This window comes from Fibrisoma montanum, from assembly GCF_003583365.1.
In the GTDB taxonomy this organism is placed as follows: domain Bacteria; phylum Bacteroidota; class Bacteroidia; order Cytophagales; family Spirosomataceae; genus Fibrisoma; species Fibrisoma montanum.
The window spans coordinates 1-230686 of sequence record NZ_QXED01000001.1 but is presented as its reverse complement, the minus strand read 5'-3'; the positions used below and the strand labels follow the sequence as shown (position 1 = coordinate 230686).

204 protein-coding genes and 1 tRNA gene (1 of these 205 cut by a window edge) are annotated in these 230686 nt (G+C 52.6%); 96 read left to right on the top strand and 109 right to left on the bottom strand.

Annotation, left to right across the window (positions count from 1 at the left end; all coding sequences use genetic code 11):
- The 7 genes from DYU11_RS01025 to DYU11_RS00995 all read right to left on the bottom strand — a co-directional run.
- Positions 1 to 737: the 5' portion of a helix-turn-helix domain-containing protein gene (locus tag DYU11_RS01025; protein ID WP_119665788.1), read on the bottom strand. 211 nt of this gene lie to the left of the window's left edge; the window shows 737 of its 948 coding nt (coding positions 1–737); its start codon is at positions 735 to 737; its stop codon lies off the left edge, out of view.
- Between the two features lie 89 nt (positions 738 to 826).
- The gene (locus DYU11_RS01020; protein WP_119665787.1) at positions 827 to 1819 is read right to left on the bottom strand and encodes an aldo/keto reductase; all 993 of its coding nucleotides are present in this window, start codon (positions 1817 to 1819) and stop codon (positions 827 to 829) included.
- Positions 1820 to 2163: 344 nt separating this feature from the next.
- Positions 2164 to 2760, bottom strand: coding sequence for a recombinase family protein (locus DYU11_RS01015; protein WP_119665786.1), 597 nt, complete (start codon positions 2758 to 2760; stop codon positions 2164 to 2166).
- Positions 2761 to 2961: 201 nt separating this feature from the next.
- A complete protein-coding gene (locus DYU11_RS01010; protein WP_119665785.1) occupies positions 2962 to 4086 on the bottom strand; it encodes a PDDEXK nuclease domain-containing protein in 1125 nt (374 codons plus the stop codon).
- A 178-nt stretch (positions 4087 to 4264) separates the two neighbouring features.
- The gene (locus DYU11_RS01005; protein ID WP_119665784.1) at positions 4265 to 5674 is read right to left on the bottom strand and encodes a serine hydrolase domain-containing protein; all 1410 of its coding nucleotides are present in this window, start codon (positions 5672 to 5674) and stop codon (positions 4265 to 4267) included.
- A gap of 596 nt (positions 5675 to 6270) precedes the next feature.
- Positions 6271 to 6573, bottom strand: a complete 303-nt coding sequence (locus tag DYU11_RS33925) for an Rpn family recombination-promoting nuclease/putative transposase (RefSeq protein ID WP_374755983.1) — start codon at positions 6571 to 6573, stop codon at positions 6271 to 6273.
- Between the two features lie 14 nt (positions 6574 to 6587).
- Positions 6588 to 8219, bottom strand: coding sequence for an amidohydrolase (locus DYU11_RS00995; RefSeq protein ID WP_119665783.1), 1632 nt, complete (start codon positions 8217 to 8219; stop codon positions 6588 to 6590).
- A 101-nt stretch (positions 8220 to 8320) separates the two neighbouring features.
- Between DYU11_RS00995 and DYU11_RS00990 the strand changes: the two genes are divergently transcribed.
- Positions 8321 to 9709: a TolC family protein gene (locus DYU11_RS00990; protein ID WP_119666663.1), complete on the top strand. Its 1389-nt coding sequence runs from the start codon at positions 8321 to 8323 to the stop codon at positions 9707 to 9709.
- A 114-nt stretch (positions 9710 to 9823) separates the two neighbouring features.
- On the opposite strand, the gene DYU11_RS00985 is transcribed toward DYU11_RS00990, so the two are convergent.
- Both DYU11_RS00985 and DYU11_RS00980 read right to left on the bottom strand, forming a co-directional pair.
- A complete protein-coding gene (locus DYU11_RS00985; RefSeq protein ID WP_119665782.1) occupies positions 9824 to 10897 on the bottom strand; it encodes a DNA topoisomerase IB in 1074 nt (357 codons plus the stop codon).
- Between the two features lie 80 nt (positions 10898 to 10977).
- Complete coding sequence (locus DYU11_RS00980) at positions 10978 to 11553, bottom strand: DUF6962 family protein (protein ID WP_199736646.1); 576 nt, start codon at positions 11551 to 11553, stop codon at positions 10978 to 10980.
- 161 nt (positions 11554 to 11714) lie between these two features.
- On the opposite strand from DYU11_RS00980, the gene sucD reads away from it, so the two are divergent.
- The 8 genes from sucD (at position 11715) to porN (ending at position 20969) form a co-directional block, all read left to right on the top strand.
- Entirely contained in the window at positions 11715 to 12590 is an 876-nt protein-coding gene (gene sucD, locus DYU11_RS00975) for a succinate--CoA ligase subunit alpha (RefSeq protein WP_119665781.1), read from the top strand.
- A gap of 84 nt (positions 12591 to 12674) precedes the next feature.
- A complete protein-coding gene (locus DYU11_RS00970) occupies positions 12675 to 13859 on the top strand; it encodes a DUF4271 domain-containing protein (RefSeq protein ID WP_119665780.1) in 1185 nt (394 codons plus the stop codon).
- A gap of 98 nt (positions 13860 to 13957) precedes the next feature.
- The gene (locus tag DYU11_RS00965) at positions 13958 to 14743 is read left to right on the top strand and encodes a uroporphyrinogen-III synthase (RefSeq protein ID WP_119665779.1); all 786 of its coding nucleotides are present in this window, start codon (positions 13958 to 13960) and stop codon (positions 14741 to 14743) included.
- A 184-nt stretch (positions 14744 to 14927) separates the two neighbouring features.
- Positions 14928 to 15896 (top strand): PorP/SprF family type IX secretion system membrane protein, encoded by a 969-nt coding sequence (locus DYU11_RS00960; RefSeq protein WP_119665778.1) that lies wholly within the window; start codon positions 14928 to 14930, stop codon positions 15894 to 15896.
- Positions 15897 to 16152: 256 nt separating this feature from the next.
- Entirely contained in the window at positions 16153 to 17253 is a 1101-nt protein-coding gene (porK, locus tag DYU11_RS00955) for a T9SS ring complex lipoprotein PorK/GldK (RefSeq protein WP_119665777.1), read from the top strand.
- Positions 17254 to 17313: 60 nt separating this feature from the next.
- Positions 17314 to 18126, top strand: coding sequence for a type IX secretion system motor protein PorL/GldL (gene porL, locus DYU11_RS00950; RefSeq protein WP_119665776.1), 813 nt, complete (start codon positions 17314 to 17316; stop codon positions 18124 to 18126).
- A 122-nt stretch (positions 18127 to 18248) separates the two neighbouring features.
- A complete protein-coding gene (gene porM / locus DYU11_RS00945) occupies positions 18249 to 19841 on the top strand; it encodes a type IX secretion system motor protein PorM/GldM (protein WP_119665775.1) in 1593 nt (530 codons plus the stop codon).
- Positions 19842 to 19898: 57 nt separating this feature from the next.
- Positions 19899 to 20969 (top strand): type IX secretion system ring subunit PorN/GldN, encoded by a 1071-nt coding sequence (gene porN / locus DYU11_RS00940; RefSeq protein WP_119665774.1) that lies wholly within the window; start codon positions 19899 to 19901, stop codon positions 20967 to 20969.
- A 73-nt stretch (positions 20970 to 21042) separates the two neighbouring features.
- Here the strand turns inward: porN and uvrC are convergent, their stop codons facing one another.
- The 4 genes from uvrC to porW form a co-directional block, all read right to left on the bottom strand.
- Entirely contained in the window at positions 21043 to 22851 is a 1809-nt protein-coding gene (gene uvrC / locus DYU11_RS00935) for an excinuclease ABC subunit UvrC (protein WP_119665773.1), read from the bottom strand.
- A gap of 99 nt (positions 22852 to 22950) precedes the next feature.
- Positions 22951 to 24132 (bottom strand): glycerate kinase, encoded by a 1182-nt coding sequence (locus DYU11_RS00930; protein WP_229365651.1) that lies wholly within the window; start codon positions 24130 to 24132, stop codon positions 22951 to 22953.
- A gap of 26 nt (positions 24133 to 24158) precedes the next feature.
- Positions 24159 to 26507, bottom strand: coding sequence for a penicillin-binding protein 1A (locus DYU11_RS00925; protein WP_119665772.1), 2349 nt, complete (start codon positions 26505 to 26507; stop codon positions 24159 to 24161).
- Positions 26508 to 26584: 77 nt separating this feature from the next.
- On the bottom strand, positions 26585 to 28828 hold the full coding sequence (gene porW, locus DYU11_RS00920; protein ID WP_119665771.1) for a type IX secretion system periplasmic lipoprotein PorW/SprE: 2244 nt from the start codon (positions 28826 to 28828) through the stop codon (positions 26585 to 26587).
- 105 nt (positions 28829 to 28933) lie between these two features.
- Here porW and DYU11_RS00915 point away from each other — a divergent pair, with 105 nt between their 5' ends.
- From DYU11_RS00915 to atpH, 6 genes are all read left to right on the top strand, one after another.
- On the top strand, positions 28934 to 29203 hold the full coding sequence (locus DYU11_RS00915; protein ID WP_119665770.1) for an AtpZ/AtpI family protein: 270 nt from the start codon (positions 28934 to 28936) through the stop codon (positions 29201 to 29203).
- 62 nt (positions 29204 to 29265) lie between these two features.
- Positions 29266 to 29565, top strand: a complete 300-nt coding sequence (locus tag DYU11_RS00910; RefSeq protein WP_229365650.1) for a hypothetical protein — start codon at positions 29266 to 29268, stop codon at positions 29563 to 29565.
- Positions 29566 to 29585: 20 nt separating this feature from the next.
- The gene (gene atpB / locus DYU11_RS00905; RefSeq protein WP_119665768.1) at positions 29586 to 30668 is read left to right on the top strand and encodes a F0F1 ATP synthase subunit A; all 1083 of its coding nucleotides are present in this window, start codon (positions 29586 to 29588) and stop codon (positions 30666 to 30668) included.
- 114 nt (positions 30669 to 30782) lie between these two features.
- Complete coding sequence (atpE, locus tag DYU11_RS00900) at positions 30783 to 31058, top strand: ATP synthase F0 subunit C (protein WP_009284211.1); 276 nt, start codon at positions 30783 to 30785, stop codon at positions 31056 to 31058.
- Positions 31059 to 31217: 159 nt separating this feature from the next.
- A complete protein-coding gene (gene atpF / locus DYU11_RS00895) occupies positions 31218 to 31712 on the top strand; it encodes a F0F1 ATP synthase subunit B (RefSeq protein WP_119665767.1) in 495 nt (164 codons plus the stop codon).
- A gap of 3 nt (positions 31713 to 31715) precedes the next feature.
- The gene (atpH, locus tag DYU11_RS00890) at positions 31716 to 32255 is read left to right on the top strand and encodes an ATP synthase F1 subunit delta (RefSeq protein WP_119665766.1); all 540 of its coding nucleotides are present in this window, start codon (positions 31716 to 31718) and stop codon (positions 32253 to 32255) included.
- Positions 32256 to 32306: 51 nt separating this feature from the next.
- Here atpH and DYU11_RS00885 read toward each other — a convergent pair whose 3' ends face one another.
- The gene (locus DYU11_RS00885; protein WP_119665765.1) at positions 32307 to 33245 is read right to left on the bottom strand and encodes a serine hydrolase; all 939 of its coding nucleotides are present in this window, start codon (positions 33243 to 33245) and stop codon (positions 32307 to 32309) included.
- Positions 33245 to 33706: a GNAT family N-acetyltransferase gene (locus DYU11_RS00880; protein WP_119665764.1), complete on the bottom strand. Its 462-nt coding sequence runs from the start codon at positions 33704 to 33706 to the stop codon at positions 33245 to 33247. The genes DYU11_RS00885 and DYU11_RS00880 overlap by 1 nt, the downstream gene beginning before the upstream one ends.
- 256 nt (positions 33707 to 33962) lie before the next feature.
- Between DYU11_RS00880 and DYU11_RS00875 the strand changes: the two genes are divergently transcribed.
- Complete coding sequence (locus DYU11_RS00875) at positions 33963 to 36419, top strand: glutaminase family protein (protein ID WP_119665763.1); 2457 nt, start codon at positions 33963 to 33965, stop codon at positions 36417 to 36419.
- Positions 36420 to 36594: 175 nt separating this feature from the next.
- Here the strand turns inward: DYU11_RS00875 and DYU11_RS00870 are convergent, their stop codons facing one another.
- Positions 36595 to 37245, bottom strand: coding sequence for an oxidoreductase (locus DYU11_RS00870; RefSeq protein WP_119665762.1), 651 nt, complete (start codon positions 37243 to 37245; stop codon positions 36595 to 36597).
- Positions 37246 to 38197: 952 nt separating this feature from the next.
- Between DYU11_RS00870 and DYU11_RS00860 the strand changes: the two genes are divergently transcribed.
- The 14 genes from DYU11_RS00860 (at position 38198) to DYU11_RS00795 (ending at position 56455) form a co-directional block, all read left to right on the top strand.
- On the top strand, positions 38198 to 38749 hold the full coding sequence (locus tag DYU11_RS00860) for a hypothetical protein (RefSeq protein WP_119665760.1): 552 nt from the start codon (positions 38198 to 38200) through the stop codon (positions 38747 to 38749).
- The gene (locus tag DYU11_RS00855; protein WP_119665759.1) at positions 38746 to 39183 is read left to right on the top strand and encodes a curlin repeat-containing protein; all 438 of its coding nucleotides are present in this window, start codon (positions 38746 to 38748) and stop codon (positions 39181 to 39183) included. Before DYU11_RS00860 ends, DYU11_RS00855 begins: the two co-directional genes overlap by 4 nt.
- Before the next feature lie 262 nt (positions 39184 to 39445).
- Complete coding sequence (locus DYU11_RS00850) at positions 39446 to 40885, top strand: hypothetical protein (RefSeq protein ID WP_229365649.1); 1440 nt, start codon at positions 39446 to 39448, stop codon at positions 40883 to 40885.
- A 76-nt stretch (positions 40886 to 40961) separates the two neighbouring features.
- On the top strand, positions 40962 to 43514 hold the full coding sequence (locus DYU11_RS00845; RefSeq protein WP_119665757.1) for a beta strand repeat-containing protein: 2553 nt from the start codon (positions 40962 to 40964) through the stop codon (positions 43512 to 43514).
- A gap of 102 nt (positions 43515 to 43616) precedes the next feature.
- Positions 43617 to 44114 carry a hypothetical protein gene (locus tag DYU11_RS00840; protein ID WP_119665756.1) on the top strand — a complete coding sequence of 166 codons (498 nt, stop codon included), beginning with the start codon at positions 43617 to 43619 and terminating at the stop codon, positions 44112 to 44114.
- Positions 44111 to 44629, top strand: coding sequence for a CsgE family curli-type amyloid fiber assembly protein (locus DYU11_RS00835; RefSeq protein ID WP_119665755.1), 519 nt, complete (start codon positions 44111 to 44113; stop codon positions 44627 to 44629). The genes DYU11_RS00840 and DYU11_RS00835 overlap by 4 nt, the downstream gene beginning before the upstream one ends.
- Before the next feature lie 44 nt (positions 44630 to 44673).
- Entirely contained in the window at positions 44674 to 45096 is a 423-nt protein-coding gene (locus DYU11_RS00830) for a curli production assembly/transport component CsgF (RefSeq protein ID WP_119665754.1), read from the top strand.
- A gap of 37 nt (positions 45097 to 45133) precedes the next feature.
- On the top strand, positions 45134 to 46549 hold the full coding sequence (locus DYU11_RS00825; RefSeq protein ID WP_119665753.1) for a CsgG/HfaB family protein: 1416 nt from the start codon (positions 45134 to 45136) through the stop codon (positions 46547 to 46549).
- 56 nt (positions 46550 to 46605) lie between these two features.
- A complete protein-coding gene (locus DYU11_RS00820) occupies positions 46606 to 48114 on the top strand; it encodes a carboxypeptidase regulatory-like domain-containing protein (RefSeq protein WP_119665752.1) in 1509 nt (502 codons plus the stop codon).
- A gap of 169 nt (positions 48115 to 48283) precedes the next feature.
- Positions 48284 to 49291 (top strand): SMP-30/gluconolactonase/LRE family protein, encoded by a 1008-nt coding sequence (locus DYU11_RS00815; RefSeq protein WP_199736645.1) that lies wholly within the window; start codon positions 48284 to 48286, stop codon positions 49289 to 49291.
- Between the two features lie 178 nt (positions 49292 to 49469).
- Positions 49470 to 51431, top strand: a complete 1962-nt coding sequence (locus tag DYU11_RS00810) for a penicillin-binding transpeptidase domain-containing protein (RefSeq protein ID WP_119665750.1) — start codon at positions 49470 to 49472, stop codon at positions 51429 to 51431.
- Between the two features lies 1 nt (position 51432).
- Positions 51433 to 52713 carry a rod shape-determining protein RodA gene (gene rodA, locus DYU11_RS00805; protein WP_119665749.1) on the top strand — a complete coding sequence of 427 codons (1281 nt, stop codon included), beginning with the start codon at positions 51433 to 51435 and terminating at the stop codon, positions 52711 to 52713.
- A 206-nt stretch (positions 52714 to 52919) separates the two neighbouring features.
- Positions 52920 to 53624, top strand: a complete 705-nt coding sequence (locus tag DYU11_RS00800) for an outer membrane beta-barrel protein (RefSeq protein ID WP_119665748.1) — start codon at positions 52920 to 52922, stop codon at positions 53622 to 53624.
- Positions 53625 to 54001: 377 nt separating this feature from the next.
- Complete coding sequence (locus tag DYU11_RS00795) at positions 54002 to 56455, top strand: outer membrane beta-barrel family protein (protein ID WP_119666660.1); 2454 nt, start codon at positions 54002 to 54004, stop codon at positions 56453 to 56455.
- 200 nt (positions 56456 to 56655) lie between these two features.
- On the opposite strand, the gene DYU11_RS00790 is transcribed toward DYU11_RS00795, so the two are convergent.
- From DYU11_RS00790 to pth, 3 genes are all read right to left on the bottom strand, one after another.
- Positions 56656 to 57738 carry a nucleotidyltransferase domain-containing protein gene (locus DYU11_RS00790; RefSeq protein ID WP_119665747.1) on the bottom strand — a complete coding sequence of 361 codons (1083 nt, stop codon included), beginning with the start codon at positions 57736 to 57738 and terminating at the stop codon, positions 56656 to 56658.
- Positions 57739 to 57892: 154 nt separating this feature from the next.
- Positions 57893 to 58330 (bottom strand): hypothetical protein, encoded by a 438-nt coding sequence (locus DYU11_RS00785; RefSeq protein WP_119665746.1) that lies wholly within the window; start codon positions 58328 to 58330, stop codon positions 57893 to 57895.
- Positions 58331 to 58570: 240 nt separating this feature from the next.
- On the bottom strand, positions 58571 to 59134 hold the full coding sequence (pth, locus tag DYU11_RS00780) for an aminoacyl-tRNA hydrolase (RefSeq protein WP_119665745.1): 564 nt from the start codon (positions 59132 to 59134) through the stop codon (positions 58571 to 58573).
- A 142-nt stretch (positions 59135 to 59276) separates the two neighbouring features.
- Here pth and pyrR point away from each other — a divergent pair, with 142 nt between their 5' ends.
- The 3 genes from pyrR (at position 59277) to DYU11_RS00765 (ending at position 63049) form a co-directional block, all read left to right on the top strand.
- Positions 59277 to 59816, top strand: a complete 540-nt coding sequence (pyrR, locus tag DYU11_RS00775) for a bifunctional pyr operon transcriptional regulator/uracil phosphoribosyltransferase PyrR (RefSeq protein ID WP_119665744.1) — start codon at positions 59277 to 59279, stop codon at positions 59814 to 59816.
- A 71-nt stretch (positions 59817 to 59887) separates the two neighbouring features.
- Positions 59888 to 60736 carry a formate dehydrogenase accessory sulfurtransferase FdhD gene (gene fdhD, locus DYU11_RS00770; RefSeq protein WP_119665743.1) on the top strand — a complete coding sequence of 283 codons (849 nt, stop codon included), beginning with the start codon at positions 59888 to 59890 and terminating at the stop codon, positions 60734 to 60736.
- A gap of 21 nt (positions 60737 to 60757) precedes the next feature.
- Positions 60758 to 63049 (top strand): FdhF/YdeP family oxidoreductase, encoded by a 2292-nt coding sequence (locus tag DYU11_RS00765; RefSeq protein ID WP_119665742.1) that lies wholly within the window; start codon positions 60758 to 60760, stop codon positions 63047 to 63049.
- A gap of 17 nt (positions 63050 to 63066) precedes the next feature.
- Here DYU11_RS00765 and DYU11_RS00760 read toward each other — a convergent pair whose 3' ends face one another.
- Complete coding sequence (locus DYU11_RS00760; RefSeq protein ID WP_119665741.1) at positions 63067 to 63834, bottom strand: class I SAM-dependent methyltransferase; 768 nt, start codon at positions 63832 to 63834, stop codon at positions 63067 to 63069.
- A gap of 212 nt (positions 63835 to 64046) precedes the next feature.
- Here DYU11_RS00760 and DYU11_RS00755 point away from each other — a divergent pair, with 212 nt between their 5' ends.
- Positions 64047 to 65438 carry a GWxTD domain-containing protein gene (locus DYU11_RS00755; protein ID WP_119665740.1) on the top strand — a complete coding sequence of 464 codons (1392 nt, stop codon included), beginning with the start codon at positions 64047 to 64049 and terminating at the stop codon, positions 65436 to 65438.
- On the top strand, positions 65411 to 66391 hold the full coding sequence (rlmB, locus tag DYU11_RS00750) for a 23S rRNA (guanosine(2251)-2'-O)-methyltransferase RlmB (RefSeq protein ID WP_119665739.1): 981 nt from the start codon (positions 65411 to 65413) through the stop codon (positions 66389 to 66391). The genes DYU11_RS00755 and rlmB overlap by 28 nt, the downstream gene beginning before the upstream one ends.
- A 73-nt stretch (positions 66392 to 66464) precedes the next feature.
- On the opposite strand, the gene DYU11_RS00745 is transcribed toward rlmB, so the two are convergent.
- Complete coding sequence (locus DYU11_RS00745; protein ID WP_119666659.1) at positions 66465 to 66863, bottom strand: c-type cytochrome; 399 nt, start codon at positions 66861 to 66863, stop codon at positions 66465 to 66467.
- Between the two features lie 178 nt (positions 66864 to 67041).
- On the opposite strand from DYU11_RS00745, the gene DYU11_RS00740 reads away from it, so the two are divergent.
- Positions 67042 to 67779 carry a class I SAM-dependent methyltransferase gene (locus DYU11_RS00740; RefSeq protein ID WP_119665738.1) on the top strand — a complete coding sequence of 246 codons (738 nt, stop codon included), beginning with the start codon at positions 67042 to 67044 and terminating at the stop codon, positions 67777 to 67779.
- Positions 67780 to 67797: 18 nt separating this feature from the next.
- On the opposite strand, the gene DYU11_RS00735 is transcribed toward DYU11_RS00740, so the two are convergent.
- The gene (locus DYU11_RS00735; protein WP_119665737.1) at positions 67798 to 69486 is read right to left on the bottom strand and encodes a VRR-NUC domain-containing protein; all 1689 of its coding nucleotides are present in this window, start codon (positions 69484 to 69486) and stop codon (positions 67798 to 67800) included.
- 78 nt (positions 69487 to 69564) lie between these two features.
- Between DYU11_RS00735 and DYU11_RS00730 the strand changes: the two genes are divergently transcribed.
- Together DYU11_RS00730 and DYU11_RS00725 are read left to right on the top strand one after the other, a co-directional pair.
- Positions 69565 to 70554 (top strand): DUF2157 domain-containing protein, encoded by a 990-nt coding sequence (locus DYU11_RS00730; RefSeq protein WP_119665736.1) that lies wholly within the window; start codon positions 69565 to 69567, stop codon positions 70552 to 70554.
- Positions 70541 to 71719, top strand: coding sequence for a hypothetical protein (locus tag DYU11_RS00725; RefSeq protein WP_119665735.1), 1179 nt, complete (start codon positions 70541 to 70543; stop codon positions 71717 to 71719). Before DYU11_RS00730 ends, DYU11_RS00725 begins: the two co-directional genes overlap by 14 nt.
- Before the next feature lie 24 nt (positions 71720 to 71743).
- Here the strand turns inward: DYU11_RS00725 and DYU11_RS00720 are convergent, their stop codons facing one another.
- From DYU11_RS00720 to DYU11_RS33120, 5 genes are all read right to left on the bottom strand, one after another.
- The gene (locus DYU11_RS00720; protein WP_119665734.1) at positions 71744 to 72403 is read right to left on the bottom strand and encodes an HAD hydrolase-like protein; all 660 of its coding nucleotides are present in this window, start codon (positions 72401 to 72403) and stop codon (positions 71744 to 71746) included.
- Positions 72404 to 72581: 178 nt separating this feature from the next.
- Positions 72582 to 73352, bottom strand: a complete 771-nt coding sequence (locus DYU11_RS00715) for a LytR/AlgR family response regulator transcription factor (RefSeq protein ID WP_119665733.1) — start codon at positions 73350 to 73352, stop codon at positions 72582 to 72584.
- Positions 73349 to 74935 (bottom strand): sensor histidine kinase, encoded by a 1587-nt coding sequence (locus tag DYU11_RS00710; RefSeq protein ID WP_119665732.1) that lies wholly within the window; start codon positions 74933 to 74935, stop codon positions 73349 to 73351. The genes DYU11_RS00715 and DYU11_RS00710 overlap by 4 nt, the downstream gene beginning before the upstream one ends.
- A gap of 99 nt (positions 74936 to 75034) precedes the next feature.
- Positions 75035 to 75646, bottom strand: coding sequence for a sensor histidine kinase (locus tag DYU11_RS00705; protein ID WP_119665731.1), 612 nt, complete (start codon positions 75644 to 75646; stop codon positions 75035 to 75037).
- A gap of 98 nt (positions 75647 to 75744) precedes the next feature.
- A complete protein-coding gene (locus DYU11_RS33120; protein ID WP_158600197.1) occupies positions 75745 to 75903 on the bottom strand; it encodes a hypothetical protein in 159 nt (52 codons plus the stop codon).
- 20 nt (positions 75904 to 75923) lie between these two features.
- Between DYU11_RS33120 and DYU11_RS00700 the strand changes: the two genes are divergently transcribed.
- Complete coding sequence (locus tag DYU11_RS00700; RefSeq protein WP_119665730.1) at positions 75924 to 76766, top strand: SGNH/GDSL hydrolase family protein; 843 nt, start codon at positions 75924 to 75926, stop codon at positions 76764 to 76766.
- Positions 76767 to 77179: 413 nt separating this feature from the next.
- On the opposite strand, the gene DYU11_RS00695 is transcribed toward DYU11_RS00700, so the two are convergent.
- On the bottom strand, positions 77180 to 77587 hold the full coding sequence (locus DYU11_RS00695) for a DoxX family protein (RefSeq protein WP_119665729.1): 408 nt from the start codon (positions 77585 to 77587) through the stop codon (positions 77180 to 77182).
- Positions 77588 to 77798: 211 nt separating this feature from the next.
- Between DYU11_RS00695 and DYU11_RS00690 the strand changes: the two genes are divergently transcribed.
- A complete protein-coding gene (locus DYU11_RS00690; protein WP_229365648.1) occupies positions 77799 to 78194 on the top strand; it encodes a winged helix-turn-helix transcriptional regulator in 396 nt (131 codons plus the stop codon).
- Between the two features lie 247 nt (positions 78195 to 78441).
- On the opposite strand, the gene DYU11_RS00685 is transcribed toward DYU11_RS00690, so the two are convergent.
- Entirely contained in the window at positions 78442 to 79869 is a 1428-nt protein-coding gene (locus tag DYU11_RS00685) for a S41 family peptidase (RefSeq protein ID WP_119665728.1), read from the bottom strand.
- A gap of 211 nt (positions 79870 to 80080) precedes the next feature.
- Between DYU11_RS00685 and DYU11_RS00680 the strand changes: the two genes are divergently transcribed.
- Positions 80081 to 81268 (top strand): phosphoglycerate kinase, encoded by a 1188-nt coding sequence (locus DYU11_RS00680; protein ID WP_119665727.1) that lies wholly within the window; start codon positions 80081 to 80083, stop codon positions 81266 to 81268.
- Between the two features lie 64 nt (positions 81269 to 81332).
- On the opposite strand, the gene DYU11_RS00675 is transcribed toward DYU11_RS00680, so the two are convergent.
- The 8 genes from DYU11_RS00675 to DYU11_RS00640 form a co-directional block, all read right to left on the bottom strand.
- Positions 81333 to 82775, bottom strand: a complete 1443-nt coding sequence (locus DYU11_RS00675) for a tetratricopeptide repeat protein (protein WP_310589461.1) — start codon at positions 82773 to 82775, stop codon at positions 81333 to 81335.
- 93 nt (positions 82776 to 82868) lie between these two features.
- Positions 82869 to 83624 carry a zinc ribbon domain-containing protein gene (locus tag DYU11_RS00670; protein ID WP_119665725.1) on the bottom strand — a complete coding sequence of 252 codons (756 nt, stop codon included), beginning with the start codon at positions 83622 to 83624 and terminating at the stop codon, positions 82869 to 82871.
- Positions 83625 to 83641: 17 nt separating this feature from the next.
- Positions 83642 to 84742, bottom strand: coding sequence for a Nif3-like dinuclear metal center hexameric protein (locus tag DYU11_RS00665; RefSeq protein ID WP_119665724.1), 1101 nt, complete (start codon positions 84740 to 84742; stop codon positions 83642 to 83644).
- Positions 84743 to 84885: 143 nt separating this feature from the next.
- A complete protein-coding gene (locus DYU11_RS00660; RefSeq protein ID WP_119665723.1) occupies positions 84886 to 85257 on the bottom strand; it encodes an Hpt domain-containing protein in 372 nt (123 codons plus the stop codon).
- Positions 85258 to 85283: 26 nt separating this feature from the next.
- On the bottom strand, positions 85284 to 86813 hold the full coding sequence (locus DYU11_RS00655) for a response regulator (protein ID WP_119665722.1): 1530 nt from the start codon (positions 86811 to 86813) through the stop codon (positions 85284 to 85286).
- Positions 86814 to 86822: 9 nt separating this feature from the next.
- Positions 86823 to 87962, bottom strand: a complete 1140-nt coding sequence (locus DYU11_RS00650) for an FIST signal transduction protein (protein WP_119665721.1) — start codon at positions 87960 to 87962, stop codon at positions 86823 to 86825.
- A gap of 320 nt (positions 87963 to 88282) precedes the next feature.
- Entirely contained in the window at positions 88283 to 89032 is a 750-nt protein-coding gene (locus DYU11_RS00645; protein ID WP_119665720.1) for an SDR family oxidoreductase, read from the bottom strand.
- 80 nt (positions 89033 to 89112) lie between these two features.
- Positions 89113 to 89186: transfer RNA gene (locus tag DYU11_RS00640), tRNA-Asp, on the bottom strand.
- A gap of 255 nt (positions 89187 to 89441) precedes the next feature.
- On the opposite strand from DYU11_RS00640, the gene DYU11_RS00635 reads away from it, so the two are divergent.
- Positions 89442 to 89987 (top strand): PAS domain-containing protein, encoded by a 546-nt coding sequence (locus DYU11_RS00635; protein ID WP_119665719.1) that lies wholly within the window; start codon positions 89442 to 89444, stop codon positions 89985 to 89987.
- 54 nt (positions 89988 to 90041) lie between these two features.
- Here the strand turns inward: DYU11_RS00635 and DYU11_RS00630 are convergent, their stop codons facing one another.
- Entirely contained in the window at positions 90042 to 90239 is a 198-nt protein-coding gene (locus DYU11_RS00630; protein WP_119665718.1) for a hypothetical protein, read from the bottom strand.
- Positions 90240 to 90366: 127 nt separating this feature from the next.
- On the opposite strand from DYU11_RS00630, the gene DYU11_RS00625 reads away from it, so the two are divergent.
- Entirely contained in the window at positions 90367 to 91311 is a 945-nt protein-coding gene (locus DYU11_RS00625) for an alpha/beta fold hydrolase (RefSeq protein ID WP_119665717.1), read from the top strand.
- A 189-nt stretch (positions 91312 to 91500) separates the two neighbouring features.
- Here DYU11_RS00625 and DYU11_RS00620 read toward each other — a convergent pair whose 3' ends face one another.
- From DYU11_RS00620 to tsaD, 4 genes are all read right to left on the bottom strand, one after another.
- Complete coding sequence (locus tag DYU11_RS00620; RefSeq protein WP_119665716.1) at positions 91501 to 91890, bottom strand: VOC family protein; 390 nt, start codon at positions 91888 to 91890, stop codon at positions 91501 to 91503.
- An 81-nt stretch (positions 91891 to 91971) separates the two neighbouring features.
- Entirely contained in the window at positions 91972 to 92835 is an 864-nt protein-coding gene (locus tag DYU11_RS00615) for a hypothetical protein (RefSeq protein WP_199736644.1), read from the bottom strand.
- Positions 92836 to 92906: 71 nt separating this feature from the next.
- Entirely contained in the window at positions 92907 to 93767 is an 861-nt protein-coding gene (locus DYU11_RS00610) for an MOSC domain-containing protein (protein ID WP_119665715.1), read from the bottom strand.
- Positions 93768 to 93796: 29 nt separating this feature from the next.
- Positions 93797 to 94795 (bottom strand): tRNA (adenosine(37)-N6)-threonylcarbamoyltransferase complex transferase subunit TsaD, encoded by a 999-nt coding sequence (gene tsaD, locus DYU11_RS00605; protein ID WP_119665714.1) that lies wholly within the window; start codon positions 94793 to 94795, stop codon positions 93797 to 93799.
- A 159-nt stretch (positions 94796 to 94954) separates the two neighbouring features.
- Between tsaD and DYU11_RS00600 the strand changes: the two genes are divergently transcribed.
- The 4 genes from DYU11_RS00600 to DYU11_RS00585 all read left to right on the top strand — a co-directional run bounded on the left by DYU11_RS00600 (position 94955) and on the right by DYU11_RS00585 (position 103355).
- Positions 94955 to 99700, top strand: a complete 4746-nt coding sequence (locus DYU11_RS00600) for a translocation/assembly module TamB domain-containing protein (protein WP_119665713.1) — start codon at positions 94955 to 94957, stop codon at positions 99698 to 99700.
- Positions 99701 to 99828: 128 nt separating this feature from the next.
- The gene (locus DYU11_RS00595; protein WP_119665712.1) at positions 99829 to 100875 is read left to right on the top strand and encodes a glycoside hydrolase family 43 protein; all 1047 of its coding nucleotides are present in this window, start codon (positions 99829 to 99831) and stop codon (positions 100873 to 100875) included.
- Between the two features lie 28 nt (positions 100876 to 100903).
- Positions 100904 to 102097 carry an aldose epimerase family protein gene (locus DYU11_RS00590; protein ID WP_119665711.1) on the top strand — a complete coding sequence of 398 codons (1194 nt, stop codon included), beginning with the start codon at positions 100904 to 100906 and terminating at the stop codon, positions 102095 to 102097.
- Positions 102098 to 102179: 82 nt separating this feature from the next.
- Positions 102180 to 103355 carry a cellulase family glycosylhydrolase gene (locus tag DYU11_RS00585; RefSeq protein ID WP_119665710.1) on the top strand — a complete coding sequence of 392 codons (1176 nt, stop codon included), beginning with the start codon at positions 102180 to 102182 and terminating at the stop codon, positions 103353 to 103355.
- Between the two features lie 57 nt (positions 103356 to 103412).
- Here DYU11_RS00585 and DYU11_RS00580 read toward each other — a convergent pair whose 3' ends face one another.
- From DYU11_RS00580 to DYU11_RS00560, 5 genes are all read right to left on the bottom strand, one after another.
- A complete protein-coding gene (locus tag DYU11_RS00580; protein WP_119665709.1) occupies positions 103413 to 106031 on the bottom strand; it encodes a penicillin-binding protein 1A in 2619 nt (872 codons plus the stop codon).
- A gap of 237 nt (positions 106032 to 106268) precedes the next feature.
- Positions 106269 to 106790, bottom strand: coding sequence for a peptide-methionine (R)-S-oxide reductase MsrB (gene msrB / locus DYU11_RS00575; protein ID WP_119665708.1), 522 nt, complete (start codon positions 106788 to 106790; stop codon positions 106269 to 106271).
- Positions 106791 to 106847: 57 nt separating this feature from the next.
- Complete coding sequence (locus DYU11_RS00570; RefSeq protein WP_119665707.1) at positions 106848 to 107669, bottom strand: anti-sigma factor; 822 nt, start codon at positions 107667 to 107669, stop codon at positions 106848 to 106850.
- Positions 107666 to 108220: an RNA polymerase sigma factor gene (locus DYU11_RS00565; RefSeq protein WP_119665706.1), complete on the bottom strand. Its 555-nt coding sequence runs from the start codon at positions 108218 to 108220 to the stop codon at positions 107666 to 107668. Before DYU11_RS00565 ends, DYU11_RS00570 begins: the two co-directional genes overlap by 4 nt.
- A 159-nt stretch (positions 108221 to 108379) precedes the next feature.
- Positions 108380 to 109519 carry a fasciclin domain-containing protein gene (locus DYU11_RS00560; RefSeq protein WP_119665705.1) on the bottom strand — a complete coding sequence of 380 codons (1140 nt, stop codon included), beginning with the start codon at positions 109517 to 109519 and terminating at the stop codon, positions 108380 to 108382.
- Positions 109520 to 109659: 140 nt separating this feature from the next.
- On the opposite strand from DYU11_RS00560, the gene amaB reads away from it, so the two are divergent.
- A complete protein-coding gene (gene amaB, locus DYU11_RS00555; protein ID WP_119665704.1) occupies positions 109660 to 111198 on the top strand; it encodes an L-piperidine-6-carboxylate dehydrogenase in 1539 nt (512 codons plus the stop codon).
- Between the two features lie 78 nt (positions 111199 to 111276).
- Here amaB and DYU11_RS00550 read toward each other — a convergent pair whose 3' ends face one another.
- The 4 genes from DYU11_RS00550 to DYU11_RS00535 form a co-directional block, all read right to left on the bottom strand.
- Positions 111277 to 112257 (bottom strand): aldose 1-epimerase, encoded by a 981-nt coding sequence (locus tag DYU11_RS00550; protein WP_119665703.1) that lies wholly within the window; start codon positions 112255 to 112257, stop codon positions 111277 to 111279.
- Positions 112258 to 112365: 108 nt separating this feature from the next.
- Positions 112366 to 113172 carry a TIGR02757 family protein gene (locus DYU11_RS00545; RefSeq protein ID WP_119666656.1) on the bottom strand — a complete coding sequence of 269 codons (807 nt, stop codon included), beginning with the start codon at positions 113170 to 113172 and terminating at the stop codon, positions 112366 to 112368.
- A gap of 7 nt (positions 113173 to 113179) precedes the next feature.
- The gene (locus DYU11_RS00540; protein ID WP_119665702.1) at positions 113180 to 113398 is read right to left on the bottom strand and encodes a hypothetical protein; all 219 of its coding nucleotides are present in this window, start codon (positions 113396 to 113398) and stop codon (positions 113180 to 113182) included.
- 4 nt (positions 113399 to 113402) lie between these two features.
- A complete protein-coding gene (locus DYU11_RS00535; RefSeq protein ID WP_119665701.1) occupies positions 113403 to 114701 on the bottom strand; it encodes a LysM peptidoglycan-binding domain-containing protein in 1299 nt (432 codons plus the stop codon).
- A gap of 131 nt (positions 114702 to 114832) precedes the next feature.
- Between DYU11_RS00535 and porX the strand changes: the two genes are divergently transcribed.
- Entirely contained in the window at positions 114833 to 116392 is a 1560-nt protein-coding gene (porX, locus tag DYU11_RS00530; protein ID WP_119665700.1) for a T9SS response regulator signal transducer PorX, read from the top strand.
- Positions 116393 to 116469: 77 nt separating this feature from the next.
- On the opposite strand, the gene DYU11_RS00525 is transcribed toward porX, so the two are convergent.
- From DYU11_RS00525 to DYU11_RS00515, 3 genes are all read right to left on the bottom strand, one after another.
- A complete protein-coding gene (locus tag DYU11_RS00525) occupies positions 116470 to 117150 on the bottom strand; it encodes a cell division ATP-binding protein FtsE (protein ID WP_119665699.1) in 681 nt (226 codons plus the stop codon).
- 111 nt (positions 117151 to 117261) lie between these two features.
- The gene (gene fsa / locus DYU11_RS00520; protein ID WP_119665698.1) at positions 117262 to 117927 is read right to left on the bottom strand and encodes a fructose-6-phosphate aldolase; all 666 of its coding nucleotides are present in this window, start codon (positions 117925 to 117927) and stop codon (positions 117262 to 117264) included.
- Positions 117928 to 118011: 84 nt separating this feature from the next.
- The gene (locus DYU11_RS00515; RefSeq protein WP_119665697.1) at positions 118012 to 119160 is read right to left on the bottom strand and encodes a galactokinase; all 1149 of its coding nucleotides are present in this window, start codon (positions 119158 to 119160) and stop codon (positions 118012 to 118014) included.
- A 288-nt stretch (positions 119161 to 119448) separates the two neighbouring features.
- Here DYU11_RS00515 and DYU11_RS00510 point away from each other — a divergent pair, with 288 nt between their 5' ends.
- The 3 genes from DYU11_RS00510 to DYU11_RS00500 are packed head-to-tail and all read left to right on the top strand — an operon-like array spanning position 119449 to position 121362.
- Positions 119449 to 120123: a tetratricopeptide repeat protein gene (locus tag DYU11_RS00510; protein ID WP_229365647.1), complete on the top strand. Its 675-nt coding sequence runs from the start codon at positions 119449 to 119451 to the stop codon at positions 120121 to 120123.
- Positions 120124 to 120176: 53 nt separating this feature from the next.
- Positions 120177 to 120530 (top strand): transmembrane 220 family protein, encoded by a 354-nt coding sequence (locus DYU11_RS00505; RefSeq protein ID WP_119665695.1) that lies wholly within the window; start codon positions 120177 to 120179, stop codon positions 120528 to 120530.
- Entirely contained in the window at positions 120517 to 121362 is an 846-nt protein-coding gene (locus DYU11_RS00500) for a hydroxymethylglutaryl-CoA lyase (protein WP_119665694.1), read from the top strand. Before DYU11_RS00505 ends, DYU11_RS00500 begins: the two co-directional genes overlap by 14 nt.
- Before the next feature lie 33 nt (positions 121363 to 121395).
- On the opposite strand, the gene DYU11_RS00495 is transcribed toward DYU11_RS00500, so the two are convergent.
- Complete coding sequence (locus tag DYU11_RS00495; RefSeq protein ID WP_119665693.1) at positions 121396 to 121920, bottom strand: DUF7935 family protein; 525 nt, start codon at positions 121918 to 121920, stop codon at positions 121396 to 121398.
- A gap of 107 nt (positions 121921 to 122027) precedes the next feature.
- Here DYU11_RS00495 and DYU11_RS00490 point away from each other — a divergent pair, with 107 nt between their 5' ends.
- Complete coding sequence (locus DYU11_RS00490) at positions 122028 to 122336, top strand: HesB/IscA family protein (RefSeq protein WP_119665692.1); 309 nt, start codon at positions 122028 to 122030, stop codon at positions 122334 to 122336.
- A gap of 144 nt (positions 122337 to 122480) precedes the next feature.
- Positions 122481 to 126290, top strand: coding sequence for a sensor histidine kinase (locus tag DYU11_RS00485; protein ID WP_199736643.1), 3810 nt, complete (start codon positions 122481 to 122483; stop codon positions 126288 to 126290).
- A 75-nt stretch (positions 126291 to 126365) separates the two neighbouring features.
- Here DYU11_RS00485 and DYU11_RS00480 read toward each other — a convergent pair whose 3' ends face one another.
- Positions 126366 to 126938 (bottom strand): HNH endonuclease, encoded by a 573-nt coding sequence (locus DYU11_RS00480; protein WP_119665690.1) that lies wholly within the window; start codon positions 126936 to 126938, stop codon positions 126366 to 126368.
- A gap of 302 nt (positions 126939 to 127240) precedes the next feature.
- On the opposite strand from DYU11_RS00480, the gene DYU11_RS00475 reads away from it, so the two are divergent.
- Positions 127241 to 127600, top strand: coding sequence for a CoA-binding protein (locus DYU11_RS00475; protein WP_119665689.1), 360 nt, complete (start codon positions 127241 to 127243; stop codon positions 127598 to 127600).
- A 71-nt stretch (positions 127601 to 127671) separates the two neighbouring features.
- On the opposite strand, the gene DYU11_RS00470 is transcribed toward DYU11_RS00475, so the two are convergent.
- The 7 genes from DYU11_RS00470 to selD all read right to left on the bottom strand — a co-directional run bounded on the left by DYU11_RS00470 (position 127672) and on the right by selD (position 133117).
- Positions 127672 to 128679: a 3-oxoacyl-ACP synthase III family protein gene (locus DYU11_RS00470; protein ID WP_119665688.1), complete on the bottom strand. Its 1008-nt coding sequence runs from the start codon at positions 128677 to 128679 to the stop codon at positions 127672 to 127674.
- Positions 128680 to 128773: 94 nt separating this feature from the next.
- Positions 128774 to 129025, bottom strand: coding sequence for a phosphoribosylformylglycinamidine synthase subunit PurS (gene purS / locus DYU11_RS00465; protein ID WP_119665687.1), 252 nt, complete (start codon positions 129023 to 129025; stop codon positions 128774 to 128776).
- A 54-nt stretch (positions 129026 to 129079) separates the two neighbouring features.
- The gene (pssA, locus tag DYU11_RS00460; RefSeq protein ID WP_119665686.1) at positions 129080 to 129781 is read right to left on the bottom strand and encodes a CDP-diacylglycerol--serine O-phosphatidyltransferase; all 702 of its coding nucleotides are present in this window, start codon (positions 129779 to 129781) and stop codon (positions 129080 to 129082) included.
- Positions 129778 to 130416 carry an MBL fold metallo-hydrolase gene (locus DYU11_RS00455; protein WP_119665685.1) on the bottom strand — a complete coding sequence of 213 codons (639 nt, stop codon included), beginning with the start codon at positions 130414 to 130416 and terminating at the stop codon, positions 129778 to 129780. Before DYU11_RS00455 ends, pssA begins: the two co-directional genes overlap by 4 nt.
- 2 nt (positions 130417 to 130418) lie before the next feature.
- Positions 130419 to 131120, bottom strand: coding sequence for an SAM-dependent methyltransferase (locus DYU11_RS00450; RefSeq protein ID WP_119665684.1), 702 nt, complete (start codon positions 131118 to 131120; stop codon positions 130419 to 130421).
- Between the two features lie 84 nt (positions 131121 to 131204).
- Positions 131205 to 131972, bottom strand: coding sequence for an alpha/beta fold hydrolase (locus DYU11_RS00445; RefSeq protein ID WP_119665683.1), 768 nt, complete (start codon positions 131970 to 131972; stop codon positions 131205 to 131207).
- Between the two features lie 92 nt (positions 131973 to 132064).
- A complete protein-coding gene (gene selD / locus DYU11_RS00440; RefSeq protein WP_119665682.1) occupies positions 132065 to 133117 on the bottom strand; it encodes a selenide, water dikinase SelD in 1053 nt (350 codons plus the stop codon).
- 317 nt (positions 133118 to 133434) lie between these two features.
- Here selD and DYU11_RS00435 point away from each other — a divergent pair, with 317 nt between their 5' ends.
- The 3 genes from DYU11_RS00435 to DYU11_RS00425 all read left to right on the top strand — a co-directional run bounded on the left by DYU11_RS00435 (position 133435) and on the right by DYU11_RS00425 (position 141342).
- A complete protein-coding gene (locus DYU11_RS00435; protein ID WP_119665681.1) occupies positions 133435 to 136788 on the top strand; it encodes a TonB-dependent receptor in 3354 nt (1117 codons plus the stop codon).
- 329 nt (positions 136789 to 137117) lie between these two features.
- A complete protein-coding gene (locus tag DYU11_RS00430; protein ID WP_229365646.1) occupies positions 137118 to 140480 on the top strand; it encodes a TonB-dependent receptor in 3363 nt (1120 codons plus the stop codon).
- Positions 140481 to 140514: 34 nt separating this feature from the next.
- The gene (locus tag DYU11_RS00425) at positions 140515 to 141342 is read left to right on the top strand and encodes a DUF4397 domain-containing protein (protein WP_119665680.1); all 828 of its coding nucleotides are present in this window, start codon (positions 140515 to 140517) and stop codon (positions 141340 to 141342) included.
- Between the two features lie 380 nt (positions 141343 to 141722).
- On the opposite strand, the gene DYU11_RS00420 is transcribed toward DYU11_RS00425, so the two are convergent.
- Positions 141723 to 142712: a patatin-like phospholipase family protein gene (locus DYU11_RS00420; RefSeq protein WP_119665679.1), complete on the bottom strand. Its 990-nt coding sequence runs from the start codon at positions 142710 to 142712 to the stop codon at positions 141723 to 141725.
- 272 nt (positions 142713 to 142984) lie between these two features.
- Here DYU11_RS00420 and DYU11_RS00415 point away from each other — a divergent pair, with 272 nt between their 5' ends.
- Positions 142985 to 143959: a polyprenyl synthetase family protein gene (locus tag DYU11_RS00415; protein ID WP_119665678.1), complete on the top strand. Its 975-nt coding sequence runs from the start codon at positions 142985 to 142987 to the stop codon at positions 143957 to 143959.
- 87 nt (positions 143960 to 144046) lie between these two features.
- Here DYU11_RS00415 and DYU11_RS00410 read toward each other — a convergent pair whose 3' ends face one another.
- Positions 144047 to 144829 carry a sterol desaturase family protein gene (locus DYU11_RS00410; protein WP_119666654.1) on the bottom strand — a complete coding sequence of 261 codons (783 nt, stop codon included), beginning with the start codon at positions 144827 to 144829 and terminating at the stop codon, positions 144047 to 144049.
- Between the two features lie 292 nt (positions 144830 to 145121).
- Between DYU11_RS00410 and pafA the strand changes: the two genes are divergently transcribed.
- Positions 145122 to 146735, top strand: a complete 1614-nt coding sequence (gene pafA / locus DYU11_RS00405) for an alkaline phosphatase PafA (RefSeq protein ID WP_229365645.1) — start codon at positions 145122 to 145124, stop codon at positions 146733 to 146735.
- Positions 146736 to 146818: 83 nt separating this feature from the next.
- Here the strand turns inward: pafA and DYU11_RS00400 are convergent, their stop codons facing one another.
- Entirely contained in the window at positions 146819 to 147583 is a 765-nt protein-coding gene (locus tag DYU11_RS00400) for a biotin--[acetyl-CoA-carboxylase] ligase (protein WP_119665676.1), read from the bottom strand.
- A gap of 114 nt (positions 147584 to 147697) precedes the next feature.
- On the opposite strand from DYU11_RS00400, the gene rsfS reads away from it, so the two are divergent.
- Together rsfS and ftsH are read left to right on the top strand one after the other, a co-directional pair.
- The gene (gene rsfS / locus DYU11_RS00395) at positions 147698 to 148093 is read left to right on the top strand and encodes a ribosome silencing factor (RefSeq protein WP_119665675.1); all 396 of its coding nucleotides are present in this window, start codon (positions 147698 to 147700) and stop codon (positions 148091 to 148093) included.
- Between the two features lie 151 nt (positions 148094 to 148244).
- Positions 148245 to 150266 carry an ATP-dependent zinc metalloprotease FtsH gene (gene ftsH, locus DYU11_RS00390; protein ID WP_119665674.1) on the top strand — a complete coding sequence of 674 codons (2022 nt, stop codon included), beginning with the start codon at positions 148245 to 148247 and terminating at the stop codon, positions 150264 to 150266.
- 46 nt (positions 150267 to 150312) lie between these two features.
- Here the strand turns inward: ftsH and DYU11_RS00385 are convergent, their stop codons facing one another.
- Together DYU11_RS00385 and DYU11_RS00380 are read right to left on the bottom strand one after the other, a co-directional pair.
- Complete coding sequence (locus DYU11_RS00385) at positions 150313 to 150804, bottom strand: metallophosphoesterase family protein (protein WP_119665673.1); 492 nt, start codon at positions 150802 to 150804, stop codon at positions 150313 to 150315.
- Positions 150805 to 150892: 88 nt separating this feature from the next.
- Entirely contained in the window at positions 150893 to 152575 is a 1683-nt protein-coding gene (locus DYU11_RS00380) for a fatty acid--CoA ligase (RefSeq protein ID WP_119665672.1), read from the bottom strand.
- Positions 152576 to 152840: 265 nt separating this feature from the next.
- Between DYU11_RS00380 and DYU11_RS00375 the strand changes: the two genes are divergently transcribed.
- Both DYU11_RS00375 and DYU11_RS00370 read left to right on the top strand, forming a co-directional pair.
- Positions 152841 to 153692, top strand: a complete 852-nt coding sequence (locus DYU11_RS00375; protein ID WP_119665671.1) for a M12 family metallopeptidase — start codon at positions 152841 to 152843, stop codon at positions 153690 to 153692.
- Positions 153693 to 153771: 79 nt separating this feature from the next.
- Complete coding sequence (locus tag DYU11_RS00370) at positions 153772 to 154263, top strand: nuclear transport factor 2 family protein (RefSeq protein ID WP_147367862.1); 492 nt, start codon at positions 153772 to 153774, stop codon at positions 154261 to 154263.
- Positions 154264 to 154344: 81 nt separating this feature from the next.
- Here DYU11_RS00370 and DYU11_RS00365 read toward each other — a convergent pair whose 3' ends face one another.
- A complete protein-coding gene (locus DYU11_RS00365; RefSeq protein ID WP_119665669.1) occupies positions 154345 to 155142 on the bottom strand; it encodes a bacteriorhodopsin-like in 798 nt (265 codons plus the stop codon).
- A 413-nt stretch (positions 155143 to 155555) separates the two neighbouring features.
- Here DYU11_RS00365 and DYU11_RS00360 point away from each other — a divergent pair, with 413 nt between their 5' ends.
- A complete protein-coding gene (locus tag DYU11_RS00360; RefSeq protein ID WP_119665668.1) occupies positions 155556 to 156632 on the top strand; it encodes a fatty acid desaturase family protein in 1077 nt (358 codons plus the stop codon).
- 52 nt (positions 156633 to 156684) lie between these two features.
- Here DYU11_RS00360 and DYU11_RS00355 read toward each other — a convergent pair whose 3' ends face one another.
- From DYU11_RS00355 to DYU11_RS00325, 7 genes are all read right to left on the bottom strand, one after another.
- A complete protein-coding gene (locus tag DYU11_RS00355) occupies positions 156685 to 157926 on the bottom strand; it encodes a NupC/NupG family nucleoside CNT transporter (RefSeq protein ID WP_119665667.1) in 1242 nt (413 codons plus the stop codon).
- Positions 157927 to 158089: 163 nt separating this feature from the next.
- The gene (gene ppk1 / locus DYU11_RS00350; RefSeq protein WP_229365644.1) at positions 158090 to 160327 is read right to left on the bottom strand and encodes a polyphosphate kinase 1; all 2238 of its coding nucleotides are present in this window, start codon (positions 160325 to 160327) and stop codon (positions 158090 to 158092) included.
- Between the two features lie 162 nt (positions 160328 to 160489).
- Complete coding sequence (gyrB, locus tag DYU11_RS00345) at positions 160490 to 162514, bottom strand: DNA topoisomerase (ATP-hydrolyzing) subunit B (protein ID WP_199736642.1); 2025 nt, start codon at positions 162512 to 162514, stop codon at positions 160490 to 160492.
- A 403-nt stretch (positions 162515 to 162917) separates the two neighbouring features.
- Positions 162918 to 163322: a hypothetical protein gene (locus tag DYU11_RS00340; RefSeq protein ID WP_119665665.1), complete on the bottom strand. Its 405-nt coding sequence runs from the start codon at positions 163320 to 163322 to the stop codon at positions 162918 to 162920.
- Between the two features lie 81 nt (positions 163323 to 163403).
- The gene (locus DYU11_RS00335; protein WP_119665664.1) at positions 163404 to 164615 is read right to left on the bottom strand and encodes an alanine dehydrogenase; all 1212 of its coding nucleotides are present in this window, start codon (positions 164613 to 164615) and stop codon (positions 163404 to 163406) included.
- Between the two features lie 112 nt (positions 164616 to 164727).
- The gene (gene tsaE / locus DYU11_RS00330; RefSeq protein ID WP_119665663.1) at positions 164728 to 165150 is read right to left on the bottom strand and encodes a tRNA (adenosine(37)-N6)-threonylcarbamoyltransferase complex ATPase subunit type 1 TsaE; all 423 of its coding nucleotides are present in this window, start codon (positions 165148 to 165150) and stop codon (positions 164728 to 164730) included.
- 36 nt (positions 165151 to 165186) lie between these two features.
- Positions 165187 to 166488 (bottom strand): Gfo/Idh/MocA family protein, encoded by a 1302-nt coding sequence (locus DYU11_RS00325; RefSeq protein WP_119665662.1) that lies wholly within the window; start codon positions 166486 to 166488, stop codon positions 165187 to 165189.
- A gap of 34 nt (positions 166489 to 166522) precedes the next feature.
- Between DYU11_RS00325 and DYU11_RS00320 the strand changes: the two genes are divergently transcribed.
- A complete protein-coding gene (locus DYU11_RS00320; RefSeq protein ID WP_119665661.1) occupies positions 166523 to 167554 on the top strand; it encodes an oxidoreductase in 1032 nt (343 codons plus the stop codon).
- Between the two features lie 75 nt (positions 167555 to 167629).
- On the opposite strand, the gene DYU11_RS00315 is transcribed toward DYU11_RS00320, so the two are convergent.
- The gene (locus DYU11_RS00315; protein ID WP_119665660.1) at positions 167630 to 169387 is read right to left on the bottom strand and encodes a phospho-sugar mutase; all 1758 of its coding nucleotides are present in this window, start codon (positions 169385 to 169387) and stop codon (positions 167630 to 167632) included.
- 133 nt (positions 169388 to 169520) lie between these two features.
- On the opposite strand from DYU11_RS00315, the gene DYU11_RS00310 reads away from it, so the two are divergent.
- Positions 169521 to 170087, top strand: a complete 567-nt coding sequence (locus DYU11_RS00310; protein WP_119665659.1) for a Uma2 family endonuclease — start codon at positions 169521 to 169523, stop codon at positions 170085 to 170087.
- A gap of 7 nt (positions 170088 to 170094) precedes the next feature.
- On the opposite strand, the gene DYU11_RS00305 is transcribed toward DYU11_RS00310, so the two are convergent.
- From DYU11_RS00305 to DYU11_RS00270, 8 genes are all read right to left on the bottom strand, one after another.
- Positions 170095 to 171741 carry a D-alanine--D-alanine ligase family protein gene (locus DYU11_RS00305; RefSeq protein ID WP_119665658.1) on the bottom strand — a complete coding sequence of 549 codons (1647 nt, stop codon included), beginning with the start codon at positions 171739 to 171741 and terminating at the stop codon, positions 170095 to 170097.
- A 109-nt stretch (positions 171742 to 171850) separates the two neighbouring features.
- Entirely contained in the window at positions 171851 to 172117 is a 267-nt protein-coding gene (locus tag DYU11_RS00300) for a NifU family protein (protein ID WP_119665657.1), read from the bottom strand.
- A gap of 42 nt (positions 172118 to 172159) precedes the next feature.
- Complete coding sequence (locus DYU11_RS00295) at positions 172160 to 173263, bottom strand: Mrp/NBP35 family ATP-binding protein (protein ID WP_119665656.1); 1104 nt, start codon at positions 173261 to 173263, stop codon at positions 172160 to 172162.
- 28 nt (positions 173264 to 173291) lie between these two features.
- Complete coding sequence (locus DYU11_RS00290; RefSeq protein ID WP_119665655.1) at positions 173292 to 174317, bottom strand: GSCFA domain-containing protein; 1026 nt, start codon at positions 174315 to 174317, stop codon at positions 173292 to 173294.
- A gap of 510 nt (positions 174318 to 174827) precedes the next feature.
- Positions 174828 to 175268: a 50S ribosomal protein L9 gene (gene rplI / locus DYU11_RS00285; RefSeq protein ID WP_119665654.1), complete on the bottom strand. Its 441-nt coding sequence runs from the start codon at positions 175266 to 175268 to the stop codon at positions 174828 to 174830.
- Between the two features lie 80 nt (positions 175269 to 175348).
- A complete protein-coding gene (gene rpsR, locus DYU11_RS00280; protein ID WP_009284068.1) occupies positions 175349 to 175600 on the bottom strand; it encodes a 30S ribosomal protein S18 in 252 nt (83 codons plus the stop codon).
- Between the two features lie 2 nt (positions 175601 to 175602).
- Positions 175603 to 175980 carry a 30S ribosomal protein S6 gene (rpsF, locus tag DYU11_RS00275; RefSeq protein WP_119665653.1) on the bottom strand — a complete coding sequence of 126 codons (378 nt, stop codon included), beginning with the start codon at positions 175978 to 175980 and terminating at the stop codon, positions 175603 to 175605.
- A 139-nt stretch (positions 175981 to 176119) separates the two neighbouring features.
- Positions 176120 to 177061 carry a DUF8428 domain-containing protein gene (locus DYU11_RS00270; protein WP_119665652.1) on the bottom strand — a complete coding sequence of 314 codons (942 nt, stop codon included), beginning with the start codon at positions 177059 to 177061 and terminating at the stop codon, positions 176120 to 176122.
- A 187-nt stretch (positions 177062 to 177248) separates the two neighbouring features.
- Between DYU11_RS00270 and DYU11_RS00265 the strand changes: the two genes are divergently transcribed.
- The 5 genes from DYU11_RS00265 to DYU11_RS00245 all read left to right on the top strand — a co-directional run bounded on the left by DYU11_RS00265 (position 177249) and on the right by DYU11_RS00245 (position 180697).
- On the top strand, positions 177249 to 177905 hold the full coding sequence (locus DYU11_RS00265) for a YggS family pyridoxal phosphate-dependent enzyme (protein ID WP_119665651.1): 657 nt from the start codon (positions 177249 to 177251) through the stop codon (positions 177903 to 177905).
- Positions 177906 to 177997: 92 nt separating this feature from the next.
- Entirely contained in the window at positions 177998 to 178375 is a 378-nt protein-coding gene (locus DYU11_RS00260) for a DUF423 domain-containing protein (RefSeq protein ID WP_119665650.1), read from the top strand.
- A gap of 69 nt (positions 178376 to 178444) precedes the next feature.
- Positions 178445 to 180034, top strand: coding sequence for a peptide chain release factor 3 (locus tag DYU11_RS00255; protein WP_119665649.1), 1590 nt, complete (start codon positions 178445 to 178447; stop codon positions 180032 to 180034).
- A gap of 148 nt (positions 180035 to 180182) precedes the next feature.
- Positions 180183 to 180464, top strand: coding sequence for a hypothetical protein (locus DYU11_RS00250; protein ID WP_147367861.1), 282 nt, complete (start codon positions 180183 to 180185; stop codon positions 180462 to 180464).
- 2 nt (positions 180465 to 180466) lie between these two features.
- Positions 180467 to 180697, top strand: a complete 231-nt coding sequence (locus DYU11_RS00245) for a hypothetical protein (RefSeq protein ID WP_119665647.1) — start codon at positions 180467 to 180469, stop codon at positions 180695 to 180697.
- Positions 180698 to 180778: 81 nt separating this feature from the next.
- Here DYU11_RS00245 and DYU11_RS00240 read toward each other — a convergent pair whose 3' ends face one another.
- The 6 genes from DYU11_RS00240 to DYU11_RS00215 form a co-directional block, all read right to left on the bottom strand.
- Complete coding sequence (locus DYU11_RS00240; RefSeq protein ID WP_119665646.1) at positions 180779 to 182197, bottom strand: sensor histidine kinase; 1419 nt, start codon at positions 182195 to 182197, stop codon at positions 180779 to 180781.
- A gap of 97 nt (positions 182198 to 182294) precedes the next feature.
- On the bottom strand, positions 182295 to 182972 hold the full coding sequence (locus tag DYU11_RS00235) for a response regulator (RefSeq protein WP_199736675.1): 678 nt from the start codon (positions 182970 to 182972) through the stop codon (positions 182295 to 182297).
- Between the two features lie 191 nt (positions 182973 to 183163).
- Entirely contained in the window at positions 183164 to 184093 is a 930-nt protein-coding gene (locus DYU11_RS00230; protein ID WP_119665644.1) for a hypothetical protein, read from the bottom strand.
- A gap of 762 nt (positions 184094 to 184855) precedes the next feature.
- Positions 184856 to 185110, bottom strand: coding sequence for a hypothetical protein (locus tag DYU11_RS00225; protein ID WP_119665643.1), 255 nt, complete (start codon positions 185108 to 185110; stop codon positions 184856 to 184858).
- 141 nt (positions 185111 to 185251) lie between these two features.
- Positions 185252 to 185620 carry a YtxH domain-containing protein gene (locus DYU11_RS00220; protein ID WP_119665642.1) on the bottom strand — a complete coding sequence of 123 codons (369 nt, stop codon included), beginning with the start codon at positions 185618 to 185620 and terminating at the stop codon, positions 185252 to 185254.
- 24 nt (positions 185621 to 185644) lie between these two features.
- Positions 185645 to 185896: a YtxH domain-containing protein gene (locus DYU11_RS00215; RefSeq protein ID WP_119665641.1), complete on the bottom strand. Its 252-nt coding sequence runs from the start codon at positions 185894 to 185896 to the stop codon at positions 185645 to 185647.
- Between the two features lie 266 nt (positions 185897 to 186162).
- Here DYU11_RS00215 and DYU11_RS00210 point away from each other — a divergent pair, with 266 nt between their 5' ends.
- Positions 186163 to 187236 carry an endonuclease/exonuclease/phosphatase family protein gene (locus DYU11_RS00210; RefSeq protein WP_119665640.1) on the top strand — a complete coding sequence of 358 codons (1074 nt, stop codon included), beginning with the start codon at positions 186163 to 186165 and terminating at the stop codon, positions 187234 to 187236.
- A gap of 204 nt (positions 187237 to 187440) precedes the next feature.
- On the opposite strand, the gene DYU11_RS00205 is transcribed toward DYU11_RS00210, so the two are convergent.
- Positions 187441 to 187602, bottom strand: a complete 162-nt coding sequence (locus tag DYU11_RS00205) for a lmo0937 family membrane protein (protein ID WP_119665639.1) — start codon at positions 187600 to 187602, stop codon at positions 187441 to 187443.
- A 483-nt stretch (positions 187603 to 188085) separates the two neighbouring features.
- On the opposite strand from DYU11_RS00205, the gene DYU11_RS00200 reads away from it, so the two are divergent.
- Entirely contained in the window at positions 188086 to 188451 is a 366-nt protein-coding gene (locus tag DYU11_RS00200) for a response regulator (protein ID WP_199736640.1), read from the top strand.
- A 98-nt stretch (positions 188452 to 188549) separates the two neighbouring features.
- Positions 188550 to 190022 (top strand): sigma-54-dependent transcriptional regulator, encoded by a 1473-nt coding sequence (locus DYU11_RS00195; RefSeq protein ID WP_119665638.1) that lies wholly within the window; start codon positions 188550 to 188552, stop codon positions 190020 to 190022.
- Positions 190023 to 190096: 74 nt separating this feature from the next.
- Here DYU11_RS00195 and DYU11_RS00190 read toward each other — a convergent pair whose 3' ends face one another.
- A complete protein-coding gene (locus DYU11_RS00190; RefSeq protein WP_119665637.1) occupies positions 190097 to 190741 on the bottom strand; it encodes a porin family protein in 645 nt (214 codons plus the stop codon).
- 238 nt (positions 190742 to 190979) lie between these two features.
- On the opposite strand from DYU11_RS00190, the gene DYU11_RS00185 reads away from it, so the two are divergent.
- The 9 genes from DYU11_RS00185 to DYU11_RS00145 all read left to right on the top strand — a co-directional run bounded on the left by DYU11_RS00185 (position 190980) and on the right by DYU11_RS00145 (position 199729).
- A complete protein-coding gene (locus DYU11_RS00185) occupies positions 190980 to 193625 on the top strand; it encodes a PAS domain-containing protein (RefSeq protein WP_158600196.1) in 2646 nt (881 codons plus the stop codon).
- 170 nt (positions 193626 to 193795) lie between these two features.
- A complete protein-coding gene (locus DYU11_RS00180) occupies positions 193796 to 194239 on the top strand; it encodes a response regulator (RefSeq protein WP_229365643.1) in 444 nt (147 codons plus the stop codon).
- A gap of 11 nt (positions 194240 to 194250) precedes the next feature.
- Positions 194251 to 195738: a hybrid sensor histidine kinase/response regulator gene (locus tag DYU11_RS00175; protein WP_119665634.1), complete on the top strand. Its 1488-nt coding sequence runs from the start codon at positions 194251 to 194253 to the stop codon at positions 195736 to 195738.
- Between the two features lie 118 nt (positions 195739 to 195856).
- Complete coding sequence (locus DYU11_RS00170) at positions 195857 to 196360, top strand: sll1863 family stress response protein (protein ID WP_119665633.1); 504 nt, start codon at positions 195857 to 195859, stop codon at positions 196358 to 196360.
- Between the two features lie 276 nt (positions 196361 to 196636).
- Positions 196637 to 196867, top strand: coding sequence for a DUF2188 domain-containing protein (locus DYU11_RS00165; protein ID WP_119665632.1), 231 nt, complete (start codon positions 196637 to 196639; stop codon positions 196865 to 196867).
- Positions 196868 to 196892: 25 nt separating this feature from the next.
- Complete coding sequence (locus DYU11_RS00160) at positions 196893 to 197312, top strand: four-helix bundle copper-binding protein (RefSeq protein WP_119665631.1); 420 nt, start codon at positions 196893 to 196895, stop codon at positions 197310 to 197312.
- A gap of 286 nt (positions 197313 to 197598) precedes the next feature.
- Entirely contained in the window at positions 197599 to 198105 is a 507-nt protein-coding gene (locus tag DYU11_RS00155) for a pyridoxamine 5'-phosphate oxidase family protein (RefSeq protein ID WP_119665630.1), read from the top strand.
- Between the two features lie 352 nt (positions 198106 to 198457).
- Positions 198458 to 198886, top strand: a complete 429-nt coding sequence (locus DYU11_RS00150; RefSeq protein ID WP_119665629.1) for a response regulator — start codon at positions 198458 to 198460, stop codon at positions 198884 to 198886.
- A 114-nt stretch (positions 198887 to 199000) separates the two neighbouring features.
- Positions 199001 to 199729: a DUF3891 family protein gene (locus tag DYU11_RS00145; RefSeq protein ID WP_119665628.1), complete on the top strand. Its 729-nt coding sequence runs from the start codon at positions 199001 to 199003 to the stop codon at positions 199727 to 199729.
- Positions 199730 to 199843: 114 nt separating this feature from the next.
- Here the strand turns inward: DYU11_RS00145 and DYU11_RS00140 are convergent, their stop codons facing one another.
- From DYU11_RS00140 to DYU11_RS00125, 4 genes are all read right to left on the bottom strand, one after another.
- Positions 199844 to 200299: a ferritin-like domain-containing protein gene (locus tag DYU11_RS00140; protein WP_119665627.1), complete on the bottom strand. Its 456-nt coding sequence runs from the start codon at positions 200297 to 200299 to the stop codon at positions 199844 to 199846.
- Positions 200300 to 200376: 77 nt separating this feature from the next.
- Positions 200377 to 200742: a DUF3140 domain-containing protein gene (locus DYU11_RS00135; RefSeq protein ID WP_119665626.1), complete on the bottom strand. Its 366-nt coding sequence runs from the start codon at positions 200740 to 200742 to the stop codon at positions 200377 to 200379.
- A gap of 17 nt (positions 200743 to 200759) precedes the next feature.
- Positions 200760 to 200972, bottom strand: a complete 213-nt coding sequence (locus tag DYU11_RS00130) for a hypervirulence associated TUDOR domain-containing protein (RefSeq protein ID WP_119665625.1) — start codon at positions 200970 to 200972, stop codon at positions 200760 to 200762.
- Positions 200973 to 200997: 25 nt separating this feature from the next.
- The gene (locus tag DYU11_RS00125; RefSeq protein WP_119665624.1) at positions 200998 to 201705 is read right to left on the bottom strand and encodes a YiaD family glycine zipper/OmpA-like lipoprotein; all 708 of its coding nucleotides are present in this window, start codon (positions 201703 to 201705) and stop codon (positions 200998 to 201000) included.
- A gap of 459 nt (positions 201706 to 202164) precedes the next feature.
- Between DYU11_RS00125 and DYU11_RS00120 the strand changes: the two genes are divergently transcribed.
- Positions 202165 to 203364, top strand: coding sequence for a lipase family protein (locus DYU11_RS00120; protein ID WP_229365642.1), 1200 nt, complete (start codon positions 202165 to 202167; stop codon positions 203362 to 203364).
- A 40-nt stretch (positions 203365 to 203404) separates the two neighbouring features.
- Here the strand turns inward: DYU11_RS00120 and DYU11_RS00115 are convergent, their stop codons facing one another.
- From DYU11_RS00115 to DYU11_RS00100, 4 genes are read right to left on the bottom strand one after another with little or no spacing between them, the layout of a single operon-like run.
- Positions 203405 to 204337 (bottom strand): TolB family protein, encoded by a 933-nt coding sequence (locus tag DYU11_RS00115; protein ID WP_119665623.1) that lies wholly within the window; start codon positions 204335 to 204337, stop codon positions 203405 to 203407.
- Positions 204338 to 204391: 54 nt separating this feature from the next.
- Positions 204392 to 205504, bottom strand: coding sequence for a hypothetical protein (locus DYU11_RS00110; protein WP_119665622.1), 1113 nt, complete (start codon positions 205502 to 205504; stop codon positions 204392 to 204394).
- Between the two features lie 29 nt (positions 205505 to 205533).
- Positions 205534 to 206229, bottom strand: coding sequence for a response regulator transcription factor (locus tag DYU11_RS00105; RefSeq protein ID WP_119665621.1), 696 nt, complete (start codon positions 206227 to 206229; stop codon positions 205534 to 205536).
- Entirely contained in the window at positions 206216 to 207487 is a 1272-nt protein-coding gene (locus DYU11_RS00100) for a sensor histidine kinase (RefSeq protein ID WP_119665620.1), read from the bottom strand. The genes DYU11_RS00105 and DYU11_RS00100 overlap by 14 nt, the downstream gene beginning before the upstream one ends.
- A 226-nt stretch (positions 207488 to 207713) precedes the next feature.
- On the opposite strand from DYU11_RS00100, the gene DYU11_RS00095 reads away from it, so the two are divergent.
- Positions 207714 to 208094 carry a DUF1573 domain-containing protein gene (locus DYU11_RS00095; protein ID WP_119665619.1) on the top strand — a complete coding sequence of 127 codons (381 nt, stop codon included), beginning with the start codon at positions 207714 to 207716 and terminating at the stop codon, positions 208092 to 208094.
- A 58-nt stretch (positions 208095 to 208152) separates the two neighbouring features.
- On the opposite strand, the gene DYU11_RS00090 is transcribed toward DYU11_RS00095, so the two are convergent.
- Positions 208153 to 209436: a sensor histidine kinase gene (locus DYU11_RS00090; RefSeq protein WP_119665618.1), complete on the bottom strand. Its 1284-nt coding sequence runs from the start codon at positions 209434 to 209436 to the stop codon at positions 208153 to 208155.
- A gap of 166 nt (positions 209437 to 209602) precedes the next feature.
- On the opposite strand from DYU11_RS00090, the gene DYU11_RS00085 reads away from it, so the two are divergent.
- A complete protein-coding gene (locus tag DYU11_RS00085; RefSeq protein WP_119665617.1) occupies positions 209603 to 210082 on the top strand; it encodes a response regulator in 480 nt (159 codons plus the stop codon).
- Here the strand turns inward: DYU11_RS00085 and DYU11_RS00080 are convergent.
- On the bottom strand, positions 210079 to 213078 hold the full coding sequence (locus DYU11_RS00080; protein WP_119665616.1) for a S9 family peptidase: 3000 nt from the start codon (positions 213076 to 213078) through the stop codon (positions 210079 to 210081). The genes DYU11_RS00085 and DYU11_RS00080 overlap by 4 nt on opposite strands.
- A gap of 40 nt (positions 213079 to 213118) precedes the next feature.
- A complete protein-coding gene (locus DYU11_RS00075; RefSeq protein WP_119665615.1) occupies positions 213119 to 214162 on the bottom strand; it encodes a glycoside hydrolase family 130 protein in 1044 nt (347 codons plus the stop codon).
- Between the two features lie 182 nt (positions 214163 to 214344).
- On the opposite strand from DYU11_RS00075, the gene DYU11_RS33415 reads away from it, so the two are divergent.
- Together DYU11_RS33415 and DYU11_RS00065 are read left to right on the top strand one after the other, a co-directional pair.
- Positions 214345 to 214605, top strand: a complete 261-nt coding sequence (locus DYU11_RS33415) for an adhesin (RefSeq protein WP_199736639.1) — start codon at positions 214345 to 214347, stop codon at positions 214603 to 214605.
- A 20-nt stretch (positions 214606 to 214625) separates the two neighbouring features.
- On the top strand, positions 214626 to 214811 hold the full coding sequence (locus DYU11_RS00065; protein WP_119665614.1) for a hypothetical protein: 186 nt from the start codon (positions 214626 to 214628) through the stop codon (positions 214809 to 214811).
- 204 nt (positions 214812 to 215015) lie between these two features.
- Here the strand turns inward: DYU11_RS00065 and DYU11_RS00060 are convergent, their stop codons facing one another.
- The 3 genes from DYU11_RS00060 to DYU11_RS00050 all read right to left on the bottom strand — a co-directional run bounded on the left by DYU11_RS00060 (position 215016) and on the right by DYU11_RS00050 (position 221412).
- Positions 215016 to 216293 carry an isochorismate synthase gene (locus DYU11_RS00060; RefSeq protein WP_119665613.1) on the bottom strand — a complete coding sequence of 426 codons (1278 nt, stop codon included), beginning with the start codon at positions 216291 to 216293 and terminating at the stop codon, positions 215016 to 215018.
- Between the two features lie 449 nt (positions 216294 to 216742).
- Positions 216743 to 220753, bottom strand: coding sequence for a hybrid sensor histidine kinase/response regulator transcription factor (locus DYU11_RS00055; protein ID WP_119665612.1), 4011 nt, complete (start codon positions 220751 to 220753; stop codon positions 216743 to 216745).
- 242 nt (positions 220754 to 220995) lie between these two features.
- Positions 220996 to 221412 (bottom strand): hotdog fold thioesterase, encoded by a 417-nt coding sequence (locus tag DYU11_RS00050; RefSeq protein ID WP_119665611.1) that lies wholly within the window; start codon positions 221410 to 221412, stop codon positions 220996 to 220998.
- A 37-nt stretch (positions 221413 to 221449) separates the two neighbouring features.
- Here DYU11_RS00050 and DYU11_RS00045 point away from each other — a divergent pair, with 37 nt between their 5' ends.
- The 4 genes from DYU11_RS00045 (at position 221450) to DYU11_RS00030 (ending at position 225114) form a co-directional block, all read left to right on the top strand.
- Entirely contained in the window at positions 221450 to 222106 is a 657-nt protein-coding gene (locus tag DYU11_RS00045; RefSeq protein ID WP_229365641.1) for a histidine phosphatase family protein, read from the top strand.
- Positions 222107 to 222266: 160 nt separating this feature from the next.
- The gene (locus DYU11_RS00040; RefSeq protein WP_199736674.1) at positions 222267 to 223382 is read left to right on the top strand and encodes a sensor histidine kinase; all 1116 of its coding nucleotides are present in this window, start codon (positions 222267 to 222269) and stop codon (positions 223380 to 223382) included.
- A gap of 94 nt (positions 223383 to 223476) precedes the next feature.
- Positions 223477 to 224211, top strand: coding sequence for a LytR/AlgR family response regulator transcription factor (locus tag DYU11_RS00035; protein ID WP_119665609.1), 735 nt, complete (start codon positions 223477 to 223479; stop codon positions 224209 to 224211).
- A 96-nt stretch (positions 224212 to 224307) separates the two neighbouring features.
- Positions 224308 to 225114 (top strand): PdaC/RsiV family protein, encoded by an 807-nt coding sequence (locus DYU11_RS00030; RefSeq protein WP_119665608.1) that lies wholly within the window; start codon positions 224308 to 224310, stop codon positions 225112 to 225114.
- Here DYU11_RS00030 and DYU11_RS00025 read toward each other — a convergent pair whose 3' ends face one another.
- The gene (locus DYU11_RS00025; RefSeq protein WP_119665607.1) at positions 225115 to 225705 is read right to left on the bottom strand and encodes a GAF domain-containing protein; all 591 of its coding nucleotides are present in this window, start codon (positions 225703 to 225705) and stop codon (positions 225115 to 225117) included.
- A complete protein-coding gene (locus DYU11_RS00020; RefSeq protein ID WP_119665606.1) occupies positions 225705 to 227087 on the bottom strand; it encodes a glycosyltransferase in 1383 nt (460 codons plus the stop codon). The genes DYU11_RS00025 and DYU11_RS00020 overlap by 1 nt, the downstream gene beginning before the upstream one ends.
- 148 nt (positions 227088 to 227235) lie before the next feature.
- Between DYU11_RS00020 and DYU11_RS00015 the strand changes: the two genes are divergently transcribed.
- From DYU11_RS00015 to DYU11_RS00005, 3 genes are all read left to right on the top strand, one after another.
- Positions 227236 to 228735 carry a hypothetical protein gene (locus DYU11_RS00015; RefSeq protein WP_119665605.1) on the top strand — a complete coding sequence of 500 codons (1500 nt, stop codon included), beginning with the start codon at positions 227236 to 227238 and terminating at the stop codon, positions 228733 to 228735.
- A 74-nt stretch (positions 228736 to 228809) separates the two neighbouring features.
- A complete protein-coding gene (locus DYU11_RS00010; RefSeq protein ID WP_119665604.1) occupies positions 228810 to 230327 on the top strand; it encodes a glycosyltransferase family protein in 1518 nt (505 codons plus the stop codon).
- The gene (locus DYU11_RS00005) at positions 230324 to 230611 is read left to right on the top strand and encodes a hypothetical protein (protein ID WP_119665603.1); all 288 of its coding nucleotides are present in this window, start codon (positions 230324 to 230326) and stop codon (positions 230609 to 230611) included. Before DYU11_RS00010 ends, DYU11_RS00005 begins: the two co-directional genes overlap by 4 nt.
- Positions 230612 to 230686: the final 75 nt, after the last annotated feature.

The window sequence follows — 230686 nt, the reverse complement described above, 5'->3', positions numbered from 1 at the left end:
CTCAAATAGGCGGGAGATACGTTCAGTTGATCGGCGAAGAACTGAACGGTTGGTAAAGGCTGGTCAGCCTCCTGCGCGAAATAGTCCCTCAGCGCGGTCTCGAAGCGGCTCAATACCGATCCTTCGTCACGGTCGTGTTCGAGGGAACGCCGGGTAACAAACTGCCGGGTATAAAACCGGTCGGCGTAGGTCAACAGCAACTCAACCTGGCCTACCAGTACATCCTGACTGAAAGCATCAATCGGTCGTTGGCACTCCGCCCGCAGGTTGTCGAGCAATCGGCCAAGCTGAACTTCTTCCTGTTCTGATAAGTGAAGCGCTTCATGCACGGCATAGGAGAAAAAGCCGTAACTGCCTATTCGTTTGCCTACCGGATATTTCCGCAGCAGGTCCGGGTGAAACACCAGCATCCAGCCCGTCACTTGGGTGGTGTCCAGGGACGGATCGACCGCGAATACCTGGCCGGGTGCTGAAAAACCCATGACCCCCTCCCTAAAATCGTAGGGGCGATGACCGTAATATAATAATCCGTTCAGGTTTCGCTTTAAAAAAATGGTGTAAAGCTGTAGAACTACCGGTTTGAGTACACTCTTATCGCCACGGGCCACCGCCTGTTGGTTAGCCGCTTTCAAATCAATCAGGGTCAGCAACGGATGGGCGGGGGCGGGCAGGCCGTAGAACCGGGTATACTCAGTGACGGTGTGTAGCGTCTGAATGTCGTTGGTCGTTTGTTTCATCGGTACCTGATACCTGTGGTCAAAGCCTGTTTCGGGTTGTCAGATTTCCTAACTGGTTTCACTGACAGCCCGAAACGGGCGTTGATCGTTTAGCTGAAAACGGGGTAAGCGGAACCCACTACGCTGCCCACCGGCAGAATGGCATCGAGTTCATCGAGTTCCGAGGGGCTCAACGTGATAGCGGCAGCGGCTACATTGGCTTCCAGGTTGGTCCGTCTTTTGGTTCCAGGGATGGCCACTACATGTTGAGCGAGTACCCAGGCCAGGGCCAGTTGCGAAGCGGAAACCCCCTTGGTTTGGGCCATTGATTCCAGCTTAGTCACTAACTCCAGGTTCTTGTAAAAGTTGTCGCCCTGGTAGCGGGGAAACATCCGGCGTGAATCGTTCGGCTCGAAATCATCCGGCGATTTGATCGCCCCCGACAGAAAACCCCGTCCCAGGGGCGAGTAGCCCACAAAGCCGATTCCCAGTTCTCGCGTTGTTTCCAGCACACCCGTTATCTCTACTCCTCGATCAAACAGCGAATACTCGCTCTCGATGGCCGTGATGGGATGTACGGCATGTGCCCGACGAATAATGTCCGAAGGCACTTCGGATAAGCCCAGGTATCGGACCTTTCCTTCCTGAACCAGCTCAGCCATGGCGCCCACGGTATCTTCGATGGGCGTGTTGGGGTCTAGCCGGTGCAGGTAGTACAGATCGATGTAATCCGTTTTGAGGTTCCTCAATGATCGCTCAATGGACTTTCGGACGTAAGCAGGCTGGCCATTAAAGGCGTAGGTAATGCTACCCGCATCGTCAACCTCGAAACCAAACTTAGTAGCGATCGTGACCTGGTCACGTTTACCCGCCAAGGCATTGCCGACCAGTTGCTCGTTGGTAAAGGGGCCGTATACATCTGCCGTGTCGAGCATGGTTACCCCGAGTTCAAGCGCCCGGTGAATCGTGGCAATACTTTCGAGTTCGTCGGGTGTACCATATATAGTGCCGCCGGGGAAGTCAGACATGCCCATACAGCCCAAGCCCTGTACGGAGACCTGTAAACCCTGACTACCGAGCGCTACTTTTTCTAACTTGTTCATACCGCATTGTGGTTTTATCGATTTATTATGCTACAAAGGTCAGGGTAAGGCCCTGCCTGGCAGCTAAACGAAACACAGTTTCTGCAATACAAAACGCGGTACTGGCACCGAGTGGAGGCAGATACGTGAAAGCAGACCGTCCTAAACCCGTTGAAGGGAGCCAGTGAAAAGTAGTGATATTTCAGCCAACCTTTCCTGTATCAACTAATATCGTTCACCTTTTAGATACGGGCGGTCCACCGCTGTGGTTGGCATTTTGCCGCAGTGGCGGCCCGTCCTTTTTGTTTGGTTATGCCAATAGTAGCAGACTAACTGTTAGGAAAGCGTCTCTTTTATCACCCGTTTTATGAAGCAATGTCCCTCACTACTAAATCTTTACTTTCTTCTTTCCAAGCTAGATACCGATACACTGTTGCTCGGCTTATATGAAACAGCTGACCAATCTCAGCAATCGTGTTCAGTTTATTAGTATACATCGTCTTGACCGCTCGTGCTTTTACCTGCGCTTCCGGAGTAAGACCCTTGGGACGGCCTCCCACACGGCCCCGAGCGCGTGCTGCGGCCAAGCCCGCTTTAGTGCGCTCGCGGATGAGATCTCGTTCAAATTCGGCTAATGAGGCAAAAAGATTAAATACTAATCGACCTTGCGCGGTAGTAGTGTCGATGGCATCATTCAAACTTCGAAAACCAATGTCTCTGGCTTGAAAGTCATTGATCAACGTGAAAAGCTCTTTTAGTGACCGGCCTAACCGATCCAGCTTCCAAACGATGATCGTGTCGCCTTCTCGTAGAACCTCCAGCATCTTCTGAAGTTGTGGTCGTACCTTAGCTGAAGATACCTTTTCCTGAAATATTTTTTGACAACCTGCTTTTTTCAGGTCATCCAATTGCAGGGCCAAATTTTGATCTTGCGTGGATACACGTGCATAGCCAAATAACATAAAGGTAGGCGAAACGGTCGCAAAAATGCTTACAGATAAAGAGTATTTCTGAGAAGATGCACTTAATAATCAGCTGGTTGCATGCGTATGCTTTGAAATAGAGAGGAGAGCTAATAATAACTAGTTCATCAGCAGGTAGATCGTTTAAGGAGACACTGATTTTAGTACTTATTCAACTTTATCTGTAACCTACGGAGGCAGTTACTCTAAGCCCTCTCCTTCATTTTTTAACTCCTGCTCCAAATCTTCAATGGAAGGGAGCTGCGATTTCAATTCGTCAGGTACCGCTTTGGTTAACTGATAATCGGCGACACTTAAGGGATTGGTAATACCAGCTAACGCATATTCGGCCAAGGCCTGGTCTTTGCCTTTACATAACAGTAAACCAATCGTTGGATTATCATCTTTGGTACGCAGATAGTCATTGACCACATTCACGTAAAAGTTAATCTGACCAGCATCCCCTGGCTCAAAGTCTCTGGCTTTTAATTCGATGACCACGTAACAACGTAACCGAATATGATAGAAAAGTAAATCAATGTAGTACTCTCCATCTCCTACTTTTAAGGGATATTGGCGGCCTACGAATGCAAAGCCTTGGCCTAACTCCAGCAGAAACCTACTCACCTGCTGAACTAACTGACGTTCTACATCGCGCTCGTTGGCCTTGGCTGTGGCCACCACAAAGTCGAAGATATAGGGGTCTTTCAATAGCTGCGTGGCCAGATCAGAATGAGGCTTGGCCAGAGTATACTCAAAATTAGTCAGTTTAGGCGTCTTTACTTGGCGCTCATACAAATCCATCTCAATTTGATGGCGAAGTACGTTTCGGCCCCAACTCCCCCTCAACGTCTGTTCGATGTACCAAAGGCGCTGCCCTGCATCTTTAACTTTATCGAGCAAAATAATATGGTGTGACCATGTGATTTTTGACACTACCGAGTGCATAAATAACTGCTCGACGTTTTCTGCATTTTCTACAATGGGAGCTATATCAACGTCCTCCTGAGAGGCTTCAGGTAATTTTGCAACAGGATGTTGCAAAATTAAGGGCAGATTAGCCACCACAAATTTCTTCATGTAGCCAAGGTTACGAGTCGAAAAACCCTCAATTCCTGGGTAAGCTTGGCGAATATCAGCCGAAAGGCGATCAATTATTTTGGCCCCCCATCCCTGTTTCTGTTGAAAAAACAGGATTAAACTCCCCACTTGCCAGTAAGACAGTAAGAGTTGTTGGTTCGCGGAGGTAGCTATTTTAACTTGAGCTTGCTGAATCTGCTGTTTAACCAGACGAAGTAGTTCTGGGTATTGCTTAAACACTTCCATTCCGAAAGGTAACGATTATCAGCCTGCTATAAGACTAAGTAAAACTTGATACGTTCAAGCAAGTTGCCGCCCCAAACAGAACACGCTCAGCATGAATACACTAGCCTGCCATGAATGGTATACAAGTTCGTTAAGGACATCTTCGTCTCAAGTATGAGCGTTTTAAGCGACACATATATTATTTTTTTTGTTTGAGAATAGCCTGCGTACCCAGAATTAATTTACCCATGTTTGCTTTACTGTTAGCTAAGATCACGCAGCCATTACCCAACTCGGGAAAAGCCGAAATATGGGTCGTAAACCCAGGTGTACTGCCATTATGCTGAATATCCCAGTAGGAGCCCGTATTGCGTACACCCCAGCCAAGACCGATGTTGTTACGCGTGGGCTGATGCGTTAAGCGTATAGCCGGGTCTTTTTCCGAAATCTGGGCTTGGAGGTAGCGCATCATATCGGCTAAATTGGAGTGAATATCGCCAGCGGGCCCCAGGAAACTTTCAGCCTGAAATGAAAACTCTTTCCCATTCTCGGTGTAGGGTAAGGCCATTCGTTTTTTGTCTTCATCAACTTGGTGGTAGCTCGTTTGATTCATGCCTAATGGTAAGGTAATGTATTGCTTCAGTAATTGATCATACGGCCGGTGATAGACCCGCTCCACAATATGCCCTAGGATGGCCATACCCCAGTTAGAATAGTCAAATTTGTAGCCCGGCAACGTATCAAGCGTTACAGCGTGAAGAGCTCCATAAAACAAGCTGGAATCATAGTTGGCCTCTGGAGTGGAAGGATTGTAGCCTGGTTGATCACCAATATTGGGTGGCATGGGTGGTAGGCGGGCGGTATGGTTAGCTAAATCCTGCAAGGTAACTGGCTGGTTGCCAAACTGTAAATTAGGATAATCACTCGGCAGATAACGTCGAATGTCGTCAGCTAGAGTAACCTTCTTTTCGGTCACAGCCTGGGCTAACAAGAGAGCTGTAAACGTCTTGGTCACAGAACCGATTTCATAACCAGTTAATGGAGTGGGGAGCTTACCGCTTTCTTTTTTGATTTCTCCATAATGGTACATAAAGGGTCTTCCGTCTTTAATGAGGCCAATAGAAAGCCCAACCGCTCTGGGATCACGAAAGTAGTCGCGGACTAAACTATCAATCGCCTGATCCAGATCTGTCTTGAGCGCGTTGCTACTGGCAATGGAGGGAGGGGTCGTGAATAACGAAACAGGAACACTAGACAGACCAAAGCTGCTAAACTTTCCCTCCAGTGTTACTTTTAGAAACATATTCATATCTCTAACCTCAAACTCAAGGTGATACAAAACGCCCCCCCTGGCTTCTTGCTGAGAAACCACCCGGATAATGTTACCACTATTTCGATTACTTTTCAGGTAGGTAACTAGTTTGTTTTCGGAAATAGTCCTGGAAAATGAGGTATCCGCTAGTTGATAGATGGCTTTAAACTCATCCCGGTTAAAGCGGGCAATGATTGAATCGCAAACCTGACGATAAGGCAGCTGGCTGCTTTGGGAGAAGCTGGGAACAGTCGCCAGCAAAAAAGACCCCCAAAGCAAGAATAGTCGAAGTAGCATGGCGGGAAACCTGAAAAAGATTCAACTAATTTCCTCAATGACGCATGAGTCGATAGAAGGTTGCATAATCATCGTTGTTTCTTGGCAATTGAGTAGTTCCGCTTCTATTGTAAGCTGGCCAAAGTACGAAAAGCTTCAAGTAGAAAATTGGTATCTTAAGCGTTTCACTAAACCCCATTTCAAAAGAAGCAGGTTGACGACTCACAGGCTGAGTTAAATCTTGAATAAGCGCTCTCAACATGTCGTCTCATAAATCAAAGTCTCATTATCAGACCCCCCTGAGTTAATGAGGCATATGCACTTCCTGCTTGAGAAGATCAGTTTATCAGTCTATTAGGTGCCTGTTTTTTTACCATTTAAACGACGACTGTACTGTAACAACAGGATGGTTAAACGGGCGTAATTTGTTTTAGTTCTGGCAACTGCTCGTCGATGTTCGACAGATCAACCACCACGTAGTCAAAAACGGGTGTGAACGGCAGCAGGTTCTGACTGACATCCTCAAAATAAGCAGCGAACGGTTTCTTCTGCCATCACCTGTTACCGTGATAAACGAGTATGGGTAACACCGGCGTAAGCGACTGTTTCTGCTTAAGCTAGTGCTGCCAGATGTTCAGCAGATACTGGTTCAATTGAAAGTGAACGTAAGACTCAGGGTAACTTTTATGCTCAAACAGCAGAGTTGTTTTTATGGGAACAGTACAATACGTAGCCGAAAAGACCAGGTTGGCAAAATGCTCACTTAACGCTTCATCCGTGTGGGAATCAGCTTCACGCCGTAACGAACTCGTATTGATGGCTTCGCTTATTTCAATTGGCAGGTAGGCTTGCAGAAAATCAGTCAGAATTGTCGGCCGCGAGAACGTTTCCTTGAAAAATTTGTCGTGCGGATTATCTATAGTCTTGGACTTGATCAGAAAAGCCGCTCCCCGCCAATCCAGGTCTGTTGTACTTTTACCGTACGTAACTGCGGATTCGGTGCTTTCATGATGTCCTGCTCCAGTACCACAAAGTCGGCCTGTTTGCCCGGTTCGATGCTCCCCCGCAGCTTGTCCTCAAAATTGGCGTAGGCTGCCCAACGGGTCATCGACAGTAGCGCCGACCGCCGGTCCAGGGCGTTTTCCATCTGATACCCGCCGGCCGGGAAACCCTTATCGTCCTGCCGGGCAACAGCCGAGTGGAACCCAAACAGCGGGTTTACGGCCTCCACCGGGAAATCGCTGCCGGCAATAAGATACCCGTTTTGTTTCATCAGGTCGTTGAACGCATAGGCTCCTTTCACGCGCACTGGCCCCAGACGGTCACCCGCCCAGTACATATCCGACGTAGCGTGCGTGGGTTGGATCGACGGAATCACCGAATACTGACCAAACTTGACAATATCGTCCGGCGACACTACCTGCGCGTGTTCGATGCGCCAGCGTCGGTCGTTCTTCGTTTTCAATAACGTACCGTACAAGTCCAGAATCAGATGGTTGGCCGAATCGCCGATGCAGTGGGTATTCGCCTGAAATTTGCTATTGGCCAACAGCGTCAGAATACGTTCCAGTTCTTTCGGGCTTAACAGCAGAAAACCGGCGGTTTCGGGGCGGTCGCTGTAAGGACGGCGCAAGCAGGCCCCCCGCGATCCCAACGCGCCATCCGCGTAGAGTTTAAAGGACTGCACCGTCAGCCGGTCCGTCTGGAAAGGGCCGCGTTTGAGGTAGTATTCCAGGTTTGGCTCACCGAGGCTGATCATGACGTAGTCACGGATTTTAAGCTTACCTTCTTTCTGGAGCCGTTCGATCAGTTCAATGTCCGGGCGGTTCAGGCCGGCATCCGACACCGAGGTCAGCCCCTGGGATAAGCATACCTTTTGAGCTGCCAGCAACATCCGCTCCCGGTCTTCTTCAGTAGGTTTTGGGATCACTCGTTTGACGAGGTTCATGGCATTATCGACCAGCACACCCGTAGGTTCGTTGTTGGCCAGCAGTACCTCACCCCCGTTCAGGCGTGAACCCGCCGTCACCTGAGCCAGTCGCAAAGCCTTGGTATTAACCAGCAGGGCGTGGCCGTCAACCCGCGTCAAAGCAACCGGAATGTTTGGAAAAGCAGCGTCTAACTTCTCTTTGGTAGGAAATTGCTTATCAGGCCAATCGTTCTGATCCCACCCACGACCGGTAATCCACAGGGCGTCGGGGTGTTTCTGCGCGTACGCTTTCAGGCGATCAATCACTTCGTCGTAGGAAGCTGCACCGACCAGATCGGCCTGGTCGAGAACCTGGCCAAGACCCATAAAATGGGCGTGGGGGTCATAAAAACCCGGGTAGACAGGCTTGCCGCCCAGATCGACGGTACTGTCGGCGTCATATTTCCCGGTAAGTTCATTCGCCGATCCAACGGCAACAAACTTACCATCTCTGACTACAAACGCGTCGGCCGTCGAAAACGCCGAGTCGGCTGTGTAAACCAGCGCATTGGTGACGAGTAGATCAGCTTTTTCTTTAGAAGAACAACCGGCCAGGCCGATTAGCATAGTTAAAATAGCAGGCAGTGTGCGTTTCATGGATAACGGGTAAAGTACGCAATATAAGGAAAGTCAGTAAGTCGACGGTTCAATACCAGATTCTTGTAATTTTGATCGATTATTCCGCTAATATTAATTCGATGAAGTCCTACAGTTGCTGGATTCTTTTCTTTTCTCTCGCCGTCACTGCGTTTGCGCAGCAGCCAAAAAACCCAATTCAACGTGCGCAGGAACGCGCGTTCACGATTGCTACCATCCCGCAAACCGGTGAGCAGCTGACGTTACCTCAGGCCATAAGCATTGCCGTTGAGCGAAACTATCAGGTCCAGATCACCCGATCGCAGGAAGAAATTGCCCGCAATAACTACACGCGTGGCAATGCAGGATACCTGCCTACCGTAACGGGCAATATTAACTCACAGGGAAGCATTCAATCGATCCGGCAAACGTTTCTGGATGCTCTCCGGCCTCCGCAGGAGATTCGAGGCATCTTCAACCGAACCAATAATTTTGGTATTAACGCCAACTACACCATTTTTAACGGCTTCAATCGATCCGCTACGTACGAACAACTTCGCCAGCTATTGCAGATTAGTACGGTTAATACCCGGGCCAATATTGAAGCCACGATGGCGGACGTCGCAACGGGATATTACGACGTAATCCGGCAGCTGCAACGACTGATTGCCTTTAGTCAGGCACTCGATATTTCCCGCGAGCGATTAGAGCTGGCCCGGGCAACGTTCGAGGTAGGAACCCGGTCAAAAGTTGATTTTCTGAGCGCCCAGGTCGACTACAATACCGACAGCGCAGCCCTCGTCTCGCAGCAGCAGGCCCTCCGGAATGCCAAAATCTTCCTCAATACGTTGCTGATCCGTGATCCTCTGACCGAATTTGCGATTCGGGATACCATTCTTGTGCGGAATGACCTGCAACTGGCTCCATTGCAGCAATCTCTGACGGCAAACAACCCACAGCTAGCCGCGGCTGTTATAAACCGGACACTGGCCGATATTAACATCCGGCAGGTTAATGCCTTGCAACTCCCGCTCGTTACGGCTACGGCCGGGTATAACTACCAGCGAATTGATAACCAGGGTGGCTTCGGTATTCGTACCGGCCGGAACAACGGTATGACGTACAACCTACAGGCGTCGATCCCAATCTTCAATGGGTACAACCTCAGGCGGCAGATTCAGAATGCTAAAATCAATACGCAAATTGCCCGAACGCAGGAGAGCGATCAGCGGCTGCAACTCCAATCGACGCTCAGCCAGACCTTCCAGACGTATCAGAATAGCCTGACGCTGGTTAACCTCGAAGCGCAGAACAATCAACTGGCCAATCAGAACGTTGATATCGCCTACGATCGTTACCGCATCGGAAACTCAACCTTTGTCGAATTTCGGGACGTTCAGCGAAATGCCATCAATGCTCAGACACGTCTGATCGATGCGGAGTTTAACGCCAAAGCCGCTGAAATTGAACTCCTGCGATTGAGTAGCACCATCTCGCAGGAGTTACGCTAACCATTGCGTAAGCAGTCGACTGATTGAATGAAGGCCTATTCAATCAGTCGGCCGCCCTGCTGGAAACGTCGAACAGAAGTCTACGGCTCAGGCGGAAAACCGGGCTACGAATAGCTAGGATTTGACCACCTGTTTGACCTGATCCTTCAGAAACTTCATCAGCAGCTTCTCAACGCTGTCGAGTCCATACGTACTGGTTTGGCGGAAGCGGTTTTTGTGTTCAATGTATTGGTTGAGATCCTGGCACTCGTACGCTTCCAGAATTTGCGGATGCACGTAGTGTTTGCGGCAAACCGTTCGGGTATTGCCCAGCCGCTGTGATACTTCGTCCAGTACGGTATTGATATTCTTTTTGAGTTCTTTCTGGGTATGGCAGGGTTCCAGCTCAACCAGCAGCCGAAGGGCATTGACCGTACCGGCCCAGGTGCGAAAATCCTTGGCCGAAAAGTCCTCCCCCATAATTGTGTGCAGGTATTCGTTGACCATCCCGGAATCAATCGGATGGCGGTTGCCCTGGTCGTCGTAGTACTGAAACAGCTCCTTACCCGGAATGTCGCGGCAGGCTTTCACCAGTCGGGCCAGTCGCCGGTCGTGCAGGGTTATGTCGTGATAGATACCCTTCTTCCCTTTAAAACTAAACCGAACCTGATCGCCCTGGGCTTTCACGTGCCGGTCCTTGAGGGTAGTCAGGCCATAGGAACCATATTCTTTTTCATACGCTGCGTTGCCCACCCGAATCAGCGTCTGTTCCATGACGCTGAGCGCAATGGCAATCACCTTGTCGCGGGAGAGTTCGCGGGTTTTGAGGTCTTTAGCGATCCGTGCCCGTAACTGCGGTAGTTTTTCGCCGAACGAGATCATCCTGAAAAATTTGGTTTCGCTACGTACGGCGTTCCATTTAGCATGGTATCGGTACTGCTTGCGGCCTTTCGTGTCAATGCCGGTGGCCTGCAAATGGCCATTCGGTTTAGCGCAGATCCAGACGTTTTCCCAGGCCGGTGGGAGTGCCATGCTCCGAATGCGGGCCAGCGTGGCTTCGTCGTTTACTTCGTCGCCGTCAGCATTCAGGTAAATAAAATGGTCGCCGGCTGGCCGACGGCTCAGGCCCGGCATGGTATCACTTACGTACACCAGTCGGGCGGCCCTGGCGGCTTTGACTGGGTCGTGTGCTAACGCTAATAAATCCATAGCTGTTTGTTGATCGGCGCCGGCTGGTCATGTGGCCACAGTCGACGCTGATCTAAAACACCAAATTCGGTACGGCGGTTTTACTGTTCCGTAGCCTTGCCAAAAAACCATAGCGCCAGCGCGCTGGCGTAGTGATCAAAATCCGTCGGGTGGATGTAGTTGCCAAAGGCGTTTGCTTTGGTAGCCAGCCCCATCGCCATAGCCGCCAAGACAATCCAGACGGCATGTCGGTCGCGTCGGAGCAGCGCAAAAACAGCCAGGAGCATCAGGATCAAAATACCCAGCGATGGAACAATGGGGGTAAACGCGCTGACTTCCGGCAGAAGCAATACGATAAACAGCGACAGGCCAAGCACAACGGTAGCCATAAACGTTGCGGTGTTGATGGTCTGTCGATTCAGCAAGGCCCAGGCCCCCATGACCGCACAAACGACGCCAAGCGTATCGGATAGAACCAGCGTGGAATGATGCAGTTGCTGCATGACTTCGTTACCCCAGAAAATGGTAATACCGACAAGGGCTGCCAGGGCAATAGTCAACAAAAAGAAACCCCAGAGCAGTCGGTTGTATAAATTCATCCGCTGAAAAAAATGCCAGAATACACCTACGCTTGTTCCGGCAAGTACTGAACCAGAGAGAATGTGCGAAAAAATCATCTCGTAATTTACGAAGTTTCGGCTACTTTTGCCCAACTTTTAACAGGGTGATGGACGCTTGATGCCGGACGTTAGACACTGGCCCCGAACTACTTTATACTACGGGTTCATGGCATGTTGAACGCCCAGTATCCAGCATCTTCTTCTACATAACAACCATCATGAGTGTTTTAGTCAACAAAGACTCCAAAGTTATCGTCCAGGGTTTTACCGGTTCAGAAGGTAGTTTTCACGCCCAGCAAATGATTGAATACGGAACCAACGTGGTTGGGGGCGTAACGCCCGGTAAGGGAGGACAGACTCACCTCGACCGGCCCGTGTTCAACACTGTTCAGCAAGCTGTCGACGAAGCAGGCGCTGATGTGTCGATTATTTTTGTGCCGCCGGCGTTTGCTGCCGATGCGATCATGGAGGCCGCCGATGCAGGCATTAAAGTTATTATCTGCATCACCGAAGGTATTCCGACCGAGGATATGGTGGCCGTGAAAAATTACATTGCCGACAAAGAGGTTCGCCTGATCGGGCCGAACTGCCCCGGCGTTATGACCGCTGAAGAATGTAAAGTAGGCATCATGCCGGGCTTTATCTTCAAGAAAGGCACCGTTGGCATTGTATCGAAGTCTGGTACGCTGACCTACGAAGCAGTTGATCAGTTGACCAAAGCCGGTCTGGGCCAGTCAACGGCTATCGGTATCGGTGGCGACCCCATCATCGGCACAACGACCAAAGAAGCGGTCGAGCTGTTGATGAACGACCCCGAAACGGAAGCCATCGTCATGATCGGTGAGATTGGTGGCGGTATGGAGGCCGAAGCAGCCCGCTGGATCAAAGCCGACGGAAACCGCAAACCCGTCGTTGGCTTTATTGCCGGTCAGACGGCCCCGAAAGGTCGCCGGATGGGTCACGCCGGGGCCATTGTAGGTGGTGCTGACGACACGGCAGCTGCCAAGATGGCGATCATGCGCGAGTGCGGCATTCACGTTGTCGAATCGCCGGCGCTCATCGGTGATACGATGCTGAAGGCGCTGGGTAAATAATAGTGAAGGAACGAACGAGTGAAAGAGCGAATCAGGCCATTGTGGGGAGTGAAAGGAGAAAGAAAGTATGGCCGTGCCGGCCTGATGGGGACCTGGTTAACACTCTTTCACTCGTTCGTCCTTTCGATCCTTTGCCTGACTGCTTTTGCCCAGAACCGGGAGGGCGTCGGGCCAGGCGGCCGGTATTATCGCGTCCATGATTACCGCGACGATTTTCAGGTGTACGACGAAGGGGCTAAAGCTTACGTACCCTATATCGACGAGCAGCACCGCGACATGACGGCCGTCAGCGCCTATGTCGATCTTGAAAGCAACCGCCATTACAAGCTTCTGATTTCTACCCGGCAGGACGGCTACTTATTCATCAACGCGGCCCTGAAACGAAAGCTGACCGCCGGACAGTGGCAGGTGCTCGACATCGATAGTTTGTACCGCGCCTACCGTCGTTCCAACGCAGCCCGTTCCGAAATATTCATTACGCTCTACGGCGCTCCTGGCGTTGATGATAAGTCACTATTTATTGGCTATCCTAAATCGGCCACGCAGAAACCGGTTGTACTCCGTGACGATAACCTGAGTCTTCGCCCCCGTTCCTTTTCCGTTTACGATGATTTCGCGGGCCTGGGTCTGTTGTTTCTGCTGGCCACGCATGCGTTTCTGTACACGTTCTACCGGCGGGCATTTCTGCGCTTCTACAACCTTCGCGATTTGCTCTCATTACGCGCCCAGGAAGAGTCGTTTCTGATCAACCGGCCGCTGAGTGGCACCAATCTCCTCTTCACGCTCAACCTCAGTTTTCTGCTGGCTTACCTGATTCTGTTTGTGCAAAGCCGCAATCTCGACGTATTTGCATCCCGGTCGCTGCTGTTCGGTACGCAGCGCCTGAATGCGTTGCTGGGGCAGTTTGCCTTACTCTCCGGGGCGGCTTTTGTCGCCTTAGTGGGTAAGTACGTAGCGCTGGAAATTGTAGGCGGATTGTATAAGCTGCGCGATATAGTGAACGTTCACTATTTCAAGCTGTTACAATCATCTTTGTTGTTCTTCACCGGCTTCGCTATTCTACTGGCTGTTGTAGCGTTTAACACTACCGATACATCGTGGTCTGAGCGGGTTGTCTTATTTCCCCTGATGGCCTTCTACACCGCCCGGCTGACCTTTCTCTTCTTTGTGATTCGGGGCATCGTGCCTATCAAGAATCTATATTTATTTTCGTACCTTTGTATCGTTGAATTGATTCCACTCATCATTGGTGTTCGCTTCGCACTATGATGAAAGTTATTAAGTTTTCTGCGCGCCTGTTTGCTGTGGTTAGTGGCGGGTTGGTTCCTGAAAACTGAAAGCAAAAAACCGAAATTGAGGTAGATTCAATGAACGAGACCAGCATGCAATCCGTCCAGGACCGGCTCACCAAGGTAAACCGGCTTCTGGTAACGCAATCCAGACCTGCCGACGACAAATCCCCTTACTTCGAATTAGCCAGTAAGTACAGCATTCAGATCGATTTCCGGCCGTTTATTCAAATCGAAGGCGTTTCGTATAAAGATTTCCGTCGTCAGAAGATCAATATTCTTGATCATACGGCGATCATCTTTACCAGCCGTAATGCAATCGATCATTTCTTCCGGATTTGCCAGGAGGGACGAGTTGAAGTGCCGGCCGACATGAAGTATTTCTGTATTTCTGAGCAAACGGCCAATTATTTGCAGAAATACATCGTGATTCGGAAACGGAAAATCTTCGCCGGTACGAAAGCGGCCGCCGAGTTGTTCGACCTGATCAAAAAGCACAAAAACGAGAAGTTCCTGTTTCCGTGCTCAAACATCCGTCGGAACGATATTCCCGAATTCATGGATACCAGCGGGCTGCATTTCACGGAGGCAGTAATGTATGAAACGGTCTCAACGGATCTGTCGGACCTGGACATTCAGAGCTACGATATTATCGCGTTTTTCAGTCCGTCGGGGGTTACGTCGCTGATGGCAAACTTTCCTGAATTCAAGCAAAACGGGACAAGACTGGCTGCGTTCGGGCCTACAACGGCCAAAGCGATCAGGGATGCAGGCCTAACACTCGATATCGAAGCGCCACTCCCGAACGCACCGTCGATGACCGGTGCATTGGAGTTGTACATCAAAAAGGCTAACAATCAATAAACGAAGGCCGTTATACAAAGGTTGGACGGGCAAACGCAGGTTTAAAAGTCTGTTTTGCCCGTCCAACCTTTGTTATTTTGGTTCAATAATTTGTGCCGTTCGGCGTTTACTTGTAAACTGCGTAGCCCGCCAGACTTCGGAATAGGAGAGCTGGTGAAGGTCCCAGCATTTTTGCTTCCGTTGTATGATTCGCACAGTCTACGTTTTTGCTTTTGTTCTAACGGTTTCGGCGCTGACAACTTCAGCACAGACAACTGACCCTCAGTTAAGTCTGTTTATGTTCAATCCGGTGTACTATAACCCGGGGGCTGCCGGATCAGAAGGCGTATCCCGCTTTCAGTTAACGCACCGCACGCAGTATGCCGGCTACCAGCCGACATTTATTGATGAAGGCGGATCGCAGAGTACGCAACTGTTCTCGTTTAATGTGCCGCTGGCTAAGATTAAAGGGGGAGTAGGTATATACGCGTTTAATGACCGGTTTGGTCCAACCACGAGTCAGGCCGTTCAGGTTTCGTATGCTTATCGGCTGGCGTTGAAAAATGGAACCCTTTCGCTTGGGGTGCAGGGAGGATTGCTGAATCTTGGCTTCGATAATAGCCAGTATCGGCCCGGTGAACCCGGTGACCCAAGCATTCCAACGGCACGTATCAATCAGGCCAGACCGGATGTTGGAGCCGGCGTTTATTACAACACGACCGATTACTGGCTGGGTGTGAGTGCAAAGCACCTGAATCAGCCAAGGTATTCTCTGGTAACCGACCAATCAATTGAGCCAGCCTATCGCTCTTTTTTTCTGACGGCCGGCTACCGGTTGGGCGTAGGGTATAACCTTGATGTGCAGCCGTCCGTGCTGGTGCAGTATGCAACCCCCGTAGCTGGGGGGACAACGGTTAACGTGAACCTGCTGGCTACGTACGACAATCGCTTTTTCGGTGGGTTCTCGTACCGGTTGCAGGATGCGCTGACTGCCATGCTTGGCATACATCTGCTGCCGAACAATGCACTCCGGTTTGGCTATGCGTTTGATTTTATTGTTGGTTCACAGCCCGCAAAAAGCCCAACATCGCATGAAGTACAACTGGCGTATTCGTTGCCCGCACCCGATGCCCGTAAGCGGCCAATTATTCGGACACCTCGTTTTCGGTATTAATTCGCTAAGAAACAGGAGTCTTTCGATATACGTTTAATAAAGACCAACATTTTGGCCTGTTTATTGTTAGGCAGTTTGCATCGGGCACCGTAATTTTGAAAATAGTGGTCTTATACCATCGTAAACGGTGTATCAATCAACCGTTTGATGAATAAGCCAAAGAATTTGTAAGGAAAAAAAACAGCGCATACAATATCCAAACGGATTTTCGTTTTTAGTCTGGTCTCGCACAAGAAGAAGGTTTAAAAGCCATACAATGATGAAGTACAACTGGTTTACAGTCAATGCAGCCCGGGTGGGGATGGTCGCGGCAGTGATATTAGTAATGCAAGGCTGCGGATTTGTTAAGTCCAAATTTGGCGGTAAAGGCGGCAAAGGCAATGGTGAAGTAGGTGTTACGAACGGTGAAATTACGGCTACGGGCCGTAAGGGCTGGAAGCAGCCGACGCCGTACGGAATGGTACTGGTGCCGTCTGGGTCGTTCATTATGGGTCAGGCCGATGAAGACGTGGCCGCGACGCAGATCAACATGAACCGGCAGGTAACGATCAGTTCGTTCTACATGGACGATACGGAGATTACGAATCATGAATACCGGCAGTATGTTAACGCCCTGATGGCCGACTCAGTCTCTGTGCTGGGTGAAGAGGAAATCATGGCTAAGTTTTACCCGGATACAACCGTTTGGAAAAACGACTTTACGTACCACAATGGGGACCCGATGCTGGAGCATTATTTCGGACACCCCGCCTTTGACACTTATCCGGTAGTTGGGGTTAGCTGGTTGGCTGCCAAGCATTTCTGTAAGTGGCGGACAAACATCCTCGACGACCAGCGCACAAAAGAAGGTGGTTACAAATCATTTGGTTTCCGGTTGCCTTCTGAAGCCGAGTGGGAATGGGCCGCTCGTGGTGGCAAGCAAGGGGCTAAGTACCCATGGGGTAACCCTTACGTAGCCAATGGCAAGGGTTGCTATCTGGCAAACTTCAAGCCGCAGCGTGGTAACTTCGATGCCGATGGATATCCATACACTGCGCCCGGCAATGCGTACAGCCCGAATGATTATGGTCTCTACAACATGGCCGGTAACGTAGCCGAATGGTGCCGTGATGCCTACGCTGATAACTCGAACGCCATTGTGTGGGACATGAACCCGGATAACCAGAACTCGGATGAGCCGCGCAAGGTAGTACGAGGTGGTTCATGGAAAGACATTGCCTATTATCTGGAAACGGGTACTCGCTACTACGAGTATGAGGACCAGAAGCGGTCATACATCGGTTTCCGTTGTGTAATGGATAACCTCGAAGGCCGTACGGCATCCGCACGTGGTGGTAGCCGGAGCCGCCGTCGCTAATACAATACCCTGACTATACACGAAAATCAATTACCCGTTTAACAACAACAATCGCTTATCATGGCAGCAGGAAAAGCTAATTTCCTTTGGGATCGTTTAATACCAACTATTTACAGTGCAGGTGCCGCTGTTGTCGTCCTGGGCGCAATGGCAAAAATTCAGCATATCAATTCATTGAGCTGGCTGCTGACAGTCGGTCTGATTGTAGAAGCCGTTATTTTTGCCATCTACGCTATTCAAAGCTTCGTTCGTCCATCCGTTTCTGATGATTACGACTGGACACGGGTTTATCCGGAATTAGCCGATGACTACAAAGGTGAACTGCCCCAGCGTAAGGCTACTCCGCAGGCTAACGGTCTGACGGCCAATATGGATCAGATGCTGGCTCAGGCAAAAGTTACGCCCGACGTATTCGAAAAGCTGGGAACTGGTTTCCGCAGTCTGAACGATACGGTATCCAAACTGTCTGACCTGACTGAGGCTACGGTAGCTACCAACGACTACGCTCGCAACGTAAAATCGGCTTCTCAGTCAATCAATGAAATGAATAAGTCGTATGGTACGGCTATTTCAGCGATGAACTCGATGGCCGATGCAACGACTGATGCAAAAGATTACCGCGACCAGTTCCAGAAAGTAACGAAGAACATGGGTGCCCTGAATGCTGTTTATGAGCTTGAACTTCAGGATACAAACAAGCACCTCAAAGCCATGAATGCATTCTATGGTAGCTTAACCGCTGCTATGGAGAATATGGCCGATGCGAGCCGTGATACGCAGCAGTTCAAAAACGAACTAGCCAAGCTGACCGGTAACCTAGCGTCGTTGAACAACGTATATGGTAGCATGTTGACAGCCATGCGCGGTCAATAATCATCCGGTATAGAGCTACGTTTGGCTGTTTTCAGTGGCAATCCGCTACGGAAGGCTTACAAAAGCAGTGTAACGTAGACTGTAAATCTAACAACTTCACTTACAGTATTCTACCATAATTTATGGCAGGCGCAAAAGAGACACCCCGTCAGAAAATGATCGGGATGATGTATCTGGTATTGACCGCTATGCTGGCCTTACAAGTCAGCTCGGCGCTGCTGGAGAAGTTCATCCTGCTCAACAACAGTTTGGAGCAATCGACTGGGGCGGCTAATAAAGTCAATCAAAACACATTTGCGAGTATTCAGCAAACGGTAGAGAAATCCGGTAATCGTGCGGCCGACCTGGCCGTTGTGCGCCAGGCCGAAGAGGTCCGCAAGATGACGGCAACTATCATTGCTGATCTTGACGCATTAAAGGAACGGATCATTAACGAAGCCGGTGGCGGTCTCGACGAATCCGGCAATATTAAGAATCCGAGCGAAGAAGAAGGCGTAGCCGGTATCATGGTTGGTCCTAACCGTAACGGGGAAGCGTATAAACTGAAGCAGCAACTGGATCAGTACGTTCAGAGCCTGACAAAATACACGCCGACCAAATACGGCTCACTGGCTCTCGACGGAAAGGAAGACCCAATCGCGGTTCGTTCGCCGGAGCAGCGTCGTAAGGATTTTGCGGAACTGAACTTTGCCCAGACGCCGGTTCCGGCGGCTCTGGCCGTTTTGACCCAGCGGCAGTCAGACATTCGCCGGATCGAAGGCGAAACGCTGAACTACCTGGCCACAAAAGTTGGTGCGCAGGACGTTAAGTTCGACAAGATTCTGGCCATGCTCAGCATGGAGTCAAAGGTCGTTGTAGCCGGTACGAAATTCAAAGGGGAGATGTTCCTGGCGGCTTCATCATCGGGTATCCAACCCCGGATGAGCCTGAACGGTGGCCCGGTACGTGTACAGGATGGCCGCGGTATCATTGAGTTTACGGCTCAGGGTGGTGCCTACGATAAAAATGGTCTGGCTCGCCGGGTGCTGTCGGGTAACATCTCGTATCAGCAACCAAATGGTGAAAGCAAGACGGTTACGTTTAATCAGGAATACTTCGTTGCTAAGCCGTCTTATCAGATTGAAACAGGTACTATGCCTCCGCTGTATCTGGGTTGCGAGAACAAATTGAGCATTCAGAGCCCGCAGCTGGGCGCCTTGTGGAACCCTTCGTTTTCGGCTGATGGTGGATCGGTCATTCAGTCTGGTGAGAAAGGAAAGATTACGATTGTCCCTTCGGCAGCATCGCTTCGGTTGAATATCAGCAACGGTGGTAATCTGCTTGGTACTGAACCTTTCCGTGTAAACAAAGTGCCGCGTCCGACCTTGGAATACGTTGTCGGTGGCCGTCCGGCTAATGACCCACGTGGGGTACCAGTCACAGCGGCTCGTAGTGTTAACGTAAGAGCAGTAGCTGATCCGAGCTTTGCCAACTATGCACCGAACGATGCTCGGTTCCGGGTATCAGGCATGACGGTGAGTCTTGTGCGTGGAACCCGACGAGTACAGGCGATGCAGCTTGGTGCAGGGGGTGGTTCAATTTCGGCGCTAGCGGCTGAAGCTCAACCGGGCGATCGTCTGGTAATTCAAGTAGAAGGGGTGCAGCGTCAAAATTTCCGGGGCGATGTTAGTGACGTACCCATGGGTAGCCCGCTTCAGCAAGTTTCGTTGTATTAAGGTACTAAAGCGGATACTAATCCGTTAAAAAGAAGATTGATAACACAGACAGTGGCCATGAAACAAACAGGAACGATTCGGTTTGCCGGTGTGCTGGCGTTCGCTACGCTGGCCTTGGGTAGTGTAGATGCGGTGGCGCAGGAAAAGGCCAGCAATGGCACCAACGACTTATCGGTTCGGCCCATCAACGAGAATGACATTATGATGAAGAAGACCCTTTGGCGTCGGGTTGACCTGAAGGAGAAGCAGAATCAGTCCATGTTCTCGAAAAATAATGAGATCTCGAAGTACCTTATCGAAGCGGTGAAAGCCGGCCTGATCGATGCGTATACAACCGACTCCCTGACGACGAAAATTCCGCTCGAGAAAATACACGAGAAACTGCTGGTACCTAATTCAGGCGGTGGTTTGTCGGCGGAAGAGATCGCGGCCGGTTTTAAGGAAGAGGGTGCAGCCGGTAAAGACGATGGTTGGGGTGCGCCGAAGAAAGATGCCAAGAAAACCGCTGATGACGGCTGGGGTGCTCCGGCTCCAAAGAAAGCCGCTGCGCCTGAGCCTGCTGATGATGGCTGGGGAGCGCCGGTAAAGAAGAAGTCGACTGCAACGGCTAAAAACAGCAAAGGCAAGGGAAAAGCAAAGCCAACTCAGCCGGTTGTTGAAGAGCCTAAGGTTGATTCATCAGCACTGGCTTCTGCTACGGCACTTTCCGGCGATGAGTTCTTTGCTAAAGAAATCAACTTGCTGGAAATTAAGGAAGATTGGGTTTTCGATCGGAAGCGTTCGCGCCTGTATTACGACATCCAATCAGTTGGCCTGATTCTGCCCGCCGATAAAAACCCGGCCGGATTCGAGGTGCCCATCGCCTACTTCAAGTGGAAAGATCTGGACAAGCTCTTCCGCAGCGACCCGAAGAAGTTTATCTGGTACAACCCGCAGAACCAGGCTCAGCACAAAAACCTGGCTGATGCTTTCGACCTGCGTTTGTTCTACGGACGGATCTATAAAGTAGCCAATCCGGAAGATAAAGACCTGATCGGTATGTACGGTGGTGAGCGGGAAGGCTTGCTGAAGTCGTACCAACTGGAACAGGAACTGATGGAAACCGAGCATAGCCTCTGGGAATACTAAAAAATAACGGTATGAAAAAGGCGGCCAAATGGGCCGCCTTTTTCGTTGTTGTAGGGCTGAGGTTAGTGAAACGTTATTGCTCCAAAGCTTCAAAATACTGTTTCAGTTTGCTGGCTTTATCTTTTCCTACTACCTCAGCGATCTGGTCAATTGGCGCTTCCCGGATTTTCTTGACGCCTTTGAAGTATTTCAACAGCTTAGCAGCCGTTTTCTTGCCAATACCCTCCACGTTTTCCAACTCACTGATCAGGCTGTTACGGCTCCGTTTATCGCGGTGATACGTGATGGCGAACCGGTGCGCTTCGTCACGTATCCGCTGGATCAGTTTGAGGGATTCCGATTTTTTGTCAATGTATAAAGGCAGGCTGTCTTCCGGAAAGTAGATTTCTTCCAGCCGTTTCGCAATACCGATGATAGGGATTTTTCCGTACAAATTCAGATCCTTCAACGCATCGCAGGCGGCACTGAGCTGGCCTTTACCTCCGTCAATCACGATAAGGTCGGGCAGGTCGGTACCTTCTTCCAGAACCCGTGTATACCGTCGGGTCACGACTTCGTGCATGCTGGCGAAGTCATTGGGACCGATCACTGTTTTTATTGAAAAGTGCCGATACTCCTTATTAGCCGGTTTTCCGCCGATAAAGCACACCATGGCCGACACCGGATTTGTGCCCTGAATATTCGAGTTATCGAAACACTCAATGCGGTTGGGAATGTTTTTCAACTGTAAATCCTGCTTCAGCCGAATCAATACGCGGTCTTTCTTGCTGGCATTGGCAGTGGCTTCAGCAGCCGCGCGTTCCTGGCGTTCGCGCCGGAAATACAATACGTTTTTCAGCGACATATCCAGCAGCTTCTTTTTGTCGCCAATCTGCGGAACAGTCACCTCGGCTTTCAGGTCTACATCGAGCGGAATATTCGAAATTATCTCCTTCGCCTGGCTACCGTACTGGCTCCGAAACTCGATGATCATCATCGTGAGCAGATCGGCATCGGTTTCGTCCAGCTTTTTCTTGACCTCAACGGTGTGCGTCTGAATGATGGTACCATTGGCCACTTTCATGAAATTGATGTAAGCGCAGGCTTCATCGGAGGCAATCGTGAATACGTCGGCGTCGGCGATTTTCGGGTTCACAACCGTTGATTTGCTCTGGAACCGCTGCAAAAGGTCCATTTTCTCCTTGTACTGCTGCGCCTGCTCAAAGGCCAGGTCCTGAGCCGATTCGATCATCCGGCTTTTGAAATAGTCCTGGGCAGGTTTTAAGTGACCCTTCATAATATGATGGACCTGCTCAATGTCTTTGTTGTAATCGGCTTCCGGTTGTTTGCCTTCGCAGGGACCTTTGCAATTGCCGATGTGATACTCCAGACACACCTTAAACTTACCCGCTTCAATATTCTCCGGTGACAGGTTGTAGTTGCAGGTTCGGATGGTAAACAACTGGCTGAACATGTCCAGCACGGTGTACATCGGTTTCAGGTTGGCAAAAGGACCGTAGAACGTACCTAGATTCCGGTCAATGCGACGGGTTGTGATGACACGCGGAAAGTGTTCGTTCGTGACGCAAACGAACGGATACGTCTTGTCGTCGCGCAACAGAATATTAAATTTGGGCTGATAGCGTTTAATGAGCTGATTTTCGAGCAGAAGCGCGTCAAACTCCGTGTGCACGATGGTAAACTCAATCTTGCGAATCTGGCTGACGAGCCGGGTTGTTTTGCGGTCATGCTGATTCGATTTGACAAAGTAGCTGCTGACGCGGTTTTTCAGGTCCTTGGCTTTACCCACGTAGATTACCTCCCCGGATGCATCAAAGTAGCGGTAAACACCGGGTTCGTGCGGAATTTTTGCCAACTCCTTTTTATAGTCAAATTCGGCCACAGATTTCACGGATTTATGCAGATGGTCTGCTGTCGTTCTGGATATGTACAGGTTTGCCGAAGACCTTGGTCTTCGGCGTTGGTGAAGAACTGATTGTACTCAGTTTGCCCCCTTAAAAAACAATCGAACGGCGGCAAAGGTTGCCTGACGAACATCGGCGTAGGCATGCTTTACCGCTTCGTCGAGCGTCTGAGGACGGTTCAGAATGGAGAAGGCGGCAACCAGCCCCAGCGCATTCAGATCGGCCGGACTGAGATCAAGCGTACCACAAAGCGCCACGATTGGTACGTTGGCTTTTTGCGTTCGCTTAGCAACGCCCATGAGCAGCTTCCCCTGCAAGGTTTGCTCATCCATTTTGCCTTCTCCGGTAATCACCAGGTCTGCATCGGCTACGTGCTGATCAAAAGCAACGGTATCCAGCACGACGTCAACGCCCGGCTTTAACGTAGCCTTGAGGAAAAACAGTGCCCCGGCTCCTAATCCACCAGCCGCCCCCGCACCCGGTACGCTCGCCAGATCAACGCCGAACTGCTGTTTGATCAGCTGCGCTACGTGAACCAGACCAGCATCCAGCTCATCAACCATTGAAGGCGTTGCTCCTTTCTGAGGGCCATACACAACGGCGGCTCCATTAGAGCCGGTGAGCGGATTGGTCACGTCGCAGGCAACGGAAATTGACACACTGGCCGAGATCGGCCGGAACGGTGGATGGATGCGGGTGATCTGGCGCAGGGTGGCTCCGGTAGGTATGAGATCTTGTCCCTTCTCATCCTGAAAACGCCAGCCTAGCGCCGAAGCCATACCGGTTCCGGCATCGTTGGTGGCGCTTCCGCCGATGCCCAGAACAATGCTCCGGGCGCCGTGCTCAATAGCCGCCTGAATCAGGTCGCCCGTTCCAACGCTACTGGTTTTCAGTGGATTTCGCTCCGCCGAAGCCAGTAACCGCAGTCCTGATGCCTGTGCCATTTCAATAAACGCGGTGGCCAGGCCATCGCCCGACATGCCGTACCCAGCGGTAATGGGACGACCAAGAGGATCGCGAACCGGTACGGTATGCCACGTGCCATGGGTCGCTTCGGCCAGTACTTCGGCTGTACCTTCGCCCCCGTCGGCCAAAGGTAGCGTGACTACCTCCGCATCCGGATACGCCAGCCGTACCCCCTCAGCCATGGCGTCGGCAACTTGCCGGGCCGTAAGTGAACCGCGAAACTTATCAGGAGCTAGAACGACACGCATTACGTCCGGGCCGGGCTCCAGCCTGGCCATAATAAAGGTTGACATGGCCGGGCTGGAGCCCGGCCCAGACTTTATTGTAAGATTTCTTCGTCTTCTTCCGCTACAACTTTAGGGGGTATATAGCGTTGCGACGAATCGATGTAGTAGCCACCACAATCAATTTTGAATTTATTGGGTTTCCGGAACGGCTCCGGCCGGTACTGCGTCAGGGTTGGGTCAGCGTAGACCTTCTGCATGTAGATGGCCCAGGCCGGCATTGCCATACGACCACCCTGGCCAAGTTCGATGTTTCGGAAGTGAATGGAGCGGTCGTCGCCACCCACCCACAGGCCCGATACGAGGTGTTGCGTCATACCCATAAACCACGCATCGGAGTAGTTGGATGTTGTTCCGGTTTTAGCCGCAATCTCATTACCACCTTCAGTAAGTTTGTACTGCGTTCGAAGCCGCTGGGCCGTTCCATTAGGTTCTTCGACAGCCCCGCGCATGAGGTGCAGCATTTCGTAGGCCCGGTTCGCACTGATCACCTGATTGGCTTCGGGGTGGAATCGCTTCAGTACGTTCCCGTTTTTGTCGGTAATGTGCGTAATCATCATCGGTTTCACCCGGATGCCTCCGTTTGCGAACGTACAATAAGCCCCCACCATTTCGAACACGGACACATCGCTGGTGCCCAGACACAGGGTTGGGTTTTCGTACAGCTTGCTCGTGATACCCAGATCGTGGGCGTATTTGATGACTTCTTTAGCCCGGGTTTTTTTAATTAGCTGCGCACTGACCGTGTTGATGGACTGGCCCAGGGCTTCTCGCAGCGACAAAGACCGGTAGCTGTATCGGCCGGTCGAGTTCTTGGGCGTCCAGGAGCGGGGACCTCCGCCGTCTTCGTAGGGCGCAAACGTAGTAGGCTGGTCGGTGATGTGCGTACAGGGCGTCACAAAACTCTGGTCGAGGGCGGTCAGGTACACAAACGGCTTAAACGTAGACCCCGGCTGCCGACGGCTCTGCCGGACGTGATCAAACTTCATGTGTTTAAAGTTGATGCCGCCCACCCAGGCTTTGACGTAGCCATAACGCGGGTCCATCGACATAAACCCAGTATTTAGCAGCCGTTTGTAATACTTGATCGAATCCAGCGGACTCATTGTCGTATCTTTTTCGTTACGTCGGCCGCCATACACAAATACCTTCATTTTAACCGGTTTGCGCATTTCGCGCCAGATGGCCTGCTCATCGTCACCGTAAGCGGCCTTGAGTTGCTTATATCGGCCAGTACGTCGTGCTACCGTTTCGATGAAGCCCGGGATTTCTACGTATTTGTTCGTTCGGTCATCTTTCCGAACCCACGGATTGCGGCCCCGCCAGTGTTCGTAAAATTTGCGCTGCTGGTCGCGCATGTTCTGCATGACGGCTTCTTCGGCATAGGTCTGCATGCGCGAATCAATCGTCGTGTAAATTTTCAGGCCGCTGGTGTAGAGGTCGAGTTCGGCACCCGGATTCTCTTCGTTGTATTGATGCAGCCACCTCTTGATATCATCTTTGATCACCGATCGGAAATAAGCGCCCATGCCTGTATTCTGGTTTTCGATGCTGAAATCCAGTTTGAGCGGCTTAAGCTTATGGGTGTAGTACTGGTCTGCCGAAAGGAAACCGTATTTGTTCATCTGGCTGAGTACGACGTTCCGGCGTTGGAGAGCCCGGTCTTCGAAAATTCGCGGGTCATAGCGCGATGGGTTCTGAAGCATCCCGACCAGCAACGCTGACTCCTCAATACTCAGGCTCCAGGGCTCTTTGTTGAAATACGTCTTGGCGGCCGTTTTTATACCGTACGTGTTGTTGCCGAACGACACCGTATTCAGGTACATCATCATGATCTCCTGCTTCGTATAGTTGCGTTCGAGCCGGACAGACAAGATCCATTCTTTGGTCTTGGCAATAACGGTTTTAATGATTGGGATATCACCGAGCGTTCCTTTCAGTTCCTCCCCACGCGTATCAAACAGGTTCTTGGCTACCTGCTGCGTCAGCGTACTACCACCGCCGGAACCACTGTCGCCGGTCAGCAGGCCCTTGATCACCCGGAAGAACGAGCGGGGGTCGATGCCGGAGTGTTTGACGAAGCGGGCGTCTTCGGTTGCCAGCAGGGCAGAAACCACGTTGGGCGACACCTGCGTGATTTCGATGGGCGTACGGTTTTCAAGGTAGTATTTACCCAGCAACTGATTGTCGGCTGTATAAACTTCAGAGGCCAGTTCGCTTTTCGGATTTTCGAGGGCCTTCAAACTGGGCATCCCTCCGAAAAGCCAAAGAAAATTGAACTGCACGGCCAGAATGTACACCACCAGGAGTACCAGGCCAAGCAGTGAAAAACGCCAGAGGTTTCGAATAATCTTCCGGAATGCACCGGGGGCAAGTTCGAACATTGTTACAAGTTAAAGTTATTCGTAACTCTTGTTGATAGGTTCAAGTTACGGTTCGGGGCCATTGAGGCCGCGAAAATTTATTTACGTTTGGCCGTTGGCTGATCAGCCGCGGCCTGAAGCTCTTTGACGCGGGGCAGGAGCGAACTGGACGGGTAGTCCCGGATAAACTCCGACAAAGCCTGCCGATAAGGATCAGCCCCCTGAACGCGGCCAATCAGAATAACGCGCAGCAGCGCCAGTTTGTCTTCAATCTGCGTACCCGAAAAGCTGCTCAGCGCATTCTCGGCCCGAGCCAGTGCTTCCGTTACGTTGTTAGCTTTATACAGTTCATAAATTTCAGAGTACGCCCGCTGAGCCTGCGACTCGGCGTTGCTTCCCTGACTGGCCGATTTGCCCACCAGTCGCGCGTAGGACGTATTGGGAAATTCAGCCAGCAATTTATCCTTCCAACCCGACTGGCGGGCTAGTTGTTCCGTTGACAAGTGCAGCAGATAATACACTTCCGGCTTCTGGAGCGTATTGGGAAACCGGCTCAGCAACTGCTCAAACGTAGTGATCGCATCAGCGGGCTGATTCAACTGAAACTTGTATAGCTTGCCAAGATTGTACAGCGAATTTTCAACCTGCTGATTGGCCCGGTTCTGTGCTTCCGGAGCGAACGGAATCTGAGCCAGCATGGCGTCTTTCCGGGCCTTACGTCCGGCGGCCGGACCAGTCGCCGTCGTAGTGCCGGTATCCTGCGTCAGGGGCGCATTTGGATTGATAGCGTTAGCGGGCGTTGCGCCGTTGATTGGACTGTTTACTCCCGCTACGGCATCCGAAGCCTCTTTGTTACTCCGACGCCAGTTGTCTTCCAGGGGGCGGTTTCCCCAGCGGGAGCCAAACTCCTGGCGACCCTGGCTCAGGGCTACTACGTTGTACAGAATCCAGCGCTGAGCAGGATCCAGATTAGAGTTCGTTGCACCCGGTACCGAGTTAAGGTTACCCGCCGATGCCCGCTCTACAATCTGGCGGGCCAGTTCAACCTGCTGCTGCTCTTCACGCTCCTGGCGGGTAAGTATGTCGTCCAGCAGCTTATCAAGTGCGGCCGGATTCATCTTTGACAACCGGAGCAGACTGTCCTGCGTCTGAATGGTGTTCTGGTACCGGACAAATTCGTCGAGGGTTCGTTTGCGGGTCAGCACGGCCGCGTAGTCCGGCGATTGCTGGGGCAGAAGCGCCAATGCACTGTCGTAGTACATTTTGGCTTTGTTGTAGTCAGACTTCTTGTCGAAATATAACCGGCCCATCTCCAGATACGTGTAAGGCACCTGAGTGGAATTGCCACCAGCGGCCTGGATAGACCGGCTGTAGTACGTAATGGCCTGATCGATCCGTCCGTTACGGGATTCGAGCAGACCCATGGTATAGTAAATTTTGTCTTTCAGATCGGTATTTTTCCGGTCATTCAGCATGCGGTCGAACGAACCCATGGCCTCAGTTACCCGGCTTTTATCGCCCATCAGGCCATTGCTCTGAATGGCGTACAGGTTGGCGTAGAACGACTGGTCATACGAGGGTCTGGAACGTAGCACTCTCCGGTAGTTTTCTGCGGCTTTGGCCGGCTGCCCAATCAGGTCGTACAGCTGCCCGGCAATCAGATACAGCCGGGCCGTTGCTTCGCCTTTTTTCAGGAGCGGAAACGTAGCCTCCAGAATACCGGCCGCCGTTGCGTATTCGCCTTTCCGTTCGTGCAGATACGCTTTGGTCAGGTAGAAATCACGGGTGTTGTCTTTGTTGAGCGGCTGAGTGCGCAGGTACTCGGCCACATTCAGAGCATTGGTATAATCGGCGGCTTCGACATAAGCCCGCATCAGGCCCACGAGGGCGGTGTGCTTGTCATTATCGTCACGGCCTTTGGTGTTCACGTACTTGAATACCTCAATCGCGTTGGGCAGGTCCTGCTTTATCAGCCGGGCTTTGCCAATCAGATTATATCCGTCATCAAGCCATTTACTATTCTGGTGCCGCTCAGCAATGATAGAGGCTTTCTTGATCGCATCATCGAGCTGTGCCTTCATGGGCATAACCAGCGTAGAATCTACCGGTAACAGAATTGGCAATAGCTGGTTATAATTTTCCTGCCGGGTTTTAAACAATTGCTGCTCAATGGCGGCTATCTCATCACGGGCAATGATATACGCATTGTAGTGAGCCGTCAGGTTGTGATACCCTTTGCTGACTGGTCGATTGCTATATTGAGAACAAGAAGTCAGCGCCCCGGCCAGTGTGATAACTGCCGTCAGAAGCAGGATGGGACGGTTAGTAAAATAACGTGGCATTTAAACGGATACACGTACGCACTTAATACTCAAACGACCGCGACCGGTCCGGCCGTATGGAACGTAATGCCAAATTAACGAATTTTGGATTCTTGATTGACGAACATGGCGGAAACTACCGAAAATAACCCCGAACAGCCAGACGATGAGGCTCAACGGAACCTCCTGAAAAAGGCAACCGAAAAAACAACATCGTACGCTCAGTACAGCAGCATTGCTTTTCAGATGCTCGGCACCATTGGACTGGGCGTATGGGGCGGTATGAAGCTCGACGAATGGCAGGGTAACGAACGGCCAATCTGGACCATCGTTCTGTCGCTGACCGCTATCGGGGCTTCCTTGTATCTGTTCATCCGCCAGTTGCCCAAATATTGATGCTGCGTTCCCTTGTTTTTACCGCAGGGCTGGCAATTGTATTTTTTGTAGCCGAACGGACAATGTCCACTCCCTGGCTGCATATGGCCTGGCCCTACATGCTTTTGTTTTTTCTCAGCCTGTCGTATCTGCTGTCCCGACTGATGGATATTGGCAATCAGCGTGGCAGTCAGGGTTTTGTACAGTTTTACCTGATTTTTACGGTAGCCCGGTTGCTGCTGTGCGCGGGATTTGTGGGCGTATTTCTATACCGCGGGGTCGATGACCGACGGGTATTCGTTGTGGATTTTCTGATGTTGTATATCTTATATACCTGTTTTGAAATCTACGGCCTTAGTCGTAACTTGCGACGCGATTCGTAGAAACGAAAAGTACTTCATATATGATGCGCTCGTTAATCTTTAAAATAAGTCTTTGCCTCGCCCTGTTAGTCAGTACGTTACCTGCTGTTATGGCGCAGGAAACGCACGAAAGCGCTGAGCACGGTGAATTCAATGTGGGCGACATGATTATGCACCACATTAAGGATGAACACGGCTGGGAACTGGCCCATGGCCTGACGATTCCGCTGCCGGTTATTCTGTATACTCAGGACCGTGGTCTGGAAGTATTTTCATCGTCGCATATCATGCACGATGAAGTGTACAATGGCTACAAAGAGCATGAAGGCGATATTCACCGCGTAACGGCTACCGGCGAAATCGACGAAAGCGTAAAAGTCTGGGACTTCTCCATCACCAAGAACGTTGCTTCACTGCTTCTGAGCGCCATCATTCTGCTGGTTGTTTTCTTCTCGGTTCGTAACGGATACGAAAAAAACAAAGGTCGGGCCCCAAAAGGTATTCAGTCGTTCCTTGAGCCAATTATTCTGTTCGTGCGCGACGAGATTGCCAAGCCGAACATTGGTCCGAAATACGAGCGTTACCTGCCTTATCTGCTGACGTTGTTTTTCTTTATTCTGATCAACAACCTGCTGGGTCTGTTACCGGGGGGGGCTAACCTGACGGGTAACATTGCCGTGACGCTTGTACTGGCGGTCATTTCATTCCTGATTACCAACTTCAGCGGTAACAAACATTACTGGGCGCACATCATAAAGCCAACGGGTGTACCTGTTGCGCTACTGCCGATCATGATTCCGGTCGAGATCGTGGGGGTGTTCATGAAGCCGTTCTCGCTCATGGTCCGGTTATTTGCCAACATTACGGCAGGGCACATTATCATCCTGAGCTTGCTTGGTCTGATTTTCATCGCCCGCAACCTGGGTGGAACCGGCACCGGTCTGGCTGTTAGCCCGCTGGTAACGGTGTTTGCTTTGTTCATGAACGGGATCGAATTGCTGGTGGCGTTCCTGCAGGCCTTTATTTTCACGCTGCTGACGTCTATGTATATCGGCAGCGCCGTTGAAGAACATCACGAAGCTGATCATGGAATCGGCTACGAGGGTGCAGACCCGCATCATTAAGATGCTGAACACCAGCCGACGTTAGTTTTTGGGCGCAAAGGTCAATGCCTGATCGCCGACTTCTAATGTCTTGACAATGCAATCTTTTGTTTCACTATATAATCGTTTATTAATATGTTAGCAATGTTGCTATCAATTTTGTTGCAGGCAGCCGAGAGCGGTAACGGCGTAGGTCTGGCAGTAATGGGTGCTGGTATCGGTGCTGGTTTAGCCGCTATCGGTGCTGGTATGGGTATCGGTCGGATCGGTGGCAGCGCGATGGAGGGTATTGCCCGCCAGCCGGAAGCAGCCGGTCGTATTCAGACTGCCATGCTGATCATCGCAGCCCTGATCGAGGCCGTGGCCCTGTTCGCAGCGGTAATTTGTCTGCTGATCTCGTTCAACCTGTAAGTCGGCGAACGAATCAGTAACCGGGTCGCCGTCTGCATTAGGCGATGGCACAAGACCCAAAAGTATCGGTGGTACGCCCGTTCGTCAGGAATAGCCGGCGAACGGGCCGCCCCAAACAAAAGATTGATTAAAGCGAATCATAAAAAACAGTAAAACAGTATGGATCTGCTTACCCCCGACATTGGCCTGTTGTTCTGGCAAGTAGTAATTTTCCTTGGTATTTTCCTGATTCTCCGCGCCTTTGCCTGGAAACCCATTACGGCTAGTCTGAAAGAGCGCGAAGACAACATTCAGAGTGCGCTGGATCTGGCCGAAAAAACCCGCGCCGAAATGGCGGCTTTAAAGGCCGACAACGAAAAACTACTGGCACAAGCCCGGGTCGAGCGTGATGTTATTCTGCGTGGTGCTAAAGAAACCGCCGATAAAATGGTAGCCGACGCCCGCGATAAAGCAGCAGCTGAAGGGCAGCGTATGCTGGAACTGGCTCGCGAGAGTATGCAGAACGAGCGTCAGGCACTGGTGGCTCAGGTAAAGAAAGAGGTGGTCACGCTTTCGCTGGATATTGCCGAGAAAGTGCTGCGGAGAGAGCTGAACGATAAGGCTTCGCAGGAGCAACTGATTAAAGACCTGGTAACCAATTCACATCTGAACTAAGCCATGGCTGTATCTACAGTTGCTTTCCGGTATGCCAAATCGCTGCTGGACCTGTCAGAGGAAATGAACCTGACGGACGTAATTTATAAGGACATGATGCTGTTCAAGGGAACGGTTGAAGAGAGCCGCCCGTTGATGGTCATGCTGAAAAACCCGATTGTCCGCACAGAAAAGAAACATGCCGTGATGAACGCCGTTTTTTCGAGCCGTGTCAATCCGGTAACGATGTCGTTCTTCCAGATTATAACCCGCAAAAACCGGGAAGCCATCATGGATGCCATTGCTGATGAATACATTCGGTTGTATAACGAACTGAGAGGTATTGAGCAGGCGACGGTTGTGACGACGGTTCCGCTGACCGACGAACTACGTGAGCGCTTTAAGGCAACCGTATCCCAGATGACGGGCCGTAAACTGGTTGAACTGCACGAAAAAATAGATTCGAAATTGATTGGTGGATACGTCCTCCGCGTTGGTGATCAGGAACTCGACGGTTCGCTTCGCAGCCGGTTAACCGAACTCCGGCTTCAATTCATGAATTAAAAGTAAAATCTCCTATATGAAGCCCTTCCGCGATCCGGAAGGGCTTTTTTGTTACCACCACTTTTCGTAGCCGACAGCCGGTTTCCAGGTAGAACGGGGTTCGAAATACTGCCAGAGCAAAGCCGATACCTGACGCAGCAACATAGCCCCTTCATTGGTACGTGTCCAGCGTTCATCTTGCTGGTTTTTAGTCATCAGACAAAAAACGTACTCGCCGTGGGGCGCGTGAACCAGCACTACCTCCGAACGGGACTGATTGACTGCCCCGTTTTTAGTAGCCACTTGCACATCCGGTGGGATCTGCGACAGCGCATCGCCATCCCAGTACTGTCGGCCAAGGTTGCGATACATGCGTTCACTCGCATCCGGGCTAACAGCACGACCTTCGCGGATGTAGACGAGTAGTTCGGCTAGTTCGCGGGGCGTTGTCTGACCCCAGCCATACTGTTTTCGATTGGCCTCCCGGCTGGGTGTTCGGGAGTTTACACGGGTCTGCCGAAAGCCGTTTGCGTCGAGCCAGCTGTTAATAGCCTGCCCTCCACCAGCCAGCGCCTGGCACCAGAGACTGCCGGTGTTATCGCTGACGCTTTCCATGAGCATCACGACCTGACTAAGTGGAATCCTGGCACCGTCTTTAAGTGAGCCTACAATGCCATCATCGTAGTGAAGGGAATCACGATAGATAAGTTCCTGCTGATAAGCCAGTTCACCAGTGGCTAGCCTGGCAAACAAGCCACATTGAATCGGAATCTTGATCGTGCTGGCCGTTGGGAAAAGCGTATCGGCATTCAGTGATACGGTCCGACCGGTCTTCAGATGGCGAACATACAGGCCTACATCACCCCGAAAGCCAGCCAGCAGGTCGGTCAATTTACGTTCAAGCTTCGGGTCGTTACGTCGGGCGTCGCTACGTCGGGGTTGGGTAGACTGAGCAGGTACGGATGGGGATAAATACCCAATTATGAGAAGAAGGACGTACAGACTACGCATCAGGCGCCAAGCGATTTAACCAGCTTATAGTGAGTAGGATGAAAGGCGAGCTGTTCATAAAACTGAACGGTTGCCGTGCGGTGTTGATTGGTTGTGACTTCCAGATTTATGAATCCATGTTCGAGAGCGAGGTTATCGACCGCGGCCATTAGCTGTTTACCAATTCGGCGACCGCGGTACGCCGGTCTTACGTATAGCTCCTGAATTTCGCCTACTTTACCCGTGTGATGCAGTAAATACTGGACATGACAGCTAATGAAGCCAATTACGTCGTTGTTGAGCTCAGCCACCAGATAATGAATCAGCGAATTCGTCAGATTATGCCGAAAAATGGCCCGAAACGCTGTGGGGTTCAGGGTTGTATCTTCCAGGTCGCACAGGAAATTATAAATCGCATTTCCGTCCTGCTGGGTTGCCGGTCGTATGACAACCGCCGTTAGGGTTTCAGCTGAGGTTTGCATGCGTTTCTATAAGCGTTAGGTTCGGAATGATTGACATTCTGCCTTCAATTTCGGCAAATTCCGGTTGTAGCTCTGCCTTGTAAAGAAGAAATCATTTTTATGGTTGCACGACAAGCCCATCACGACAGCATCGGTAAGGTCATCCTTATATAAGGTTTCTTAAGCGTATATTAAAATAGTAAAAAAATATGTTATATAGATGCAAATGAGTTTTACTTAAAATTATATTTGTAAAACCGTAACTGATAACGCAATTATGACAACACCTGATGGGCCAACTGTTTCATCAGAGGCCTTAAACCCACCCGCAACGCCATTAATCACCATCGATCCTTGTACCAGCATCTGGTCTTTTGGCGATCAGCTCAATGGTGATACAACCCGCCACTGGACGGGACGACCGCATCAACTGAATGGCCTGATTCGTATTGATGGCCGTGTGTACCGCTTCATGGGAAACCCGTCTTTTGCGGGTGAAACCATTATTCCGTCGGCCCAGCGAAATCCTTACGAGGCCCGTTACGAGACAAGCCGGCAACCCAATGACACCTGGGCTCATCCTGATTTCGACGATACCCACTGGCCAACCGGTCAGGGAGCGTTTGGTAGCCGGGATAAGGATCTTACACGCTGGGAGTCGTCGGATATATACGTTCGGCGTACCGTCACGCTCCACGACGTACCGGAAGGGCGCCTGTTGGTGAATGCCATTCAGAATGATGCCTACAAATTATACATCAACGGGGTCCCGGTAGCTGAAGTAGGCGAGGCCTCGCCTACGTATCGGGTTACGCCCACTAACCTGAAAGCGTCGGAAGTGCTTCGGAAGGGCCAGAATCTGATTGCTTTTCACGGTCGGCAGCAGTCCGGTCCCGCTTTTGTCGACGTAGGGCTGATGGAGGAGCGGCTGTTCAACTACCCACCCGCTCAGCAGACCAGTCATCGAATTACGGCCACTCAGTCCATCTATACGTTTGTTGCTGAAGGCGTTGAGCTGACGGTAACCTTTACGGCTCCATTGCTGATGGATAATCTCGACGTTCTGTCGAGACCGGTGCAGTATGTTACGTACCGCGTTCAGTCAACCGATGGCACCCACCACGATGTACAGGTGTACACCGACGTGTCGGCCGAGGTGGCCGTTAATACCCCCGACCAGCTGGTTACGTGGCGCCGTGGACGCGCCGGGAAACTCGATTTCATGCGGGTTGGAACAGTTGAGCAAAACGTACTGGGCCGCAAAGGCGATGATGTACGTATTGACTGGGGGTACCTGTACGTAGCGTCGCCGGCTGAAGCAAAAACCAGCCGACGCATTGGGTCGCTGGCCAGTGCTCTGAATCAGTTTGAGCGCGATGGCCGCGTCACGGACCTGCACGAACAGATGCCCCGACTGGCGAGCGATACGCTGCCGGTGCTGGCTACGACTATGGATCTGGGACTGGTAAATGCCCAGGCTGCCGAACGCCATTTGCTGATTGGTTACGATGACATAAAATCAATCGAATATTTTGGCCAGCCACTCAACGCCTGGTGGCGACGCTACAGCCAGCCCGATACTGAAACCGCTACGATCGAGCAGGTACTTCAGGATGCGGAGGCTGATTATACCCGGCTCCGTGTGCAATGCGACGCCTTCGATCAGCGGTTGTACAACGATGCGGTACAATCGGGTGGGGTTGCTTATGCTAACCTATGTGTGCTGGGCTACCGGCAGGCTATTGCCGCTCATAAACTAGTGGCCGGACCCGATGGGACGCCGTTGTTCTTCTCAAAAGAAAATTTCAGTAATGGGTCCATCGGTACGGTCGATGTTACGTATCCGTCTGCTCCGTTGTTTCTGCTTTATAACCCCGTGCTGCTGAAAGGCATGATGGAGCCGATTTTCTATTATTCCGAAAGCGGCCGGTGGACGAAACCCTTCGCGGCTCATGACGTGGGTACGTACCCCATTGCGAATGGGCAAACCTACGGCGAGGATATGCCGGTTGAGGAGTGCGGCAATATGCTGATTCTGACGGCTGCTATTACCGCCGTAGAAGGTAACGCCAGCTACGCCCGCAAGCATTGGACGGTGTTGAGTACCTGGGTCGATTACCTGACCCGCGACGGTTTCGATCCCGCCAATCAGCTTTGCACCGACGATTTTGCCGGACACATCGCCCGGAATGCCAATCTGTCGGCAAAAGCTATTCTCGGAATTGCCTGCTATGGGTACCTGGCTGGTCGCCTGGGCGATAGCTGGCGGGAGGCCGAATACATGGAGTTAGCCCGTGCGCTGGCCCGCCGGTGGATGAAGCTGGCCGACGATGGCGACCATTATGCACTGACGTTTGAGAATCCGGGTACCTGGAGTCAGAAGTATAATCTGGTCTGGGATAAGCTGCTGGGCTTAGGAGTTTTTCCGACTGAGGTTATCGACAGGGAAATAGCCTTCTACCTGACCAAACAACAGCGATTTGGTTTGCCATTGGATAGCCGCCGAACGTACACTAAGTCGGACTGGATTGTCTGGACGGCAACCATGACCGACGACCCCGATGAGTTCCGGGCGCTGATTGAGCCAATCGTCCGATTTGTGAATCAGGGACCTGAGCGCATTCCGCTCGGCGACTGGCACGAAACGACGGATGGCCGGCAGATTGATTTCCGGGCTCGTTCGGTGGTTGGCGGTTATTTTATAAAGATGCTTGCCGGAAGGCTGCGAAAATAAACAGCGTACTGTACCAGTTTCAAGTTGGTACTTCGCTTTGCCCCAAACAACCTCTCAGGGGTTTGGGGTGACATACGAACACGCAAAAAAGATCCTGAAGTAGTATTATAGTGCATTCATAAAAAAGCAGGCACGACGGGTGATTCACCTCGTGCCTGCTTTTTTGTATAGGAAACTAGTAGGTCTGTATGGCATCCGATTCAAACACATGCTTGCCGCTTAGGCTCTGCTGCGTGGTGGCCAGCATCGCATTGGCTACCTTATCGGCTTTAACCCCTTTATATTTCGCCGGAATGAATGAGTTGAACAGCCGCATAGCTCCTTCAGCCACTCGTTCTCCAAGGCGACTTTCGGAGCGATCGCCCAGCAGGAGCGACGGTCGGAAGATAAGCAACGTAGGGTAATTCAGCGCGGCCAGGTCGCGTTCAACTTCGCCCTTAACCCGGTTGTAAAAGAATAGGGAGTTCGTATCGGCTCCCATTGCCGTAACGATAGCGAACTGTCGGGCACCGTGTTCCAGCCCCAGACGGGCAATGGTAAGCGGGTACTGGTAATCTACTTTCCGAAACGCTTCTTTCGAACCGGCTTTTTTCATCGTTGTGCCGAGGCAGCAGAAAATATCATCAGCCTGAGTAAGCAACCCGTTGGGATGATCATAATCAAATGCAATCTCCTGCAGGCGAGGATGCTGCCACGGTAACGATTTACGAACAAAAACCTTCACCTTCTCGTAAACCATGGAATCAACAAGCTGATGGGTTAGCCGATCGCCGATCAGGCCGGTGGCACCGAGTACAAGAGCCGTTTTACTGTTAATTGGTGTCATACGCTGGCAGTGGTTTTCGCTCTAAGTTAGTCGGCGCGCTGCATACTAAACGTTTGACCCCATTAATCCTATTGTACATAACTGAAACAGACAAGAAGCCCGTCTGGTAAGTACGTCGATAAAGTTAATACATGAATAAATACTTTTGTATATATTGAATTATAGAGAGAAAAATTGTAAAAATTTTTCTACCGCTTAATCACTTTAGAGAAAAAGTTAACGCAGAAGGTTGGTCCACAGGACCATAAAATAAAGAGTAGCTGATTAGAAAAATACAAAATAATGAATACTATATAAGAGATATAGTTTTCATTATTTGGAAAGCATAAAGTTAATGTGGTATAGTTTTATTTGTATATACAATACAATTCACTGTATTTTGCCTTGATACAATTGTCATTTGTTGGTACTAAGGTTAAAATGATAATAGGTGAGTGACTTGCCAAGTGAAATTACACTACTATATTTGAAACGTAATTCAGTCAGCAGGCCGATGACGCTCTCAAAGCTTAATCGAAAACTCTTGATCTGAAGAAAACATCCACACTGACAAACTTTTTATAATGCTTACTCAACCCGTTACCCGCCGGATTACATCGCCCCTGGCTCCGGGCCTGCCGGCCGACTACTGGTCACAAGCTATTTCGCTTCACTGCGACACCACCCCCTGCGACTCGTATCGCACGCTTAAATTCCTTTTTCCAGTTCCATCTTTATCCTGTACGTAGCCAGTCTTTGCTGCTTCGGTCGTACGTGTAGTCCTTACTGCGTTTTGCAGTAGTGCGACTTTCTTCCCTGGTTTACCATAGCCTGACGTCATTTCGAACGAGCGTATCTGCCGGTTCTGAAATCTTGTGTCTCTATGCGTTAAAAGGTGAACATAAAATACTATTTCCATACATTTTTTAAAGTTGAGTCGCCGTAACCGACTCTGTGAACACTCACTCTATCGATGAAACGTTTTCTAATCTCTCTTTTGATGACTTTCTCTATGGGTGTACTGTACGCTCAACAGAATGAGGTGTCACTGAGCCAGAAGGGAGAAAATAATGGGACGAGGCTGACGCAGAACGGCACATTCAGCAAGGTGCAGGCAATACAGGACGGAGAAACCAATACGATTACGCTTCATCAACACAATCATTCGGGCACTGGTCCAGAAGCTTTCATTAACCAGAAAGGTGATCTGAACGACGTGCAGGCCAGCCAGACCGGGGCTGGTAATTACATGACCATCAGCCAGATGGGTAACGGCAATCAGGTCATGGCCATTCAGGAAGCGGCCGAAAACAAGCTCAGCCTGATTCAGGACGGCAATGGCAACATGGCCAATATTATGCAGACCGGCGGGAATAACGTCTTGATGGGAATTAACGGCGATGCCTCGGCCCGGCAGATCGGGACCGGCAATCAGCTTTTCCTGAACCAGGCGGGTGGCCACACGGTCCAGGTGTACCAGAATGGCATCAACAATACCATAACCATTAATCAGTCGAATCCATGAAAAAGCCATTACTGGCGGGACTCGCCATGCTCTCCGTGTCGGCCGCCTTCGGGCAGAACTCGGTATCAATTAACCAGTCCGGCGGACCGTCGGGCAACCGGGCGGTGGTTTCGCAATCCGGTTCGGGCAACTCCATTGTGATCAATCAGAACAGCGACGATACTGATAGCAGCAGCAAAACCAACGACTCAAAAAGCCGCACCGGCGAAGGAAATCAGGTAAGCCTACGGGTGGGAGCCAACACCCAAACGACGATCAACCAGCACAACAGTGGCCCTAACTCGGTCGAGTTGCAGCAGGAAGGTAACTCAACGGCGACGATCAATCAGTCGTCGGGCACGAACGAAAACACGATCGAACTGCGCAAGACGGAGCCAACCAAGGCGCAGCCGACCCGAAAGACCCGCCCCACCAGACGGCGTAACAGGCCGTAGTGCACTCACGTTTATTGCAACCCATTTTTGTGTAATCTCTAAAATTCTATTCACAGTGAAAAAAGTTATTCTTACCGGCGTGGCCCTGATGGCCTTCGCAGCAGCGGGCTTCGCCCAGTCTAATCAGTCAACTGTTAACCAGAACGGTACGGCTCAAACAGCAGAAGTAGGCCAGCAGGGAAACAGTCAAACTTCCAACATCCAGCAGACGCAGGGAAGCTCTTCAAACTATGGTAACTACGCGGCTACCTTTCAGGGAACGTTGAGTACACCGACAAGCGGCCCCAATACGGCAGAGATTAACCAAAAGGATGGGTCGCAGGGAAACCGGGCGGCTGCTGACCAGGCGGGCGCAAACAACTCATCTACGATTAATCAAAATGGAGGAGTTCAGGGAGCAAGCGGTGGCGCTTCTGAGAAAGCAACGCTGGGAAACGCAGCTGGTAGCGGTAACTTTGCTGGAACGCAGCAGGTAGGAACATACGGAACGGCTACGATTAATCAGAATAACAATAGTACCACTAATAATGGTGAGATCAGACAGAATGGTAGCGGTACTGGTTCTAGTGATGCTGAAAAAAACAATGGTGCGATCAGCCAGTCAAACAATTCGTCTGGCAACCTTGCTGATATTTATCAAGGAAGTGACGCTTCGACTGCGCTGACGCCAGTTAAAGGCAACAAAGCCACTGTTGAGCAAAACGGTGGTGAAGCCGGAGCCAGCACGAGCAATGACGCTACCATCTCGCAAACAAGCAATGGCAACACGGCTACAGTATTGCAGAACAACTTGAGTACGGACAACGAGGCAATCGTTAATCAATCCGGTTCAGCAACAGGATCAACGGCTGAAGTTTTCCAGAACAACAATTCAAGCAACAACAAAAGCTTCGTTGATCAGGCAGGTAGTGGTGGCCATAAGGCTATCGTGAAGCAGGAAGGTAACGGCGTCAGCAGCTACAGCAACGTGACTGATGTTGATCAGTCTGGTTCTGGCAACGATGCTACCGTCAATCAGTTGGGTGGCGGTATGGGCAGCAGCTACAATAATGATGTAAAGGTAACCCAAGCCGGATCGAGCAACGACGCGTTTGTTGACCAGAACAACAATAGCCATCACAACCAGGCAGTTGTTCAACAGGTTGGATTTGGAAGCATCGCAACGATTAAGCAAATCGATGCTTCAGCCGACAACCTGGCTACGATCAAACAAAATGGTACTACCGCTTTTGGACCTAACGAGGCAACTATTGAGCAGATTAATGCTTACAATGCTGGTGGTAGCTCACCTATAACACCAGGGGTTGCAACGGGTAACACCGCTACGATTGAGCAGAACATTGGCGGTACATTCGCTGGTTCGGGTAATGTCGCTTTCATTAAGCAGGGAAGCAGCAGCGCAGCTCCTTCTGACAACAACGTAGCGTCCATCAAGCAGGAGTACAGTGACAACCAGGCCCGGCTGGAGCAGGTAGGTACGGGAAACCAGGGATTCATTACTCAAACTGGTGACTTTAACCAGGTGCGTAATGCAAATGGTGCAGAAGGGTCATTTGCTACCCAGAAGGGAACTGATAACTATCTAAAAGTTGATCAGAACTCTGGTGGTTCAGCGCCTTATGCCCCAAACTTTGCTAACGTGTCGCAGGAAGGCACTGGTAACTCCGCTACCATTATGCAGACTGGCGTAGCCAATCCGTAATAAGGCTGATTAGTACAAGCCGCCTGCATCAGCAGGCGGCTTGTCTTGGTTTTCATACTTGTAAATCACGCTATTCATGAAGAAAATCATACTAACTGGGTCGGCGCTGTTGCTGATGGCGGCTGCGGCTTATGCGCAAAATACATCAACGGTTAACCAGAATGGTTCCAGCCAGCAGGCCGCGGCCCAGCAGATTGGAAGCAACAATCAGACGTCTAACATCCAGCAGATGCAGGGTGCCCAGACAAACTACGGTAATTATGCTGGTACGTTCCAGAACGGAAATACGACGGGACCTAATACGGCTACTGTAAATCAAAAGGACGGTTCGCAGGGTAACCGGGCGGGTGCTACTCAAAATGGAGCCAACAATACGTCGGAGATCAACCAGAACGGTACGGCTACCGGTTTAAGTGGCGGTCTGACAACGGGGACCGGCGCCAATCAGGGAAGCGCAGCCGGACTAGGGAACTTTGCCGGAACGCAGCAGCAAGGCACGTACAGCACTGCCACTATCAATCAGAACGGTGGTGCGCTGGGTGGTAGCACAAGCAACAACGCCGAGGTACGCCAGAATGGCAGCGGTGGTTCGGCCAATGTCAATACCGGTACCATCAACCAATCGAATAACTCGTCGGGCAACACGGCTGATATTTTCCAGGGGTTCTCGGGGAACACGCCTGGAACGGCTGTTAACAAGAATACCGCTACGGTCAACCAGCAGGGAGGTGCTGCCGGAGCCAGCCAGGGTAACGAAGCATCCATTACGCAAAGCAGCAACACAAACACCGCAACGGTTAACCAGAACAACGGCAGCGGTGGTGCCGGTACGCTGGGGAATGGGGCAACGGTTACGCAGTCTGGGACCGCCGGTTCTACTGCAACCGTAGATCAGAATAATAACTCGGTTGATAACACGACGCAGGTCGATCAAACGGGTGGTGGTTCACATACCGCTACGGTTAAGCAACAGGACAACAGTTCGACCAACAAGGCAACGGTTACGCAGGGAGGAACCGGCAACACCGCAACAGCCAATCAAAATGGGGTTTTCGGGGGTAACGCCAGCTCGGGCAATACGTTGACCATCGATCAGACCGGTACCAGCCAGACGGCCACTACCAATCAGAACGCTGGTGCACTTGGCGTAAGCTCGGGTAATACGGCTACCACTACGCAGCGGGGTAATCTTAATACGGCGACTGTTAACCAGAATAACAATAGTTCAGGCAATACGTCGACAGTAACTCAGTATGGTTCGGGTAGCAACGTCAATACGGTAATTACGTATCAAAACGGTGCCACCGGTATTGAAACGAAGAACAACACGATTTCGGTTACGCAGGGTGCCGATGGAGACGCCAAAAATAACAACAAAGCGGTTGCTACTCAGCAGGGAACACTGAACCAGATTACTGTTTCACAAACTGGCAACACTAACTCAGCCGCTCCGTCTAGTCTGGCTACTGATCCTAATACCTCAACGGCAGAAGTATTAGGGGTTATTCAGGTAGGAACAGGTAATGAGACGACAATCACTCAAAGTGGCTCGAATAATATGGCAAACGAAGTAGAAGCATTTGGTGATTACAACAAAACAAAAATTACTCAGACGGGGAGTGTCAATGAGGCTACTGTTCGAATGACACCCCTTCGTGGAACGGGTAACGACTACAATAATATTGAAATTAAACAGGCTGGTAATGGGCGACACGATGCTTTTTTTATCTTACGGTCAGCAAACAATTCGGCCCAAAATAGCCCTAACTTCCTGATTGATCAAACAGGCAATCGCCACTTTGCAAGTGTACGGGTCTACGGAGACAACGGGTCTCCAACTGGAACGCCTGGTATGGATAATAAAGTGTTCATAACTCAGATTGGTCAAAATGGTCAAGCGTTTACTCGTAACCGTGTAAACGCCGAAATCAACGGTGATAACAACACTGTAACAGTCAATCAGGATTCACAAGGCGGAAGCGCTGGGAACTGGATTGGTAGAGACAACAGTGGTGCTGAAACAGGTACTGGAATTTCCAACTCCCGGCGTGGCCTGTTTATTAGTGGTGACTATAACGAGGTTACTATATCTCAGACGGGTGGTGGCTCTAATGGAGCTACCAGTGCCAATCAGGTAAACATGGCCATTGAAAGTAATGCAACTGGCGTTGGTAACAAAAATGAGGTTAAAATCACCCAGAATGGTGACGGTAACAAAGTTGGTACCAGTGGCGGTGGTGGCACAATCGTTGATCTTACCTCGGCACGTGGTCTTTATGTTTCGGGCAACTCGAACAAAGTGAATATCACGCAGGATGGTGGCGACGAAACGAAAGCCAAGCAGAACGGTGGCGATCAGCTTACCGTAAAGCAGCAGAACGGCGCTACCAGCACAGCTAACCGCGTATTGATCGATCAGGGAACCGGTAACCAGATTGCAACCATCACCCAAAACGGGGACGGGAACAAAGTCGGTGGCCTTGGCGGTGTCGATACGTTTGCTACGCAGAACGGTGGGAACAATGAGGCCAACATTACGCAGACGGGTGTTGGTACTTCAAGCAACAGCATGCTGCTGAACCAGACCGGAGCCGGTAACCTGGTCATTTCGCAGCAGGTCAACCCCTAATCGCAAACAGGTAACCAGTGTGGATGGTTAAAACGGTTCATCGGGTTCGTGTTGCAGAATGTTGACCCGGTGGCCGTTTTTAACCCTAACTTCCAGAGAATCATGATACGTAATCTAGTTTGGTTGATCGCGTTCCTGCCGTTTGGGGTTTGCGCACAGTCGCAGGTCCAGTCAGAAGCCTTATGGCGGCCGGGCGTGCAGTTCTCCGATGAGACGCAGGCCGTGCTGTCGCAGTTTACGCCGGGGCAGACCACCACGGGCGGCTCACCGGAGATTGCCATCAGCCAGACCGGCGCGGGCAACGGCGTGAACCTGTCGGGAGGAGGAACCGGCAATCGCCTGAGTTTTACGCAGAACGGGAATGGCAATCAGCTGGGTCTGGAGTTGCTCGGCGATCAGAACACCTTCACGTTTGGGCAGCTCGGCAACAGCAACACGCTGGACCTGCGCAACGTACGGGCCAGCAACGAGCAGCTTGAGATCACCCAGCGGGGCGACGGCAACCGCCTGACCAGCGACGGCTATCCGTTCGCGACGGGCGTGCCCATCAAGGTAGAGCAGTCGGGTGGGATGCAGTTACAAATCACCAACGTCCGATGAATCACCGCTACGTCCGGTTTGTGGCCTTTCTGCTGGGCGTATTCGTCAGCAGTTTCTGCCTGGCGCAGGACCCGGAAGTAGAAGGTATGGGCGATCTGAATGAAGTGCTGAAGGAAGAAACGCTCACCGAAGAAGGCGCCGAGAGTCTGCTGCTCGACAATACCCGCAGCAAGATTGGTCGCGATTTCTACGAAACGTTCTATAAAGCCTACGTCAACGCTCCGCCCTCGGCCCCGGCCGACACGAGTCAACTGGCCCGCAAACCCCTGGATTTTGAACTGGATGTGTTTCTGGTCACCATCGAGGAACTGCCTTCTACATCGGGAATCGGCAACATCGTATCGGTGTCGGTCAATGATCAGCTCCTCTGGCAGCAGTTCGTGCAGGCCCGGCAGGATGTGATCGAAGAGTACGCGCTGAATGCGGTCGAAACGATCCGTCAGTACATTATCAGTTACCGGGACACTCAGCAGCAACTGGGTGATGAGGACCAGCGAGGGTCCGGTATTTTTTGAGTTAGTGCCAATAGCAAGCTATAAAGTTTTAAAAATTCCTTTCCATGAAACGAGTTCTACAGTGGAGCTGCTGGCTTCTGCTGGGTCTGCCTATGGCCCACGGTCAGCAGTTGATCTACCGCCCGGTGAACCCATCGTTCGGCGGCAACACCTTCAATTACGCCTGGATGCTCAGCTCTGCCCAGGCGCAGGATAAGCTCAAAGACCCCAGCATTCAGCGTACGACAACGTCGACCAACACGAGCCAGAATACCCTCAACAGCTTTGCCGAAAGTTTACAGCGGCAGTTGTTAAGCCGGATCACCAACAACCTCGTTAACCAGCAGTTCGGCGAAGAGGATATTAAGGAGGGTACGTACCGGTTCGGCGATTTTCAGGTCGATATTACCAACGGAACCGACGGCATCATTATCCGCATCACGGATGGCCGCGGGGGCGAAACCACCGTTACGGTTCCATATTTCTGATCGGGGTCTTTCTATCCACTTCTTTTCTTAGTATATCATGTCATTCCTACAGGGAAGAGCATTACCCTGGGTAATCGTCTCGGCATTGGGCTGGGTACTAACCGGGTGTAGCCCCTATTTTCATCAGCCAACCCGTCCCCGGGCCGCCCGGCTGGGCGAAGAAACGGCCATCACAACTGAACTGCGTCGACTGCCCCCCGCCAAGGAAAAGGTGGTAGCGGCCGTCTACAAATTCCGTGATCAGACCGGTCAGTACAAGCAGTCGGAGGTCGGCTCTACGTTCTCGACGGCCGTATCGCAGGGTACGACCAACATTCTGCTGAAGGCCCTCGAAGAAAGCGGCTGGTTTACGCCCATCGAGCGCGAAAACGTTGGTAACCTTCTGAACGAACGGAAGATCGTACGGTCCAGCGTAGCACAGTACAAAGACGGCGAAAACCTGCCCCCGCTGCTGTTCGCGGGTGTTATTCTGGAAGGGGGCGTGGTTTCCTACGACGCCAACATCATCACGGGCGGGGCGGGTCTGAAGTATTTCGCCACGGGTGGTTCCACGCAGTACCGGCAGGACCGCGTAACGGTGTATCTGCGGGCCGTAGCAACCCGGTCGGGCAAGATTCTCAAAACGGTGTACACGTCGAAAACCATCCTGTCGCAGTCGGTCGATGCCGGAATTTTCCGTTACGTCCGGTTCAAGCGGCTGCTGGAAGCTGAAACGGGTTTTACCACCAACGAACCGGCGCAGATGGCCGTAACGGAGGCTATTGAAAAGGCGGTTCACTCACTGGTGATCGAGGGGATCCGCGATGGGCTGTGGGCCGTAAACGACAAAGCGGTCGCGCAGACCAAACCGCTGCTCGACGCCTACGACAAGGAAAAGACCGAGATGAGCGAGACGGACGTATATGGGGTCCGGAAATATCCCATGAATGCCCCGTTCTGGTGTCTGCAACCCTACGGAGCGGTCTGGCGCTACTCGGGCGACTACGGTCGGCGGGTGCTCGAAACGGGCTACGGTGCCTCGTTCGATTTCCACATCACACCGGTGTTCGCCCTTCAGCTTAACGGCGGAGTGGGGACGCTGGCCAGCCGCGAAACCTTCCGGTCAAACGTCAGTACGCTGGATGCCAACCTGTTTTTCCGGATGCTGCCGTTCCAGCGCACAACGCCGTTCTTCTACGTCGGGGCGGGAATGATCTCCCGGCGCGGCAATACGGCTTTCGAGCTGGAGGGAAGTCGTTATTATAAGATCAACAGCGGTATCGGGCTTCAGTACACCCCCGCTAAGGCCATCAGCTTCCGGACCACGCTGGAGTACGCCCAGCCCCTCACCGACGACCTCGACGGCATCACGGCTGGTCGCTTCAACGACTATTACCTCCGGGCGTCGCTGGGGCTGGTATTGAACCTGGGCCGTTTTACACCCCCCACACCGAAAAATGTGGCGAAGAAGTAGGGCCAGATTACGTCATCCACAATCATTCCGGCTTTGGCCGATTTACTTAGCTATAAATGAGATATTTGATCGTAGTGCTTGGCATTCTTGCCAATCTGGTGCTCCTGTGGGGGTGCGAAGAAGACACGTTTGTTGAACCGCGGCAGGTAGGCTCCGTTCGGGGCCAGGTGCTGCTTAACACTGATCGTCAGCCGGTCAGGGATGCGCTGGTGAGGCTCAGTCCGGCCGGCCGGATTACCGAAACCGACTCAACGGGTAATTTTCGATTTGACAGCGTACTGGCCGGTAAATACACCATCCAGGTAACGAAAGAAGGCTTCCGGTCGGAGGTCGTAACGGTCGAATCGGACCAGTCGCTGATTGCCGTTGTGACGGTGTTGCTCGTGAACGACCGGGCGCAGAACCGTCCGCCCACGGCCGCATCGCAGCCCAGTCCGGCACCCGGTGCTACGCAGGTACCGATCCGGCCAATATTGCGCTGGAAAGCAACTGACCCCAACCGCGATACGCTGACGTACGACGTATTGCTGTTCCGCGAAGGCAGCACGACCCCAACCCGGTCGTACACGGGCGTCCGGCAGGATACGCTGGTGGTCGACAACCTGGCCTACAACGCGACGTACTACTGGCAGGTGATCGTTAAAGACGGCGTCAACACCGTCAACAGCGACGTATGGTCGTTCCGGACGATCCCGTTCCCGGATTTTGCCTACGTGTTTGCCCGGCGCATCGACGGGCGTTACCAGATTTTTACGGCGAACACAGACCGCGATGCCATTCAGCTGACCAGCGTGGGCAGCAACTGGCGGCCTATTGTGAGCCCGAATCGGGAGCAGATTGCGTTTATTTCCAACGCCGAAACTGACCTGCATCTGTACATAATGAACCGCGACGGCAGTGGCCTGCGCCGGGTAACGAACGTACCGGTGGCGGGTCTGTCGGCCACGGATCTGTCATTCTGCTGGTCGCCGGACGGAACACAACTGCTCTATCCGAGCAACGATAAGCTGTATGCCGTCCGGACTGACGGAACCGGGCTGCGGCTGGTGGGGCAGGCGGCTCCGGGACAGACGTTTGCCGGCTGCGACTGGACCGGCGTAGGGAATCGCATCATCGCCCGGATAACAAACGGTAATCTGTACAATAATAATCTGCTGCTCTTTTCGCCGGATGGCGGGCAACCCGACCTGGTCTTCAGTCGGCCGAACAGTCGGGTGAGCAATCCCGTGTTTTCCGTTGATGGCCGGCAAGTGCTGTTCTCGTACGACGTAAGTGATTTTTCGAATGAGCAGGGCCGGCAGCTCGATGCACGACTTACCCTATTGACGCTGGCGACGGGTGAACTAGTGGATCTGTCGACGCTGCGGGTCAACAACCAGAATGTCAACGTGAAACCCACCGGCACCAATGATCTTGACCCGCGTTTCTCACCGAATGGTTCGCGCGTAATTTTTACTAATACCGATAATACCGGCACCGGTCAGCGGAACGTGTTCGTGCTGGACATCACCGGCGGTAACCGGACGCAGGCACTTTCTCAGGCAGAAATGCCGTACTGGCGGTAAAGCGTGCTATCCACGCCGGACGGCTAATCCGGCGCGAATAGACTTTATAGCTAATAATGCAGTATCTGGCACTGCCCCTTCCTGAGCGTTGGCGGTGCCAGAACTTTTTGTGGCTTGCGCGGCCGGTCAAACGTTTGTAATGTTGTTGTACATTCCTACGGTTAACCTTATGAACGCAAACCTACTGATTCCGGCTTTCCTCCTGGCTGCGGCAGGTACACTGGCCCAGGCGCCAAATTACCCTACGATTGGTCATATTGTACGTACTGACCCCCGAATTGATAAACTTATCCCCAAAGACGCGAAAATTGAGGTGCTGGCCACCGGATTCGAGTGGTCGGAAGGGCCGGTCTGGGTTAAAAACGGCAGCTACCTGCTGTTCTCCGATGTACCGGCCAACACCATTTACAAATGGACCGAAAAAGAAGGCTGCCAGCCGTTCCTGAAGCCTTCGGGCTACACCGGCCTGCTGCCCTACGGTGACGAACCGGGTTCCAACGGCCTGACCATTGATGCGCAGGGACAGCTCATCGCCTGCGAACACGGCGACCGGCGTGTAACGGCTATGCCTCTGAGCGGGAGTGGAGGCAAAAAAACGCTGGCTGATACCTTCGGAGGCAAGCGGTTCAACAGCCCCAACGACGTAGTGGCTCATTCCAACGGCAGTTACTATTTCACCGATCCGCCCTACGGCTTACCTAAAAAAGAAAAAGATCCGTCGCGGGAGATCGACAAGTTTGGCGTTTATCGCATCGCGCCCAACGGCACCGTATCGATGCTGGTCGATGACCTGACCCGGCCGAACGGCATCGCCCTGTCGCCCGATGAAAAGACGCTGTACGTAGCTCAGTCAGACCCTGAGAAGCCCGTCATTATGGCGTATCCCATTCAGGCCGACGGAACCATCGGCAAGGGGACAATGATCTTTGGCCCCGACGGACTGCAGAAACAGGGCCTTCGGGGCGGTTTCGATGGCATGAAATTGGACCGCGACGGTAACATCTGGACCACGGGACCGGGCGGGGTGCTGGTGCTGTCGCCGAAAGGCGAGTTTCTGGGGCACATCAACATCGGGGGCGCAACGGCCAACTGCGCCTGGGGCGACGATGGCTCAACGCTGTACATCACCGCCGACATGTACCTCTGTCGGGTCAGGACCACAGCGAAAGGCTGGTAACATCCGGGCTGCCCAGTTCCGGTCAGGCGGGAGCTTAGCTAAGACCGGTAAATTGCAAGTATTGAATGAATTACTGGATTACCCTAACATTACCAAACAGCAGGAAACATTCGTCTTTGCTTTTGTTATCTTTGTAAGGGATTGAGCTGCGTAGCTTGGATTTAGGAACTATATTCTCATGTTGGAGAATCGGAAGTATGTCATAATCGGCGTTTTCTGCCTCGTCGGACTGACGTATTTAACTCGTTTATTTTACCTGCAGGTATTGGATGATAGTTATTCGCTGGGTTCGTCGAAGAACTCAATCAAACGGGTCATCGAAATACCGTACCGGGGGCAGATATATGATCGTAGCGGGCAATTAATTGTGTATAACACCCCCGTTTACGACTTGTATGTTACGCCCAAGAAAGTGAGGATTCCGGATACGCTAGCGTTCTGCCGGATGATGGACATCTCCGTATCGGAGTTCGACAGCATTATGGGGCTGGCCAAAAACTACTCGCCCGTTAAGCCGTCGCTGTTCTTGCGGCAGTTGTCCAAAGAAGATTTCGCCCGTATTCAGGATGCCCTGGTCGACTACCGGGGTTTTGAACCGGTCATCAGTTCCATGCGAACGTATCCCGCCCGGACGCTGGCCAATGCGCTCGGCTACGTCAGCGAGGTTACCAAGAAGCAACTGGACGATCAGGAAACCCCCTATTACCGGCAGGGTGATTACATTGGGCACAACGGGCTCGAAGAGCAGTATGAAGAACAGCTCCGTGGCCGGCGGGGCGTAAAGTTTATTATGCAGAACGTGCGGGGGGTGAACAAGGGCTCCTGGAAGGACGGCGCATTTGATACGCTGGCTGTGGCTGGGCAGAACCTTATTACCGGTATCGATCTGGAAGCTCAGCGATACGCCGACAGCCTGATGCACAATAAAGTAGGCAGCGTAATCGCCATCGAACCATCGACGGGCGAAATTCTGGTGTCGGTGTCCGCCCCGACCTACGACCCCAATATGCTGTCGAGCCGGTTCTTTTCGAAGAACTACCGGGCGTTGATGAAAAATCCGTATAAGCCGCTGATTAACCGACCGATCATGGCGAGCTACCGGCCGGGGTCAACGTTCAAGTTGATTCAGGCCCTGGTGGCGCAGCAGCAGGGAACCCTGACGACGCATACGGTATACGGGCACGGCGGCTCACCCATGCGCTGCCACTGCCGCGGTGGGCAGGACCTGCGCGGAGCCGTGCAGTATTCCTGCAATCCGTATTTCTATAACGTATTCCGCCGGATGATCTACAACAACGGCGAACAGAACACGTTCCGGGCTTCGGCCATCGGTCTGCAGGAGTGGCACGACTGGGTTGAAAAGTTCGGCATTGGGGAGCGGCTGGGCGTCGACCTGCCGAGCGAACTGAAAGGGAACCTGCCCACGGTCAACTACTACAACAAGGTGTACGGAGGGCAGAACCGCTGGAAATTCTCTAACGTCTACTCGCTCAGTATCGGCGAAGGCGAACTGCTCATCAGTCCGCTGAAGCTGGCTAACCTGGCCGCCATTATTGCCAATCGTGGCTACTACATCACCCCTCATTACATCAAAGGCTTTGGGAAAGCGGGGGTTGGTGTGCCGGCCGAATACGTCAAGCACCACGACATGGGAATTAACCGGGAATACTACCTGCCCGTCATCGACGGTATGCGCCGGGCGGTGGTGGCCGGTACGGTAACCCCCCTCGTTAATACAACCAACATTGACCTGTGCGGCAAAACCGGTACGTCGCAGAATGCTAAATACGGTCATAAATATGACCACTCCATCTTCGTTGGGTTCGCCCCGATGAATAACCCGAAGATTGCGATTGCCGTGTTCGTTGAGCGGGCCGGCTGGGGTGGGGGCGCAGCGGCATCCGTGGCGGCTCTGGTGGCTGAACGGTATCTGAAACGCCGGACCGAAGCTAAAAAGCTGGAGGAGAAGGTAATGGCTACTGCCAGTTTGCCGCCTATCACGCAGGCCCCAAAACCGAAACTGCCTGCTCCGAAAAAAGATTCAGGCCGTAAATCGGCGGATTCGGCTTCGTCAAAGCCGCTGATGACCACAACCAAACCGAAATCGGTTACCGCGCCCGCAGTCGCGAGTGGTAATTAATATGAATCGGACCGATCCTTTTACCCGCAATATTGACTGGCTGACGCTGATTCTGTACCTGGGTTGCGTTATGATCGGCTGGCTCAATGTCTACGCGGCCGTATACAGTCCCGAAGATCATACCAGTTTGTTCGATTTGACAACGAACGCCGGCAAGCAGCTTATGTGGATTGGCACCACGGTGATCCTGGTCATTTGTGTGCTGGTTATCCACCACCGGTTTTATGACTCGTTTGCGTATATCATCTACGGTTTTGTGATTCTAATGCTGCTGCTGGTGCTTGTGGCCGGTAGCAACATCAACGGGTCGCGGTCGTGGTTCAAACTAGGTTCATTCACCATCCAGCCGGCTGAGTTTGCCAAGGTGGCTACGTCGCTGGCCATTGCCAGGTATCTCGACAGTCCGACGATCAACCTGGCAAAACAGAAAGATTTACTTTACATCGGCGGGATCATTCTGCTGCCCTGTGTGCTGATTCTGGCGTCGCACGAGGCCGGGCAGATGCTCGTTTTTGCCTCGTTTCTGGTGGTGCTGTACCGTGAAGGGCTGCCCGGCTGGATTCCAATGACGGTGATTGCCGCGGCTGCTCTGCTGATTCTGGGACTGGCGCTTCCCAATCTGGTGTTATTCATCGGACTGGTAGCGGTGTGCGGTTTGGTTATCCTGCTGCTGCCGCGCTACAACCGGACGCCCCGCAACATGCTGATCATTGCCGGTATTGGTTTGCTGGCCATGGCCTACGCTACCAGTACCGAATTCCTGGTGGAGAACGTACTGGAAAAACACCAGCGGAACCGGATCAAAGTGCTGCTCGATCCGACCATCGATCCGCTGGGAGTAGGCTGGAACGTAACGCAGGCCAAAATTGCCATTGGTTCAGGGCGGCTCCAGGGGAAAGGATTTCTGGAAGGGACGCAGACTAAGTTTGACTTCGTGCCGGAGCAAAGCACCGACTTTATCTTCTGCACCATCGGCGAAGAGCACGGCTTCATCGGCAGTGCCATCGTGATTGGGCTATTCATTGGCCTGCTGTGCCGGATTGTAATTCTGGCCGAAAAGCAGCGGAACAAATTCGCCCGTGTCTACGGCTATTGCGTCGTAGGGATTATTTTCTTCCACGTGCTGGTAAACGTCGGTATGACCATCGGTCTGATGCCCGTAATCGGTATTCCGCTGCCATTTTTCAGTTACGGCGGTTCGTCGCTCTGGTCATTCTCCATTCTGCTGTTCATCTTCCTGAAACTCGATTCGCGACGAACGAGCATGCTGTCAAGGGTTTAAGTGGCAAGTTGTAAACTGGGGCGGGTAGGCATTAAATGCTTACCCGCCCCAGTTTTTTTAGGCCATCAAAAAAAATCAGGCAACGCATGCAACCAGCCCCGGCCTGCTTATCATCTACTGGTCAGAATACGCAGTGAGACCCGTTTCCTAAACCCTTACTTTTCGTATTCACCCAGACAACAGTAGACAACAAATACAACTGAACCATGAAAACCGCTAAACACATCCTGACCGCATCCTTCCTCTTTGCTTCAACCTTCGCGTTCGCTCAGCAAAGCGACACTATCAGGACCGAAATCAAAACTAAAGCAAGTCCTTCGCGAACCGTTGAACGTATCGCCGACGATCTGCACATCTACGTTGGTTTCAACAATGTCGGGGGCGCTGTTCCAACGAGCTACGAGTTTCGGCCGGTTGGGTCCCGCTTCGTAGCCCTGTCGTGGCAATATCGGGTTCCGCTGGCCGTCAAGGGCAGCACGAAACTCCGGCTCTTCACCGGACCCGAAGTAGCCTGGAACAACTTTATGTTCGACGGGCAGAACACCCTGGTCGAGCGCAACAACCAGCTCGTTGTGGAACCGGCTGCCGAAGAACTGAAAAAGTCCAAGTTAACCACGGCGCAGCTCAACCTGCCGGTTATTCTGAACGTAACGTTCCGGTCGGGCCTGTCGCTGGGCGTCGGGGCGTATGCCGGACTTCGGCTCGACAGCTACACCAAAGTGAAGCCGGTTGGTGGGTCGGCCGTCCGGACACACGGCTCCTTTAACCTGAACCCGCTACGCTGGGGCCTGACTACCGAGTTGGGCTTCTGCCGCCAAACCCGATTGTTCGTTCGCTACGAGCCGGGCAGTCTATTCAAAGCAGGTGAGGGGCCGGACATGAACGTCTGGTCGGCAGGAATTAAGCTGTGATCTGGCAGTAGGCTCTTAAAAGAACCCAGACTGGATGGCCCGCACGACGTACGATTGGATCGTGCGGGCATCCAAAAGTTTCCGATACGCCACTTAGGGGTCAGCCATCAAGGCACTTATCCGCATCACCCGGTACCAATAATAAGCGGTCTTAAATTTTCCTGAAAAATAATTGCACCCGGATGCAACGTTGGGTAACTGACTTCACTCTTTACCCAAATTCCCTTCATCAATCAGTAAGCCCGTTGCATAATCCGTTCATACAGCTCAATAGACCGCTTGTGTAAGAACAGGTACCCGGTGATGCATACTACCTACTTTTGCCATGTACTTACGCAGCAAGTCTAATGAAACCTTTCCTTTTTAAAGCAGCTGGTATGAAATCGATATGTACTTTTTTAGCGGTTGTTCTGGTAACGGTAACCACCGCATTCGGGCAGATTCCAACCCGCGGTAAAGTATACGGGCAGGTTGGAACAGTGGCCGGTAAACCGCTTGAGTTTACGACCATGATGTTACTTAAGGCAAAAGACTCGACCCTGGTAAAAGGGGCTGTCAGTGATGCCGTTGGTCATTATGAATTTGAAAACGTAGGCGCCGGCGAATACCTGGTGGCTGCGCAGCAGATAGGATACCGCAAGGCGTACAGTCAGCGGTTTGCATTGGATGAGGCCCGGCCAGCCGTTGAAGTACCGGCGCTGGCCATGACCGATGAGACCCAAAACCTGTCGGAAGTAAAGGTGGTAGCCAAAAAACCGTTCATTGAACAGCAGGTAGACCGTACGGTCGTAAATGTTGAAAACAGCATCGTTGCCAGCGGCAATACCGCCCTGGAAGTGCTCGAAAAAGCACCGGGCGTAACTATTGACCGCCAGAACGATCAGATTCAGCTGAAAGGTAAATCAGGGGTAATTGTTTATATCGACGGCAAGCAGACGTATCTGTCGGGGCAGGAGGTGGCCAATCTGCTGAAAAACACGCCGAGTGATAACATCGAGAAAATTGAGATCATCACGAACCCCGGTTCTAAATACGACGCGGCCGGTAACTCGGGGATCATCAACATCAAGATGAAGAAAAACAAGAACTTCGGCACGAATGGTACGTGGGTCGCCGGATTGGGAATGGGCCGCTTCGAAAAATACAACACGAGCCTGAACCTGAACCACCGCGAAGGAAAGATCAACGTATTCGGTAATTACAGCTACTTCCACAACCGGCGTTTTCAGGAGAATGAACTGAACCGGCTTATTCCGTTCAACGGTACGGTTACGTACTTCGACCAGAAATCGTACCGCCCGAACCGCTTCGACGGACATACCTACCGGGCCGGGTTGGACTATTTCGTCAGTAAGAAAAGCACGATCGGGGTACTGGCTACAGGATTTATCAACGACTGGAATCAGTACAATGCCGTCAACAACACCATCATTCGGAACGCGGCCGGTGAGATTACGTTGAAGCCGACCACTGCCGTAACGGTTCAGAACAAGTGGACGAACCTGACCGGGAATCTGAACTATAAATACGAATTCAACGGCAAAGGCCGTGAGCTGACCGCCGACATGGATTACTCGCGCTATAACGGCGATTCGTACAATAATCTGGTGACGACGTACCGGAACGCGCAGGACGAAATTGAGCAGCCAACCGAAACGGTTCGCAATGATATGCCGTCGGTGATCGACATCTGGGCATTCAAGTCAGACTACGTGCACCCGACGAAGAAAGGAAAATGGGAAACTGGTATCAAGAGCAGCTACGTACAGTCAGACAACAACCTGGTGTTCGAGAATCTGCTCGATAACCGCTGGGTATTGAATGAAAACCAGAGTAACCGGTTTAAATACCAGGAAAATATCAACGCAGTGTATGCCAATTACTCAGGTAAGCTGGATAAGAAAACGAGTTTGCAGTTTGGCCTGCGGGTTGAGCAGACGCACTCAAAAGGTAATTCGGTAACGCTGAACCGCGTTGTGGACCGGAACTATACCAACCTGTTCCCGACGCTGTTCCTGTCGCGGCAGCTCGATACCAGCAACGTACTGAACTTTTCGTACAGCCGCCGGATCGACCGCCCGAACTATCAGAACCTGAATCCGTTCCGGTTCTACCTCGATCCGTACACGTACCAGCAGGGCAACCCGTACCTGAAACCACAGTTCACGAACTCGTACCAGTTGACGCACGTGTATAAGGGATCGTTCTCAACCTCGCTGTCGTACAGCCGCACTACGGACGTAATCGTAAACGAGGTGCCGGGCCAGATTCCGGAGCAGAACATTACCTACGTTACGTCCGACAACCTGGCGACGCAGGATAATGTGAGCCTGACGATGAGTTTCCCGCTGCCGATCCGGAAGTGGTGGAACATGCAGAACAACATTACGGTGTTCTACAACAAGTTTGATTCGCCCTACCTCGGTGCGCAGTACAACGTAGACTTTGTCGCCTACAACCTGTACTCATCGAACACGTTCACGCTGGGCAAAGGGTTCTCGGCCGAACTGGCGGGCTGGTACAACTCGAAGGGGCTGTATGGTTTCTACCGCTACCAGCCACAGGGCGCCTTCAGTGTCGGCTTGCAGAAGACGGTCCTGAACAAGAAGGGTACGCTGAAACTGAACGTAAACGATCCTTTCTGGCTGAACCAGTTCAAAGGATACGCCAAATACCAGGATATTGATTTCCGAATCACCTCCCGCTGGGAGAGCCGGGTCGCCCGTGTTACGTTCACCTACCGTTTCGGTAACCAGAACGTAAAAGCTGCCCGCCAGCGCAGCACCAGTACGGAAGCCGAACGCAACCGGGCCGGTGGTGGCAGCAACTAAGCCTGCTGGAACAGACGGACACAGATACTAAAGAGCATAGAGTTTAGTTTAGGTTAAGAAAACGTGAAAGCCAGTCCCGCATTGAGGGCTGGCTTTTTTGTTGGTTGATAGTCTGGTACAAGTGGTCGCGGTCAGACCTTCAAACTAGCTGTTACGTAGCTTTGCTTTGATTGTTAGGGAAGTAAGCCGTAATGTCAGAATCAGGCTACGCTGGCGTACCACGCTTTCCGCATCTCAATCAACAGGCGCTCAATACGTTCCAGGTCCGGGTGGTCGGGTAGGGGGCTGGTGTTGGCAGCCGCTTCAACTGCCGCTACTTTCTGCTCGGCCCGAGCAATCAGGTCGTCGTAGTCGTAGGCACCGGCCCGGATGCGGAGCAGTTCATCGCGGTTGGGTCGACGCACGATTACCTGGCCGGCCCGCAGAATTTCGGCGGCCATATCGAGCAGCCGGAACGTATGCATCATGTTTTTGGCATCGTATTGTTTGCCGTGTTCGAGGGTATTCTGGAAACGGACTTCGTTTCGCTTTTCCACCCATTCCCAGTATTCCCGGTAGTCTTTACAGTAACTCGAATATCCGTCGTGATTAACGGAGAGAAAGGCAGAAGGAGCCATGTCCTTCGGAACGCTGCTGAGCGTCACCTCGTCGGCTTCGGGGTATTTTATAACGCCCTTGAACCTCAGGGTGCCGGTGGGATCATAATAGAGGGCGTATAGATCGCGGGCGTGCGGAATGCTGACCAGGCCGCACTGCGCCTGCTGCCAGTGGCGTTCGGCCAAAAAATCGAGGAGCGGCCGGGAAGCTGATGACAAGTTGTTCTGTTCGGCCAGAACGTAGCAGAAGTGAAGCAGCGACTTACGTTCTTTCGGAATCGGATTCAGAATCTTCTTATTGAGACCACGGGCTTTTTTGATCTGGCTTACCGCATAGCCCGCGAACGTAACCTTACACAAACGTGACAGAAAAACGTCCGGCCGAAGCCGATCCATGAGTGGGTGGCGGTACAGCACACAGTCGGCCGGAGTGCAGAGTAATTCCAGGATGTTCGGATTATTTTTAGCGAGGAGCTCGACAAACCGGCGAAGTTCGTAAAAGACCACATCGTTGCGGTCGTCGTTGATCTGCTCAACGTAATGCAGGCCGTACAACTCATCCTGGGGCATCACAAAAACGCCCCGGATATCGGTATCGGACGTAGGAAGATCGGTGCCGTAGGCCTTGCTGCCACTGATGCACTCAAACAGAATAAGGTTACGTTCGCGCAGTTCCTGGATAGTCATGGGGCCAAAATACCCATAAAAAAGATAAGGTCCCCTGATCGAAGCAGAGGACCCTATACTGACTATTCCTAAACCCTTAACCTTTTCTACATGAAAAACTAACTTTTACCCATTTCTGTTCCAAAAAACCTGAGCAATTTGGTATAATTTTCAACTACTCTAGCTCAAGTGGTTCGCTGGCTCTCCGATCAGTATCCCAAAGGAAATTGATCATCCGGGTCGTGTAATTAGCCTGAGTCAACCAGCGGCTGGCTCCGGAATCACTACGTTTAGCCAGTTGCTCGTTCAACCGATCAGCGGCTTCGTTGAATGAATCCCGGGTGGCCTTATCGAGGCTTAGCACCGCTACTGGATTCTGGTTATACAACGTAACTACACTTATGTAGTTTTGCCAATCTGATTTACGAGCGAATCGACTTACACGCTGTTCAATGTAGGAAGCAAATTGCTTCTCAGTTCCATTGACCAGCAAGGCGGTTGCCGGCTTGTTTGCTGCCGGGCTATCATCGGTGAAGGTGGTAGCCGCGGTTGCCTGTTCGACCGCCAGTCCTAATGCAAGAACCAGCGACACAAAGATAACACGCGATTTCATTGATTTGTTCTATTTTGGTTTCAGTTATTGAACGCACAAATATCTTAATAAATTCTTTGAATACAAAGGTTCGTATAGGACGGTATAGAATTTTATTTTGAATAATAGATTGTGTTTAGTTATTATATCGAAAAAATTCGACGTAAATATCATTTATACAGAATAATATTTTATACCAATAACTATTGATTTGTATAAAAAATTTAATTGATATTTTTAAAAGTTCTTTATTAAATTATATTATTGGTTAAAATTGTTCATAGCAAATTGTATTCCCATAGTGCAAAACGCGAGGGCTGCATTGCCTGCCCGGTCCAGATAGTCCGGTAATTGGATCAGTTCATCCTCAGGAAACTGCCCCAATACGAAATCTACCTGACGGCCTTTCGAAAAATTATTGCCGATTCCGACCCGAAGCCGGGCGTACTCTTGGGTGCCCAGCACCTCGTCGATGTGGCGCAACCCGTTGTGTCCCCCCGGCGATCCTTTGGGCTTCAGGCGCAGCTTGCCAAAGGGCAAATCTTTGTCGTCGGTGATAACCAGCAGGTTGTCGACCGGGATGTTTTCCTGCTTCAGGTAGTACTGAACCGCCCGGCCGCTGAGATTCATGTACGTAGTGGGTTTCACAAAAAACAACTGCTTGCCTTTGTGCTGCCATTTGGCGGTATAGGCCAGACGGGTCATCGAGAAGGCAAAGTCATGCTGAGCCGCCAGGCGGTCAAGTACCATAAAGCCCGCGTTATGGCGGGTGAGTGCGTATTCCGGGCCGATGTTTCCGAGGCCCACAAGCAGGAATTTAGTCATAATCCAGATCAGTGGATGCGTTAATCAAGACCTAATCAGCCGCAAACTTCGTACTATTTTCAACGCGGGCCGTCATACCTTACTACTTGTCTTCGCCCACAAGAACGAACTAATTGACTAACTGATTGACTATTTTTACCTCATGAATCAACAACGCCTTATCCTTTCCAGTCCGCTGCTGGAGATTGTTATCAGTCGGCTCACGCAGGAACTGATCGAAAAACACCAGGATTTCGCCCATTCCGTGCTGCTGGGTATGCAGCCCCGCGGTATTTATTTTGCCGAGCGGGTAAGCCGGGAGTTGAACCGTACGCTGGGGCGCGAGGTGCCGCTGGGCTATCTGGATGCTACGTTCTACCGCGACGACTTTCGCCGGCGCGATTCTCCACTGCGGCCCAATACGACTCATGTACCGTTTTTGATTGAAGATAAACGCGTTATTCTGATCGACGATGTACTGGCAACGGGCCGGATGGTCAGGGCCGCGCTGGATGCGATGACGGCCTTCGGCCGGCCGCGTCAGGTGGAGTTACTCGTTCTGGTCGACCGGCGCTACAACCGCGATCTGCCCATCAAGCCAGACTATACCGGCAAACGCGTCAATACCCTGGAATCGCAGCGGGTCCTGGTCGAATGGACTGAGCAGGGGGCCGAAGCGGATCGGATCTGGCTGGTTGGGTAGCCAGACTTTGGGTGTGTATCAATCTTTTTGCCTGCACAGATCGTTATCATACACACAAACCCCGCGTACGTATGGCTCTGGTCGCTCCCGTCACCGTTCATAAGATTCAGCGTGATACCGTTGCCGAAACGCCCGACCTGCTGGCGGTGGAAGAGCCGCTGGAGATTCGACTCGGCTTTGGTCCGGTCGACGACCGACAGCAGCGGAGCCTGGCCGTAACCATGCGGACGCCCGGCCATGACGAAGAACTGGCGTTTGGCTTTTTAGTAACCGAAGGCATCATTCAACAACCGGCCGACATCGTGTCCTGCCGACACTGCGTTCAGGATGCAACCAAGCAAGGGAACGTCCTGCGGGTGGAGCTGAACCCCGGCGTAGTGGTGGACTGGCAGCGGCTGGAACGGCATACGTTTACTTCGTCGAGCTGTGGCCTGTGCGGCAAAGCGACCATCGAAGCGGTGCAGGCGCTCACGCCCGGCCCCATTGTCTCTTCGTTTCACCTTTCGACGGATCAACTGCTGGCTTTGCCGGATCAGGTACGCGATGCGCAGCGGGCGTTTGCCTATACGGGCGGACTCCACGCGGCTGCCTTGTTCGACGAAGCGGGCCGGCTCCTGCTGGTACGTGAAGACATTGGTCGACACAACGCGCTGGACAAAGTAATCGGCGCGGCTTTCTGGAGCCGTTGGTTGCCACTTACCCAGTATGGCATACTGCTAAGCGGCCGGATTGGCGTCGAGCTGGTGCAGAAAAGCTGGATGGTGGGTGTGCCGCTGCTCGCGGCCGTGGGGGCACCGTCAAGCCTGGCGGTCGAGATGGCCCAGGAAGCCGGTATGACGCTCATTGGCTTTCTGCGCGACGAACGATTTAATCTTTATACATCCCCGGAACGTATCAACCGGCCCGTGGCCATTGTCTGAGGTCCCAAACCGTAACCTGTTATGCAGCAAAACACGCCCCCCGAAGAACTGACCGGAAACCTGAACGTTGGTCAGCCCAAAACCGAAGCCGCCGGCCTGACGGCGGTGGTCAAATCATTTGAACACGTACTGCGTGGCACTGATATCGGACGGGGCTGGAAAGCGCTGGTCAACCTGAACCAGAAAGACGGCTACGACTGCCCGTCCTGTGCCTGGCCTGATCCGGACGGCCACCGGTCGGCTGTTGCTGAGTACTGCGAAAATGGCGCTAAGGCCGTGGCCGACGAAATTATGACCAAGCACACGGCCTCACCGGTGCTATTCCAGCGGTATTCGGTAGCGGAACTGCGGCAAAAAACAGATTTCTGGCTTGGGCAGCAGGGGCGGTTAACGCAGCCGATGATCATCCGGCCCGGTGATACGCATTACGTTCCTATCGACTGGAACGAGGCCTTTCAACTCATCGGCGATACGCTGAACGGGCTGGCGTCGCCGGACGAAGCGATTTTCTATACTTCCGGCCGAACGGCCAATGAAACGGCCTTTCTGTACCAGTTATTCGTTCGGCAATACGGCACGAACAACCTGCCCGATTGCTCCAACATGTGCCACGAATCGACCGGTGTGGCCCTGGGCGAAACCATTGGTTTGGGCAAGGCTTCGATCGTATACGATGATTTTGCCAGGGCCGACGTCATTATAATCATGGGCCAGAACCCTGGCACCAATGCCCCGCGGATGCTGACCCCGCTGGAGGAGGCCAAACGGAACGGCGCAACGATCATTGCCGTAAACCCGCTGGTCGAGACAGGGCTGCTGGCGTTTAAGTACCCGCAGAGTCCGCGCGATATGCTGCTGGGTGGGCAGAAACTGACCGATATCTACCTGCAGATACGGATCAACACCGATTTGGCCCTGCTCAAAGCCATCGCGAAACTGCTGCTGGAGGAAGAGCAGAAAGCGCCGGGGCAGGTGCTGGACAAACCGTTTATTGAGGGTCAAACAGCCGGCTACGAGGCTTTTCTGGCCGATCTCGCCCGATATGACGTCGATGAACTGATTAGTCAGACAGGCCTCGTACGCGAAGACGTGCAGGCTGTAGTGGATGCGCTGAAGTTCAAAAAGAAGATCATTATTTGCTGGGCGATGGGCCTCACCCAGCACCGCAACGCTGTTGAGACGATCCGGGAAGTAATCAATGTCCTTTTGCTGAAGGGGAGTATTGGCATTGAGGGTGGGGGAGCCGCGCCCATTCGGGGGCACAGCAACGTACAGGGCGACCGGACAATGGGCATTTATGAAAAGCCGAAACCGGCGTTTCTGGATAAACTGGCCGCGGTATTCAAGTTTGAGCCGCCCCGCGAACATGGCTACGATACGGTGGCGGCCGTGAAAGCGATGCACGAAGGGCGGGCTACCGTTTTCTTCGGCATGGGCGGCAACTTTGCGATGGCGACTTCGGATACTAATTACAACGCAGAGGCTTTGCGCCGGTGTAAACTGACCGTACACGTATCGACCAAGCTGAATCGCAGCCACCTGATACACGGCGAAACGGCCCTGATTTTACCTTGTCTTGGCCATTCCGATATCGACCGGCAGGCAACCGGCGAGCAGTTTGTCAGCATGGAAAATACCACCGGCGTTGTTCATCTGTCGAAGGGGGTAGTAGAGCCGGTGTCTTCGCATCTGCTGAGCGAGCCGGCTATCGTAGCCGGAGTGGCCAAAGCGACGCTGGCCGGCAGAACGACGGTAGACTGGGATGCCCTGATCAGCAACTACGACCACATCCGCGACCTGATTGAGCAAACCGTCGAGGGGTTTGATCGCTACAACGAGCGGGTACGGCAACCGGGCGGTTTCTATCTTCCCAACGGTCCGCGGAAGCGCACGTTTACGACCCCAGACGGGAAGGCTCACTTTTCCATCAATACGCCGACCAGCCACGACCTGAAACCCGGCGAACTGCTGTTGATGACGGTGCGCAGCCACGATCAGTTCAACACGACGGTGTACGGCAACGACGATCGCTACCGGGGTATCTACGGCGAACGACGTGTCGTATTCCTGAATGCGGATGATATTACCAGTCGGGGGCTGGCGGCCGGGCAGGTAATCGATCTGCACAGCCGGTACGATGGTCAGCAGCGTACGGCTCATCGGTTCATCATCGTACCGTACAGCATACCCCGCGGCTGTGCAGCTGCCTACTTCCCCGAAACAAACGTGCTGGTGCCTATCGATTCAGTAGCGGAAAAAAGCAATACACCGACTTCCAAATCGATTGTCGTTACGGTTACTCCCGCTACGTAGCGAGGTTGCCGACCACGCTACTTTGTTGCTACGTAGAAGAAATCGAGGCTTCCGGCCGGATCGTTGCTGACCAGATAATCGGTGTGCCGGATTTCGGCTGCCAAACCATCCTGCTGCAGGAGCCGGTTGCGGTTCAGGCGGTTCATCAGATCATACGGTACCTGAAGCAGGCGACGTGGCAGGCGGTATTGCAAGTTAAAAATATCGAAGCGGGTCAGTTTACGGACCGACTCTTTATTCTGCTCGTAATACGTCATCACCTTGTCGTTGCCGTGAATGCCCCGCGTATCGACGGTCCTGAAATACGTGCCCATCAGGTTTTTCAGCTCATCGGCGTAGTACTCCCGGACGTGCCACGGATTGCGCGTGAGGGAGAATTTCCGGTTGACGGTTGTCAGCAACAATTTGCCGCCCGGCTTCAGTACCCGATGCGCTTCCCTGACAAACAGGTCATCGTTCTCGATGTGCTCAATGACCTGGAACGTAACGATGTAGTCGAACGTATTGTCGGCCAGGTCCGTAAGCGGGGGAATGTTCGCTGCCATGAACGTAGCCTGAGGATATTCCTGACGCAAAGCCGCAATCAGGTCGTTATTTTTATCAATGCCGGTATAGTGGCTGGCAGCCTGCGTAAGTAACTGTAGCCCACGACCCCAGCCGCAGCCAATTTCGAGCACCTGGCCACTGACCATACTGGCCGCTTCAACGTAGGGGAACAACAGCCGCTGGTGAACAGGATTATCAGACGCAATTTCGGCCGAGGTTATTTCGGTGGTTTTGTACATATTCGGGGTGTCGGATGCTGAATGCTGGACATTGGGCAACCTGATCAGCCAATGTCTGGAATCTAACGTCCAATAGAAACCTAACTTGCAAAACAAGTAGTAAAGTTAGTCTTTTGTAAAGCTAAAGAAAAATGGAGGGGGTATTAACCAAACTATCGCCGGTTTTTCGTTAGATATAAACAACTTAGGGATAGCGTTTTTGATCGTTGTTTATGCGTTTACTATATGCTTTAGCGTTAATTAGTGCTCTGTCGGCCTGCTCGACAACCAAACCGACCCAGGAGTACGATGCTCGCGTCAAAGAAAAGGGAGGCAGCCGGCAGGCTGATCCGCCGAGTTCCGGCTCCCGGCAGGCTAGTTCGCGACAGGCTGCGCCGTCGGATTCGCGGCAGGTTGCTCCTGTGTCTTCACCGGCAGCCGCGCAGAATGCCCCCAGAGCCGCCGGCGATTGGGCCGTTACATCAATAAAGGGGAAATACCTCATCATTGACAGCTCAACGGTTCGGGTGTACATGAATCTGACGGCCCGGCAGCCCGATGGCAGCCCGGTTACGAACCCTTCTGATTTGTCGGGTCGGTTCCAGATTGCTTACGTACTGTATCCCGACTACAACAACCGTGAGCGGCTGGGATATGGTAACGTACCGCTCAACGACCAGACCCTGGTGCGTGAGGGCGACCATCTGACGCTGACGTTTGACGTCAAGCGCCCGAAGGATGTGGTCAGTGCTGTACTGCTGACCGAACTGACCGAAGTCAGCACCGGGGCCAAGGCCCGCAACGACCTGCCGGTGCGGTTCAAAGCCGTAAAGCTGAGCGATCGGTATGCCCTTTTCGATAAGAATGGCCAGTTGCCGCAGTTGCGTAACTACGTGAATATTGGCGATACGGTGGTCATCCGGAGCGTTGACGGGAGCAGTAAGCCCTTGTTCGCTTTCCGCTATAAGCATGATTTCGACGCGGCTTCGTCACCGATGAATACGTCTACCCGCCCGGCACCCCGGTCCCTGTCGGTCGACTCAACCCTGACGATCACCGCCAATCAGCCGTTTACCCTGCCTAGGGAAGGGCTGTATTACTTCATGGAAGATACCACCGACGCGTATGGTATTGGCTTGGTCGTGACGGACAAGCGTTTTCCGAAAATGACCCGGCCCGATAAGCTCATCAAGCCCGTGCTGTACATGAGTACCGGCTCTGAAATCAGCGAACTGAACCAGGCGCAGGATACCAAGAAAGCCTTTGACCGGTATTGGCTGAGCCTGATGTCGGGTAACGAAGACGTGGCCCGGCGCACCATCAAAGCGTACTTTGACCGCGTAGAGGAAGCCAACCGGTTGTTCACGAGTTATAAAGAGGGGTGGAAAACCGATAAAGGGATGATCTACATCGTACTCGGTCCGCCCGACCGCGTTCAACGCAATCGCGAGCGCGAGGTATGGGTATATAACCGGCGGGCCAATGTGTCGGAGATTACCTTTACCTTTACGAAAAAACCAAACCAATTTGTCGAGGATCATTATGAACTGGTGCGCTATATTGAATACCAGCCGATTTGGTACCCGATAGTCGAAGCATGGAGAACCGGCGCAATCCGCGAATAAATCGTTTCAACAAGTCAAACCGATCGGACGAATCCGACCGCGACTCTAGGTCTGACGCACCGTCAGACCGGGGTGCATCCGACCGGGAGTATAGATCTGAGGAGACACGGTCAGACGGGCTCTCAGACCGAGAGCCGTCGGACCGGACCTCGTCTGGCCGGAAATCGTATACCCGTTCGGGTGGGGGGCGGCCCGGCGGCCCGCGGCCTCAGTTTAAGCCCGCACCCGAGGAGATGGTGTTTGGGATTCAGTCGGTGATCGAAACGCTGAAATCCGATCAGCAGATCGATAAGCTGTATATGGAGAAAGGGCTCAGTAATCCCGACATCCAGAATCTGGCTTTTCAGAACCGGGTAACGATCCAGCGGGTGCCGATTGAGAAACTGGACCGGATGACGCGCAAAAACCACCAGGGTGTTATCTGCCTGGTGTCGCCGATTCACTACGTCAAACTATCGAACGTCATTGCCGACGTACACGAGCGGGGCGAAACGCCGTTTTTGCTGCTTCTTGACCGCATCACGGACGTTCGGAATTTTGGGGCCATTGCCCGTACGGCCGAATGTTCCGGTGTGCAGTGCATTGTGATTCCGGGGCGTGGGGCGGCTGCGATTAACTCCGACGCGATGAAAACTTCGTCGGGGGCGCTGAACCATATTTCCGTCTGCCGCGAATACGACCTCGCCGATACCATAAAGTATTTGCAGGACTCAGGCATACGGGTGATTGCGTGTACGGAAAAGACGTACCGTGACCTCTACGCAACCGATATGACCGGTCCGCTGGCCGTGATCATGGGGTCGGAAGAAGACGGCATCTCGCCTGAACTGCTTCGGATGGTGGATACCCATGTCCGGATTCCGCTGCTGGGCGAAGTCGGTTCGCTGAACGTTTCGGTGGCGACGGGTGTGGTGCTGTACGAAGCGGTTCGGCAGCGGAGCACGGGTCGGTAGTTTATCTGGTACGATACCAACAAAAAGCCCCTTCATGCGAAGGGGCTTTTTGTTGACAGGGCCAGCAGCCCATTTATGATTTTTTAGCAGCTGGTTTCTTGGCCGTGCTTGATTTTTTGGCTCCACCACCGGGCGTACCATCCAGCGAGTTGATCCAGGCTGCCAGTTTCAGCGCGTCTTCTTTCGGCACCTGCTTCATCGGAGCCATCGGCGGATAACCGGGCCAGTTGCTCGGAACCGGGTTATAGATCAGTTCGACGATTTTTTCGTTTGTGTAGTTTTTCTTAGCTACGTCTTTGTAGGCTGGGCCAACCAGTCGCTGGTCAGGACGGTGGCAGGCAATGCACGTATATTTCTGCATCAGAGCGTTCATGTCAGCCGGAATTTCGGCCGTAGACGCCTGAGCGTTGGCATTGTACGAAGCTACAGTCAGCAAAGCCGTAGCGAAGAGAAATCCAAACGTTTTTTTCATGACAAACGGGTAATCAATAAATGGGTAAAACAATGTAAAGCAGGTTGTATCTAATTCTACAAAAATAGGCTGATTCACAACATAAGCCAATTGTAGCTTAGCTTTTTACTACCTAAATCATCAGTATGACAATAATTACTGCAAAACGTTTAAAATTAGCAGTTCAATTCTTTAAAAAATGATGCCTGTCGATCGTTTTTCCGGTCATGCTGATTTGTACGCCCAGTACCGGATTGATTACCCCGCTGATTTATACGACGTTGTGCTGGCGCAGGTACCCCAGCGCGGCACAGCCTGGGATTGTGCTACGGGCAACGGACAGGTAGCCGGGGCGCTGGCCGATTCGTTCGACCGCGTTGAAGCGACTGATATCAGTGAAAAACAACTCGCTCAGGCCGTGCAGCGCCCGAACATCCGCTACCAGGTTTGCCCGGCCGAACAGACGCCGTTTGCTAACCATACGTTCGATCTGATCACGGTGGCGCAGGCCCTGCACTGGTTCAATGTGGATGCGTTTCACCAGGAAGTCAGGCGGGTGGCGAAGCCGGGAGCCGTCCTGGCTGAGTGGGGCTACGGCATGGTGCAGGTATCGGAGCATCTGGATCCGATCATTCTGGATTTCTACCGAAACCTGATTGGGCCGTACTGGGACCCGCAGCGCCGATACGTTGACGAAGCGTATACGACGCTGCCATTTCCCTTTGAACAGGCGCAGCGGTTCAATTTTGTCGCCCGGCGGTCGTGGTCGCTGGACCGGTTTCTGAATTACCTCCGAACCTGGTCAGCGGTGCGGCAGTACCTGTACGAAAACGAGGAGGATCCGGTAACGGTGCTGGGCGAACGGCTCAAGCCACTATGGACACCGGACGAACTGGCGGTGCAGTTTCCGATATTTTTGCGGACAGGCCGAGTTTAGATGCCGATAGCGCTGGTTCTAAGCCTCCCAGATGACCCGAACCACTTTGCCCGGCACACCGATGGTCTGGAAAAATTGCAGCCAGTGTAACTGCTGCGGGCCGAGGTGATCGGTCGGGGATTTAACTTCTACGAATTCGTACTGTCCCTGCTCGTTCCAGATCAGCAGATCCGGAAAACCGCGGGTATGCTCCCGAACGTTGCGGGCCATTTCGAGCAGAATCAGCCGCAACTGCTCCATGTCGATGAGGTCGACAAGCCGATGAACCAGCCCCAGGAGTTCGTCGCTCCAGTCGACCAGTACGTTCGTAATGCCGTATTTGGCGTTGAACATCCGGCCGGTGTGCAGCCGCCAGGCGTCTTTCGTGTCCAGGTCGGCCAGCCGCTTCCGGAGCAGGTCTTCGCGCTTCAGGTAAAAATCGGGCAGGTAAAAATCAGACGGAGTGCGTTGCAGCGGGTGGTGAATGGCCTGTACGTTGGCGTCGTAGATGATGTCCCAGAACACCAGCCCGAAAAGCCCGCGCCACGGGTAGTTTTCGGTAAAAGCTGCGTCGTAGTCCTGTTCGAGGTAATGGTTCATCACGCCCGCTTCGACATGGTGTCGGTAGGCGGCCGGAATGTTCACGCTCTCGGCATCGGAGAGGAAACGCGTGGTCGTTTTTTTGCTTCGTTTTTTCTCGCCCGCACTCAGAATCTTCTCCCGGAAGTCATGCGCAAAATAGCGTTCGTCAGCGTTCTGCGGATTGGTGGCAATCTCGTCGCATAGGGCCAGGGCTTCGTCGATCAGGCCGTTTTTAAATAACAGCCGAACGCGCCGTTCGCGGGCCGGAACACGATCCGACAACTGGTATACGGCCATTGCCTGGTCCGGATGTTTCTGGCGCTCCAGATACGCCCCCACGCGGCAAACCAGCTTCTGGTAGCCGGGAATAGCGATCTCAGTAAGTTCGGGGCGGGTTTCGTTCCAGTTCAGAAACCAGTTGTATATATCCTCGGCGGGTGTTTCGGCTTCTTTTAACTCGTAAAACTCTTCGTTAGTCAACGAGATAAGCAGCTTGTCTTCTACCTCCTTACGGGTCCGGAAGCGGGCCGTGAGCTTCGACTCATCGTAGCGCTCAAAGTTCACCATGCCGAGGTCGCGGATGACAAACTCGGTCATGTCCGACGACCGGTTGCCGAAGAACAGGTATTTGACCATCATGACCTCGGCCTCAAAGTTCATTCTGACGACCGTTTCGCGGGTGGTCAGGCTCGTAACAATTTCGCCGAAGTCGAGTTCATGCAGCGCGTATCGGATCACCTCTTCTTTCTTCTGCTTCGACAACGGCCTGAGTTCTTCCGGTTCGAGCGGCAGGAGTTCGAGCAACTCGGGTTTGGTAAATGTACAAAGGGCATCGTCGCCCATGACTTCGTGGTGCGGATTCAGACGCTCAACGAATCCCTGCTGCAACAATTCGCCCAAAGCCGCCGGCAAATCCGTAATCTCATTGTACTGCAGCTTATTGACCCTAAAGAAAATTCCTTTCCGGTTGCTCAGGCGCACAAACAAACACTGGGCGTCAACGCTTAAGGCTTCAAATTGACGGACGAAGTTCCATTCGGCCTCGTTGAGCAGGCTGCCGTACAGTCGTTTTACAAAATCCAGCACGTAGCGGAAATTGTTAAGGTAATAGCGAGGGGTTAGAACAACTTGCTGACGACCGACCATACGTATGAAGGGGTATTAGCGCGTTATTGGTTTAGTAACCGCTGAAGGCCCGTAAATACAACAAAAAAACAAACAATTATGTCCCCGGACGACCTGCTGAACGACTTACGCCAACGGTCCATTCTGAACGACGAGCAGCGTCAGCGCATCGCAGCCTCCGAACGTAGCCGGCCGTTTTCGTTGCACTGGGAATTGCGGGCCTTGCTCTACGCCGGTATTCTGCTGTTGAGTTCGGGACTGGGGCTGCTCGTATACGACAATTTTGATCACGTTGGACATGGGATTCTGCTGCTTATCATTGCCGCAGCCTGTGTCGTCTCGTTTGTGTTTGCGTGGCTTAATCGACCGCCCTGGACAACCGAACAGGCCACCAGCCGGTCGGCATTCGGGGCCTACGCGCTCTTGCTGGCCTGTCTGCTTTTCCTGACGCTCGAAGGGTATGCGCAGTATCAGTACAACGTTTTCGGGACGCGCTACGGACTGGTTACGTTCGTGCCTGCCATGCTGTTTCTGGCGCTGGCTTATCGATTTGATCACAAGGGGGTGTTGAGTATGGCCCTGACGGCGCTTATTTCGTGGGTTGGCATAACGGTACGGCCGCTAAACTTTTACTTCAAAACCAACTTCTTTGATCAGAAAGTGGTTTTTTCAGCCATCGGGCTCGCGCTGGTGATCGGGGCGGTGGCGCTGGTGCTGGAACGGCAGCGGATTAAGTCGCATTTCACGCTGACCCATCTCACCTTTGCCGGTAATCTGTTGCTGGTAGCGCTGCTGGCAGGTCTATTCAATTTTGAAGGCCTGTTGCCGTGGTTCATGGCAGGCCTGGCTGCGGGGTGCTGGCTGGCCGATCGCTACGCACGGCAGGAACAGCGGAACCGCGCCGGATCATTCCTGTTTCTGCTGATGAGCGCTGTCTACGGCTACATTGGCCTGACGTACCTGTATTTCAAATACCTGCATCCCAGTGGTAATGCTGTGGCCGGCTACGTGTATTTCATCGTGTCTGGTATCGTCCTAATCGCGTATCTGCTGTACCAACGGCGATCAGTTTTGCATGAGAGCATATAACGAAACGTGGATTGAAAATAAGAACGTGGTCGGCCAGGCCGAACGCTGGCACAGCCGTAGTCTGCTGACCGATGAGCAGCTGGCGACCGTACGCAAAACGTATCCGGTCGGGTTTCAGACCATGAACGGCTTCCTGGAGATTGGTCTGTTCATCTTCACGATCATCGCTACGGGGGGCGTGTTTCTGCTGTTTGTGGAGCTTCTTTCGATCGATGACTCATCTGTTTTCGGCCTGTACTGCCTGATCTTTGGTACTGGTCTGGGTATCTTGAATAATGTCCTGATTCGGCGGCATAAGTTTTACCGCAACGGGGTAGACAACGCGCTGGTGATGGCTACGACGGCGTTGCTGGTTGGTGGCTTTAACAGCCAGTTTCTGGCCGACAGCTCCTTGTGGCTATGGTGTCTGGTTGCGTTGCCACTCCTCGCGGCCGTGGTGTGGTACTACGGCGATACGCTCGTTACATTCATCGCACTGGCCGTGTTATACACGTTCCTGTTTGATCTGACGCTGGAAGCCAGTTTCGGCCGAACGCTGCTGCCGTTTGTGGGGCTGGCCGTGTCGAGCGGCTTGTTTCTGGCTACCCAACGAAGCCGGCAACGGGCGTACTACGACGACGCGGTGAGCCTGACGCAGTGGGTGGCGCTGGGTATGGTACTGGCCTGTGGTAACTACTACGTCGTGCGGGAAACGAACTGGCTAATCGTGCGCTCTACGCTGATTCGGTCGGGGGTTTTGTCTCCGCCGGAAATCAATCTGCCCTGGTTGTTCTGGTTGCTGACCGTTGGGCTACCCCTTGTGTATCTGTGGCAGGGATTTGTCCGGAAGAACCGGATGCTGATAATCCTGGGGGTACTGGGGGTTGCCGGGGCCGTGGCTACCATCCGGTACTACGTTGGTATCCTGCCGCTGAACGTCCACCTGACGCTCTGCGGGCTAGTACTGATCAGCATGGCTGTTGGGGGGATTCGTTACCTGCGGTCGCCCCGCTACGGGTTCACCGACGTACCGGATGAGGATTCGCCGGACGAGTTTCTGGTCAGTTCGGCCGTTGGTACAATCGCCCAGACCGCAGCCGGAACGACGGGCCGCGACCAGCCCGACGATGTAAAATTTGGCGGTGGAAAATTCGGCGGTGGTGGCGCAGGGGGAGGGTATTCCTGAATCGGAGTACGTAGCGGCCGCGACTTACACAGTCTGGGGTTTGTTGGCAAACTGATCCCCCAGCACGGCCGACGTAATGTCGTCAACGGTTTTAAAGAACAGAATATTTGGCTGGGCCTGTAACGCATCAGGCCGGGTGAAGCCCCACGAAACAGCGCCAAACGCGGAATGTACGAGTCGGGCGGCTTCAATGTCGCGGAGTTCGTCGCCCACGCAGAGGGTTTCAGATGGAGCTACGCCACTCTTTGCCATGACCTTCCTGAATTTTCGCTGCTTACCGAACAGGGCCGTACCGCATTCGTAATGCCGGATCAGGGCCGCATTGTCGGGGCCCAGCACCTGCCGGACATTGTCTTTTGAATTGGAACTAACGATTGCCAGCTGAACACCGTTGGCCGATAACTGCGTCAGCAGCCTGGATACGCCGTCGAACAGGGTAATCTGGTCAATCGACCGGGCCATCAGCCGAATGAACGTCCGGGCGACAAACGGAATTTTCCAGGCGGGCAGGCCGGCCAGACTGATCATTTGCCGGGCATCCAGACCACGTAACGTATCGATATCGTCCGGCTCTACCCGTTTGAAGTTGTAGGTCTCGGCCAGAACGTTGATGTTACTCACAAAAAAAGGAAAGGAGTTAGCCAGCGTGCCGTCAAAATCGAAAATGACCAGTTTATAATTCATCGCGCGGGTTTAGAATCAATTAGTGCTCAATATAACCAATGATTCTGATCATCCCGCTTCCTATGCTGACAAGAACCACCCGATTCCTAACCCCGAACTCCCGGTACGGCACGGCCTGACGCTGCTTTCCGCCGTGCCGATGTGGATTTAGCTGGCAACAACCCCGTAACGTCCGGTGTCAGGCATCCAGCCAGTCCTTGAAGCTCGACACCTTCTCCTTGCTGATGAACACTTCGGTTTTCGGGTCTGGCTGAAGTTCCAGCTTGAGTTTGCTGTTCGAGTACGTGTGGATGTTCTTAATGGCCGGCAGCGACAGCAGGAACTGCCGGTTCGCCCGGAAAAAGTCGGTTGGGTTCAGAATGGGTGTCAGCTTGTCGAGGCTGTAGTCGATGGGGAGCCGCTGGTTGTCTTTCGTGACCAGAAACGTGATTTTCTCCTCGCTGTAGAAATACGCCACGTCCGCGGTTTCGATGGTGCGGAGCCGGGTGCCGACGTTAATCAGGAAGCGGGTTTTATACTCTACTTTCCTGATGCCCATTGCCTCTCGGAGCGATTCGAGGTCGGCCTGTGAGAACTGACGCTTCATGGACTGGTATTTCTGCAGGGCAGCCGCCAGACTATCGTAGTTGACCGGTTTGAGCAGGTAATCAATGCTGTTAACCTTGAAGGCCTTGATCATGTACTCGTCGAACGCGGTCGTGAAAATGATGGGTACTGGTAAATCGACCTGCTCGAAGATGCGAAAACAAAGGTCGTCTTCGAGGTGGATATCCATCAGAATCAGGTCGGGCTGCGGGCGACCCGACGAGCGGGTTTCTTTCAGCCACTGCACCGTTTCGCGGACCGACGGCAGCTTGGCGAGTATGTTGATGGTTGGGTCGTACTGGAGAACCAGTTCTTCGAGCCGGTCGGCCGTCAGGTCTTCGTCTTCAATGATCAGCAGGTTCATGATGCAAGGGTAAGAGCAATGGGTAATTCAATGACAAACGTAGCGCCTTGGCCGGGGTGGTGTTCGTACCAGATGTCGCCGTGGAGCAGCTTGACGAGTTTGCGGGCAATGGCCAGGCCCAGACCGCTGGAGCTTTCGCCCGCGGTCGGCCTGGTGGATAGTTTGGTGAATTTCTGAAACAGCCGGTCTACCTCGTCGAGCGGAACCCCGACGCCCTCATCCTGAATACGTACCATAACCGCCCCCGCCGAAGCCGATACGCTGAGGTGTACCTGCCCTCCTGTAGGAGAATATTTAATGGCGTTCGAGATCAGATTATCCAGAATCTGGTAAAGAGCGGCCCGGTCGGCGAGGGTAAAAACGGGCTGCCCGGGCAGGTCAGTCTGCACACGAATGGTCTTGTGCCGCACCGTTTCCTGATAGCTCGTCAGCACCCGGTTGAGTTTTTCGCTGACGTCAACCGGTTCAATCTGCAGAGTAATCCGACCGGCTTCGATGGCGTGAATACTCAGAAAATTCGTGATCAGCCGGAGCATCTTATCGGCGCATTGGAGCACTCCGCCGGCGTGTCGTTCGGCTTCGTCCGGCGATGTCAGGATGGCACGGGCTTCGTGCTGAATGTTATACAGCGGATTTTTGAGGTCGTGCGACACTACCTGAAGCAGTTCGTTTTTTTCTTCGTTGAGCTTCTTGAGATCGCGGTTGCGCAGGCGGATTTCCAGGTTGCTCCGCTCAATTTCGAGGGCGTCGGCCTCGGCTTTTTCTTTGGCCAGCCGCAGACTTTCTTCAAACTGCTTGCGCTCGGTAATGTCGCGGACGTTGGCCAGAATACCGCCAATGGCTTCGTTGTCAACCTGGTTGGTGGCGAAGGTCTCTACGTATCGCAGGCAGCCGTCGTCGGCCAGCACCCGGTATTCCGACAGGACCTCATGCGTTTGCCCGCTGACCAGCTCGGTAAACTGCTGCACAACGCGCGGCCGATCGTCCGGATGTACCCACCAGAGCAGTTCGTCGCGTTTGTTAAGCTCATCGGTACTCGACACCAGGTACTCAGGAATTTTGCTGGCAAACAGCACCTTGCCGTTGGTGTCATAGATCTCAATCTGGTCGTGAATGGCGTCCATCATGGCCCGGAACCGGATGCTGTCACGTTCGATGCGGGCTTCGAGGGCCTTGCGCTCCGAGATGTCCCGGAAATTCAGAATGATCCCCCGGATCAGCGGGTTGTCGAGCTGGTTGGATGCTGTGGCTTCAATCCAGCGCCAGCTTCCGTCTTTGTGCAGAAACCGCCAGCTGAACGTAATGGGCGTAGCACTCCGGCTTTTCACGAATCCGAAAAAAATGTCGCGCACCCGATCCCGGTCGTCGGGGTGGTGCAGCAGGTACTGGCTTTTCGAGAGCAACTCTTCCGGCTGATAACCCAGTACGTTGGTGATTGAGGGGCTGATGTAGCGTTCAATCCCGTTTTCGTCGGAGATAATGATCACATCCGAACTGTGTTCGATGAGCGCCCGAAAGATTGCCAGCTGACTGGTGAACGCTTCCTCGACCGGTTTGTGAATGGCCGACGTATTGTCTTGCATTAGTTTAGTGAGTGTACGGTAAAATCGTGTTGTCTATCAAAACAGGGCTTCAAAATAAACGGATAGAAACCGATTTGCCTAACAGCGTTCGTTCGTATCTCAGCGGGTTGGTTTGAGCAGCGGAATCCGAACCGTAAACTGTTCGTCGGTGTCGTCAACCTGCACGGGCATACCCGTCAGCATGGCGTAGCGCTGTTGAATGCCGGCCAGGTTTCGGTACGTAGACCCCGGCTGAAAACTCTCGGGCTGGGTACGCAACTGGCAGTTGTTCGACACCCGCATGTACTGATTCTCTTCCAGATCGATTGAGATGACGAGTGGTGCGCTGGCCGACATCCGGTTGTGGCGGATGGCGTTTTCGATCAGCAGTTGCAGGGTGAAAGGCAGAACCGCGTACGTAGTTGCCGGATCCGACGCCGGAAACTCAACCCGAAATTTTCGGACAAACCGCACTTCCAGCAGAAACGCGAACGAGCGGGCAAATTCCAGTTCGGCCGACAGCGCCAGCCGTTCGTCGTCTTTGTGCTCCAGCAAATAGCGATACACCCTGGCCAGATGGTCAATGAAGCGCTCGGATAAATCAGGGTCTTTCCGCACCAGCGACGACAGCACACTCAGGCTGTTGAACAGAAAATGCGGGCTGATCTGGTCTCTCAGAGCTGCGAACTGAGCTTGAAAATGCTCGTTCGGCAACGGGTTGTTTTCAAACATGGGGGCTACGATCAAGGGCTGATCAGTTGTTAACTACGTTGAGCACGCTTCTGCTTACGAAGCTAGTGCAAGCTACAGCTTTACACGTACCGGCTCAACTAACTCCGGACGAAACCGCCGAATGGCCCGAAGAGTCGTAAAATTTCCGGAAGAAAGCCGCAGCGACCCGTTCGTTCAGCCGACGTAATACCGACGGACATGCAGCCCGCAATCCGTCGTTCATCGCTCATGCAGTAGAATCGGCCGGTTGTTTTCATTTTATGGCAATAATCGTATCATGAAACAAACGATACTGACACAAGGGCTTCTGCTGGTAGCGATCGTCTGCCTGTTCTGTTCGTTCGAGCCCCGGGCGTTAACCTGGGTGGCCATCGGCGATTCCATCACGTACCTGAACGATCACCCGAATGAAACCGGCAACCGAATCACCAAAGGCTACATGACCCGCGTGGTCGAAAAGTTGCCCCATCTGCGCTACGTTAATCAGGGTCACAATGGCTGGACAGCCGTTCGCATCGCGCAGGAAATCGAAAACCTGGGGTTAACAAAAGCCGATCTGTATTCAGTCTTTCTCGGAACCAACGACTGGTGGTCGGGCCGGCCGCTGGGCCGTTTTCAGGACTATCAGACCAACACCGGCAACGGAACCGTGTACGGGGCCTTTCGGCAGATCATAGATAAACTTAGAAGTCTGAATCCGGAAGCACCTATTGTCTTGATTACCCCCCTGCAGCGGGTCGATTTTGTGTACATTACCAACTACAAAAACAACGCGTACGGGTCGTACAAACCAAAAAATGGCCAGTTACTTGAGTCTTTTGCCCTGGCAATTGATTCCATTGGCCGTTACGAGAAGATACCCGTCGTGGACCTGTATCACCTGAAAGGGTTAGGGCTGAATAAACTGGTCAGATTCAAGCGGCTGAAAGATCCGCAAACGGGTCAGTACCGAAACTACAGGTACCCCGACTTTATCGACGTACCGTTTAATCCTGAAACGGACGAGTATCCTTATCCGGTCGAATCCATCCGAATGACGTACGACGGCCTGCACCCGTCCGACAAGGGGTATGAGCTGATTACCCGGCAGTTGGTGAAGGTTTTGAAACAGATGGATTGAGAAAATCAAACTTAAAACCGATCGTTGTGGCCGACGGTCAACATTGGTGCCATTGAGCATACCCCCGGTGCCGTGCAGGTGTTTAAGGGCTGTTTACCCGCTGATACCAACGTAATTCGCTGACCATCGAGCGTTGACAACGGCGGGACCGAACTGATCAAGAGGTACTTCCCCAGGTTGATTATCATTCAGGGCAACCCCGCAACGCCCTAACATAAAAAGGCGTTTGAGCAGGCCGATCTGTTTGTGCATGGATCAGGGCCAAGCGTAAGGATGAAACCGTTGAGAAAGCCGCCGGATGTTTATGGGTTACAACCAATGCAGTGCCCGACAATCTTTGACGTTGTCGGGCACTGTTATTATTTATCAGCGGGTTCGACGGTTCCTGTGTGCGGAACCCGCTGATTTTCGGTTTAAATGGCTTTTACGTGAACGCCCGACACCCGCTGCCACAAGGCGTAGGAGGCTACGCTCAATGCCAGTGTGATCAGGGCCGGAAGTGCAGCGCTCACCGGTTGCCCCACCGATACATGTGCGTACGTAGCTCCGATGAAGTAAAAGATAACTCCCGCGTAGGCCGCTATTTTCAGAACGGGGTTTCTGACAAACAAAATCACCAGCGCCCCGGCGATCTTCAAACTTCCTAGCAGGGGTAGCATTGTCAGCGGAAAGCCGATGCTCTGCGAGCTTTGGCGGATGGCATCCACAAGCAGAATATCGAAAACACCCGCGAACAGATTCAGACTCAACAGGACCGTAACGATCCAGTACGTAACCCGAAGGGTGCGCCCGGTAGGGGGCACTGAAACTTGATTGACCATAATTTTACGTTGGTTAGATACCTGAAATTGAATAAGCGGATGAGGAAAATGCAGCTGTATGTTGTTGCACCCACTCCTCAATGGGCGCCATACGGATTTTCATTTTTTTCGGTGTTGATGACCGGACAAAACTACCTACCTTTGGTTACCAAAAGATAACAGTTTCCTTAAGGAAACCAGTATCCTACAGGAAACCAGCTACTAACTGACGATGGCTTCGAACAAGAAAATAGATCAGAAAGCTTCCAGCACAAGTATGCCCGAACTGGACCGCCCCGCTGAATGTGCCCGTCACCTGATGCCGGCCATGGACACCCTCGAACTACTGGGTGGCAAGTGGAAGCTGCTGATTGTGCTGGGTTTGCTGTATGGCGGCAAAACCCGCTTCAAGCAGTTGCAGAAGAGCATCCCCGGCATTACGGGCAAGGTGCTTTCTAACGACCTGAAAGACCTCGAACAGAATGGCATTATCACCCGGACGGTTTATGACACTTCGCCCATCACGGTGGAATACGAACTGACGCCCTATGGCCGGACACTGGAGAAGCTCATCCTGGAGATACGGGAATGGGGGATGATCCATCGGCAGCGAATCCTGAGCGAGTAAGCAGCATTATGCGCGGTTCAATTCATACCAGCGTTAAAACACAGCAGAGCCGCAGCTATTTCGTTAGCTGCGGCTCTGCTGTTCAGACTACCTGCCCCGGTGAGCCGAGTAAATGGCCCCTACAGCGTAACGCCGACGGCCAGAACGTTATCAGGCTAGGTCCGTAAACTACCAGCCACAGGTGCCTAAGGCGTCCAGGGCTTACAATTCCTGCAAAATCGGAGCGCCAGAGTAAGCGAACGCTGGCTCATAGTTTGGTTGGCTTACCCGCCTGGTTCAACACCTCGACGGCCTTTTGCAGAACGGTGTCTTTGCCCTGCTGCATATCCGCTACCGTTGGCCGAACCAGTACGTCGGGCTGGAAACCTTTACCTACCCATTCGGTACCGTCGTAGAGGGCGTCGCGTTTGGTGCAGATAATGGCTGCGCCACCGCCCGGCATGGCCACAAACAGCGGCTGACCCGTGCTGCCCGACGAAGGTTCGCCGATGAGCTTACCCCGTTTGGCCTGAGTGAAAGCCGACAGAAAGTCCTCGGCTGCCGAGTTGGTTTTGCCGCTGGTCAGTACTGCCACCGGACCGTGGAAATAATCGGCAGTGTCTTTGCGGGTGATGGTATAGATGTACTGATCGCCCGACCATTCCTGTTTGTTGCCCCAGGCCCGATACGTGGGTTTGTAGTTGCGGGTCTGCCATTTTCCCATCGGAAAATCCTTGTTGGTCAGCTTGGCCACGATGTTCCAGCCGTGCTGGCTGTTGCCGCCCCCATTGTTGCGCACATCCAGAATCAGGGCTTTTGCGGCTTTGAGCTGCGGATAAATCGAGTCGAACCGGGCTTCAATGCTCTCATGGTCGAAGTAGTTGAGCGCTACGTAGGCAATGCCGCCCGGCAGTAGTTTGTACTCAAACGTACGGGCGTTGCTGGCGGCTTCAAACCACTGCCGGGTGGGCGTTATGGTGCGGTTGAAAGGTTTGCCCTTGGTATCCCGGAAGGCTAAGTTGATTGCTTCGCCCCGTTGCGTTACCAGAAAGTGATAGTCGTACATGTGTACCAGTCGGTTCTGCTCGGTCGAGCTGCACACCGTCGGACGGATAACGCGGTCTGCATAGGCGTGGACTTCCTCACCGTTGACCTGCGTGATTTCCACACCCGGCACAATGCCTTGCTTAACCAGATCGGGGTTGAAGACTTTAGTAACCAGAACCCGGTTTTCAATCAGCGACGTGTTGAAGTCGGGTTTCATCCAGTCTTTCGAAATTTCCATCGGGGTCATCACGGCCGTGTGTCCGTCCTGCAACTGAGCCACCATCGTCCGGAGCAGGTAGTAGTACTCCGCCGTCGATTTGGTTGCCACAACCTTAGGCTGGTACGCTACGTACAGGCTGTCCCAGTCGAGGTTTGGTACGTGGTCGAAATAAGCGAAGTTGTATTTTACCTCCGACCAGAGCAGGGCGAGGCCGGTGCGTTTTTCATCGTCGGTCAGGTTTTCGCGGTAGGGCGTCTGCCAGACTTTACTGTTCCAGCGGGCGCCCTGCTCGTAGAGCGTACCCGAAAGCTGCGGGCCAAAGTAAGCGGCCTTGGCAATTTCCTTCTGTTCCGTACTCTGCTGGGCTAGCAGCGGAGTGTTGCCGACGAGCAGGGCAGCCAGCAGCGCTGATGTAAGTATCGTTTTCATGGCAGTTCGTGGTTCTGATTTGATGGGTCAAAGCTACGCTGGTGTTCAGGCGTGGGCCAGTAAAGGTTGACGAAGCGCCCCAGTCGACCGACAAAGCCGCGCTTTACGGTTCCCGACCATTCAGAACAGTTTCACCTGCTAGATTTCGTGTCCCATCTTCCAAAAAACCGCTAAGTTTGGCCCCGCAAACCAACGACGATACGTCCATCGCATGAAAACGGTTGATTCCTACAATTTCGCCGGTAAAAAGGCACTCGTCCGGGTCGATTTTAACGTACCCCTCGATGACCAGTACCGTATCACCGATGATACCCGCATCAAAGCCACTGTCCCGACCATCCAGAAGATTCTGAACGACGGCGGCTCGGCTATCCTGATGTCGCACCTCGGTCGGCCAAAAGGTGGCCCCGAAGAAAAATATTCGCTCAAACACCTGCTGCCAACGCTGTCGGAAACGTTCGGACGGGAGGTGAAGTTTGCCGACGACTGCATTGGTCAGTCGGCTGTTGACCAGGCGGCAGCCCTGCAGCCGGGCGAAATCCTGTTGCTCGAAAACCTGCGGTTCTATAAGGAAGAAGAAAAAGGCGACGTCGCGTTTGCCGAAAAGCTGTCGAAGCTGGGCGACGTATGGGTTAACGACGCCTTCGGAACGGCTCACCGGGCCCACGCATCTACGGCCGTTATGGGGCAGTTTTTCCAGGATCGCGTTTGCGGCTATGTGATGCAGGCCGAGCTAGACAATGCCGAAAAAATTCTCAACAAAGCCGAGCGACCTTTCACCGCCATCATGGGTGGGGCGAAAATTTCGGACAAAATCCTGATCATTGAGCGCCTGCTTGATACCGTAGATAACCTCATTATTGGTGGCGGTATGACCTACACTTTCACTAAGGCGCAGGGCGGCAGCATCGGTAAATCTCTGCTGGAAGCTGATAAGCAGGACCTGGCGCTGGAACTGCTGAAAAAAGCCGAAGAGAAAGGCGTGAAAATTTACATGCCCGTTGATAACGTCATTGCCGACGATTTCAAGAACGACGCGAACCGTGACGTAGTAAAAACCGGCAACATCCCCGACAACTGGGAGGGATTGGACATCGGACCGGAAACGATCAAGCTGTTTGCGGATGTTGTTCTGCAATCGAAAACCATTCTGTGGAACGGTCCAATGGGGGTGTTTGAGTTCCCGAACTTTGCCACCGGAACAAACGCAATTGCCGAAGCCGTTGTGAAAGCTACAGAAGAAAACGGGGCTTTTTCGCTCATCGGGGGTGGCGACTCGGCGTCGGCTGTCAACCAGGCCGGCTACGGCGACCGCGTCAGCTACGTATCAACCGGGGGCGGTGCCCTGCTGGAATACATGGAGGGCAAAACCCTGCCGGGCGTAGCCGCGTTGGAGTAAGGTGGTTTGTGGTTTGTAGTTGCCGTCTAACCACAAACTACTAACCACTAACTACAAACTACAACTACAAACCATTCAAAGCTGCCCGCGCCTTGTTGTCGACGCTGTTTTTGTACTCGTGATTTTTGTAGCGGAGGGCTTTTTGAAAATACGACCGGGCGGTGTCCCGGTCATTTTTTTGCTGGTAGATATAACCCAGTTGGAGCGAAGCCGTTGCCCCAAACGACAACTGCCCGGTTTCACTCAGCGAGACGGCGCGTTTAAGATACGGAATGGCCGTTTCCGGATCATTCCGGCGCTGGTAGATACGGCCCAGCCGATAATTGTACTCGGCTTTTTCGGCGGGAAGCGCAAAGCGTACTTCCGAATAAGGACGCAGATACGCCAGGGCACTGTCAGTAAAACCACCATCCGACGCCAGCCGGGCCCGCATCAGCACTTTCTGGCTGGGCGATGTTCCCCTGCTTAAATAGACTTCGGCAAATTTTTGGGCGGCTTTGTCGGCCTCAACCACCACTCGTCCGACCGTGGCGGCTTTTTGCAGATAAGGCCGGGCCTGTTCGTCCTGGTTGGTGAGCCAGTAGCAAAGAAACAGTTTGTAGTAAGCGTCTTTCAAGAAATTCTGGCCTTTGTACGTTCGGAGAAACTGCCGAAGGTGTTCGCCCGCGCTGTTGTATTCTCCCTGCTGAAGGTACACGTCGCCCAGTATATTGTCAATGATGGGCATGGGTAGGTAGTCGCCCCCGGCTGGCCGATTAGCCAGGTAAGCCAGCGCCTGGGCACTGTGGCCATTCTTTTGTTCGGTGGTAGCGGCCAGAAAATGAATCAGGAGGTTGTCTGGGTTGTTGCTCACCAGCCGTTGTAAACTACGGCCGTCGGCATCCGTAAACTTCAGGATGTAGGCCCGCACGAGCAGATCGATCAGTTGGGCCTCGGTGCGCATGAGTGGGTCCTGCTGCGCTTTGGCTAACTCCTGCTGGCCCTGCCGAATGGTGCCCTGGAGCCCGAGCAGTTTCGTAACCCACGTATAATTTTCGGGTACGGAGCCAATCAGGATGTGCAGCGTTCCCAGCGATTTGTACGTCGGCAGAAAGTTGGGGAACCGGTTCCGGTTATCGACAAGCAGCCGATACGCCCGAATCACATCCCAGCAAGCGCTGACTTCCTTGCCAAATTTGAGCTTGACAAAGGCCCAGTGCAGCCGTACTTCGGCCTGGGCAAAACGCTGCCAGGGTGACTGATCGCTGAGTTTCTGCAGGGCGTTGAGCCGGTCATCCTCCCGGTTTTTGGCCTGCGCAAAGGCTTTGTCGTCGTCGGATACGAGCAGCGTAACCATGTCGGAAAAATCCTCGACGAAGATCCGGATGCCATTGGTAGCAGATGGTTCATTCGCCAACAGCCGACGGGCCGGCTGCACTTTGAGCTTCTGCGCATCCGAGTAGGCCCGCTGCAAACCGGGAGTCCAGGCAAAGTCCTGCGCGGTGGCCGACAAGGAAAAAAAAAGCACACGGATGATACAGATCGAACGGAAACCCACGGAAGTCAATCCGCGCCAATCCGTTATAAACTGTGTCATCCGTGTGCTGATCCGTCAAAAGACCTACCGGCCGCGACCAACCGGTGCCGGCTCGGGTACGCCTTCTACATCGGCGAAAATCCGGCCGCAGTGTTCGCAGACAATGATCTTCTTTTTGTCCTTAATATCGGCCTGGCGCTGGGGCGGCACTACGTTGAAACAGCCACCGCAGGCTCCGCGCTTTACCATTACAACGGCCAGACCGTTGAGTGCATTGCCACGAATCTTGTTGTACGAATTCAGCAGACGCGACTCGATATGGGTCGACTGCTCTTCGCGCTGATCTTTAATGGCCTTTTCCTCTTCCTGACTTTCGGACGTAATCTGATCCAGTTCCTGTTTCTTGGCTTTCAGATCTTCCTTCCGTTCGTTGAGAGCATTCTGCGTGCTTTTGATTTCCTCTTCTTTGCCACGAATGCGGAACGAGGCTTCGTTAATGCGTTTTTCGGCCAGCTCGATCTCCAGCGACTGGAGTTCGATCTCTTTTGAAATGGCGTCGTACTCACGGTTATTACGGACGTTCATCTGCTGATCCTTGTATTTGGTGATCAGCTTTTCAGCGTCTTTTTTTACCATGCGGTTGCGCTCAATTTCCTCTTCCAGCGTCTTGATTTCGGCGTTGAACTTCCCGATCCGTGTTTCAAAACCGGCGATGTCATCTTCCAGGTCGCGCACTTCCTCAGGCAGGCCACCACGAATTTTTATGAGTTCGTCTAATTGAGAATCAAGGGATTGCAGTTTCAGGAGAGCCTCTAACTTTTGCGCAATCGTTAGTTCCATTCGGAGTATATTTGGTGCTACGTGAAGTACTGAACGGGATTAGTGACCGTATCAGATAAAATTACCGCAAAAGTACGGAATTGTTTTGACAAATGCTGTGCAATCAGGTCTTTCGTGAAAACTTCGCTCTCGTAATGACCGATGTCGCAGATCACAATCCGGCCGTCGGCATCGAAAAATTCGTGGTATTTGTAATCGGCCGTTACGAACACATCGGCCCCGGCCCGAACGGCGTCGTTCAGCAAAAAACTACCCACCCCACCACAAACCGCTATGCGTTTGATCGGCGTACCGCGCCACGGTGTGTAACGGATGACGTTCAGCTGCATCTGCCCTTTCAGATAGCCGAGCCAGTCCTGCAGATTCATGGCTTCGGGTAGTTCGCCAATGGCTCCCGAGCCAACCTCCTGATTCGCGTTATTGAGCGGATATAGGTCATAAGCCGGAACCTCGTACGAATGGGCTTTCTGCATGGCGGCTACAACGCTGCTTTCGAGGTAAGCGGGTAGAATGACCTCCAGCCGGTGTTCGCCGACCGTTTCGTCCCGGCCAATCTCACCTACGGTCGGATTGGCGCCATCGAGCGGTTTAAACGAACCCGTACCGCCCACCCGGAACGAGCAGTGTTCGTAGGTGCCGATACGCCCCGCGCCGGCGTCGTAAATCGCCGACAGTACGGCCTGGAGGTCATTGTCCGGCACGAAAACGACCAGTTTGCTGAGGATTTGGGTTTTAGGAGCCAGAATCCGGACCTGTTGTAAGCCCAGTTTTTCGGCGATTTTGAAATTAACCCCGCCCGCTACGTTGTCGAGGTTGGTATGGGCTGCATAGACGGCCACGTCGTTGCGGATGGCTTTGATGACGGTCCGCTCCACGTAGTTTCTGCCGTTCAGTTTTTTAAGGCCTTTGAAAACGATAGGATGGTGGGCCACCACAACGTTGCAGCCTTTGGCAATGGCTTCGTCGATTACGGTTTCGGTGGCATCGAGCGAAACCAGGACGCCGGTAACTTCCATGTCGGGGTCGCCCACAATCAATCCGGCGTTATCGTAGGATTCCTGATAGGCAAGGGGCGCAAACGCTTCCAGGTAACGGGCAAGTGAACGAACTTGAACCATAGTTAATAAGAGTAAAGCCTGCGCGAATCTACTGGATTTAGCGCGTTAGTCGGTACGTAGTCAGACGACCCGATACCACAAAAGCCGCCCGGATCGTGACCCGAACGGCTTTTGGTGGTAGGCGAAGCCGGTTGCCGCAGTGGTTATCTGAGCCGGTTACGTTCCTGAATAACAAGCGGTAGTGTGTCGCCAAGTCCCTGCCTGAACCGGTTCCAATGGGTGGTCAGTACGTCGGCGGCCGGGTTTGTTTTGGCCAGTTGTTCAAGCGAGCGCAGTTCGGTTTCCAGGGAGGTTAAACCGGCCATGCCCATCCAGGGTATAATCTTGTGCGCCTTGTCAACCACATCCGCCCAGACCTGTTGCTGAATACTTCCCTCAAGATCGTCGAAATCCGGCATGACTTCATCAATAAAGATGGTGAGTACGTTGACAATCTGCTGCTGGTCGCCCGAGTGCAGTCGGTTCAGGCGTTCGTGGTCAATCGTATGCGTTACGGTAGTGGGTGTCGTGAGCATAAAGATGGCTGAAAAAAGCTGGGGTGTCAGACCGGCAACTGGCGCTGGCTGTAGCGGGCAATTTTATTAAAAAGATCCTTAGGATTGAACGGTTTCGTGAGATAATCATTCATTCCGACGCTCAGCGCCCGGTCTTTGTTGCTGAACGTAGCCGATGCGGTCAGGGCAATGATTGGAATCGAGCTGCTGACTTTCCTGATTTCCTGGGTTGCCGTGTAGCCATCCATGACCGGCATCTGCAAATCCATCAGAATGATGTCGTATCGGCCCGCGACGAACTTATCCAGCGCGATCTGACCGTTTTCGGCCGTATCGACCTCGATGCCCCACTTGTGCAAAAATTTGAGGGCTACTTTCACATTGACCGGGTAATCTTCGACCAGCAGGATACGAACACCTTTCAGGGTTTCAGCGTCAACCGTGTCGGTAGCCAGCGGAGCTTCGGTAATCTCGTGCCCAATGGCCAGATCAAGTTCGAAGTAGAACCGGGCGCCTTTGCCAGGCTCACTGTCGACCTGAATCTTGCTGCCGTGAAGCTGCAGCAGTTTTTTGGTAATCACCAGACCCAGACCCGTTCCCCCAAATTGGCGGGTGGTGGCCGAGTCGGCCTGGGTGAACATGGTAAAGATAGCTTCGTGGCGGTCGGCGGCTATGCCGATGCCCGTATCCTGAACCGATACGTAGATGGTAGCTCGTTTGTCGTTTCGGTGCTGCAGCGACAGCTCGATGGTGATGGTGCCCTCGCGGGTAAACTTGATGGCGTTCGAGGTCAGGTTAGTCAGCACCTGCCCGATGCGGAGGGAGTCGCCGATGAGCACTTCCGGGATGTCATCATCGATCATGACCCGAATCCGGTTGCCATTTTCGTGAGCTTTAGCCTGCTGTGCCCGCTTGATGTTCGAAACGAGGTGCTTGAGGTTGAACGGTGTTTCGTCCAGTTCTACCCGACCGGCTTCAATCTTGCTGAAGTCCAGTACGTCGTTGATCAGGGCCTGTAGATGTTCGATGGAAAACTGGAGGGTTTTCAGGTTTTCGAGCAGCGTATCCGGTACCTCTTCCTGCATCATCAGGTACGTCATACCGACGATGCCGTTGAGGGGTGTCCGGATCTCATGGCTCATCATCGACAGAAATTCCGATTTGGCCTGGGTGGCGTTTTCGGCCACTTCTTTGGCATGGCGCAGTTCGGTTTCTATCGTTTTGCGGTATTCGATCTGCTTCTGCAGGAAGCTAACCAGCGCTACTGAATTGTCGGGAGCAAATTCCGGCATGTCTTCTTCCGCCGGGATTTCGATTACCCGAATGGCCTGCATCAACTTTTCAACCGACTCCCGGCGCTGCTTGATTTCTTCTTTCAGCTGCTGATTAATCTTGGCGTATTCCCGCTCGTTCAGCGTAGCCGAATGTTCGAGGAGTTCCTTATCGCGGTCGAAATTGTAGTAGGAATCGTTAACAGCCTTGATAAACTGCTGAAAGCGTTCGTACTGAAGACAGTCTTCGGTCAGGTGTTTGTTAATCTGCCGCTTTAAGATCTTGTGCAGGGGCTGGGTATCCATAATGAAGCCTTAGCGTTCCGAAAGGGTGGTGATGGTCATGGTCTGATTATGTAATTCTCCCCGCAGTTCCTGCCCGACCGGAGCAATTTCGCCGTAGGAGTAAAAGCCGGTCATAACGGGGGTCTCTCCGAAGATATCACGGGCCACTTCAATTTCTTCTTCGGTTCGCTGACCCAGCACGAGCTTGCGACCCACACAGCTGATGAGCAGGGCTAGTTCCGGTGGTGACTCGGTACGCTGCAGGGCTCGTTGAGCGGCCACGGCCGATGCGTCGATGAGCCGGTCGAGGTTGGCCCGCATGAAGCGTACGCAGGCCCCCTGTGGTATGTCGCCCGCAAAGGTCATGCTCTTCCGTTTTTCGTCGATGGTCAGGATGGTACGTACCAGCGTGGGGGAGTCGTTCGTGGCACGAATCGAGAGCGGAAAGAGCAGGGCTGAGCCGGGCAGGTCATCGGCGTATTTGCCCAGGTAATCTTTGTACAGGTCAAGTGCTAGGCGGTCGTCCAGTTGAAACAGTGTATTGTAATTCGACTGAGTTACCTCGCGTTCCGGCCCGAATACATCCCAGCCGCCTTTGGAGCCGTGCCCCACTTTCAGAGCCTTGCTGTAGAAACCAACGCCGACGATCCGGCCGGGTGCCGGGTCCTGGTTCAGGCCAACAAGGGTACGTTCGAAACGATCGGCGTCGCCTGCCATGCCACCCGTAACGGGAACGGGCCGGCTTAAATGCTGATTAACGGCTTCGGTGAGATCACTGCCGTTCACGATACCTCCGTCGGAGATGAGCAGAATAGCGGCCAGGTCTTCAGCGTCGAGTGCATCGGCGATCGCCTGACCGGCTTCGTAGCTTTCAGTATGGGTGGTAATATCGACGAGCTTAGTCTGGATGGTCGTTTTCTCGAACTCAATGGCGGTTGCCACGACCGTTTCATCATACACCCGATCGGCAAAGATTTCGCCGGATGTTGAATTTACGACAATCTGAGCGTTGGGGTATAATTGGCGAAGGTAGGGGTAGGGCTTAAGCGAATCCAGGAGGTTGCGACCGCCAAACGCCAGCACCAGGTGTGCTTTTTGCGGGTTAAACTCATCCGCTTGCAAGGCCGCTTCCCAGTTGCCATCTGCAAACCTGACTTGTCCAATCTTCATGAGTTACGGTAAAGGTTAATCGTGGGCTGGTAATAGTGGAATAGTACAAGCTGGTTGTACAAACATAATTAAATTAACAATAATAAAAAAATATATACTTTTAGGAATAGTTATTTAATAATTTACGAATAATGAGAGAATTATCGGTTCTTAATTTGGCAAATTGTTAATCGTAGTAGCAATGAGAGTTAGTATATAGACTATCAATGAATTGACTTGCGTATGGGCCGCTTGAGTAGCAACGGTTTTAGAGCCTTGTGGCTGACACGATCCGGCGGCTCAGCCTTGGTTTGGAGTACCAGCGCAACCGACTTCGTTCATTAGAACCGGCCACCCGTTACGTCGATAAAAATACCGGTCGAGTACGATGATTCTTCTGATAAAAGCCACAGGATGGCCTGAGCCACTTCGGCGGGTTGCCCACCGCGTTGGAGAGGTAAGTTGGCTTTGATGCGGTCAACCCGACCGGGCTCTCCTCCGCTGGCATGAATATCAGTGTAGATAAACCCAGGGCGAACGGCATTCACACGGATCCCTTCACCGGCCACTTCCTGGGCTAAGCCCCGGGTGAAGCTATCAATGGCTCCCTTGCTGGCGGCATAATCTACGTACTCGCCCGGCGATCCGGTTCGGGCAGCGATAGACGATACGTTGACGATCCCTCCGCCCGTTCCTCCACGTTGCGTTGACATGCGCCGTACGGCTTCCCGGGCGCACAGGATGGTGCCGACTACGTTCGTAAGCAGAATGCGATGCAGCCGCGCGGTATCCAGGTCCTCTACTCGACACTGTTGCTCAAGAATACCGGCGTTATTGACCAAAGCATGCAGTGGCCCCACTTCCCGGTCGACCGCCTGAAACAGGTTCACTACGTCGGCTTCACTGGCTACGTCAGCTTGGTAAGCCCAGGCCCGACCTCCGTCTGCCCGGATGCGGTCAACTGTTTCTGCGGCCGCGTTATGATTAGTTTGATAGCTTATACAAACGGAATACCCCTTCGCGGCTGCTAACAGGGCGGTAGCAGCGCCAATACCCCGACTGCCCCCGGTGATAAGGATGGTTTTATGCATAAGCCGACAGATCTGTAGGAAGATGGGCACGAAAAAAGGGTCACGATGTTTTATGTCGTAACCCTTTGAACTTTTAACTGCGGTCCGGACGGGACTCGAACCCGCGACCCCCTGCGTGACAGGCAGGTATTCTAACCAACTGAACTACCGGACCACTGTGCGACTTGCGTTTCCGAAATCGTGGCACAAAAGTAGGCGGAATGGGTATTCTGCGCAACTTTTTTCTGAAAAAAACTTTCTGGATTTTGCGACACTATACGTTTTTTACCTGACTGTCATGAGCTTATGCATCTTAAAAAATTTATAATTTCATAATAGCAAACGCCCTATTTCAGGGGAAATGGATTTGTTTTTGTGCAATAGTTGTTCTTACTTTCTAAAAGAATAACAACGTTAACGGCGCACAGGTATGAATACGTCAGAATCATATGTCGAACTGATCAACCGGGTTTACAGTCGATCGCGACAGGAAGGGAGCCGGGCCTACCCCGTGGCTTCATACGAGGTTTTTCTGTTGAGTCAGGCGCAGGAACGGGCAAAACGAAAGGAGGCTGCCCTGTTCCGGAAGCTGGGTGATATTTTCGACTGGCAGTTGAGTCGGCGGCAACGGAACGGATACCTCAAGAGCATGCGGCTTGGGTTTACTCTGGTCTTGACCGATCCGGCCAAGACCATCCTCTGGACGAGCAATAACTTCCTGAGTATGACGGGGTATATCCCGGGTGAAGTGCTGGGTCAGACGCCCCGTATGTTGCAGGGACCCGAAACGGATTTTAGAACCGTACGTCGCGTTCGGGAGTCGTTGAAGCGGGAGGAATCGGTTAAGGCCGATCTGCTAAACTACCGAAAAGACGGCGAAGCGTACGTCTGTCGCGTGGCCATTGATCCGCTTTACAATGGGGAAGGCGAACTAACGCATTTCCTGGCGGTAGAATGTGAAGTGAAGGCTGAGTAGACCCGTATAGTACGTTGGTTAACTACTGCACGTATCTACTCAACCAGTTTCTCCTTACTTGTTTTCTTCGTTTGAGCTTAGCTCATTCGCTTCGTCGGGCGTCATTTTCTCGGCATCATTTGCCTGGAGCGCTTCTTTAGTTTCGTCGCGGGTGGCAAACGAATCAATGCTCGTATTGCCCGGATTTTCGCGGTTTGGCTGGCCAACATCAATTTCGCTCACCTGCGCCGGGCTGTCTGCTTTCTCTTTCATAGCGTTCTGAATCTGTTTCTCTCGAAACGCCCCCTTCCATAAAATGTTTGCGGTCTACGCTCGTTTCCAGCCCATCGGGAAAACCTTTGGCCGATGGTTTGTGGTTATATGAGCAGACGATTGTGTTATGAGAGCGTTTAAGCGTGCCCTTCGCTGGGCTTTACTGGTTTTAGTATTACTGCTGGTCGGCGGGGTGGGAGCGTCCTGGCTGGTTAATTTCCGGCAGACTGACGAAGAATTGACGGAGGAGTTTGAAAAACAACGAATCCAGCCGACGATTCACCGCTATCGGGTGCCGACCCGGCCAAATGACGAAGAAACGGCCTGGCGCACCATCCGGTTTATCGAAACGCCGGCCAACGATTCGCTGCCCGTGGTTATCTTTATTCACGGTGCACCCAGCTCCCTGTCGTTTTTCAATAAATTTTTCAAGGATACAGCCCTGCTGAATCGGGCGCGGCTGGTCGCCGTTGATCGGCCGGGCTACGGCTATTCGGATTTCGGGTGGGTGGAAACTTCGATCATTCGGCAGGCCAAGTTTTTGCAGCCCCTGATCGAACGGTACCGGAACGCGCCTTATCTGATGCTGGTGGGTTCGTCGTACGGCGGCTCGGTGTCGGCGCGGCTGGCTATGAATAATCCGAACCTGGTCGACCATGTGGTCTTCGTATCGTCGGCGCTGGGGCCGGGGCTTGAGTATACGTATCCGATCAGCTATTACCTCGATAAGCCGCCCCTGCGCTGGCTGATTCCACCCCTGTTGCGGTTGGCCAACGATGAAAAGTTATCCCACCGCAAGGCGCTGGAGGCCATTCTGCCCGACTGGCCAAAAATCAAAGCCGGTATTACCATGCTGCACGGTCAGCGCGATGAACTGGTCTATCCGACCAACGTTACGTTCGCCCAGGAGCATCTGATCAATGCCCAGGTAAAGCAATTTCTGCTGCCCGAAAACCGGCACGATATTGTCTTCAATAAACGTGAGTACATGACCGAGATTTTGCTTGATATTTTAACCCGGCGTGATGTAAAACAACAGGTGAAAACCAATTCGCTGGCCGTACAGCCCTGATTGGTCAACCGCAAAGTTATTCGTATCAGACAGCAGCAGGAGGCTCCTTTGGGCAGCGTGTGAGCGCCCAACCGGAGTCTCCTCGTTTTTTCGATACCGACTGAACGCCTTATACGCCTTGCCTTTTTGTACAGCTTTTACCCGGACTGGTTTGACGTGACGAAACGCACAAGCTGGTCTCCGAACGAATCAGATCGTAATTTCAATCCGATTGTTTTCAGGATCGAGCACCACACTTTCGTAGTAACCGTCGCCGGTCCAGCGGGGTTGTCCGGCAACGACGTACCCATCGGCCCGAAGCTGGTCGGTCAGTTCATCAACCGCGCTTTGGCTGCCAACCGATACCGCCAGGTGAGTCAGGCCCAGGTATTGGGTCATCGGGCCGGAAGTCCGGTCGTCAATGCCGGGCATAGCCATCAGCTCCAGCCGACACCCATCGGCAAACGACAGAAAATAGGAAGTAAACTGCCTGGAGGGGTTCACGTACTGCGCGCCGGACTGGGCACCGAAATACGTTTCGTAAAACGTCCGCATGGCGTCAAGGTCGCGGACCCACAGGGCTATGTGTTCAATACGCATGCCGCAAAGATGACGGGCGTTTCCGACAGTTGCTGAAGCCGGATTAACCGGGTTACGCACTCCATTACCTTATTGCCGTACTCAAAGTACCAGCGCCGGGAGCCAGAATACGCCATCGCCGAGCCAGCGATACCGCTCATTGCGCAGAAAGTAAGCCGGAAACCGTTGAATAACGTACAGAACCAGACTCATGATAGCCAGCATCAACGCAGCCCGTTGGGCAAACCGGTCGCTGGTAATGAAGCAGAGCGTCAGACCGGTCAGCACGACGCCGAGTGTCAGCCAGCCAAGCAGGGTCATACAACGGTCAATCCCCCAGGCAGTTGCCAGCGAGAACGGCGGCTGAGCGGGGTTCTCCCACTGTTCCATCACCGAAAAGAGCACCAGGTTCTGGAAAGCAATAGCCATAAACATAAGGGATTCGGTAAGTTCCACACCGCTTACGGTTGGGCGCTGCACCCAGACGCTCCCCCACACGCCTGCGGAAAACAACACCGCTACCAGCGGTTCTTTCAGCAGGAGGGCCGAATGCCGGGTTGGTAGCCGGAAAACGATGAAGACGTAGCCGACGCAGACAGCCCCGAGAACAAGACCAAAACGGATCACTGAGCCGGGCAGGAAGAAGCAAAGAACCAAGACCAGCAATGCAGCCGCCAGTATACCGCGCCATAGGTCAGTGGCGTGTTGCCGGTGAAAGGCGTGGCGTGGTGTCAGCAGGCGGGTGGATGAAGCAGGTGCTGCTTTCTGTACGTCGAGGAGCCGATCAATCGTGTAAATCATCCAGACGACCAAAGCCAGCACAATGGGCGTAGCCCAGTGAACCGGCACTACGTCGGACAACCGGACGGCCATTCGGTTCGATAAGACGGCCCCCAGCACAACCGGGAAGCTCAGGTAATAGGCGTTACGTAGCGGAGTAAGCAAAGCAGCAAAAGTTGGCACCATACCAATGGATAGCCGCGGATAGCCGGGCCCCTTTGAGCAGGACAAGGGTAAAGTGCGAAATGTTCAAAGATCTACAAAACAGGTGGGACGGGTACGGGCGGAGATAACCACGGCTCCTGACGGCTGACAACGTTGATCGATTGCCCAACCCGGACTGTACCGGTGGTTCCCGGCGAAACCAGTACGTTCTGCCCAAACAGGATTTTATGTTTCCACTGCCGGTACGTAGCGAGCGTTTTCAGGGGTTCTTTTCCTTTCTCGCCGGTTGCCGGGTCGATGGTGGTGAGCACGCAGCGGGCGCAGGGTTTTACGCCGTAAAAATCCACGTCGCCAATACGAATGTGCGCCCAGGTGTCTTCCTCATTGGGCCCGCTTCCCGAAACGACGATGCTCGGCCTGAACCGCGCCATTGACAAAGGTTCATCCAGTTGCTGATTCAGGTGGTTGAGGGAGGCCTGGCCTATGAAGAGGTAGGGGTAGCCGTCCGCAAAACTGACCGCTTCATCGTTTTGGGCGTAGTCGGTGTCGATGGGGCGACGGGTGGTTTCGGGCATGTACACCAGCCGGCAGGGCAGACCGAGCGCTTCGGAAAACCAGCGGTCGGCTGCGTCGCTGACCGTAACGGCCTGTACGCCGTGGCTGTCCCAGATGTTGACGGGCATCAGGCCGGTTGGCTCCGGAGCCGTTACAGGCAGCTCCAGTGCGTTTTCGGGCCGGGCCCGGTGCCACACACGTAGGGTGGTGTCAGCTATCGCTACGTCGATCAGCGCCATGTGGTGGTTGCTCCGCTGGGTGATAAACTGGCCCGTAGGATCGACGAGCATATAGCGCCGGTCGTACCGGAAGCCTTTTTCTTCGACAATGGCTTCGGTGACCGAAACCGCGCCGAGCGATTTGATGGGGTAGAGGTATAGGTTCTGAATAGTCAGCATAAGTTCTGTCGGGGCTGGTTCGGACTTGCTTACAGGGCCATTCGGGGCAACGGGCTTACCGCCTGCGAGGTGAAATCGCCCTGCTCAAACTTGAACTGAGCCGCTTTGGCAATCATGGCTGCATTGTCGGTACAGTATTCGAAACGCGGGATGTACACGTTCCAGCCCAGTTCCGTGCCGAGTTGGGTCAGGGCCGTCCGCAGACCGCTGTTGGCCGATACGCCCCCGGCAATGGCAATTTCCTTAATGCCCGTTTCGCGGCTCGCCCGCTTTAGTTTAATGAGCAGCATCTGAACCAGCGTGTACTGAATGCTGGCGCAAATATCAGCTATATTTTCTGAGATGAAGGCTGGATTATCCGACGTTCGATCGCGCAGGAAATACAGAATGGCCGTTTTAATGCCACTGAACGAATAGTCGAGGCCGGGCATTTCGCCCAGCGGAAACCGATACGCCAGCGGATTACCGGCTTTCGCATAACGATCGATTAGGGGCCCACCGGGATAAGGCAGGTTCAGCAGCTTGGCCGACTTGTCGAAGGCTTCCCCAACGGCGTCGTCCTGCGTCTGGCCAATAACCTCCATATCGAGCGGATTACGAACCAGCACAATCTGCGTGTGGCCTCCGCTGACGGTCAGGCACAAAAACGGAAATGCCGGAGCGGGGTCTTCAATAAAATGGGCCAGTACGTGAGCCTGCATGTGATTGACTTCAATCAGCGGGATGTTTAGCCCCAGGGCCAGTGCTTTGGCAAACGAAGCGCCTACAAGCAACGAACCCAACAGGCCGGGGCCCCGGGTAAAAGCAACCGCCGATAACGCGTTTTTCGGTATATTTGCCTCAGTTAATGCGCGTTCTACAACCGGCAGAATGTGCTGTTGGTGAGCACGGGAGGCCAGTTCCGGAACAACGCCCCCATATTGCTCGTGAATCAACTGCGCGGCAATAACATTCGAAAGCAATTGGCCGTTTGATAAAACAGCGGCCGATGTTTCGTCGCAGGATGATTCAATCGCTAAAATGTTCATGCGCAAATAGGCATTAATTTGGTAAAATTACGTTACAGGTGGGGAATGCTTACAAAATGGCGTAAAGCCGACATTGGTTCCCACCTGAGTAAACCAAGTGCCGGCTCTGTTGTCTAACCCTTACAAACCCCATTCTACCCATCTGTTAGCCAGTAATTAATGCGCTCATTGGTCAACATATTCCTGAAAACACTACTCTACCTGACCATCGTGGTAGTAGGGTTGTTGGTGGGGGTTATGTTGCTGCTGCAGGTACCGGCCGTTCAGACGCGGCTGGTGCAGGAAGTGGCCATACGGGTGTCGAAAACGCTGCAGTTTCCGGTCGACATCAAGGGCGTTTCCATCAAATGGTTTGATTCGCTGACGCTCGAAGGGGTGCGCATTCAGGATCGGCAGCGACGGGACATGATTCAGGTTGGGCGACTTGAGGTAGATTATAACCTGCGTAACCTGATCGATTCGTCGGCGCATAACATCCACCTGGACGAAGTCGTACTGTACCGACCCGACGTCCGGCTGATAAAAAATCCGAAGACGGGTGATCTGAATATCGACGAGTTTATTGCCCGCATCAACGAACTGCTGGCCGATTCGACCAAACCGAGCATTCCTAACCAGAACGTTCCTTTTACGGTCGGTCACGTGACGCTGGCCGAGGGCGCATTCTCGCTTGATGATCCGCGGGAGCCGTACATGCGCGACCGCAAAAGCTTCGATTACAACCACTTCCGGTTGCTGAATCTCCACGCCGACGTGCGTGATCTGTTGATTCTCGGCGATACCATCGCGCTGAATATGAAGCGGCTGCGCGGTTATGACCGCGATACGGACATTAAAATCCGTCGGCTAGATACACGTTTCCTGTACTGCGCTACCAAGATGGAGATGGCTGATCTGCACGCGCACATCAACAATTCCATCGTTCGCGACGGCGTTACGTTTCTGTACGACGGCCCATCGGCTTTCGGCGATTTTAACAGCCGGGTGGTCATGCAGGGGCATTTGCGCAACAGCCGCGTACAGTCGAAAGACCTCGGGTATTTTTCGAGCTACCTGCGCGGATTGAAAGAAACCTGGCAGCTGTCGGGCAATTTTCTCGGTACGGTCAGGGATTTTCGGCTTAGCCGTACTGATCTGCGCTTTGGTCAGGGAGGGCGCAGCAAGCTGGCCGGCGATATTGCCTTCAAAGGCTTGCCCGACGTAGACCACATTACGGTCGATTTTAACTTCACGCCGTCGCTGGTGAACATGGCCGACATCCGGCAGTACTACCCGGATTCCAGCTTCAACAAAACGATCGGGCAACTGGGGACAGTCGCGTTCAACGCCACCTTTGCCGGTGCTTTCGATGATTTTGTCACAAAAGGTGTTTTTCGCACGGCTATCGGTAGCGTAGCGGGCGATCTGACATTGAAACTGGCCGACAACCCCGCGCTGACGGCCTACACGGCCAACCTGACGGCTACCCGGCTGGCCGTGGGCCAACTGATCGGCCGGCCCGAACTGATTCAGCTCGTTGATGGACAGGGACGTATCGTCGGGAAGGGGCTGTCGCTCGACCGGGCCAGTGTAGATGTAGATAGCCGCCTGTCCCGCATTGGTTTGCAGGGCTACGATTATCGCCAGGTAAACGTGCGCGGCAATTTACAGAAGGCCTTTTTTCACGGACAGCTCAGCCTGAACGACCCAAATCTGGCTTTTATGCTCGACGGGGAGTTTGACCTGCGTGGCCCTCAGAACCGCTTCGACGTTCGTGGACACATCAGAAAAGCGGATTTCCGGGCGCTTGGTTACCTGAGCGATTCGCTGGCGGTTCAGACGGCGCTCGATGTTGAACTGGAAGGGAATACGGTGGATAACCTGGTCGGAACGGCCAACTTCCGGAATGCAACCCTCAGCCTCAACGGCCGCAGTCTGAGCGTCGATACAGTTTCGGTGGTATCGTCGGTGAGTCAGACCCAGTCGCAGCAGTCGGTCCGGTATTACGACCTGATTTCCGATTTTCTGACCGCGCGGTTCCAGGGTAATTTCCAGCCGCAGCAGGTGGTGGATGATCTGACCCGGCTGGCTAAGGAATATCAGTTGTATTTCGCGGGCGATGCCGCCGGACTGGCCTCGTATTATGACCGTAAACAGCGCGAGTTCGGGTACGTTCCGCCGGTAAACAGCCCGGCTACCAGTATCTTTACCCAAGCCCCGGATCGTCCGGTAATCGCACGTCCATTACCCCGCTACGGCATTGATTATGTGCTGGTAGCGCGAAACATAGCTCCGCTGGTGGCGTTTCTGAGCCCCACGGTATTTGTGGCCCCCAATACGCGGCTCGAAGGACAATTTACCGTCGACAATACCTCGTTCTTTACGGCAAACGTAAAAACGGATTCGCTCGAATTTGGATCGGTCAGGTTTGGCCCGAGCGAACTGGACCTCACTACGTCGAAGTTTACGTTCGGTAAGGACGTACTGGCGTCGGCGGTGCTGTCGTCGCAGCGGCAGGAATTTACCCGACAAACCCCAACTAAAAACCTGCAGGTTGAGGCATCATGGGATGTTGATCACATTGATTTTACGAGTAGTCTGGAACAGGTTGGGATCAACACGGAAGGGCAGCGCCTGCCCAACCGGGCCGATCTGAACGGCGAACTGCGGTTCAAGGGCGATGCCATTGACCTGACGTTCCGCCAATCGAAGGTGCGTGTGCTGGATGCTGACTGGACGCTTAACCCGCAAAGTCTGATTCGCAAGGTTGGCGATACGTACACAATCCGGAACGTAATGGTCTCGAACCAGAACCAGTACATTCTGGCGTCGGGGCGGCTAGCCCCCGATTCGGTGGAGCGGCTCGAACTGGAAACCCGTAATTTCCTGCTGGAATCCCTCAACCCGCTGCTCAATACGTCGATGTCCGGGGTCCTGAATGGGGTCCTGTCGGTACGTGATGTGTACCAGACGCCCATTCTGGAAAGCGAACTGTCGGTGCGGGACCTGGCCTACAACAACGTACTGATCGGCGATGTACAGGGTAAAGGCGAATGGGACCAGGCCCGGCAGCGGCTGAACGTAGACGCCGGTATCAACCGGAGTGGCGCGGATGTGATGACGCTGCGGGGAACCTATACGCCCCAGAAAAAAGAAAATTCATTCGACCTCAAAGCTGCGATGAACGATGTTGAACTGAACCTCCTGGAGCCCTTTACCCAGGACCTGTTCTCGAACATCGGCGGAACGGCCAAAGGAACAATTGCGATAACGGGTACGCCCAGCTACCCTGTTTTGAGCGGAGAGGTGGACGTACGGCGGGGCCGCGCCCGGTTTGATTACCTGAAGGCGGACCTGTCGTTTGAGGATAAGGTGTATTTCGGCGAAAATGAAATCATTGCCCGTCGCCTGGTTCTCCGCGATCCGGAAGGGAATACGGCCCAGGTCCGGGGTGGTGTGTATCACGATGGATTCCGGTATTTCACGCTCGGCTTCGATGCCGATTTCAGGAATTTCAAGATTCTCAACACGGGCGTAAAGGATAACGAGCTGTTCTACGGTCAGGCGGTGGTGACCGGTAGGGCGGAGCTGTACGGCCCGCTGGACAACCTGACGATCAAGGCCGACCTGGCCGGTAACAAAGGAACCCGCATCTACATTCCGCTGGATGGTGCTACGTCGGTGGCCGATGAGAATGCCATCCGGTTCGTGAATCGGAGCCAGGGTGGATCGCGGCCGTCATCCGTCACCAACACGGCCGGTACGGGTGTTGCTGCCAATCAGCCGCCCGTCGACCTGTCGCGGATTCAGATGGACTTTAATTTTGACATCACGCCCGACGCGTACTGCGAAATTCAGCTGGATCGTCAGACCGGCGACATCATCAAGGCGTATGGCCGTGGCCGGATCGGTATGCGGATCGATACGAAGGGCGATTTCACGATGACCGGTAATTACGAGATCACCGAGGGCGATTACACCTTTACGTTCCAGAATATCATCAACAAGCGGTTTCAGATTCAGCCCAACAGCCGCATTACGTGGACGGGGGACCCCTACGGTGCGTTGCTGGACGTAACGGCGGCCTACACGCAATACACGTCCCTGAAACCGTTGTTGCCGGTACAAAGTGCCAGTGCCGATCAGAGCCGCCGGTATCCGGTAGATTTACTGATTAAGCTCAACGGTGAGCTGGGGTCGCCTGCTATCAGCTACGATCTGGACGTAAAAGAATACCCGGCATCGTCGGATTTCCGGCAGGCCGTAACGGCGTTTGAGTCGCGAATACAAAGCAACGAGCAGGAAATGACGCGGCAGGTGAGCAGCATCCTGCTGTTCAATCAGTTGTTGCCGGAGGGCGCCAGCCTGTTTGAGCAGAACCAGGTAAACACCGGCGTTGCCAACAGCGTAAGCGAACTACTTTCCAATCAGATCAGCCGGCTGGCGTCTACGCTGGATGAAAACCTGGATGTTGGGGTGTCATTTGGCGGCTTTACAAGTGGTACGCAGAACGAAAACCTGCTCAACAACCTGCAACTACGGTTCTCGTACCGGTTGCTGAACGACCGCCTGCGCATCAGCCGCGACGGTGGGTTCACGTACGGCCAGAGTCAATACAACGCAGCCAGTCTGCTGGGTGAGTGGACGCTGGAATACTGGATCACCCCCGATGGGCGGTTCCGGGCCAAGGTATACAACCGGAACCAGCAGAACATTCTGAATCAGTACAACCTCTCCAACTCGATCACGACGGGTGGCGGGCTGAGCTTTCTGTACACCCGATCGTTCAATCGGTTGTTCGGCGGCAGCAACCGCACGACTCCCGGTCTGGTTCCCAACAATGCCGCCACCGAGCCAGCCACATCGTCGGGAGCAGCCGTACCAGCCGTACCGGTGCTGAGCGGAAGTGGCCGCAGCAGTTTCTGACAACCTCGAACGGGTAAAATCAACCGGATTGTTCTTTTCTCCCTAATAGACAAATTGCGTTATAAGCCGGGACTGTTTCCCGGTATGTACTGAACTCGCTTTGTCTCATACCGAATGTCCGTTTGCTCATGAAAAGAACCTGCCTGCTCACGCTGTTTGTGCTGATCTGCGTTAGTCAACTGGTGTTGGCACAACGAACCATTACCAACCCCGTGAAGTCGTCGGGACCTGATCCGTGGGTGTTTCAGAAAGATGGCTGGTATTATTACATGAACACGACCGGCACTCATCTCAGGCTCTGGAAAACGCGAAACATGGCTGATCTGGCAACGGCTCAGCAAAAAGTGATTTATACCCCACCGAAGGGAAAGGCTTATTCCCGGGAGCTGTGGGCACCTGAAATTCATCACCTGCGCGGGAAATGGTACGTATACTTCGCGGCCGACAGCCTCAACAACATCGGCCACCGGATCTGGGTGCTGGAAAACGCGTCGGCCGACCCTATGGACGGCGAATGGACGCTGAAAGGTAAACTGGCGGACCCCGGCGACCACTGGGCTATCGACCTCTCGACGTTTGAGCACAAGGGGAAGCTGTACGCCATCTGGTCGGGCTGGGAGGGAGCTACCAACGGCCAGCAGAATATTTACATTGCCCGGCTTAAAAACCCCTGGACCATGAAAGGCAAACGGGTCCTGATTTCGCAGCCTGAACTGGCCTGGGAACGACACGGCGACGTACCGCAGGCGTGGCAGAAAAACGGTGAGGTGCCGAAGATTTACGTCAACGAAGGGCCGGAATTTTTGCAGAACGGCAACCATCGATTCATTGTCTACTCAGCCAATGCCTGCTGGCTCGACTACTGCTACGGGCTGCTGACGCATACGGGTGGCAGCCTGCTGAAGGCCGGAAACTGGCGCAAACACCCGCAGCCGGTCTTTACCCAATCGCCCGAAGAAGGGATCTACGCGCCCGGTCACGGCGGTTTTTTCCGGTCGCCCGACGGCCGGCAGAACTGGATGATTTACCACGCCAACCCCAGCGCTACGGATGGCTGCGGCAACAAACGGGCTCCGCACGTACAACCCTTCACCTGGAACCCCGACGGAACCCCCAACTTCGGTCGGCCGGTCCGGACCGTTACCGTACCGGCTTTGCAGGCAGGCGATAATTGAGTCATTTCTGATTAGTAAGCTTATACCTATGTACAAAACCCTCGTTTCAATGGCCGTAGCGGCCGTACTATCTCTGAACAGTTGCCAGAAAGCCAACAAAACCGAATCAGCCGCGCTGGATTCAACCGAAGCAGCCGCAACGTCCGATACAACGGCGATGGCCACGGCTAAACTACCCGATCCGTCGGCATTTGCTGATACGATCAACGGAAAAGCCGCCAGCCTGCACATTCTGAGAAACAAAGACATGCAGGTGGCGATCACCAACTACGGCGCCCGGATCGTCGGGTTGATCCTGCCGGATAAAAATGGCGTACCCACCGACGTAGTACCCGGTTTTGCGACGGCCCAGGCGTATCAGAAAGCTAACGAGCCGTTCTACGGACCGATTGTGGGGCGTTTCGGCAACCGAATCGCGAACGGGAAATTCACGCTCAACGGCCAGACGTACTCCACCGAAATCAACAACAACGGCAATACGCTGCACAGCGGCCCGTCGGGCTTCCACAACCAGGTCTGGGACGTAAAGCAGGCCGACGACAAATCGATTCAGCTGAGCTACGTATCAAAGGATGGTGAAGGCGGCTTTCCCGGTACCGTCACGACGAACGTAACGTATACGCTGACCGACAACAACGGGCTGCAAATTGACTACACGGCCACAACCGACAAGCCGACGCCCTACAACCCGACCAGTCACGGCTTTTTTAACCTGAATGGCGAAGCGAGCGGAACCATCAATAACCACGTCCTGATGATCGATGCCGACCGCTACTCGGTGGTGGATAAGGGGCTTATTCCGCAGGGAGAACCGGTTTCGGTGGAAGGTACACCGTTTGACTTCCGCAAGCCAACCGCCATCGGTGCCCGGGTAAACGAGAAAAACGAGCAGTTAACATTCGGCGGTGGCTATGATCATAACTTCGTCCTCAACCGGAAAGGGGCCGGCGTTGAAAAGGCGGTTGAAATAATTGGTGATAAGTCGGGTATCAAAATGGAAGTGCTGACCACCGAGCCCGCCATGCAGTTTTACGGCGGCAATTTCTTCACGGGTAACGATACGGGTAAGTACGGCAAAGCCACTAAGTACCGCGAGGCTTTTGCACTGGAGGCCCAGCATTACCCCGATTCGCCTAACCATCCGACTTACCCAACTACTATTCTAAAGCCAGGACAGACCTATAAACAAACAACAACCTATCGATTCTCGACGGTAAAATAAAGCCAGCAGTGGCTTGCGTAGGGATAAAAGCCAACGTCCCCTGCTTTTATCATAGTTGATAAATAGCCCAACCCATAAAGTTATGAGACGTATTTCGTTCTTGATACTGCTGTTGTGTTCAACAGTAGCCATTGCCCAGCCGAGTGCCGGAACGGCCGATGCGCCCGGCCGCTGGTCGGCCGATAAAGCCAGCAACTGGTATAAAAAGCAACCGTTTCTGGTCGGCGCCAATTACGCCCCTGCCAACGCCATCAATCAGCTGGAAATGTTCCAGGCCGACACGTTTGATCCAAAAACGATTGACAATGAACTGGCCATGGCCGAGCGTATCGGTATGAATACCATGCGCGTATTTCTGCATGATTTGCTTTGGCAACAGGACGCAGAAGGCTTTAAAAAACGGCTGAACCAGTTTCTGGACATCTGTAAGAAACATAAAATCCGGCCGATGCTGGTGTTGTTCGATTCCTGCTGGGACCCGCTGCCTAAGTTGGGGAAGCAACGCGAGCCAATGCCGGGCATTCATAATTCAGGCTGGGTGCAAAGCCCCGGTGCCGATGCCCTGTCGGATGTCTCGCAATACCCGCGTCTGGAAGCGTACGTAAAGGGAGTTGTGAGCGCGTTCAGGAACGATGATCGCATTTTGATGTGGGATATGTGGAACGAGCCGGACAATGCCAACGATAACAGCTACGGTCAGAACCACACGATTAAAACGGAGTTGCCCAAGCAGCGCAAAATCGAGATCGTGACCAACCTGCTGCCTCAGGTGTTTCAGTGGGTACGTTCGGTAAATCCGAGCCAGCCGCTGACGTCGGGCGTCTGGATCTTTGCGGGTGACCATGATTGGGGTAATCCGCAAAAATGGACGCCCATGGAGCGCGTACAGTTCAACAACTCCGATGTCATTACGTTTCACCAGTATGCTTCGCCCGCCGAACTCGAAAAGATCATCCCGGTACTCCAGAAATACGGTCGACCCGTTATCTGCACGGAGTACATGGCGCGGGGCGTCAACAGTAAATTCCAGACACACCTGCCCATTGCCAAAAACAGCAAAGTGGGGATGATCAACTGGGGCTTTGTAGCAGGTAAAACGCAGACCTACCTGCCGTGGGATAGCTGGCAGAAGCCGTATGTGAATGGTCGGGAGCCGGCTGTCTGGTTCCACGAAGTATACCGAACGGATGGTACGCCCATCGATCCGCAGGAAGTTGCGGCCATCAAAGCGGCTACGGGCGTAACAACGACTAATTAATTGTCAGAACGTAAGCGCAACATAACGAAGAAAGCGGCCAGTCGGCCGCTTTCTTCGTTATGTATTTGTCGAATCCGGTGAAGCACTGGGGTCGGGTGAGGGCGGAGCAGGTATAAAGAGTGAATCGCCGGTGCCTTCCAATGACGTATCGGTTGAGTCTGATTCTTCCTCTTCCTCCGATGCATCATACCCGCAGTTCAGGTATTCTTTGGTAATGGGCACCGTTGGCTTGGGGAAAGGTCCCTGTAAGTTCTTGAACTTATTGTCAGCGTACACTTTTTCAAGAAAGCCCCCAACCAGAGGCAGAGCCGTTTTGGCTCCTTCGCCTAAATCCGTGGATCGGAAGTGAATACTTCGATCGTCGCCCCCAACCCAGGCACCCACCACCAGCTTATCCGATACCCCGACGAACCAGCCGTCTGAGTTGTTGGAGGTCGTACCAGTTTTCCCGCCCATTTCGTGGCGGTTTTTAAACAGGTTAAACGACCACAGGTTCTGCGATGTACCACCGGATTCCTGTAAGCCTCCCTTCAGCATGTGAATCATCAGGAAAGCCGTTTCCGGGCTGATCGCCTGCCGGCGCTTCGGGGTGAACGTTTCAATTTCTTTGCCGTCACTGTCTTCAATGCGCTGGACAATCAGCGGTTCGGTGTACTGGCCGTTGTTGACAAACGTACAGTACGAAGCCACCAGCTCATACAACGACACATCCGATGAGCCCAGACCGATGGACGGCACAGGGTCTAGGCGACTGTTAATCCCCATCCGGTGGGCGTATTGCGCGACCCGCTCCGGCGTTACACGGTCGGTTAACTGGGCCGTAATGGAATTGACCGAACGGGCTAGCGCCCGGCGAAGGGTCATGTTCGAATAGGTATAGTAGCCGACCGAATTGCGCGGTTCCCAAACGTCCTTTTCGCCTTCACTGTTGATAAATTCCTTGCGGAACGGCCGGTCCTGAATCCGGTCGCAGGGGCTGAGATTAATCAGCGTGTCGTCGATAGCGGCCGTGTATACAAACGGTTTGAAGGTGGATCCAGGCTGGCGTTTACCCTGCTTAACGTGATCGTACTTGAAGAAATCGTAGTCCAGTCCGCCTACCCACGCCCGGATGTAGCCCGTATGCGGGTCCATCGCTACCATACCGGCCTGCAGAAAATGCTTGTAGTATTCGATGGAGTCGAAAGGCGTCATCTGGGTGGAATCGTAGCCAGTTTTGCTTTTCCAGCTGAAGACCCGCATCTTGTACTTCTTAACTTTCATGTAGTAGTTGATGGAGTCGGGCTGAGTGGGAAACCGGCGAACCAGCGATTTGTACCGCTCCGTACGCTTGGCCACGGAGTCGATAAAGCCGGGGATTTCGCGCCCGTCTTCGTCCGTCCACGGTGGGCGGTTGCCCCAGTGATTATCGAAGGTGCGCTGGAGTTGCTTCATCTTCTCCTGCGTGGCTTCTTCGGCGTATTCCTGCATACGGGAGTCGATGGTCGTATAGATTTTGAGGCCACCCGTATACAGATTGATTTCCGAACCAGGGTTTTCCTCGTTGTATTGTTCCGCCCATTTCTGGACAAAATCCTCAACCGCATTCTTAAGGTAACTGGCCGGACCCGACGCCGGATTCTCGGGAGTATACCGAACCACCAGCGGCAGGTTACTGATCGAGTCGGCCTGCTGGCGGGTCAGATACCCGTATTTGGCCATCTGCGCCAGTACCACATTCCGACGTTCCTTCGAGCGTTTTGGATTTTTAACGGGATTATACGCGGTTGTCGCCTTTTGCAGGCCAACCAGTACGGCTCCTTCCTGAATGCTCAGACTATCGGGCTGCTTGCGAAAATACGTCCGTGCCGCTGTTTTCAGGCCAAAGGCGTTCTTCCCAAAATCGACCGTATTGAAGTAATACGTAATGATTTCTTCCTTCGAAAAGTTGCGCTCCAGCTTCAGCGCCATCAGCCACTCCTTCGATTTATAAATAATCGTTCGGACTACAGGAATACGCGTTAAAAAACCAGACTGGGCTTTGCGCCGGGTTTTAAACAGATTTTTGGCAAGTTGTTGCGTAATGGTACTACCACCACCGGTATTACTCCGCCCCGTCAACACACCCACCACGGCCCGGCCCACCGAACGCATGTCAACCCCGCCATGATCATAAAAACGAACGTCTTCAGTAGCGATCAGGGCGTTGATAAGCTGTTTGGGAATGTCCTCGTACTTGATCGGGGTTCGGTTTTCGGCGTAAAACTTCCCGATGGGTACGCCGTCGAGCGAATAAATCTCGGAAGACTGATTCAGTTTGGGATTACTTAACTCTTCTACACTCGGCATCTCGCCGGTCAGGTACAGGAAATTGTAGTTCAGCGTAAAGACGTAAAGACCCGTTAACAGCGCCAGCCATAAAATGACTTTGGTCGTGTTCTTGACGTATGGATAATACCAGGCGTCGGGGTCGATAAAGCGGTGGATAAACGAACGCAGTTGTTCGCGGGCCTGGCGGTAGGACCGGGCCACGGCATTTGTGCGCTCTTCGCCGGCAATCCGGACGGTTTGTTTGTATAATCGACGACCAACTCCGCGCCTGACGTGGCCAAGATGAGCCTGGCGTTGCCTGATTCGCTGCCGAAACGCCCCATAGGCATGTCGGACGGCGCGGAATCGTTCCCTAAACTCACTCATGCGTTTCTATTCGATAAAACTGGACGAGGTTACGCAAAAAGTTGCGCTGTATATCGCGGCCTGCTTACCCCTCCCAACTTGATAAATCTTCCTGAATGGCCGCCAAATATAACGCATTTTCGGCCGATGTAATATAAAGAAGCCGGGCTAGGCAGCCCGGCTTCATAGTAACCCTCTGAATTTTAGAATAGTTCGTATATAGACTGACTGTTTCCTGTCTCAGGCTATACGACTCATTTATTTGCCTTTTTCGAATGTCATGGCAACGCCATTCATGCAGTAGCGCAGACCCGTTGGCTTCGGGCCGTCGTCAAAAACATGCCCCAGATGACCGCCACAAACATTGCAGAGAACTTCGGTACGTACCATGCCATAGCTCTTGTCAGCATCTTCCCGCACTGCGTTTTTGGCAATTGGGGCGTAAAAGCTTGGCCAGCCCGTACCGGAATTAAATTTCGTTTCGGTCTTGAACAATGGATTGTGACAGGCTGCGCAGTAAAAGGTGCCTTTGTCGTGTACGTCGTTGAGCGGGCTGGAAAAGGCCCGTTCAGTGCCCTGTTCGCGCAGTACGGCGTACTGATCCGGTGTCAGAATCTTCTTCCATTCGGCATTCGTCTTGACAACCCGACGACCACCGGGTGGCTTTTCATCGGCAGTGTGTTGCGGAGTGGGTGTTGGTTTGTTAAATCTGGTGAGGACCACAAAACCGGTTCCAATGAGCAATAGGCTCACCAGAAAAACAGCAATGCTTTTCGACATAATCGCAATGATTTACAAGTGGTTGTCTTAAATAAACAAACGTAGCAGGCTCATAGTTCAGCTTTTGACCGGGGTCATGGCCAGGAGCGTCGAAAGCGTCGGGGTAGGGCTGCCACCGCGTTTCTCGACCGTAACGGCGAAGGCATCGGCCTGACCAATGGGGCGGTTCAGTCGTTGCAGAAAAGGCGCTGCGTTACCACCGTCGAATACGCCCGCGTCGATGGGTTTACCATTCACCAGCGACCAGAGCTGGTACTGCTGGTCAGGCTGCAACGGCGGCAGCGAACGGACTTCAACGGCTACCTGACGGCTTTGCGGATTCCAGTAAAGCAGAATATCACCGTTGGGCGCTTTTTCGTTGCCACGCAGTTCGAGCGTACGGGTGCCGGGCTGCCGAAGCAGCGCCAGTGTCTGTTCGTCGCGCTGCTGACGGTCGCGCAACTGCCGGAGTTCGGTTTGCAGGGTACTATTAGCCGACCGCAGTGAACTCAATGTCTGCTGTTCGTTATAAAGACGGGACACCAGAAAGAAAGAGAAGGCGAGTAGCACCAGCCCTACGGCAGCTGCAGCAATCCAGGTAACCTGAAAGGTAGGTCCCGACGTAGGTTCGACCGGCATGGGTCGAACAATTGTTTCCGGGCGATCTTTCTGTTCGTCGAAGTTCAGCTTTTCGAGCAGGCTTGCTTTCAGCTGCGGGGGAGGCTCAATACTATGCAGCAGGGCATAGTTCTCCAGAGAAGCCGACAGTTGATCGAGCTCCTGTTTGATTTCTGGGTAAATAGACGACAGACAATCGACCTCACGTCGTTCCTGGTCGCTTACTGCACCCATGACGTAAGATTCTAAAATGCCGGACGCTATGTACTCCGTTACGTTCATGATTTAAATAGTTGCTTGAGCTCCTGCAATGCGGCCCGAATCCGGGTTTTTACCGTTCCGAGCGGCATATTCAAAGCCTCCGCTGCTTCTTCGTGCGTATAACCATTAAAATAAACCAAGTCAATCAGTTCTCGACGTTCGGGACGCAGTTGACTCACCACTTCTTTCACACCAATGTGCTCGGGATTAGGCTGTTCAGTGTTGTACTGACGGTCAACAATATGTACGTTCTCCTCGTCGGTTCGGATTGCGCTGGTTGGTTGCGTTTTTCGGGAGCGGAGTGCATCAATAGCCGTGTTTCTGGCTACATTCAACATCCAGGTAAATAAACGGCCTTTTTGCGCATCGTATGCGTCTAAATTTTTCCAGATTTTAATGAAGATGTCCTGGAGGAGATCCTGGGCCTGTTCTTCGTCGCGCACGATGCGAAGAACCACGCCGTAGAGAGCCGGCGAGTATTGATCGTACAGCCAATGGAAAGCTCGTTGATCGCGTTGCGTAAGCTTCTCGATCAGAACGCTTTCAGAAACCATTGATGACTGTCGTTTCACACGGTAGGAGTTAAGTGGCTCAAATATATCAAAAAAACAATACTACGAACGGCAGAAGGTTTCCGGCCGCTCATAAAGACAAAAGAAGCAGGGCAACCAGACTGTTTTTTTGAATCAGCCTGATCGCCCTGCTTCTTTTATCGGCGGCAGTTCAGTCTTTTACTTGAATGAGGCAGCAACGCCTTTAGGCAACAATACTTTGTCAATTCCATGTACAACTCCATTTGACTGGTATCGGTCAGCGGATTCAACGTAGGCTACGCTGCCCTGTTCGTCGGTGAGCATGACGCGGCCGTTGGAACCAATCCGGGCCGTAAGCATGCCACCTGACATTGTTTTTAACTGCGCTTTTCCGTTGCCGGCGTTGATCTGGCGGGCCAGTTCTTTGGCATCCATTGTGCCTTCAACGACGTGGTAACTCAGCAGCGTTTTCAACGATGCCATATTCTGGCCTTCCAGAAGCGTGTTCTGCATCTTGGCCGGTAGTTTTTTGAACGCGCTGTTCGATGGCGCAAACACCGTGAACGTACCAGATCCCATCAGGGCCTTGTCCATATCGGTCGATTGCAGTGCGTTCTGCAAGGTCGAATAATCGGGGGCCGACGATACGTAGTCGCCAACGCTCTCGTTGTTGCTACGGCCAGGCGCCGACGTTGGATTACTGCCATTCGAGCCACCGGCTACGGCCATGCCGGTACCGGTTGCCCCGGGCGTAGTGGTCAGTTGCCGGTTCGTGGTCGTGCCGGAGGTACTGACCCCCGTGCCAGACATCGATTCGTCGGGCGGGGTTGTGCTCCCCGACGATGAACCGCTGGTGGCTGTACTGCCCGATGGAACACTTTGTGAGCTGTTTCCTACCGATCCGCGGCTGGTGCTGTTGTTCTGACCGTTGCTGATCTGCTGGCCCGGAACTACCGCGGGATTGTTGGCGGTCGAAGGCGTACTGCCTACGCCCGTCGGCGGAGTCGTGGCGTTATTGGTGTTATAATTCTGCGTGTTGCTGCTGTTGACACTGGTTCCGCTGGCGCTCGAACTCTGGCGATAGCGGTCGTCCTGGGTGCCGGGTGCATTACCGTACGTATTATCACGTGAATTTTGATTCCGGCGGTTGCGCCGGCGATCCGTATTGCGGTCGTTGGTACGTCCTTTGGGGAGCGAGTCGGTTACAACCGCCCCCTGTGGATACGTTGACGATGAATTATTTATCGTGCCGGAGCCCGTGTTCGTCTGGGCGGTCGCGTTTACAGTCGATAGCACCGTTCCGAGTGCTAACAGGCTAATGGTTTGATTGATTTTCATAGCGTTGACGTTGAGCGTTTATCTTTAGATAACACCCTGTCTTAACCGGAAAAACACCAAAAAGTTTAGGCTCGGGTAGGGCTTATTTGTCCACAGGCCGGTAGATTTGTCCACATTTCATCCAATCGTTAGTGAATCGTATGCAGTCTATTCTTCCTCTGCCGACGCAGTCTGTCAAGCCCGGCACCAGCACAGGCCAGCAATTCTGGCATTCCGCAACAGCGGATCGTTCTGAAAAAATCATTGATTCATTCTCGCCCGCTGACGGTCAGCTCATTGCCCGGGTGTATCAGTCGACCCGTAGTGACTATGACCAGGTCGTCGAAACGGCTCAGGCGGCTTTTCGGACGTGGCGGCTCGTGCCCGCACCCCGCCGGGGGGACATAGTGCGGCAGATGGGCGACCAGTTTCGGCAATACAAACGCGAACTCGGTACGCTGGTCAGCTACGAAATGGGTAAATCGCTTCAGGAGGGGCTGGGCGAAGTTCAGGAAATTATCGACATCTGCGATTTTGCCGTCGGTCTCTCCCGGCAGTTGTACGGACTGGCGATGCACTCCGAACGGCCTGCGCACCGCATGATGGAGCAATGGCACCCGCTGGGGCTGGTGGGTATCATCTCCGCGTTTAATTTCCCGGTGGCGGTCTGGTCGTGGAACGCCATGATTGCCTGGGTTTGCGGTGATGTCTGCATCTGGAAACCGTCGGAGAAAACCCCGCTGACGGCCCTGGCCTGCCAGCAGATCATCACGGAAGTGCTGCGTAACAACGACGTACCGGAAGGGGTTTCCTGCCTGATCACGGGCGGTCGTGACGCCGGCGAATGGCTGGCCCGCGACCCCCGGATTGCGCTGGTGTCGGCTACGGGATCAACGCGGATGGGTAAGGCTGTGGCGGAGGCCGTTGCCGGGCGATTGGGCCGGAGCCTGCTCGAACTGGGTGGCAACAACGCCATCATCGTAACGGAACACGCGGATCTGGATCTGGCGGTTCCGGCCATTTTATTCGGAGCCGTTGGTACGGCAGGGCAGCGGTGTACGACCACACGCCGACTGATTGTGCAGGATACCGTGTATGACGACGTAAAGAAACGACTTGCCAACGCTTACGCTCAGGTCCGGATCGGCAGCCCCCTGGATGAGTCTTACCACGTTGGGCCGCTGATTGACCGGCAGGCTGTGCAGGGTTACCAGGCGGCCGTGCAGGAGATTCGGGCGGCCGGTGGGCGGTTCGTTGTAGAACCGGGGGTACTGGATGGCCCCGGCTTCGAGTCGGGTTGCTACGTCCGGCCATGCGTTGCCGAAGCCGAAAACCATTGGCCGGTGGTGCAGCGCGAAACGTTTGCCCCCATTCTGTACCTGATTCGGTACGCAACGCTGGACGAGGCCATTGAGCTGCAGAACGGCGTACCCCAGGGCTTATCGTCAGCCATTTTCACGCTGAACCTGCGCGAAGCCGAACGGTTCCTGTCGGTGGTGGGGTCCGACTGCGGCATTGCCAATGTCAACATCGGTACGTCGGGAGCCGAGATAGGGGGCGCTTTTGGGGGCGAGAAGGAAACCGGTGGTGGCCGTGAGTCGGGCTCCGACGCGTGGAAAGCGTATATGCGCCGGCAGACCAACACGCTCAATTATGGAACGACTCTGCCTCTGGCGCAGGGCATCACCTTTGAGTTGTAAGAAGTAGCGTCGAACCGGTAGAAACAAGACCGCCTGTGTTTGTCAGCACAGGCGGTCTTTTGCTGTAAGCTACCCATCTTAGCTCAACGCCACCCAGATTTTTCCCGATGCCGATTCGCCGGGACCGAGTATTCGGAGCCCTTCGCCTGTATTAAACGAATTAACGTTGGCCGTCAGGGGTTCGATAGCAATGCTGTCGCGACGGGGCGGGGTGAACACAACGAGGTACGGAAACGATTTGTCCTGAGCGATTCGCAGCGTAGTATCAAATCGTGGCGACCATATCCTTGTTTCTGCATAGTCCCGATCACCGAAGTCGACCAAGAAGGGCGTATCAAACGTCCGTTCATGCAGCGAAATGTCATCTGCGTTCGTAAACGGTTCCTGTCCGACCGGCAGCAGGTTGTCATTTAACGTAATCGCTGTGCTGCTGGGCAAGGTCATGCGCAGGTGATCAATCGGCTCTTCGCTGAGTGTAAAGTACGGGTGCCAGCCAAACGCAACCGGGCAGCGGGTTGAGCCCGTATTAACGGCACTGAAGGTAACATGAAGAACCGACGAAGCCGAGCCTTCCGGTCGGTCGAGGCCGTAGAGAACCGCCAGCGAAAAAGGAAAGGGGTAGCCCGGCTGATCGCCCGCGTAATCGTAGCGAACAGTCAGACTGGCGTGCGTTGGGCCTTCCTCCTGATTGACAACCTGAAACGGCTGATTATAAACAAAGCCGTGCAGGGCGTTTTCGTGCCTGAACTCATTCATGCGAAGGGCGTACGCTTCGCCATCGAACGTGTAGATTCCATGACGCACACGGCTCGGAAACGGAAACAGGAGCGCACTGGAGTAGCTTTCATCGGCCAGCAGCGCCTGGGGCGAGTCGGGCGATTTCAGCACCGAATACAATTCCTGACCTTTCCTAAGAAAAAGTCGATGGAGCATGCCGCCCATTTCCGGCAGGACGGAAAAGCCTTCGTTTGTCTCGGTATTCCGGATATAATACTCCGTAATCGGGGTCGTATCCTCGGCCATGGGGCCAAAGGGCTGCGTGGTGATCGTAAATGGCATGATCAGTTCGTCGAATCGGTTGTAGGACGATGGTTCAGCGAGTATAAGTATGGAAGTCGCTGATTTGTTTGGCCACTTTAGGGAACAGCCTCAACGCCGGGCTATCAATCACATTTCGCCTTCGACGCCAAGGCCAAACAAGGCGAAATCGTAGCGAACCGGATCGTCAGGGTCAATCGTACGTAACGTTTCGGTGAGGGCAACAACGGCTTTCCAGTCGGTTTGCGGGCGAGTCAGTAACCCCAGGCTGCGGGCAACGCGGTTGACATGGACATCAATGGGAATGAGCAACTGGTCGGGCTGGATGCGCGTCCACAAGCCGAAATCCACCCCCTGGTCGTCCTGCCGCACCATCCAGCGCAGAAACATCAGCAGTCGTTTGCACGACGAATGGCGTGCGGGCGTCGCAATGTGTTTGCGAGTCCGCTCAGGAAAGTAGGGATCGCAGCAAAAGCGGTTATGAAAAGCGATCAGGCCTTCCTCCACTGGTTTGTAAACGGGAGCGTACTGATCGGGCCCCGGGGTGCCGGTAGCCAGGAACGCATCTTCGAGCGAGTCGTACTGCTGGTAGTAGTTGCGAAAAAAATGGAGAAAGTAGAGCGCGTCAGTCGCGTTGAACGTCCGGTGTCTGAACGCCAGAAACCGCTTCAGATCAGTTTCCTGGTGGTTCCGAACGAAGTCGTACGGAGCGCCGTCCATCAGGGTAATCAGTTCACTGGACTTTTTGAGAATGACCGGTCGCTGTCCCCACGCCAGCACGGCCGCCCAGAACCCCATGATTTCAATATCCTGCCGTCGACTGAACTGGTGAGGAATGCTGATCGGGTCGCGGTCAATAAACGAAGGCCGGTTGTACTGATCGGCTTTCTGGTTCAATAACTCGACAACGGCGGGAGAGATAGATGTACGGCTCACAACCAATTTATTTCGCCCGGCCTCCGCTTACCAGCCACGCCATGGCACGGGAGATACCCGAAAAAAAGGCCAGTATGCCTGAAAACAGGAAGGTAAACACGGCGATGAAGGGATACGCCAGCGTGAACATAACGTTGAATACTTTGTAGCCCGGCGTCGCTTTCATTTTTTCTTCGCGTTCGCGGTGCCGCCGGGCAATTCGCTCTGCTTTGGTTTCTTGACTCATAACGTTAGGGAACCAGGTAACTAACCTCCGCTCGAAAACGCCGGTCCTGGGGCGAAAGTTTCTCAAAAGCCCGGGCCGAAAGCTTAATCAGGATTTTATCATTGATACCCGTATCCGGCAGTTTACCAATCACTTTTACCCAGATGCTCTGGTTGTTGAACTCATTTCTGACCTGCACGAGCGTTCCGGCGGGGGCTGTCCGGTGCAGAGCCAGATACTTGTTCGAATCGCTGGCGCCGTCGATGAGTTCGGCCACGCCGTTTTCAGAGATCCGTCGGCCGCGGGTGGGCATGGGTGCATCATTACCGGGCCGGGGCAGCAGAATTTCAGCATCGGCCGGCCGGGGCAGCGGTACGTTCCGAACTTCCTCGGTCGTCGGGCCCGGGGTTTCTTCGGGCCGTTTGGGCGCTGGCCGTTCGGTCCGGGCTACGGGCGTTTCGGTGCGTTCCGGTTCGGTCCTGGGCTCCGGGCGGGAAACCTCCGGACGCGTTACGGTCGTCTTGGCAGGTGTATCGGTGCGGGCAGCCGCGGCCGGATTGGAGGGGCTGGGCATCCGGGACTGGTGCGCTTTTTCGGAAACAATCAGGGCCTGCCCGATCAATACGTTGTCGTTGCTGAGGTCATTCCAGCGCCGGATCTCGGCCTGCGAAACACCGTAGCGAACAGCAAGGCTATAAAGTGTCTGGCCGGGCTCAACCACGTGAATACCCGCTTTGGCGGGGTCCTCGCTTTTCCGGGCTGTTTTTACCGGTTTGGAAGCCGGTTCAGCCTTGACGCTCCGCTCCTTTTCTTTTTCATCCTTCTTTATGGCCTTGTCGATAGCCTTCTTCTCTTTGCGGGAGAGCGAAGCCTCCGCCAGCGGGACACGGATTACCTGGCCATAGCGCACGTTTCCGTTCAGGTTCGGATTGGCCGCTTTGATGGCATCTACCGAACTGCGGTACCGACGTGCGATGGCGTAGAGCGTCTGGCCTTCGTTCACCCGGTGCATGATGAACCGTTTGCCGTCTTTTTTCTCGACACCAATCGAATCCTGTGTACTGACCGGGACGCTGAACCAGACTCGACCCGGCTCAGCCACACCGCGCAGCGCAGCAACGCTCAACAACAGGGCAAGGGCGATAAGGCAGGGGATACGTTTCATGGAGTAGAGCAACAGATCGACTTTTTCGAGTGTACAGGCATTTGACGTAAAAATAACGTAAAATCCGGCGGCTTTTCGTAGAAAACGGTCGGTTATCGGCTTTTCGTTTATTTTACGCGCCGGGCCATACCGGGTTTGCTGCCGCTTAGCGGTCTGCACCGCTGTTAAAAACTGTTAATTCTGAACCACCCGAACACAACCGGGCGTTTGAAGTTTAATCTCAGTGAGATAGTTATCTGATCGGTATGATTGGTTGGGTGACTCAATAATCTGTTCAAACTAGACAACTTATGCAAAACTACGCGATACTGTGGGCCGACGACGAGATTGACCTGCTAAAGCCACACATCCTGTTTCTGAAAGGAAAAGGCTACGACGTAACGCCCGTAAACAGCGGAGCCGATGCGATCGAAAAGGTTGAGCAGGAAAAATACGACGTCGTTTTTCTCGACGAAATGATGCCCGGTATGACGGGGCTCGAAACGCTCTCGCAGATCAAGCAGATGCGCCCGAACCTGCCGGTTGTTATGATCACCAAAAGCGAAGAGGAGCATATCATGGAAGAGGCCATCGGCTCGAAAATTGCCGATTATCTCATCAAGCCTCTCAATCCCAACCAGATTCTGCTGTCGGTTAAGAAGATCCTGGACAACAAACGCCTGGTGACCGAACGTACGAACATCGGCTATCAGCAGGACTTCCGGAACATTTCCATGCAATACAATGACCGTATTGATTTTGAAGAGTGGGCCGAGATTTACAAGAAGCTGATCTACTGGGAGCTGGAACTCGATGGGGCACAGGACCGGAGCATGTCGGAAGTATTGAATATGCAGAAAAGCGAAGCCAACGCTAACTTCTGTAAGTTCGTGATGGACAACTACGAAGACTGGCTCAACGATACAAAGGCCGACCACCCGCTCATGTCGCACCAGCTCATGCGCAAGAAGGTGTTTCCGCTGCTGGATCAGAATTCACCCCTGTTTTTCATTCTGATCGACAACCTGCGCTACGACCAGTGGAAGGTGATCGAGCCATTGCTGACCGAATTCTTTACGGTTGAGGAGGAATCATCGTACTACTCGATTCTGCCCACTACGACTGGTTTTGCCCGAAACGCCATTTTCTCGGGTATGATGCCCAGCGAAATGGAGAAACGCCACCCGGATCTGTGGGTCAACGACGATAATGACGAAGAAGGGCTGAACAACCATGAAGACGAATTCCTGCGTCGCCAGCTGGAACAGAGCCGACTGAATATCAAGTCCTCGTACCACAAAATCCTGAATATCAATCAGGGTAAGTCGCTGGTCGATAACTTCAACAACCTGTTGCAGAACCAGCTTAACGTCATTGTCTACAACTTTGTCGACATGCTGTCGCACGCCCGGACCGACATGGCCATGATCAAGGAGCTGGCCCCGGATGAGTCGGCATACCGGTCCATCACGCGGTCGTGGTTCCAGCATTCACCGCTGCTCGAACTGCTTCGTAAGATTGCCGACAAAAACGGCCGTCTGATCATCACTACCGATCACGGTATGATCCGCGTGCAGAAACCGGCCAAGATTGTCGGCTACCGGGAAACCAACACGAACCTGCGCTATAAGCAGGGGAAAAACCTGGGTTTTGAGGAGAATCACTTGTTCGTAGGCCGTAAGCCGGAGCGGTTTTTCCTGCCGAAGCCGCACGTATCGACAGCCTATGTATTTACGCTGGAAGATTATTTCTTTGCCTATCCCAACAACTATAACTACTACGTGAACCACTACCGCAATACGTTTCAGCACGGGGGCGTATCGCTGGAAGAGATGGTCATCCCGTTCGCCTACCTGCGGGCGAAGGCTTAAAAGAGGGAGTAAGGGGAGGAGGGAGAAAAGGGAACAGAGTAGAACCCATTTCTCCTTTCCTCTTTTCTCCTTTAATCTTATCCCTTCAGTTCCACTACCTGCCCGTCCTGGCAGCGTAGGACACGGGCGGGGTATTTGTTCAGGAGGTCGTAGTTGTGAGTTGCCATGAGGATGGCGGTACCGGCGTTGTTGATGGCCTGAAACACTTTCATAATTTGGTCAGAAACGGCCGGGTCGAGGTTCCCGGTCGGTTCGTCGGCGAGCAAAATCAGCGGCTCGTTCAGCATGGCCCGGGCAATAACGACCCGTTGCTGTTCACCCCCCGATAGCTGGTGCGGCATCTTCTTCTGAGCCGTTCCCAGCCCCACCTGCATCAGCACGTCGGCCATGCGGGCGTTCATTTTGTTTTTGTCCGTCCAGCCCGTTGCTTTCAGCACAAACTTCAAATTTTCCTCGACGTTGCGATCAAAAAACAACTGAAAGTCCTGAAACACAATGCCGATTTTTCGGCGAAGGAACGGTATATCGCGCGGTTTGATCTGGTCCAGCGCAAACCCTGCAATGTGTCCCTTGCCGTTCTGAAGCCACAAATCGGCGTACAGGGTCTTCAGCAGCGACGATTTGCCGCTGCCCGTTCGGCCAATCAGGTACACAAAATCACCTTTGTCAATCTGGAACGATACATCCCCCAGCACCAGCTTTTGGCCCTGGTAGATGTCAGCATGATCGAGGGTAAGTACGGGTTCGCTGGAAAACATGCAGTAAAAAAGAAGTAGTAGGCCGGCGCGTTGATAGGCGGGTAAGTCAGTCAGACCGGATTTTGGTCGACTACAGACCTACCAGCTTATTAACGCGCCGGCCGGGTATTTTTATTTCGCCGGAACACCAGCCTTCTGATGGTCGGCCAGGAATTTAGCCAGACCACTGTCGGTCAGCGGGTGATTCAGCAGGGCTTTGATAACGCTCAGGGGAGCCGTCATAACGTCGGCACCCATTTCAGCGCACTGGATGATGTGCATCGGGTGACGAACAGAAGCCGCCAGTACTTCGGTCGTGTAGCCGTAGTTAGTGAAAATCGTAACGATCTGCTCGATCAGCGCCATACCGTCCGTTGAGATGTCGTCCAGACGGCCAACGAACGGCGATACATACGTAGCACCAGCCTTAGCCGCCAGCAGCGCCTGGCCAGCCGAGAAAATCAGCGTGCAGTTGGTGCGGATGCCTTTCTCGGTGAAGTATTTGATTGCCTTAACGCCGTCTTTGATCATCGGCACTTTCACGACAATATTTTCGTTCAGCTCGGCCAGTTCTTCGCCTTCCCGAATGATTTCGTCGAAGGTAGTGCTGATTACTTCGGCGCTTACGTCACCTTCAACAATCTCACAGATTTGCTTGTAGTGAGCGATGATGTTGTCTTTGCCCGTAATGCCTTCTTTGGCCATCAGCGACGGGTTCGTCGTTACGCCATCGAGGATGCCCATGTCCTGAGCCTCGCGAATGTCGGCCAGGTTGGCCGTGTCAATGAAAAATTTCATGATGATTCCTTGTGATTTGGTCGTAAGTTAATACGTTGGCAGGTTTGCTGGGGTATTGGCTTACCAACGTGCAAACTTACTAACTTAAATGGTATGTGTCCCGTCCATTAATCGGCAGACGTGAATTTGCGTGTCTTTTCCGGTTCTGGCTTTGTATTGCTGCGTTATAACCTGCGTAAAATTATCCAGCGACTCTTCCCGCACCAGGTTAATGGTGCAGCCGCCGAAGCCGCCCCCCATCATCCGTGCGCCCAGCACACCCGGTTGCTCACGGGCAATATCGACCAGTGTATCGAGTTCAGGGCAACTGACTTCATACCACTGGCTTAGTCCTTCGTGGGAGCCATACATGCGCTGACCGAACGCGTCGAGGTCGCCCGCCTGCAGGTCGGCGTACCCATCCAGCAAACGCTGGTTCTCCTGCACTACATAGGCGCACCGGCGGTAGATCAGCGGCTCGGTATCTTTCACATACTCGTCGAGCATGGCCATCGTTACGTCGCGCAGGCTGTTGATGGCCGGGTAATACAGTTTCAGCATCTGCACGCCTTTTTCGCATTCGGCCCGGCGCGTATTGTATTCCGACGAGGCCAGTGAGTGTTTTACCTGCGAATCGCAGAGCACCACCCGGAAGCCTTCCATCCGCAGCGGGGCGTACTGGTAATCCAGCGACCGGCAGTCAAGCTTAATCACGTGGTCGGCTTTGCCCATCATGCTGGCAAACATATCCATGATGCCCACTTTCACCCCGACGAAGTCGTGCTCAGCCCGCTGCGACAGCCGGACGAGATCGAGCCGGTCCAGTCCCAGGCCGAACAGTTCGTTGATGCCAAAGCCAATGGCATTTTCCAGAGCGGCCGACGACGACAGTCCGGCGCCCATCGGTATGGTTCCGGCAAAAACACAGTTTACCCCCCGGAGTGCATGCCCTGCCCGTTGAAACTGTGCCAGCACACCCAGCAGGTAATCGGCCCAGGTTTTCGTGCGGTCCAGAGACTGAAGCGACCCCTGGAATGTTTTATTAATGTCATGGGCTACAAAATGTAGTTCGTCGTCGTCCCGCGAACCAATGGCCAGGTAGATGGCTTTATCGATAGCAGCGGGTAGTACGAATCCCTGATTGTAGTCGGTGTGCTCACCAATGAGGTTGACCCGGCCGGGGGAACAGATGAGAAGTGGTTTGGAATGAAATTTCTGCTGAAACGTAGCGTCGAGCGACTCAGGTAGCTCCATACGGGCGAGGAATAGAAACTCCGGAAATGACAGGATACAAAAAAAGGCAAATCAATGTCTCACCGCTACGACCACCTACCCTTGCTTCGGTCAAGACCTGGGGGATTCAGCGGGAGCTGGTAGCACCGATTTGCCACTGCAATATTACGCAGATTTTACCGAAACGTAAAGGGGTAACGGCTACTTTTGTGAAGAATTGATGTACTGAGTATGATTGGAAATATTTTCTTGCTAAGCAGAAACCCAGCCGGACTGTGCGTACTGGGTTGGTTTCTACTGGTTTTACCGATGGCCTGCACGTCGTCGGATACGTATGTGGAGCAGGGCCGCAACCTGATGAAAGACGGTAAGTTCCGGGAGGCTGTGCAGGTATTGAACCAGGCTATTGAAGCCGACGCCGACAATGCCGAAGCGTTTAACTCCCGCGGAGTGGCTTACTTTGAACTGAAAGATTACACGAACGCGGCCCAGGACTACGATCAGGCCATTAAACTGCAACCGAATTCGTACCGGCCCTACTACAACCGGGCGCTGTTGAAAGTGGCCCAGAATAACTTCGCTGATGCCTTGAAGGATTATTCGGATGCTATTCGGCTATTGCCCGACACCAGCAGGCAGGCCGGGGCTGATGTGTACCTGAACCGTGGGCAGTTGTTTGCCGCCCAAGGTCAGATACAGCCGGCCTTAAATGATTTTTCCCAGGCCATTACGTTGAATCCGCAGAATGCCCAGGCACTTTACAACCGGGGTAATCTGCGCTACCAGCAGAAAGATCTGACCGGGGCCACTGTTGACTTCGAACAGGCGGTGAAGGCAGATCCAAAATTTGGGAAGGCTTTTTATGCCCTGGGGCTCGCCCAGATTCTGCAGGAACGACGGGATGAGGGATGCCTGAGTCTGAAACAGGCGCAGACATTAGGCTATGCCGACGCCGTTGCGGCTGTTACAAGTTATTGTCAATGAACCCTGTCGGTTCCGAAACCAAGGTTTTGTTACCGACTAAGCCCATGCTTACCATGCGTAAAATTCTGTCGCTTATTTTCGCTCTGCTGTTTCTGCTGTTCGCTGCGTTTCAATACAATGACCCCGACCCTGAAATATGGGTTCCGATCTACGGATTTGCGGCCGTAGCTTGTTTCATGGCGTTTGCCGGGGTAGGGCGTCCGTGGTTTTTCGGACTGATGACGCTAATCTACCTTGTTGCTGCGTACTACCAGTGGCCGCCGGTGTTTGAAGGGTTTCTGCTGGATGAGATGGGCATGAAAACCGTTAACATCGAACTGGCCCGCGAAGCCGGGGGATTGGGTATCTGCGCGGCTGTTATGCTGGTACTGGCCTTTTTAACGCGACCAACTTATGAAACTCGTTGAATGCCCCCGCGATGCGATGCAGGGGTTGAGCCATTTCGTACCAACCGACCTGAAAATCCGGTACCTCAACAGCCTCCTGCGTGTCGGGTTTGATACGCTTGATTTCGGCAGTTTTGTGTCGCCGAAAGCGATTCCGCAGCTGCGCGATACGGCTGAAGTACTGACCAGGCTTGATCTGGCTACTACACAAACCAGACTGCTGGCTATTGTTGCCAACCAGCGGGGAGCTGAAGAGGCCACCGGCCACGAGGCCATTCGGTACTTGGGCTTCCCGCTGTCGGTGTCGGAAACGTTTCAGCAGCGGAACACCAACAAGTCAATTGCCGCGGCCTTCGACGACGTAGCGGCTATGCAGGACCTATGCACCCGGACCGGTAAGGAACTGGTTGTGTATCTGTCCATGGGCTTTGGAAATCCGTACGGTGATCCGTATAGTCCCGAGGTAGTGGGCGAGTTTACGGAACGGCTTGTCGGGCTGGGCGTTGGTATCATTGCTCCGTCCGATACGGTTGGCAGTTCGACCCCTGCCCAGATTGAAGCCCTTTTCGGACACCTGCTTCGGCAGTTTCCCAAGGTTGAATTTGGGGCACATTTGCACGCCCGGCCCGGCGAGGCACCCCAAAAAGTTAAAGCCGCCGTTCGGGCCGGTGTCCGGCGCATCGACGGCGCTTTACGCGGGTTCGGTGGCTGCCCGATGGCGGCCGATCAGCTGACGGGTAACCTGCCGACCGAAGAGATTGTACAGGCGCTCGCCGACGAAGGGGTATCGGTTCCGTTGAACAAAGCCGCCTGGCAGGAAGCTATGACGCTTTCGGCAGCGGTCTTTGCGTAGTACAGACTTCCGGTAGCGTACCGAGGTTTTGCCTTACATGAACATGGCCTGAATCTCTTCCTTCACAGCCCGGAGCGCATCGGCAGTGGGTTGTTTATCTTTCTGGATGATGCGCTCGAAAACGCGTTTGGAGAGCTCCAGCGCAGGTGCGTCGGGTCTGGTATCGCCTGATGCCTGATTGATGAGTGTCATTACGTCGTTCATGGCGGCCTGAATCTGGTCCCATACCGCCTGGCTCATATACACCTGCTGCGACAGATTGTGGTTATATTCATCCCGTATTTCCTGGAGCAGCCGTTGCTGAAATTCCAGAACCGACGTAGCGCTGCCGCTCAGCCGTAACAATAAATTGTTGGGGCTGATGCGTTCTAAAAACAGGACCATGCGTTCGTAGGCCTGTAGGCGAATCGGAACCACGGTTTGAGTGTAGTGATTCTTGACTTCAAAGCGGTGGCGGTCGGCATCGCGTTCAAGGAGCAGCTTAACGGTCAGATACATTCCGTAGAGCACCAGACCAGCCGGCACAATTAACTTCAGAAAATCGCCAAGTAATTCCATTAGATAGTGACAACGAGGTTTGTTAAAATTTAGGTAACTTTGAAAATAGCGTCCGGCGTCGAAACAGGGGTTTAATCACTCGTTGCGATCAGGCCGGAGGTTCAGTTATGACATCACTTGATAATCCGATATACCTCCGCCCCGAAGCGCGGCAACAAGTAGTCGACACGTTGCGAGCCAACAAAATACCTGCCGAATACGGCCTGAGGGTCGGTATTCGTGGAGGGGGATGCGGCTCGTCCTGGTTGCTGGGCTTTGATCTGCCCGGTTCCACCGACGAGGTATATAACGTCGAAGGGGTCCGCATCATTATTGATCGAAAGCATCTGCTCTACGTGCTGGGTGTCGAAATTGGCTACGAAACCAGCGAAGACGCCCGCGGCTTTACCGTTGATAAGCCCGTGCCCGCTCAGTAACAGCAACTTACCCCGTACATAACGTCTGAGTTTACCCGTTTTCGGCTGAAGAACGTTTTGGCTGTGCTGCAAAAAAAACAACAGACCAGCGTTTTGGCATGATTTTAGGTCCGTGTACTCTTGACCAAACCCACCCTGGGGACTGTGAAGCGAATCGAACGACATATTTTCCTGTGGCTGGCCGCCCTGGCTCTGGGCCTGTCGGTGCTGTGTTACCTGCTGCTCGAACGACACGCACCCGGCGCAACCGACGAGCAGTACGTCCTGTCGGTACAGCAGCGGGTGAAGGAGGAGCTCAGTGTCAGCAAACAGGAACTGGACGCTGTTGCCGACCGGCTTAAGGAAGTCGTTACGCCCACGTTTGCCGAGCTTAATCTGCCGACCCGGTATCCGTACTACATCTTCTACCATAATGCCGATGTGCTGAAAGAACCGGAACTGTTGTTCTGGTCTGACTACCGATTTATTCCCGAGTACGCGCGAATTGCGTCCGTTTCGCTGCCGCAACTGGTTAATTTTGAACAGGGCAACTACATTGTCAGCCATAAGCGGGTAACGTCCGGCCGCGATTCGCTGGATATCTACTCGCTGATCAACGTGTACCGGTACTACCGGAATACAAACACGTATCTCCAGTCGGGCTACAATCCGGAGTTGTTTGCACTCGATCCGCAGACGGTCACGACGGATAAAAGGGAGCTAAGCCAGGCGATTTACGACAACAACTCGGCTTTCCTGTTTTCGGTGGTGCCCCCCAAAGTAGACGCCTACCGGAATCATTCCACGCCGGTCAATACGGTCATTCTGGCGACATTAAGCGTTATTTTCCTGGGGCTGTATGTGGTGCAGACGATGGTTCGGCTGAAACGACGCCGGTCCTACGAAGTCGGCTTTCTCTGGCTGGCGGGCTATCTGCTGATTCTGCGGGCCGTGATGCTCTATTTCGGGGTGCCGTTTCTGTTTGCAGAATGGGATCTGTTCAACCCAAAATACTACGCATCGTCGGTGCTGGTACCATCGCTGGGCGACCTGTTGCTGAACGCCCTCGTGGTGGCCATACTGGCCTTTTACTGGGTCAATAACTACTACCGCTCCCGGATCTATACGCTGATGCTCCAGTTGCCAGCCGGGATTAAAACAATCCTGTCGATTATTCTGGTGGTGCTCAGCTACGTTGTTTTTTACGCGTGCTACACGGAACTGAACAACATCTATGAAAAGTCGCAGTTTACCCTCGACATTACGCTTAGCATCCGGTTTTCGATGCTGAAACTGGCCTGCCTGATTGTGTTCATTACGGTCTCGTTCATCTATTTTCTTTTCATTCACCTGCTGGCCAGTTTCTTTCTGCGGTACAATCGGAAGCGGTCGGCGGGGCTGACCTGGTTTGGGATCGGAACCGGGCTGGCGGCCGTCGGGTGGTTTATTCTGGATCTGCCACTGGAGCCAATTCTGCTGGTCAACGGGCTGTATTTTCTTGTTATCTACCTCGCGCAGTTTCCCCGTGTATTGTACACGTTCCGTTACAAAACCTCAGTCTATCTGTTTTCGGGCGCATTTGTGTGTGCGCTTACTACGGCTTACGTCGTCTATAAACAGGAGGTGCACAAGCAGCTGGTTGGTGTGCGTGAGTTTGGTACGCAACTTCTGGCGGAGAACGATGAGTTCGGCGAGTTTTTGCTCAATAAGGCGCTGGAGTCCATTGGTCGGGACGCAGAGATTGCCCGGGCGCTGCGTAACGATACGCTGCTGGTACGCGAACGGATTCAGCAACGGGTCAAAAGTATCTACCTCGACAAGTATTTCGATAAATACGACATCGACGTAGCGTCGTACGATGCCATCGGGCGATCACTCGACATCAGCCAGCTCGGGGCCAGGCTTGATAACCTGACGAGCCGGTACCAGCAACCCAGTTATAAGACGGCCTATCCGGGTATTTATTTTATCAATGAGGTAGGCAACCAGTTCATTAAACAATACGTGGGGGTTGTGGCAATTCGCCAGCAAACCGCCACGGGGGCCGATACCATCGGTCACGTGGTGCTTGATCTGAAACTCCGCAACGAACGGCCTAAAAGTGTGTATCCGGAACTGCTCGTAGACACTAAGTTTATGCAGCGGCCCGAAACGCAGGAGTACAGTTACGCCATTTACAACAGCCAGCACCGGCTGTTGTACAGTACGGGCAGCTATAATTATGAGCGGAAGCTGCCGGCCTCGTTTCTGGTTAATCCGGAGTTGTATAACGATGGGCTGATCGGCAACGGCTACCGGCATGTCGGGCAGCGGGGCGTCAACGGGCGAGTGGTCGTAGTGTCGTCGGAGGCCTACCCGTTAAAGAATATTTTCTCCAACTTCTCGTTCCTGTTTCTGCTGCTGGTGCTGACCGTACTAACGGTCATTGTAGCCTATGCCATTAACTATGGCCTGTCGCAGTTCAGTATCAACTACTCGACCCGTATCCAGATTCTGCTCAACATGGCTTTCTTTCTGCCGTTGCTGCTGGTGATTGTCAGTATTCTCAGTGTAATCAGCGCCAACTACATTACCAACCAGGAAAACGCCTACATCAGCAACACCCGCAACGTAGCCGCCAATTTTCTGGCGTATCTGGATGAACACCTGCAAGGGCGTCGCAGTAAAGCGTCCATGGAGGAGGAACTGCGAAAGATTGCCCGCGATGCCGACATCGACATCAACCTTTTCGACACCAAAGGTCGGCTGTACGCATCGACCCGGCCGCTGATGTACGAGAGCGGTCACCTGTCAAAATTCATCAATCCGGAAGCTTATATTCACGTTATTGAGGATAAAGAGAATCAGAAACTGCTGAACGAATCGCTGGGTAATAAGCAGTACCGCACGGCCTATACCGGCATAAAATCCTACGACGGGCGGCTGCTGGGCGTACTGAGCGTACCTTATTTCTACGCCCGGCCGGAGCTGGACCGGCAGATTATTGAAGTCATAGCGTCGGCACTCAGCATCTTTACCGGGTTATTTCTGTTCTTCCTGATCCTGTCGTATCTGGCGTCGAATGTGCTGACCAAACCCCTGAAGCTGCTGACACAAAAAATTCGCAAGACGAACCTCGACCGGCCAAACGAGCCGCTGCCCTGGCGGTCGGACGATGAAATTGGCTTGCTGATCCGGGAGTACAACCGAATGCTGGTTAAGCTGGAGGAAAGCAAACTCGAACTGGCACAGAATGAGAAGCAGTCGGCCTGGCGCGAGATGGCCAAGCAGGTAGCGCACGAAATCAAGAACCCGCTGACGCCTATGAAGCTGACCCTTCAGCATTTGCAGCGAACGTTCCCGGGGCCTAATTCGTCGGATGGCGTCGGGGGCGATGCGGCTACACGCCGGGTTATTCACCGGACCTTTGATTCGCTCCTCGACCAGATCGATAACCTGAGCGATATTGCGACGTCGTTTTCTGATTTCGCCAAGATGCCAATGCCAAAGAGCGAAATCTTTGAAGTTACGGGCGTGCTCAACAAAGCGGCTGATCTTTACGCCGACGATAACCGAATTTCGCTCCGGCGGCAGATTGAGCCGGGGCCGGTGATGGTTACGGGCGACCGGCAGCTGATGGGCCGTATTGTCACCAACCTGTTGATCAACGCTATCCAGTCCGTTCCCGCCGACCGCAAGCCCGTAATTGATCTGAAGCTTTACAGCGACGACGACAACGTCCATATCGAGATTCACGATAATGGCGTAGGGATACCGGAGGCCATCCGGGCCAAAGTATTCCTGCCAAATTTCAGCACGAAGCGCGGAGGGTCTGGATTGGGTCTGGCCATTGCCAAGCGGGGGGTTGAACATGCCGGCGGAAGCATCTGGTTCGAAACGACTGAGGGCGTAGGTACGTCGTTCTTTCTGTCGATGCCGCTGGCCAATATGTCGATGGTACTGAGCGGACAGCGAACCGTTGGCACCGGCTCCTGATTCAGGATGATGCACAAAAAAAGCCGCTCAGAACGAATCCAAGCGGCAAGGTCGTAAAGGTCCGATAGGTGGTTTTTAGGCCATATCGTCGTCGATCGTTACGTGTTTCCAGTTTTCACCGGACCGAATGCGGTTTAGTTGGGTGTGCGTAATGCCAAATTGCTTGGCAATCATCTTTAACCGATTCTTGTCGTTACGTAGTAGTTTCTTGATGATCTTCACCTTGCTTTCCGTAAGCTTGTAGTTACGGGTGCGCCGGGGAGTGGCCCGATTTTTCAAATTCGGATTTTCCCGGTTGTGATCAATCATTTCGTCCTTTGTAACCCACCGCAGGTTCTGATAGTGGTTATTTTGCTTATCGTGATCAAGATGGATCACGAACGTTTGTTCGGGCACTCCGCGTTCAACGAAATGCTCGGCTACTAATTTGTGCACGTAGCGGTTAAATGTCTTTCCTCCCGAACGAATGTTCAGCGACCGATACCCTTGAATAACGGACCCTTTAATGACCGTACCCTCTGCACCAGCCTGGAAACTACGTACCCGCCCATAATTCGACACGTCATAGCGAGGTGGGTTCTCAACGCCGTCGAAGACGATTGGCACCCACTTCTCGTTCCAGAAACTTTGGCTTTTCTTGTCGCTCATTACTGGTTGTGGTTGTGTGCCCCGGTACAGTATAGCACCGAATGATTGTCTAACTATTGTTTAACAAATGTAAAACAAAAAAGTTAATTAACTTTTAATAAAAAATAACTGATTGTCAGTAGTTTTTGAAGATCAGGCAACGTATATACCTGCATGCTTCATACGTTAATTTTTCAAAAAGCGATGAAAAATAATCAAAGATTAGACAAGTTCAATAGGTTTTAAACCAGATTGGTCGTCTATACGTTGATGACGTACAGAAGCTGTGGTCAGGAATGACCGCACAAAAGCACGCATACGGAATGAAAAAAACAGTAGTGATAGGAGCCAGCGAAAACCCGGATCGTTACGCCAACCGGGCGGCACGTAGTCTGCTTGGGTATGGCCACGAGGTAGAGCTGGTTGGTTTACGGGCCGGGCAGATTCAGGGACTACCCATCCAGACGGGCCAGCCTCCGCTGAACGATGTTGATACGGTGACTTTATATGTCGGGCCTCGCAACCAGCAAGGTCTGGGTGAATACCTCAAGCAACTGAAACCCCGCCGGGTTATTTTCAACCCCGGCACCGAGAATCCCGAACTGGAGCACGACCTTCAGCAGGCCGGCATCGAACCCATCGAGGCCTGCACGCTCGTGATGCTGTCCATCGGGACGTATTGAGGAAAAGAGGAGGAAAGGAGAAAGGGAGGAGAGAAAGAAAGGATTTTCTGCTCTCCTCCCTTTCTCCTTTCCTACCACTTTATCAATGCGGAGGCCCAGGTAAAGCCGCTGCCGAAAGCGGCCAGACAGACTAAGTCGCCGGGTTTGATACGGCCCTGCTCAAACGCTTCGGTCATGGCAATAGGAATGGAAGCCGCGGTCGTATTGCCGTAGTACTGAATGTTGTTGAACACTTTTTCTTCCGGCAGATTCATCTGCTGTCGTACGTACTCCGAGATGCGGATGTTAGCCTGGTGGGGCACCAGCAGCGCCAGATCGTCGGGTTGGTAGCCATTGGCGTTCAGGCTTTCGTTGATGACTTCCATGAACCGCACCACGGCGTGTTTGAACACAGCGTTGCCGTTCATCGTCACGTTGTAATCGCCCTGAGCAAGGGTATCTTCCGAAATCCACCGGCCGTCGCGGCTGCTGCCGGGGTCTTTTACGTACAGATCTTCGGCGTAGCGTCCGTCGGCGTGCAGGTGAGTCGACAGCACACGGTGCTCGGGATCGGTAGTGGCCTGCAATACGGCGGCACCGGCACCATCGCCGAAAATAACGGCTACATTACGGCCTTCGGTACTTTTGTTGAGCAGCGATGACTGCACTTCCGAACCCACCACCAGAATGGTGCGGTACATGCCGGTTTTAATGAACTGGTCGGCGATGGACAGCGCGTAAACAAACCCAGAGCACTGGTTGCGGATGTCGATAACACCGATCCCTTCGAGCCCCAGTTCACGCTGCATCAGAAATGCCGAGCCGGGGAAATAATAATCGGGTGTGATGGTGGCGTAAACAATGAGGTCGACCTGACCGGCGTCTACACCCGCCCGTTCGAGGGCCATACGCGATGCTGCGGAGGCCATACTGGCGTTCGTATCCTTGCCGTAGGTAAAAAAGCGCCGTTGCTGAATGCCGGTCCGTTCCCGAATCCAGGTGTCGGAGGTTTCCATATACTGGGTAAGGTCGTCGTTGGTGACGACGGTTTCGGGTACGTAGAAGCCCAGCCCAGTAATGGCTGAATAGATTTTCTCCATTGGATGAAGTCAAAACAGTCGGCAAAATAGCACTTTTTTCGGCTGGTTTTGTATAACTCACGTCGACTGTCCTGCGAACAATAAAAAAAGACAATCAGGCCGTGTGCAGTGAAAATGCGTATTCCTCCATGATGAGGTTCGCCAGCAACTGACGGCAGGCCGAATCGACCGTTTCGCGGGCCTGGGCTTCGCTGTCGGCTTCTACCTCCAGCCGGATGTGCTTGCCGATCCGAACGTTATCGATCGTGTCCATGTGAAGGTTATGCAAGCCAAGTTTAACGGCCTTACCCTGCGGGTCCAGAATCTCTTTCTGGGGCATGATGTCAATTTCAGCGATGTATTTCATGAGGTGAAAAGCGAAAGAGAGAATGGGTGAAAGAGCGAATAGTAACCGTTACCATCATTCTCGCACTCGTTCGCTCTTTCGTTCATTAAATATGACAGAAAATATGATGTACAATATTACGATCAGCGGAATGGCTGCGTACTGCAAAAATAGCAGGAGCAGCACTGACACAATCAAAAAAATGTATTTTACCTGATTGTCGCGCCAGCCAAACGACTTGAATTTAAAGGCCAGCAGGGGTAATTCGGCTACGAGCAGAAACGAAAATCCCACGATCATGCCCAAGATAATGTCGTTTTTCCAGTAGGCATCCAGGGTCGGCTGGTAGCGGCTCATCAGCGGAAACGCGGCTATAAAGATCGAGTTGGCCGGGGTGGGAACGCCAATAAACTGGTCGGACTGACGGGTGTCGATGTTGAAGTTAGCCAGCCGAAGCGCCGACAGCACAGCGATCAGAAAAGCCAGGTAGGAGATGCTGCCCAGCCCTTCGAACCACATCAGTTGAAAGACGATTGTAGCGGGCAGCACACCAAACGTAACGACGTCGGCCAGTGAGTCGAGTTCTTTGCCGAACGGCCCCGATACGTTCAGCATACGGGCTACGAACCCATCGCCGAAATCGAGCGCTCCGGCCAGCAGAATCAGCCAGGCTGCTACGTCGAGGTAGCCACGCATGGCCATAACCAGACCGATGCAACCGCAGAGCAGGTTGCCGCAGGTCATGGCGTTGGGCAGGTGTTTGAGCAGTGATCTCATGCCCGCACAAACGGGTTCGTCTGTTTCTCGCGTCCGATGGTAGTTGGTTCCATATGGCCGGGGTAAACCGTGTAATCGTCGGGAAGGGTATACAACTGGGTCCGGATGCTGTTCATCAGGTCGGTGTGATTTGAATAAGGAAAATCCGTTCGGCCGACGCTGCCCTGAAACAAAGTGTCGCCACCAATCACGTACCGCTCGGCGTGGTTGATAAACGCAACGTGGCCGGGCGCGTGGCCGGGTACAAAAACTACATCCAGGGTTATGTTCCCGAACGTAAACTGATCGCCGGCCTTTATGAACGCGTCAACGTCGGTCGGTTCATAACCCCGCAGACCGTAGAGCGTGCAGCGCGTCGGTACGTCGTTATAAATGACCATATCCTGCTCGTGTAGGTAAAGCTTGACACCGTACTTACGCTTCACGTAGGCGCAGCCGAACACATGGTCGAGGTGCGCATGGGTGAGCAGCAGGTATTTGACCGTTAGTTTTCGCTCGTCGATGAAGCGGCTCAGCGTTTCTTTTTCGGACTGATCGTAGCAGCCGGGATCGATCACAACGGCTTCACCGGTTGTATCGTCGGCTACTACGTAGGTGTTTTCGCTGAACGGAGAAAATTCGAAGACCTGGATCATTGTCACAAAAGTAGAAACACCGTCGGTTTTTTGTGTAGATCGGGCGTCTGACTTTTCCAGTCACGAATCGTCAGCGTTCGAACAAAAGCGTCGGGGGCCGTCAGGTTGCAGGCTACGCACAGGCGCGTGTCGGGCTGGCAATTGGCCAGTATATCGGCAAACAGGGCGTTGTTGCGGTAGGGCGTTTCCATGAAAATCTGGGTTTGCCGTCGCTGATGCGCTTCTTTGTCGAGGAACCTGAGCGCCCGCGACCGGTCGTGCCGGTCGATGGGCAGGTAGCCATGAAACACGAACGACTGACCACTCAGCCCCGACGCCATCAGGGCCAGCAGAATTGACGAGGGCCCGACGAGCGGCATCACTGACCACCCCAGTTTATGAGCAATAGCCACCGCTACGGCTCCCGGATCGGCCACACCCGGGCAACCGGCTTCGGACAAAACGCCCGCGTTACGCTGCTGCTTGGCCAGTTCCTGCAACTGCTGCCGGGTTTCGGCTTCCGGCGTATCCTTATCCAGGTCGTAAAAGAGCGTTTCGTCAATTACGCGGCCGGTTTTCAGACCGCTGATGAAGCGCCGGGCCGTTCGGAGGTTCTCGACGAAGTAGGCATCGGTCTGGCTGATCACCTCCCTGACCTGGGCGGGTAATACCTGTTCGGCCGTGTCGTCGGCGAGGGTAGTAGGAATTAGATAGAGCGTCGGCATAGGATGTAAACGCAGAGAAGCAGAGATAACGCAGAGCGCGCAAAGTAACTCTGTGTGCTCTGCGTTATCTCTGCTTCTCTGCGTTTAAGAAATGAATTTCATCAGTGCATCTACAAATTCATCCGGCTTTTCGGCCTGTACCCAGTGTCCGGCGTCTTCGATGGTTTCCACAACAACGTTAGGGAAGATTCGCCGGATGGTTGGAATGTCCTCATCCAGGATGTACGGCGATTTCCGGCCACGGATAAACAGCGTCGGCGCTTCAACGATCTGAGGATTTGTCAGTTCTTCACCGATGCCATGCAGTTCACGCTCGATAACCGGCAGGTTCAATCGCCAGTCGAATTGTCCCTGCTGATTGCGGTACAGGTTTTTCAGCAAAAACTGACGAACAGGCAGCGAGGGCTCGTACTGACTCAGAACGGCATCGGCATCGTTTCGGCTGGTGATACCCAGCAAGTCGATGGCTTTCAAGCCCCGGACGAGTTCGGCATGATGGACCGGATAGAATTTAGGGGCAATATCGACCACAACCAGTTTCTGAAACGTACCGGGATACAGCATAGCGTACTGCATCACCGTTTTTCCCCCCATGGAATGGCCAATTAGAATGGGCTGCTCAATGGCATGATCCGTAATGAATTCGCGCAGATCGTCGGCCATGTGCAGGTAACTGAAATCATCGCTATGGGGCGACTGACCGTGGTTACGCTGATCGAGCATGAAAACACGGTATCCCTGAGCCGCTATGGTTTTGCTGACGGTCAGCCAGTTGTCTGAGGAACCAAAAACGCCGTGAAGGATAAGAATAGCAGGGCCGGTGTCGCCGACCAGACGGTGGTAAAGTTTCATTTTTGTTTAACCGCAAAGACGCAGGGAATGCGCAAAGGTCGCCGAGTTTTTTTGCGTTCGCAGCATCCCCTTCGCACCCTCTGTATTGACTATCAATTTACATACACTACTCTGTCGCGTTTTGCGACCAGTTCGCCGAAGGGTTGCAGGGATAAGTCGTTTTCGACCGCGACGCGCTCAAATTCGGTCGTACTGGCTGGATCGACAGCGATGAGCAGACCACCCGATGTCTGCGGGTCGGCGAGCACGTACCGCTGGGTTTCGGTCAGTTCGGCAATTTTATGCCCGTAGCTGTCCCAATTCCGGACCGTACCGCCGGGGAAGCTTTTCTGTGCCAGATAGTCCTCTATGACCGGCAGTTTGGGAACGGCGTCAAAGTCGATGACGGCGCTAAGGCCGCTGCCCTCAGCCATTTCGGTCAGGTGGCCCAGCAGCCCAAAACCCGTTACGTCGGTCAGGGCCCTGACGTAGGGCAGGCGACCGAGTACCGCGCCGAAGCTGTTGAGCCGGGCCATCTGCGCCGGGGCCAGATCAGCGTGTTCGGGCTTCAGAATCCCTTTTTTCTGCGCGGTGGTCAGGATACCAACACCGAGCGGCTTGGTCAGATAAAGCTGACAGCCTTCGGTGGCGGTGTTATTCTGTTTGAGATGGTCGAGCCGGACTTTGCCCGTTACGGCCAGACCAAAAATCGGTTCCGGCGAGTCGATACTGTGACCACCGGCCAGCGGAATGCCGGCTTCCAGGCAGATGGCCCGACTGCCTTCCAGGACCTGCCCCGCTACGTCGGGCGGCAGTTTGTCGATTGGCCAGCCCAGAATGGCGATGGCCATGATGGGTTCGCCCCCCATCGCGTAGACGTCGCTGATGGCATTGGCCGACGCAATCCGGCCAAAATCGAACGCATCGTCTACAATAGGCATGAAAAAATCGGTGGTACTGATAATGGCTTTGCCGTTGCCAAGGTCCATCACGGCCGCATCGTCGCGGGAATCGTTGCCGACCAGCAGTTTTTCGTAGCGCGGCTGAAAAGCCGTAGCATTCGAGTGCAAGATCTGATCAAGAATCTTGGGGGAGATCTTACAACCGCAACCGGCCCCATGACTGTATTGTGTGAGCCTGACAGGCGTTGTCTCAGTTGATATCATAATGGCGTAAAAGTAACAAAGGAACACCCGTAAACTCTCTAACTACGCGCAAACAGTCCGAATGGTTCGACCGGACCTGAGGAGGATGAACCGGCCTTTGAATGACTTAACAAAAACTTAACATTCTGGAATAGCATCTAAAACCTTTGAAATTTACTTATTCTGGGATATTTAGCCGATGTAGGCTTTATGATGGTATTTTTTGAAGAGAGGGTACGTTGCAGCGACAAGAAAAATGTATCATCTTTGCGGCCGTTTTGGACCGTAACCTAGTAAAAACACTCTCCAAACTAAATTTAATAAAACCAACCAAATCTATGTACAAAAATCTACTGCATTTGCGAGCGGCCCTGGTGTTGTTTTGCAGTATGCTTTTAGCCGTGCTGGGTCACAGTGTGGCTGTAGGTCAGGGGGTAACGACTTCCACCATCAACGGATTCGTTACAGATGATAAGGGGAGCGCTTTGCCCGGCGCAACAGTCGTCGCCGTTCACCTACCGTCAGGGACTCGTTACGGATCCGTAACTAATGAACAGGGTCGGTACAATTTCCCGACTGTTCGGATTGGAGGTCCTTACCGGATTACAGTAACCTTCGTTGGCTTTCGTGAGCAGGTAAAAGAAGGGTTCAACGCCAACCTTGGATCGGCTGTTAACGTTGATTTTAAACTGGCCGACGAAAGCAGCCAGTTGAACGAAGTTGTGGTAACAGGCAGCCGGAGCGATATCTTCAGTTCAGACCGGACGGGTGCTGCTACCAGCATCAGCACGCAGCAGTTGCAGACACTGCCGACGGTTACGCGTCAGTTGAGTGACTTTACACGTCTGACTCCTCAGGGTAACGGCTCGAGTTTTGGTGGCCAGGATTCTCGCTTCAACAACATCACCGTAGATGGCTCTGTTTTCAACAGCAGCTTCGGCCTTGGTACGGGTAACCAGCCCGGTACGCGTACGGGCGTAGCACCGATCTCAATCGATGCCATTGAAGAAGTTCAGGTAAGTTTGGCCCCCTACGACGTTCGTCAGGGTAGCTTTGCCGGTGCTGGTATCAACGCCGTAACCCGCTCGGGAACCAACGAATTCTCGGGTTCTGCCTTCCACTTCCAGAAGAGCCCCAGCCTGATCGGTAAGACAGCTAGTGATTTACCGGTGGTAATCGGGTCGTTTAAGCAGACGCAGTCAGGTTTCCGGTTGGGTGGTCCGATTGTTAAGAACAAACTGTTTTTCTTCGTGAACGGTGAGTTCGACCGTCGTACCGAGCCTGCCACAACCTGGGTAGCTACCCGGCCTGGCACGCAGCAGAGCGGTAACATATCACGTACGCTCGCATCTGATCTCGACAACGTGAGCCAGTTCCTGCAGCAACGCTTCAACTATACAACTGGTCCTTACGAAAACTTCGACAATGCGACTATCGCTGATAAGCTCCTGGCCAAAATCGACTGGAACATCAATGATAACCACAAGTTGAGTGTTCGGTACTCATACCTGAACTCAGACGCTGATGTACTGATCAGTAACAGTAACTCACTGGGCTTCGGTAACCGTCGGACGAACATCAACTCGATGTCTTTCGAAAACTCAGGCTACATCATCAATGAAGACATTCAGTCGGTCATTGCCCAGCTGAACTCGAACTTCAAAAACAAGTTTGCCAATAACCTGATCGTTGGTTACACGTATCAGAATGAAGACCGGGGTTACAAGGGGTCTATCTTCCCGACGGTCGACGTATTGAGTGGCAACCAGAACTACCTATCGTTCGGTTTTGATCCGTTTACGCCGAACAACAAGCTGAACTACAGCACGTTCCAGTTACAGGATAACTTCCAGTACTTCGCCGGTAAGCATACGCTGACGGCTGGTGTGAACCTGGAGCGGATCGTTACCAACAACGTGTTCAACTCAGGTACGAATGGCGTTTACATCTTCAACTCGCTGAACGATTTCTATTCGGCTGCCAACGCGTATCTGGATAACCCGGCCCTGACTCAGTCGCCGGTAACGGTCAACCGTTTCCAGCTGCGCTACTCGCTGCTGCCAGGTGGTGCTGAGCCGGTACAGCAGTTGAAAATCTGGTACTACGGTGCGTACCTGCAGGACGAATGGCAGGCTAACGATCGCCTGAAAATAACCCTGGGTCTGCGTGGCGACGTGCCGAGCTTCGAGAATACGGCGTATACAAACTCGTATATCGATGGGCTGACGTTCCGCAATCCGGATGGTAGCCCGCTGCGTGTGCAGACGGGTAAACTGCCGGATGCCAAGGTGCTTTTCTCACCTCGTCTGGGCTTCAACTTCGACGTGAAGGGTGATAAGACCATTCAGGTACGTGGTGGAACGGGTATCTTCACGGGTCGTCCTCCGTTCGTGTGGATCTCGAACCAGGTGGGTAACAATGGCGTACTGACCGGTCTGCTGGATGTATCGAACTCACGTAACTATCCGTTCGTTGCCGATCCGTCACGTTTCATCCCGGCTAACCCAACGAGCCCGATTTCCAATACGGCCATTACGTTTGACATTGCCGCAACATCTCAGAACTTCCGGTTCCCGCAGGTATGGCGGTCTAACTTAGCCCTAGATACCCGCCTGCCGTTCGGTATTATCGGTACGCTGGAAGGTCTCTTCACCAAGACGCTGAACAACGCGAACTATATCGATGCAAACCGCGAACCGGCAACTGGTACGTTCACTGGTCCGGATCAGCGTCCGCGTTTTCCGGGTTCTGGCCTGACGGGTGCTAACCTGAACAATGCCATCCGGATCAACGACCGGGTTGTGCAGAACATCGTTCTGGGTAACACCAACAAAGGCTATGCGTACTCACTGACGGCCAAACTGGAGCGGCCGTTCGGACGCGGTTTCAACGCGATGGTGGCTTATACATACGGCCAGTCAAAGGATATTGTTAACCCGGGTAGCGTAGCGTCGGGTTCATGGACAAGTATCCGCTCGATACGTGGTAATAACTATCCGGATCTGGCTTTCTCTGACTTCGATCAGCGCCACCGGGCAATCGGTTCGTTGTCGTACCGGAAAGAATACGGTGGTCGTTTTGGAGGAGCAACCCAGATCGGTCTGTTCATGGAAGCTCGTAACATTGGCCGCTACACGTACAGCTACGGTGGCGACATGAACGGCGACGGTGTGACGAACAACGACCTGATTTATGTTCCGAATAATGCCAGCGAAATCACATTCCTGCCGTTGACGGCCGGCTCGGGTCCGACCTCGGTAACGTTCACTGCGGCTCAGCAGCAGGCAGCCTGGGATGCGTACATCAATCAGGATGAGTACCTGAGCAGCCGCCGTGGTCAGTACGCTGAGCGGAATGGTGGTCTGCTGCCGTGGATCTTCCAGGCCGACCTGAGCCTTGTGCAGGAGTTCTACTTGCGGGTGGGCGGCAAGCGCAACTCCATTCAGTTCCGGGTTGACGTCCAGAACGTAGGTAACCTGCTTAACGACAACTGGGGTGTGTTTAAGATAGTTAGACAGACTCAGCCGATCAGTTACGCTGGTGTAACGGCCCAGGGCGTACCACAATTCCGACTGGTTTCTCAGACCGGTGCTGATGGACGACCGGTGCTGCCATCGCAGACGTTTACGACCAGTGCCGGTATTGGTAGTGTTTACCAGGCGCAGCTTGGCATCCGGTACACGTTTAACTAATACCAATAAATCTGATTATTGAGAACGCCCGGCTGAGGTCAGCCGGGCGTTCTTTTTTTATGCTACCTGATGTTGACCGGCCAGACACGCTGATAACCGTTGAGCAGACGCCGACTTTCCTGCTATTAACAAATTCTTAATATCCTCACGGTAAGATAGGGAACATCCCTCTAAACAATATATATCCAAATGGTATTAAGGCAGTTAGAAGCTGTTTTGAGTTTTTGAAGATGTTGTTCTATAGGAATAAATATACACTTGCTGTAGCTGGATCTTCACAAGCCTGAAATTGATTCTGCAAACCAGTTTAACAACTAAAAGTATCGGTTATGTACAAAAGATTACTGCGTTTTCGGACAGCGTTGATGTTGTTTGGCAGTATACTGTCAGCCATGCTGGGAAGCAGTGCGGTATTAGCGCAAGGGGTAACAACTTCATCAATCAACGGGGTAGTAACTGATCAGAAAGGGGAGGAACTGCCCGGCGCTACGGTGGTGGCCGTTCTCGTACCCTCCGGAACCCGGTATGGCACGACAACCAACGCACAGGGCCGCTATAACTTACCGGCGGTTCGCGTTGGGGGTCCGTACCGGATTACGGTTACTTATGTCGGTTATCAGGAGCAGACACGGGAAATTGCGTTTGTCGAATTGAATACGCCCATATCGGCCAACTTTACGCTGGCTGAAGAAGGGCAGCAGCTGTCGGAAGTGGTAATTACGTCGCAGCGAGGAGGGATCATCGACTCCGAGCGGACGGGCGTATCAACGAACCTGCGTCGCGAGAACTTTGAACGGTTGCCGGCGCTTAACCGGAACTTCACCGATTTGAGTACGCTGACACCTCAGGCGGGTCCCGGCTTTTCGTTTGGTGGGCGTTCAAACCTGTACAATAACTTCTCAATCGACGGCTCAACGGCCAACAACGTGTTTGGCCTGACGGCGCTACCCGGTGGCCAGTCGGGTACGACTCCGGTGAGTATCGACGCTATTGATCAGTTGAACGTATCGATTTCGCCCTACGATGTGAGCCAGGGTTCCTTCACCGGTGCCGGTGTAAACGCCGTGACCCGGAGCGGTACAAACCGGTTCGAGGGGTCGGCCTACGGTTTTTACCGGAACCAGAGCTTTGTCGGACGTCGGGTAGAAGGGCAGGAGCAACCGCAGGGGAACTTCAGTTTCTACAATGTAGGAGCCCGTCTGGGCGGTCCGATCATCAAAAACAAACTGTTTTTCTTTGCCAACGTTGAGCAGCAGCGCCAGGCCAACCCTGCCGTTCTGTTTCCAATCGGCAGTACTGACGCGCAGGGACGCCCAACGCAGCAGACCCAACAGGCCGAGCAGTTACGGCAACTGCGTGAATTCCTGATTACGCCAAACAACGGCAAAAGCTGGACGTTCGATCCGGGTTCGCTCGATAACTTTGATCAGCTCAATCAGAGCCTGAAGTTCCTCGTCAAAATTGACTGGAACATCAGCGATAAGCATAAGCTGACCGTACGGTATAACCAGTTGGATTCGTTCAGCGACGTACCGCCCAGCAACTCCGGTGGGTTTACGTCGGCTCCTCCGGGTGGCCGGCAGAACAACGTCAACGCCCTGCCGTATTCGTTTTCGTGGTACCGGATCAACCAGAACCTGCGCTCGATCATTGGTGAGTTGAACTCAACGTTCGGCAACAAATTCGCCAATAACCTCCAACTAGGCTACTCGGCCTTCCGGGATTTCCGCGAAGGCGGTGGTGGTGTACCAACGCCCAACTTCCCGACGGTGGACATAGTTGGCCCGAACGGCAACACGCTGACTACGTTCGGTGCGGAACCGTTTACGCCGAACAACGTGCTGAATCAGGATGTCGTGCAGTTAAACGACAAGTTTGACATTTTCCTGGGTAAGCACACCGTATCAGTCGGTACGGCGAATGAATTTTACCACTTCTACAACGGCTTTACTCCGCAGATCAGAGGGGTGTACCAATTCAACAGTGTTCAGGATTTCATCGCAAACGCAACGAATCCAACGCAGGCGAACGCCCCAACGCAGTATGCACTGCAATATTCAGCCGTTCCGGGGACGCCGGTTCCGGTGGCCGAGTTCAACGCAGCCCAGTTGGGATTCTATGTTCAGGATGCCTTTAGCGTCACCAAAAATTTTCGCCTGACGGGAGGAATCCGGCTGGATATTCCAACCTATAACGATGACAATCTGTTGCAAAACAGGGTTGTTGAGACTTTGACGTTTGCCAATAACGAACGAATTCAGGTAAATCAGTTGCCAAGAACGAATTACCTGTTATCTCCACGTGTTGGCTTTAACTGGGATGTGCTGGGTGATCGCTCGTTGCAATTACGGGGTGGTACGGGCGTCTTTACCGGTCGGGTGCCGTTCGTATGGCTGTCTAATCAGGTGAGTAATAACGGGGTGTTCTTTGGGACGGAATTGGCCCAAGGGCAGGCGAATGTATTCACCCGCGGTTTCAACTTCCGACCGGAGCCGTACGCACCCACAAGCCTGACAGGACAGCCGGGTGAACCACTGGCATCGACATTTACAATCAACGCCACAACGCCTAACTTCAAATTTCCGCAGGTGTGGCGGTCAAGCATTGGTCTTGACAAGACGTTACCGGGGAACTGGATTGTGACGTTGGATGCGATTTATTCCAAGGACATCAACGCCGTGTATATCCGCGATGCCAATCTGGCTGATCCGGTTGGTACGCTGGCCGGCGATGGTCGCCCGGTATTTGGAAATGCAGCGGGCGTAGCCAATGTGAATCCGCCCTTCGACCGTCGTATCAACGACCGGATCGTGCAGGCACTGGTATTGGATAACATTCAGCGCGGGTATTCAATCAGTTTAACCGCACAGATTCAGAAACGGCTGACACGCGGTCTGGAAGCGTCACTGGCGTATACCTTCACAGACTCGAAAGACGTAAACGCTCAGTCGGCATCAACGGCGGGTAGCCTGTACACGGGGCAGGCCGTTGTAAATAGCCCTAACCAGCCGAACCTGTCGTACTCGAATAACCTGGTACCGCATCGCGTGGTCGGTTATCTGCAATACCGGTTTGAGTACCTGAATAACCTGGCTACGACGATCGCGCTGACCTACACTGGGCAGTCGACGGGTAACTTCTCGTACGTGTACGGCGGTAACCCGAACAACGACGGTATCAGCAACAACGACCTGATCTACGTACCGCGTAATCAGAACGAGATTGTGCTGGTAACGACCAACGCGCAGGATACCCGTACTCCGCAGCAGATCTGGGACCAGTTGAACGCCTATATCGAGCAGGACCCGTACCTGAGCAAGCGTCGTGGACAATATGCCGAGCGGAACGGCGCTTTCCTGCCGTGGCAGAATCTGGTTAACTTCCGTTTGCTACAGGATTTCTACGTCCGGGCCGGTGAGCGTCGGCATACGCTTCAGTTCTCGGCCGAGGTGGTTAACCTGCTGAACCTGGTTAGCTCTAACCTGGGTCTGGCGCAGTCGACCCAGCGGACCAACCTGCTGAACTTCATAGGCTACGAAACGCCGAACACCAACACGGCAGCTACAACCGGACGGCCCATATACACATTTACGGAAGTTTCGCCGGGCCAGGCGCTGACCAGTTCGTTCACCAACAACCTCACCTTGAATTCGCGCTGGCAGCTTCAACTGGGTTTACGGTATATTTTCTAATGGTTCAACGGGCAATCAAACGATACGATACAGCATGAAATATACATGGAATCAACTGAGCGCCGTAGTCGCAGCCGCTTTTCTATCGACGGCGCTGTTTACGGCCTGTCAGGATACGGATTATCCTGATCCGCAGCCGGCCACGGGACCTTCGACCAACCAGGCGCGTTTCCTCTTCGTAAATGCGGCTCCCGGCGTACCGGCGCTGAACTTCTTCATCGAGAACAATCAGGTGGGGCAGGCGCTGCAATTTGGCCAAAGCGCGAGCGCTTATGCGCCTGCTCAGGCCGGATCAATTCAACTCCGGGCCCGGGCCGCTTCAGGGCAGCTTGGGGGCGTATTGGGCAGCAACGACATCGTGTTTCGGGCCGGGGCAACCAATCAGAACAATTTCAGCGCCAATGCGAATACGAGTTATACCGTGTTCGTGACGGATACGCTGAATCGCCCACGTCCGACAACCGCCAATGCGACAAACTTAGGAGGGCCACAGTTTGTCGTGGTTACGGATACACTGACCGCCCCGGATGCCAATACAGCCCGGGTACGGGTGTTTAACTTTGCACCAGATGTATCGCCGGTTTCGGTACGCTTACTGAACCCAACCACAAACCAGGGCGCTGCAACGTTCCCAAATCGGGCGTACAGCAACGTATCTGCAACCAATCTGCGATATACAAACATACCGGCCGGTACGTATACCGTTCAGGTGTATACGCAGGCTTCGGTTCCGTCGGCCCCTACGACCCCTGCGTCAACAACGGCGAACGTAACGCTGGCCGGCGGGAAGATTTACACCATCTATGCGGCCGGCCTGTTGCGGAATCGAAGCCTGAGCGTCGGGACGGTTCTGCATAACTGATAGTGGGTTATACTTTTGCCTTGATACTACATATTACCCCAAACCCCTGAAGGCGGTCGGCCGTTGTCGGCTCAGCGCTGCTGAGCCAGGCTCTTTAACTGACATGAGTTATGTATAAGTGACAGCTAGATCCACTGAAGGACAGCTAACAAGTTGGTTTATTTTTGTCATCCCGACGCCAGGAGGGATCTTCGGATGAGGCTAACATTCTCTCCAGCTACCGAAGATCCCTCCTGGCGTCGGGATGACAAAATCCGCCTTCCATGGCTCAAATGCCTGGCTATAATTCACGGTAAATAGCAGCGCTAAGCCGGCAACGGCCGACCGCCTTCAGGGGTTTGGGGTAATTTACTGAAGCAGCCTTTTCTAACTTTCACGTATTAAGAGATCGCCATTGATTCGGCTCCTTTTCGCTTCAACTCATCCGTAGCGGCCTGATAGCCGGCTACGATCACCCTCCCAATATCGTCCGATGTAAACTTCATCAGGTTCAGATACAGCGGTTCGTGCGGGCGAACGACCGTCAGGTGCATTGGCCGACCGTGGAGCTGTTCGCGCTCAGCAAAGCGTTCGGCCCAGGCGATGTCGTTGTTAACCAGCTGGTTGACCGTAATATCTTTGATGCGGTCGGCCAGGTTCAGCAGATTTCGGTAGTTGAACTTCTCGTTGTATATCTTTCGGGCGTGGCAGGCCACACAAACAAGTTCGGTAGCGCCGTCTTCGATAGCAACGCGCAGGGGCGCTACTTCGCGCAGGCCGCCGTCGAGGAAAGCCCTCCGATGATCGCCACCAATCTGTACGGCCGGCATCAGAAACGGCAGGGCGCTGCTCGCGTAGAGATAATCCAGAAAATTAGGATCACTGGCTTCGGCATACACCATGTCGCCCTCAACAATATCCACCGCGCCCACTTTGAGTACCACCGGACCATTTTTGAGGGTTTCCAGGTCAACGTGATTGCGAATGAGGGTTTTGATCGGCGAATTATCCAGAAAGCCGTCGAAGCGGCTCATCAGCGTGTTGTAGCCCATACGGAACCGCGACCGGATGACGGCCACATCCTGCGGACGGGTGATGTTACGTATCCAGAATTCAATCAGGTATTTACCCGCCCGAACCCAATCCACCTGACCCGACTCAGCGTACTGACGGGCCGCTTCATTAGCGAGAAAGGTAGCGTTGAGGCTACCCACCGAAATGCCATAAATACGATCGGGAACGAACCCGCTTTCGAGCAAAGCGAGCGTAGCACCAGCCTGAAACGCTCCTTTGAGCGACCCACCGCCGAGCACAAGGGCTTTGGTGGGTGGTTGAGTAGGTTCTGCAACAACGGATGGGTGCGGAACGGGGGGCGTTGGATTGTTAATCATTAATGATTGAACGATGGTATATAGTCAGTAAGTTGTAGCATTTTGTTGGATAAACAAAGTGAAACCGATTAAGGGTTTAGGGTATGGTCATTCCTTTTCTAAGCGGCTTTTTTCGGTCTGCTCATTCCTTACTATACTTGCCGGAAATTAGGTCAGTACGAACGCAAGTCAGAAAGGCGGCACCGGCGGGGCATCCCCCGGATTGAGGCCAGAACCTTACTGAAGTCCCTGCGGTTTTCTCTGTACTGACGAATGCACTTACTAACCAGAAAATGTCGTTAACCGTCGCCGATATACAAGCCCCGATAGCTGCCGAAATGGTGTTGTTCGAGCAGAAATTCCGGGACTTGATGAAGAGCGACGTCATGCTGCTCGACCAGATCATGAATTACATCGTGAAACGGAAGGGCAAGCAGCTGCGCCCGATGTTCGTCTTTCTGACGGCGGGCGTCTGTGGCCAGATCACCGAATCGACCTACCGTGGGGCGGCTCTCATTGAACTACTGCATACCGCCACACTCGTTCACGACGACGTAGTCGACGATTCGAACTACCGACGCGGTTTTTTCTCCATCAATGCGCTCTGGAAGAACAAAGTAGCCGTGCTGGTGGGCGACTACCTGCTTTCGCGGGGGCTGCTCCTATCGGTCGATAATAACGATTTTGACCTGCTCCAGATTGTTTCGACGGCCGTGCGGGAAATCAGTGAAGGCGAACTCCTCCAAATCGAAAAAGCCCGTCGGCTCGACATAACCGAGGATGTGTACTACGAAATCATCCGGCAGAAAACCGCTTCGCTGATTGCGGCTTGCTGCGCGGTTGGTGCCCGGTCGGCCCTGGTTGATAAGGAGGTTACCGAAAAGGCCCGGCTATTCGGCGAAAAAGTAGGGATTGCGTTTCAGATCAAAGACGACCTGTTCGACTACGGTACGGCCGAAGTCGGCAAGCCGCTGGGTATTGACATCAAGGAGAAAAAAATGACGCTGCCCCTGATCTACGCACTGCGTCAGGCCGATTACTGGAAGAAACGCCGGATGATCAACATCGTCAAGAACGAAAGCGATAACCCCCGCAAAGTAGCCGAAGTAATTGATTTCGTTAAGTTGTCGGGAGGCATCGAATACGCTACTAAAGCCATGAACCAGTACGTAGCCGAAGCGCACGGCCTGCTGGAAACCTTTCCGGAGTCAACGTACCGCAGGTCGCTGGAACAGTTGGTTCAGTACACGATCGAGCGGAGTAAATAAGGGTGGATTTATAGTTTAGTAAGTTTGTGGTTTGTAGTTCGTCATTGGAATGTTAAACTACGAACTACAAACCACAAACCCACTAAACTACTTCTTCCGGCTGGTTGTCTTCTGCGAAAACAGCTTGTGAAAGTCCGGGCTTTCCGTTTTCATCCACCTATCCCAGAATGTGAAATAAAGTCCGTAGTTGTAGCGGAACTGTGAGTGGTGCAGGCCGTGATGCGTAGCACCGATCAGCCAGCGGCCGAGCCAGTGCCGGTCGAAATCGCGTGGGTAAATTTCGGTATTCAGGTGGTTAATGGCGCTCGAAATGGTCATAATCAGCAGCACAATACCTGCGGCCGTGATGTGCAATGGAAGCAGAAACATCAGGGCGGGAATGATAATGGCCTGTAGCGTACTTTCAATAGGATGAAACGAAAACGAGGTCCAGGCCGACGTCGTGATGCTGTCGTGATGCGTTTTATGAATCCAGCGGTACACACCGGGCCGGTGCATCCAGCGGTGCAGCCAATAGTAGTACGTTTCGTGCAGAAACAACACCAGCAGAATGCTGATCGGGTACCAATACCACGGGTAATCCGACAGGTTAGTGTAGATGCGGGTGTAGCCCGCCTGCCAGGCAAGCAGCATACCCATCGCCATGGCCGTAAAAATCAGGGATGTCAGCCCCGACCAGCCAATTTCCCGAAGGTGCTGATAGGGGCGTCGGGGACGGGTCTGTACTTCACGGTGAGCAAACTGCTCTTTCATGGTGATGTTAAACAGCCACCAGAAGGTAACCGAAAACAGCACGTAGCGCCCAAATATGCCGATAAAGAACCCCAGGGCTGTTAGCCAGAAACGAATCGGTTCCGAAATATCAATCATAAACATGCAACATAACTACTGGATAACGTAGAGGTAGCTAGTGGCTGGCCTGTGTATAAGCGCGCTTTTCGGCAAAATGTTATACCCGCCATATACTTACTTTTCTAACGGAGTATGACATCCCAACGAAGCTGAAGCTACGGGCTTGTTGCCTGAACGTTAACAAACGTAGTGATGTTCGGTCTCCGCTGAAACCTTACGTATCTTTGCGGACAAATTACTCTTTGATATTCAATAGCGCATGTTGTCAGCAAGACTTCTTCGGTTGGCCGGTGGGTTGTCCTTCCTCGCCATGGCCTGTACTACGTTTGCCCAGTCGAAAAAAGCAGCCCCCACCACCCGTTTCCCCGACCGTCCTAAGCTTGTCGTAGGCATTGTGGTCGATCAGATGCGGTACGATTATTTATATCGATACTACACTAAATACGGAACGGCCGGTTTTCGGCGGCTGATGGATGAGGGGTTCAACTGCCGTAATAATCACTACCATTACGCTGCCACCTATACCGGTCCGGGTCATGCAGCTATCTACACAGGTTCGGCCCCGGCGCTGAACGGGATTGTCGGCAACGACTTTTACGACCGTACGCTGGGGCGGATGGTGTACTGCGCCGAAGATACCACCGTTAGTACCGTCGGCAACAGCGGAACGGCCGGAAAAATGTCGCCCCGCAACCTGCTGGTAACTACCATCGGCGATCAGTTGAAACTGGCTACCGACGGCCAGGCTAAAGTGATCGGTATTGCACTGAAAGACCGGGGCGCTATCCTGCCTGCCGGCCATGCGGCCAACGCAGCCTACTGGTTCGACTCGAAAGACGGTAACTTCATCAGCAGTTCGTTCTACCAGAGCGAGTTGCCGGACTGGGTGCAGGCGTTCAACAACCGCAAACTGGGCGATAAATTCCTGAGCCAGAAGTGGGAACCGCTGCTGGCCATGAATCAATACACCGAAAGTACGACCGACGATCAGGCATTTGAAGCCGCTCTGACGGGTGAGTCCAAAGCCGTTTTTCCGCACGAATTTGTTGCTACGTCGGGTGGGAGCAAATACGAAATTCTACGGACCAGCCCGTACGGCGATCAGATCACCAAAGAGTTTGCGCTGGCTGCGCTGAAAGGTGAACAACTCGGTCAGGACAACGTAACGGACCTGCTTTGCGTTAGCTTTTCTTCGCCCGACTACATCGGCCACGCGTTCGGCACGCATGCCGTCGAAACGGAAGATAACTACATCCGGCTCGACCGCCAGCTGGCCGATCTGTTCAACCAACTGGATGCTACGGTCGGGAAAGGTGAATGGACGGCCTTCCTGTCGGCCGATCACGGCGTCGCCGACGTACCGGGGTTCGCAAAGACGTACCGGATTCCGGCCGACGTGAAAAGCTACGGCGAGGTAGGAGATGCCGTAAAAGCTGCGCTGGCGAAAGCCTACGGTCCCGGGCAGTGGATGCTGACTTACTTCAACCAGCAGGTCTATCTCAACCACGCGTTGCTGGCCGAGAAGAAGATCGCCATTCAGGAAGTATATGAGCTCATCAAAAGCACGCTGCTCAATCAGAAAGGGGTGATCAATGTACTGAATCTGAATAATCTGGGCGCCGAAGCGTTTCCGGAAATCCAGCTGAACATGCTGCGGAATGTGTACCACCCCAAACGCAGTGGCGACTTCTACGTCATGTTCCAGTCGGGCTGGTTTGAGGGCCGGACGAAAGGAACCACGCACGGCACAACCTACGCCTATGATACCCACGTACCCTTCCTGCTGTATGGCTGGGGGGTTCGGCCGGGCCAGACTGTCCGCCGGACGCAGATCGCCGACATTGCCCCGACGCTTGCGGCCTTACTGGGCATTCTTGAACCCAGCGGCAGCATTGGTCATCCCGTAGAAGAAGCCCTGAAGTAGCAATGGAGTAACGTCATATTCTGAACGAACAGGGGCGGAATAGTGTCAGGGTCTGAACCTGCCATCATGCCGCCCCCGTTCATTTATAAAATAAACTCCACTTCCTTAAAGCCGAAATAGCGCATCTGGCCATCAACCGCAATAGCCAGTCGTCCGGCTTCATCAATACCGGTGATAACGCCCCGAAAACGCATCTGATTGGCCGCGAACCAGTGTTCTTCCTGATACCGGAACAGAGTTTGCAGGTAAGCCGCCCGCAGCGTACCGCGCTGGCCCGCCCGGAGCTGGAGGTAGCGCTGCTCCAGTTTTTCGCTTAGTTGAGCCAGCAGACCAGGTAAGTCATAACCACTCAGGAGAGGGGCCTGTTGTTGCAGCGACGTAGCGTTGGCGTACATGAACTCCGTCTGGTTGATATTTAAGCCAATACCCACCACCGACCACGCCAGATTATAACCTTGTAAGATATTTTCGATCAGGATACCACCCAACTTCTGTTTTTCTACGTATATATCATTGGGCCACTTAATACGCAGTTCGTCGCCGATCAGGGGGCTAAGTGTATCGAAGATGCCGAGCGAAACGGCCATGTTTAGCCAGAACTGTTCGCTGGCGTTCAGGAAGGTTGGGCGTAGAATCAGCGAAAATGTCAGGTTTTGACCAGCCGTAGCCTCCCAGTGGTTCCCCCGCTGCCCGCGACCGGCTATTTGTCGGTCAGTAATGACAATAGTCCCTTCGATAGGGTCATGTTGGGCAATGAGTTGGGCTGCCTCGTCGTTGGTTGACTGACAGCTTGGCAGATATTTGGTATTTTGTCCAACAAAAAAGGATTTGGGATAGATTTTGTACAAATTTTTGTTTAGTTTAGTGAAGGGAAGCTAATGAATGGTGCAAAAACAGCACATAGATGTCTGGATGGCAATGTACCCGCTGGTTGGCTTATGGTGCAATGTTAAACCGAAAGCATGAGAATTAACAACAATAACCACGTTACCGCCGAACAATTGCGCGACCTCGTCGTGAAAGGAATGCAGGAAAAAAAAGCCACCGACGTTGTTGTGATGGACCTGCGGAACGTAAAGAATGCCATTTGTGATTACTTTGTCATTTGTTCGGGTAACTCCGACACGCAGATTGACGCAATTTCAACCTCCATCGAAGAGGAAGTGTATAAAGCCAGCCATCAGGATCCCTGGCACAAGGAAGGAAAACTGAACCGTGAATGGATTCTGCTGGATTATGTCGATGTTGTGGCGCACGTGTTCAAGAAAGACCGCCGGTCTTTCTACGACCTGGAGCAGCTCTGGGGCGATGCCGAAATTCACTACGTCGATGAGCCGGTTTTAACAACGGCTGCCTAAGTTTATCGGTTGATTGAGCCAATGCGAACAGGTCGGTTTCAATCAACCGTTTATTGAACATATAAACCGCCTGTCCGAACCGTTTCGTCAGAGAAACATTCACCTTCGAAACGGTGTTACCCAATGAAATCCGTTTGTACAACCTGAGGAAATGTCAGAAAACAACAATAGAAATCCGTTAGCACCCCGGGGGCCGCGTAAACCTAACTTCCAGGGGTGGATTGTCGCTTTACTGATTGCCGCTATCCTGGGGATTACATTCTTCAACAAAAGCAGCGCCACCCGCGAAATCTCGCAGAAGCGCTTTGAGCGAATGGTGAAGGATCGTGAAGTCGCCGAGGTAGTGGTGGTCAATGACAAAATTGCCGAGGTAACACTCACCCAGCAAGCTGCACAAAGTCCGAAATACCGGGGGTACTTCTCCGATAAGCCGTATTTTGGGGCTAACCATGGGCCGCACTTCCAGTTCCAGATTGCCTCAGGCGAAACTTTCAAGAAAGACCTTGATGAGTTGCAGCAGGGCCTTCCCGACAACGAGAAGATTGATTATCGATTTGAACAGCGGGGCGACTGGAGCCAGTGGATTGGCACCTGGGGCTTCCTGATTATCATGATCCTGGCTATGTATTTTCTGTTGGGCCGGATGTCCGGCGCCGGTGGACCTGGTGGCCAGATATTCAACATCGGTAAGTCGCGGGCTGCCCTGTTTGATGCCGAAAACAAGGTGAAAATTACGTTCAACGACGTAGCTGGCCTTGACGAAGCCAAAGAGGAGATTAAAGAGATTGTCGATTACCTGAAGAATCCGACCAAGTTTACGAAGCTGGGAGCCAAGATCCCTAAAGGCGCACTCCTGATCGGCCCTCCAGGTACCGGTAAGACTCTGCTGGCAAAGGCTGTCGCGGGCGAAGCCGGGGTACCGTTCTTCTCCCTGTCAGGCTCCGACTTCGTCGAGATGTTCGTGGGCGTTGGGGCTGCCCGGGTACGTGACCTGTTCAAGCAGGCCAAAGAGAAAGCGCCGTGTATCATCTTCATCGACGAAATTGACGCCGTGGGTCGTTCGCGGGGCCGGGGTTCTATGCCGGGCGCCAACGACGAACGGGAAAATACGCTGAACTCGCTGTTGGTGGAGATGGATGGTTTTGCTACCGACTCCGGTATCATCATCCTGGCCGCTACCAACCGTCCGGACGTACTGGACCCGGCGTTGCAGCGTCCTGGCCGTTTCGACCGCCAGATCAGCATTGATAAGCCGGACATCGTTGGGCGTGAAGCCATCTTTAAGGTCCACCTGAAGCCATTGAAACTGTCTCAGGATGTGGAGCCGAAAGATCTGGCTGCTCAAACACCTGGTTTCGCGGGGGCTGAAATTGCAAACGTATGTAACGAAGCCGCCCTGATTGCCGCTCGTCGTGATAAAGAACTGATCGAAATGCAGGACTTCCAGGACGCGATGGACCGTGTAATTGGTGGTCTGGAAAAGAAGAACAAGATCATCTCACCCGAAGAGAAAGAGATTGTGGCCTTCCATGAAGCCGGTCACGCGGTAGCGGGCTGGTATCTTGAACACGCCGACCCACTCGTAAAGGTAACGATTGTGCCGCGTGGTGTGGCCGCGCTGGGCTATGCGCAGTACCTTCCGCGTGAGCAGTACCTGTATCGGACTGAGCAGCTCATGGACGAAATGTGCATGGCGCTGGGCGGACGGGCGGCCGAAGACCTCGTGTTCGGTAAGATTTCGACGGGGGCGCTGAGCGATCTTGAACGTATCACAAAGCTGGCGTACAGCATGGTGACGATGTACGGTATGAACGATGTGATCGGCAACGTTTCTTTCTACGATTCAAAGCAGTCAGAATATTCGTTCAATAAGCCGTATTCGGAAGAAACAGCCAAGCATATCGACGAAGAAGTTCGCAAGATCGTTGATCAGGCCTACAACCGGACGAAAGAAATGTTGAGCCAGAAGCGCGGAGCCTTGGATATCATTGCTAAGGAGCTGCTCGAAAAAGAAATACTGTACCAGAATGACCTGGAACGGTTGATCGGCAAGCGGCCGTTCGAACGCGAAACGGTTTATCAGGCATACAAAAACAAAGGAGCAGAGGTAAAAGAGGAGATCGGCCGCGAGGCTAAACCCGCCGAAACGGAGCCTCAATCGCTACCCATGTAATCCATTTGCTAATAGATAAAAAATAAGGCCGGTGTTCACACCGGCCTTATTTTTTGCCCAGCTCGATTGCCTGCATATCCATGATTTGCCGGTCATCGAGCGAAAACCGAACAATAGTCCGCATCTGGTGAAAGCCGGTTTTCCCGGCGGCCCCGGGATTCATGTACAACAGACCCGGCAGGTTCGGGTCACGCACAATTTTCAGAATGTGCGAATGGCCACAAATGAACAGGTCCGGGGTATTGATCTGTAAGTTGGGCCGGACAACTGGATTGTACTTGGGCGGTGCCCCGCCGATGTGAGTCATCCAGATGTCGAACCCTTCCAGCGTAAATCGGAGGTGAGCAGGCAGGGCACCGGTTTCCTGGTCGATATTCCCACAAACGGCCCTGACCGGCTTGAAACCCTTAAGCTGTTCCAGCACAGCCAACGATCCTACATCGCCCGCGTGCCAGATTTCGTCGCAGGTATCGAAATAAGTAAATACCTGAGGGTCGAGGTAACTGTGCGTATCGGAAATAAGGCCAATTCGAGTCATGGTTCAAACGAGAGATCGCTGAGTGAAACGCAAAATACGGAAACTCTGTGTTCTCTGTGCGTAACTCAGCGATCTCTGCGTTTACATCCTAAGCCGAAATCCCTAAGATTAAATCTTTCATCTCCGAGCGAATCTTCTTCTTATCAATCTTTCCAACGCTCGTCTTGGGTATCTCCGGTACAAACACAATGCGGTCGGGTACGTACCATTTGTTCAGTTCGCCCCGCTGAACTTTCTCCAGCAGACTTGTTCTAATCTGATCAGCTGTTACTTCTGCTGCGTCGGGTTTTCGAACGATGAGCGCGTGCGGACGCTCCCCCCATTTATCGTCAGGAAGGCCAACGACGGCCGCTTCGGCCACTCCGACCGTCTGCGAAAGCAAATCTTCAATTTCAAGCGATGAAATCCATTCGCCACCGGTTTTGATTACGTCTTTGGTTCGGTCGGCAATCTGAAGCCAGTTGTCGGGCGTAATGGTCGCTACGTCGCCAGTGTGCAGCCAGCCATCGCGCCAGAGTTCGGCACTTCGCTCGGGTTCTTTGTAGTAGCCCTGCGTGAGCCAGGGCGCATGGACAACAACCTCGCCCAGCGACTGCCCATCATGCGGAACATCGTTTCCGTTTTCGTCGACCAGTCGAAGGTCAACAAACGGAGCGATCCGGCCGGCACGGGCCCGTAGTTCAACCTGCTCGTTGATAGGAAGCGGCTTTTCCTGATCATTCAGGTACGTAATGGTTAGCACCGGGGCGGTTTCGGACATGCCATAACCGGCGTACACCGAAATGTTTAGCTCCAGCGCGGCCCGGGCGAGCCCCTTGGTAAGCGCCGACCCCCCAATGATGACTTTCCAGCGGCTCAGGTCGACCTGTTTTGCTACCGGACTCGTGACGAGCATGTTCAGGATTGTTGGAACGCAGTGCGACAACGTAACGCCTTCTTTGAGCAGCAGCCGAAGCAACATTTCAGGTTCGTACCGACCGGGATACACCTGCTTCACCGACAGCATGGTAGCCAGGAACGGGAAGCCCCAAGCATGGACATGGAACATGGGTGTAATGGGCATGTAGACATCGGCAGCCGATCGGAACGGCACGGCTTCATAACCAACCACGTAGCTGAGCAGCCCCATGGTATGCATAAACAACTGCCGGTGAGAGAAGTAAACACCTTTGGGTTGGCCGGTGGTACCGGTTGTATAGAACGTAGTGGCCCAGGTGTTTTCGTCAAAATCAGGGAAGTCGAACTGGTCGGAGGCTTCTTTTAACAAGCGTTCGTATTCACCCTCAAAACCATCCGGAACAGCTACCTCCGGCGAATCGGTATACACCTTATCGCTAATCAAAACAAACTGGCTTACTGTCGTCAACTGGCCTTTAATGCCTTGTAGAATTGGCAGGAAATCTTCATGAATCAGCACAATCCTGTCTTCAGCATGATTCATTGTGTAAAGAATCTGAGCCGGCGACAGCCGGACGTTGATGGTGTGAAGGATAGCCCCCAGACTGGTTACGCCGAAGAAGCACTCCAGGTACCGGTGGCTGTCCCAGTCGAATACAGCCACGGTGTCGCCCGGACCGACGCCCAGATTGGTGAGTACGTTTGCAAGCTGACGAACCCGACGGTTAAAATCGACGTACGTCATTCGAAACAGGTCGCGATAAACGATTTCGCGTTGGGGTTCGTATTTCAAGGATTGAGCCACCAAGTGCTTAATCAACATGGGCGTTTCATAAGCCTGGTCAGTACGGGGGATCAGCTTGGTCTTGGTCATAAACGGCGAGAATATTTAGAATTAAAGATACCCTTATATAACGCATCCAACAAAGTTTTGTATAAAGCATACGTCCATTCCGCCTGGTTTGACAAAATCAATTGAGTATGTATTGAACTATGAATAGTTATTTTTATAGAATTTTAAAAAATATTTTATTAATAATATTATAAAAAAATAAACTTAATTGTAGAATTGTATTTAATTTTAATGGAAGTAATTCGTTAATCACGAACGTTAACGTCAGCAACCAACCAATCTCAGTATGACAAACAAGTATGTATCAGCGGGTGTATTTGTAGCCGTTTTGGGACTTACAGGCTGTTCAAAGGACGGCGCAGTTGAGCAGCAGACCAAACCAGAGTTGGCGGTATCGACCACAGCCGAACAGGCGTATCCGGGACAAAGCGGAGAGCCCAGGACCGCTTACTTTTTCGGCCAGAAACTGGTATATCAGGCTATTAACGGCGAGGCTGTGTTCGAAGGCGACATGCTCCTTAATCCGGCCGATCTGCGCGATGATCCCTACACCGAAACCCAGGGAACAGGTCGTACCCGGGCCTCGTCGCGGTGGCCGGGTAAAGTGGTTTATTACAGCATTGACCCGTCGTTGCCAAACCAGACGCGCGTGACGAGTGCCATTGCCCATTGGGAAGCTAATACGCCAATCCGGTTTGTGCAGCGTACTACGCAGAGCGCTTACGTCGTGTTCAGGCCGGGGAGCGGCTGTTCGTCGTCCGTAGGTTACACCGGTGGGGTTCAGTATATAAATCTGGCCAGTGGTTGCTCAACCGGGAATACCATTCATGAGGTTGGTCATGCCATCGGCTTATGGCACGAACATACCCGCGCTGATCGCAACAATTACGTTACCGTTAACCTGAACAACGTGACGCCGGGTTATGAAAGCAATTTTCAGACCTACGTAGAGTTGGGTCGCGACGGGTTCGACTACACCGGGGGGCTCGATTTCGGGTCGATCATGCTGTACAGTTCCTACGACTTTTCAAAAAATGGTCTGCCGACACTCACCAGAAAAGATGGGTCGACGTTCGTAGGGCAGCGTAATGGCTTGTCGCCGACGGATATCAATACCGTAAAATACATGTACCCGTAAGCTGCTGTTTTTCAATTAAATAAGGCAGTATTATAAAAACACTAGCTCGTCCTGATGAGTTAATCAGCTAACCATTTTAGTGTACGCTGATTACCAACGGAGCGACGCCATGTCTCTGGCCGGTGGTAAGCGCACGTACACGCAACTACCTGCCATAATGAGTGAAAAACCGTTCTATGCGCCAACGCTTACGCTGTTTGATTGCGTGAGTCGTCATGATTTTGATACGCTCGCCGACCTGTGCGACGACGATTTTGGCATCATTGATCTCGACCCGGAGGGGAAGAGCGTGCCAATTACCAACCGGGCCGAGTGGGAAAACTGGTTTCGTACGCTATTCAAGCGTCTGGATGAGATGAAGGCACACACCTACACCGAGATTCGGACGTATGATGCCCTGCAAACGGCCGAAATGGGTTATTCGGTGGTGAACTTTGATCAGTTTCTGGAAGTGGGCGATCAGAAGCTGAAATTCAACTGCATCACTACAATCATCTGGAAACATACGGATCGTGGGTGGAAAGAATCCCGCTGGCATTGCTCTCTGATTCAGGCACCGGTTCCAGTCTGACCGGTACGAACCCTGCAACGTACAAACGCCCGACCAATTGGCCGGGCGTTTCGTTACGGTAGGTGTACACTCAACTAGCTACTATCTCATCGCGGCAGGCTCGCCGGAGTTGTATTGTCGATCAGCTGTACGCTGATAAGGAGCTTCGAAATGGGCTCCCGAGTTACTTACGGCCGCTGAATAAACGACCAGACCAAATCCAATTTTGTTGATTGCATCGCCGACGTTGTAGATCAGATCGATGTTGATGTTCAGCCCGGCTAACAAACCACCCGGAATCATCATGTAGCCAATCGGGTAGATTGCCCAGCCAACCAGTACAAACCAGCGTAGCAGCGATACAGCCCGCAGGGTAGAGCGGTCGTTCGACGCATCAGCAATCTTCTTGACGTCGCCCAGGTAGATTTCGTAAAGAATACCAATGTAGCCCAGGGTCGACACAGCACCCCAGATCGGGCTATTGTCGCGGTCGATGGCTTCGCCAATGTAGCCAAACACCAGCATGAAAACGGAGTAGCCGATCAGTTTCCACATCGTCCCGATTTTGCCACCATACGGTTTAATGATCAGGTAAAATTCAACACACATCAGCGGAACCGTCAGGGTCCAGTCGATGTAGCGGAATTCCGTCGGCGACGAGTTCGTTTCGAGGTACTGATCGCGCATGTAGAAGTAGTGAACAGCAGCAATCATAGTAATCAGACCCGAGATCAGCAGCGACGTTTTCCAGTGGCCTTCCACTTGAGAACGTTCAAAAAAGAAAAAAACCGATGCAGCAAACATGGCCATATAGCCAGTAAAGAAGGTAAAGCCAACTACGTCGCCCGGACGTAGTTCACCAGCTTGTAACAGCAGGGTGGGTAGGTTTAAAGTTTCCATTACGACAAGGTTAACTATGAAATTGATCGTTTAACTATCAGCCGTTTGGCTTTACTGAGAAACGGAGCGTTTACAAAAACTGTTTAAAGTTTATTGAAAAAAACTAAACAAGATAACAATGCGGTCTATCGAAAGTAATATGCAACGACTATTTTACGGCTTCATTTCCAGAAAAAAGCGTATTCAATACGTTCTGGACGGTATTTCCTTTACATATGATTTGTTTAATAAGATAAGTAAATCGTTAAACGAGTTGGTATGGTGTAGATAAGGCAAAAAGCCTGAGAAAGCCAAGGAATTGGGCCTTTGCCTCATTTTTAGAATGATTTTTTAGAAGAAGGTATATTTATTGTGTTTTGAGCGTTCTTTAATAAGGCAGGTTTCATATCCAACCGGCTGTAGAAAAGGACGAGATGCGGAAAGGAACCGTAAAATTTCAGAATAAAGACAAATCGGTGTTCTTTCCGATGCTTCGGGAGCGAGTTGACCACTATTTTGCCGAACAAGCCCTGTCAAAACAAGGAGACCAGCGTTTAGTATGGAAAGGCATTTTTATGCTGGGTTTGCTACTGATACCTTATGCGCTGATTCTTTCCAATCAATTTTCCGCCTGGACCATGCTGGGGTTTGCGGTCCTTATGGGCTTGGGTACGGCCGGCGTCGGTATGGCCGTAATGCATGATGCCAACCATGGTTCTTTCTCCAGTGTGCCCTGGATCAACAATCTGTTCAGTTCGTGCCTGTATCTGCTGGGGGGGAATGTACTTAACTGGAAAATTCAACACAATACGCTTCATCATACTTACACCAATATTCACGACGTTGACGAGGACATTACAGGAAAATTCCTGTTGCGGCTTTCATACAGCGACGAGCGGAAGCGTATCCACCGCTATCAGCACATATACGCTTTTCTGCTGTATGGATTGATGACCTTTTCGTTTTTCGTCAAAGACTTTCGGCAGGCATACCGGTATAATTACCGGCAGGAGGGGAAACTGGTAAAGCCGTTTTCACGACGGGATATTGCGGTATTGGTTATCAGTAAAATCTTTTATCTGCTCTTCATTGCCGTATTACCATTGACAATAACGGATCTGACGTTTGGTCAATGGCTTCTTGGCTTTGTGGTTATGCATTTCACGGCGGGTCTTGTACTGAGCACCATCTTCCAGCTGGCACACATTGTCGAAGGGGCTGAACAACCGGCTCCCGACACGAACGGAATTGTCGGAAGTGCCTGGGCTATTCATCAGATGCAGACTACGGCCAATTTTTCGTGCCCGAGACTGCTTTCGTGGTACATCGGTGGGCTGGATTTTCAGGTCGAGCACCATCTCTTTCCTTCCATTTCGCATATCCATTACCGGGCTCTTTCGCCGATTGTACAGCGTACGGCCGAAGAGTGTGGTATCCCATACAACAACAAGGCCTCGTTTCCGGAGGCCATCAGTTCACACATCAAGATGCTAAAAGTACTGGGCCGGTAAGGAAAGAATCACTCTTTCGCCACCGGCCCAGTTCGGTTAAACCTGTTGCGCGTTACAGGAGAAGTCCCGCCAGCGTAGCCGACATATAGCTGGCCAGCGTACCGCAGATGAGAGCCTTGAAACCCAGTCGGGCAAGGTCGCTCCGACGCGACGGGGCCAGTTCGCCAATACCACCCACCTGAATGGCGATTGACGAGAAATTAGCGAAGCCGCACAGGGCAAAGCTGGTAATGGCTATGGTTTTGGGATCGAGCGTCTGCTTGATTTTAACCAGATCGAGGTAAGCTACGAATTCATTAACGACCATTTTGGTCCCCATCAGCGCACCGGCGGCTTCAATGTCTTTGCCCGGTACACCCATCGCCCAGGCAAACAGGGAGAACAGCTTACCAAGCAGGAAATTCAGGCTCAGGTTATCGAAGCCAAATACGTAGAAACCTAGCCGGAACAGCAGGCTGTCGATCAGAGCAATGAGCGCGATAAACCCGATCAGCATGGCGATAACATTGAAGCCGACCTTCAATCCTTCGCTGGCTCCGGCAGCGATGGCATCCAGCAAATTGGCATGGGTCTTTTTAATGTCTATCTTAACCGTTCCGCGCGTTTCCGACACTTCCGTTTCGGGATATACGATCTTGCTGATTACGAGCGCGCCCGGGGCTGCCATGATACTAGCCGCCAGCAAATAGGGGGCTGGTACGCCCAGCGAGATATAAACAGCCAGAACGCCCCCTGCAATACAGGCAAAGCTGCCTGCCATGGACGCAATCAACTCGGAGTTGGTCATGGTTTTCAGGTAGGGCTTCACCATGATCTGCGCTTCTACCTGACCGACAAACGTACTCGCTACGTTCGATAGGGCCTCTGCGCCACTAACGCCCATAAGCCATTTCATGACGCGGGCCATCACGGCAACTACCCGCTGCATGATGCCCAGGTGGTAGAAAATGTTGACCAGCACCGCCACAAAGATGATGGTCGGAATCACTTTAAAAAAAAAGATGAAGTTGTTTTCCGGACCAAAAGCGCGGGTCAAAAGGTCGGTTTTGACGAGCGGAGAGAACACAAACTCAGCACCGGTGTTGGCTTTCTGCAGGAGCCGGTCGACGTAGTAGCCAAGTCGCTGGAAGATCTGCTGGCCGATGGGGGTTTTCAGGACGAATACTGCGAGTCCAAACTGCAATGCCAGGCCAACTCCGACGGTACGATAGTTAATTGCTTTGCGGTTATTTGACATTGCATAGGCAATGCCGAGAATCAGAACGATGCCGATTAGGCCGGTAAAGCGGCTCATTGAATAGGGGTGTCGTGGTAATTTTTAAGTTAAGCCTGCGAAGATACAAACAAAAAAGGAGGAAAGGAGGAGGGAGAAAAGGACGAAGGGGAGGAGTTGGAAAGGATGTACACTGGTAACCTCCTTTCTTCCTGCCTCCCCTTCGTCCTTTTCTCCTTCTACATTAAATATCCGCGATGGCCCGTTCAGCGCCTTCCTGATATTCTTCTTCGATAATAGCCTGATCGGCCGGTTTCAGTTCAGGGTCGAACAGCCGGGCGGTCATGACTTCTTTTTCGGTTACTTCGAAGAATCGCTCGTGGATATTGAACGGCTTTTCACCCTTTGGTACTTCACACTTTTTAAAGGTTCCATCTTCCTGTAATTCGTAGGCATTGACCGTATCGAGCAGGTTGTAGGCGAGCAGCAGAATGGCCTGCTGTTTCACCCGCTGGTCGGCCAGAATAAACAACGATTCGATTCGACGGTCGAAACTGCGAACCATGATGTCGGCGCTGCCGCCGTAGATTTTAGGGTCGCCGTTGTTGTGGAAGTAGAACACGCGGGTATGCTCTAGGTAATCGCCCACAATCGACCGCACGGTGATGTTCTCGCTCAGTCCCTGCCGACGCGGGCGAAGGCAGCAGATGCCCCGCACGATCAATCGGATAGGAACGCCCGCCTGCGAGGCTTTGTAAAGCTCATCAATGACCAGCTTGTCCTCCAGCGAATTGAGTTTGATACAGATACCGCTCGGGAGTCCGTGCTGGGCATTCTCTGCCTCGGTCTGAATCAACCGAATCAACTGTTCGCGCATGCCCCGCGGAGCCGTAATCAGGTACCGGTATTCGTTCGGGAGCGAGTGGCCGGTAATGACGTTGAAAAACTCGGAAATGTCGTGGGTGTACACTTCATCAGTCGTTAGCAGGCCAATGTCTGTGTACAGCCTTGATGTATCTTCGTTATAATTTCCACTGGCCATGTGGGCGTAGCGCACCACGCGGCTGCCTTCATTACGTACAACCAGCAGCAGCTTGGTGTGAGTCTTATAACGGCTGATACCGTAGATGACGAAACAGCCGGCTTTCTGCAGACGCTGGGCTTCACGAATGTTATTTTCCTCGTCGAAACGAGCCTTTACTTCAAACAACACGGATACGTGCTTCCCGTTTTCAGCGGCTTTCAGCAACGCTTCGGTAATCCGCGACCGCTTGGCCAGCCGATAAACCGTAATTTTAATTGCCAGTACGTTGGGGTCTTCGGCCGCCTGTTCAAGCAGCTGTAGTACGGGCTCGAAGTTGTTGTACGGGTGATGTAACAGGACATCGCGCTGCCGGATGACTTCGAAAATATCGTCGAATTTTTCGCGGTTCAGGCCCAGTGGCGGTACCGGTACGTGCGGACGAGGCATGTCATCCTTGAACTCCGGATGACGAATAATCTGCCACAACGCCGAAAAATCGAGCATGTAGGGCGCTTCAAACAGATTCAGCTCATCGATCTCCCAGCGTTTTTTTAACAGGTTGATCATCCAGGTGGCTCCGGGCGTATCGGGGCTGACTGGTTCCAGCTCAACCCGGGTCACGCGCCCCAACCGGCGGTTTTTGATCTTCTGTCTGACTTCATCCAGAAAATCGGCTTCATCGTCGTCGTTTTCGTCGAGTGTGAAGTCGCCGTTCCGGGTGATCCGGAAGAGATTGACCGAAATAATCTCAACATTTCGATACAGCTTCTTAATGTTCTGCCGGACAATTTCCTCGATGGGCAGGAAAATTACCTCATCGTCGCGATCAAACGGCAGGAAACGCGGCAGGTTGGCCGGAATCTGTACGAACGAAAGGCGCTGCCGTTCGTCTTCGTCTTCCGAGCGCAGGCTCTGCAGCGGTGCATCATCGGGGTTGACCGTTACGACACCGAAAATCAAAACTTTGGCCAGCAGCACCGGGAACGTATGCGTGTAGTCATACAGCATCGGTGTCAGCGTCGGGTAGATCGTCCGGTCGAAGTAATCGGTAGCCTCGGCTTGTTCGTCGGCGGTCAGCTCGTCGTAATGAACCAGTCGAAGCTGGTTGCCGGCAAAGAGTGGCAGCAATTCCTCAACGAAGACCTGGTTCTGGTCGCGGCTAAATTGCTGGGCGGCCGTGAACAATGCCTTGCGAAACGGCACTTCGCGCAGACCGGAGTAGTCGACGCGCTGCTTGTGATAGTCGAGATAATTGTAGAGACTGCCGACGCGAATCATGAAAAATTCATCGAGATTCGACGCCGAGATGGCCAGGAATTTGAGCCGCTCCATCAAGGTCCTATTGGCGCTACGGGCCTGATCCAGTACCCGTTCGTTAAATTTCAGCCAACTCAGATCGCGGCTTAGATAATCACTTTGTTCAATGACGCTAATTACCTTTTCGCTAACTTTTGCCATTTTATCAGAAGCTTTATCGGCGGTATTCTGTGGTCGTTGTGTCAATCGGGAAACCAGGTTCCCGAGTAAGGTTCGATTGGTGGGCATAGCAAAACGCATTCAACTTTACTGATTAAAACTACAACAAAAAAGCGGGCGTTTCGGCCCGCTTTTCTTTTTTTCTTAAACGTCGACTCTGGCGTATTTCGCGTTCCGTTCGATAAAATCGCGTCGGGGTGCTACGTCGTCGCCCATCAGCATGGAGAACACGTGGTCGGCATCGGCGGCCGATTCTACAGTCACCTGCTTGAGGCTCCGGCGGTCCGGGTCCATGGTTGTACTCCAGAGCTGTTCGGCGTTCATCTCGCCAAGACCTTTGTAGCGCTGTACGCCTACATTCTCTTCGCGACCTTCACCGGCCAGTTCTCTAACCGCGGCTTCGCGTTGCTGCTCGGTCCAGCAGTAGCGCTCTTCCTTGCCTTTTTTCACGAGGTAAAGCGGAGGCTGGGCAATGTAGACGTAGCCGTTATCGATGAGCGCTTTCATGTTCCGGTAGAACAGCGTCAGGATCAGCGTCCGAATGTGGCTGCCGTCCACGTCGGCGTCGGTCATGATGATGATCTTGTGGTAACGCAGTCGCTCAAGATTCATCACGGTCTCGTCGTCTTTCTTTTCCAGCCGAACGCCAAGTGCCGTCCAGATATTTTTAATCTCTTCGTTCTCGTAGATTTTGTGCTCCAGTGCTTTCTCTACGTTCAGGATTTTACCCCGCAGCGGTAGAATCGCCTGGAAAGCCCGGTTACGACCCTGCTTGGCTGTACCGCCCGCCGAGTCACCCTCAACCAAGTACAACTCACAACGCTCGGGATCCGTATCCGAACAGTCGGCCAGTTTGCCCGGCAGCCCCATACCACTCATGAAGTCCTTGCGGTCAGCCATGATTTTGCGGTAAGCGGCATCGGCTGCAATACGTGCCTGCGCCGAAATCAGGACTTTTTTGATAATACCCTGGGCGGTCTTGGGGTTTTCCTCCAGCCAGGTTTCAAGCATCTCGGCTACCGTCTGGCTGACGGCACTTACTACGTCCTGGTTGCCAAGCTTTGTCTTCGTCTGGCCTTCAAACTGGGGTTCGGCTACTTTAACCGAAATAACCGCCGTCAGCCCCTTGCGGAAATCTTCACCGGTAAACGTTACTTTACCGGCGTTCTTACCCAGAACGTTGCTGTTGCGGTCGGCGTAGTTCTTCAGTACCCGCGTAATAGCCGAACGGAAACCCTGAACGTGCGTACCCCCTTCGTGGGTATTGATGTTGTTAACGTACGACATGACGTTCTCGCCGGCTTCGTAGTTATACACCATCGCTACCTGAACGGGCGTTACGCCTTTCTCGTTTTCCATGTAAATCGGCTGCATACCGTCGAGAGCCGGGCGGCTTTCGTCGAGGTACTTCACAAACTCGATCAGGCCACCTTCTGAGAAGAAGTCATCCTGGTTAACAGGCTGGCCGTTCTCATCGAGGTCGCGCATGTCCTTCAGCAGAATGTGAATGCCTTTGTTAAGGAAAGCCAGTTCGCGCAGACGACCCGCCACGGTTTCATAGCGGAATACCGTTTCGGTAAAGATGCTGGCGTCAGGCTTAAAGCGCACGATCGTACCGGTATCTTCGGCTTGGCCGATAATCCGTACGTCGTACTGAGGATGCCCAATTTTATATTCCTGCTCAAAGATTTTGCCTTCGCGGTGTACTTCCACACGCAGGTCTGTCGACAATGCGTTTACGCAGGAAACCCCTACGCCGTGCAAACCGCCAGATACCTTGTACGTGTCTTTATCGAACTTACCACCCGCGTGCAATACCGTCATGACCACCTCCAGGGCTGACTTTCCCATCTTGGTGTTGATACCGGTCGGAATACCCCGGCCGTTGTCGGTGACGGTAATTGAGTTATCCTCGTTAATCGTTACGGTAATGGTATCGCAGTATCCGGCCAGGGCCTCATCGATGGAGTTATCGACAACTTCCCAGATGAGGTGGTGCAACCCTTTGACGCCGACATCGCCGATGTACATGGCAGGGCGCTTACGAACGGCTTCCAGACCCTCTAATACCTGAATGTTATCGGCATTGTAGTTGCCATTTGCGTTGACCTGGTCCGGCGTACCGGCTACCTCCGGCTGGATGTCTGCTTCAACAAGTTCGTTTGTCATATTGGAATGAAAGTATGTCAACAAGTATGCTGGTAAGGGGTTCGGAAACCAAGTTGGCAACCTGGGTTGCCTGACTCGTTGTAGATTGTAAAAATACAAAAAAAAATCGTCATTTCCTACTGCTTTCAACTCGCATGCATCAATATACGAAAAATCTGTGAATATGCCATATTTTTAACGTAGGCCACTTTTAGCTACTGCCAGTGCAACAAAAACAGCTGAAATCTACCGGGCCAGGCCGACTACCTTAAAATCCGGATGCAAACATGAAGACACGGCCGCTTTCCCGAAAAAATCTTATTGACGAGCCTAAAAATCTGTGGCTTTTACCTGCGCAGAAATACGCAAAAAGAAAGCCGAACATCTATTGTCCGGCTTGTCATACAGAAAGGCGTTACAACGGTCAGTCTTCCGGATAGGGGATATACACAAAACCCGCGAAATCGCCCTGCACAACAAACAGGCAGCAGTATTCGTCGGGCTTTTTGTAATTCTCTTTGAACAGTTCGACCGACTCCGGTCCAATAAGATTACGCTGAACAAATTCATCAACAAATGTGGCCTTGTAGTTCCACTGGTTGGATAGCTCATCAGCCCCAATCAGCAATTGTCCTATGGGTACGTCCCGCCGGGAAGCCACAAAAATTGGAAACTCCGAAAAGCCACGGGTCCGAATCTGGTAGGAAGCCTCCTTCAACTGGTCGGCCACCAGCACAAAATCCGACGAAATTGCCCCCATCAACTGCTTGTTGATATCGGGCGAGTTGGCATCGTCGAGGAGCGTGTTTTCGTTGCTATGGTGAATCATCGTTGTTTATTGTTCATCATTTGTTGTCAGGTGCACAACCTCGTAACAGCCGGTAGCCGGTACAAAGGGCCACATTTCAATTCAAAACCGTGCTGCCAACAACAGTTCCAGGTCTTTGAAACGCATGTTGAATTTCCTGGCAATGTAGGCGTTGGTCAGTGTGCCCTTATGGGCATAAACACCTTTCATGAACCAACGGTTCGCGTACATCATCTCTTCAATGCCCCCGGTCGTACCGGTTTCCAGCAGGAAAGGCAGGAAGATATTGCTCAACGCCATACTGGCCGTGCGCGATACCCGGGCGGCAATGTTCGGTACGCAGTAGTGCAATACGTCGTGGTGCCGGAAAGTGGGGTTCTTATGCGTGGTCATTCGCGAGGTTTCAAAGTTGCCGCCCTGGTCGATGGCTACGTCAATGATGATTGAATCGGGTTTCATGCGACTCACCATCTCTTCGGTCACTACCACGGGACTTAATCCATCCTCTGCGCGCATGGCACCGATCACTACGTCGGCCCGTTCAATGGCTTCGGCGAGCGTATCCGAATCGATGATGGACGTGTAGATGTGCATACCAACGGCGTATTTGAGCCGCTGCAGCTTGTAGAGATATTTGTCGAATACCTTCACGTCGGCCCCCATGCCAAGGGCTGTCCGGATGGCGTATTCATTCACTGTACCGGCACCCAGCATGACTACTTTTGTCGGCGGAATGCCCGTAATGCCGCCCAGGATGATGCCCCGGCCATTATCGACATTGCTCAGGTATTCGCCCGCGATGAGCATGACGGTACTGCCGGCAATCTCGCTCATGGAACGAATCACGGGCAACCCACCGGCTTGGTCCTCAATGTATTCGTAGCCGATGGCCGTAATATTTTTAGCATTGAGCTTTTCGAAGAAGGTACGTTCGAGAGCCGGCAGATTGAGGGCGGAGATGACCGTACTGTTGGGTTTGACGTGCTCAAATTCACCGTCGAGCAAGGGCTCAATCTTCAGAATAAGGTTAGCGTCATAGACTTCTTTGGGGGAGTAAGCGATCTGCGCTCCGGCTTCACTGTATTCGTTGTCGGCAAATTTGGCGCCTTCACCGGCTCCTTTTTCAACAATAACATTGTGGCCGTTCCGAACCAGAATAGCCACTGCTTCGGGTGTCAGGGCGATGCGGCTTTCCTGGAGCGAGACTTCCTTGGGAAGGCCAATCAACAGGCTATTCTTACTGGTTTTAACTGCCAACGGGGCTTCCTTTGGATACAGGGCCGTCTGTTTGGCCAATTCCTCAAATCCGGTCACTTTTGTGAGGTTTACAGCTTACTGGTTTCAGTTTACTGTTTACAGTCCTTGGGAAGGCCAGCTCGTGCTGAAATCCACCGAAATCCGAGAACTATAAACCGAAACCCGTAAACTATCCAACTAATTGAGTTTTTACAGTTCGGCGGCCATCAACATCGGCCATTATGTCAATTTGGTAGTACGTGGCCGGCCACAGCGCTGCAACGCGCTGTGGCCACTCCACCAGGCAATAGTTTCCTGAGTCAAAGTATTCCTCCATCCCAATGTCCAATGCTTCGGCTTCATTGCGAAGCCGGTAACAATCGAAGTGATACACCGGACGCCCTTCGTGGGTGGTGTATTCATTAACGATGGAAAAAGTTGGACTTTGTACCATACTGACCACGCCCAACGCCCGGCATAACGCTTTGATGAGCGTGGTCTTGCCTGCGCCCATATCGCCCTCGAATAGCCACACCCGGTGCTGACGTCCTTCGGCCAGGAGCTGATGCGCTACAGTATCGAGTTCGTCGAGTCGCTGGAAGTGTAGCATCATAGGCTTTGAGCTTTTGAACCGCAAAGATACGCTTTTTTAGACCTTCCACTCCTTCCGCATCGGACGACTCAGCCGCTGATTGGCTTCGGCGTCGCCCTCAAACTTCTCTTTGTCAGGATTCCAGCGCAACGGCCGCTTCAGCTCGTAGGCGATGTTGCCAATGTTGCAGACCGTAGCCGTACGGTGGCCAACCTCTACGTCGCAGATCGGATTCCTGCGCGACCGGATGGCGTCCAGAAAATCCTTGTAGTGGTTATCGCTATAGTACACCCGTTTTTCACCTTCGCCAATGACCTTATCTTTCAGGCTGGCGGGTGTGGTGGTCAGTTCGCCACGGGCTACTTTAACCTCGCCCTCGGTGCCGATAAACTGGCAAAACTGCTTTCCTTCGACCGGCTCATGTACCATTGTGACGCCGTTGGCGTAGCGGTACGTTAGCCCTTTGCCGCTGTTGTCGGTGGGGGGAATTAGCTCTACGGGACCGGAGTTATCCATGTCGAGCCCCCACTGGGCGATGTCGAACATGTGAGCCCCCCAGTCGGTCATGCCGCCCCCGCCAAACTCGTTGATGGCCCGCCACTGCGCCCAGAACGTATCCGTAAGGCTGGGCGATAACTGGGCGTTAAACGGCCGCTCGATCATATTGGGACCTAACCACGCAGCCCAGTTCAGTCCTTCGGGGGTTGGTTCGGCCGCCAGGTCCCACGGACGCGGTGGACCACCCACGTTAATTTTTACAGTCTTAACCTCGCCGATGTAGCCATTACGAACCAGTTCGACGGCCTTTCGGAACTCAGCCCACGACCGCTGCATACTGCCGGTCTGGAATACACGCTTGTTTTTACGAGCCGCTTTTACCATCGCCCGACCTTCGGCAACGGTTAGGGACAGGGGTTTTTCGCAGTAGATGTCTTTCCCGGCTTCGGCGGCCCGAACCGCCATGGCTGCGTGCCAGTGGTCGGGCGTTGCAATCACGACCGCATCAATGTCCTTGCGATTGAGCAGCTCGCGGAAGTCGCTGAAGGTTGCGCAGCCGTCGTAGGTGGCTTTGTCTGTTTGTTTGGCGTAGTGGGCGTTTACGGCTTCCTTAAACGCGTTGAGCTTAGTTTGATTGACATCGCAGGCGGCCAGCACCCGGGCGTCGTTCTTGAGAAACTGGTTGCGCAGACCACCGCTTTGCTTCCCAACGCCGATGAATCCGACCGTAATCTGGTCGCTCGGAGCCAGGAAACCCGGACCGCCCAGTACGTGGCGGGGCACGATAAAAAAGGCGGATAAACCAGCGGCTTGTTTAAGAAATGTCCGGCGATTGGCTAAGGGTTGTAGAGAATCGTTCATGACGTATTTATTTTGGGGAAAGTTACGAAAAACTATGCCCAAAATCGTTAACGTCGGCCTGATTGGCTTCGGGCTGTCCGGCCGTTATTTTCATGCGCCTTTCCTGACCACAAACCCTCATTTCAAGCTCAGTAAAGTAGTTGAGCGACACCGCAACGAGGCTCAGGCGTTCGACCCGTCGCTCATCACCGTGCGTAGCCACGATGAGCTGTTTGCTGACCCGGCCATTGATCTGATCATTGTCAGTACGCCCAACGATACGCACTTTCCCTACGCTAAAGCCGCCCTGGAAGCCGGCAAGCACGTATTGATCGAAAAACCCTTCGCCAATACGTCGGCTCAGGCGCAGGAACTGCTGGCACTGGCGCAGCAGCGGGGGCTGGTGGCGATGCCGTACCAGAACCGACGCTACGATGCCGACTTTCTGACCATTCAGCAACTGTTGCAGGCGAATCGGATCGGCGAGGTGAATGAGTTTGAAGCTCACTTTGACCGCTACCGGCCGCAGGTGCTCGATAGCTGGAAAGAATACGATCCCGACGGGGGCGGCAATCTCTACAACCTGGGGCCACACCTGATCGATCAGGCCGTTGTGCTGTTCGGTCCTCCGGAAGCAGTATGGGGAGATGTACGGATTATTCGACCAAACGGCCCGCAGGACGATTACTTTGACATTGTACTCTATTATCCCAACAAACGTGTTCGGCTGAAATCAAACATGGTCGCGGCCGATAACCAGCTTCGATACGTCATTCATGGATCGCTGGGTTCGTTTGTTAAAAGCGGGCTCGATATTCAGGAGGAGACCCTGCGCAAAAACCAGCTGCCTGATTCGGCTGATTGGGGTTATGAGCCTGAACGTCAGTATGGTACGTTAACAACCGCCGAAGGGCAGAACGTTGTCGACAGTTTGCCGGGGAACTACCACCCGTTTTACGATAACCTGTACTGGGCCATCATTGGTGAAATTCCCCAGGAGGTTGCGCCGGAGCAGGCGCTGGCCGTAATCCGGATTATGGAACTGGCGCGGGAAAGCAGCGCAACACGAGCCATTCTTCCCTTTTAAATCCGTTATAAATGCAGCAAGGCCGCTCTCTAAGCGGCCTTGCTGAAGGTACGTTGCGACGCGGTACACTGCCCACTATTTCAGATTCATATCGTCAATCACCCGCTGCACTTTCGCTTTCAATTGTTCGTAGGTTTCGTCGAAGGCTTCCTTACTCGCAAGAGGCTCGCGAACGCTGACGTAGAACTTTATCTTCGGCTCCGTACCGGAAGGACGAGCCGATACCTTTGTGCCGTCGGCGGTGAAGAACTGCAGTACGTTCGACGATTCGATGCCCATTTTACCAGCTTCGATCGGTACGGTCACTTCATTGCCGATGTCGGTGCGGGTCAGTTGTTTGTAATCGTCGATGCGAATAACCGGCGAACCTGCAATTTCCTTCGGCGGATTGGCCCGAAAATCGGCCATCATCTGCTGAATTTCCTCGGCACCTGACTTCCCTTTTTTGGTCAGCGACACCAGTGCTTCGTAGTAGAAACCGTTCTCCTGGTACATTTCCATCAGCATGTCGAACAGACTCAGGCCCTTGTCTTTTGCGGAGGCCGTCAGTTCAGCAATGATGGCGCAAGAGGCAATCGCATCTTTGTCGCGGACAAAGTCACCGATCAGATAACCATAGCTTTCTTCGCCACCACCGATGAATTGCTCCTGGCCTTCCAGCTCACGAATGACCGATGCGATGTATTTGAAGCCGGTCAGGGTATTGTAACAGGTTACGCCGTAGCGCTCGCACATCCGGTCGATGAGGTCGGTCGTTACGATTGTTTTCGCCACAAACTCTTTACCGGTCAGCTTACCAGCCTCTTTCCAGGCATTGAGCAGGTAGTAGATGATCAGGCTGGCCATCTGGTTGCCGTTCAGCAACTCAAATTCGCCGTGGTGGTTGCGGGCACCCGCGCCAACCCGGTCCGAATCGGGGTCGGTAGCCATTACCAGATCCGCGTTCAGCGACTGCGCCAGATCGAGGGCCAGTTTCATGGCCGCCCGCTCTTCGGGGTTCGGCGATTTAACCGTCGGGAAGTTGCCGTCGGGGGTGGCCTGCTCGTCAACGATGTGTACGTTGGTAAAGCCGAGCGCTTCCAGGGTTCGCGGCACCATCGTGATACCCGTTCCGTGGATAGGCGTATAGACGATGTTCAGATCCGACTGCCGGGCAATGACGTCCGGATTTACCGCGTTGGTTTTGATCCGCTCAACGTAGGGGGCATCAATTTCCTCGTCGATCATCTGAATCTTTTCCGGCACGCCCTCGAATTTGATATCGTCAACCGAGGTAATCTTGTTCACCTCCTCGATAATGTTTTTGTCGTGCGGAGCGACGACCTGTCCGCCGTCGTTCCAGTACACTTTGTAGCCGTTGTACTCCGGCGGGTTGTGCGAAGCGGTCACGACGATACCACTCTGACACCCCAGCTGCCGGATAGCGAACGATAGCTCGGGCGTTGGGCGCAGCGAAGTGAACAGATACACTTTAATGTTGTTGGCCGAAAAAATATCGGCGACCAGACGGGCAAATTCCGGACTCATCCGTCGGCTGTCGTGGGCGATGGCCACGCTGATGTCTTCGCCTTGAAACGTCGCATTCAGGTAGTTGGCGAGTCCCTGCGTAGCCGCCCCAACGGTGTAGCGGTTCATGCGGTTGGAGCCTACACCGATTACCCCCCGTAATCCACCCGTACCAAATTCAAGATCACGATAAAAAGAGTCAATTAAATCGGCCGTTGTATCGCCTTCCATCATCTGGCGAATGGCGCTCTTTGTATCGGCATCGTAGTTGCCGTTCAGCCAGCGATCAATACGTTGCTGGGTTGAGGAATCAATGGCAGTTGTCATTGCTGAAGGGTGAATTTGTTTGGTAAAGACAATGCGCCAAAGTTACTACTGCCAGGCCGCCTGGCAAATCCGGAGAGTAGATTTAAGGACCCTGGTTTTCTGTTATCTTCGAACACGATCAAATCGTTCCGTCATGGCACTACACGTCGAAACCCGCAAGCTGACCGTTGCCGAATTTCACCGGATGGAGTTCGACGATAACGATACCCACCTGTACGAACTCCTTGACGGTGAACTTGTGAAAAAGGAAGCTTCTACGCCTGAGCATCAACTATTAGTACGCGATTTGGCATTTGCCATGCATTCGTTTGCGAAGCAGCAGCCGTTGGACGAAGTTATCTTCGCTCCTGTTGATGTGTTTCTGGACGAATATAATTCTCCGCAACCTGATCTGGTTTATGTAGATAAAACCAAAGCCGATCTGATAACCAACGACGGTATCGTCGGTGTGCCAACACTGGTTGTTGAAGTAATTTCTCCTTCGCCTGTTTATCGAGACCGGGTAACGAAGAAAGCGTTGTACGAGCGGTTCGGCGTTCAGGCGTATTGGCTGGTTGACCCTGCGGATGAATATGTCGAAATTTTTACATTAGTCGAGGGGCAGTGTCAACTGCTGAGCGCGGCATCGCTGGAGGAAGGTCAGCTTACCTCCAACGTATTAACCAGCTTACCGCTCGAATTAAAAAACTTATTTGCGTAATCTGGAACTATACGTACCGCTCCGTAATGTGGCGCGCCTGCTCGGTTGTTTCAACCAGCAGCGGATGCCGGGGCTGAGACAGCGCCGTTTCTAGTTCCTCAATGGTCTCTTTGAACAGAAGATTGACCGGAATCTCGTAATTCTCCACCTTACTTTTCAGGTACACCAGCGAGGGCCGGACGTCGCCCGAAGCGGCCAGCCGATTGTATTCCTGTTTAGCTTCGGCAAATCCTTCGTCACTGGGACCAAACGATACCACTCGTTCTGGCAGGGGATTGGCCTTGCGATTCGCCAACTTGGCGTCTAAGTTGGCCAGCAGGCGTTTAAGGTGGAACGTGTTTTTGCCCGTACGGATGCGCTCCCGGAGCGATTGCCGGATCAGGTACGTAAGCGCATTCGTCAGGTTCAGACCAATCTCAGCCATCTGCTTGAAGATCAGTGACGAGGGCGACATGCCCGGTATGGTGTTCGGGTCGTGGAGCAATACCCGCTCATCCGGTGTCAGGAAGCCATCAATGCGGGCGTACACGTTGATGCCGAGTTTCGTAAAAACCTCTGCCACGGCCAGTTGAATTTTCCGGTTGTTTTCAAGGCTGGTCGCAACCGGAATCCGCTTCTTGGTGGTGTTGAGCTTGTACTTCGACTCAAAGTCAAAGCTGGTTACGTTATAAATCTCAGTAGGGGGGAGGGCAATAGCGCGGCCGTCGTCGTCCTGGATGACGCCACACGAAAACTCCTGGCCGCTGATAAACTCTTCGAACAATACGTCATCTTCGGCATTGACCGAGGCCAGTGTCAGAGGTTGCCCCTTCATTGAATCCAGCTTGTCGATCAAAACCTGCGGGTGCCGGATGACTTCGCCGGTTTGTTCAATAACCACCGGAAAGCTGATCCCCGAATCCAGACTCACCATAGTCTGAGCCAGGTCGCGCTTCTCGTCGGCCGATAACTCCGCCCATTCGCTGAGTTTAGTGAACCCATCCGGCTGAACGCTCATTGTAAAAAAGCATTGCTCCACCGACCGGCAGAACGTAGCAAGATCGGGTTCGCGAACAATTGCTACCCCAATGGATGAACCCTGATGAGGAGCCTTAACGACAATTGGCAGACCCAGATGTTCAGTCAGCGACTGAAAGAATTGCGCTTTATCGGCTCGTTCCCACGCATCGCGGTCGATGGTGGCCGTTTTTTTCTGCTGCCCGTTCGCCAGCGCAATCAGTTCGTTTTGCAGAATCTTGTTGATGCCGATGGCCGAACCAACCAGGCCCGGGCCCGTGTACGGCATTTTATACCACTCCAGCAAGCCCTGAATGGCACCATCCTCGCAGTCGGGACCGTGCATCGCCAGGAAGGCAATGTCGAAATGGGTGCTGAACGTTTCAGGACGAATTTCTGGATAACCGGCTGCCAGCGCGTCGGTTTCCAGGGACTCGTCATATACCGAGAAACCGGAAGTATCCTGTGGAATTACGTCCCGCAGAGAAGTCGCCTGCAAAAACGACGGCTCAACGCGCCGGAATCGCCCGCGACCATCTACGAAGATCAGAACCGGTTGAAATAACCCTTTGTCCAGATTAGCCAGCGCCGTACGGCCCCCGGCAAACGACACCTCGCGCTCCCGCGCCGGCCCACCAAAGAAAATACCTACTTTCACGAAACAGAGGAGATAATGAGATTCGCAAAGAAACGAAAAAGCCGCCTGTTTGGAGACAGGCGGCTCATTAGATTTATCAGGTAGATGATTACGTCCCTTTGTTCTGTGATTAAAACGCCGGGGTGATATTTACCGCTTCAACCCTGGCTATTTCGGGCACCGCTTTCAGGATGGCTTCTTCAAGCCCGCCTTTAAACGTCATGGCAGACATGGGGCATGACCCGCAGGAGCCCATCAGTTCCAGACGAACTGTCTTGTTTTCAGTAATCTCCAGAACCTTTACGTTACCGCCATCCGCTTCCAGATAGGGCCGCATACTGTCCAAAGCACGCTCTATTCTTGTTATCAACTGATCGTTGTTCGTTACCGTCTCCATTGAACCCTACGATTTGATGTAAATATACAATTAATCGGCTGCTTACGCAACTTCAACCCGCTGCGTACGGTCGAGGGTTGCGTTCCGGATGGCTACGTGCTGTGCCAGGGCTTCGGCCGTTGAGCGGAACGCATCACTTACCAGCGGTTCCGTACTGTTGATGGCCGGGCGACCCTCATCACCGGCTTCCCGAATACTTTGTACGAGCGGAATCTGCCCGAGCAGCGGTACACTAAACATATCGGCCAGTTGTTTGCCACCACCTTTGCCGAAGATAAAATACTGACTGTTCGGAAGTTCGGCCGGGGTGAAATAGGACATATTCTCAATGACACCCAGAACCGGTACGTTGATTTGCGGCTGCCGGAACATTGCCAGGCCCTTGGTCGCATCGGCCAACGCTACTTTCTGGGGCGTCGTTACGATGATAGCGCCGGTTACCGGTACGGTCTGCACCAGCGTCAGGTGAATGTCGCCCGTGCCCGGAGGCATATCAATCAGAAGGTAATCCAGTTCCCCCCAGTCGGCATCGGAGAAGAATTGCTGCAAGGCGCGGCCGGCCATGGTGCCCCGCCAGATAATTGCCTGTCCCGGGGCTACCAGAAAGCCCATCGATAATAACTTGATACCGAATTGCTGAATTGGCTGCAGCCGATTCTGGCCATTTACCTGCGAGATCATAGGCTGCATGTCTTCCGCCCCAAACATGGTAGGGATAGAAGGACCGTAGATGTCGGCGTCGATGATTCCAACCTTTGCGCCGGACTTATGCAGAGCTACTGCCAGATTTGCCGTTACGGTCGATTTGCCAACCCCGCCCTTGCCCGATGAAACAGCAATGATGTTTTTAACACCCGGAAGCACCGGCGCATTGTTGCGCGTTGATGTCACGTCGGATGTCATATCGATAGTCACTTCGATGTTGGCTCCAATATGGCTGTGGATTGCGTCTTCACACCGTTTCCGAATCACTTCCTTCAGCGGGCAGGCCGGAGTAGTCAGCACGACCGTAAAGCGCACCTGATCGATACCCAACTGGATGTCTTTCACCATGTTGAGCGATACAATGTCGCGCTTCAGATCCGGCTCTTCTACATGACTCAGGGCTTGGAGAACGGATTCCTTACTTAATTTATACTCAGACATTTCGGTAGGTCAATTTGGTTCACAACAGCTATTCGGCTGAATTGGTTTGTAGTGATTCACCCTTTTGCGCCGGAACCGACAACACTAACTGATCAAGAACAACAGACCGCTCAGCCTCTACGTCCACGAGGTCTCGCAGCGTGTCCAGTCGCTTCAATAAACTGTTCAGAAACGACCGGTGGCCGGGCGTATCGCCGTACAGCGGACGGTGAGCCAGGGCTTTGCGAATACTAGCCCACTCGGTTACGAAGCCGCGAAGTTCGTGATCAAACGCACTCTGGGCAAACTTCTCGAAAATATAGTTCTGTGCCAGTGCATTTGGGTGGATCAGATCGGCCTCGTAGAAACGGTAGTCGCGGAGGTCATCGACCATGATTTCGTAGCTGGGAAAGTACTGCACCCAATCATTCCAGACGGTCAACTCGTGCGCAATGACCCGTAAGACAGACTTACTGGCCTGGTTAAGTGGTAACGTATCGCTCGTATGCCGAACAGGGCTAACGGTCAGCAGTATCCGAAGGTTTGGGTTAGCCCGACGTAGCAGTTTCAAGACCTTCACCAGGTCGTCGCGCAGATGGTCGATCTGATACAGGTACTTTTCGAATTGAGAGCCGGGGGTTTTGTGGCAATTAGCGACAACCTGCCCCGTCTGAATGTGGCGATACACTACAGCCGTTCCCAGGGTGAGCAGCAACCAGTCGGCCTGGCGCAGGGCGTCGGCGGTTTGCGTCAGCCGTTCTGTCAGGCGCTCACACAGCTCGGTTTGGCTGTGTGCCCAGAGCGATGAGTGAAAATCGTAATGAAACCAGATGCCGTCCCGTTCAATGTACAATGACTCATCGGGCTTTGTGCCGCGCAGGGCCATTGTCAATAATTTGGCGATAGAAACAGGATTGAATACCGTACCAAACGGGTTGTTCAGAACGGACAATTTATGGTCGGTCAGTTGGCGACCCATTACGTCGGCAAAGCACGATCCAATAGTCACAATCCGGTCTGTCAACCGGATTGGCACGGGTAGTGATTCGGGTATTAATTCAGTATGGAATAGCATACTTACATAACAAAAAACTGAGCCGGATAGGTCCGTTTATTACTAAACTTTTTGTTGCATAACCAGCTGATTATTAAGGTAAAGAGGCTGCTTTGGAGTACGGTAAGAATGTGCATGTTAAAATGAGCCAGCAACGCAACTTGAAAGGCTATGACCTAATCAGCCGACAGTGTATCGCGGCTAATAAACGTACCAGCTGCGTGGTATTCTTCCGGCTTTAGGCTCCGTACGTACTGTTCAACGGTCTCAGAACCGGCGTTAATAAGCCAGTTTTTGACGCTGCTATTGGTCGTATTGCTGGCAGCCTATTTACAGTACCCACGGGCCTTACGTACTATTTTAACGGCCAGATTCGGTATACACGGGTTACCGTTTTACTGATCTACAAGCTGCGGTAAGCCACACGAAGGATCCAGCTGGTGAGTGTGTCCCTGTCTGTTTCGGGTCTAACCAAAAAGAAACCGCCCGACACTACGAGCGCCGGGCGGTTTACACAGAATTGCAGCCTGATTACTCGGCAACTACTTCAAATTTCACTTTGTGCTTTACGTCCTTGTGGAGGTCAAGCGATGCTTCGTATGTGCCGAGGCTTTTCACGTCTTCAACCGTAATCTTTTTGCGGTCAATGTCGAACCCTTTCTCACGCAGCGCGTCAGCAACCTGTGTGTTGGTCACGCGTCCGAAGATACGACCGCTTTCACCGGCTTTCGCAGGGATAGTCAGCAACGTATCGCCAATGCCTTCGGCAAGCGCCAGGGCATCGTTCTTGATTTTTTCGGCCTTGTGAGCAGCCTGACGAATGTTTTCGGCAACTACACGCTTATTCGAGTCAGTAGCCATTACGGCATATCCCTGCGGAATGAGGTAGTTGCGGCCGTAACCGGGCTTCACGGATACGATGTCATTTTTATAGCCCAGGCCGGCGATATCAGTTTTTAGAATGATTTCCATTTTTAAACAAGTTTTCGGTTAACAGTTCGTGGTTTACAGAGCACTGTCAGAACAGAATCCCGTAAACCGAAAACCGTAAACTATTTGAGTGAATCGCCAACGTAAGGTAAAATCGCCAGGTGACGTGCCCGCTTAACAGCCTGAGCCACTTTCCGCTGATACTTCAGGCTCGTACCGGTCAGACGACGCGGCAGGATTTTGCCCTGTTCGTTCAGCAGACGCAGCAGGAACTGACCGTCTTTGTAGTCAATGTATTTGATACCGGCCTTCTTGAAACGGCAATATTTCTTCCGGTTCTCGTTTTTTGATACTGATTCGTTTTGCAAGCTCATGATTACTTGGCCTCTCCGGCGTTTTCGGTTTGTTGTTTCTTCTTACCCACTAAGCCATTGCGCTTCCGCTCGTTGTAATCAACTGCGTGCTTGTCAAGAGCCGTTGTCAGGAAACGAATGATGCGCTCATCGCGCAGGTACTCGGTGTTGAGTTTTTCAACAATAGTACCCGGTGCCTTGAACTCGAAGAGTTGGTAGTAACCCGTATTCTTGTGCTGAATGGTATAGGCCAGTTTTCGCAAGCCCATATTTTCTTCGTGAATAAGTTCCGCCCCATTGTCGGTCAGCACTTTGCGGAACTTATCAACGGCGTCCTTCATCTGAGCATCAGATAAAACGGGAGTTAAAATGAACACCGTTTCGTAGTTCTTTGGGAACATTATGATAATTGGTTTAAAATGAGGGCGCAAAGATAAGGAAAAATGTAAAAAGAAAAAAGGTAGAACCAGAGAATATAGAAAAGGAAATTACAGCTGCAACGCCTTTTCTCTGCCCTGGTTCTACCTTGTCTACCTTCTCTTATTTTACCGTAAATTCACCTTCGCCGATCTTGAACCCTTCTGAATAAAGCTCAACCGCATGGCGACCTTCGTTAAAGCGTTGCCCCCCGCGGCCGTAAACAAAATCGACCTGCTGACGGCTGTTATCAAAGTTAATGCGCTGGGCTGCTGTGTAAATCATGCCCTGTCCGTTGTGTACGAACTCGCCGGACCCCGTCGCCATATCGGAAATGACGGCTCCGCTGGGGTCCAGAATACGTAGGTAAATTTCTTTTTCGTTTTGTTGAGCTACCGGATTAGGGGCCAGCCGGAACGAGATGCGAATCTTGTCAACACGCCGGGCTTTGTAACTCCCGCCGTCGCGCTCTTTACCCCGCGAATTGATGGCATTGACCAGGATGTTTTCAGCCCGAAGTGCCGAAGCCACCGTCACCTTCTCGTTTAACTCCTGATTCCTAGCTACGACCGAATTCACCGAATCGCTCAAATTCTGACGTTCCGTGCGAAGCACCGTATTCTCCTGCGTCAGGGAGTCATTCCGTTGTACGAGCATTCCGTTTTCTTCTTTCAGGCGAACGATTTCCTGATCTTTCTGAGCCAACAGGGCCTGATAGGACCGGATTTTCTGATCGTATTTGGCAGCACTGAAATTATTGACGTTACGCAGTTCGCGCTTATCGATTTCGAGTTGCTCTTTGACTTTCAGTAGCGAATCAACACTGCCGCCGAGCTGTCGAATCTCGGCGATCTTGGCGTCGAGTTGGGCCGAGATCGAATCCAGTTTCGTTTTGGTGGCCAGTACTTCTTCGGTTTTAGTAGCAATTGCCGCATCCTTCGTCTTGTTATCCTGACGCTCCTGGTAATAAAAATACAGGAGCAGTACGTTCAGCGCAGCCAGTATCAGCAGCGCAGCCAGGAGATAACTTCGGCTGTTATTACGCGGTTGGGTTTTTGTTTCCATGAGTGTTTAAAGAAACGGATTGGTGGTTAGGGTCGTTAACTAACGATGAAGAAACGCGCAGTTATTGCGTTAACGAAACCATTTTGCCGCTTTTCGGCGAAAAACTACGTGTTTCTGCTAATTTCTCAAACCTATCTTTGCATATTGTTTTCAATCGGCCTGAGGCAGGCCGGGCTCATCTACTTCTATGATTGCCGATAACATCCAACGTATCAAGGCCAGGATCAATGACCGTGCCAAGCTTATTGCCGTCACAAAAACAAAGCCAGTATCCTTGCTGCAGGAAGCGTACGATGCCGGTTGCCGGCGCTTCGGCGAAAACAAAGTGCAGGAGATGGTTGAAAAACAGCCGTTGCTTCCGGCCGACATAGAATGGCATTTGATTGGGCATCTTCAAACAAACAAGGTTAAGTACATTGCACCCTTTGTTGCGTTGATCCAATCCGTCGATAGTCTTAAGCTGTTACAGGAGATTAATAAGCAGGCTCTGAAAAATCAGCGTGTTATTGATTGCCTGCTTCAGATTCACATTGCTCAGGAAGAAACCAAGTTTGGTTTGCTGGCCGATGAAGCGGAGCATCTGCTGAACGATGCCCAACTTGACGAATTGGCAAACGTGCGCATCGTTGGCCTGATGGGGCTGGCTACCAACACCGATGACGACGGGCAGGTTCGCCGGGAGTTTCGGGAGTTGAAGACGTTGTATGATCGCCTTGGGGCTATCCGCCGACCAAATGTCGTATTCCGCGAACTGTCGATGGGCATGAGCGGTGATTATGCCATTGCGATCGAGGAAGGCAGCACGATGGTGCGGGTTGGCAGCGCCATCTTCGGAGCTCGTTGACAGACCGGCAGTTTTGACCATCCGTTATCAACCAGTACAGTCAGCATTGACAATTAACTTTAACCACCGGTACAAACCATCCGGTCACAACTATGAAATTTTTCATTCAGGCAGGCGCTGTTCTCGGATTGCTGGGCGTTGGTTTAGGCGCTTTTGGCGCACACGCGCTGCGGACTATGCTCGAAGCGTCAGGACGAAGTGATACGTTCGAAACAGCCGTAAAATACCAGTTTTACCATGCCCTCGCCCTGTTAGCTGTTGGCATACTAATGCAGCTACTGAGTGCGAATCCGGCGGCTGTGCGGTTGCTTAACTGGGCCGGTTATTCGTTTCTGGGGGGAGTGCTGATATTTTCCGGCTCGCTTTACATCCTGTGCTTCACCGGCGTAACGTGGCTTGGGGCTATCACCCCGATAGGTGGGGTATTCATGATTGCCGGCTGGGCGCTGTTGTTATGGGCGTTTCTATAATGGCGACCGGAATTTTGTACCTTTGTCCGTTGTTTATAAGAAAAATACAAAACTGGAGGACCAGTTAAAATGAGTATAACACAGGAAACAGCCCGCCGTCGGACGTTCGCCATCATTAGCCACCCCGACGCCGGTAAAACTACGTTAACGGAGAAATTACTGCTTTTTGGCGGTGCCATACAGACTGCCGGGGCTGTGAAGTCCAATAAGATCAAAAAATCGGCGACGTCCGATTTTATGGAAATCGAAAAGCAACGGGGTATTTCGGTTGCAACGTCGGTGATGACGTTTGAGTACAATAACTTAAAAATCAACATTCTCGATACGCCGGGTCACAAAGATTTTGCGGAAGATACGTACCGGACCCTGACGGCTGTTGACAGCGTTATTCTCGTGATCGACTGCGTAAAAGGCGTTGAGGAACAAACCGAACGGTTGATGGAAGTGTGCCGGATGCGTGATACACCCGTGATCATCTTCATCAATAAACTCGACCGGGAGGGACGAAATCCGTTCGATCTGCTGGACGAACTGGAAGAGAAACTAAATATTCGCGTACGGCCGTTAACCTGGCCCGTTAACATGGGATCAGACTTTAAAGGTGTTTACAGTCTGATCGAGCAAAAATTATATTTTTTCAAGGCCAATAAGACCAAGGTTGAGGACGACGTGCTGCCGATTAAGCTCGAAGAAGCCGTTCTTGACGAAAAAGTAGGTGAACGCGATGCGGCCCAGCTTCGCGAAGATGTTGAGCTGATCGAAGGCGTTTATGACCAGTTTGATCGGGACGCTTATCTGAGCGGCAAACTGGCCCCGGTGTTTTTCGGGTCGGCCGTCAATAATTTCGGTGTCAAAGAACTCCTGGATGGATTCTGCCAGTACTCACCTGAGCCAATTGCCCGGCAGACCGATAAGCGGGAGGTGAAACCGGAAGAAAAGCAGTTTAGTGGGTTTGTTTTTAAAATTCACGCTAACCTTGATCCCCGCCACCGCGACCGCATTGCGTTTCTGCGCATTTGCTCCGGCGTATTCGAACGGGGTAAGTTCTATCATCATACCCGCCTTGATAAAAATGTTCGCTTCTCGAGCCCATTCAGCTTCATGGCCGATAGCAAAAGCGTACTGGAAGAAGGCTTTCCCGGCGATGTGGTTGGATTATACGACACCGGTACCTTTAAGATAGGTGATACGTTGACCGAAGGCGAGGATTTGCAGTTTCAGGGAATCCCGAGCTTTTCTCCGGAGATTTTTAAAGAACTTATCAACCTTGACCCTATGAAATCCAAACAACTGGATAAGGGTATCGAGCAGTTGACGGACGAGGGGGTGGCTCAATTGTTTACGCTTCAGCCGGGTAACCGCAAGGTGGTCGGCACGGTGGGCGACCTCCAGTTCGACGTCATCCAGTACCGGCTTGAGCATGAGTACGGAGCAAAATGCCGATGGGTACCAATGAATTATTCGAAGGCGACCTGGGTCACCAGCGACGATCCTAAGAAACTGGCAGAGTTTGTCCGACTGAAAGGCAATCAGATTGGCTACGACAAAGACCAGAACCCGGTGTTTCTGGCCGAATCGGAGTGGATGCTGCGCATGAATCAGCAGAACAATCCGGATATCCAGTTCCACCAGACTTCCGAGTTCAAAGTGGCAGTTTAACGTGCGATTGATTTCCACAAAAAAAGGTCAGCCGAGGGCTGACCTTTTTTTGTGGAAAATTGGTGCCGGTCGTTCAGTTTAGATAACTACTGTTGATTTATAGAGTTAATAGCTAAGTAGTATGTTTATCAACAAGCAGGTCAGCGTTATGCAAAGTAGATGGATCAAGATTGGAATCGTTACGTTGCTGATGGCTCCGGCAGCTGTTTATGCGCAATCCCGCGAAAGCGTAAGGAGTAGTTCGCCTTACAACGGAAGCGCAGGCCGGGTTAGCGACAAGGAAAAGCAGAAGGCAGCCGCCGAAAAATTCAATGGACAACGACCGGCCCAACCGATGCAACAAAACTCTCAGAAGGGGAAGCAGCCCATTCAGGGGCAAACTGAAAACGGAAACCGGATCAAACGGCCACAATCAACAACCAGCAAATAGCCATGAAAACCTTAATCACCGCAGCTATCACAATGCTGTTTTTATCGGCGAATGTCGTCGCTCAGGACGTAACAAAGAAAGAAGCGAAGAAGACGACAAAAATCGCTGAGGATAAAGCCAAACAAATGAAGAAGGACGCGGTCGAATCGGGCAATAAAGCCAAAGAAGAAGCCGCTGACGTAACAAAGAAGGCGGCAAAAGACGCTAAAAAGCAGGTTAAAAAAGAGTATTAGTTCAGCTAAATGTTGGCAAACGGTCCAGTTGACGGTGCATCCATGTACTGCCCACTGGACCGTTTGTGCTTAGTAACTGGCTCAATGATTCAAACCTGCCAGACGTTCCCGATCCGACGAAAACGTAGTGGACCGGGTGGTGGGTGTTTGCTGTTGAGTGGGGAGGCTTATGCGGAAGGTCGTGCCGTGTCCAACCTCTGATTCTACGATAATCTGCCCGTGGTGTAGTTCAACAATCCGGCGGGTGAGGGCCAGGCCGATGCCATGCCCACTGACGGTCATCGTGCTCGACGACCGGAAAAACGGTTCAAATATATGAGGCAAATCGGCTCGTGGGATGCCATACCCGTTGTCACTGATGATCAGGTGAACCTGACCTGCCTCAAACGAAATTCGAACAGTTACCCGCTCGTCGGGGGAGTACTTGCAACCATTCTCCATTAAATTCTGGAGAGCGGTTTGCAACAGCGATTCTTCAGCGACTATGACCAGATCTTCCTCCTGAGCCGGAAGATTTTCAAAATCAATGTCTATTTCGTACTGTGGTTTTCGCTGGATAATATGGCTTTGGGCCTGCCACAACAGTTCGTCAATGCGTACAGGCTGGTAATTCAGGGTCGTAGCATCAGCGCTGGCTCTTGCTAGTTCCAGCAAACCGTTGACCAGCCGAATCATACTTTTCACTTCATCAAGCAAGCCATCCAGAGCCGCCTGATAGTCGGCCTGTGAACGTGTTTGTAGGAGGGTTACCTCAATTTGCCCCATCATTACCGTCAGGGGGGTACGTAGCTCGTGAGAAGCGTGGGAAACAAAACTTTTCTGAGAAATGAACGCTTCTTCCAGTCGTGTCAGCATGTCGTTAAACGTTCGGGCCAGGTAAGCCAATTCATCCCGCTGGCGACCGACCCGAAGCCGCCGGTGAATATTTGTAGCCGATATGGTATTAACCTGAGCAACAATTTCTGAGACAGGGCGTAAGGCATCATTAGCGAACAGGTACCCCGAAATGCCCGTAATTGCGAGACAGAGCACCCACCCAAAAAACAAGATCTCACGAAGCCGTTTGAGTTTACTAAAACCGTAGCGGTCAAAGGCCGAAGCGACAATTATCAACTTGTCACCCTGTCGGTTGTAATGACTAACGCCCAGAGCCTCAAGCGTACCTGATTGAATGGTTTGAGTATGTTTTCGGAGGACGTTACGCAAAAAGCCGGATGGAAGAGAAAATGGGGCTAATTGTTTATTACTCTTGTAGAGAATGCGTTCCTGTTCATTGTAAATTGTAACCTGCTCATTTGCCATAGCCGGCAAATCATTAGACAGGGCCTGGTTTTCGTTTTCCCAGAGTCTGGCGGTGGTGAGGGCTTTCTCTTCCAGGCGCTGTTCAAATTCCTGCGCCCTGAACTGATCATATAAATAATAAATCGTAACGGAGAACAACAGGAGAATAGACGCTACCAGCATCACAAACAATAATGTCAGACGGGTGCGGATGTTCATAATCAGTCAGTAAAAAACAAATCCCCCGCGGATATTGCCTGTAGGCCATGCAATATCCTTAAACACCTCTCATACTGACTAACTCGTCGGCTACACTTTATTCTTCCTTCAGCATATAGCCCATGCCAATTACCGTGTGTATGAGTTTGGCTGGGTAGTCTTTATCAACCTTTTTGCGAAGGAAATTAACATAAACGTCAATAACGTTTGTGCCGGTATCGAAGTGAATGTCCCAAACCTTTTCGGCAATGTCAACCCGGGAGACAACGCGACCCCGGTTCCGCATAAGGTATTCGAGTAAGCCAAACTCTTTAGCTGTTAATTCAATCCGGTTACCTCCCCGGCGGGCAACTTTTTCGTTCAGGTCCAGTTCAAGGTCAGCTACTTTCAGCACATTTGCCTGAGTGCCCGGGTCGCTTCCCCGTTTGTTAAGCGCTCGCAAACGGGCCATTAGCTCGCGGAATTCAAAAGGCTTAACCAGGTAGTCATCTGCGCCTGAATCGAAGCCGGTTAACTTATCATCAACCGATCCCATGGCCGTCAGCATCAGCACTGGTGTCCGGATGTGTTCCTCCCGTAATGACTGAACGACGTCAAAGCCATTCATTTTTGGAAGGTTGACATCCAGTACGATAACATCGTACGTGTTATGAAGAGCCATATTACGGCCAACCTGACCGTCAAAGGCAACGTCCACTTCACAGGACTGCTCTTCTAAACCTTTCTTGACGAACGATGCCAGTTTGGGTTCGTCTTCCACCACCAGGATTTTCATGTCTGCAACATACATAGCTATACTTAATTTTAAAAACGTCTTGTGAAGTTCTTAGTGAACAATAATTGCTATTGTATTAACAGACCGCCTTTTTACTGAAAAAGGAAGAGAAAAAGCCATCCGTTTAGTACTGGTGGCCCGAAAGTGATACTGCTACATTAAAAGGGTATAAAAGCTATATTAAAAGGGTGTTAAAGCCATGCAAGGTCATATAAAACCTGGTTGGGGTTCAACGACTTACTGAACACTGCATAGTGTGGATGCCACTCATGGACGTACTGATTCAGGTTTTTTTCAGACGATAGTTTTGACGATGTTGCCGATACACTGCCAAGGCTGATTTGCCGACGACCCTGTCGGCGAAAATGACGTATGATTCCCGCAATAAGTAAACGCTGGGCGTTAGCAGGTGCATCAAAGGTTTGTGAGATGGTTCCGAAAGAGCCGGTTCCATTGCCGGAAGAAGCGTTCAGTTTCGAAAATGCGAACACCTTCCCTTCAGAGTTTTCGAGAACGGCTACAGAGCAGAATTTTAATTTACGCGTCAGTGCCCGGCGGGATGTAACCGAGGCCGCATACCCGATTGGTTGCCGGGTGATGTTTCTGTCAATTGCTACTGCCTCCAATTGCTGCACTAAGCCATCCAACAGGGGTGATTCATAGACGTGGACACTCAGGTTGCGGTCGTTAGCCAGAAGAAGTGCATCGTTGGCCCAGTCTAGTTCGCTGAGCTGTATATTGGCAAATCCCTCGTAGCCGATAAGGCGATATTGCTTGTTGATCGTGTTGAAAAAAGCCAGGTCTGGTCTCCCGACACCTATGTAAAGTGAGTGTAATCCCAGACGCAAACACTCTTTTTCAAAGGCAAGCAAAAGATACGCATTGAGTTTATCGCCTTGTTGCGGTGGCACAACAGCCAGAGATCCATGTTTGAAAAAAGACAGGTAAGAATCGTGAGCGGAGCTAAGAAAGATCTCTTCATTAGCCGTTGACAACAAAGCCGTATAGAAAGAATGGCTTGGTAAATCCCAAAAGGCAGGGTTTGAGCCCTGGAAAGCTGGTTCGTGCTTCTTTGTCGACATCTTTAGCCAACGAACCAGGTTTGCAAAAACAGTAGGCATGGCAGTGCAGGAGGTAAGCGGTTATTGTATAGTAGTGCCTACAAAGCTCTATATAGCCTATTAAACCAACGTTAGTTGCTAATTAACAGATGGTTAAAAGGAAAGCGGCCGTTGTGAGGCAACAAAAAAGCCGCTCCGAAAATCGGGGCGGCTTTCCGCTTCTATCCACACCATTTCAAGACCGACGACCGGGCGGCCGCCGAATCTTGATGTTCAACCTTCCCTTTGTAAAGGATCGTTTGCTAAATTGAGCAATATCTTTGACAGTTCAAAATAATACTATCTACTACCTTGTACTGTTCACCACACAAAGGTGGCGATTACTTAACAATATAACGTTAATATTCGCTTAAAAATTACTTTCTACCCGAAGATTTACGCTGTCTTATGTTAGATAAACACAAATTCAGCCGAACTTGTTCACCTACAGAACAAAACAACTTATATTATTAAACGGTCGGTGTTTTTTAAGCTTAACAGGCTCGCAAGGATACGGAAGCACACCTTTGTTGCTTTGTCCAGGAATCAGCGTTTTTGAGCCTAGCTTGAATTTTCGTGGCAAGTCAGGTCTATTGAAACTTGTCTCGGCCTGGCTGCGTAACAGGCGATGAGGGGACGTCGTCACAAATTAACCTGGTCGATTTATACCGGCTCAGTAGATTTGCCTATCAGCAGGATTGTCCTTTACAGCTCTATCCTGATCGGACATGATCTTACTGATTAGATCAACTTTGTTAGGGATTGTGTTCAGGTGTGCTATGTTTACTGCACTGTTGATCTGGTATCAACAGTTTGATACGCCTGTTTGGTAGCTACATTTTCGGGACTGGCTGAAGATAGGCTGCTAGCTAATAACAGCGCGGTAACCGCGGCTATAACCTGTCGATAACCAGATATCTGGTTTTTCCGCACGATAATACCAAATGAGGTTCCGCCCGGCATGGCCAAATCATTACCGAACAGATTTCGCAGCTGCAAAGGCCGGGAACAGGGAGGAATAATTGTGCGCTTTTTCATATCCCAAAGTTGTCCAACCCTAATTAAACGCTTCTTAAAGCCAAATTAAAAGGCTCTTAAACTCAGGTAAAGAAAAAGCCCCCGGCTGCTACCGGGGGCTTATCAATCTTTCAAAACGTTGAGTAAATCAGTGAAACGACATTAGCTTACGCGAACAGCGCCACGGGCATCCTCAATACCTGATTCGGCCTTGTTTGCCAGGTTGTCAACCTGATTATTATACTGCTGCTTAGCCTGATCCTGATTGGTCTCAGACTGAGCTTTATCCTTGTATTGATTGATCTGATCTTTAGCCTGCTGAGCGTACTCGTTAACCTGTGTTTTCGCCTGCTCATAGCCTTGTTTTACCTGCTCAACGCCTTTGCTCCACTGATCTTTCAGGTCGCCAGAACGTTTGTTTGCTTCGTCAACCAGTTTGTCGCGGGTTTCTTTACCACTGCGAGGGGCGGTCAACATACCAATTGCAATCCCTGTTATAATACCCGTCAGAAAATCTCTTGTGCTTCTCATTGTTGTTTGTTTTTAGGTGATTGATTATTTCTTGGTCCGGCGTTCGGCCCGGCTCACTAGTTCCTGCGATCGGGTCGCGGCCGTATCAACGTAATCGTTGTATTGATTCTTGATATTCTCAAGGCCTGACTGCAGTTGATCCTGCAAGTCCTTGAAAAATGAATCTGATTCGGACGTAATCCGCTTGCGAGTCTTGCGACCACTTTGCGGAGCCAGCATAACACCGACGACAGCGCCCACTGCAAGTCCTATAAGAATGCCAGGTAACGATTTCATGCCGTTATCGTTTTAGTGTGTGATTCGGTACGACTGCTTACAAGAAAATTTTGTACCACTTTCTTCTTAACGCCATAAGGTGTTGATTGATAGATTTTTACTTAAATATCTTCTAAGTGGTTGATTCGCAATAGTTGAGGATAAAATTCTACAACGATGTCCAACATTTCCTCAACAAGTCGGGTTGACTTTAAAAAAGCAGCAATCTGCCGTCGGCAGATGACTGTAAAACCAATTTTATAATACATACAATCAGCCACTACTTCATGGATTTTCTCACTCTGCTTCTGCCGACGTTTATCTGGTTCGTGATTGTGGCATCGTTTATTCACCTGATTCGACTGGACTACTGGTGGATACGTATCTGGGATTTTCCCCACCTGCAGCTAGGTGTTCTGGCGTTAGTGGGGTTGGTTGCATGGATTTTCCTGGGTGAAAACAACGGATGGTCGGATGCGCTCATGCCGGTTGGGCTGTCGGCGGCTCTTTTGTATCAAGCCTGGCTTATTTATCCCTACACACCACTGCATGCGAAACAGGTGCATCGAATTTTTCGCAAGGCCGGAGAAGAAACCAATGATAAGGCGACGATACGTCTGATGATTGCCAATGTGTATATGTATAATACGCGCACACCGGACGTCTGCCAGCTAATCAAGAGATACAAACCGGATGTTTTTCTGATTCTGGAAGGGAACAAAGCCTGGGCTGATGCATTGGAATCGGTTCAGGAGGAGTATCCGTTCCGGTTGCTGCATCCACTCGAGAATACGTACGGTATGTTATTTTATTCCCGTTTGCCGTTGCAGAACGCCGAACTGCGTTTTCTAATTCAGGACGACATTCCGTCTATATACGGTCAGATCAAACTCCCTTCAGAGCAATTGATTCATTTTTACGGAGTTCATCCGATGCCTCCCAGCCCAACCGAACATTACCGTTCTACGGAGCGTGATGCAGAGTTACTGCTGGTTGGTAAAGAGGCCCGGCAACAAAAGGGACCTGTAATAGTAGCCGGTGATTTGAATGATGTAGCGTGGTCGCACACAACCCGGTTGTTTCAGCGAATCAGCGGGTTGCTTGATCCACGCGTGGGGCGGGGTTTGTTCAGTACGTTCCATGCGCGTTACTTTTTTCTTCGCTGGCCATTGGACCATGTCTTTGTATCGCACCATTTTCGACTGCGGTATCTGAAACGGTTACCAAACTGCGGTTCCGATCATTTTCCGATTCTGGTAGACCTCACTTATGCGCCGGACCCCGCACGGGCGGTTGACATCCCTCAGCCAGAGGGTGACGATGTTCAGGAGACTAACGAGACCATTAGAGAGGCTAGTTAGAGGTTATGTTTCGAATGGGTAAAAAAAATCCCTGCGCTCAACTTGGCGCAGGGATTCCGTACCCACCGTAACTTGTACTTAACCTAAAATGAAACCACCTAAACCTAAACGTACCACTCTAAATGTAGATGTCTGTTTATTTTGGCCGGCAAGTTATATAAAATTGCCGGGTGTTAATCAATGTGCCGGAGAGAATCTACTGTACTATACTCCTCGTCCCTGAATCAGGCGGAGCACAATCGCAATGATCGCAATCACCAGCAGGACGTGAATCAGATTGCCCAGTCCGAAACTGTTGAACCCAAGAAAGCCTAACAACCAGACTATGATCAGGATAACGGCAATCGTGTACAACAGATTTCCCATAACGTTGTGAGTAAATCAGAACAATTTATCTCGCATTTGATAGACTGATTAGAAAAAGTTATGCCAAACAGAATTGGTTAAGCCAAAATTGGTGGCAGATCATTGTATACGCTTGTAAATGAGCTTTAAATAAAGTGTAAAGTGAAAAGTTGTATCATCCTGTCAGGTTTAGGGTACATTATAAATGTGTAGACAAAAATCCACAGGTGTAGAAAATTGTGTAGAATTTCCACGGTATGGTATACCAATGATTGAAGTGAAAATTGCGATTAATAAAGGTGGAAATTGCTCTATTTTAGCGTAAGTAGTTCTTTTATTGCACTTTATCAATTATAAAACTTTAAACTTCAGTGTATCATACATATTCGGCATTAAATTTTATATACAGTTAATAGTACACAACATTAATTCATTTACACCGTGGTAGGGAATATAAGGGGTGTGAACGCGGGGCAACAGTTTAGACCGGCCGTAATAAACACGATGAGCAGCGTAAAAAGGGTGTTAATTATCGACGATGAGTCGGATATATGTTTATTATTATCCGGTTTATTACGTCGCCTGGGATACCAGCCCACCTGCGCACACTTCATTGAAGAGGGACGTCAGTTTCTGACAACTCAACAGTTTGATGCTGTTTTTCTTGATCTGAATTTGCCGGATGGCATTGGGTTCGATTTATTGCCGCACATCAAAGAAGGGCAGTCTGAGGCCAAAGTTGTTATGATCAGCGCCTTCGACGGACAGGCTGAACGTCGTCGGGCTACTGAGCAGGGAGCCGATTATTTTATCGGAAAACCCTTTACGCGCCGTTCCATTGAACAGGCTTTGCAAACCATTCAGGTTTGAGTAACTTTGTTTAAGCAGCCCACTGACGGTACTTACGCAATGCTTGTTTGAACCGGAGGCTGTCCGAACAAGCTGCCGCTTCTGCGGTTCGACTGCCCATGGAAAAGATTCTGATAGTTGACGATAATAATGATATATGCTTGCTGTTAGAGCGTTTCCTGAGCAAGCAAGGCTATAAAACGGCTTCAGCGCAACGGGGGGAGGATGGTCTCGTCTTATTGCGAAAGGAGCCGTTTGAGTTAGTAATCTGCGACTTTAAATTACCCGATATTGACGGTCTGGAAATGCTCCGCCGGATTAAAGTGCTTAATCCGGCAACGGCCGTGATTATCATTACAGGGTACTCGGATGTGCGGGTAGCCGTACAAACGGTTAAGCACGGTGCCTACGACTACGTTACAAAGCCACTTTACCCCGACGAGATTTTATACACCATCAAAGGTGCCCTCGAACGGCGCAGTCAGTCGCTGAACACAGCCGCGCCTACGTCGGCCGCAACTGCTTCGCCGGCAACTGCTGCTCCGAAAACTGCTCCTAAAGCTGCTTCCAAAACATCTCTGGCTCCCAACGGCAAACGATTTATCTTTGGTAAGAGCCGGGCTGCCGAACAGCTTCAGAAGCACGTCGAACTCATTGCTCCAACCAATATGTCGGTCATTATTACCGGCGAAACGGGTACGGGAAAGGAGTTTGTAGCCAACGCAATCCACCTCAAGAGCAAACGAGCCGATAAACCGTTTGTCGCTATTGACTGTGGAGCTTTATCAAAGGAACTGGCCGGCAGCGAACTGTTCGGTCACGTAAAAGGTGCCTTTACGGGGGCTTTGTCGGATAAAGCCGGTAGTTTTGAATACGCCAATGGAGGAACGCTCTTCCTCGATGAAGTAGGCAACCTGTCTTACGACAATCAGATTAAATTGTTGCGGGTGCTGCAGGAGCGTAAAATCCGGCGCATTGGCAGCAATCAGGACGTTGCGGTCGATGTACGAATTATCTGCGCGACCAACGAAGACCTGCGGGATGCCGTTCGGCAGGGACGTTTCCGGGAGGATATTTACCACCGGATCAATGAATTTGAAATTCACCTGTCGCCCCTGCGCGAGCGCAAGGCCGACATCATGATCTTCGCGGAACATTTTCTTGAGCTGGCCAACGAACAACTCGATAAGGATATAGTTGGCTTCGATGACGAATCCCGTGAGAAACTGAAAGAGTACTACTGGCACGGTAACCTGCGTGAGTTACAAAACGTAGTCAAGCGGGCGGTACTGCTTACTCAGAGCGATTATATTGAAGCTGATGTGTTACCGCAGGAGATTATTTCGCCACAGTATCTGACCGCTGAGGATACAGGTGGTGCTCAGGTGAGTTATGATCCGCTCCGGCCGGGAATACCCGTTATTTCGCAGCCAGCCAATAACCTTAAGTCAGTTTCTGAAAGCGCCGAACGGGCGGCTATTCTCAAAGTCCTCGAAAAGACTGGTTACAATAAAACCAAAGCAGCTGAAGTGCTTAACATTGATCGGAAAACACTTTACAACAAGCTTAAAGCATACGACATTCATCTGTAGAGTTCACAAGAACTCTAACCCAAAAGAAAAGGTCGGCATAGAAGTGCCGACCTTTTCTTTTGGGTACCCATCGATTAGTTGAAGCTATATCCGATTGAAATCATACCGACGCCGTTTTTGGCGTTACCCAGAATGGTTCGCGCAACACCACTGTCGGCGATACGCTGGATGCCCTGGCCGTACCGAACGCCAATCAATGCTTTGCCAAGATACAGATTCAGACCACCCGCTACGCCGTAGTCTACCTTGTTAAAATTATCGCGGTCGATCCGGGCTACACCCGTACCAAAATCGCCATTTGAATTAATGTCGGAGTTTAGCAGGTAAGCTACGTAGGGCCCAAGCTGCAGATCCACTACGTTACCTAATTTGAACGTTGCCAGCACAGGCAGTTCGGCATAATTCAGGCGGAACGTATTAGTACCATTAATACCCAGGATGTTGTAGTTGCCCGACGCTCCTTTAGTCGTATACAAAAGTTCCGGCTGAATGGCAAAGAAGTCGCCGGCCGGAATTTGGGCAAAGACACCGGCATGGAAGCCATACCGTTCGTTCTTGTCACTAACTCCATCATTATCGTAGTACAACGTACTCGCGTTGAAGCCTCCCTTAATTCCAACTCGTGGGGTAGTTTGCGCCTGAGCGTTTGTTGACTGGAGTGCGTATGAACCGACCGCCAGAGCTGCGGTCAGGAAAAGCATGTTGAATGGTTTTTTCATAGGATTAAACAATCTGTTGAGTATGAGCGCCCGATGAAAGGCTGCTTATCAGCTATCTTCTATGACAAATTCGTGCCATTCTTAACCGGCCTAACCCTTTGAACGGCACTTTGTCTATATATCAGGAGTTTTCAATACTTTTGATTGATTATTTACGCTGCCCCTCCAGTCTGAAGTTTCTTTCTCCGTGCGGATGTGCTTCCACAAAATGGGGAAATTTTGTTCAATGTTCCTTAGTATGCTAACCGATCAGCCGACTGCCGTACTCTTCGCTCAATTACTCGATCTGCTTCCGGATGGGGTTGTCTGTTACGATGCTGTTCGGAACAAAGCCGGGGACATTGTCGATTTCAGGTTAACGTACTTCAACGATCAGTTTCGAGCAATCGCTCCACCGCCCTACCAATTGGCTATCGGAGTTCGAATGATTGCCGATAATTCCGGTCAGGAAGACATTTTAAGGCCAATTGTAAACCAGTATGCGCTGGTTGTTGAGCAGGATGAGATAGCAGAATATTCGTTTTATGATCCAAATCTGGATGCGCACCTTGCCTTGCGGGTAAAAAAGCTGAGCGATGGCGTTCTCGTAACCATCCGCGACGTAACGGAGCAACAGCGCCAGGCTCGTTTGCTCAATCAACTCCTCGATACGTCGCCTGCCTGCATTGTGTCGTATAAGGCTAAGCGTGATCAGTACGACGAGATTGTCGATTTCAGACAGATCAGTATGAACCAGAAGGCCCTTGACATTTCCGGCCTTACTGAAGCGCAGATGCTGTCATCTACGCTGCTGCAATTGTATCCCGATCAACGAGCGGTATTTGATCAGTTAGCCAAGGCAGTAGAAACAAAACAAACGATCAACGCAGACGTACTGATTTCGTCGTTTGGCGGCTGGTACAACGTATCGGTTGCGCCGTCAGGGTCGGAGGGGGCAGTTGCCGTATACGTAGCTATCAACGCAAAAAAAGCCGCGACTCTGGAAGCAGAACGGCGGAAAGACGAATTAGTTAAAGTCCTGAACAGCTCGATAACCGGTATGCTCATGTGCCAGGCTGTGGCGAATGAAACCGGAGAAATAGTTGATTTTCAGGTTATATTTCACAATGAATCGGCGCTGGCAATCACCGGCTATACAGCAGAACAAGTCACGAGTCTGAAGCTGTCGGCGCTGGATCCGACCGGGGCTACCGGCGGAATGCACGAAGGCTACCTGCACGTACTGGCCACGGGCGAGCCGCTACAGATTGAATACTATTTTGAGCCTAATCAGCGCTGGCTGGAGATATCGGTCGTGCGTTTCACCAGCGAGCAGGTAATCGTATCGTTTCTGGATATCAGCGCGTTAAAGGAAACGCAGTTGCGCGAACAGGACCAGACGCGTCGTTTTGAGACCATTCTGGATGGTTCGCCCGACGGCGTCATTACGTTCGAAAGCATTCATGACGTCACCGGTCGCCTGATCGATCTCCGGTACGTCCAATGCAACCGGGCCGCTCATCAGATGGCCCACTTGCCCGATGACGTCATTGGTTGCACACTGCTTGGGGTGTATTCCGGTGTGGTGTCAAACGAAATACTGACCATCGCCGACCAGGTTATCTCGTCGGGCCAGTCAGCCACGCAGGAGGTGCAGGATACCACTGATACGATTGATAAATGGTACTTGCTGTCGGTTGCCAGGCTGGACGACGGTTGTGTGGTTACGTTCACGGACATAAGCCAGTCGAAACAGGCAGCACTCGCTATCAATGAAGCCGCTGCGCAGCTTCAGGGTATAATCGATACGTCGCAAACCGGAATATTTCTCTTTAGTCCGGTATGCGATGAAGCCGGGGTAATAGTCGACTTCCGGTTCAGGACAGCCAACCGGATGCTGGCTGAGTACGTAGGGCAAAAACCGGAAGGTCTGCGGGGTGAACTGGGCAGCCGATGGTTCCCGGCGTATAAAAACAATGGGTTGTTTGAGCGTTACCTGCAGACCTACGAAACAGGGCAGAGTATCCGGTTCGACTTTTATTACCAGGCCGATGGTATTGATAGCTGGCTCGATATTGCCGCCACCAGACTCGGCGATGACGTACTGGTTACGTTCGCTGACTTTACCCCACTGAAGCGGTTGCAGCAGCGACTGGAACTGTCGGTACAGGAGCTGAAACGCTCGAACGCCAACCTCGAACAATTCGCCTACGTAGCTTCGCACGACCTGCAGGAGCCGCTACGGAAGGTGATCACGTTCGGCGATGTGCTGCAAAATCAATATGCGGATCAGTTGAGCGAATCGGGTGCCGATATGGTTCGGCGAATGCAATCGGCGGCTCAGCGAATGCAGACGCTTATTCAGGATTTGCTGACCTACTCGCGGATTGCTAACAAACGGAATGCGTTCCAGAAGGTTGATCTCAGCCAGGTACTTGATGAGGTGATTATGGATCTGGAAGCGACTATCCACAGCAAAAAAGCGGTACTGCACGTAGAGCCGCTGCCAACCATTCATGGCGATGCTCTTCAACTGAGGCAGTTATTTCAGAACCTGTTGAGTAACGCGCTGAAGTTTTCAAAGGAAGACGTTCAGCCGTCGGTCACCATCGCTTCGCGTCTGGTATCCGACCAGAACACAGATCAGCTATCTGTCCCGGTCGGGCAGAAGTTTGTTGAAGTCACTGTTTCCGACAACGGTATTGGGTTTGAGCAGACCTATGCCGAGCGAATTTTTCAACTCTTCCAGCGGTTGCATACCCGATCTAATTACAGCGGTACGGGAATCGGTTTATCCATCGTCCAGAAAGTAGTGGAAAACCACCATGGAATCATCCGGGCGGAGGGCCGGTCCGGGCAGGGAGCCTCGTTTGTCATTTTGTTTCCTACCGAGAACGTGTACTGAAAGTTTTATAGTAAATTTGACTGAACTAACCTGATTATTGTCTGTCAATGAGACTTCTTTTCCGGTGTTGTCCGGCACGTCGCATTGGGAGGCATATACGCGCTAATTCATAATCACTCAAGATCGTCTAGTAACGAACCAGTATTGCTTTACCAACTTTATCGAACCGTATGCACCGTAAACTTCCAGCCATGACAATCCTGATTGCCGATGACGATGTAGATGACCGGATGTTCATCGAACGGGCGTTGCGGCAAAATGGCTATACCCAGGAAATTCAGTTTGTAGAAGATGGAGAGGAGTTGATGGAATACCTGCATCATACTGGCCGCTATAATGAGTTGAACGCTCCCTGGCCAAACCTGCTCATTCTCGACTTGAACATGCCCCGCAAAAATGGCTTTCAGGCTCTGGAAGAGATTAAAGAAGACCCGAAATTACGTCGATTGCCTGTGGTAGTGATGACTACATCATCGGCCGATGAAGATGTAGTGAAGACGTATAATCTTGGGGTTAACTCGTTCGTGACGAAGCCGTTCAATTTCAACCGGCTTGTCGAAATGATCGGTGCCCTGAAAACCTACTGGATGGATACCGTTAAACTTCCTCAATAACCTACGCCCGTATGGATGCTGTAGATTTTTCACTCGACGTTTCGCAAAGAAAGCAGACAGCCATTCGCGTTCTTCTGGTTGAAGACGACGAAGACGACTATATTTTAACCAAGACGCTGGTTTCAGGGCGTGAGAATGCCAATATCAGACTCGAATGGGTCGATGATTATGACAATGCGCTGGCGGCCGTAGAAACCGAACATTACGACATTTATCTGGTCGATTACCGGCTTGGCAGCCGCACTGGTATCGAATTTATTCAGCAGGCGTTCCGGATGGGATGCCGGGCGCCGATGATCCTTTTGACGGGGCAGGACGACCTGACCGTCGACCAGTCGGCGCTGGAACTGGGAGCCGCCGATTATCTGGTTAAAGGCCAGATTGATGCGCAGGTTCTCGGTCGCAGCATCCGGTACGCGCTTAAGCAGGCAGAAGTACTTGCCGAAATTGCGGAGAAGGAAAACAAGTATCGCTCGTTGTTCGAGCGGTCTATCGATGCCATTTTCGTAGCTGATAGCCTCATGCGGTTTCAGGATGCGAATCCGTCGGTAGAAAAACTGCTGGGCTACAGTCGCGACGAGTTGCGTCAACTCAATCCAGCCCGCCTTTTTGTTGACTTTAACCACCTCCGCCAACTGCGCTTCACCGTGCGGGAACATGGTCAGCTAAAAGACTTCGAAACGGTCCTGAACAGCAAAGGCGGGCGAAAGCGAATCTGCCTGATTTCAGTTTGGGCCGTCGAAGATGCGTCTGGCCGGCCACAGTGGTATCAGGGGATCGTGCGGGATATAACCGAGCAGAAAAAAGCCCAACAGGAGTTATTGATTGCCGAAAAGTTAAGCATGACCGGCAAGATTGCCCGCAGTATTGCTCACGAAGTGCGTAATCCGCTGACAAACCTGAGCCTGGCGCTGGAGCAGCTTAAGGAAGAGTTGCCTACTGACGATGAATACACCACTATGTTCACCGACATCATTGGTCGGAACGTAGATCGGATCGGGCAGCTCATTACCGAGATGCTGAACTCGTCGAAGCCCCGCGAGCTCGACCGGCAGGTGCAGGATCTGAACCCCGTTGTGAAGACTACCATCCAGTTGGTGGCTGATCGGATCAAGTTAAAAAACATGCGGTTGGAAACCGAGTTTTCGACCGATGACTGCCGCGCTCCGCTTGACCGCGAGCAGGTAAAGACGGCCCTGCTCAACATCCTCATTAATGCCGTTGAAGCCATGGAAGCCGGTCAGGGCATACTGCGCGTAAAAACGGACTGCACCGACGATAATCGGGTGTTCGTTCAGGTTTCTGACAATGGCAGCGGAATTAAGGAAGCAGACCGGCAACGGCTCTTTGATCCGTTCTTTACGGGCAAATCGGGCGGCATGGGGCTGGGGCTTACCGCTACCCAGAACATTGTTAACAGCCACCGGGGGAGCATCGAAGTAGAAAGTCAGCCGGGCCACGGTACTACGTTCCGGTTATATTTCCCAAAGCAGCAGTAAGCGGGCAAAAGCCATTGTCTGGAAAATTGTACCCATCTGCAGGCAAATAATCCCGTAGTGTTCTGCTACGGGCAAACATTCAGCGAGCGCGCCGGTTAGTTTTCAAAACAGCGATACTATGAAAACCAGCATTAACCGGTTCGTTATGGCGTTGTGGGCCATACTATCAGTTGTTACGTTCCCCACCGGCTGCAATTCCAGTACGGAGAAAAAAGCAGACCAGATACGGGACGAACAAAAGGATGTGCTGGATGCGGCCGAATCCGGAGCCGATGTTGACGAGGTTCGTGAGCAACAGGCTGAAGTCGACAGTGCGCGGAAAGAGTATACCCGGCAATGGCGGACAGAGCGTGACAATGCCCGCGAGGATGTTAACGCGACCATCGAGGATATTGATGATAAGATAGCTTATTTTGAACGTAGCGTTCCTGAGGTAGACGCCAGTCGGAAAAAAAACCTGCAGCAGGCTATTCTAACGTTGAAAACCTATCGGCAGCGGATGGCGGATGAGCTTAAAAACCTGGAATTTACATCCGCTGAAAACTGGCCGGAAGTAAAAGCACGTATGGAATATCTAGTGAGTAAGACAGACGCTCAGGTTAACGCCGTACGAGCTGATTAGCCGCCGTCAACAACCAATTACAACCAGCAAGCCGACTCCCTGAGGAGCGGCTTTTTTGTTGAATTCGAGTGTGTAAAACTTTACACAGTGACCTTGTAAAATTTCCACATTAGCAATTGGCCTTTGATGAATAATACTTGAAAACTACTCACGTAACAGAATTTTAAGAAGCTGATAATGAATAAATTATTTTAGTAAAATTAGCTATATACGTACTCCATACATGACTGGCACGAAATAGGCATTGAAAAAGATGAGATAACAACGATCGCAATCATGTGGACAACAACTCACTTTCCTGCTGCCATGCGCTCGCTTAGCCCCAGCACCCGTGCCAAGGCTATTGAAATTGCGAATTTGCTGATGGAGCAGGGGCAATTAGGGAAGAATGAGGTAATTGCCACAAGCATTTATGAGGCTCGTCGCTGGGCCCGTCGTTCTCCGGTTGAGCCGGATATGGTAAACGTACATTCACGTCAATACGCCCGGCGTGAGAGAGCCCTTTAACCTCATTTGAAAGCTATCAAGAGCTATGATCTGGAAGAAAAATATTTACGACTCACTAACCGGCTGCGCGGCACTGTGCGACGAGTTTGCTACCGAATGTTCACGGTCAGAGGACATAGAAAACTGGTACCGGTGCATTTTTCTTAATCTCGACTGCGCGGATATGTGTCGTCAGTTGGCAATGCTTTATGTGCGCGGTTCAGAAAACACCCGACTGCTGGCTAAAGCCTGCATTGAGGTTTGTGAGAAATGTGCACAGGAAGTGAATCAGTTTACCGATCATGATCGTTGCCAGCAAGTGCATGCAATGTGTCAGCAGACAATCCGTAGCTGCGTGAGCATTCTGGAAATGGCGTACCAGTCGGATGCCGATTTGAAAAACCCGGCCACTACGCCTGCGTCGCTGTTTTACGGCATTGACCTGCGCGATACGTTGTATAACTAAAGAAATCAGGATAATAAAGACATCCGGAAGTTTGGGCGGTTGACGGCACCAAAGCGGTAGTAGAAGGTAAGTAATGATGCTAATGCATACCGGCTGATGATGTGGCGTGAATAACAAAGCGGAACTGCTGACAACCGCCCGCTGCTTCCGGCAACTGACTATATATTCACAAAGAAGCGCCAGCCGTTAGCTCGTTCTTAAACGACTAATGGCTGGCGTTTTTCATCCGAAGTTGGTTTGTAAACAAATCGACTTCTAAGGAGTTGGATTGTAAAACACACACGTTATGGAAACAAAAACGCAGCGCAACGAACAGCTCGAAAAAATCCGGGAGTTGGTCAAAGACATTCGGATTGCCATGATGACCACCATTGATGATCAGGGAAACCTGGTGAGCCGCCCTATGGCTACCATGCAGATGGATGAAAACGGTACATTCTGGTTTTTCACAAAGAAAAGTGCGCCGAAGGTAGATCAGATCGATAAGCATGAACACCGGGTTAATCTGGCTTTTGCGCATCCGGATGAAGCCTCTTACGTGTCTGTATCAGGAACGGCTGATGAAGTATATGACCGGGCTAAAATTGACGAACTTTGGTCGCCGGCAGCCAAGCCCTGGTTTCCGGATGGTAAGGATGATCCGGATCTTACTTTGTTGAAAGTACACACCGAACTGGCCGAATACTGGGACTCTACGTCGAGTCGAATGGTGCGGTTCCTCGAAATGGCCCGGGCGGTAGTTACGGGCGACACTTACAAGGAAGGAGAGAATCAGAAGGTTTATAACAGCTGATTTGAATCGTATATTGCTCAGAGCCACTCCAATGAGTGGCTTTTTTTATGTAAACCGGTTCAGGAGCCAGGGACTACATGCCCCAAAATGACGACTTGTTAAAAAGGACAAATAATCATAACCAACAGCCGGATGTAAATGCTACTTCTTTTTCAAGTCAAACAAATAAAACAATTGATATATAATTAATATGTTTATTTTATAAATAACAACCTGATCCAATTAAGAGCCTACTTGACAAATAAATTTTGTTAATATATTTACCCCGCTATCTACTCCGTCTTACTGGACTTAAAATATTATAGTGTTTGAGTAACTCATCAGTCGCATTTGAAACAATACTACTCTATTTATGCCTTCCCGTAATTGCCCACTAATCTACGTTGTTGAAGACGACGCAGACGACGCTTATGTATTGTCTGCCATGTTCAACGACTATTACAAAGAGTACAAAGTTTGTTTTATGGAGAATGGCTCCGATCTGATGCTTCGGCTGACTCATCTCCTCGACGGGCGACTCCCCAATCTTATTCTACTTGATCTGAACTTGCCAATTCTCAATGGTAAAGAAACCCTACAATTATTGGCTTGTGATGATCAGTTTCAAACCATCCCTGTAGCGGTTTTGAGCGGAGCCGACCAGGAACCGGTCATGCATCAATGCTTCGCCTTAGGGGCTGCTGCGTTCGTCAGTAAGATTAAAAGTTATCCGCAACTGGTCCAGGCTATTGGTGATCTTATGAGCCAATGTCTGTTTTCAGCCACCGAAAGCCCGTTGTAGACAAAGACGTTTTACCCGCTTGTAGTGCAAAAAGACAATCAGCGAATTTTGACGTTTACTAACTGAACGCAGAGTTTCCTGCGGTTTTCAGATTAGGTATAACTGATTTCGGCAATGATTGTAACACAAACTGACACGGGCTGGCGCATTATTCATCAACAGGCTCATGGCTTACTGGCTTTTCAGATTGCCCTGCAATGGCAAATTGATAAACGTCCGAGCCATTGGGTAGAAACATTAGTAGCTCTGACTGAACACGACGATGGCCAGGATGCCTGGGAGGGGAGGAACCATCTGACCTCGGCCGGGGCTCCCATGGATTTTCAGGTACTAGAATACTCCGTCGACCAGGTTCAGAAAATGATCCAGATTGGACTTGAAAAAAGTCGATGGAATGCATTGATGCTCTCCATGCATACGTCCTTTTTATATGAATCCATGCGGGGCGAGAATAAAGAATTAGATGCGTTCCTGGATCAGCAGCGGAAGGATAACCAACCAAAATGGCGAAAGCAGTGTAACGCTACTAAAGCGGAAGCTGAATACGCTTATGCGTTTGTACAGTGGTGCGATGCGTTGTCATTGATTCTGTGTCAGGATCAGGTCCCACCGGAGCAGCGCCGGCTGGAAATTAGTCTGGGGCCTGAGGGCGTTCCGTATTTCATCCTGCAGCGGAAGGATGGTATGCTGCAAATAGACCCCTGGCCATTTGAAACAGATACTTTTGAGGTTCACGTAGAATCGTTCAAACTGACTCAACTGGTTTTTTCGTCGGACAACGAGTTATATAATGCATTACATGATGCACCCATCGATGTTCTTACGTGGCGGCTCAGTAAATAAGGGCTAAAGAAGCTGAGGGATTAACGAAGTAAAAAGATCATACCGATTAGACAAGTAGATTAAAACAAAAAAGCCTGCATCCAGCGGACGCAGGCTTTCCGATCCCACCATTCACTACACTACCAAGGCCAGGCGAGCCATCGAGGCATGGGCTGTCTCGATGCTCTGTTTCTGGCGCAGCAACATTTCACGCGTGCTGGCAACCAGATCAGTTTCTTGCAGTACGGTGTTGTAATCGTCGAGGGCCTCCTGGTCGCCCCGACGGCATTCTTCCACCGTTGCTTTATCGTCGTTGTTGGCAAAAGTCGACTTTACGTTAATCCAAGCCCGATGCAGGTCGGCGGCAAAGCTCGTACCATTATCAGGGTCGCCACCCAGCGTCCGGATTTCGCGGGCTAATTCACCCCCAAATTCGCTACGCTGCCGCGACTGAGCCAGGAACAGACTTTTCAGTTCGGCGTCTTTTACATTATCGGCTGCCTCCTGATACCCTTTTTCGGCATCGTGATTACGGGTCAGCAGTTTGTTGAGCTGGTCGAGGATCTCTCCCCGTGTTTCTTTAACGTTCATGATCAATTTGTCTATCTTACTGTGTTCAAGTGTACTATTAACTGGTCGTTGAGTAAATCAGAAAGCAATTGTAATGGTCATTTTTTATTGGGGTCGTGTCCCCAGTTCTTCAGCGAATAAGCCCAGTTGCTGCCCTCCGTTTCCTTTGGTTTCTGAGCCATATGCCGCTTGATATAGCTGATGGTCCGATGCATCTGGTCGTAGTCGTCTTCATCATAATCCTTCTTTTTCTTGTCGAGGATTTCGATGATTTTGCGACCGGATTCGTGACCGGTTGATTCTTTAGCGTCGTCTTTCTTCTGACCCACAGATTTTGACTCGTCTGTGTCAAGCCACTTTTTCAACTCCGAAGCAGACATGTTAACCAGTTCCTTAAACTCTTTTTCAGTTTGCTGATTTTCCTGTTCCTGCTTGTCGGTAGCTTCTTTTGCTGCGGTTGCCATAACGTATCTGCGTTCAGTTACTTTTTCTTGACTTCACTTGCTGACTTCACAATCTGCTTATCGCCCTGTTTGATCACTAAAGCCGGCTCTTTATCAGACCCTTTACGCTTGGTTTTTGACCCCTGCGTATTCTTTGTGACATCGTCTTTATGAACTTCGGCAACGGTTCCGGAGGCTTTCCCTTTCCCGTACTTCCATTCTACCTCATCGCCTTTCTTCGCCGTTGCCATCGTTCTCAGGTTTCGCTGTAGCTGATTAATTGTCTAACGCACCCTTCTTGGCGGCCCGCTGCATGTCCTTATTGGCATAGACCGCGATGTCAACCCGGCGGTTTTTCTGACGGCCGGATTCCGAACTGTTATCGGCAACAGGCTGCTCTTCGCCATAGCCCTTCTCATCGAGCCGGGATGCTTTTACACCCTGGTCACGCAAGTAATTAGCTACAGCATCGGCTCGTTGCCGCGATAACTTCAGGTTGTAGTCGTCGGAGCCCGTAGCGTCGGCGTGGCCTTCAACCAGAATGTTAGTGTCTTCGTACTTATTCAGGGTTTGCGCAAACTCAGTGAGCTGCCGTTTTGTCTCAGACTTGAGTTGATAGGAGTCAACATCAAAAAGTATATCCGAGCCAAACGTAATTTTGATACCCTCACCAACCCGTTCAACCTGAGCATTGGGCAGGTCGCGCTTCATTTCTTCAGCCTGTTTGTCCATCCGGCGACCAATAACAGCACCGGCTGCACCACCTACTGTGGCACCCAAAATTGCGCCTACTGCTGTATTACCTGACCGTCGGCCGACAACACCACCGACCACTGCACCCGCACCGGCACCAATAGCGGCACCACGCTGGGTTTTATTTGTATTTCGTTTGACAGATTGACAACTGGTGAGGACGTCGGTAGTCAGCAGGCTCATTGCCAGTGCCACCGCAATCATCTTCGTATTTACATTCTGTTTGTTCATAGTGGGGAACTCATGTTACTAACCAGTAATTGCCAAATGCCATACCAGAATGTAAGCTGCGTCTGAAAAGTAGGAGCAGGCATTGTTGAACTTGCTGTATAGCAATGAGTTATTGTAGATTACTAATACAATACGTGATTAAATGGCCTCGAAAGGTGACTAACCTGATAGAGTAAAGCGTGAAGTACAGTGCCTAATCCTGTGGAACCGACTCCACATTTCCCGTTTTTGTGACTGACCGCCCGGGAAGTATGTATAGAAAGAAGTAACTCAGTCTATAGTGCTTTTTTTTCAAATAAGAGACAGTGATTATTTGTATAAAGCGTTAATTGTCAGAGATTTATTATTTTATATTTGTGGGTTTAACGTCTTGATTCTGAAACGAAAGCCTTATTGCCAACGTTGTATTTATACAAACAGCTACTCATTAACGGTCTTTGACTGGTTTATTTCATCGTTATGCTAACGTTAAAAACTTTTCTTGCTCTACTGTTGGTAGGCTACATGGTATTGGTGACGCCAACCGGTTGTACAAAAACCGAATCAACCCAGCCGGTTGCCCCCGAGCGTGTGTTGGTCAGCAGCAAACTAATTGGTGAGTATCAGGCGAATGAGTTACGTGGCCGGTTCTCAGGCGCTTTGGCACCGGTTCAGTTGTTCGTACGATATGGGATCAAAGTATACCGGATTGAGTACACAACGACAAATACGGATGGCAAACCGGTAAAAGCTTCCGGCGCATTGCTGGTTCCGAACAAAGAGGGGGCGATGCCCTTGATTAGTGCTCAGCACGGAACGATTGCCAGTGATGCCGAAGCGCCATCCTATTATAAATCGGGGAGCGAAATCTACACGTTCGGAACCCTCTTTGCGGCACAGGGCTACATTGTGGCCGCGCCGGATTACATTGGCTACGGTGCGTCAAAGGATTTGCCTCATACCTACGAACATCGTGAGGGACTGGCAACGGCGTCGCTCGATATGTTACGTGCATCCCGCGAGTTTCTGGCCGGGCAGAAAGTAAATTGGGATAATCGGTTGTTTATCACTGGCTATTCTGAAGGCGGGTACGCCAGCATGGCGCTCCAGAAGAAAATCGAAGAAGAAACCGGCAACGAGTTCAACCTGGTAGCGTCGAGCCTGGGGGCTGGTGCCTACGATAAAACGGCTACCATGCGCTACCTGGTTACCAGTCGGACGACCACGAATTCGGATTATAATCGGCTGTACACCTGGGTTCTGCTTACCTACGACCGTATCTACGGGTTAAACCGGCCCGCGTCGTATTACTTCAAAGAGCCCTATGCAACCCGGGTTGCTCAGAGCGGTCGTAATGCCAGCATTAGTGTGAGCCTGAACGATGCGTTTACGGATTCATTTAAAAAAGCAGCCAACGAAGGAACCGATCAGGCTTTTGTAGATGCTGTCGCGGATAATGACGTGTACGACTGGAAACCCCGGACGCCTACCCGCCTTTATCATGGAACGGCTGACAATCTGGTTTTCTTTTTCAATTCGCAGCACGCGTATGATGCCATGCAGAAGCGCGGAGCCACGAACGTAAAGCTCTATCCAATTCGCAACGCAACTCACGCAACGGGACTGGTGGAGTTCATTCTCGGAACGTATTCGTTCTTTACCAATCCGTCCAACTTATAACGCGCAAAAAAGGCCAGTCACTGACTGGCCTTTTTTGCGATCAATAACTGACAAAGGCAAACGACTTACTATCGGGCGACCAACTCGGTACGTTGATCGTTCCCTGTCCGCCCCGGAACCGGGCCAACTCCCGGATTGGACCGTTCTTACCGGCTTTTAGATCAATCAGCCGGAGCATTACGTCTTTATCGGCGGGGTGCGCCGAGCCCTGGTCCTGAAAGTAGCTGATGAACACGATCCAGCGCCCATCGGGCGATACGTGTGGGAACCAGTTGGCGTAGGCATCATTGGTAATCTGCTCGGGTTGTGAGCCGTCAGCCCGCATCCGCCAGAGCTGCATTCGGCCTGTCCGCATCGAGTTGAAATAGATGTACTGACCATCGGGCGAATACTCCGGTCCGTCGTCGAGACCCGGCGAGTTGGTCATGCGGGCTTCCTGCCCACCCGTGATCGGAATAGTGTAAATATCAAAATCGGATTTTCCATCCGGTCCGGTACGTTCACCCACAAACGCCAGGGTCTTGCCATCGGGCGATACGCCGTGCCAGTACGATGGGCCGGTGGGCGTAATGAGCTGGGGCGTCTGGGTTGAGCCGGTTCCCACCTTCAGCGGTACGGTATAAATAAGCGATGGCGACCGCGTAGCCCCTTTGGTGTTGTTGCTGATAATCAGCGTCCGGCCGTCGGGTGTCAGGCCGTGGTCGTTGTTGCACTGGGCGAGTGGACCAATATCCAGTTGTTCCCGGTGGCCATCAGCAACGGCCACCTGATACATTCGGCCACCCTCGTTGATAAGCAGATACTTGCCGTCGTGGGTCCAGTTTGGCGCTTCAAAACGAGCCGAATCCGTTCGGATAGTCCGTCGCTTTCCCGTGGCCAGGTCATAAGTCTCCAGCCGGCTCACAACGGATTGCGCCATAGACGTACTGATCAGAATTAAATTGTAAAGAGCGATCAACAGAGAAAGCTTCATGGGTCGGCCGCAGTTGAATATACTGCTTATACCAAAGTACGGCCGACGCTGAAACTACCGGATTTCGACAACGGTGTACGCGGCCTGGTTTGGCTGGCGGGTTTGTCCACCCACGGTGGTTTGAACCCGATCGTCGTCATGAACGACCAGCAGGCGGTTCGGCGCCAGCAGGGTGAGGTCTTCGGCTTTGTGGCCAAAATGCAGCGGCTTGCCCATTTCGTCCCGGATCAATGTGAACGGTTTATTGGCAAACAGGTCGGCCTGGGTAATAGTCCACAGATACGCATCGACTTGTCCATTCGCTTCGAGTGAGGTAAGCAGCCAGAACCGCCCCCGCGCCGGATCATATTCAAGGCTCGATAACGCCAGGGGACCCGGCAGCGATGGCTCGACGCTAGCCGGATTAAAGTCTGCAATCAGTTTCCAGTCGTTTTGAAGCCGCAGCCGTCGGTCCGTACCGGTGCCTTCCAGTTTGTAGGAAACGCTGATGACTTTGACCCGGTGCTTGAAATTGTCGTACGACTGGCCTTCTTCCCGAATGCCGAACAACAAGTGCTTGTCAGTAGCGGCCAACCCTTCGATTTTGAAGTAGGGCATCGCACCGGGAAATTCGTCGTTGGCCAATACCTGCGCAATGGGCTGCCGGTAGGCTATCGACGTCCGGGCCGTATCAGACGGAGCCAGCACCCGGGGTTGATGTTCATGGCCCTTTGGCCAGTACAGCACCGTATTGTAGCCATCCCAGTCGGAGCTGCCTGATTTGACCCGGTCAAAGGCCGTCGTCAGCAGGACGAGCTGCTGATCGGGTGTCTGGGCGAAATCTTCATATTTCCGGGTGGCTATAAACGCACCCTCCGTCAGATACGCAGGCGACTGCGTGGAATCCGACAGGGCCGCTACGGGCTTACTGAACACAGGGCTTAAACCTGCCGGCACATCCTTGTCGTTAGCGAACAGCGCCTGTTGGCCGTTGAGCACAACCGCCGATACTTCGCACCAGACAAGCTGACCACTCAGCGACGTACCGGGAGCGAAGCAGGTCAGGAAACCTTCGTCAACCAGGCGGGCCGAGGTAGGGGCTTTAGCCGAAACCGATGGTTTAGACGTTCGGCAGCTGACGGTAATCAGACACGGAAGAAAAAGCAGGAGCGCTAGTCGGCGGTTCATGGTGTGTACACGGGAAAAGATGCCGCAAACTAGGCATTTTGGCGAAAAACAAAGCCAACGCCGTGTACATTCTCGATGCGGACAGCGGGGTGATCGGCAAATCGTTTGCGCAGGCGCGAAATAAACACGTCCAGGCTACGGCCCATGAAATAATCGTCGTCGCCCCAGATGGCCCGCAACAGTTCTTCCCGGCGAATGAGCGTGTTGGGCCGATCCAGTAAATAAGCCAGTACGTCGGCTTCGCGGTGGGTTAATAGTTGCGGCTGGTGGTTGACCGTCAACGTCAGGTTCTGGTGATCGAACGCTACCACCGACGAGCGGTTTTCGACACGGATGGGTTTAGAATTCGAGCGGGTTCTGCGCAGAAAAACCTCAATTTTCAAAACCAGTTCTTCAATGCTGAAGGGCTTGGTCAGGTAATCGTCGGCACCGAGCCGCAGCCCCTGGAGTCGGTCGTCTTTGTCGGACAAGGCGCTCAGAAAAAGAATGGGAACTTCGGGGTCAACGGTACGGATCTGGCGAGCCAGAGTGAACCCGTCGCACTGCGGGAGCATCACATCCAGCAGACAAACGTCAAATTTGCCGGGTTTGAACGTGTGCCAGGCCTGCGTGCCGGTTGTGCAGTGGGTTACGGCAAATTGGGCCATCTCAAGGTTGTCGCGCGTTACGAAACCAAGATTTACGTCGTCTTCAACGAACAGGATGTGGGCCTTAGGCGGGTTCATAGTGTGAAACAACAGACAAAGGGCAGGTAATCGAGAACGTACTGCCACAGCCCGATTGGCTCACCAGCCGCAGTCGCCAGCGGTGTGCCCGAACAACCTGCTGAACGTAGTACAACCCCAGGCCAAAGCCGGCGGCATTGTGTACCCGACCCGACGGAATCCGATAGAACTGCCGGAAGACGGCTTTTTGATGCTCGGGGGCAATGCCAATGCCGTTGTCCTCCACCGACCAGACCAACTGCCCGGCATCAAGCTGGGTCCGGAGCGTCACCTCGGGGGTTGTGTCGCAGTATTTGATGGCATTGTCAACCAGGTTGTTGATGAAATTTTCCAGGTGGTATCGGTCCGCCTGGATGGTGGCAAAGGGCGCTTGCAGATCAAGCAGTACATGAGGCCCAAAGGTGTCGGCGGTGGCCCGCAGAACATCGTGCAGATCAACTTCGGTCAGATTTAGCGAAAAGCCAATGCGTTCGGTGCGGGCTAGCTGCAGCACACGGCTGACTTGTTTCTGCAACCGCGCGCTTTCTTCCTGAACTATGCGGGCGTATTGCCGAAGCCGGTCGGGCTGGCGGGTGATGGCGTCTGACTGGAGCACATCAGCGGCAATGCGCAGGGTTGAGACAGGGGTTTGCAACTCGTGGGTGATGTTGTTGATGAAGTCCCGCTGCACTTCGGTGAGTCGCCGTTGCCGCAATACTACGGTCAGGGTATAGCCAAAGAACATAACGACGATCAGCACGGCGGCCGTTGACCAGAGCCAGCCGTTTAACTGCCCGGCAACAAACCCCGCCTGATTCGGAAAACGAATACCGAAATAATACGTATACCGCGAAAATTTAGGCAGGCTCCGGTTACGCGTCGTGGCGGGCTGCCCGGCCGCACTGGTACTGACGTAGGCGCCGTACAGCATCCGATCCGACTCGCAATTGTAAATGCCGTACTCAAAATCAGTGATGAGTTTATGCTGTTGAAGCGAATTCTGGATGAGCGATTCCAGCGTGACGGGATCGATCGGCGCATCTGTGTTGACAATGAAATAATCCGGCGAAAGCTGGGTGACCGCGTACCGATTCAGGGTAAACCGATTCAGGCGGGCGACCTCGTCGGCTACGTCCTGCAGCGCAATAAAAGCCGACTGCCGGAACTGCCGTTCGCGGAGGGCATACGCATTACGTACCCAGACAGCCTGCACGCACAGAATGCCGATAATCGACAATACGGATAAGGCAACCAGCAAGCGGATCAGACGACGCGACATACTACGTTGGGGTGAACAGGCCAGACGGGTTCCGGCAGAATCATTTCGATGGAAAAATACGGATTAAATACGTAGCTGCTAAACGGCTTTTTCGCGAATGGCTATCTGTTAACAACTCATTAACAAACGTTAGCAAGTGCTTAACAAGGTGGACGCACAGCATCGTCTACGTTTGTGACGTACTCGATTGAGTACAGTGTTATAACCTTCAAAACAACCAGTTTACATGAAACGCATTCTGTTTTTTGGTGTCATGCTGCTCTTGGCCGCAGCGGTGTCAACGTCGGCCTACAGGGCGGCTGCTCTTTTCGGGTGGATGCAGACGAGCCACGATTTTGGCCGCATTCAGCAGAGTAAGCCCGTGACGGCTACGTTTGAATTTACGAACAAGGGTGAGGTTCCGCTCGTCATCGCCAACGCCAGAGGGTCTTGCGGCTGCACGGGTGTCGACTATCCTAAAGCAGCAGTCATGCCTGGCCAGACAAGTACGATTAAAGCTACGTTCAATGCCGCTTCGCCGGGAGCGTTCAACAAAACCGTCACGGTTGAATCAAACGCGGAAGGGGGGATCGCCACGCTCCACATTAAGGGGGAAGTGATCCGCTGAAAACGATTAGCCGCCGGCACAGTCAGGTGTCGGCGGCTAACGGGGAACGCCGGCCTGGTTAGTTTTCGTGGTGAGTAGCCAGACGGAGCCTGAATAGCGTGCCGCGGTTCGGTTGGGTTTCAATATCCAGATTGGCTCTGAGCAGTTCACAAAGACGTTTGACAACATACAGACCAATGCCCTCACCTGCGGATTGGTCTGTATGGGTTTTGGGCGGGGCAACCGGCTCTATGTCTTCACTGGTCGCACTGGCCGGCTGGACGGTGTTCTGCAATACGCTGGAAAATTCGACGGTTGGTTTCAGCGGTTCCAAAAGAGACGAAGCCAGACTTTTGGGTAAACCGGGGCCCGTATCCTGAATGCCGATAATCCAGTGGTGACTATCAATGGCAGACCAGGACACCGACACAAATCCGCTGGGTGTGTATTTGATTGCATTCAGCAGCAGATTCTGGATGATTCGCTGCACCAGTATCCGGTCAGTCTGCACGATCAGTTCCTCGGGACCATCGGCCTGCACAAACAGGCCGCGTTCGTGCGCCAGTGGCTCAATGCTCTGCACCGTACTTCGGAGCAGTTCACTCGCATTAAACGTATCGCTATGGACCGTTTCCTGCCCGGCTTCCAGGCGAGCCAGATCCGTCAGTTGGCTTAGCATATCGCTGATGGAAAGCAGGTTTCGCTGAAGCATACTCAGGCGGCCGGCCTGCTCTTCGTCCGTAGCGTTCGGTTTGGTCAGCAGCGAAGCCGCGCCCTGAATGATGCCAAATCCTCCACGCAGATCGTGCGTAGCGGTCCGTAAGATCGCACTTCGCTGGCGGGTTAGCTCCTGTACCCGGTTTAAGGTTAACTGCAAGGCTTCTGCCCGGCCTGCGGCCTGTTCACGTTGAAGCTCCGCATAACGCGTTACGCTGCCGCTGGTCAGCAGGCTGCTGAAGCGAACGATCGATTCATACGCTTTGTGTAATACGGCCGGTTCGGCGTTGGGGTAATGGTGGCTGTAGGCCGTTACCTCAGCGGCCAGGCATTGATACAGGTGGCTTAATTCGGCAAGCAGCGCGCGAAGTGAATAACCTTTGTGCCAGCGGTGCAGGCCGTGCTCGGAGGCCAGGTAGCTCAGGTCGTGCGCCAGCGGCTGTCCTCGCAGTTGCTGATCAAACAAATCAAGAACGACCGGTACCTGATCATTAAATTCTTCCCGGGAAAGATTGGCCGTATTGGGAATTGTTACGTCTGCCTCACAGGCCGTCCGCCAAAGGTTCAGCAGCGCTTCCCGGCGGGCAAACAAATAGGTGGCTAGTTCAACTGGTGGCTTAGCAGGCTCATCAGAATCGGTAGTCATAGTGGTATTTGTCTGTGTTCTATCGATCAGTATCGACTTACTGGTCTGTTCGATAAAACACAAAAGAACAAACTGTGTTTGTTTGAGATAGTTGTTAGTCTGATGAGTTGGTCTTACAGCACGATCTACTTTTCACTAAATGTTAAACAAACTATCCCATTCTGTTATGAATGATCAGTTTTCGGGAAGATCGACAGTAAAACAGAATTTTTATAAAGCCAGCATACTGGTCGTTGAAGATAATGCCGACCATTGGTCATTAATTCAGGAAGCGCTTGAACAATGCCTGCCCGAAGTGCGGGCGTTGCGGGTTTCAACTGCCGGAGAAGCCGAAACGTATCTGGCCCACTGCCTGACCAATCAGGCCAGTCTGCCTAAAATAATGCTGCTGGATCTGTACCTTCCGGATGCAGAGCAGTCGTGGGTGCTGCTTCGAAAAATCAAGCAGGCCAACTCGCCCTACATCCGGATGCCGGTCGTTGTGTTCAGCTATTCAAATTTACAGGAGGATATCAACGAACTGTATCGCTACGGCGGTACGTCCTACATTGTTAAACCCTCATCGTTTGACCAGTGGCTGGCCTATTTCCGGTCAATGCGTCAATACTGGTGGGAAACTGTGACGCTGCCCGGCCAGAACGGTTAATTGTCGCCGATTTCGTACTTCATTTCGCCCCGGTCCTTTTCAACGGCGGTACGTCCTTCTTTCATCCAGACGGGCACCGGGCCGTCTTTGAGGTAATGGTCGAAGAACTGGTACATCCGGATGCTCAGGTCTTTAGCATTATGGCGCTGGGTCAGGTTGTGGCCTTCGCCGTTGTAGACCAGCATCCAGACCGGCTTGTTGAGTCGGCGCAGCGCCGTAAACATCTCGATGCCCTGATACCAGGGCACGGCTCCGTCGGCGTCGTTGTGCATCATCAGCAGGGGCGTCTCTATCCGATTGGCAAAGAACAGGGGCGAGTTTTCGATGTAGTTCATCGGCTTGTCCCAGAGCGTTCCGCCGATGCGGCTCTGCGTTTTCTCGTACTGAAACTGCCGGACCACACCGGTTTCCCAACGGATGCCACCGTAGGCACTCGTCATGTTGGCTACGGGAGCACCAGCCATGGCGGCCCGGAACATGTTGGTACGCGTAACGATGTAGGCCGTCTGGTAACCTCCCCAGCTCTGCCCCTGCAGACCGATGCGCTCGCGGTCAACAAAGCCCCGGTTGATCAGGCTCAGTACCCCCGGCACGATGCAATCGTAGGCGTTGGGGCCGGGCTGACCGGTTGTGTAAATAATATCCGGTACAAAGACCAGGTACCCGTTGGAAATGCAGTACGGGATATTGATCGTTGAACGGCTCGGCGCCGGAGCGCGGTAGTCGTTCAGGGTTTCCGTATTACGTTCGTAATAGTACACCAGCATCGGGTATTTTTTGGCCGGGTCGAATCCTTCCGGTTTGTAAAGCAGTCCTTCCAGCTGCACCCCGTTGGTACCAATCCATTTCACCAGTTCGACGCTGCCCCAGCGGATGCTGTCCTGCTGCTGATTGACACGGGTCAGCTGCACCGGGGTCCGGAAGGTCGTGTCTGTAACATACAGGTTGATCGGCTCCTGAAAATTGCCACGGTAATACGTCATCGTGGCTCCGTTTTTAGCCTTGCTGAGCCCAAAATACCGGTGGTTACTGCTGGCTACAGTCGTAAGTGCAACGTCTCCTTTAGCGGGGGCAGTGCCTTTCAGAATACCGGTATGTTTGTCATCTTCCCAGAAACCGGTCAGATACAGCTCCTCATTCGGGTCAATGAACTGCTCGCTGGTAAATCCCTGCGTGCGTGATCCGCGTGAATCGTCAAGGTCAGCTACCCGTAGACGCACCCGGTTTTGGCGGCCCCAGCCTTTGGTCAGGTTTACCGGCTTCTGCTGGCCGGTTGGGTCAATCTGCCAGATGTCGTAGCGGTCGTAAAGCCAGACGTAGCGCTCACCTTTGGTCCAGCCGGCGGCACCGTAGCTGCCGGGCAGATTGGGCGTGTCGTGTTCTTCGTCGAAAAACTTAGCCGGCAGGCCTCGGGTCAGGTCGATCCGTTTGCCGGCCTGTACCGACCAGGCCCGCCAGAGCGAGTCGCGTTCGTCGAACCAGATGGCATACTGGCCGCCCGGCGACAGCTTTACATCGGAGGCCATAATGTCGTTGGCAATTTTCTTTTTCTCGCCGGTCTGCGTGTCAATGAGGTACAAATCCGTGTGGCCCGGGTCCCAGGACGCCTGCACCTGATACGGCAGGTCGCTCAGGCCAAGGAGGTGACGCGCGTTGGTTTTGGTATCGAACGTAACGGTTGGCACTTCGCGGTTGGCCAGTAATGTTACCTTGCCATATGTTGGACTCCCCGGAGCCAGGTCGCACATGGTCAGGAAGCCACGTTCTTTTTCTTCTTTAAGCCGCCGTTGCTGCATGGGCTGCAGGCGATTATCGGTCCAGCTCCAGACGTCCATTTTAACTTTTTCGTCGTCGGGCGTCAACGTGTCTTTCCGGGCGCGGGGCGGAATAGGGGCCGTAGAGAAATACAGACGCGTACCATCGTCGCTGAATCTGGGCTCGCGGAATTCGTTGGCCGACCAGCCTCTCGGCAGAGTTTTGGATACGGTATCGACCAGCACCCGCGTTTCGTTACTAACCGGCCGGGCGCGTTTGCCTTTAGCGACGACCGGTGCCTGCAATGGTTTGTAATACAGTGAAAAGACCCGTACGTCGGCCCCGGTTGAATCGGCTGACGCCATCCACGCCAGTTGTTGCCCGGCCTTATCGACGACCAGCCCTTTGTATTGTTTCATCCGCGAGTTTGTGTCAACCAGCACTTCGGCTTGTTTGTCGGTATCAAACCGGTACACACCCGGCACCACCGTGGCTGACTTCCGGAGCGAATCCGAGATTTCCTTGCTGTAGAAGATCGTGCGGCCGTTGTCGGAAATGACTACGTTCGATACGTTGCGGAACGATTTGCGGGTACCATCGGCCAGGTTCAGGAGTGTCAGGTCATCGCCTTTCAGCTTCTTACCTCTTCGGGCCGACGAAGCGGTGGCCGACGTTGCCGAGGTCGGTTGAGTAGGCGTCAGCGTGTCTTTTTTAGAGGTTGCTTTGGCTTCTGTCAACAGTTTGGGTGCGTTGGCATCCTGCAGAACAGCCAGCCAGCTACCGCCTTCCTTTCCAAACGTAAAGGATTTCAGGTTTGGCAGCTTCGTGGCTTCTCCCGTAGCCAGGTTCAGCACCAGCAGGCTGTCTTTAGGCATATCGTCTGCCTTCTTCTTTTTGAGTTTCGCCTTGCGGGTGTCAGCAATCGGTGCTTTCAGTTTTGCTACCAGAAATTTACTGTCGGGTGTAAACTGAGCCTGATAGCCGCGTGGGAATGAATACGTAGGGCGAACCATACCGCCGGTCGGCTGCGTTTGGGCTGCGCGGGTAACGTGCAGCATGCCGTCGCCCTCCTGAGGGTCGATCTGGTAAGCAATCCATTGGCCGTTGTCCGAAAGTTTTTCGAAACGAACACTTTGCCAACGGTCATAATCCGCATGAACAAGTGGGCGTTTGGCAGTTTGCGCAAACAGTAAGTGGGTTGCTAAAGTGCAAAAGATTGTAAAAAATGTACGATAGGCCATATTTTCTACTGAGGAAAAGCGAAGATACAAAATCTTAGCGTTATTCCTGTACTAATTCGGCTAATCCGACGCCAGAATCAGCAGCACCGTAATACACCCAGATTGAGTCAGGCCGGTTGCTGGCGGGCGGGGCCTGCACCCAGCCATTTGAAAAAACGACATTCGGGAAGAAGCCCTCGCGTTCCCAGGGGAGTTCCGGGCTGAGCAGCGGTGTAGTGGAGCGGTCAATCACGCGGGCCGGATTATCGCGGTCGAGAAGGGCCAGGGCCAGTGAGTATTCCGTTGACCGGCTGGTGCCGTGGTAGAGAACAAGCCAGCCTTCGTCGGTCAGGATTGGCTCCGGTCCAGCGCCGATTTTCTGAAACTCCCAGTCGGCCCCCGATGCACCGAACAGAAACTGGTGATTTCCCCAGTGAACGCCATCGACCGACTCGGCCAGCCAGATAGAAGGCTTTCCGATGTCTGACACCATGGGCCGGTGCAGCAGCATGTATTTGTCGTTGATACGCTCCGGAAAAAGGGCTACGTCCTTGTTGGGTGGAGGGAGAATCATACCCATGCGTTCGACGGTCCTGAAATCGGACGTAACAGCCAGGCCAACACCTGGTCCATGTGTCGACACGGACGTGTAGGTAATCCAGTACTTGCCCTCCAGGAACGTAACCCGGGCGTCTTCAATACCGAACGATTCGTCCATCCGGGTCGGAAACATAAACGGTTTATCGTCTATCTCGAAATGAATGCCGTCGCGGCTGCGGGCTAGCCGGAGGTGGCTGAGCGACGATAGGTACACATGGCCGTCGAGGGTAATGACCCGCGGGTCGTGGTCGTCTGTTGGGGCTCGAAACGTTTTAACAACCAGCTGCGGAACCCCGTCGGATTCTTCGATGATAGGAATAGACAACCAGCCCTTTTCGGCAATGGGGGCTTCTGCTACGCGTAACAAAAGGATAATTTCATCGCCAACCCGGCAGGCCGCCGGGTTGAAGGCTCCCAGTACGGAGAATCCATCGATGGAAGGTTTTACGTCGCTGGTTTGCAAAATGGGTTGATCAGAGAGACGCCGGAGCGAATACTTCTTCATACGGATTGGCTTACGGTTTATGCACCGTACTAACATTTCTGAAAGCGGTATTCAGTAAACCGACAACGGCCAACTCCGTCCGGGCCATTCAATCAAATATTTTTTCAAGGGCTCAAACCTTCGTCGGTAGGTTGGGTTAAGTGTTGTAATTTTCTAGGCGAACCATCAAATTTTTCTCAGTTATGTTGCACCCAGCGAATCTAAACCACGACGTGGATGTACTTGACGATGTGTTGATGTTAACCCCGGATCGGGAAGGGGCCGATTATGACGATACCGGCTCCGGCGCAACCAGCGGCTACGGCGAAGATGATTTAGACGACATCAGTGAAGATGATCTGGACGAAGACGATCTCGATGATGACGATCTGGACGAAGATCTCGACGATGACGTAGATGATGATCTGGACGACGATGGTACAACGCTCCGTTCGTACTATTAATCACTTCAACCCCTTACGAAATGACGCCAGCTGAAACAACGCAGGAACAGGAAGAGTCTTATTCATCGAAAGGTGATAACGCAGGCACCGCGCCCGATAGCGAAACACAGTCGTCGGCCGCCAGTGCCCAGGGCGATCGGACAACCGAAGAAGGTTCACGGGCAACCGAAAACCCGGCCGAAGGAGCCGATTTTGACAACCAGTAAACGCTGCACAGCCGGTCGGCCCGCACTATCCAGCGATAGTGCGGGCCGACCGGCTGTTATTTTGTTCTGATACTGCTTATTTAAACTTGATGAAGGGGGGCGATGCTGCTTAAGCTGTCTTCGGACCGTAGCAACGAAAGCCCCATTCGGAGCGGTGCGCCAGGCCGGATTGGGATCATACGCAAAGGCTGCTCGGAGTCAATATTACGAGTCTTTTTGGGTAGCCAGCACGTTCAGGAGAGTCTGGCATTTCATTTCGGTTTCCTGCCATTCCCGTTCAGGAACCGAATCCTCGGTCAGGCCGGCACCGGCGTATAAGGTTGCTACGTTACCCTCCAGCTTAAGGCAGCGGATGTGAACAAACAGGTGACTCTCCGGGCCGCTATGTTCAGTGGTTACGTTAACCGGCCCCAGAAAACCGCTGTAAAGTTCGCGGTCATGCGGCTCATGGGTCCGGATGAAGTCATAGGCCACGTCGCGGGGCATACCACACACCGCCGACGTGGGGTGAAGCAGCCGGAGCATTACGGTACCAAGCTGTGGGTACCGAACGGCCTGCGTATCCACCGTAAACCGGGTGCCCAGGTGCATGAGGTTCCCGGCCACAATCGTCTTGGGGCCTTCTTCCAGGTATTCACGTAGCCGAATCTTCTTAAAGCATTCAATGATGTAACGGCTAACAAGCGCCTGTTCTTCAATTTCTTTCTGCGACCACATCGCTTCCGACGGGCGCTTGGGCTGCCCGGCTGCATCGAACGCCGACTGGGTTCCGGCCAGCGATACGGTTCGGAATACGCCCTTGTCGTCGACACTGACCAGCCGCTCAGGAGTAGCGCTGATCCAGACCTGCCCCCGCTCGGGCAAAAAGACCGCCGATACGAAAGCCGTCGGATAAGCCAGGCACAGTTTGTCGAATAGGGCAACCACATCCGGAGTATGATCAAACTCAACCCGCTTGGTCCGCGACAGTACGACTTTTCGAAAGTGCTCCTGCTGCATCTCGGCCACTGCTTCAGCTACGTTCTGTTCGTACAGCTGCTGCGCGTCGCCATCGGCAATAGTCTTACCGGCTATCCGTGTGGGTCGCGGTTTGCGCGGACGGTTGGCCTGCTCAGCGACCGACTGCCGCAGCGCTTCAGCCTTGTTTCCGGCTGCGTAATTGAGGTGTGTTATCGTACCCTCCGAGAATACTACGTGAACGTCGGCCCGCAGAAAGAGCGTTCGGGCCGGATTATCGGGACCATTGTCGAGGTTGTCAAACGGACTGACGGCAAAACCGGCCGGCAGTTCTTCAAGGTCGGCCGAAACCCGGGGCAGTACGTCGGTCAGGTGAATGATCAGGTGCTTGTCCTGCTGATTCGGCAGCCGCCACAAAGCCGCCGGGCAGCCCAGTTGCCGGGCTGATTCCCAGAAGTGGGTCGCCGTGGGTTCAGCGACGGTATGCGGAGCGGTTACGGTTATCGTTGATAAGTCAGATTGCATAGCCAACGACCGGCCCGGTGAAGGTCGGCTATGAGGATAACAATTTGTCTGGAAAATTTGTGCGAAAGATAAGGATGAAATCCAATCGGAACGTCTGTTCAGGATGCGCTCACGCTTGTCAGCTCCGAAGCTCTGCTGCCTACGACCGTAAGCAGCAGAGTCGGAACCGAGGTTGGGTGCTGGATAGAATTGGTCAGAAGAGCGCACGAACAGACCGGGGTCTGTGTGGTTGGGTGGTAAGCCCAGTCAGCACGATTCGTAACGGACTGGGCTAACTTTCCCAAAGTTTAGAGGACAGGTTGAACCCTGGTGTGGAAGTGCATCAAACATACGAGGATTGCCCGACCCAGCCTTTCAATTTTGGGACAGCGGCTTTTGAATTTGGGACAGGGTGCCGAAAAAAAGGGACATTATTGAGTAGAAGGTCACCGAATCTTGTTTTTAGTCGACTACTTGCCTATAAAATCGCTCGGGGTACGTTGGTAGACTTGTTTGAAGACGGTCGTGAAATACGCTGGGTTATCGAAACCAACCCGGTAGGCGGTATCGGAAACACTGTGTCCGGCCCGCAAAAAATCGGTAGCCCGGCGCAGACGGTAATTGCGAATAATGTCGTTTGCGGATAGGTTGGTGAGGGCGGTCAGCTTACGGTGTAACGTCCGGCGGCTCATGCTACTCATCAACGCCAGGTTTTCTACGGTTAGCTGAGAGTCGTCCAGCCGTTCCTCAATGTGCTGGTAGATTTCTTTCAGGAACGAATCCTCAATCTGGTCCACTTTCAGCGGAGTGTCGACGGAGGTGAGCTGCTGCTGGTAGCGCTCCTGTAGTTTCCGTTGCCGGTCGAGGAGGTTACGCAGCCGGAGTCGGAGTTCGTCGAGGTTGAACGGTTTCGACATATAATCATCGGCACCCTGCTCCAGCCCGTCAAGGCGGCTCTGCTGCGAAGCCCGGGCCGTGAGCATCACCACCGCAATGTGATTGGTAGTCGGATCAGTTTTTAACTGTCGGGTCAGCGCCAGACCGTCCATCTCCGGCATCATCTGATCAGTAATGATCACATCGGGGAGTTCCTGCCGGGCTATTTCCCAACCTGCCCGGCCATTGGCGGCCGTCAGCACGCGGTAATCACGGCTTAGCTCGTTGGCGACGAACTCGCGCAAATCGTCGCTATCTTCAACGATCAAAATCAGGGGAGCGGTTTCGTCGGCGAGACCAGCCGTAGTGAGCACCGGCGCGTCGGAGGAAACGGGCTTAATGAAGTCGGTGGCAGCTTTCACGGAGGTTGCGTCAATCGTTTCTGCTTCGGTCTGACGGATGGGCAACGTCAGCGTAAACGTTGTTCCCCGGTCGACGGCGGTTGGGGAGTCCTGACTCGTCATCTGAATGGTACCTCCGAGTATGTCGATCAGTTCCTTCACCAGCGACAAACCAATACCAGTGCCCTCGTACGAGCGGGTCCGGGAATCGTCGACCTGATAAAAGCGCTCAAAGATGCGCGGCTGAGCCTGGGCTGGAATACCAATGCCTGTATCAGACACGCGTATGCTTACCTGCTGATCGGCCGATTCCCAGAGTTCGACCTGAATCAATCCGGGAGCTGAGGTGAATTTAAAGGCGTTCGACAGCAGGTTGTACAGGATTTTTTCCCACTTATCGGCATCAAACAGGGCTTCGTTCCGATTGGGGTACCGGTTGATGAATGTGAGCGTAATGCCTTTCCGTTCCACCGCCGGGCGGAACGAGTCGATCAGTTGCTCCACAAAACCCGCTACGTCGCCCCGGGCTTCATCAAGGTCCATACGACCGGCTTCCAGCTTGGATAAGTCCAGTAACTGATTGATCAGCCGTAGCAGTTTCTGCGCGTTGCGTTCGACAACAGTCAACTGCCGACGTACCGGCTCGGGTACGGTGGTGTTCTGGGCCAGTTGCTCAACCGGGCTTATGATCAGTGAAAGTGGTGTGCGCAGTTCGTGCGTGATGTTGGAAAAAAAGCGCGTTTTCAGTTCGTCGATCTGTTTCAGCTGCTCCGATTCCCGGCGTTGCAGTTCCATTTCCTGCCGCTCTTTCAGCCGATTGGTATACGCCCGAACAAGCCCGAAGATACCGCCTGCAAACAGCAGCGCGTAGAGGCCGTATGCCCACCAGCTGGCCCACCAGGGCGGATGAATGGTAAGTTGCAGGGCGGTGCCCTCCTGGTTCCAGATGCCATCGCTGTTCGCGGCTTTGACCCGAAAGGTATAATTGCCGGGGGGCAGGTCTGTGTAGCTGGCGAATCGACGATTACCACTTTTGACCCAGTTTTTATCAACATTCTCCAGCCGGAACGTGTACTGATTGCGTTCCGGCATCCCGTACGTCAAGGCGACAAACTCGAAGGAAAGGAAATTTTCGTCGTGATTCAGGTCAATGTGTCGGCTGGTAACCGGCACAGTTTTATCCAGCACCTTAAAACCCGTGATGTGCACGGGAAACGGCTGGGTATTATCCCGTATGGCAGCCGGATCAAAATGAACAAATCCATTCAGGCTGCCGAAATACAGTACGTTGCCTTTCCGGAAGACGGCACCGGGTAAAAAATCGTTGCTCGGCAGGCCGTCGTTGACATCGTAGTTCCGAATGACTTTCGTACGTGGGTCAAATCGGCAAAGACCCCGGTTTGTGCTAAGCCACAACCGACCGGCGTTGTCGCCGACGATGCCGACAATATTATTGCTGGGGAGGCCGTCCTGGGTTGTAAACTGGGAAAACGTGTTGGTTTTGGGATCAAATCGGTTAAGTCCCCCCTGGTTGGTGCCGAGCCAGATGATATGATTGGCATCTTCGTAGAAGGTCAGCACGACGTTGTCGTTTAACTGCCCGGGACGGCGGCTGGCCAGGTAGTGCTGATAGCGGCCGGTTTTGGGCGAAAGCCGACTGACGCCTTTCCCATTGATGGAGACCCACACATCGCCCGTCCGACTGGCCAGTATCCCATACACATACTTGTCGAGGAGCCGAACGTCGCCCGGCCGGTACTTAAAGAATGTGAACTGCTCGGTACGCGGATCAAAGGAAGCCAGTCCGCCTTCGCCCCCGAACCAGATCTGACCCGTCGGGCTGCGGCTAATGAACTGAGCCGGTATTTCCGAGGGGTAGGTTGTAAGCCGGCCCGAGCGGTTGTCGTACCGGTAAAGGGCGTCCCAGGTACCCAGCCATACGCCCGATGGACCATCGGGAAGCAGCGAGCAAACGTAGTTTGTATACGTTCCCCGCGTTCCTAGTCGACTAGGATCAAGGCTGGTGAGCCGATTCTGGCGGAGGTCGAGCTGGTGAACCTTGTTGAAATTCGAAAACCAGACAGTGGCCTGATCATCCTGAATTACGGTATTGACCCGGTTCTCAAGCATATGCACCTCGCCCGAATTCGGCGTTACCCGGAATGCATTAAACTGTTTTGGGGTGGCCGATTGCCAGTCGATGCCGTTGTCGGTGCCGACCCACAGCGTACCACTGCGATCCAGAAAGACCGCCTGGGCGTTGTTACTGCTGAGGCAGCCCTGCTTTTCCGGATCAGCCCGGCACGTAGTTACCTGATCGGTTTTCGGGTTGATGCGTTGCAGACCGTTGTTTGTGCCCACCAGCACGTAGCCGTTTCGGTCTTGTTGAATTCCGTTCAGAAAAATATACCGGTTGATCTGCCCGCCCGGGTTATACGGAGTCAGCCGGAGGGCCGGATCGCGCAAATTGATTCGGAACAGGCCATCGCCGACCGTTCCCAGCCATAACGTATCGTTCCGATCGGCGAAGAATGCAACAAAAAAAGGTTGATGATCAGTGGGTTGATTCAGAGGAACAAGAGAATAGCGGGCCGTTTTCCGGTCAAATACGTACAGGCCTCTGAGCGAACCCACCCAGAGCCGGTGCTGCCGATCTTCAAACACCGACCGTAGCGGAAGCTCGGTCTCGGGTGATGGAAACAAGCTGAAATGATGGGTAGTGGGGTTGTAGCGGGCTAAACCTCCATAGGTGCTGATCCACAAAAGACCCTCGTGATCCATGCAGATCGACCACTGAGCATTCCACCAGCTGGCATGGGTGGCAACATGAATCGGGTGAGGGATAACCTGACCGGTTTCTTTGATGAGTTCATGCAGACCGCCATTCATGGTGACCGCCCAGATGTGTCCGTTGCGGTCCTCACACAGGCCCATTACCTGATTGCCCTGAAAGCTGTGCGTCGGCTGGGCCGGGTTCGGCTGGAAAACCGTAAAGGTATGCCCATCGTACTTATCCAGACCGTCGTTGGTACCAAACCAGAGAAACCCATCACGGTCCTGGAGAATGCAATTGATGGAATTGTGCGATAGTCCATCCTTCGCCGACAGATGCCTGAACGACTCATTTGCCGGCTGGGTGAACGCAGTCGTGACGAATGCTGTGAAAAAAACTAAAAAAATATAGAATCGGTAAAAAAACGCCATACTGTCATTGCTAGAACGCAGATACCTGCGACCATGGCAAGAAACGTGGTTGCCTACTGTGCCGAATACATCCAAACCCAGCCCAATCTCTCCTGTTAGCTTACCCGGCAGGTACCATTATTTAACAAATATAACGTATTCGCAGCAATGGAAAAACCTTACGTATTGCCGGGCCAACGCAGCTATACCGGCAGGCGATACGTCCTGAATAAAGGCAGGAAAGCAGGCGAAAAGCTGGTAAATCAGGACGTAATGATGGCGATGGTCAGCCGGCTGACGCAGACCAGACGCGCTTGTTCGTCGGTGATACGGATGTCCCAGACGTGTGTTGTACGACCAACATGAATCGGCGTGACGCGGCCGTAGACCCAGCCCTCGCGGACGGCCCGGATGTGGTTGGCGTTGATCTCCAGCCCAACGGCCTGTTGTTTGGTCGGGTCGGGCAGCATCATGTAAGAAGCCACGCTGCCCAGCGATTCGGCCAGCACGACCGACGCCCCGCCGTGCAGAATGCCAAAGGGCTGGTGAGTGCGGCTATCGACCGGCATCCGGGCAATGAGATAGCCTTCACCGGCTTCGGTAAACTCGATGCCCAAATGCTTGACGATGGAGTCGTTGTGAATGAACTGAAGGTTAGCTAATTCGAAGCCTGCTTTCATAATGAGGAGGTTTTACGTATTTTTGCACCCAATTTCTATGGAAGACAAAGCTAACGGCTTGCGACAAAAAACTATATATCTGATTCGCCATGGCGAGACGGATTATAATCGGCGGGGAATCGTACAGGGCAGCGGAGTAGATTCGGATCTGAATGACATGGGCCGCGCTCAGGCTATGGCGTTTTTTCAGGCGTATCAGCACGTCCCGTTCAGTAAGATCTATATCTCATCGCTCAAGCGGACGTATCAGACGGTAGAGCCATTCATTGAACTCGGGTTGTCCTACGAGATCCTGCCTGGGTTGAACGAAATCAGCTGGGGGGTAATGGAAGGTAAGGTGCCCAACAGCATCGACAACGAATACTACCGGAACCTGATCGAAAGCTGGGCGGCCGGCCAAACCAGCCTGACAACCGACGGCGGGGAAAGTCCTGAGGAGGTGGCTACCCGCCAGAAGCCCGCCATCGATACCATTCTCTCGCGGCCCGACGAAGAGCCGGTGCTCGTAGCGATGCACGGCCGGGCCATGCGTATTCTGCTGTCGTGGCTGACGGGACGGTCGCTGGCTAACATGGACCAGTTTGAACACAGTAACCTCTGCCTCTACAAGCTCCGCTATGAGTACGATACGAAGGCGTGCGTTATTGAACTGGCTAACGACAGTACGCACCTGCTGACGCTGGCCCTCGCCTGATCGTCGATTGATTGCATTAGCATACGTTTATTTATTTCTCTCATCATTCGATACGTAACGTTATTGAGTTATTTGCCCGCTGGTGTATTTATCAGACGGTTTAGGGTGAAAAATTGTACATTCGCTTATTAACCGAAAAAGGGTTAAGTAAGGAATGGATATATCAAAGCAAAAAATATATTGGTTTTGCCAAGTTTTTGGGTGGACGCTCCTCATTGGTGTGGAGTACCTCACCTATCTGCTGGATTTTGGGTTTGACCCGGATATGTTTTATCTGGGCATTGCCAATATTCTGCTCGGCATTACCCTGACGCACCTCTACCGGCTGATGATCAAACGCTGGAATTGGGTACGGTTGCCGTTTTTCCGGCTAGCCCCCCGGGTGCTGGTATCGGTGTTTGTGCTGTCGATGATTATGACGGTAGTAAATCTGCCCGCCGATCGACAACTGATGCCCGAAATGTTCACGAACGAACCCGCCGTTGTGCTGGGTTATTTACTGAGCTTCGGGAAGTCCATGCTGACCTGGGTACTGAGTTACACGACGTATCATTACTTCGAACAAAGCCGCAACGCCGAAATTGAGCGAATCCTGCTTAAAACATCGATTCGCGAAACCGAAGCTAAAGTACTCCGATCGCAGTTGAATCCGCACTTTGTATTCAATGCGCTGAACAGCATTCGGGCCCTGGTGTACGAAAACCCTGACAAAGCCCAGCAGGGTATTACGCAGCTCTCGAACCTGCTTCGAAATTCACTGCTGGCCGATCGGCGCAAAACCGTTGAACTTCGCGAAGAAATCAAAACCGTCGAGGATTACCTGGCGCTCGAGCAGGTCCGGTATGAAGACCGGCTCAAATCGCGCATCGATCTCGACGGGCGCACGCTCTACTGGCAGGTGCCGCCCATGATGCTCCAGACCCTAGTCGAAAATGCCATCAAGCATGGCGTATCGAAAGCGGTGGGTGGCGGGTTCGTGGAAGTACGTTCATCGGTTATCTCCCGCGATGAAGCGTCGTCTGGCTCCGGATCGCGCACCAACATGACCGATCAGTTGCACATCATCATCCGCAATACCGGCATGCTGGGCGATAAGGAAGCATCGGGCGGATTCGGGCTGAAAAATACGTCGCAGCGGCTCGATCTGCTTTATGGACCTGAAGCCAGTTTTGACATTGTGCAGGAAGACGATAACGTCGTTCGGGCCGACATCATTATTCCAATCCAGTCAGATAGTATATTCCGAAAATCGGTTGATCAGTCCCTAAGCCAGTGAAGCAGTGGATAGTTCCTGCATCGTCGACAGCCACGTATTGAGCCTGTCGGGGTGGGGGGGCGGTTCACTGATCAGCAACTTGTAAAACTAAAGTATGAAAACACTTATCGTTGATGACGAGCGCCTGGCTCGTAATGAATTGCGTCGCTTGCTGGATAACTTCCCTAAAATTGAGATCATTGGTGAGGCTGCCAACGCCGACGAGGCCCTGCCCATGATTGAAGACATGCAGCCCGAACTGCTTTTTCTCGACATTCAGATGCCGGGTAAAAATGGCTTTGAACTGCTTCAGTCCATCGAAGGCAAAACCCCTGAAGTTATCTTCACGACTGCCTACGATGAGTACGCGATCAAGGCGTTTGAATTCAATGCACTGGATTACCTTCTCAAACCCGTCGAACTGGCCCGGCTGTCGGAGGCTATCCACCGGGTAGAAGAAGAGCAGCACGTGCATGAGCCGGCCGGCGCTCCCCGGGATACGGCCACCAAGATCCTCGGCGAAAATGATCAGGTCTTTGTCAAAGACGGCGAAAAGTGCTGGTTTGTCAAACTAGGTAAAGTACGACTGTTCGAATCGATGGGTAACTACGTCCGGCTCTACTTTGACGATCAGAAGCCGTTGGTACTTAAGTCGCTGAATGCGCTGGAAGATCGACTGGACCCCGCTACGTTCTTCCGCGCTAACCGCAAGCACATCATCAATTTGCAGTGGATCGAGAAAATCGAGCCCTGGTTTAGTGGTGGGTTGCTGGTTACGTTACGCGGTGGTGATAAAATCGAAATTAGTCGGAGGCAGGCAATTCGGTTCAAAGATTTACTAAGTTTGTAACAATCGGACGAAACCGGTTACAGAAATTGTCATATTACCAGACAAATTGTTTTTATAGCCCTAAAAGCGGTCTTTTTAGGGGGCCGGTGTCGTTGCATGAGGTATTTTCTATGGGCTTTTTTTCTTTGCTCGTCTATCTACTGGACGGCCTGCCACTCTGTTACGAATCCAAATCCACCCGTTCTGGAGCCCCAGCGGTACAATTTTACCGGTGAAAGTAAGTGCGATACGGCCACCCGCCGGGGTATAACGGTATCCGTATCGTACTTCCAGCTGCGTGACGAGTCGGATGCGGGCCGTGTTATCAATGCGGCCCTGCGCGACCTGGCTGCCAAAAGCATAACAAGCTGGCTCGACAGTGCAACGGTTGCTCAACACCCCGATGCCCAGACCGATCTGAACAAAGCCGCTACCCTGCTGGCTGCCAGCTACGACAGCATGGCCAATGACATTGGCGCACTGGGTGGCTGCTGGGAGTTGCAGACAAAAGGTGATACGCTCCATGCCAACTCGAAAATTCTGAGTGTCAAGCTAAGTGCCTATGCCTATACGGGTGGGGCTCACCCAAATTCCAGCACCAGTCTGTATACCTTCGACCGGACGACGGGTAAGCCGCTGTCTCTGACGGATCTCGTCACCGACACAACGGCGCTGCTTGGCATCGTGGAGAAGGCGTTCCGGAAACACCAGGATCTGCTCCCCCAGTACAACCTGGAAGAACGCGGCTACTTTCTGCGCGACGGCAAATTTTTCCTGCCCGCTAACGTAGCATTGGCTCGTGATGGCCTGCTGTTTTACTACAATCCGTATGAAATTGCCGCCTATGCGGTGGGCCCCATCGAAGTGACGGTACCCTACAGCCAGTTACAGACTGTCCTGAACGACGACTGGCAGGCCGATTGATTACCTCGCTTTTTTCAGGTTACGAACTTCCCAGATGGCATCCAGCGCCTGTGAGGTTAACGTAGCAAATTGCTGAAAACGAACTTCATCCTCTTCGTCGAAGTTCGTTTCTGCCGGACCCATCTCATATTTATCCGATACCTGAATCAGTCCCCAGTTCTTCTGCTGCCTGTCAACGAGGGGAACAGCCATCCAGCCCCGCATGGGCGGATGCTTAGCGCTTTCGGTGCCGAAATTATGCCAGTGCGGATGGGCTTCCAGCTCTGCCTGGGTATACCGCACCAGTTGATTGTATTCCAGTAACCAGGCGTGGGTGCCAAACCCGACGGCCGGTGTCTTATAGTCGGCCCAGGCGCTGTACTTTTCAGATAAAGAGAAGTACTTCCGGACGTAATGCCAGTCTTTATCAATGACAATGGCAATGGCAGCCTGATGCGCCCCGATCAGGGTGCGTACCAGTTCGACCGCGTTGCTGAGAATCTGGTTAGCTGACTCCGCAAATTCCTCGTCGATGGCATCGGGTTCGGGCATCAGCGGATTTGGCGTTGCACCGACTACGGTATTCTGGCGGTAACTGTTCTCGTTTTTCATCAGACGAATTTTATCTTGTTCAGGGCAAAGAAGGTCATCTTCAGCAGAAGCCACCCGTGTTTGAATCGCGAAATGTTCGTCTCGCCGTAGGTACGGGCGCGGTACCGGATCGGAATTTCAACAAACTTCAGGTTGAGTTTAGCCGCGCCGAAAATCAGGTCGAAGTCGCCGAACGGGTCAAAGTCGCCGAAATAGGAGCGGTTGGCAATCAGCCGTTCGTAGTTGGCCTTCGACAGCACCTTGGTGCCGCAGAGGGTATCTTTGATACGCTGATTGAGCAGCCACGAAAACGCCATGGAGAAAAACTTGTTGCCGATCAGGTTCAGGGTTCGCATGGCTTCCTTCTCCATCGGATAAACCAGCCGGGTTCCGTTGATGTATTCGCCTTTACCCGATGCAATGGCGTCGAAAAACTTGGGCAGGTCCTCGGGCGGCACGGTCATGTCGGCATCCAGAATCATCAGAATGTCGCCGGTTGCCATGGCAAAACCCTTGCGTACTGCATCCCCTTTGCCTCGGCCATCCTGCTGAACACACTTCATGTCGCGCAGGTGACCGTATTGCTGGCAAACCCGGTTGATTTCGCCCCAGGTGTTGTCGGTCGAGTTACCTTCCACAAAAATCAGTTCGGTACGCCGGCCCATCTGGGGGGTTCGGTTAACAATGGCTTCTATATTCCCGAGTTCGTTGCGGGCGGGCACAATCACACTGACGGAGTAGTCTGACGCAGGTTTAAGTCCACGTACGCTTCGGGCTACCAGAAAGGTGAGCAGGCCCAGCCGGTTGATCAGCGGTAGATTAACTACGTAGCGATTGAGCAGCCAGGACAGGATGGGGATGTAGCGCGGCATCAGAATTTTCCGACCCGTCCGGACAACGTCCAGGTCGGCCACTTCCAGCAGATTGGTAATATCCTGCCGGTCGAGCCAGTTTTGCCGATCTTCAGGCATCTTCAGACGCAGGGCTTCGGCCAGGTTCAGAATCGGCGTCCACAGAAAGTTTTTATACGTAATAAGGATACGTGTATCGGGTCGGCAAACCCGGTGCAACTGCGCGAAAACCTGCTGTACGTCGTCGAAGGCGCCAATGGTATCGCTGAGGACGATATAATCGAACTGCTCATCCAGAACATCCAGGTGCTTGGCGTCACCAACGAGAAACGTATACTGTGGGTACTGCTGGCGGGCGTGTTCGATAAAGGCCGGATTCAGGTCAATGCCAACGCCGTGGCCAGGACGAAGCTGGTCGAGGACATAGCCGGTTCCACAGCCAATTTCCAGGACTGAACGGTTTTCGGGAATATTGTACCGTAAGAACTCAAGCAGGCTCTTGTAATAAAAGCGATTACGCCGTATCCAGCGATCGCGTTCCGGGCCGTTCATGGTGGGTGATGTTAAAGTATTGAGTAATGAAAAGGTCGGTCGATACTTACGCAAGTATAAAAAAAAGGACCATTCAGTTGTTGTTGTTTTAGAATTCGGTAGATACAATCCGAAACTATTATGTTTGCGCCTAGCATTAATACCGCCCATGCAACGCTCAACTTACTGGATCGGGCTGTTTCTGCTCGCTTTTTTTGCTTTTAAAGTACTACGCTTCCAGACGCTCGCCTATACGTACAACGACATGTATGCGTTTTTGCAGATGTCGTGCAGCTGGATGGACGGTCGCCCGTTTATGTACGAGAATATCTGGGGCTATCATCACAAAATTCATAATTACTACACGGTTTTATTGTGGGGGCCGCTCTGCCGGTTCTTCGGTGTGTATGGCCTGTTTGCGGTCCAGACGGCGCTGTTGCTGATCAGCTACGGGCTCGTTAATGAACGATTGGCCCGTCGGTCCGTACCACCCTGGGCCCGGTACGCCCTGCTCGGTACGATGCTGCTGGGCCCGGTCTCGTTCTGGCTCAACGATCACCCGAACATTGGCTGGCATACCGAACTGACGTACCTGCCTGCAGCTCTTCTGTTTGCTTTGGCCCTCAGCGGAGCAAGCCGCCCCGCTGCGATCGCAGCAGGCTTGGGTGTCGTGCTGATCAAAGAAGACGGGGCTATACTGGGTGCGCTGATCCACCTCGCCTACGACGGAGTCAGGTTCATGCGCGACCAGCCGAAGCGACCACTGTGGCAATGGCTCACGCAGCCGCGGTTCTGGCTGATCGGCCTGGGCTGGGGCTGCGTATTCGTATTGGGTATGGTCTGGCTGGGGTTCAAAAACAACTTTGCAGAGCCCCGGTTGCAACAGGCTCTGAACCTGATTGGTAGTGGTAGCGGGGAACTGGCGTTTTGGCGGCAGATGCTCATCCTGGTCGGGCAGTCGGTGCTGTTGCTGCTGCCGGTGCTGGGGCTGCTGCTCTGGTTTGGCAAAGCCTTGGGAAGAGGCATCGGTAGCAAAGCGCTGGTAATGTGGCTGGCGGGCGTCGCTGTGCTGACTGGGCTGAATTTTGTGCAGAGTTCGCTTTACTATGGCCAGCCGTTGTTTTCGATGGTTTCGCTGACCTGGCCTCCCCGATTCGTGTTGCTTTGGGCGTTTTCGGCCGCCTTCCTGACCACTCTTCTCTACGAACTGGGGGGAGGCTTTCAGTCCGTTGTAAAGTGGCCGGTGGGTTTGGTTGGGGGAGGGTTGTTCGTGTTGCAGCTGCCATTGCTATACCTGGCCCGGCCGGACTTTCCGACGCCCCGCGAATGGGCCGCTACGGTGCGGGGGCGGTATTATGCCGAAAAGAATCCGGCGTATCTCCAGCCCGGTGATCTGGCCATAATACGTTGCCTGGCCGATCAGTTGCCACCCCGCTCCAATGTGTTTGCATTCGATTTTCTGGTGCCGTTTTTTCACCGGCATTACGGCATCTGGCCGACGGGCAATCAGTACTGCCCGGCTGATGTGGCGCTGCTGCCCATCGACGATCCGCAGGGGTTACGGAAGGTATTGCCGATGCGGGAGCCTTATGAGGTCATTCGGCTTAAGGCGTATAACCTGTACGTGTCGGCTCCCTACAAACGTGCCGTAAAACAGTGCATTCGTTGACAAAACGGCCAGTTGCCCCAAAAAATAGTTCTCTTAGTGTTCACTACATTAATTTGACGGAATTCCCATTGCCTATGACGCGGAGATGGATTGGTTTGACCATCGTGAGCAGCGTGCTGCTATTACTTTTTCTGACCTTTAAAGTCATTCGGTTTCAGTCGCTTTACTACACCTACAACGACATGTACGCCTTTCTGCAACTGTCGTGTAGCTGGATCGATGGCCGTCCGGTACTGTACGAGAACGTTTGGGGGTACGACGACCGGATTCATAACAATTACGCCATGCTGCTCTGGGGGCCGCTGATCTACGTACTGGGGGCCTATGGGGCGTTCATAGTCCTGATTGGGCTGTATCTCCTCAGTTATACGTTGCTCCTGCGGGAGGTGAGCCGACGTAACACCGGCTGGTTCGCCTGGGTGGCCCTGGCAGTCATGCTGTTCGGGCCGGTCTGGTTCTGGTTCAACGATCACCCCGGCTTTGGCTGGCACCCGGAGCTGACGTACTATCCGCTGGCTATTCTGTTCGTGCTGGCACTCTTCGATGGCTGGACGGGGTGGTTCCTGCTGACCGCGGCTCTGATCGTGCTGGTAAAGGAAGATGGCGCGTTGCTGGCCGGCGGTATTCACCTGGCGTACGTATGCGTACAGTACGTACACCGAACCACACAATCCGTTTTTGGTATTCTGACCCGCCGTCGCTTTTGGTTCATTGTGGGTGGTTGGGCATTGGTGTTTGTGGCGGGTATGCTGTTTCTGTCGTACAAAAACAACGCGGCCGAGCCGGAGCCTCGCCTGCAGCAGGCCTTACAGATCATTAGGGAGGGTATTTACCAGGCAGATTTCGTGGCCCGGAACCTGCGCCTGCTCCTGAATAACCTGTTGCTGTTGCTGCCTTCATTCCTCTTGCTGTTGTATGTGCTCTACCGCACCGGGTTTCGGCAGGTGGGTAGTCTGCTGCTGATTTATGCCGTAGCACAGGGGGCACTGCTGGCATCGAACTGGGTACAGGGGTCGCACTATTACGGCACCAACCCCGCCTTCGATCTGGTCTCGCTGACGTGGCCACCGCGGTTCGTGCTGATGTATGCGTTCTCGGTGTGCTATGTAGCTATGGTGTGGCTGGTGTTCGAAGATGAGGTGACTCCGGCACCGACCTGGCAGCCTGTAGCGCTGGCAGCCGGCTTATTTATAATTCAACTGCCGATTGTTCACGTTGCCCGGTCTGATTTTCGGCTTGGTACCATTCTGCACGATACCTTTATGTATCGCTTCGATCCGCAGAAGATGCCCTTGCTGCCCGATTCGGATGTGGCCGTGGTTGAGCGGCTGGCGAAAGCTATTCCGGCCCGTTCCAGCGTGTACGTGTTTGATTTCCTGATTCCATTTTTTCACAAACACTACAACATCTGGCCGACGGACAAACAATGGGAAAAGGCGGATCTGGCTATTATTCCAAACGACGATTTCCAGAGGTTGGGCGACCGGCTGCCCCGGGTGATGAAACAACCCTACCGCGCCGTTCGGTTAAATACATACACGATCTACGTAACCCCGGCTTACGAAACGTATCTCAAACAAGCACTGCCATGACTGTCGACGAATTTACCACCACACTCGGCCAACCTCAGCCTCCTGCGGGCCTCCATCCAATCCTTGAAGCGCTCTGGTATGACGCCGGTGATCAGTGGGCTAAAGCTCATGATATTGCACAAAGCCGCGAGGGGGTGGCCGAGTATGACCGGCTGCACGCTTACCTCCACCGAAAAGAAGGCGATCAGTGGAACGCGGGGTATTGGTACCGGCGGGCCAAGGCTCCGGTCTTCAGCGGTTCGCTGGAGGAGGAGTGGCGGGAACTGGTGGGAAACTACATCTAAACGCAACGGGCGCCGGGAAAACGCCACGCTCGCCGGGGAACTACTTACTGTTCCTAGCGAGCGTGGCGTTTTCCC

Excerpts from the sequence above, each read along its gene's own strand:
- DYU11_RS00340 (WP_119665665.1), bottom strand. The coding sequence starts at position 163,322 with ATGATTCACCATAGCAACGAAAACACGCTCCTCGACGATGCCAACTCG.
- porX (WP_119665700.1), top strand. The coding sequence starts at position 114,833 with ATGCAAAACTACGCGATACTGTGGGCCGACGACGAGATTGACCTGCTA.
- DYU11_RS00415 (WP_119665678.1), top strand. The coding sequence starts at position 142,985 with ATGTCGTTAACCGTCGCCGATATACAAGCCCCGATAGCTGCCGAAATG.
- DYU11_RS00525 (WP_119665699.1), bottom strand. The coding sequence starts at position 117,150 with ATGTTTTCCAGCGAACCCGTACTTACCCTCGATCATGCTGACATCTAC.
- DYU11_RS00570 (WP_119665707.1), bottom strand. The coding sequence starts at position 107,669 with ATGAACGTAACGGAGTACATAGCGTCCGGCATTTTAGAATCTTACGTC.
- DYU11_RS00880 (WP_119665764.1), bottom strand. The coding sequence starts at position 33,706 with ATGCAAACCTCAGCTGAAACCCTAACGGCGGTTGTCATACGACCGGCA.
- DYU11_RS00860 (WP_119665760.1), top strand. The coding sequence starts at position 38,198 with ATGAAACGTTTTCTAATCTCTCTTTTGATGACTTTCTCTATGGGTGTA.
- DYU11_RS00375 (WP_119665671.1), top strand. The coding sequence starts at position 152,841 with ATGACAAACAAGTATGTATCAGCGGGTGTATTTGTAGCCGTTTTGGGA.
- DYU11_RS00110 (WP_119665622.1), bottom strand. The coding sequence starts at position 205,504 with ATGAACCGCCGACTAGCGCTCCTGCTTTTTCTTCCGTGTCTGATTACC.
- DYU11_RS00500 (WP_119665694.1), top strand. The coding sequence starts at position 120,517 with ATGAAACTCGTTGAATGCCCCCGCGATGCGATGCAGGGGTTGAGCCAT.
- DYU11_RS00175 (WP_119665634.1), top strand. The coding sequence starts at position 194,251 with ATGGATGCTGTAGATTTTTCACTCGACGTTTCGCAAAGAAAGCAGACA.
- tsaE (WP_119665663.1), bottom strand. The coding sequence starts at position 165,150 with ATGATGCTACACTTCCAGCGACTCGACGAACTCGATACTGTAGCGCAT.
- DYU11_RS00230 (WP_119665644.1), bottom strand. The coding sequence starts at position 184,093 with ATGCCTACTGTTTTTGCAAACCTGGTTCGTTGGCTAAAGATGTCGACA.
- DYU11_RS00385 (WP_119665673.1), bottom strand. The coding sequence starts at position 150,804 with ATGACTCGAATTGGCCTTATTTCCGATACGCACAGTTACCTCGACCCT.
- DYU11_RS00810 (WP_119665750.1), top strand. The coding sequence starts at position 49,470 with ATGTTGGAGAATCGGAAGTATGTCATAATCGGCGTTTTCTGCCTCGTC.
- msrB (WP_119665708.1), bottom strand. The coding sequence starts at position 106,790 with ATGTCGAAAAGCATTGCTGTTTTTCTGGTGAGCCTATTGCTCATTGGA.
- pssA (WP_119665686.1), bottom strand. The coding sequence starts at position 129,781 with ATGAGATCACTGCTCAAACACCTGCCCAACGCCATGACCTGCGGCAAC.
- DYU11_RS00845 (WP_119665757.1), top strand. The coding sequence starts at position 40,962 with ATGAAGAAAATCATACTAACTGGGTCGGCGCTGTTGCTGATGGCGGCT.
- DYU11_RS00295 (WP_119665656.1), bottom strand. The coding sequence starts at position 173,263 with ATGTCTGAGTATAAATTAAGTAAGGAATCCGTTCTCCAAGCCCTGAGT.
- porL (WP_119665776.1), top strand. The coding sequence starts at position 17,314 with ATGGCAGCAGGAAAAGCTAATTTCCTTTGGGATCGTTTAATACCAACT.
- DYU11_RS00990 (WP_119666663.1), top strand. The coding sequence starts at position 8,321 with ATGAAGTCCTACAGTTGCTGGATTCTTTTCTTTTCTCTCGCCGTCACT.
- fsa (WP_119665698.1), bottom strand. The coding sequence starts at position 117,927 with ATGAAATTTTTCATTGACACGGCCAACCTGGCCGACATTCGCGAGGCT.
- DYU11_RS00125 (WP_119665624.1), bottom strand. The coding sequence starts at position 201,705 with ATGAACAAACAGAATGTAAATACGAAGATGATTGCGGTGGCACTGGCA.
- DYU11_RS00595 (WP_119665712.1), top strand. The coding sequence starts at position 99,829 with ATGAAAAGAACCTGCCTGCTCACGCTGTTTGTGCTGATCTGCGTTAGT.
- DYU11_RS33415 (WP_199736639.1), top strand. The coding sequence starts at position 214,345 with ATGTTGCACCCAGCGAATCTAAACCACGACGTGGATGTACTTGACGAT.
- DYU11_RS00185 (WP_158600196.1), top strand. The coding sequence starts at position 190,980 with ATGCTAACCGATCAGCCGACTGCCGTACTCTTCGCTCAATTACTCGAT.
- gyrB (WP_199736642.1), bottom strand. The coding sequence starts at position 162,514 with ATGACAAACGAACTTGTTGAAGCAGACATCCAGCCGGAGGTAGCCGGT.
- DYU11_RS00650 (WP_119665721.1), bottom strand. The coding sequence starts at position 87,962 with ATGAAGATTGGACAAGTCAGGTTTGCAGATGGCAACTGGGAAGCGGCC.
- DYU11_RS00240 (WP_119665646.1), bottom strand. The coding sequence starts at position 182,197 with ATGAACATCCGCACCCGTCTGACATTATTGTTTGTGATGCTGGTAGCG.
- DYU11_RS00875 (WP_119665763.1), top strand. The coding sequence starts at position 33,963 with ATGACAACACCTGATGGGCCAACTGTTTCATCAGAGGCCTTAAACCCA.
- DYU11_RS00790 (WP_119665747.1), bottom strand. The coding sequence starts at position 57,738 with ATGACTATCCAGGAACTGCGCGAACGTAACCTTATTCTGTTTGAGTGC.
- DYU11_RS33120 (WP_158600197.1), bottom strand. The coding sequence starts at position 75,903 with ATGAAAACAACCGGCCGATTCTACTGCATGAGCGATGAACGACGGATT.
- DYU11_RS00855 (WP_119665759.1), top strand. The coding sequence starts at position 38,746 with ATGAAAAAGCCATTACTGGCGGGACTCGCCATGCTCTCCGTGTCGGCC.
- DYU11_RS00265 (WP_119665651.1), top strand. The coding sequence starts at position 177,249 with ATGATTGCCGATAACATCCAACGTATCAAGGCCAGGATCAATGACCGT.
- DYU11_RS00075 (WP_119665615.1), bottom strand. The coding sequence starts at position 214,162 with ATGAAGAAGTATTCGCTCCGGCGTCTCTCTGATCAACCCATTTTGCAA.
- DYU11_RS00115 (WP_119665623.1), bottom strand. The coding sequence starts at position 204,337 with ATGAAGCTTTCTCTGTTGATCGCTCTTTACAATTTAATTCTGATCAGT.
- DYU11_RS00200 (WP_199736640.1), top strand. The coding sequence starts at position 188,086 with ATGAGCAGCGTAAAAAGGGTGTTAATTATCGACGATGAGTCGGATATA.
- DYU11_RS00430 (WP_229365646.1), top strand. The coding sequence starts at position 137,118 with ATGTACAAAAGATTACTGCGTTTTCGGACAGCGTTGATGTTGTTTGGC.
- DYU11_RS00740 (WP_119665738.1), top strand. The coding sequence starts at position 67,042 with ATGATGCCTGTCGATCGTTTTTCCGGTCATGCTGATTTGTACGCCCAG.
- DYU11_RS00010 (WP_119665604.1), top strand. The coding sequence starts at position 228,810 with ATGACGCGGAGATGGATTGGTTTGACCATCGTGAGCAGCGTGCTGCTA.
- DYU11_RS00015 (WP_119665605.1), top strand. The coding sequence starts at position 227,236 with ATGCAACGCTCAACTTACTGGATCGGGCTGTTTCTGCTCGCTTTTTTT.
- DYU11_RS00160 (WP_119665631.1), top strand. The coding sequence starts at position 196,893 with ATGATCTGGAAGAAAAATATTTACGACTCACTAACCGGCTGCGCGGCA.
- DYU11_RS00970 (WP_119665780.1), top strand. The coding sequence starts at position 12,675 with ATGGGGACCTGGTTAACACTCTTTCACTCGTTCGTCCTTTCGATCCTT.
- porW (WP_119665771.1), bottom strand. The coding sequence starts at position 28,828 with ATGCCACGTTATTTTACTAACCGTCCCATCCTGCTTCTGACGGCAGTT.
- DYU11_RS00615 (WP_199736644.1), bottom strand. The coding sequence starts at position 92,835 with ATGGTGCCAACTTTTGCTGCTTTGCTTACTCCGCTACGTAACGCCTAT.
- DYU11_RS01015 (WP_119665786.1), bottom strand. The coding sequence starts at position 2,760 with ATGTTATTTGGCTATGCACGTGTATCCACGCAAGATCAAAATTTGGCC.
- rlmB (WP_119665739.1), top strand. The coding sequence starts at position 65,411 with ATGGAGAACCGGCGCAATCCGCGAATAAATCGTTTCAACAAGTCAAAC.
- DYU11_RS00480 (WP_119665690.1), bottom strand. The coding sequence starts at position 126,938 with ATGAGCGACAAGAAAAGCCAAAGTTTCTGGAACGAGAAGTGGGTGCCA.
- tsaD (WP_119665714.1), bottom strand. The coding sequence starts at position 94,795 with ATGAACATTTTAGCGATTGAATCATCCTGCGACGAAACATCGGCCGCT.
- amaB (WP_119665704.1), top strand. The coding sequence starts at position 109,660 with ATGCAGTCTATTCTTCCTCTGCCGACGCAGTCTGTCAAGCCCGGCACC.
- DYU11_RS00625 (WP_119665717.1), top strand. The coding sequence starts at position 90,367 with ATGAGAGCGTTTAAGCGTGCCCTTCGCTGGGCTTTACTGGTTTTAGTA.
- pafA (WP_229365645.1), top strand. The coding sequence starts at position 145,122 with ATGGCCTGTACTACGTTTGCCCAGTCGAAAAAAGCAGCCCCCACCACC.
- DYU11_RS00730 (WP_119665736.1), top strand. The coding sequence starts at position 69,565 with ATGTCCCCGGACGACCTGCTGAACGACTTACGCCAACGGTCCATTCTG.
- DYU11_RS00505 (WP_119665695.1), top strand. The coding sequence starts at position 120,177 with ATGCGTAAAATTCTGTCGCTTATTTTCGCTCTGCTGTTTCTGCTGTTC.
- DYU11_RS00250 (WP_147367861.1), top strand. The coding sequence starts at position 180,183 with ATGCAAAGTAGATGGATCAAGATTGGAATCGTTACGTTGCTGATGGCT.
- atpF (WP_119665767.1), top strand. The coding sequence starts at position 31,218 with ATGGATCTGCTTACCCCCGACATTGGCCTGTTGTTCTGGCAAGTAGTA.
- DYU11_RS00700 (WP_119665730.1), top strand. The coding sequence starts at position 75,924 with ATGAAACAAACGATACTGACACAAGGGCTTCTGCTGGTAGCGATCGTC.
- purS (WP_119665687.1), bottom strand. The coding sequence starts at position 129,025 with ATGAAATACATCGCTGAAATTGACATCATGCCCCAGAAAGAGATTCTG.
- DYU11_RS00220 (WP_119665642.1), bottom strand. The coding sequence starts at position 185,620 with ATGAGAAGCACAAGAGATTTTCTGACGGGTATTATAACAGGGATTGCA.
- DYU11_RS00695 (WP_119665729.1), bottom strand. The coding sequence starts at position 77,587 with ATGGTCAATCAAGTTTCAGTGCCCCCTACCGGGCGCACCCTTCGGGTT.
- DYU11_RS00355 (WP_119665667.1), bottom strand. The coding sequence starts at position 157,926 with ATGAGCCGCTTTACCGGCCTAATCGGCATCGTTCTGATTCTCGGCATT.
- DYU11_RS00130 (WP_119665625.1), bottom strand. The coding sequence starts at position 200,972 with ATGGCAACGGCGAAGAAAGGCGATGAGGTAGAATGGAAGTACGGGAAA.
- DYU11_RS00560 (WP_119665705.1), bottom strand. The coding sequence starts at position 109,519 with ATGAAAATCAATCAAACCATTAGCCTGTTAGCACTCGGAACGGTGCTA.
- DYU11_RS00725 (WP_119665735.1), top strand. The coding sequence starts at position 70,541 with ATGAGAGCATATAACGAAACGTGGATTGAAAATAAGAACGTGGTCGGC.
- DYU11_RS00245 (WP_119665647.1), top strand. The coding sequence starts at position 180,467 with ATGAAAACCTTAATCACCGCAGCTATCACAATGCTGTTTTTATCGGCG.
- DYU11_RS00885 (WP_119665765.1), bottom strand. The coding sequence starts at position 33,245 with ATGCGTAGTCTGTACGTCCTTCTTCTCATAATTGGGTATTTATCCCCA.
- DYU11_RS00720 (WP_119665734.1), bottom strand. The coding sequence starts at position 72,403 with ATGAATTATAAACTGGTCATTTTCGATTTTGACGGCACGCTGGCTAAC.
- DYU11_RS00020 (WP_119665606.1), bottom strand. The coding sequence starts at position 227,087 with ATGAACGGCCCGGAACGCGATCGCTGGATACGGCGTAATCGCTTTTAT.
- atpH (WP_119665766.1), top strand. The coding sequence starts at position 31,716 with ATGGCTGTATCTACAGTTGCTTTCCGGTATGCCAAATCGCTGCTGGAC.
- DYU11_RS00540 (WP_119665702.1), bottom strand. The coding sequence starts at position 113,398 with ATGAGTCAAGAAACCAAAGCAGAGCGAATTGCCCGGCGGCACCGCGAA.
- DYU11_RS00095 (WP_119665619.1), top strand. The coding sequence starts at position 207,714 with ATGAAACGCATTCTGTTTTTTGGTGTCATGCTGCTCTTGGCCGCAGCG.
- DYU11_RS00690 (WP_229365648.1), top strand. The coding sequence starts at position 77,799 with ATGGCTTCGAACAAGAAAATAGATCAGAAAGCTTCCAGCACAAGTATG.
- DYU11_RS00005 (WP_119665603.1), top strand. The coding sequence starts at position 230,324 with ATGACTGTCGACGAATTTACCACCACACTCGGCCAACCTCAGCCTCCT.
- DYU11_RS00450 (WP_119665684.1), bottom strand. The coding sequence starts at position 131,120 with ATGCCGACGCTCTATCTAATTCCTACTACCCTCGCCGACGACACGGCC.
- DYU11_RS00180 (WP_229365643.1), top strand. The coding sequence starts at position 193,796 with ATGCACCGTAAACTTCCAGCCATGACAATCCTGATTGCCGATGACGAT.
- DYU11_RS00060 (WP_119665613.1), bottom strand. The coding sequence starts at position 216,293 with ATGCAATCTGACTTATCAACGATAACCGTAACCGCTCCGCATACCGTC.
- DYU11_RS00320 (WP_119665661.1), top strand. The coding sequence starts at position 166,523 with ATGCCCAAAATCGTTAACGTCGGCCTGATTGGCTTCGGGCTGTCCGGC.
- porN (WP_119665774.1), top strand. The coding sequence starts at position 19,899 with ATGAAACAAACAGGAACGATTCGGTTTGCCGGTGTGCTGGCGTTCGCT.
- DYU11_RS00840 (WP_119665756.1), top strand. The coding sequence starts at position 43,617 with ATGATACGTAATCTAGTTTGGTTGATCGCGTTCCTGCCGTTTGGGGTT.
- DYU11_RS00090 (WP_119665618.1), bottom strand. The coding sequence starts at position 209,436 with ATGACTACCGATTCTGATGAGCCTGCTAAGCCACCAGTTGAACTAGCC.
- DYU11_RS01005 (WP_119665784.1), bottom strand. The coding sequence starts at position 5,674 with ATGCTACTTCGACTATTCTTGCTTTGGGGGTCTTTTTTGCTGGCGACT.
- fdhD (WP_119665743.1), top strand. The coding sequence starts at position 59,888 with ATGGCTCTGGTCGCTCCCGTCACCGTTCATAAGATTCAGCGTGATACC.
- DYU11_RS00590 (WP_119665711.1), top strand. The coding sequence starts at position 100,904 with ATGTACAAAACCCTCGTTTCAATGGCCGTAGCGGCCGTACTATCTCTG.
- DYU11_RS00120 (WP_229365642.1), top strand. The coding sequence starts at position 202,165 with ATGCTAACGTTAAAAACTTTTCTTGCTCTACTGTTGGTAGGCTACATG.
- DYU11_RS00255 (WP_119665649.1), top strand. The coding sequence starts at position 178,445 with ATGAGTATAACACAGGAAACAGCCCGCCGTCGGACGTTCGCCATCATT.
- DYU11_RS00760 (WP_119665741.1), bottom strand. The coding sequence starts at position 63,834 with ATGTACAAAACCACCGAAATAACCTCGGCCGAAATTGCGTCTGATAAT.
- DYU11_RS00315 (WP_119665660.1), bottom strand. The coding sequence starts at position 169,387 with ATGACAACTGCCATTGATTCCTCAACCCAGCAACGTATTGATCGCTGG.
- DYU11_RS00080 (WP_119665616.1), bottom strand. The coding sequence starts at position 213,078 with ATGGCCTATCGTACATTTTTTACAATCTTTTGCACTTTAGCAACCCAC.
- DYU11_RS00685 (WP_119665728.1), bottom strand. The coding sequence starts at position 79,869 with ATGAAAACGATACTTACATCAGCGCTGCTGGCTGCCCTGCTCGTCGGC.
- DYU11_RS01020 (WP_119665787.1), bottom strand. The coding sequence starts at position 1,819 with ATGAACAAGTTAGAAAAAGTAGCGCTCGGTAGTCAGGGTTTACAGGTC.
- DYU11_RS00190 (WP_119665637.1), bottom strand. The coding sequence starts at position 190,741 with ATGAAAAAACCATTCAACATGCTTTTCCTGACCGCAGCTCTGGCGGTC.
- DYU11_RS00300 (WP_119665657.1), bottom strand. The coding sequence starts at position 172,117 with ATGGAGACGGTAACGAACAACGATCAGTTGATAACAAGAATAGAGCGT.
- rplI (WP_119665654.1), bottom strand. The coding sequence starts at position 175,268 with ATGGAAATCATTCTAAAAACTGATATCGCCGGCCTGGGCTATAAAAAT.
- rodA (WP_119665749.1), top strand. The coding sequence starts at position 51,433 with ATGAATCGGACCGATCCTTTTACCCGCAATATTGACTGGCTGACGCTG.
- DYU11_RS00960 (WP_119665778.1), top strand. The coding sequence starts at position 14,928 with ATGATTCGCACAGTCTACGTTTTTGCTTTTGTTCTAACGGTTTCGGCG.
- porK (WP_119665777.1), top strand. The coding sequence starts at position 16,153 with ATGATGAAGTACAACTGGTTTACAGTCAATGCAGCCCGGGTGGGGATG.
- DYU11_RS00515 (WP_119665697.1), bottom strand. The coding sequence starts at position 119,160 with ATGGAGCTACCTGAGTCGCTCGACGCTACGTTTCAGCAGAAATTTCAT.
- DYU11_RS00490 (WP_119665692.1), top strand. The coding sequence starts at position 122,028 with ATGACATCACTTGATAATCCGATATACCTCCGCCCCGAAGCGCGGCAA.
- DYU11_RS00820 (WP_119665752.1), top strand. The coding sequence starts at position 46,606 with ATGAGATATTTGATCGTAGTGCTTGGCATTCTTGCCAATCTGGTGCTC.
- DYU11_RS00930 (WP_229365651.1), bottom strand. The coding sequence starts at position 24,132 with ATGTCAACCTTTATTATGGCCAGGCTGGAGCCCGGCCCGGACGTAATG.
- ftsH (WP_119665674.1), top strand. The coding sequence starts at position 148,245 with ATGTCAGAAAACAACAATAGAAATCCGTTAGCACCCCGGGGGCCGCGT.
- DYU11_RS00310 (WP_119665659.1), top strand. The coding sequence starts at position 169,521 with ATGGCACTACACGTCGAAACCCGCAAGCTGACCGTTGCCGAATTTCAC.
- DYU11_RS00635 (WP_119665719.1), top strand. The coding sequence starts at position 89,442 with ATGAATACGTCAGAATCATATGTCGAACTGATCAACCGGGTTTACAGT.
- DYU11_RS00360 (WP_119665668.1), top strand. The coding sequence starts at position 155,556 with ATGCGGAAAGGAACCGTAAAATTTCAGAATAAAGACAAATCGGTGTTC.
- DYU11_RS00995 (WP_119665783.1), bottom strand. The coding sequence starts at position 8,219 with ATGAAACGCACACTGCCTGCTATTTTAACTATGCTAATCGGCCTGGCC.
- rpsF (WP_119665653.1), bottom strand. The coding sequence starts at position 175,980 with ATGTTCCCAAAGAACTACGAAACGGTGTTCATTTTAACTCCCGTTTTA.
- DYU11_RS00215 (WP_119665641.1), bottom strand. The coding sequence starts at position 185,896 with ATGAAATCGTTACCTGGCATTCTTATAGGACTTGCAGTGGGCGCTGTC.
- DYU11_RS00145 (WP_119665628.1), top strand. The coding sequence starts at position 199,001 with ATGATTGTAACACAAACTGACACGGGCTGGCGCATTATTCATCAACAG.
- pyrR (WP_119665744.1), top strand. The coding sequence starts at position 59,277 with ATGAATCAACAACGCCTTATCCTTTCCAGTCCGCTGCTGGAGATTGTT.
- sucD (WP_119665781.1), top strand. The coding sequence starts at position 11,715 with ATGAGTGTTTTAGTCAACAAAGACTCCAAAGTTATCGTCCAGGGTTTT.
- DYU11_RS00105 (WP_119665621.1), bottom strand. The coding sequence starts at position 206,229 with ATGAACCCGCCTAAGGCCCACATCCTGTTCGTTGAAGACGACGTAAAT.
- atpE (WP_009284211.1), top strand. The coding sequence starts at position 30,783 with ATGTTAGCAATGTTGCTATCAATTTTGTTGCAGGCAGCCGAGAGCGGT.
- DYU11_RS00025 (WP_119665607.1), bottom strand. The coding sequence starts at position 225,705 with ATGAAAAACGAGAACAGTTACCGCCAGAATACCGTAGTCGGTGCAACG.
- DYU11_RS00910 (WP_229365650.1), top strand. The coding sequence starts at position 29,266 with ATGTCCACTCCCTGGCTGCATATGGCCTGGCCCTACATGCTTTTGTTT.
- DYU11_RS00235 (WP_199736675.1), bottom strand. The coding sequence starts at position 182,972 with ATGAAAATCCTGGTGGTGGAAGACGAACCCAAACTGGCATCGTTCGTC.
- DYU11_RS00380 (WP_119665672.1), bottom strand. The coding sequence starts at position 152,575 with ATGACCAAGACCAAGCTGATCCCCCGTACTGACCAGGCTTATGAAACG.
- DYU11_RS00045 (WP_229365641.1), top strand. The coding sequence starts at position 221,450 with ATGGAAGACAAAGCTAACGGCTTGCGACAAAAAACTATATATCTGATT.
- DYU11_RS00610 (WP_119665715.1), bottom strand. The coding sequence starts at position 93,767 with ATGCTGACTATTCAGAACCTATACCTCTACCCCATCAAATCGCTCGGC.
- DYU11_RS00645 (WP_119665720.1), bottom strand. The coding sequence starts at position 89,032 with ATGCATAAAACCATCCTTATCACCGGGGGCAGTCGGGGTATTGGCGCT.
- ppk1 (WP_229365644.1), bottom strand. The coding sequence starts at position 160,327 with ATGGCAAAAGTTAGCGAAAAGGTAATTAGCGTCATTGAACAAAGTGAT.
- DYU11_RS00150 (WP_119665629.1), top strand. The coding sequence starts at position 198,458 with ATGCCTTCCCGTAATTGCCCACTAATCTACGTTGTTGAAGACGACGCA.
- DYU11_RS00600 (WP_119665713.1), top strand. The coding sequence starts at position 94,955 with ATGCGCTCATTGGTCAACATATTCCTGAAAACACTACTCTACCTGACC.
- DYU11_RS00425 (WP_119665680.1), top strand. The coding sequence starts at position 140,515 with ATGAAATATACATGGAATCAACTGAGCGCCGTAGTCGCAGCCGCTTTT.
- DYU11_RS00745 (WP_119666659.1), bottom strand. The coding sequence starts at position 66,863 with ATGAAAAAAACGTTTGGATTTCTCTTCGCTACGGCTTTGCTGACTGTA.
- DYU11_RS00065 (WP_119665614.1), top strand. The coding sequence starts at position 214,626 with ATGACGCCAGCTGAAACAACGCAGGAACAGGAAGAGTCTTATTCATCG.
- DYU11_RS00420 (WP_119665679.1), bottom strand. The coding sequence starts at position 142,712 with ATGATTAACAATCCAACGCCCCCCGTTCCGCACCCATCCGTTGTTGCA.
- DYU11_RS00735 (WP_119665737.1), bottom strand. The coding sequence starts at position 69,486 with ATGGTCGGTCGTCAGCAAGTTGTTCTAACCCCTCGCTATTACCTTAAC.
- DYU11_RS00270 (WP_119665652.1), bottom strand. The coding sequence starts at position 177,061 with ATGGAAACAAAAACCCAACCGCGTAATAACAGCCGAAGTTATCTCCTG.
- DYU11_RS00815 (WP_199736645.1), top strand. The coding sequence starts at position 48,284 with ATGAACGCAAACCTACTGATTCCGGCTTTCCTCCTGGCTGCGGCAGGT.
- DYU11_RS00680 (WP_119665727.1), top strand. The coding sequence starts at position 80,081 with ATGAAAACGGTTGATTCCTACAATTTCGCCGGTAAAAAGGCACTCGTC.
- DYU11_RS00470 (WP_119665688.1), bottom strand. The coding sequence starts at position 128,679 with ATGGAGAAAATCTATTCAGCCATTACTGGGCTGGGCTTCTACGTACCC.
- DYU11_RS00410 (WP_119666654.1), bottom strand. The coding sequence starts at position 144,829 with ATGATTGATATTTCGGAACCGATTCGTTTCTGGCTAACAGCCCTGGGG.
- DYU11_RS00195 (WP_119665638.1), top strand. The coding sequence starts at position 188,550 with ATGGAAAAGATTCTGATAGTTGACGATAATAATGATATATGCTTGCTG.
- DYU11_RS00210 (WP_119665640.1), top strand. The coding sequence starts at position 186,163 with ATGGATTTTCTCACTCTGCTTCTGCCGACGTTTATCTGGTTCGTGATT.
- DYU11_RS00325 (WP_119665662.1), bottom strand. The coding sequence starts at position 166,488 with ATGAACGATTCTCTACAACCCTTAGCCAATCGCCGGACATTTCTTAAA.
- DYU11_RS00710 (WP_119665732.1), bottom strand. The coding sequence starts at position 74,935 with ATGCAAGACAATACGTCGGCCATTCACAAACCGGTCGAGGAAGCGTTC.
- DYU11_RS00765 (WP_119665742.1), top strand. The coding sequence starts at position 60,758 with ATGCAGCAAAACACGCCCCCCGAAGAACTGACCGGAAACCTGAACGTT.
- DYU11_RS00985 (WP_119665782.1), bottom strand. The coding sequence starts at position 10,897 with ATGGATTTATTAGCGTTAGCACACGACCCAGTCAAAGCCGCCAGGGCC.
- atpB (WP_119665768.1), top strand. The coding sequence starts at position 29,586 with ATGATGCGCTCGTTAATCTTTAAAATAAGTCTTTGCCTCGCCCTGTTA.
- DYU11_RS00550 (WP_119665703.1), bottom strand. The coding sequence starts at position 112,257 with ATGCCATTTACGATCACCACGCAGCCCTTTGGCCCCATGGCCGAGGAT.
- DYU11_RS00755 (WP_119665740.1), top strand. The coding sequence starts at position 64,047 with ATGCGTTTACTATATGCTTTAGCGTTAATTAGTGCTCTGTCGGCCTGC.
- DYU11_RS00620 (WP_119665716.1), bottom strand. The coding sequence starts at position 91,890 with ATGCGTATTGAACACATAGCCCTGTGGGTCCGCGACCTTGACGCCATG.
- DYU11_RS00915 (WP_119665770.1), top strand. The coding sequence starts at position 28,934 with ATGGCGGAAACTACCGAAAATAACCCCGAACAGCCAGACGATGAGGCT.
- porM (WP_119665775.1), top strand. The coding sequence starts at position 18,249 with ATGGCAGGCGCAAAAGAGACACCCCGTCAGAAAATGATCGGGATGATG.
- DYU11_RS00870 (WP_119665762.1), bottom strand. The coding sequence starts at position 37,245 with ATGACACCAATTAACAGTAAAACGGCTCTTGTACTCGGTGCCACCGGC.
- DYU11_RS01010 (WP_119665785.1), bottom strand. The coding sequence starts at position 4,086 with ATGGAAGTGTTTAAGCAATACCCAGAACTACTTCGTCTGGTTAAACAG.
- DYU11_RS00085 (WP_119665617.1), top strand. The coding sequence starts at position 209,603 with ATGAATGATCAGTTTTCGGGAAGATCGACAGTAAAACAGAATTTTTAT.
- DYU11_RS00445 (WP_119665683.1), bottom strand. The coding sequence starts at position 131,972 with ATGAAACTTTACCACCGTCTGGTCGGCGACACCGGCCCTGCTATTCTT.
- DYU11_RS00715 (WP_119665733.1), bottom strand. The coding sequence starts at position 73,352 with ATGAACCTGCTGATCATTGAAGACGAAGACCTGACGGCCGACCGGCTC.
- DYU11_RS00580 (WP_119665709.1), bottom strand. The coding sequence starts at position 106,031 with ATGAGTGAGTTTAGGGAACGATTCCGCGCCGTCCGACATGCCTATGGG.
- DYU11_RS00225 (WP_119665643.1), bottom strand. The coding sequence starts at position 185,110 with ATGAAAAAGCGCACAATTATTCCTCCCTGTTCCCGGCCTTTGCAGCTG.
- DYU11_RS00705 (WP_119665731.1), bottom strand. The coding sequence starts at position 75,646 with ATGTTTGAAAACAACCCGTTGCCGAACGAGCATTTTCAAGCTCAGTTC.
- DYU11_RS00835 (WP_119665755.1), top strand. The coding sequence starts at position 44,111 with ATGAATCACCGCTACGTCCGGTTTGTGGCCTTTCTGCTGGGCGTATTC.
- DYU11_RS00050 (WP_119665611.1), bottom strand. The coding sequence starts at position 221,412 with ATGAAAGCAGGCTTCGAATTAGCTAACCTTCAGTTCATTCACAACGAC.
- DYU11_RS00165 (WP_119665632.1), top strand. The coding sequence starts at position 196,637 with ATGTGGACAACAACTCACTTTCCTGCTGCCATGCGCTCGCTTAGCCCC.
- DYU11_RS00475 (WP_119665689.1), top strand. The coding sequence starts at position 127,241 with ATGAAAAAAACAGTAGTGATAGGAGCCAGCGAAAACCCGGATCGTTAC.
- DYU11_RS00495 (WP_119665693.1), bottom strand. The coding sequence starts at position 121,920 with ATGGAATTACTTGGCGATTTTCTGAAGTTAATTGTGCCGGCTGGTCTG.
- DYU11_RS00260 (WP_119665650.1), top strand. The coding sequence starts at position 177,998 with ATGAAATTTTTCATTCAGGCAGGCGCTGTTCTCGGATTGCTGGGCGTT.
- DYU11_RS00795 (WP_119666660.1), top strand. The coding sequence starts at position 54,002 with ATGAAATCGATATGTACTTTTTTAGCGGTTGTTCTGGTAACGGTAACC.
- DYU11_RS00825 (WP_119665753.1), top strand. The coding sequence starts at position 45,134 with ATGTCATTCCTACAGGGAAGAGCATTACCCTGGGTAATCGTCTCGGCA.
- DYU11_RS00030 (WP_119665608.1), top strand. The coding sequence starts at position 224,308 with ATGAGGTATTTTCTATGGGCTTTTTTTCTTTGCTCGTCTATCTACTGG.
- DYU11_RS00980 (WP_199736646.1), bottom strand. The coding sequence starts at position 11,553 with ATGATTTTTTCGCACATTCTCTCTGGTTCAGTACTTGCCGGAACAAGC.
- DYU11_RS00830 (WP_119665754.1), top strand. The coding sequence starts at position 44,674 with ATGAAACGAGTTCTACAGTGGAGCTGCTGGCTTCTGCTGGGTCTGCCT.
- DYU11_RS00205 (WP_119665639.1), bottom strand. The coding sequence starts at position 187,602 with ATGGGAAATCTGTTGTACACGATTGCCGTTATCCTGATCATAGTCTGG.
- DYU11_RS00155 (WP_119665630.1), top strand. The coding sequence starts at position 197,599 with ATGGAAACAAAAACGCAGCGCAACGAACAGCTCGAAAAAATCCGGGAG.
- DYU11_RS00170 (WP_119665633.1), top strand. The coding sequence starts at position 195,857 with ATGAAAACCAGCATTAACCGGTTCGTTATGGCGTTGTGGGCCATACTA.
- DYU11_RS00435 (WP_119665681.1), top strand. The coding sequence starts at position 133,435 with ATGTACAAAAATCTACTGCATTTGCGAGCGGCCCTGGTGTTGTTTTGC.
- DYU11_RS00660 (WP_119665723.1), bottom strand. The coding sequence starts at position 85,257 with ATGCTCACGACACCCACTACCGTAACGCATACGATTGACCACGAACGC.
- DYU11_RS00785 (WP_119665746.1), bottom strand. The coding sequence starts at position 58,330 with ATGAAATCGCGTGTTATCTTTGTGTCGCTGGTTCTTGCATTAGGACTG.
- DYU11_RS00665 (WP_119665724.1), bottom strand. The coding sequence starts at position 84,742 with ATGGTTCAAGTTCGTTCACTTGCCCGTTACCTGGAAGCGTTTGCGCCC.
- DYU11_RS00365 (WP_119665669.1), bottom strand. The coding sequence starts at position 155,142 with ATGGAAACTTTAAACCTACCCACCCTGCTGTTACAAGCTGGTGAACTA.
- DYU11_RS00135 (WP_119665626.1), bottom strand. The coding sequence starts at position 200,742 with ATGGCAACCGCAGCAAAAGAAGCTACCGACAAGCAGGAACAGGAAAAT.
- DYU11_RS00455 (WP_119665685.1), bottom strand. The coding sequence starts at position 130,416 with ATGATCCAGGTCTTCGAATTTTCTCCGTTCAGCGAAAACACCTACGTA.
- selD (WP_119665682.1), bottom strand. The coding sequence starts at position 133,117 with ATGATATCAACTGAGACAACGCCTGTCAGGCTCACACAATACAGTCAT.
- DYU11_RS00035 (WP_119665609.1), top strand. The coding sequence starts at position 223,477 with ATGAAAACACTTATCGTTGATGACGAGCGCCTGGCTCGTAATGAATTG.
- rpsR (WP_009284068.1), bottom strand. The coding sequence starts at position 175,600 with ATGAGCTTGCAAAACGAATCAGTATCAAAAAACGAGAACCGGAAGAAA.
- DYU11_RS00140 (WP_119665627.1), bottom strand. The coding sequence starts at position 200,299 with ATGAACGTTAAAGAAACACGGGGAGAGATCCTCGACCAGCTCAACAAA.
- DYU11_RS00510 (WP_229365647.1), top strand. The coding sequence starts at position 119,449 with ATGGCCTGCACGTCGTCGGATACGTATGTGGAGCAGGGCCGCAACCTG.
- DYU11_RS00655 (WP_119665722.1), bottom strand. The coding sequence starts at position 86,813 with ATGGATACCCAGCCCCTGCACAAGATCTTAAAGCGGCAGATTAACAAA.
- rsfS (WP_119665675.1), top strand. The coding sequence starts at position 147,698 with ATGAGAATTAACAACAATAACCACGTTACCGCCGAACAATTGCGCGAC.
- DYU11_RS00965 (WP_119665779.1), top strand. The coding sequence starts at position 13,958 with ATGAACGAGACCAGCATGCAATCCGTCCAGGACCGGCTCACCAAGGTA.
- DYU11_RS00055 (WP_119665612.1), bottom strand. The coding sequence starts at position 220,753 with ATGGCGTTTTTTTACCGATTCTATATTTTTTTAGTTTTTTTCACAGCA.
- DYU11_RS00630 (WP_119665718.1), bottom strand. The coding sequence starts at position 90,239 with ATGAAAGAGAAAGCAGACAGCCCGGCGCAGGTGAGCGAAATTGATGTT.
- DYU11_RS00670 (WP_119665725.1), bottom strand. The coding sequence starts at position 83,624 with ATGGAACTAACGATTGCGCAAAAGTTAGAGGCTCTCCTGAAACTGCAA.
- DYU11_RS00585 (WP_119665710.1), top strand. The coding sequence starts at position 102,180 with ATGAGACGTATTTCGTTCTTGATACTGCTGTTGTGTTCAACAGTAGCC.
- DYU11_RS00100 (WP_119665620.1), bottom strand. The coding sequence starts at position 207,487 with ATGTCGCGTCGTCTGATCCGCTTGCTGGTTGCCTTATCCGTATTGTCG.
- DYU11_RS00925 (WP_119665772.1), bottom strand. The coding sequence starts at position 26,507 with ATGTTCGAACTTGCCCCCGGTGCATTCCGGAAGATTATTCGAAACCTC.
- DYU11_RS00800 (WP_119665748.1), top strand. The coding sequence starts at position 52,920 with ATGAAAACCGCTAAACACATCCTGACCGCATCCTTCCTCTTTGCTTCA.
- DYU11_RS00290 (WP_119665655.1), bottom strand. The coding sequence starts at position 174,317 with ATGCTATTCCATACTGAATTAATACCCGAATCACTACCCGTGCCAATC.
- pth (WP_119665745.1), bottom strand. The coding sequence starts at position 59,134 with ATGACTAAATTCCTGCTTGTGGGCCTCGGAAACATCGGCCCGGAATAC.